We start from the raw sequence: 230686 nt of genomic DNA on the forward strand, positions 1-230686 counted from the left end.
ATCTACCAGCGTAACTTTCCACGATTCGGTTTTGTTTTGATGCACCTCCATGCTGTTTTTGCGCATGTCAAAAGTTACATCAGAATTGTAAAGGCAATAATTAGCAAAATATTCTTTGATGATGTGGCTCTTATAACCGCAGCAAATAACAAAATCATTGATGCCGTGGTGAGAATATATCTTCATGATGTGCCAAAGGATCGGCTTGCCGCCTATTTCTACCATTGGCTTTGGACGCACACCGCTTTCTTCACTGATCCTGGTTCCGTAGCCACCTGCTAGTATAACTGCTTTCATCTGTATAAGGGTTAAGGGTTAATGTATCGACATTCTCTCAATGCGTAATTGAACTAAAAAACAAACGCGTTTTTTGAATGATACGGTAATTGCTATATTTTGATGTTTCTGAAGAGGATTTTTCACTAAATTTTACTTTTCCGCCTCTGCAAGTCTTTAAAAGGCATTTTTTAAAGACTTGCAGTAAAGCCCGCATCCTTTGGTATAGCATTAAAGCACTTGTGCTGGCTTTTGCTTAGATATTGCAGTAGTTTAAACCACCTGGTACTAGGGATTTTCGAAAAAGAAGTGAAGTATAGTTTACCACAGTTTACTTTAAAGCCAACCGCTTTAGAGTGATCTTTGGGTTTGTTTCTGTAAGAAAGCCTTTAACGTGAGAAGTATAAAAATACTGTTAGTGTACAGGTAACGCTTCCACAAGCGGCGCGGCTCCTGCCATAACCTATACGTCCACTCCAAAGACAGGTCTCTGGCCCACTTCGGAAGTCGCTTTTCAAGGTTAGCATAGGTCATGTAAGCCTGGCCAACCCCCAACATACAGGCATTTACCTTGCCTTTGTGATCTGCCATCCAGCGTTCCTGCTTCGGACACCCAAGCGCCACAAACACCAGGTCTGGGTTCGCCTTGTTTATCCTGTCTGTAATGGCGGTATCTTCGATGTGGTTTAGTTTACGGAAAGGCGGCGAGTAATAGCCTGCTATCTTCAGGTCTGGTAAGTCCTGCTTTGCCTTTGCAACAATAGCCTCCAGCACCTGGTCGGTAGAACCGTAGAAGTAAACCGACTTGCCTCGTATGGCCGCCTCCTGCAACAACCGGGGCAGTACATCCATGCCTGCCACGCGGTCTTGCTCCTGCCCATACATCAGTTTCATAAGCTTGGAAAGGGGCCCTCCGTCCGGAGTGGCCACATCAGCGTTGTTTAGAAGTTTATTAAATTCTTTGTCGCGGTAAGCCTCTACGAGCATGTGCGCATTGGCAAAGCATACATAAGAGGAGGCCTTGTTCTCTGTCAACCAGAAAATATGGTCGACAAAGTTATTAAACGAGCCAGCTGATATAAGGGAGTTGATCAGTTTTCGCTTCTCCTTTAAGGGTGGTTCAGCTGTGTAGGTAGTGGGTTCAGTTATATTACTAGTAAGCATTCTTCTCGCCTTTTATCATGTTCCAGACTGTCAGAAAAATTATTCTCATATCCATCATAAAGCTCCAGTTTTCCATATAGCGCACATCGTACTCTATACGTTTCTCCATTAAGCGCAGCTCCTTTGTTTCGCCTCTATAACCGCTTACCTGCGCATAGCCTGTAATGCCCGGGGTAACAAAGTGGCGCATTTTATACTTTGAAATCACTTTTGAGTAATGGTCCAACTGCGACACCAGGTTAGGGCGCGGACCTACTACTGACATGTCGCCTAGCAGTACGTTAAAGAACTGCGGAAGCTCGTCGAGGTTAGTCTTACGTAAGAATCGACCTACACGGGTAATTCTCGGATCATTTTTTGTTGCCTGCAGTTCAGTTTGGTTATTCACGTGCATCGTCCTGAACTTATAACACACAAACAATCTGTTCTTTTTGCCTGGTCTAAGCTGCTTAAAGAAAACAGGGCCCTTCGACTCAAGCCTGATCGCCAGCGCGATCAGCGGCAACAGCCACGGGAAGATCAGAAGCGACACAGCCAGCGAGAACACCACATCAAATGCACGCTTCACTACACGGTTAGAGGCAAGCTCTAAAGGCTCTTTGCGTATGCTCAGCATTGGCACGTTGTGATAGAAGTACATGTTCACGTCGCGCTGCACAATGGCACTGAAGTCAGGCACGATACGGAAGTACACAAAATTATCGTCTGCAAACTGCGACAGGTCATCAAGCTGCTTGCTATCGTTTAGCGGCAAAGTATAGTATACTTCATCAATGCTGTGCTGCAGGCAGTACTCTTTTAGATCTTCTACGTTACCTTTTACTTGGCTGTAGTATGGGCTGAGTTTATCCGGGTTATCATCAAAAAAACCCATAAACTTGGTACCAATGTTATCGTTGTTGTTAAGGGTTTGGTGCAGCGACATGCCTGCCTGGCCCGCGCCAACAATTACATACCTGGTGTGCGCCACATCCGATTTTGTGAAGTAGCCAAATACTTTTTCCAAGAGCAATCTACTAATGGTAATAAGTAAGGCAGTAGAGATATAAGTATAAAGAAGCAGTAAACGTGACAGCTGCTCCAGGTTGAATATTACGATACAACTGGCCAGTATAAAGGCATGCAGGATAAAAGCATTAATTAAGTTCGCAACTTTCTTCTCGCAGGAAAACAAGCCATCTATGCGAAAGATGAAATTCGAGAAGCCCGAAACGATCCACCACACTAATGCAAACAATACAAAGAACACACTGTACTGGTAATCAAACTCGAGGCTACCATACCTGAATAGGTTAGAAAGCTTAAAAGCGAAGGTGATGAGGGTGATATCCAGAATCAACAGTAGAACCCTGTTAAAACTGTAGTAGTGACGATATTTATTCATGATTAGGCGTGTAATTTTGCTGTCATACTAAAAGAAACTTAATTTCCTATCTATACTTAGCCAATAACCTTGTTTCTTCCCCACATTACCAGACCACATCAGCGCTGTGTCTTTTAGTTTACAAATATTAAAATAATTAAATATTTATATTTACTTCTCAGGATTTATTCAGAAAATAGGTTTTGGCTATGTTTAGATAACCAACACCTTAAATTACGGAGGAAGGATTCTGAAAGTTTATAATTTTGCCAATATCTATTAAAAAAACTTAATTTTATAATATTACAAAATAACCATACTTATATATTCTAATTGCTTCATCAGAAGCCTTTTTAGGCTTAAACAATTCAATAAATCCGTCAAAAACAAGCTATTGCAAACAGCCAAAATTTCTTGCACTTTTTCTAATTTTGCCAGAATCAATATAAAATCAGAAAAAACAGCTGTCCATTTTATTTTAAAACATACCCGTGCTTCTTAAGCAAAATCGGCTATGAAACAAAATATACCTAAAGTACTATATTTAAAGCAGCATTTATATACTACAATCTTAATTATGACTCAAAACATCTTAAAATAATTCATTTATGACAGTAGAGTTATACTTAAAATACAACTACTACCCTGAAGTATTGGAGATAATTTAAGCTTCCTAAAAGAAAAATAGTCAGTTTATGAACTTATTTAATCAGTTAACTATTCTACAAAAACATTAATTATTAACGGATTAGAGTTAATTTACAGCATTAAAATTCTAATTTTATCAAAATATTGAATTTTAGAACTACAATACCTTAAAAAACATCAGGCTATCAATATTACAATTTATATGTTACACCTATACTTCGCTACATTTTTACACATCTGCACTAAAAGCAGGGGTGGTTGAGTAGAATTTGTGTTCAACCTTACTTCAATTCTGTAACAAGGCTTACGCCTGGAACTACTATTGAAATTCTGCCTCCAGCCCTATTGCTGCTACTAAACAGCTTGCCAAGCTACTGAGTGAGCCATGCACTCAAACTAAAATGCTTAACCACAACAGCAAACTTTTTACAGCTTTTAGCCATGAAGCCATTTTTAGCCAGTTTTCTGCTGCCTTTGATCTTTGCCCTTAATGGGTTTTGGTTTAATTCTGCACTATCAACAGAAGATAAAGCATCTATAACTTTTTCGGGAGAGAAAGTAACAGGCAAAACAGCCAGTAGCCCGTTAACTGCAAGTACAACATCAGCTGTATCCAATTCCCTGCCTGGTTCTCAGGCCACTGTTAATTGTAGTGCAGACGCCAGCATTGCCAACACTAACTATAACAAGAGTTTTACTTACTGTAGCTACAGCAACAGCGGCAACACCATTTCTGTCCGGTTCGATTTTGAGAACACCTCCAAAACAAAGGCCAACAACAAAGCCTACAGGATTGAATGGGGTGACGGCACCAGCAGCACTTTTGGTCCGGAGTTCGACAAGACCAGCCATACTTACGTTACAAACAAAGCCACCTCCTATCCGCTACGCTTAACTGTAACCGGCGCGGACGGCTGCGAAAAAACCGAGCAGAAAACGGTTTACATTGGCAGCAATCCCAATGTGCTGGTAGACTTGGGCGGAAACTCTTTTTCCTGTGCTCCTGCAAAGTATGACATAATTGTGAGCCGCTTCGAGAACAATCCGGAAAATACGGTTTATACTTTTACTATCAACGATGGCACGCCTTCTTTTACTCGCACACACAAGCAGCTTTTAGAGAACCCGGTAATACAGCACACTTTCACGGAGGCATCTCCTGTGGGTGGTTTCTCTGTAAGTTGCCGGGCATCGAACGATTGTAGTTTTTCCGAGAATACCTGGAGAGGCATACGCGTGAGTAAAGGACCTCAGGCTGAGATTGGTGTACAGAAAACAAGTAAATGTGTTGGCCAGGAGATCATACTTCAGGACAAAACCACAAGCGGCTACGATGGCTACGGCGCCAACATGCCACACATTGCCGAATGGGAAATAAGCCCTGCCACCGGATGGGAAATGATCAAAAATGAAGGCGGCGTACGCATTGTGTTCACACAGCCCGGAAAGTATAAAGTAAAGCTTACCGCATCTCCTGAAGACCCGGGAACCACCTGCGAGGCCAGCTCAAAAGAGATGGAGTTTGATATTACGGCTCCTCCGGTCGCAAATTTCAGCTTAACTCCAGATCCAGCTAATAACTGCGTTAATAATGCTGTGAAGGCAACCAACAACTCTAAGGGTGAGAATATAAGCTACCAGTGGGCCGTAACCGATGCCAAAGGTCAGGCTGTTAGTAACTGGGGCTCGATTTCAGGCGGTGCAACTGCCAAGGATCCGGTATTTAACTTTACAAAGCCAGGCAACTACAACATTACCCTTACGGCAGATAATGGCTGCTTGCCTAGCACTAAAACAGAAAACATCACGATCAAGGGCAAGCCTATTGCCACACTTCCTGCTGCCCAGGCCTACTGTGATGCACAGGTAATCAGCTTCAGCGAAGACAACGCGAAACACCAGCCTGCTTTTGATCCGAATTTTGGTACCATTACCGGCTATAACTGGGAGGTAAAAGTAGTATCGGGCCAGGGCAACTATACTTTTGAGAACGCTACAAACAGCAGTTCAAAGTATCCGGCTATCACCTTTAAGACACCTGCTGTTTACGAAGTATGGGCCTATGCCATAAACGAGTGCGGGCAGTCCTCTGCTCCTGCCGTGCAGAAGATCACTATCAATCCGTTGCCAGAGCTGGTAGCAAGTTCTCCTAAAAAGGCTATCTGCTTCGGCGAAAGCACCACCATCAGCGTGACAGGTGCAGATACCTACACCTGGTCACCGGCCACAGGGCTTAGCGCCACAACCGGCAACAGCGTAACGGCCAAACCAACCGAAACCACAACCTATACTATAACAGGCACCAACAGCAGCACAGGCTGCACCAGCATTACCACTTATACAGTTATTGCTAACCCACTACCAGTTGTTACGGTAACATCAGATAAGGCAGCTCTTTGCCAGGGCCAGGATGAGACCATACTTACTGCAAGCGGCGGCGATACCTATACCTGGGCACCTGCCACTGGCCTGAGTGCTACTACAGGAGCCTCTGTTACAGCCTCTCCAGCTGCCACTACAACCTATACTGTAACAGGCTATAATACTGAAACAGGCTGCTCCAGCACTAAAACCATAATAATTACAGTAAACGATTTGCCACAGATAAATGCAGGCAGCGACATAAGTGTTTGTAACAACCCGGTCCCTATTAAACTAACCGGCAACCCGGCTGGGGGTGCCTGGTCCGGAGCAAACGTAACTGCCGATGGCACCTTTACACCTCCATCAGAAACAGGAAAGTATGAACTGACCTATACTTATACCAATAGCCTGAGCTGCAGCAACTCCGACAAAATGGTGGTTACTGTAGAAGAAGCCCCTGTTGCCAACGCTGGTACCGATAAAGTGGTTTGCCTTAACTCAGGCAGCTTTAACTTAACGGCATTACCGGCTGGTGGCATCTGGTCTGGCCAGCATGTAACGGCAGCGGGTACATTTACGCCTTCTGCAGTGGGTATCTTTACTTTGATCTATACTTATGGCACCGGCAGTTGCCGAACTACAGATGAGGTGCAGGTAACGGTAAATGCCTTGCCAACTGCACCAGTTGCCTCAGGCACGACTATCTGCCCTGGCTTTAGCACAACGTTACAAGTACAGAGCCCAACGGGCACTATACGTTGGTTTGATTCGGCTTCAGGCGGTAATAAAGTAGGCGAAGGCGATATATACACTACTCCTTTACTGCAGCAAACTAGATCTTATTTTGTAGAAACAACCATAGAAGGAGGTTGCACCAGCACACGCCGTGAGGTTAAAGTTACTGTTCGCCCTGCCACCCCTGCCCCGGTTGTGCAGCCGGTTATACTTTGCGGCACCGGCAACAAAGCTATACTTGTGGCAGAGGGAAATGCAACCAGCTACCAATGGTTCGAAACAGCCACTAGTACTGATATCATCTCTTCGGACAGGACTTTTGATGCAGGCGTTGTTAATAACAGCAGATCATACTTTGTACAGGCTATTATCGACGGTTGTATCAGCCCGAGAACAGAGGCAAAAATAGAAGTACATCCTATGTTAAGCAACAATACCTTAACAGGTGTTCCTACAATTTGTGCCGGTCAAAGGCCTGTAACTATACTTGGCTCAACCCCTGCAGGTGGTAACGAAGTTTATACTTACGAGTGGGAAAGCAGCATTGAAAGTGCTACTACAGGCTTTACGAAGATCAACGGCGCTACCCAGGAAGACCATACACCAGATGTTTTAACAAGAACTACCTGGTTCAGAAGAACCGTTAAATCCGCCAGCTGCTCCAGCATTTCTGATGCTATAGCAGTAAAGGTTACTCCTGTTATCTCTAACAATACAGTTAAGACCAGCACCAATACCATTATCTGCGAAAACAGCATTGCCGATGAAATAAGTGGCTCTCAGCCTGAAGGCGGAAGCGGCACCTATACTTACCTTTGGGAGATTAGCACGGCTGGTGCAGAGGGTCCTTACAAGGCAGCTAACAGCACAAACGATCAGCCGAACTACAATCCGGGGGCATTAGCTTCGACTACATGGTTTAGAAGAGTTGTTACTTCCGGCACTTGCAATAACCATTACAGCCAGCCGGTAAAGATCACGGTATACAAGCCAATTACGAATAACACCATCACTGGAGAGGCAACAATCTGCGAAGCCGAGACACCAGCTGTACTTCAGGGCTCACAGCCTGCTGAGGGAAATGGCAATTATATGTACCGCTGGGAGATGAGCCACGATGGCACCAACTTCCAGGCAGCGATTGGCGATAACAATGGCATTAACTATGGTACAGGACCGTTAACCACCACCACATACTTCAGACGTGTAGTGAGCGGTGGGCCGTGCGGTACTAATGTGAGCAATACGGTAACAGTTACAGTTAATCCACGCATCCAGCATAACAGTATTACTGCGGTTGCACCAATCTGTAGCGGACAGCAGGCACCTATACTTAACCCAACTGCATCTATTACTGGTGGCAATAGCACCTATACTTATAAATGGCTTTTCAGCACGAACGGCGCCAACGGTAACTATACTACCGCACCGGGCAACAACATGGAGGCAAGTTACAACCCAGGCATACTTACCCAGACAACCTGGTATAAGCGTGAAGTAATATCAGGCGCCTGCAGCAGCACATCTACGGTAGTGGAGATAACGGTAAATTCATTACCTGTTGCTCCTACTGTAAACCCGGTTACGATCTGCGAAAACACAAAAGCAACCTTGAGTGTGGTAGCGACCAGCGGCACTTATAAATGGTATACCTCGGCCAGTGCTACAGATGCTGTACATACTGGAATGAGCTATACAACTTCAGAACTTACTGCTAACACTACTTACTATGTAGAGTCGGTGAGCACAAACGGTTGCGGCAGCCCGCAAAGAACAGCTGTAACAGTTACGGTAAACAAGAACATCAGCAACAATACCATTACAGCACCGGCACAGCAGCCAATTTGCGCAGGTCAGGTGCCAGGTATGATCTCTGGCTCTCAGCCGGAAAATGGCAACGGTGCTTATACTTTCCGTTGGGAGCGCAGCACTACTGGCCCTGACAATGGTTTTACAAGTATAACTGGTACCACAGCAGCTACTTACCAGCCACAGGCCTTAAGCACGACTACCTGGTTCAGGAGAGTGGTGATGTCTGGTCCATGCGCTGAAAGTATAAGCCCTGCCGTAAAGATTGAAGTAGTACCGGTTATCAGCAATAACAGCATTACAGCAGCACAAACAATCTGCGAAGGCGACGTACCGGCAGCCTTTACAGGTACTGCCCCGGCTGGTGGCAACAACACCTATACCTACTTATGGCAAAGCAGCACCGATGGCAGCATCTTTACAGCAGCCGCAGGCGTGAACAATGCTCAAAACTATATTAATCCTGCCGCTCTTACACAAACTACCTGGTACAGAAGAGTTGTCTCTTCAGGCCCATGCCAGCAGGATGTGAGTGCAGCGGTTAAAGTAACGGTACAGCCGGCTATTACAGGAAACACACTTACATCTGGTGATCAGACAATTTGCGCGGGTGCTATTCCGTCAAGTATAACGGGTACTGTTCCAAAAGGCGGAAATAATACCTACACATACAACTGGGAGGTCAGCTCAGACGGCATTAGCTTTACCGATGCCCCGGGAACGCGCACTAATGCAGCATATCAGCCGCAGGCACTTAACCAGAACACCTGGTTCCGCAGAAAAGTAGAATCGGGAAACTGCGAGAGTTATTCTGATGCCATCAAGATAACTGTAAACGCTACAATTGCAGCCAACGAAATTTCCGAAAGCCAGACAATTTGTACAGATACGGCCCCACAGCCACTGCAGGGTTCGCAGCCAACCGGAGGCACAGGAAGCTATACTTACCGTTGGGAGTACTCTACTACTGGTGCCAACGCAACAGACTTCAAAGCAGTGGCATCAAACGGTACAAGTATAAACTATGCCCCAGCTGAGCTTTCCACTACTACCTGGTTCAGACGTGCGGTTACCTCTGGCGCCTGCTCTATGGTATCGAATGTGGTAAAAGTGGAAGTAAATCCGCTTATCAGCAAGAATATTGTAACGCTTTCGCAGAGCATTTACTCCGGTCAGGTTCCGGCACCACTTACTGGCTCTGCACCAGCTGGAGGTAACAGCACTTATACTTACCTGTGGCAGTACAGCGAAAATGGCACCGACTTTATGCCTGCAGCTGCTCCGAACACTGGCAAGAACTACGCGCCGGGTGCCTTGACAAAAGATACCTGGTACAGAAGAATAGTATACTCTGGCGGTTGTGAGCATGTATCTGATCCGGTTAAGATAACGGTTACACCTGCCGTTGGCAACAACAACATACAGGCAGACCAGGTAATTTGCTTTGGTAACAAACCGGCTACGCTAACAGGCACAACGCCAGCCGGCGGCGAGGGAGACTATACGTTTATCTGGCAGCAAAGCACTACCGGCCCGGATGCCGGCTGGACTACGGCTACAGGCACAAGCAATACGCAGAACTATAACCCGCCGGCGCTGAGCCAGCATACCTGGTACCGTCGCGTTGTTATCTCAGGCCCTAACACAAGTACAAGTGCAGCGGTGATGGTTACGGTGAAGCCGGCCATGAGCAACAACAAGATCAGCACCAGCCAGACCATATGCTTTAACACAGCGCCATCTACCATAACAGGCACTTTGCCTACTGGTGGCAGCGGCACTTATACTTACCTGTGGGAGATCAGCACGGAAGGCCCGGATAAAGGCTATACTACAGCACCTGGTGCCAACAACAGGCAGGATTACAGCAGTAATTCCCTTACAAAAACAGTGTGGCTCCGCCGCGTAGTTACGTCCGAGTCGTGTGATAGACTGGTGAGTGAGGCAGTGAAAATAACCGTTACGCCTTTGCCGAAGGCACCAACAGCTAAAGGAACAGTTATATGTGCAGGTTCCAGGGCAACACTTACAGCTACAGGAGAAGGTGGCAGCCTGGAGTGGTTCGCCAGCGCAGCAGGCGGTAACCCCATTGCAACAGGCAGCAGCTATACTACGCCGATACTGCAGCACAACACAAGCTATTATGTGCAGGAGGTGTCGCAATCGTGCGCCAGTGAGCGCAGAGAAGTTAAGGTAACCGTACAGGAACCAAGTGCCAGCGCAGGCATGGACCTTACTGTAGTAAAAGGCAGAAGCGTGGAGCTGCAGGCAACCGGAGGAGTGAAGTATACCTGGTCGCCGGCAGAGACCCTAAGCAACCCGAATTTAGCTAACCCAACTGCGTCACCGGAAACAACTACCACTTATACTGTTACAGTAGAGACAGAAGGTGGCTGTGTATTCACGGATCAGGTTGTTGTAACCGTGCTGCCGCATGTTTTTGTGCCAAATACCTTTACTCCGAACCGTGACGGTGTGAACGATATGTGGGAGATTCTGAACATTGAGAAGTATCCTAACTGCAAAGTACAGGTGTTTAACCAGTGGGGCAACCAGGTGTTTGTGTCTGATGGGTACAAGCAGCCATGGGATGGCCTTCATCAAGGTAAAGAATTGCCGATAGCCACTTACTATTACATCATTCAATTAGACAGAACAGAAAAGCCAATATCCGGCAGCGTAACCATTGTTAAGTAAAGCAACTCTATGAACAAACTTTTAGCCTTAGGTTTTGTGTGTCTTATGTTTGCTGGCCAGGCCCTGGCACAGCAAAAACCACAGTACTCACAGTATACGTTAAACAACTACCTGCTTAACCCTGCTATATCCGGCATCGAGAACTATGCTGACCTGAAGCTGGGCACAAGGCACCAATGGTCTGGCCTGGAGGGAGCTCCGGAATCATACTATGCCACGCTGCATATGCCCATTAACATGGATGCACGGTCATCTTACAGCAGCAGAAGCAGGGGCGGCCAGGTAGCCAAAGAATCAACCACGAAAAAAAGCAATGGATATCGCAGGCCTAGGTCTCACCACGGCATTGGCACTATGGCTATGTCTACCAGAACAGGCCCTTTAAAGCGTGGCAGCCTTAGTTTCAGCTATGCGTATCATCAGCCCCTCACCCGCGACCTGCGCGTGTCGGCTGGTGTGGCACCGGGCATGATACAGTATAGCCTGGACCCGGGTTATGTTAGAATTGTGAACCCAAATGATCCGGCCGTAATGGACGGACGTATAAATGAGGTAAAGTTTGACCTGAACATGGGCCTGTGGCTTTACTCACATAACTTTTACATTGGTGTGGCAGGGGCCCAGCTGGTGCCAAGCAAAAGAGAAAATGTAATTACAACTGGTTCGCCGGAGTATAATAATGGTCAGCTACAGAAGCACTACTTTACTACTGCCGGTTATCGCCTGGATTTCACGCCATTTATTTCGGTTATACCTTCTGTTATGGTAAAGATGGCTCAGCCAAGCCCTGTTTCTGTTGATGCTTCGGTGAAGGTGATGTACAGCAATCGCCTGTGGGCAGGAGCATCTTACCGCCACAAGGAGTCTGTGGCCGCTATGGCAGGGATTAATATCAGCCCTTTGCTTGATCTGGCCTATTCTTACGATGCCGGCACTTCGCCGTTGGCGGGAACAAACGCAGGCAGCCATGAGGTGGTACTTGGGTTTAAACTACGCAATTCACGCAAGATACTTTGCCCGGAATGGGCCTGGTAAGTGCACTCTACAACCTATTCGTTCTACATTTAATTTTAATTGGAGGCGGCTTAAAAGGCTGCCTCTTTTTATGTAAACTTTTTGGTTAAATAGAAGTATAGCTATGTTTAAACTATACGATAATGTTGAAGAAGATACTTGCCATACTTTTAGGCTTAGCCTTTCTATCATTTGTGGCTGTACAGTACAATGATCCGGACCCATTGGTCTGGATGCTCATTTACGGATTTGCTGCCATTATCTGCTTTTTAGCTGCTTTTAACAGAGCACCTCATACTTTACTTTGGATAACTGCCATACTTTTTATAACCGGAGGTATTTACATGTGGCCCGAAAAGTATGAAGGCCTGAGCGTAGGCGGCGGAGACATCAGGAATATTGAAGAAGCCAGGGAATCGCTTGGCTTGTTTTTGATTGCACTGGTATACATGAGTTTTATACTTTTAGATAAGTATACAGCACGTAACAGAAATGCAGCAGAACAGGCGCAAAAACGAAAGTGGGCTTAGCCAATTCGACCAAACCCACTTTGCATTTATTACTCACAAAAAAATCACTGCACTGGCTCCGCTTTAAAACCGGCTTTTTCAACTGCAGTTTTAATCTCCTGCTCGTTCAGCGTATCCGATTTTACTTCCAGAATCTTATCGGGGTTATTTGTGTCTACATTCCACTCTTCTACCCCTTCCAGTTTGTTTAGGTGAGGTGTTACAGCCTTAATGCAGCTGCCGCAGTTTATGGTTGTTTTAAACTTATGAGTTTTCATCTTTTTATCTATTTTAATTTAACATAATTTACAAACTATTTACCTAGGCAAAGAAAAGTGTGACAAAGGACAAAAGACTTAAAGAAATATAGAGTTTCCTGATCTGTTAGCATTAACTCTTATATCTTTTGTCACACAGCCTTTTGTCAGATCTTCCTTTGCTTATAACTAATCAAGCTTTCTAGCCTTTAAACGCAAACTATTGCTTACTACAGAAACAGAGCTTAACGCCATGGCAGCACCTGCCAGCATTGGGCTTAGCAAAAATCCTGTAAAAGGGTATAATACGCCTGCCGCAATCGGGATACAAATCACATTGTAGAAAAATGCCCAGAACAGGTTCTGACGGATCGTTTTAACAGTAGCTTTGGACAAACGAATAGCATTTGCTATTTGCTTCAGGTCTGATCGCATCAACGTAATACCTGCCACATCCATAGCCACGTCGGTTCCATGGCCCATGGCTATACTTACGTCGGCAAGGGCAAGAGCCTGCGCATCGTTAATGCCGTCTCCTACCATGGCCACTGTTTTGCCTTGCTCCTGCAGCTCCTTAATAAAGTCCCCTTTATCGCTTGGTAAAAGCTCTGCCTTATAATTTGTGATACCTACCTGCTTAGAAACAGCCGCCGCTGTTTGTCTGTTGTCGCCGGTGAGCATATACATCTCTATACCTGCATCCTGCATGGCTTTTATGCCCTCAGCTGCCGTAGGCTTAATTGGGTCGCTTACCGCGAATACAGCCAATGCATGTGTAGCATCAGCAAAGTAAATAACTGTTTTCGCCTCCTCCTGTAACTGCTCAGCTGCTAGCTTTAAATGCTCCGGAAGTGCAACGCCATGCTCGAGTAACAACTTCTCGTTGCCTGCATAGTAGCGCGACTCGTTATAATCGGCCTCAATACCCTGCCCTGTCAGGCTGCTAAAATAGCCAAGCTTTAACGTTTTAAAGCCCTGCTCTTTATAGTAAGTATAAATGGCCTGCGCAATAGGATGCTCCGATTGTGCCTCCATTGAAAAGAAGATCTGCTCTGCCTGCGCTTTCTCTACATGGCTATCTCCCCAGATAACATCGGTTACAGTTGGTTTACCAAGTGTAATGGTGCCTGTTTTATCAAGTATAACTGCATTAACGTGCTGGGCACGCTCCAGGCTCTCAGCGTCTTTTATAAGTATGCCCTGCTCGGCACCACGTCCCACACCTACCATAATAGCCGTTGGCGTGGCAAGGCCAAGCGCACAAGGGCAGGCAATAACTAATACAGAGATCGTTGAAAGCAATGCCTCTGTAAGATAGGCTTCGCCTCCCAGTATAAGCCATGTTAGAAAGGTAAGTATGGCAATACCCAGCACGACAGGCACAAAGATACCGGCGATCTTATCCACTAGTTTCTGCACCGGAGCTTTACTGCCTTGTGCCTCCTGCACCAGTTTTATAATGTGGGCCAGCATAGTTTGGCCTCCGGTTTTCTGCGCCGTAAGCTGCAGGCTCCCTTTCTGGTTAATCGTACCGGCATACACCATATCACCGGCTTTTTTCTGAACTGGCAAAGGCTCCCCGCTTAGCATACTTTCGTCTACGTAGGTTGATCCTGCCACTACTTCGCCATCAACAGGCACTCTGTCACCGGGCAGGAGCAGCACGGTATCGCCAATGCGCACCTCCTCTATCTTTATTTCCAGTTCGGTTTCGCCGCGCAGTATTCTTACTGTTTTGGGTTGCATGCCCATCAGTTTTTTAATAGCGCTGGTGCTTCGGTTTTTAGCGTTCTCTTCCAGGTACTTACCTAAAAGTATAAAAGCTATAATTACTGCTACTGCCTCAAAGTATACATGTGGCATCAACCCTCTACTCAGGAAAAACTCCGGGTAAACAGTGTTAAACGCACTGAACACAAAGGCTATACCTGTGCTTAGGGCCACTAGCGTATCCATGTTAGCCCGCAGGTGCTTTGCCTGTGCCCACGCCCCAACAAAGAACCGCTGGCCTGCCCATAACACAACCGGGATAGTAAGTATAAACATGGCCCAGTTTCCCCAGGTAAACGTATCATGGAAAAACATGCCAAGTATAAACACAGGCGCGGAAAGTACAATAGCTCCTATGGTCTTATGTTTCAAATCAGCCATAGCCTCTGCCTGCCGCTCTTCCAATTCGCTCTGGGTGGTTTCTTCTACCAGCAACTCAAAACCAATTTCCTGTACTGTATCTTTAAGTTTTGCCGGTGAGGTAACATCAGGTGCATAGGCAACCTGAACAGTCTTTGACGCAAAATTCACGTTGGCGTCTGCTACCCCTTCACTTGCCTTCAACATACTTTCGATACTGCTTGCACAGGAGGCGCAGGTCATCCCCTCAACTGGAAAACTGGCCTTGGTTAGTTTTTTATCTTTTACATCTGCCATTTAAGTTTATTTTAAGTAACAGTACAAAAGTACTTCAGCGTCCTGCTCATCTTATTACATAATTACGGCTATCAGTTACATATTCTTTAAAAGTGCCCTTTATGACTGCGTTTACTACACTTATAGCATTTTATTTATAAAGTGATATAATACATTTTAGTTGGCTCGGAACTAAATTTGAAAATCTTTTATTATGTTCAAGCATGTATAGTCAATAATGAGTAAAATATACTACTTTTAAAAGCTATAGCTGCCAATCAACTTTAGCCAAACGTAATGCAAAGTTCTCCAGGGAATAAGCACTTTATTTTCTCAAGCCACCGTGATCAGGCTGTCAAACTAATTGGTATCATATTCACGGTACTGGCCGTCTTACTGGTAGGTGTTGGTTATATTTCGTTTGTAGGAGCCCGTGAAATTGAGGAAAACTACAGCCTGCACCTTTCCAAAACTATTCAGAAGCTAGAGTTAATCAACGAAATACACCTTAACAACGATAAGGTTAATCACCTCATTGAGCGCATTACAGATACATCAACACTAGATGTAAAGGAAACAGTTAGCAAACTAAAGGAAGCACATGATACCAATACCCATTTAATACGGAAACTGGAGATAATCACAACACGTGCAGAGAACAAGCGTATCCTGCGCCGGCTAATTGCCTACCGTAAAGCTTATTACCACCACACAGACAGTATATCCGAACTGGCCCTTCGCGGAAGAGTAAATGGTGCTGCTTTGTATAAAAGAATGTACTTAACTCCTGTAAATCACCTTCACCAGCAATACCTGACCAAACTCAGCAATAACTTCCAGAAATCAATTGATAACCGGGATACCCAGTCGGCGCGGCTTTTAAGTGGTTTTGTGAAACACCAGGAAATTTTGCTGCTACTGGTTCTGCTTGCTTCCGGATGTGCTATTTTTTTGACACAGTATCTGTTTAAGAGGCTAAGGCGCGAAAACCTTGACTTAAGCAACGAGATAAATAAACGGCAGGAACTCCAGAACGAACTTTACAAAAGCCAGCACATCTACAAAACCCTGTTCGACAGCAACCCCATCCCTATGTGGATCTATGACCTTAAAACGCTCCGGATCCTGAAATCAAATACAGCTGCGTCAAAAGAGTATGGCTATACTTCCGAAGAATTTCTGAAGAAAAAAATATCCGATCTCAAGTTAGAAAATGATCTTGAACATTATCTCAGCCACATTATACCTAACACAAGACAGCACAGTGTTTTTCAGAATGTAAAGCATAAACGTAAAAACGGAAGCGAGTTTCGCGTAGAGGTGCACTCACACGCTTTACCAGAAGAAGAAGGAACATGCCCGAGGTTAGTTGTAGCTGTTAATGTGGAAGTGCAGTTCAATGCCATCGAGAAAATTGAGCGCAACGAAAAGCAGCTTCGCGAGATAAGTTCCAGCATTCCGGGTGCAGTGTACCAGTTTCATATGGCGGAGGATAAAACGTTTCGGTTTCCCTTTGTAAGTGCTGGTATAAAGCAGCTCTACGGTGTTTCTCCGGAAGAAATATACGATAACCCCTCTATACTTTATGAAAAGGTACATCCAGAGGATGTAGAAAAAATCCAGCAGACGGTTTCAGAATCATTTGAGAGACTTACCCCTTGGGTACTGGAGTTTAGAGTGTGGCAGGCAGAACAAAAGCGCTACCTTTGGATTCGTGCCCATAGCTTACCTACCAAGCGCGAAGATGGCAGCGTACAGTGGAACGGAACATTTATTGACATCACCCGCCAGAAAGAGGCGCAACAGGAACTTGCCAGAAACGAAGCAAACCTGAAAGCATTGTTGGATAGCTCTAAAAAGGCTGTTTTTCTGCTAGATGCCGAGTTAAAGGTGCTTTCTTTTAATAAAATTGCTGTCGACTATGTGCGGCAGATCAGGCGCACAGATTTAACTGAAGGTTCTAAAATCAGTAATTATATTAACCAGTCATTGCTTCCGGATTTAAAGGAAGACCATGCACTAGCTATGCAGGGGAAGGAAATAGTTTTCGAAACAGGATCGGTTGACAACTGGATTGAGGTAGCTTATAAGCCTGCTATAACAAAAGACAAGCAGGTACTGGGTGTTGCTTTAACCATTAACAATATTACGGAGCAGCGCAATATTATAGAGACCATCCGCAAAAGCGAAGCCCAGTTAGCAAAGGCACAAGCCCTTACAAAGCTGGGAAGCTGGGAATATGACTTCAACAAGCAATTGCTCACCGCATCCGGGTCTTTTTCCGAAATATTCGGATTGCCTGCCAGCAACACTCCGCTTCCTTACAGCACTTTTGAGTCTCTGTATCATCCTGATGATGTAGAACTTGTCTCCCAGCATTTACAAAAGACTATTGACTCTAAAGCAGTTATGGCCTTTGACCACAGAATTGTGTTGCCAGGCGGCAAGATAAAGTATTTGCATACTATCGGAGAAATAATCTACGACTTGTATGGTAAAGCATCCAAGATATTAGGTGCGACTCAGGATATTTCAGAATTAAAGTATAAGGAACAGGAGGCACGGGAAGCACAGGAAAAGCTGCAGGCTACCCTGGAGAATATACCAGAAGTTATATTCTCTGCAGATGCCGACCTAAACATGCTTTATATTAGCCCGCAGGTACAAAAAATAACTGGGTATAAGGAGGCAGAAGTTAAAGGACTAGCTGCGAACTGGCTTAAGTTAGTACACCCTGACGACCTTGACCAGTTTTTAGCTTCTGTTACTGCATCTTTAAGCTCCGGCATTAAGTTCCAGTATGAATTACGAATGATCACCAAAGACGGGGAAAGCAAGTGGATAGAGCTGCGATACTCTCCTGTAACAGACAGCAACGGCAGCGTTATCAGGATAGATGGTTCGGCAGCTGACATAACAGATAAAAAACAGGAAGAGGCGCGACGTACTGTATTAACAGAACAGTTGCAAAAACAGAATCATCATTTGCAACAGTTCGCCTATATAGTCTCACACAACCTGCGGGCCCCTATCGCTAATATACTGGGGCTTACCTCCATATATGACCGAAGAAGGCCTGAGGCCATGCTGAATAACCGCGTTATAGATAACCTTGTTAAATCAGCGCAGCTGCTGGACAGTACTATACGTGACCTGAATGATATTCTGACTATCAGGAGCCAGATTAACGAAGGCATGGAGGTAATAGATTTTAAACAGACACTTGATCATATACTTTCGAGCATATCGGACATCGAAGTAACAGAAGAGGCAGAAATTGATTTTGATTTTACAGAGGTGCCGGATATCATCGCTGTTAAAAGCTATGTCTATAGTATCATGCTAAACCTAATAACCAATGCGCTTAAATACCGCTCAGAAAGCAGAAAATTAAAACTTCAGCTAAAGACATTCAGGGTACTTGATTATATTTGCCTTGAAGTGCAGGACAATGGCCAGGGTATTAATCTTGAAAAGGACAGAGACAAGGTATTTGGCCTTTATAAGCGTTTCCACCATCATAAAGAGGGCAAGGGCATAGGTCTGCATCTGGTAAAAACTCAGGCTGAACTTTTAGGCGGCAAGGTTGAGGTTGATAGTCAGCCTGACCTGGGAAGTATTTTTAAAGTATATTTAAAGCACCAATTGTAGAGGATGAGCACTTTGAGAAGGGTAGTATTAATAGATGATGACCAGGTAAGTAATTTCGTTTGCGAAAGTATTATTAAAAATGATGGCTTTGCAGATGAAGTGTACAGCTTTGAGTGGGCTCAGGATGCTTTAGAATTTATGCAGAGATCATCCATTAATGATCCGGACGGGTTTCCTGATCTTATTTTCCTGGACATTAACATGCCGGGTATGGATGGCTGGGCTTTTATACAGGAGTACCGTAAATTACCGGAGCATGTAACGTGCAAGTGCAGTCTGTTCATGTTGTCATCAGCAGTTGACAGAAAAGACATTATTTGTGCGAAAAGCCATGAGGAAGTAAAAGACTTTTTTTCAAAGCCGCTCTCTCCGGAGATTCTGGCTATTATTCGGGAAGAGTTTATTTCACAATAAATTATTCTTTTTTAAGCCCAGCTAATTTAAAGTATAGCATTATACCTATGTAGTCAATTTGTCTGCATGGGTATTTTTTTTGGCTATTATTGTAAACCTTAAAAAATATAACTTAAGCACCAACCTCTATAAAACTTTGCCTGACAAGCACTTACACAAAAACCTTTTAGTAGGCATAATACGCTCATTAATTCATTAATTGGAATATATCGAGTTAATTATATATAAACAGGCATATCTTTTAATTTAATAAAATTTAAATAAACCTATAACATAATATATAACAAGGTCGTAAAGCTAATCAAAACTATATAATTATACCAATATAGTTTACTTGTGAAATATACCCTAACCCTAATAAAAGCTTTACCCTTATGAAAAATTTACTACTTTCTGTTTCAATATGCATTCTTTCATCAGTTTCTGTTTTTGCACAAGGCCATGACTATACTCTTTCATCAAGCCAGGAAGCAAAATGCACTGAGCTAACACGCTCTATGGTTAATGAGTTAAGGCTGAATGAAATTGGATATATAAAATTAAAGGCATTAAACCGTGAGAGAATGGCCTTGGAAGAGGCTGCAAAAGAAAGCCTGAAAGATGACTTGGCTGCACAGAGCATAAAACTACAGGAAATCGGGTCTGACTACGACCAGAAGTTAACTGCCATGCTGGATGCAAGCCAACTGCAAGCATATGCTGCCTATAAAAGAAAGTCAACTATAAATTACATTGCTGTTTCGGAAGAAAAATAAAATCTGCAGATAGTAAAGACCAACTAAAAGTAGGTCTTTACTGGCAGGCATTAAAAAAGGGAGCTTTACGGCTCCCTTTTTATTTTTAACGTCGGCTATAATCCGCATCGTCTGGTTTTTCTTCGTCATCACCAAAAGGCTGGTCTCCCCTCCTTATACCTGCCACGTTATCATCCATGCCGGTATCGCTGCCTTCATATTCAAACCCGGGGCCTTGCGCGAACTCCTCGGTGCTATTAGGGTTGTTACCGCCATAACCAGTTGTCTCGTCACCTTTTATCTTCAGGTTCTTTAGTTTGTCTTTCTGGCCGGGGCGCTCTGTGATTCCCCCAGGTCCCATGTTGCGTTTTGCAGACGGATCTGGATGGTTACCCATAGATACACGTTTGTTGTAATCGCTGTTTACATTATCCAGGTCTTCTTTATTTATATCTTCTTTATCAGTAGCCATAATGCTTGTATTTAGTTATGGTAGTTTATACGCTACCTTAACGCAGGTGTTCAGAGCACTATTCCATATTTAACATAATAAAACAACTAAACGCTATCTAGATAATTCATTCAATGACCAGTTGTAAGTATAATAATTTACTTTATAATCCTGAGGAATAGGTGATGATCTAAACTTGTTTATATAGGCAATTATACTTGGGGCCTCAGCCACGAAGTCTGCTTCGTACCACTTAAAAAGCTCCGATACCTGTATATGTTTTTGTTTAGGAAGTACTTTCGTAAAAGTGGCGTCCTGCATGGCCAATTTGGTTTGCTTTTGGAGTTGCTCCTCTACACGCTGCGGGGTGTAAGCCTCATTTAACAAAGCCGGACACGATTTTGCGGCACAAACCAAAGCAAAATGCAAACGGGCGTCTTTATAAGGCTTAAGTAGCTTGCCTTTCTCCAGTTCATTTAAAGTCAGGCTCTCTCCTGCTACTGTATACTTTTGCTTATCAAAAAAACCCGGCACATCCATAACCGACTTTATAGGATAATGCTCCATTACCTGTTTTAAAACAAGCACGTTATAGGCGTTAATGTAAAAGGCTTTTTTCTCGGCAGGAGTTGCCTTATTCAAACTGTAAAGTTCAATCTGCCTGACTAACTTATCCAGTTTTGCCTTATCTTTCTGAAGCACTTTATACTTTACCTGCCCATTTGCAACGTTACGCTGCAGCAACTCAGTTACAGAAGTATAAAAACTACTCTCGTGATTGCTAACAATTGAAGGTGATATACCTGCCTGAGCAGGCGAAGCCAATAAGAAATAGCTAAAAAGTATAGATAGAAGCAAAACGCTGCGCATAGAAAATTTTATTTTATGGATTACCGGTAAGGCAAGTATAACAACAACTGCACCGTTCTGTTATATTTGCTTTTATATTTCGGTTTATGGCACCACTAACGGCCTTAAATCGTTAGTGCCTTAAGACATAAACAGCACGCACATGAAATTATCAAAAATTTACGACCCAAGAGAGATGAACTCTTACCAGTTTGTTGCCGCCACTGGGTTTGTAATGACCATAGTAGCCCATATTATCCTGATGCTGATTGGTAAAAGCATTGAGAACTTTATGGCACTTTATATCTGCTGGTCTGTTTTTTTCACGCTTGGTGCCATAGCCAACTATAATAGCAAACCCGGCGATAACGATCATCACCATCATCATTAAACCTTATAAGGCTGGGAATTCCTATTTCAAAAAAGACACCAGGTGGTTATGAAACTGGCTGGTGGCCTCCAGGTGCGGTATATGCCCTACATTAGGCAGTTCAACTAATTTAGCTCCGGGTATTGCCCTGGCGGTTTCTTTGCCTAGCTTAGGGTACTGCCCATGCTCATTCAGCTTTTGCTTATCCTCTATAAATCCTTTGCCTGCAATTGTTCTGTCCTGCTGCCCTATTACCAGCATCGTGGGTACCTTTAACTTACTGAACTCATACACCACAGGCTGTTGGTAGATCATGGCGTACGTTAAGGCGGATACCTTGGCTACTTTGTCATAAACGGGATGCTTTGTCTGGGCAGCGGGCACTTTAACCCATTCGTCGTATTCCGGCTTCCACGAAGTATAATAGGTCTGGTGGTATTTCCTGATGGATTCCTCAGTGGTTTTTAGCTCATTCTTCAGCAACTCATACAGCGACTTATACGGTACGAACAGCCTGTAATCTTCCAGCCCTATCGGGTTTTCCAGCACCAGTTTAGTAGTTACCTCAGGGTACATCAGGGCAAACCTTGTGGCCAGCATCCCACCCATCGAGTGCCCAACCACGGCTGCTTTCTGCACACCCAGGTCTGATAACAGTTGCCGTGTATTCTGCGCCAGTTGATGAAAAGTATAGTATACTTCCGGCTTGTCTGATTTACCGAACCCAACCTGATCCGGAACAATTACCCTGAAGCCGTTTTTAGAGAGGTGCTCAATCGTTTGTTTCCAGTAGGCTCCGAAGAAGTTCTTACCGTGCAGCAACAGTACAACAGGTGCGTTGCTATTCCCATTGCTGGCTTTTACATCCATATAAGCTATCCTGACTGGCTTGCCTTCTAATGTTACTGTAGTATACTTTACCTCATAGGGGTATTTATACCCATCCAGGGTGGCGTTAAGCGTAGCCGGCACCTGGCCCTGTACAAGTAGTGGCAAGGCAAATAAAACTACGAGTAAGAAAACATACTTTAAGAATCGCATAGCTATACTTTATGGGTTATACTTTAGAGCATACGCAACAACTGGCAAAGCATAAAAAAAGCCCACAGAATTTCTGCAGGCCTTTATTCCATTTTCACATTTTCAATTATCTAACAAGAATCTTTTTAGTATGATAACGCTTGCCCTGCGCCACCTGCAAAAAGTATAAACCTTTTCCGAACGGTGTCAGGTCTATCTGGCGGCTGTATTCTCCGTTCAGCTTTTCTACTGTGTCTACAAATACTTCCTGCCCTTTGCTGTCCAGCACGCGCACCACGGTGGTTCCTTTATTTTCAGGCTTAAACCTGAGGTTAAACCGGCCATCATTCGGGTTAGGGTAATACTTGATCTGCTCCAGCTCCAGTTCCTCTTTTGGTTTGGTCTCTACGGGTGTGCCCGTCTTTTTTAGTGCCGAGATGTCTTCAGCGGTCATATCCTGCACAGTTACTTCCCGAATAAATATGGCAACTGTTTTGCCTGGCTGCAATGCTATTCCGCGCAGCATACGTTCTTCCCCGGCCTCACCTATTCTGAATATGCGGTGTACACGGGCACTGTCGTTTGCGATGATTCTATAGGTAGTTTTACCATCTGACTTGAACACCAGTGAGTCTACTGTAACATGTTTGGCGTTTTTGTGGATGTAAATACGCTCAGCTTTTGCAGGGCTCAGGACCGCGAGACTGTCTACCCTGCTAAATCGCAATGCCTTAATGCTATCGCCCTGAATTCTGAACATTGCCTTGGGAGCAGCACCTTCTATTGTATACGCTTTGAATTTTGGAGCTTTGGCTACTCTCCCGATAGCCATGGAGCTAAGGCTGTCTCTTGCAAGTACTTTCAACTTGCCACTCTGGAGCAAAACATTAAGTATGCTGTCGTCTGGGTGCGCGGCAAGCTGTTTTATAAGTACTTCACGCTCCGCTTCGGTTAAATTTTCGCTAAGGCGCATCACCCTGAACTCCTTGTTTTTGGCTTGCCTCGGTTTTGTTTCAAACACATGGGTATCGAATTTTCCAGTATGTAGCTTCCTGAATGCGGCCGTATCTACTTTTAAACCTGAAAAGCTCGGTATTGACATGGCAGCACCTGTTACTATAATAGTGGTGTCTTTTACTGTTTCTACCCCGTTTATATTTTCGATATACTTAATACGGAGTTTTTTCTCGGTTTTAGGGGCTTCCTGCGCCACAATTATGTGTAATGGCAGCAGGGCCAGCAGCAGGCTAAGTATAAACCTGATAATGTTCTGAAGTGTAGTAATATCCATGATACCCTGTTTTATTTTGATGTACTCAAAGGTACGTGCTGCAAAGGGCGGGTATAGTTAAGGCTACGTTAAAGTATGTTAAAGAAAAGTTAAAGTTAACAACAGGCGTACCTTCTACTGCCCGGCAATGGTATGCAAGTATACAAGCCAATCATAAACAGATACTTACAAACAGGTAGCGTAATCGTTAAATTGAGTTAAAATGCGTTAAAGAAAAGTTAAAATTAGAGCACTTACCGTTTCAAAAGTATAAATTTGTTAAGTGAGCAAGAATGTAATAATCGGAGTGCTGGTGCTGATGAGCATCTCTCTGCTGGGCGTGGTAGGTTTGCAGCTCTATTGGATAAACGATGCCATACAGGTAAAGCAGGCAGAGTTTGACCGCAGCGTAAACGAGGCACTGGCCAAAGTAGTAGAGAAACTCGAAACCCAGGAGGCTGCCAATGTGGTGGCAAATCAGTTTGCAACACTGCAAAGCGACTCATCTGCTTTTAACTCTGTCAAAGCAGAAGCAATACCTACTAGTTCTTCTGAGTCAGTAAAGGTCGGTAATAAAGAAACACCTGCTGCAAAGCAAACTGCCAAAGCTGCTCCAGCGGCAAGTATAGCTGGAGCAAAAAAAACAGAAGCAGATAAGCCAAGAGAGCGCCAGGGCGACAAGGAGCATGAAAGTAATAAGAGTTTTACAATTGAGGGCAGCGCTTCAGCTCCGAAAAAAGATGTTCGCTTATACTTCAGCAAAAGTGACTCCGTTAAAGTAAAGCAGGCATTAAGGGATTTAAGCGGTACTAGGAAAACCATAGTCCCATCAACTATAAACGGCAATGCTACGCAATATCAGCGCCTGTCACCCTCCGGTTCAGAATCTCTTAGTGTGGCCCACCTGCGCAAGGGCAGTGTATACCAGTTAGAACAGGTAACTGATACAATCAAGTTTTTCAGAATGGACAATAGATCTGTCAGGATTTCTGTGGATACGCTTAAAACAATGGCTTTCAGGATGGATAGCCTGCTACGCTTAAGTAAACGGCCAAACAAATTCCGCCCAGTAGAGATTGCCTCCATAGACGTACGGAACGACAGTATTTTTATCACTAAGGGAGATAACTCAAAGCCGGTTTATGTAAACCATAATCCTTCCATTCAGCATACTGGCATGCCTGTTACGAAAAACAGGACCTACTCCAGGAGCCTGCAACATACCGCAGCGGAATCTGAAACACATTTTTTTAAATTTTATGCACCTACGGCTACCTCTCCCGCCACTGCAAGAACCTTTTCCCATACTAAGGATACCATACAGGCTGTCATTAAACCTCTGAATCCGGCAAGGGTACCTAACAAGAAAACGAATGCTTCTGCCATCAGCAAGATCGAGGTTAAAAAGGACATGCTTAACGATGTAGTACAGAAAATGGTAGTAGAGTATGTTGTAAAAGACAAGCCACTGCAGAAACGCATGAACCTGCAAACGTTACCAAACCTGATTCAATCTGAGTTGGAAAACAAAGGCATAAACCTTGATTTCGGATACTGGGTAGTAGCCGGCAAAAACGACACCGTAGCCGCCAACAATTTACAGCCGCTAAAAAAGCTCCATCTGCCAAAGTATAAAGCCAGCCTTTTCCCGAACGACATCTTTGACAAGCCCGATTACCTTGGTTTATACTTTGCCGACAGCCGTACGTATGCCATAAAATCGCTTTGGGGAATGCTTTCGCTTTCTGCCCTATTTACGCTGGTAATGATCGCCACTTTTGGTACCACCATCCATATTATCTACAAGCAGAAGAAGCTGTCGGAGATGAAGAACGACTTCATCAACAACATGACGCATGAGTTTAAAACACCGATAGCCACTATCTCGCTGGCGACTGATGCCATCTCTAATCCAAAAATCTACGAGCATCCTGAAAAGGTACAACATTACACCAGCATCATCAGGCAGGAAAACAAACGCATGAATGTACAGGTGGAAAATGTGCTGCAAATTGCGCAGTTAGAGAAAAATGACTTTAAGCTGACCTTTAAACCTGTGGATGTGCACATACTTATTACCAAAGCCATTGAAAGTATACGCCTACAGGTAGAAGAACGACTTGGCCAGATAAACATACAACTCAACGCCCTGCAGCACGAACTTAGCTCTGACGAGGTGCACCTTTTCAACGTGATCTGCAACCTGCTGGATAACGCGAATAAATACTCTCCTTCTACGCCTGAGATAAACCTGGTAACGCAAAATGTGGATGGCGGGCTTCTGATAGCTGTGGAGGACAAAGGCATGGGCATGAGCAAAGAAACACAGCAGCGCGTTTTCGATAAGTTTTACCGCGTACCAACCGGCAACCTGCACAATGTAAAAGGCTTTGGCCTCGGCCTGAGCTATGTAAAAGCCATCGTGCAGGCACATAAAGGCAACGTACGCCTGAAAAGCGAACCCGGAAAAGGCAGCCGTTTCGAGATATTTTTACCGTTAAGCTAAAGAGGTAAAAAGGTAGAGACGCAATATCGTTATTAGTTGATAGTTATTGGTTGTTCGATATTCGGGAACGTAGTCTTGTCAGCTACGAAGCAATAAAGTATAAGCAGCTCAACCATTAGCAATTTAATAATTCAACTATCTGACAATTATCAATTAACAACCAGCAATTAAAAAGCTATGAACATACTACTTGCCGAAGACGACCCTAATTTTGGAATAGTGCTGCGCGATTACCTGGAGCTGCATGATTATACTGTTACGCTTTGCAAAGACGGCTGTCTGGGTATTACAGCTTTTCGAAAGGGCAAGTATGACCTGTGCATTTTAGATGTGATGATGCCGGAAAAGGATGGCTTTACGCTTGCCCGTGAGATAAAGAAACTAGACCCTGCCACCCCGCTTATTTTCCTGACGGCCAAGGCCATGAAAGAAGATATGCTGGAGGGTTTTAAGATAGGTGCCGACGATTATATTACCAAACCATTCGACTCTGAGGTGCTACTCTACAAAATAAAGGCAGTATTAAATAGAAAGTTACCTACCAAACCAGAGCAGAAAGAGCAAACTGAGTTCACCATCGGTCAATATCATTTTCAGTCCAGCTTGCGCATACTTTCCAGAAACGGGACAGAAGAAAAGTTATCACCAAAAGAAGCCGAGTTGCTTAAAATGTTGTGCCTGCACCTGAACGACGTGCTCCCCCGCGACCTGGCTCTGGAGAAAATCTGGAATGAGGACACTTACTTTACTGCCCGAAGTATGGATGTGTACATCGCCAAACTACGCAAGTACCTGAAGCACGATCCTGCTGTAGAGATCATAAACATACACGGCCGAGGCTATAGGCTTTGCGTGCACAATGGTGTGATGCTATAAATTGCACATTTTCATACTCTAAAGCTTTGCCCCTGCTTCATAAAAAGCTCTTTTACTTTTTGCTGACCTGCTGTAAATCAGGAGCTACAACAGTCTGCGTACCCAACAATTTCAGCTAAAATATTTTACTAAAATTTACCTGTTGTTATATTAAATATAACTGCTATTCTATTATATTTATCGGATTTTTATGCACACATTTTAATGTAGGCTTTAATTTCGAGCTATCCGGAAATAATATAGAAAACCAACTTTTAGCACATGAAAAAATTTTTACTTTTTGCACTGATTTGCGTTACATTGGCAAGCTGTGGCCCTGAAATTTACCAGGCAGCCTCATTTAAAGAGGTTAAAAACACCCACAAAACAGTAGCGATTATGCCTTTTGACGTTACTATCGAATCCAGAAAACTGCCTAAAGGCGTTACTCCGGAAATGATACAGGACCAGCAGCGCGACTATGGCTACGGCATACAGAGCGATGTTTACGGTTACTTCCTGAAGGAAATGAGCAAGAACAAGTACACTGTTAACTTCCAGGACGTAAGCAAAACAAACGCTATCCTGAACAGCTACGGTATCAGTTACGACGACCTGCGTTTAAAGTCTAAAGACGAGATATGCCAGCTTTTAGGCGTTGATGCAGTGGTATCAGGCAAAGCGATGATGAGCAAGCCTATGTCTGACGGCGCTGCTATAGCAGTTGGCTTACTTGTTGGGGCCTGGGGACCTACAAATACAGTAAACACTACCATCACCATTCACGAAGGTAGCGCAGGCGACCTGATGTGGAAGTATGATTACCAGGCATCTGGCAGCATCGGTAGCAGCAGACAGTCGCTTACTAACGCTTTAATGCGCAACTCATCTAAGAAATTTCCTTACAAGAGATCTTAATATCAAAGCAGGATAGCATTAAGATCTGTAAGACAAAGTATAAAGGGCAGCCGATTTTTACATCGGCTGCCCTTTATACTTTTAAAAACAACAGGCTGCACCATTATAGTCGCAGCCTGCCGTAATCACCAAAACAAAATCTCTATACTTTAAAAGGTAAAACCTACAGAGGCTTTAATTACGCGGTTATAAGTCTCAAAACTACCTCTAGAGTCTACAGTATTTACTCCGTAGTCGTAGCCTGCACTAACGTTAAAACCACTGGCAAATCTGTAGCCAAGGCCACCAGTAAGTGCCAGGTCAATCTCACGGAAGCCGTCTTTCATATCCCATTCCCTGTTCAGGGCTTTAAAGCCAAGCGCACCTGCTTCGGCCTGCACTTTATTAGATATCAAGTAAGATACCTGCGGACCACCGTAAATGTGGAAACCTTCGCCTATGTATACTTTAGCCAGAATGGGCATGTCCAGGTACTCAGCTTTATTTGTTAGCGTAAGGTTTGCGTTCAGAAACTCTACTTCTTCAATCGGAATTTTACCGATAAGTCGTGTACCTTTCTGAGAATACTGTAGCCCCGGTTCAATCTCAAAACCTGTCCCAAGCGGTATGCTTACATAGCCACCCACATGGAAGCCCTCGCGCATTTTGCGGCTTACAGAGCCATCCGTCATGTCAATAAGATTCTGGGCACTGTTAATTGTTTCACCTTGCCATTCAGCAAGGTTAACTCCGGCTTTTACGCCAAACCGAACAGTATTTTGCTGCTGCGCATTTACCTTAGTGGCTGCAAAGCCCAACACAACTGCGATAAGTAAAAATATCTTTTTCATGGTAGTAATCTTTAATGGTCTGTCTTCTAAGAATAAGCTGCGCTGCTTGCAAATGCACAATGGAAAAACCATGCCAAAAAGATTTGAACTTTTTAAAAAAGTTCATTTTACAAACAATATATAATTGATAATCAAAAGCATAGACCTCAAAAAAAGTATAACCTGCTCCAGAAAATCAACAACTTATACTTCACTTAGCCTCAAATCCATACCTTTGCACCTCTAAAAGTATAGTCAAATAACAATGATGGATAAAAGAGAGGTACGCCTGAAGCAGCTGGCCGTGCACAGGGTTGGAAATAAGTCGAAAGAAGAGGGCGTAGTCGTATCCAGCGAACTGGTAGACCTGCGCGATGAGCAGTTATCGGACCTGCTACTAAATTACTTTCTGTCGCCGTTTAAGCAGGAAGAGTTTTTCAGATTTACCCATACTTCGGACCTGGCCCTGAACGAAATGTTTGCCTATGCTGCGCTTATTTTTACAGAGCCCAGCAAATTTCACGAGTATTCGGTGCACATTCTTAACCACCTGTACGAGCAGTCGGACCATCCGAAGGTGAAAAGCGGAGAGCTGTATGTGGTGCATTTTTCCGGCTGCCTGATGGAGGAAGATATTGTAGACGCTGTGGGCATATTCAAGTCTGAGAACAAGGACACCTTTCTGACGATACAAGATGAGCAGGACGACCTGAACGTGAACTACCATTTCGGGGTGAACCTGAAGGGCGTGGATAAAGGCTGCATGATCTTTAATGTGGAGGCTGAGGATGGTTTCAGGGTGAAGATGGTAGATGCCAACGGTTACGATGCTGCTTTCTGGAAAGAGGATTTCCTGAACGTGACCGAACTGAAAGACACTAACTTTAACACCAAGGCTGTGCTGAACCTTTGCAAGGATTTCTCGGAGGAGGTGTTTGCCCAGAAAGAAAGCAAGAAAGCCCAGGTAGATTTTATCAGCCGTTCGGTAGATTACTTCTCTAAAAGCGAAACCTTCGACCTGGAAGAGTTTACCAGCAGCGTGATTGATGAACCAGAGGCTAAAGAGCGTTTTAAAAACTACAGCCAGGCCTATGCCGAAGAACGCGACATAGAAGGCTTCACGGATTTTACCATAAACAAGAATACCGTAAAGAACATGAAGCGCAAATTCCGTAACTTCATCAAGCTGGATACACAGATCGAGATCAAGTTTAGTGGGTATAACCCGGAGCAGAGCGAGCAGTTTGTAGAGCGCGGCTTTGATCAGGAACGCAACATGCACTTTTATAAAGTATACTTTTACAACGAGAGTTAGCGTTTAGCAGAAACTATAGCCAAAGCATTGGTGTTTTAAGAATCTTTGCAACAAAGTAGAATCAGGAACGATACTTGCTCTTAGTAGCAGACAGAAATAACCCAACCGTATGAAAAGAATAGTTGTAGCCGTATTGTTTGCTCTTGCAGGAAGCGTAGCCTATGCGCAAAGTTCCACAGCCCCGCAAAAGGCAGCCACTCAGGCACCAGCCGAAAAGACATTAGAGCAGCGCGCTGATGAAATTACCGCCGGCATGGCCAAGAATCTGCGCTTAACACCAGAACAGACCGTTAAGCTGAAAGCCATAAACCTAAACGGGATGAAACTGGTTGAAGAGGCCAAAGTAAAGTATAAAGATGACCCGCGTTTGGTGGTAAAACAGATCGATATCATCAGCCAGACCAGGCTTTCGCAGATAAAAGACTTACTTACCCCTTACCAGTTCCAGCAGTACCAGGACCGTCGAGAAGAAAAAATGGGTGTACCAAAAGAGGCTAAGAGTAACCCTGCTTCAAGGCAGCAAAGCCCTATGAACCAGCAAGACAGTTATTAATTCAATATACCTGAAAATATAAACAGCAAAGGCCCGTAAAATTCCGGGCCTTTGCTGTTTCAGGCGGCTCCTGCTGTATCAACAGCTTTTAATGGAACTGACCCTGACTCTTCTTCTCTTCTAAGTTGTTGTGCCGGCTCACGTTGCAAAGTATTTCGCTGATGCTCGGTCACAATAGATCCGGGTGGTTTAAAAAGTATATCCCATACTTCTCTTCCTGATTTTGCGTGCTTCAAATCTTTCCAGATATCAATCCACTCATGGAATACCAAAAAGATCGGATTAAACGATTTAACAGGGGTTGTAAGGCCATAAGTCGGGTGCTCTTCCTCTTTCTGAAACGTACCAAACAGCCTGTCCCAGATAATGAAAGTAGAGCCATAGTTCTTATCCAGGTACTTTACATCTGAACCGTGATGTACCCGATGGTGCGAGGGCGTAACAAAGAAATACTCAATTGGGGCCGGTAGTTTCTTTATCAGCTCTGTGTGCACAAAAAACTGGTAAAGCACTGCTATCTGGTGGCAGATAAAGAACGTGAAAGGGTCTAAGCCTATAAAAGGCACGGGCAAAAAGAACACGAACTTAATATGCTGCGTCCAGCCGGTGCGGAAAGACACAGAGAAATTCATTTTTTCGGAGGAGTGGTGCGTAACGTGTGTGGCCCACCAAAAACGCTGCTCATGAGAAATACGGTGCGCCCAGTAACGGCAAAAATCCACGGCAAAAAAACAAAGTATAAACCCCCACCAAACGCGAGGCACCGACCAGGGCACCAGGTTATAAATCACCATGGCCACTGCAAAAAGCCATATCTTTAAAACGCCGCCAAGTACGGTGTTAACTCCACCAATAGTAAGGGCAGCCATGAAGTCCTTTTTATGGTAGTAATCTTTTTTATTATATAGTCCCACCAGCCATTCTGCCAGCACCGAAATAAATATGATAGGGGCTGCATAGTGTATAACGGTAAGATCATCAAGTCCTCGTAATTGTTCAAGCGTAATAATTTCTTTCTCCATAGGCTCAGGGTTGATCGCACAGATATTATAGCCATTTCAACGGGCATGCGGCTAAAGGGTTAGCCAACTTTGTTGCCTCTTGCATGTAAAAAGCAGAAAAATGTTAGATAAGAGCGGAATTACAATGACCAAGCACTGATCTGTGTCAATTAAAAACTGGCATCAGAATTGAGAACTTTTATACATTTGCAAACAAAACACCCAATTATGAACATCAAGAAGAAAGTTAAAACAAACATACCTGCACAGGGCTCCCGGTTTGCCGCCCTGGATGTTTTTGTAAAAGCCGCTGAAAATGAAAAATGGACAGAGCAGGAAGTACAATTTGTGATTGATGAAGTTGTGGAGGCTGAAAATGATAAAGCCGGGCTGGAAGCACTCCGCTATTATACTTCCTGAGTTTTATAGAGCCAGTACAACCATTTTGCCTGCACAGGCATCTACATATAGAAACGTAACTATTTAAGCTGCAACAGTTCAGTCCACACAGGCAATGAAGAAGTTAGGAACCATACTTGTTGCAGCCATACTGTTATTTGGTTGCGAAGACTCTGTACTAGACCTAACCACAGAAGCTACCGGCACAGTGATAGACCACGTTAGTAAACAGCCCATTGCAGGTGCTACTGTAACTTTAAGCGAAAACGATGATGTGCTTTTAGGAGGTGCCCGGATTATAGCTGAGCAGCAGACTGATGCCAATGGTAAGTTTGCCTTCAAGTTTGAGTGGAAGGAAAGCCCATACAAACTACGGGTAACTAAACAGGACTATACTTTTGTCCATATAGAACGTAATGAGCGGTTTGAAAACCTGCCTGCTGTTGTAACGGATTACCGCATACTAGAAAGCCTGAAGAAAAAGCAGGACTTTGTTTTAGATATGGAGCCAGTTGGAAGCCTGATTGTAAATATCCACAATACATAGCCCCAGGCAAACAGCAATAAGATCACGGTAAGGTTTCAGAATGTTAGCAAACGTGTTTTATCTATCTGGACACCAACTTTTACAGGTAACGGCATAGAAGAGTATAATGTAGGTGGTTACGCCACTGCCAACAAGTATGTACGCTATACTTGCGTTAGAGAAATAAATGGCGTATCCGAAACCAAAGTAGACTCCATTTTAATTAAGCACATTACTCCTACAGTACTCGATATAAACTACTAAAAAAGAAAAGGCCAGCTTTAAGACTGCCCTTCTCTTTGTCGCTATTCTATACTTACCTGCGGCGTTAGCTGAAGTTCGTCCTGATGCTTTTGCAGCACTTCTATGATAAAGGAGATGTGCTCTTTCATATCCACACCGAACATCTCTGCACCTATTCTTACCTCGTCACGGTCTACGGATGCGGCAAAACTCTTTTGCCCTAGTTTCTTGTTAACAGACTTTGCCTCAAGGCCCTCCAGGCGCTGCGGCCTTACCTGTGCACAGGCAACTATAAAACCAGTAATCTCATCGCAGGCGATGAGTGCTTTGTCCAGGAGTGTATCGTAGCTTACTCCCCACTTGGTGTAATGTGCCGATATGGCGTGTGCTACCTCTGCTTCTCCTTTCTCTTGCAACATTTTCACGATAACATTGGGGTGCTGCTCCGGGTAGGCCTGGTAATCGGCATCGTGCAGCAGGCCGGCTATGGCCCATTGGGTGGCATTTTCGCCTAACTTGTTGGCATAGGCTTCCATTACTAGTTCTACGGTCCGGGCATGGCGTAGCAGGCTCTCGCTTGTTGTCATGCTTTGTAGTATGTCTTGTGCTTCCTGGCGTGTCATGGTTTAAAAGTATGGTTTTATACTTTCTAAGATACTTATTTTAGAGAAACTGCCAAAGCGAAGCTATACTTCTGGAATGCTTGAATCTGATGGTGGCTGCTGAGTTTTTTGTGTAGCGGTTACTGCCTTTAACTCGGAGCGCAAAAGTTTTATTTCGTCATGCAGTGCCTCTAACTGTTTAGCACCAGCCAGTTCTGCATCATTGCTCTCGGCATCCTGCCCGATAAAGAATGTAGCGAGGGTAGCTGTAACATAGCCAAACACTGCAAAACCATACAGCGCCAGCAACAAACAAAGTATACGGCCCTCAGGCGTAACCGGGAAATAGTCGCTGCCAATGGAGGTGAGTAGCATGGTTGTCCACCAGAGGGCTTCGCCGTAGGTATTCAGGCCATGGTTATTTTCAAAAGCATACATTCCTGCTGCGCCTGTTGTTATTACAACCAGCGTGAGCGCCACCACATAGCCAAACGCGCGCCGTTGCATGGTTTTGCCCAGGCTGCGCATGCCCCGGTTTATAGAGCCTACCACCTTTACCAGGCGCAGGCCCCTTACTGCCCGCACCGACCGTATCACCCGAAACACCCTTACCATCCGGAATACCCGAAAGGCAGGTACAACAAGCGAGATAGAAGTCAGAATGTTGTTGCGGAGGAAAACAAGCTTATGCGGCGCAAGTATAAACTTAACTGCAAAGTCAAGTATAAAGATGACCCATATTACGATGCTTATAAGCTGCAGGTAATGGTTAAGCCCCCAGATAAACTCTACCACCAGCAGTACCAGCCAAATAAAGCCAAGCACGATCAGGGGCACTTCCAGCATATCCTGTAGCCTGTTAAGCAACTGGTAACGCTCCCGGGACAGGAGGCGCTTCTGAGCTTTATGCCTTAAGTTACGTTTACCCATTTGCGCTGTTCTTAACTTAAAGTATGGCCTGCTGAGACCACCTTATTCTGCATTGGGTACGGATGCTACGCCTGTTCGTTTAACAGCTGCAGGTAATCAAGGTTAATCCAGTCTGGCTATCTGAACGTTAGGCCATAAGCCCATGATCCGGTCTTTTCTACCAACCAGAATATCGATCTGCTTGCGCATTCTTTTATTCATCACATCTCTTACAATGTAAACCCCATCCAGTTCGTCGGAGATGCCGGTTACCCACAGGGAGTCTCCATAGCTTAGCTCTCCGCCCCACCTGCTGTGCAGGTCACGCGATACAGCTATCCAGCGGTGTTTTTTGGGATTACGTTTGTTGATGCGGGAGCCGTCTGCCGTAATGTAGGGGGTGGCGTCGGTCTGGCCTGGCTCCGGGTGGTAAATTGAGGCCTTTACTGTTATGGTTGCAGGGGAAGCGGGTAATTCTAAGTTTGTTTGGCTTGTTTCTTCAGGTGGCCAGCCAAGCCGTCTTTCTTCGACTTTCGGTGTGCGGGAATCAGCAGTAAAAAAGGAAAATTCTTCAGCCGTTGCCACCACCATGGATAGCATGGCTGCCAGTAATTTTATCCTAAACATAAGCAGTCCATTTCGTGAAACATCGATTTCGTATTAACAACAGGCTTAAACGACGCTTCAAAAGAATGGTTTTACAAAGTATCTAATTTTGCTATATTCGTATAAATTTAATTAATTTTAGTATTTATATAATTATACCAATTAGCTATTATCTTACCTACTGACTATCAAGCAATCAGTGCAATTTTTTATCGCTATATAGGTATTAATTCTCATGTAAAGCCAGGCACTACTTTTATTCCATTAGAAGTTTATAGAATTAGCATTCACTAGTTGACTCTAACATGCTACCTTCCAGTACTATAAAAACAAAAGCCAGCTGACTTTAGCTGGCTTTTGTTTTTAATATAAGAGGTATTACCGTTTTGTTTGCGGAGCATTCAAAATTTCCTGAATTGCCCGCTCCAGTTGTGGATCTTTGTTCTCCAGTCGGTCCTTGAAAGTAGTCTTTAGATAGATATCCGGCTGAACTCCTTCGCGCTCAATGTTCTTGCCATCTAACGTATAGCAGCCCCACGACGGCAGCCTGTAAAAAGAACCATCTACAAGTTGCTTGCCAGAGGTAAAAATGATCCAGCGGTAGGTGTCTGTCCCGATGATCTTACCAAGGCCCAGTTCTTTAAAACCAGTGGCAGTCATTTCGCCGTCGCTAAGGGTTTGCTCGTTCATGAGCAACACCATCTGACCAGCAGCTGGGGTAAAGTTAGGCTGGTTAGTTAAGGCACCGCCACGGTACTTCCACTGCAGGTATGGCTTTTGGGCCAGGAAGCGGAGCACATCGTTGTGCACGTTGCCGCCGGTGTTGTAGCGCAGGTCAAGTATAAGCCCGTTGCGTTGGTAGCCTTCAGTGGTCATTTCTATCAGGAATTGCTCTAAGGCCTGTGTGCTCATGTTTTTCATGTGCACATAGGCAATCTTATTACCCGAGGCATCATCTACATACTTCTGGTTGGCAGTTACCCATTCATCGTACAGGTTTTCGCGTTGCGCCCCGTAACTTTGCGGGTGTACTTTTACTGTAAATTCCTTGCCATTACGGGCAAAGGTCAGTTCAGATTCATCGAGCAAAGACGGTTTAATAAAGTAGGACTCCCGGTTTAGCTGCTGGTTCACAGACTGCCCGTCTACTTTTACAAGTATATCGCCGGGCTTAATGTCCTTGCCTTTTACATCCAGAGCGCTTTTCTGCACTACAGCCTTTACCTTATAAGGATTATCGTCTTCAAACAACAAGCCTGTGGCCAGAGAACGGGTTTTATAGTATGGCTGCTCTTCTAAGCCATTAGAGGTAAAGCCCATATGAGAGGAGTTAAGTTCTCCCAGCATGTCGTTGAGCAAAGTGCGCAGGTCGGCACGGTTGGTTACGTAAGGCAGCAACTTAGCATAGGTCTCCTTTTTCATTTTCCAGTCGATGCCGTGGAAATCGTCGTCGTAAAAGTTCTCTTCTACGCCTGCCCACATTTCATAAAACATCTGATTAAACTCATCTTTCAGGTTTCTCCGGAAAGTATGGCTCACCTCAATTTTCTCCACCTTGTTGCCGTCGAGGTTAAACGTGTGGATATTGCCTTTTAAAAGTAAATAGTGGTTGTTATCAGCTGTAACAAGGCTTATAGAGCCAGCATCGGCTCCGGCTACTTTCTCTGTCTTTGACTCTTCAAATGGGCTGGTGGTATACTTCCAGATGTTTGCTTTGCCGTCGCCGTGGTTGGAGGTAAAGAGCACAGTGGTCTTATCGTCCTTCTGCAGTACTTTGGGGTTACCTTGGAACCCAAAGCCCTCAGCAACGCGCTCCCAACGGTTCTGCAGGTCAGTCAGGTCGAGGGTAACAAAGCTCTTATCTGGCTCTGGCTTGGTATCTTTTTCAGACTTTTTGCTTTTTTTGCCCTTGTCGTCTTTCTTTTCCTCACTGGCAGGTTCTTCTTTAAACAGGTCGTTATACTTATCGGAGCGGTATGGTTTCTCCAGTTTGTTCAGCGCAATGCGGTACAGATCCGGGCCCTTCATGCCATAAGGATAGCTTGGGTTAGTACGGTCAGAGGCAAAGTATATGTAGTTACCGTCCGGAGACCAGTAAGGGGCAGTTTCGGTTACACCTGAGTTGGTCAGGTTGTAGGTTTTGTTGCTTGCCAACTGGTGCACGAAAATGTCTTCTTCAAAGTTGCGGTAAGCCGTGAACAGCACATACTGCCCGTCCGGCGAAAAGCTTGGATCGGAGTTATACATGGCCCAGATCTCATCTTCTACCAGCGTTTTGGTTTTCAGCGTTTTCAGGTCGATGTGCTTCAGGTGTTTGCGGCCGCTGTAGTATACGCCCTGACTTCTGTCCTTGCTGAAAACAATGTTACGGTTATTCTGAAGCTCATCCGTAAGCTGTACTTCTTTTGAGCTGCCATCGGCTGAGATCACAAACAGGTTAAAGTAGCCATTGTTGGTTTGCGTGTACACCAGGCGTTTGTTATCAGCCATCCAAAGCACCTCTCCTACTCTTTCGGAGGCACGGGTTGGTATTTCCTGCACAAACTTGCCCTTTACATCCGACACAAACAATTTGCCCCGCGATACAAAGGCCATTTTCTTGTTGTCCGGCGAAACATCAAAGTTGGTGATATTGCCTGCTACAGTATAATCCTTCTCTTTTTCGAGGGTGCTGTTCTGCAGGGCGTTTACCTGTACTTTGCTTGTTTTGCCACTGGCCTTATCATACACATAAATCTGGTAATCCTTTTCAAACACCACTTTTTCGCCGTTGGCACTCACCACTGGAGTTTTAATGGAAGTATCGAAACTGGTCAGCTGTGTTTTCTTGCCGTCTTTAAAAGTATAAAGGTTATACTCGCCGTTAGCCTCATCCGAAGCAAAGTATAAACTGCCTTGCTTGTCTATACTCACCCACAGGTCTTTGCCATCGTAATCGGTATAGCGCTTATACTCTTTGGTTTTGGTGTTGTAAGACTGTACATCGGGGTTGTAGGCACCTTTGTAGCCTTTGCGATGCGTAAAGTTTTTGCTTTCCCAGCTTTCGTCAAAAAAGATCTCGCCGCTGGTGGGGTGTTCGGCTACGTTATGCACCGTATGGAAGTAGTGCTGAAATATGCGTTTTGGCGTACCTCCACTTAAATCAATTTTATAGGCAGAATAGCGGTTATAACGGTCAGAGGTAAAGTAGATGGTTTTCGAGTCCCAGCTCCACGAATCTAGCTGATCAGCTGCTTCGTGAAAAGTAAGCTGTTTAATTTCTCCTCCCCCTACAGGCATTACAAACACATCTTCGTTGCCATATTGTGTAGAGGTAAAGGCTATCCATTTGCCATCGGGTGAGATGCGTGGACGTGTTTCGTTGCCGGCCATACCTGTCAGGCGCATAGCATTGCCCCCATTGCTTGCCACCTGCCAAATATCTCCTTCGTAGCTGAAAACAATGGTTTTGGCATCGGGGCTTATACTTGGGTTAGTGGCAAAGTATACTTCCTGCTGCTGGGCCATAGCCATTGTGCTGCCAAGGCCAAGCAAAAGCGTGAGAAAAGGTTTTCTGTTCATGTAAGGGAGTTGTGTTTAGATAAAGTAAATAAAGCAATACTCCCACAAAATGCAAATTATAGTTTACTTGCTCCTGATATACTTATCATAGATAATATAGCCGATAAAGGCTGCTATACTAACCGCAGAAACCCAGATCAGACCTGTTTTAAGTCTTTCGTTGTTCTCACCGAGCCAGGCAAGGAGAATGGCAAGTGGGACAATACCTGCCAGGGTGGCCCCTATAAACCTGAAGTAATTCATTTTAGCCAGGCCCGCTACAATACTGATGGCATCGTTTGAGAGAAAAGGAGAAATACGCGCTATCATCACAGCCCACAATCCATAATCATCTACAAAGTTCATTACCTTGTGTTCGGTTTTAGGCCCTATCAATTTTGAAACGCCTGCTTTTCCAACGCCACGACCTATCAAATAACCTACAGTAGAAGCTACTACCACAGCCGTTATGGCAACCAATGTTCCCCATACAGGTCCATATGCAATAATAGACACAAGCATTAGCGCCACCACATTAATCACCAGCAAAAACATCTGGGCTATCATGGCAAGTATGATAAAGAAAGGTCCCCAAAAACCGAATTGTTCAACCCAGTCGGAAATGCGTTGCCTGTCGCCGCTTGTGAGCACATCCCAGCTTGTGTCTACCTCTTTCTGAAATCCGGGGAAAATAAAGTAAGAGGCAACCAGGGATGCGATAAGTATGAGCGTGATGATCAAAGGCCACTTGCTTTGCTTATGCGAGTTGTCTTCTGTTGTTTTCTGATCGTAGCTATACTTTCGTGGATGTGTGTTCTTTTCCTTCTGCTTATTGCTATTCATGCCATGTTTAGTCTGTACGCTTTTTATAAGACGTTACAACAACAGCATTGGTTAAGGCAGTTGCCCTGCCTGTAGTGGTGTTTAAAGTATAGAAATGGTTCTTTTCTGTGGTTGGCTGAGGTACCTGGTAGTTAATGTGCATGTGCCGGTAGTGCGGCCCTATGGTGTTGCTTACGTGCCGCTGCACAATGCCTGGCTCAATGTAGGTTGGCACTGTTTTTTTGATACCTTCTCCGTAAACCAGGGCAGCCACTAAACCGGCCACGAAGCCAGCCAGGTGCCCCTCCCAGGAAATGCGTTCTTCTGTGGGCAACAAACCATAAAACAAGCCACTATATAAAAAAAGTATGGCCATCGATACAGCCATGGCGCTACGGTTTTGCCTTAAAAAGCCATTAAAAAGCAGAAAACCGGCCAACCCGTACACCACCCCGCTTGCCCCGATATGGAAAGATGGCCTGCCGATAAACCAGGTGAGTATGCCACTAAGTATGTAGACCAGTACTATTACCTTAACAGCCACTTTTCGGTGCAGGTAAAGTATAAACCCGGAAAGCAGTACAAGCGGAAAGGAGTTGGAAAGCAGGTGCAGCAAATCGCCATGTATCAGGGGACTTGTAACGATGCCTATCAATCCAAAGAAACTGCGCGGCCTCACTCCCAGCCAGGCCAGGTCGGCATCTGTCAGGTAACTTAGCAGGCTGATAAGGCAGAGCAGCGCCACAAACAGAGTTCCTGGCAAAAAGCTGTAAGCAAACTGCGCGTTTTCATTTTCCGAAGTATAAAACCCCTTGCCTGCCAGTGTTTGATCCATCACATTAAATGATTTTAGGAGATAGTTTGTTACCTACAATATAAAATAAAATTACCTATGCCACTAACGGTAAATTAGCTAAATCAGCGATGTTTTCCGTATTCTAAACAGGTAACATTTTAAACCCGCCAGTTTAAAAAGTAGTAAGTATCTTACTTATACCATAAAAACTGCCTCAGGCGGAGTTTTATAAAGTCATGTTTTACATACACCAATTATATGCCCGAAAGGTGCTGAAGCCCTGCTGGTACTCACTCTGTATCGTACTACCATTGTTTCTGACCTCCTGCGAGGGCGCCGATACACAGCAGCAGTCGCTTGCCAAATCTACGGCTGATTTTGTTCCGGATCGGGTACCTTATGTAAAGGCTGCATCGCTTATCGATGCCTTGGAGGAGAAAGACAGCCATTGGGTAGATTCTGTTTTTAACTCCTTAACACCAGATGAGCGTATTGCCCAGCTTATCATTATAGAGGCGTTCTCAGACCAGGGACCAGCCTATGAAGCGGATGTCATGCGACTCATCAAAAAGTATAAAGTAGGTGGGCTCATATACTTTCAGGGAGGGCCGGTGCGGCAGGCAAAACTCACAAACAAGTATCAGGCTGCCTCCAAAGTACCGCTCTTTATTTCTATGGATGCCGAAACTGGCGTGGGCATGCGCCTGGATAGCACCGTGCAATACCCTTTCCAGCAGATGCTGGGCGCTGTAGCCGACAATGGCCTGATCTATAGTATGGGCGCACAGGTGGCAGAAGAATTCAAGCGGCTGGGCATGCACATCAACTTTGCTCCTGTGGCAGACATCAACAACAACACGGCAAACCCGATCATCGGCTATAGGGCATTTGGCGAAGACCGGCAGGACGTTACCGGCAAAAGCCTGGCCTTTATGCGGGGCATGCAAGACAATGGCATTATTGCTGTAGCCAAACACTTTCCTGGCCACGGCGATACCGATGTAGATTCTCATTACGATCTGCCCATCATTCCTTTCTCCAAAGAACGGCTGGACTCGCTGGAACTATATCCTTTCCGGGAACTGATCAAACACGGAGTGGGCGGAATAATGGTGGCGCATATGCACATACCTATGCTCGATTCTACACGCAATTTGCCCTCTACGCTTTCGCCTCCTATTGTAAATGGTTTACTAAAGAAAGAACTAGAATTTAAAGGCCTTGTATTTACAGATGCTATGGTGATGAAAGGTGTTACCAAGTACTTTGAACCCGGCGAGGCCGAAGCCAGGGCACTGATTGCTGGCAACGATATATTAGAACGTCTCAACAACGTGCCTAAGGCTATTAAAGCTATTAAACAGGCCGTGGCGCGCGGCGATCTGAGCCAGGAAGAACTGGACCAGAAATGCAGGCGCGTATTAAAGGCAAAGCAATGGTTAGGCCTGGATAACTACAAACCCATTAACATTGATAACCTGCATGAGGACCTTAACACCAGCCTGGCCGACAGCACAAACCGTGCTCTGGCCGAAGCGGCAGTTACGCTGTTAAATAACAACAAAAGGATGATCCCGTTGCGCACCAAAAGGAAAACTACAGTCGCAACAGTCGGGTTTGGCCTTAAAAATCCTAGCGCCTATCAGAAATTTGTAAAAGAAGAGATACGCACCACAGATTATGTTATCTCCCGGAAGGCAAATAAAAAGGAGGCGGATGCCCTCTGGAAAAAACTAAGCAGGTATGATGTAGTGGTGGTGGCCCTGTATGGCCCCAGCATCCGGCCAAGCAACAAACTCGGCTACTCTAAAGAGGCTGCAGAACTGGTTAGAAAACTGGCTACGTCTAACAAAGCAGTAATTACGCTATTCGATAATGCTTATGCCTTAACCCAGTTTCCGGAGATAGAAAAGAGCCGCGCGCTGATCATGGCATACCAGCCGCATTACCACTCCCAGGAGGCAGCTGCCAATATACTTTTCGGTAAATTGCCGGCTCGGGGCAAATTGCCGGTAACCGTAAACAAGCACTTTGCCTATGGCGATGGCATAAGTAAGGATAAGCCGCTAATTGCTGGCCCATAGTGTAAAGTATCTAACATAGCTGGTATCCGTAATAAGAGCAGAATTAAGATAAACATGTTCTGAAAGTATAAAACTATGAGCACCGCCATAAAACCACTAAACTACATTGCTGCATTGTGCCTTATTAGCTTATTATGGAGCTGTGAAGGGCGCCGCGACAGGGACGATACTGAGGTAATAACAGTTGACACTGCCGAAACAGAAGACACGGCACGTGTAGTACAAACAGGCAAAACAGCAGAGCAGCAACTTGAAGAGTTCAGAGGATGGCTTAATCGTCAGTCTGAAAAAGGTGATATAGCCATAAGGAGCAACTGGCCAAAAGTAAAGGAAGAGCTCCGCCAGCGCAATGCACAACTGGAACAGAACTTCGACAGCCTTTCTGATAAATCGAAGCAGGAATACAGAGACCTGCAGGAGCGTTACAAGCGCTGGGAAACACGCCAGGAACGCCGCCAGGCACAACCCCTTGACCCAAGCAAACTAACGCTGTTTGAGGAGCAGTTGCTGCGCGAGTATAAGAATCTGCAAAGTATAAATGCTAACAACATACGCGAAGCATATTTAACCTTTATGGGAACTGTAAGAGCTAAGCGCCGCAACTGGACTCCAGATGACTGGGATTACGTAGACTATGTTTACTCGCAGCTTAACCAGCGGCGCGGCCAGGTAGAAGGACAGATATCCACAGGCGACAATTTAAAGATAAGAGCACTGCAGGCAGAGTACCTTACTCTTGAAGGCGCAGCCGACACCCAAAGCGCAGTCAGAGGCACAAAGAGATAAGTATAGAAGCAGGTTTAACGCCTGCTTTTATATTTTATAAGATGTTCTTTTCTAGGAGCAGACATAACCTTATGTCGTCAGGTTAAGAAAATGCTCTTCCGGACATCTTTGTCTGGAAGTAGCCTACCGGTGACTCCCTAATCCCACGTTGCTGAATAAAGCGGACCAAGATTCGGACACCATGAGAAATTTATCCAAAATTAGTGCAGAAGGAATTCTATTAAGATCTCTCCTATCGTCGAGATGACAAAAATGCTTAAATTAGCGGCATTTGGTCGCGACCTGTCCCTGCAAAGAGACAAGCTTATACTTTAACCTGCAACTTTACCCACTGCTGGGCAATTATTGTCTTGGCGTCTGGCGTTTGGAATTTACCGAATTCATCAGCAGAAAGGCGGACAAGTTCGATGTGCTCATTTTCGTGGTCGTTTCCTCCGCCATCATGGTGCTGATCCGACACTTCTGCATAGTATAACATTACTTTTTCGGTGGTGCCTCCCGGCGACGAATAAAAAGTATGCAGATGCTCCAGCTTATCTACCTGGTAGCCGGTTTCCTCCTCTATTTCACGTGCTATACTTTGTTCAGGCGTTTCTCCCTTGTCAACCATACCGGCCACAACCTCCACCAATTCTGACTCTGAGCCCACCCTGAACTGCTTCGCCAGGATATACTCCTGCTTTTGGGTATCATAGATAAGTGCAGCAACGGCATCTCCACGGTCAAATTGCTCGCGGGTAAATGTCTGTCCCTCCTGCTCTACGGTAAGTTTATAGATTTTAAAATAGCCGTTATAGGCGGTTTCCCGGTTCTTGATTTTCATAAAGGTTCTCTCTAAAGCCAAAAGTATGGCTCAGCAAAGGTATAAAGTATAAATTAAGTATAATTTGTTTACAATTCGTTGTTGCGCATGGCAGCCTTATCTGTACTTTCCGTCAGGCTAGACCTGGACAAGGGTGATTCGCTTTCATAGCCCTTTGCCCGCTGCTTTCCAATACCGCCCTCTCCTGGTAAAACACGGTTTACCAAACTGAAAATACCTGTCATCAGGGATGGAGATATACCATGCAGTAGTTCACCAAATTTAGCAGGCATTGTTGTGGTTACCTCTGCTTCGCCGTGCCGCAGCGCATCCAGAATCTGTTTGGCAGAGGCTTCAGCGCTAATAGAAGTTAACGGACTGGAGTCCATTATTTTAAAAAGTGCATACTCCTCTTTGTGGTGCCCTTTTACAACAGCATGTCTTGGGCTTCCAGTCCTCATCAGTCCCGGGTTTGCAGTAGTTACAAGTATGTTATACTTCTTCAGCTCTGCCCGCAAGCCCTCCGACAATCCTACTAAAGCAAACTTGCTGGCGCTATAGGGCACCAGGTGCGGCACGCTGATCTTACCGCCAATGGAGGAAATGTTCAGTATCCTGCCCTCTCCCCTTGCTCTCATGCTGGGCAGCACAGCCAATGTTGTATAAAGCGGCCCCCAGAAATGAGTGTTCATGGCTTCCTCAAACTCCTGAATTGTCATTTCCGCAACAGGGCCTGCGCTTATTATACCGGCATTATTTATCAGCACGTTAATAGGGCCATACTCATTCAGCACATTGGTGATCATATCGTTTACCTGCTGCTCACTGGTTACATCGCATTTCTGCACCAGCACATCGGCGCCCTTGCCAGCTAATTCCATACGGGCATCCTCCAGTTCTCTTTCATCGCGGGCACAGAGCACCAGTCTGGCGCCTTCTTTTGCCAGTTGCCGGGCCATGACCAGGCCCAACCCACGCGAGCCGCCGGTTATCAGTATAGTTTTACCAGAAAAATCGTATGCTGTGAGGCTGCGGTAAACGGTTCGGGCAGCCAGCAGTGCGCCGGCGCCAGCGGCCAGCCACCAGAGTTTATCTTTATCGTTTGCTTTCATAGTAGAGCGATAATTTAGTTATAGTATCGCTTTACCTCTACGGCAACAAACAAAGTGTAGTTAAATATAATGGAGATGCTTATAGTTACTCCTGATACTTCTTGCTGAATATCTTGTTTTTAATAACAGGCGTGTACATTATTTTAATCGCAGCAACAGCGTAATGGTCTGTTCCACTGGCAGGCAATAGCCTAGGACCTACGTTATCAAGAAATTTTGTGGTAGTGAGGTGGTACATCGCTTCTCCCGCAACGGCTATCTCATCTGAGAAACGAAACCGAAGACCACCGCCAAACGGAATAACAGCGGCTATTGCCGGGTATTCCCGCTCCGGGTCATAGGTTGTCTGGGAGTCTTCCAGGCTACTGGCATCACCGGGGTAAGATGTGGCTGTATAATAAATAAAACCGCCTCCTGCTCTGGCATAGGGTACTACAAATCGCTTACGGGACGACCTGTAATTGCCTGAGCCAGCATAGCTGTCCAGCAGGTTTACAACGACAGTACCTGTAACTTCAATCACTTCCGACTGGAAAGAAACATTAAGCGGCCGCCTTGGGTCTTTTTCACTGGCGCCCAGCCGCACATAATCAACACTGCTGGCAAGGCTAACGTAAGGAGATATTTTATACCAGGCCCCTATACTTGCATTAGGGCCAAAATCATTACAGCCCGGGCTTCCGCAAATACTGCTTTTTACACCAGAAATGCCGCCACCGGCCACAATAACTAGCCCCCGCTCCGGTATCTTACTTTTGCCAATGCGTTGGGTAAAACTATTCTGAGCCTGCATGCCAAGTGGCATCAGGAGTAAGGTTGAGATAAGTATGATGAAGCAGGTAGTATTTCTGTTCATACATCTAAAGATAGATTATAAAATAATAACGCAGGCAAGATGCTGATATTTGTAATTACTACTAGGTATCATCGCCACCAGGCATTTTCCGCTTTTGTTTTATCTACGATTTATCTAACAAAAAGATGACGATTTAAGCATACTTATATCTCGATATTAAAATTATCCAATTAAAGATAAATTTATACTTATAAGACTTTCTCTATAAAAAGGCCTATATTTACCTTAACCTACTAAGTATGAATATATTGGAAACCAGATTTAAAAGCTGCTTGCACTACTGACTTTTAAGAAAACTTTTATCAGCAATCTTCAAAAAATCGATAACGAGCGCTGCCGCCTCAGCATAAAAATCCGGATTGATATTAACATAATCGTCGGATGGTTTATGGTAATGCGGATGGTCTTCTACACCAAAGTATACGAAAGGAATTTTGCGTTTATGAAACTGGAAATGATCTGACTGTGTGGTCCAGTCATCTGAGCCCTGTTCAGGTTTATCGTGGCCAATCAGTAATTTTGCTTTAAGCCTTGGCGCTACCTGTTCTAAGTGTGGTTTTAGCTGCGGGTAATGATACGTGCCGCTGGCATAAAGTTCGCCTTTGCTGTTGATGCTAAGCATATCCATATTCACGTTCAGGATAATCTGCTCCAGCATAACGGGCGGGTTCTCCAGGAAAGCGTTGGCTCCCTGCAGGCCGAGTTCTTCGCCATCAAAGGCGGCAAAGACTATAGTATGTTTGGGAGGGTTCTTCTTAAAGTATGCGGCGGCGGCCAGTAAAGCACCTACACCAGAGGCATTATCATCAGTCCCGTTATATATCTCGCCGTTGCGAACACCTACATGGTCGTAATGCGCGCTTACCACAATCGTTTTTCCTGACTTACCCGGAATGTAGCCTACCAGGTTTGTGGCCTGCTCTACGCTCAGCCTTTTGCTTTCGATCTTAAAGTACTGCTTAAAGCTTCCGTTAAACGGCTTCAAACCAATCTGGTTAAAGCGCTTCAGAATATATTCCTGGGCCATATGGCTACCCTCTGTGCCGCTTAAACGGCCCTGCATGGAGTCTGCGGCGAGCACTTTAATATCTTGCAGTAACTGCTTTTGATCTAACGGAAGTTTCTGTGCACTTCCTGAAAACGGCATAGCGGCCAGGCACGCCAGCAGGATTATCTTTTTCATTCTAATTGTAATAAAGTATGAAGATAACACAGCCAGCGGTGCCAGCCAAATACCTTTATGCTTTAGGCCACGGAACCCAGCTTTTCTGGCGGTTTGTTACCTTATTTTTTTTGGATGGTCTGGATGGCTGGTTCTCAACCTCTTGTTCTACGTTATCTTTGTAAGTTAGTGCCTCAACTTTTGGTACCCATCCGCTGCTGCGCATATAGGTTTCAACGGCACTTGCTTTTACTTCTTGTCTGCTGCTTAAAAACAGATCGTATCCCTTTGGCATAGTCATCTTATCTGGCTTTAAATTTCTAAAAACTTATAACCCAACTAATACAAGGAACGTGCCACTACGGGCAGATAAAATAAAAGTTTCTTTTTTATTTCAAGTCCAACATACAAATAGTATAAAAACTGGAAAGGACCGGGCAAAAACGCCTGGCCCTATCAAATTTCTAATACAATAAAATGCACTTACTTCATAATATTAATGAAAGCGGGAAGCTCCACAGGTCCTACAGAAGTTTGCACCGTAGGCTTAATCTGAAGTTGCACCTGGCCTTTGCCTTTATCCTGGTTCAGCAGTGTAGCAATACGTAGCAGGGTATTCAGGTTGGTGCCGCCGTTTTCCTGAGCAAAAGCCAGCGGCGAGCTTACTGTAAGGGTATTTACTCCGTTTTTAAGTTGGATTGCCTCCTGAATTATTCCGCTAAGTGCTTTTTCGTTGTTAACAAGCATCTGCCACTTCAGTTGCGTTACTGTCATGGTTCTGTCCTTATGCTCCTCTCCCAGGTCCACGTTCAGGTTTAGGGTTGATGTAGCATTCAGTTTATTTTCCGAGAAGGCAGAGAAAAGCACAGCAGCTTCGCCGAAAGAGAAATCCTCGGCCCGTTTCTTTTCCAGCAGGTTTATTCCATTTACCCTAACCTCATCCACACTTTTAAGGCTATAGTCTGCCTCTTTAAATGCCTCAAAGTCATCTTTTGTTTTGCAGGCTGTGCCGGCCAGTAAAAGCAGCAGCACAAACAGGTAATTCTTAAGTTTTATAGTCATCTTATTCTTTTATCACTTTACCGGACCCTGAAACATTTAAATTGGTGTCCGGGTTTCCTTTGTAAAATACGCGGCCGCTTCCGCTTATACTTGCATCCAGTTCATCTGAGGCCTGAACCCGCGCCTTACCAGAGCCGGAAATATTCACATCTGCGCGGTTTGATCTCAGATCGAAAGCATAATGGCTGCCTGATCCGGAAATGTGTATATCCTGCTCCCTGGCAACCCCTGTTAGCTCTATACTGCCTGAGCCGCTTATGCGTGAGGTCAGTCTTTCGGTATCAATTTTACCTTCTATATCACCGGAGCCAGACACCGCTGCCTCAAACTCCCTTGCCCTGAATTTATCCTGCAATTCTATATAGCCAGAACCGCTTACTTTAGCCGAAGTTAACTCTGGCACTGTAATGTATACCTCTACTGTTTTATGTTTGCGCAGGCATCTGTCAAAGCCTATATCCCAAACGCCTCCTTCCACATTCGTTTCCAGTTCGTCCAGAATATTTGGCTGACCCTTTACATCCACTCGTTGCCTGTTTCCGCGCGTAATGTATACTTTGGTATTGCCTTGTACTTTTACCCCTTCCAGTCTGCTAAGTTCTAATGTTCTGGCTTCTACATCACCTTCTCCCTCCAGGCAAAAGCCGCTTTCATCACAAGCGCTTAAACTAAGTATGCTAAATAGTACTACAGTTGTAATTCTGAGGGATTTCATAGGCTGCTGTGTTTTAGGTTAGAAGTATAAGGTACAGCAATATAGTTAATATTGGATATATACTAAAAAAAGAGCCGTAACAGTTTATACTGCTGCGGCTCTTTTGTCTAAAACTTCTATACTTTACCCCAGGTAACCTACCTTTTGCCCCTGCCTGTTCAACAGCATACCACGCTCTGTTACATACACCGTCTTCATCAGATCGCTCTCAAAATAATATGGAATCTCGGGATTATTGGTTCTGGCCAGCTTGCCTATGATCTTGATCCCGTTATCGGTAACATGCACCAGGTGCAGCTTCGTAGTTATGTAAAATTCTTCTTTGGGTGCCTTGGAAAAATGTACCCGCGACAACACAAACTTTGTATCCAGGGAAGAACTCTGAGTCTGGGCCTGAGGCTGACGCTCCTCACGGTGCAGTTGCTGCAACTGGCGCTGGCTTGGCTGAGATCTGGCAATAGCACGCTGGTCTGGCTGCGGCGACTTAGCGCTTGCCACCAATTGATCGTTGGCGCTGCGCCAGCCTTTGCTGATTGCCTCCAGCCTGTAATTACGGCCTGGATGCGTGCGTGAGCTTCTTTCTTCGGATAACAGGTTTATAGCAGCCTGTGCCTCTGCAAGACTTGCACCCATTTTGCGAAGCACAAACCCGGAGAACTCATCTGCCTCCAGTTCATCGGCAGGGTTGCTACCGTTTTTGCTAAGAGTATGTCCGTTCAGGTGGTGGCCTATCTCATGAGCAATTATACTTACGCCACCCCAGTCTGTGTGCACTGCATTATTGATAGCAGCTAAAAAACGCTCATTGTAAAGTATGTAACGCTTGCCATTGTAAACTACAGCTGCAGCATTGTCAATATCAGCAGGCATTAGCTCGAAACGCGGCTTTAATCCTATTACATTAATTATTTCCTGCACTATATCGCGTGTACCTGCCGCAGCATAGGCTGTAGTAAGAGAAGGAGCAGCCACCGTGGCCGCATTGGCTCCTGGGCTAAGCAAAGATGCTGCAGCCAGTACCAATGCAAATGTAAATGTCTTGAAGTATGTCATAGCAGGAATTTTAAACTTTCGGGCCGTATAGTTTAAACGCAAAACCTATAGCCGATTGTATAAAAGCAACTTCTTTGCCAAAAATCACTTAAACCAAATACTGCCTGAATTATTTAAAAATACCTCTAACAATGTTGAAGCTGGCAATCGGTTTCGGCAAAATCCTGTATTAAGCCAGAGGGCACAGCAACACATCCATGAACCGTAAAAAACACAAATAACAGATTGCTATAAGACCTGAAAGGCAGGGAAGTATGGATTAATTAAAACATTCTCACTATATTTAACATATAACATAATATCCCCTTAAGTGTAGTAGGTACAAAAAATTAAGAGGATGGCTGACCAAACAAAGGAACAGATCGATATTATAGACTCATCACAACTAAGAGTTCACGTAGAACCTGCTCTGTCCCTGGCGGTTCTTACCTTTAACGGGTGTGCAAGATCAGACCATTATAAAACTGGCGTCACGGCAGTGCTTAATCTGCTCAAAGAAGAAAAACTACATCGTGTATTAATTAATTGCGGCAGCGGATGCTCCATTAAAGACGAAGACCTGGACTGGACATTCGAAAAAGTAGTGCCGGAAATTGCCAGAGGACCTGACTTAAAAAAGGTCGCCATCATAGAGTCACCAAATATTAACTCCAGAATAAGCCTTATGTCGCTCTTCGAAAAGCTTGTTATGAACACCGATATAGAGATACAGTTTTTTGAGAAGGAAAAAAATGCCCGGAGTTGGATATCAGAGGATAGCAACCTGGATTTTTAAACCATCACTAGGTTAGTTATTTACAGGCTCAGACACTGTAATATACTCTGGCACTTCAATAGCACCAATTGGCGTTTGTACTGTCGGTTTAATTTGCAAGGTAAGTTTTTGGCGCAGGTCTTTTTTCTGGGCAAGCAGCGTCATCAGTTTAGAGAGTTCCTCATAGTTTCGCATCCCCCCCTGCTCTGTCATCTTCACAATAGTATTAATGGGCAGTTCATTCAAACCATTCTGCAAGTTCAGCGGTTTTTCCACCAATCCATCCAACGTTTCTTCACCGTCAACCAGCAATTGCCATTTTAGCCTTGTTATCGTCATTTGGCGGGCAATTTCAGGGTCCTGCATCTGAACCTGCAAGTACAAGGTTGTAGATGCCTGTAACGTATTTTCTGATATAGATGCTAAAATGCTGTCGCCTTCGCGGGTAGTAAAATCCGATGGGTTGCGCTTCTGCATCACGTCAATGCCGTTTAGTTTCAGGTCGTGCATTTCCTGTAAGCTATACTTTGCCTCTGTGAATGCCTTTATATCGCTTGCCTGTTTACAGCCAAAGCTTAAAAAAGCAACCAAAAGTATAAATCCTGAAACAAGTCTTTGCATGTTGGTTCATTATGTTGTGTAACAAAGGTTGCTAAGCAAAATACACACCAAAGTAATTTATGCTGGTTTACAAGATAAACCGAGAACTAAAGTATAATGCATAAAAACACCAATCATTATTAACAGCAAATTACCAAAGGCTATAAAATAAAAGCGGCAAACTGCCTTGGGAGCAGCTGCCGCTTTAAACTTCAACTAAACTTACTAAATCCTCTTTTATAACTTAACAGGTATACAATTTAGTATATTTTCCTGCGAACTCCTTGTAATTTATACTTTCAGCAACAGGTTGTTGTCGCTAACTAAATGTTGTAAAAGCCATTCCAACAGCTACCAACACTAAAATAAAAATACGGATCTTCATAGCACAGATAATTATATAGCAAATATACTATATAATTTATCATTTACACAACTCATATCCAAATTTTTTACAGGAATAATCAAGTAAAATCTCTCTTATTTTTACCTAAGAGCCCATATCACTGCCTAATTACCTCAGAACCACATGCTTCCACAGTTCATCTTTACTTCCATTTATTTGCAGATGGCAAATTCCTTTAGGCAGGTTATGTACATGTAATACTTTTTCTGATGTTAAGGAGAGCAGTAAATTTTACCGCCCTGCTCTACAATGTATAAAAGGCTGCCATTGTTAGCAATTACCGCTTCCAGCTGGTTGCTGAATTGCACGTTTGGGTATGCTTCGCGCAACAGGTACTCCTGCGCCTGCGCAGCCTGACTCAGGCAAAGTATAAAAAGTATGGCAAGAATAAATTGCAGATATGTTTTCATTGCAGCTGAAGGATAAATCTAAAAGTATAAACTTGTATAAGCAGACCACATACCACCAAGACTTAGAACCACTTACAAAAGTAGCCTGCACAAAAAAGCGCCCTGACTCTTTGCAAATCAGGGCGCTTTAGTTTATACTTTAAAGTATGGCAGCCTACTTGAACATACCTTTCAGTTTAGCCAGTTTCGTCTGGAAATCATCCATCGGCTCTTCCTCGCGTTTGTTGCCACCTTTGCTACGGTTACCGCCACCGGCTGGTTTAGGAGCAGCAGGGTCGCCTTTCATACTTAAAGAGATGCGCTTGCGGTTTGCATCCACTTCCAGTAAAGTTACCTCAACCTTCTGCCCTACCTTCACCACATCGTGTGGGTTGCTCACAAATCGATCAGACAGGTGACTTACGTGTACCAAACCATCCTGGTGTACCCCAATATCAACGAAAGCACCAAAGGCAGTAATATTAGTTACAATCCCTGGCAGTTTCATGCCTTCGCGCAGGTCCTTTATTTCGTTCACGCCTTCAGTAAAGCTGAACGCCTCAAAGGTCTGGCGTGGGTCGCGGCCCGGCTTAGCCAATTCGCTTACAATATCCTGCAGGGTTGGCAGACCTACGGTATCGGTCACGTAGTTTTTCAGATTGATCTGCTTGCGCAATTCGTCTTTCTGCATTAAATCCTGCACTGTTACGCCCAGGTCTTTAGCCATCTGCTCCACAATTGGGTAGCTTTCCGGGTGCACAGCAGAGGCATCTAATGGGTTCTTTGCATCCCGGATCCTTAAGAAACCTGCGGCCTGCTCAAATGCCTTATCACCTAAACGGGCCACCTTCTTTAACTCTGTGCGGGTTTTGAATGGTCCGTTCTGGTTACGGTACTCTACAATATTCTGCGCCAAAGCGGGTCCTAAACCGGAAACATAAGTTAACAGTTGCTTGCTGGCGGTGTTTACTTCCACACCCACCGCATTTACGCAGCTCATTACTACATCATCCAGTGAGTGCTTTAGGGCAGACTGGTCCACGTCGTGCTGGTACTGGCCTACACCTATACTTTTTGGATCGATCTTTACCAGTTCTGCTAGTGGGTCCATTAACCTGCGACCAATAGAAACAGCGCCACGCACCGTTACGTCCTGGTCAGGAAATTCCTCACGGGCAACATCCGAAGCAGAGTAAATAGAGGCACCGCTCTCGTTCACCATCACCACCATGACAGAGGCCGGCAATTTCAGACTCTTCACAAAAGCTTCTGTTTCGCGACTGGCTGTGCCATTACCAATAGCAATGGCCTCTACCTCGAAGCGGGTAACCATGTAACGCACCGCCTGCGCCGCCTCCTGCTCTTTGTGCTGACCAGTATGCGGGTAAATAGTTTCGTTATGCAGCAGTTTACCCTGCTTATCTAGCACTACAGATTTTACACCTGTTCTAAAACCTGGATCCAAAGCCAATACCGTTTTCTGACCTAGTGGCGATGACAACAGCAACTGTCGCAGGTTATCGGCAAACACACGGATGGCTTCTTCGTCGGCACGCTTTTTAGAGCTCAGGCGTACTTCTGTTTCCATGCTTAACTTCAGCAGGCGCTTGTAGCAATCTTTGGCAGCCAGCTTTACCTGCTCAGAGGCAGCGTTATTGCCCTGCACAAACATGTTTTCCAGTTTCGCTAGTGCAGCTTCTTCGTCTGGCTGGGCTGTTAACATCAACACCATTTCGGTTTCGCCGCGGCGCATGGCAAGTATACGGTGTGACGGTGCTTTCTCGATTGGCTCTTCCCACTCAAAGTAATCCTTGAATTTCTGGCCTTCCTCTTCCTTACCCATCATCACGCGACTCTTGAACACACCCTGCTTCTCGAACAGCTGGCGCATCGTGGCACGTGCATCGGCGTTTTCGTTCATCCACTCAGCCATAATGTCGCGGGCACCGGCAAGGGCCTCATTCACATCCTTTACCTCTTTCTCTTCGGAGATAAAATTGGCGGCCTCGGCTTCCACGTCGAAATTACCCTGCGCAAAAATACGCTCTGCCAGCGGCTCCAGGCCTTTTTCACGGGCGATAGTGGCTTTGGTACGACGCTTCGGTTTGTAAGGCAGGTAAATATCTTCCAGCACGGCCATCGTTTCGGCAGCCATAATCTGGGCCTCCAGCTCTGGCGTAAGCTTCTCCTGGTCTTTAATAGACTTCAGTATACTTTCGCGGCGCTTGTCGAGCTCACGCAGCTGCTCCATTCTGTCGCGGATAGCCGCGATCTGCACCTCATCCAGGGAGCCGGTAACTTCCTTTCGGTAACGGGAGATAAACGGTACGGTAGCACCCTCGTCGAGCAAAGTGGCTGTGGCCTCTACCTGTTTAATGGTAATAGAAAGCTCAGAGGCGATCTTTAATAAGTGTTCTAAATTAGGTTCCATATATTGATGTAAGACAATAGTCGGATTAGTGAGCAAGAGGCGCACTGTCAGCAGCTGTGCTTTTGATGTGATTCCCTGCAGTTTCCTTCGCCTCTGTTTGCATTTTTTAGTAGTATGGTTGAGATACCGGAACGTCAAATTTAAGGGATATTGCCTTAATCTGAAACAAGATTCTCTTATTATCAACTACCTTACACCATGCTTTTGCCACCTTTTTCCTAACTTGGTAAGGTTGAAAAAGTATAAACACCCCAGTTACCCGCTTTATTTACTGCCTGTACTCCTGTTGCTTTGCCAGAGCTGCGTGGTGCAGAAGCTGGATTATACCCCCTACTCCCAAACCGACTATTACCGCAAAACCTTAGCCGGACTGGATACTTTAGCAGATCGCACCGCAACCTGCGACACCTTAAAAGCAGGCTGGGCCAAAGTAAACATTACGCCACCTGCGGGCACACCGCTGGCCGGCTACGGAAAACGGAAAGGCATGAAGTATACTGCTGTGCACGATTCAATTTGGGTACGTACCTTCGCTTTCGATAACGGCACCAAGCAGACATACTTTGTAACGCTGGACATGCTGATAGCCCCCATGAGTGTGGCAGCTGAGCTTGAAGCAAAGTATAAAAGTATAAATCTGCAGCCTGATCAAGTATACCTGGCCGCCACCCACACCCACACCAGCTTTGGCGGCTGGGGCAAGAAACTGGCAGGTCGCATGATGGCCGGTAAGTATAAAAAACAGGTAGTCCGGCAAACGGCGCAGTACATCATCCAAAGTATAAAACTGGCCCAGGCAAACCTTCAACCGGCTAAAGTGGGTTATGGTACTGCCAACGGAGCAGCCTTTGTCAGGAACAGGCTTACTGGTTCTGAATCAGAACGCGATACTACCATTCGATTTATCAAGTTTGAGAAGCATAACGGGGAGCAGGCTATACTTTGCACTTTTGCATCACACCCAACTATACTTCCATCTATGCAACCTATACTCTCCGGTGACTACCCCAGCGTGCTGGTGAGAAGGCTGGAGCAGGACGTGAGTTTTGCAGCTTTCTCGGCGGGGGCAGTTGGCAGCCACTCCAGCGTTTACTCGCACGGCGACAGCTTTGAGAGCACGGAAGAGGTTGGCCAAAGTATAGCACAAAGCATACTTGCAGTAGCTTCTGAAATAGAGACAGTTTATACTTCTGAGCTTCAATATCGCCGACTGCCACTCCACATGCCGGAACCGCACTGGCGTTTGGGTAAGAAAAAGCGCTTTGCACCGGGTTTGTTTTATACTCTATTTGGAAAGTATGATGCATATGTTAATAGTCTGCAAATAGGGAATACTACCTTACTTGGCGTGCCTGCTGATTATTCCGGAGAGTTTATGCCTTTGCTGGAGGCTACAGCTGCTGCACAAAACAAGCATGTTATACTTACCGGCTTTAATGGCAGCTACCTGGGGTATATTATTCCTGATGAGCACTACAACCTTAAAAAGTATGAGGCCAGGGCTATGAATTTCTACGGCCCTAGTGCAGGCAGCTACCTTACTTTTATACTTCAGAAACTTCTGGCAAAGTAGTGCCTTATGCACTATTCAGTTTTTTATTCTTTGAATGCTAAAAAAGTTTATTGAAAAGTATAATAAATTCAGTGCTATATTTTTAAGCATTAAAATATAACATCAGATACATTTGAAAAATATATTTGAATATTAATTCATAACATAATTATATTTATATCACCACTTAAAATTTGATCGCTGCTCATTTAAAAACAGGATATAGTATTTTCTGTAGCACTTTTTAATGTACAGGCAGCGTAGTATTCCAGAAACTTCTATCTAAGAACTGGTTTCCTCTACTTATCCGGCAAAATTGTTAATAGGCTTGCCTGTTGCTAAAAAAGGGTACAAAACCTTTTTGCTAGCTACCTATGCGCTCACATCCAGGCCTTTACTTGTAACGTACTTATGCCATTACCAGGCAAATGCACCTACTGCAGCCTGGTAAAACTAGTATACTTTAAAAAAACATCCCACACCACCCTATTTGTATCGCACTTAGAAAACTACAAGAAGACACTACAAAACCTAGTATTAAAACAATTGAATCAATACCAATATGTAACACTTCTAAATTTTAGCAACAGCTTATGAAACGAAAAGCTAAGTACAATTTACTGGCGTTGGCCTGCTTATTCCTGTTTCTTTCCGGAACGGCCTATGCGCAAACGGCACTCTCCACCGCCCTGCAGCATATAGAACAAAACAGGGCCAAGTATAAACTGACACCAGCAGACATATCTGACTATGTAATAACTGACCAATACACTTCCAAAAACAACGGCATTACACATATTTATCTTCGACAGCGCCACAACGGCATCGAAGTAGTAGACGCAAACATCAACATCAACATCAGCAAAGACGGTAAGGTAGTGAACATGGGCAACCGCTTTATCCCGAACTTGCGTGCGGCTATAAAAGGCAATGCAGCGGGCCTGTCGCCAGAAAAGGCGGCCGCGGCTGCTGCCGGTCATCTGAAGCTGCAGGTAAAGGAGCCACTTATAATTAAAGAGCGTAAAAGGCCAACCGACAAACTGCCTGCAGCGGCAAAGGCAGTTGTACTTAGCGACGGGGGCATCTCCCTCTCTCCTATCCCGGCAAAACTTGTTTACCAGCCTATGCCAGATGGCTCTGTACGCCTGGCATGGGAAGTAGGCATTTACCAGATAGATGCACAAAGCTACTGGAATGTAAAAGTAGATGCTGCAGACGGTAATGTACTAAAGAAGGAGGACCTGGTTGTGCATGACAACTGGGGTTTGCCAACCGTTACCGATGCACCTGGAGAATCTGCGTACTTCTCCCGAAAAACACCAGCTCCAAAAGCGAAAACTGCAACAGTAGCCGAAAAAAAGAAACTGCAGCAGGATTTTATGACGCTGGCCATGGCACCACGTAGCGTAGCCAGCACGGCAGCTGCCAACATGGCCTCCAGCGGAACCTACCGCATTTACGACGCACCTTACGAAACGCCAAGCCACGGAGAGAGAACGTTGGTTACAGGAAAAGAGAACACCAATGCCTCGCCTCTTGGCTGGCACAACGACGGGCTGGTAACTTATACCATCACCAAAGGCAACAACGTGCATGCCTACGAAGATATACTAGGCGCCAATGCCGGTATCAGTCCGGACGGTGGCCTGAACCTGAACTTTGACTTTCCGCTTGATTTGACACAAGAGCCCACAACTTATGTGCAGGCCGCCACAACAAACCTTTTCTACTGGAATAACCTGATGCACGACGTGTTTTACCTGTATGGTTTTGACGAGGAAAGCGGAAATTTCCAGCAGACTAACTTTACAGGCGCAGGTCAGGGACTGGATGGTGTAATGGCCGAAGCACAGGATGGCGGCGGTACTAACAACGCCAACTTCCTGACGCTGCAGGATGGTGTGCCGGGTCGTATGCAAATGTATCTCTGGACCTCGTCGCTTCCGGCCAAACTGCTGCATATCTCTGCTCCTGCGTCTGTAGCAGGGTCTTACACAGGTGTGCAGGCTGCTTTCGGACCTGCTGTTGATGAAAGAGGAGTTTCTGGAAAGATAGTTATGGCAGATCCAGCCAACGGATGTAATAGTGCCCCTGCTCTTCCAGCCGGATCTGTGCCTACACCACTTAATAACCAGGCAGAGATATCTGGTAACATAGCGCTGATAGACCGTGGAGGCTGCTCTTTTATTTCCAAAGCGCTGAACGCGCAGGCATCTGGAGCAACAGCTGTTATAGTAATAAATAATATAGATGGCCCTGCCATATCAATGGGTGGCGACGAAACAGGCACAGCAGTATTGATTCCTGCTATCATGATAAGCAAAGCTGATGGCGACAAACTTAAAGCGGCACTTACTGCTGGTCTGGCTGGCTCATTAAGGCTAGAGGGTGGTGTTCCTCCGTTACGGGATGGTGACCTCGACAACGGTATCATCGCGCATGAATACGGACATGGCATCTCAATTAGGTTAACTGGAGGGCCTGGTACCCAATGCTTGTCTGGTGCAGAGCAGGGTGGCGAAGGCTGGAGCGATTTCTTTGCACTTTTCATGACTATGCGTGAAGGCGATACTGGTCCGCAGCGCCGTGGCATAGGCACCTATGTGCTATCAGAAAGCACAGACGGTGGCGGTATACGCCCTGCCCCTTACAGCACCGACATGGGCATTAACCCTTATACCTATGGCATGGTGTCTAACCCTGAGATTTCTGTACCGCACGGCGTAGGCTTTATCTGGGCTACTATGCTATGGGAATTAACCTGGAACCTGATAAATGAGTATGGCTACGATCCGGACATTTATAACGGAAAGGGCGGAAACAACATAGCACTACGACTGGTAATTGACGGCTTAAAGCTACAACCTTGCAGTCCTGGCTTTATTGATGCCCGCGATGCTATACTTGCCGCCGACCAGATCAATAACGGTGGGGCTAACCAATGCTACATCTGGCAGGCGTTTGCCAAGCGTGGCCTGGGCTACAGCGCACAGCAAGGCAGCAACAACGACCTCACCGATGGTGTAGAGGCTTTTGATATGCCGCCATCATGCGCGCCACAGTTTGCCATAAACTTAAAAGCCAACCCTTCTCCGGTAGTAGACGGGCAAGTGCTGACTTATACGATTAACGTGACGAACAACACTGCCAGCAGTGTCAACAATGTGTCCATCAGCAGTCCGCTTCCTGCCAATACTACCCTTATACAGGAATCTAGTGGAGATAGTCCGAAGCTGAGCAATGGAGTGGTTACCTTCAAACCAGTTAAGATGCCACAGGGAGAAAGTATAAACCGCACCTATAAAGTGATCGTGAATAAAGGAGACGGCACCACGGTATACTTCCACGATGATATGGAGAACGGCGGCAGTAAGTGGAAAGTATCGCATGGTTTAGGCCTGAGCGACTGGCAGCTAAGCACCAAGAATCCGTTTAGCGGCACCACCTCCTGGTTTGCAGTAGACCCGGATGCCTTTAGTGACCAATACCTGAGGTTATCTACACCGGTTACGCTTGGCGAGAATGCGCTGCTTCGTTTCTGGCACAGCTACGCCACAGAAGGTGGTTTTGACGGCGGTGTGGTAGAGATAAGCACCAACAATGGCCTGACCTGGACAAACCTGGGCAGTAAAATGATTCAGAACGGTTACAACTCAGAGATTCCGCTAACTAATGCCTCTACCATCATCGGACCTGCCTTTACCGGCGGCAGCAATGGTTATATTCAAACTATAGTAGACCTGAGCAGCTACAAAGGACAGAAGGTGTTGATCCGTTTCAGGATGGGCTCTGATGTACTTACTGGTGCCACAGGTTGGTACGTGGATAACGTTGACATAGTAAGCAACCCGGTAAGTATAACCAACACGGCAACAGTAACCTCTAAATGGGGTGGCGAGAAAACAGCTACCGTAGAAACGCTGGTTCTGAAATCGGGAAGTATAAATGTAGCGCAGACTTCCACTGCCTTAGCATCAGACATGGATAAGACTATGCTTTATCCTAACCCGGCGCAGCAGCTGGTTACCCTAAAGCTGGCAAAAGGTATAACCGGTGCTATTGAAGTGAATGTGGTTAACACGCTCGGGCAGCTGGTAATACACAAACAGCTGAACGCTGAAGAAGCCAGTGCCGGAGCAGGCATTGCGCTGGATAAGCTACCAAACGGCATTTATTACTTTACCATAACGGCAGGCGGTTCAAGGGAGACGCACAAGCTGATCATTAAGAAATAAGCCAAAGGACCAAAAGCGAAAGCCACCTCTCTATAGAGGTGGCTTTCGCTTTTTATAACTAGCAAGACATGGCACAATTATAACTGATCAGCACAAAAACAGTGCAAACTATACATCCATCAGAATCATGTAAACAAAACATCAGTGCAATTATATACTTCACAATTAGCTCATATTGCAAACAGTTTCTTTATTTAATCCATAACTTAAAACACAATTATCTGTTTAATAAGTATAGTAGCTAGCATGTTACAAGCTGGCATTGTGCAATTTTAACAGACACTCATGGAGGTTTTACCAAATATAATATTGTTTACCGTTGCGGGCCTTTACCTGCTTTTGCTGGTATTTATATTGGCTTGGGTATACCACGACGCAGAACAGCGCGGGTTAAATGGCTGGCTGATAACAGCGCTTGCCTTTTTCTCCGGAACGATATTCGGAACACTGGTATGGTTGGTACTGCGGCCAAGACTTGAACCGCAAACTGTACCTGTCCGAAGCTAAGGCAGAATTTTTCTAGTTTTAATTCAGCAGCTGGCAGCAATTTTTGTTGTCAGCTGTTTTTTTGTGCCTTGTGGCGACAGAATTCTACCTACCAATGAGTATTTGGCCTGTGCTAAGTATGCGAAAGTGCTTATATTTGAGCAGTATATACAAAATAAAATGAGAAAGCTCTTTTTAGGCTTTTGCCTGCTGCTAAGTATAAACGCTGTCGCACAACAGCCAAAGTATAGCAACCTGGTTCTGGAAGGCGGAGGAATACGTGGCATTGCCTACGGAGGCGCTTTAGCCGAACTCGACTCCCTGGGCATCTTACCGCAGATAAAGCGGGTTAGCGGTACATCGGCAGGAGCCATTCAGGCGGCGCTGCTGGCAGTAGGCTATACTCCCACCGAGATAACTGAAGTAACCTTTACTACACCTGTACAACAGTTTAACGATGGGCGCTTTATCTTTTTCGGAGGCACCAACAGGCTTTTTAAACAATACGGCTGGTACCGTGGCGATAAATTTACCGAATGGCTCGGGAAACAGATCGGTGCCAAAACAGGAAATCCGGATATTACTTTTGCCGAATTACATGCGTTAGCCATCCAAAACAAGGCCAGAGACCTGTATGTTACCGGCACCAATTTAACAGACCAGTGCGTGATGGTTTTCTCACATGAGACATTCCCGAATATGCAGTTAAAGCATGCCGTGCGTATTTCCATGTCTATCCCGTTATACTACCGAGCGGTACTGCTCGACCAGGAAGGAAACATTGTGACAAAACCTAAAAAAGGACAGCAGGTAGATGTGTTAGTCGACGGAGGCATACTGGCAAACTTTCCGTTAACGCTTTTCGACGATCAAAAGTACCTCGACAACTCATCCGCGCTTAGCCAGGACTACGACAGCCAGGGCATCTATCATAACCCACAAACACTTGGCCTCAGGCTTGACCGCGACGAGCAGATTGCCTTCGACGAGCAACAGGCTGGCCTTGCCCCCTATAACATCAACAAGTTCGGCGATTACATGGGTGCGTTTTATACGATCGTAAAAGAAAGCCTTAACCGCCAAAGCCTAACTTCGCACGACTGGGACAGAACAGTATCGATAAGTACAGCAGGTTTTAGTCCACGCGTACGCAAACTAAGCGAAACAGAAAAAAGCACCCTGCTGGCTAGTGGGCGTAAAGGCGTACAATCCTTTATGCACAGAACACAGCAGGCCATAAACCATGATTAAAAACCAGGATATACAGCAGGAGTCGATCTATGTGCAGGTTACGGGTACAGACTTGCTGCACCTGCGGCGGATAAGTATAAAGCACAAGGGGCCACCCGTGTTGCTCGTACACGGCTCCATCGAAAACGGCAAAATCTTTTATACAAAGTCCGGTAAAGGCTTTGCATCGTACATGGCCCGGAATGGCTACGATGTGTTTGTGGCAGATTTGCGTGGCCGTGGCAAAAGTAAACCTGCTATCTCCCGGTTCTCCGATTTTGGGCTCAGCCATACGTTAACAGAGGATTTCCCGGCCATCATTCGCCAAATAAAAGAGCTGAAGGGTGATGTACCGCAGTATTGGGGGGCTCACTCTTGGGGAGGAGTACTGATGCTGGCCTACCTGGCCCGGCCTGCAGAGCCGGTGCAGGTACAGGCAATGGCTTTTTTCGGGAGTAAGCGCCGTATTAGCATCCGCAGTCTGAAAAAGTTTGTGATGGTGGATGTGGTCTGGAACTGGGCATCTAAAGTAGTAGTGGCTGCCAAAGGCTGGTTACCGGCCAAACACATGCGCATTGGCTCCGATAGCGAAACCCGCCTCACCCACAGCCAAACCCACGACTGGGTAGTGCAGAAAAAGTGGCTGGACTGGCACAATGGCTTCGACTATGCCGCTGCCCTCCAAAGTATAAATCTGCCCCCTGCCTTATACCTTACCGGTGCCAAAGACGATGTGCTGGGTCACCCTGTTGATGTGGAGAAGCTGATGCAGGAAACAGGCTGCCAGAACTGCGAGCTTAAAGTTATCAGTAAAGCCAATGGCAACCTGCACGACTATGGCCACATCGATCTCCTGACACACCATGACGCACAGCGCGATCACTTTCCGATGGTGCTGGCATGGTTCAGAAAAAACTCCTATGTTGCAACGCTTACGCCTGATTCTGGGTCAGGAGAGTAACAACATTTATACTTCATCATTAAACCGGATTCAAATTATACATTTTTACACCTCATCTTTTTATGAAATTCACGCTTAAAACCTGCCTGGCATTGCTTTTTGGCTCTGTACTTTTTACATCCTGCGAGAACTGCAAAAGCCCTTCGATCACAACATTTACAGAAACAGACACTGACTGGCTTGCCTATACTGCAGACGCTCCCACTGATGGCAAACCTGATACCATATGGTTTACAAACGATGCCGGGGCTGATATAAAGTTTACCCGCACGCAACTGTATGCCAATAACCTTCCGGGCGATGGTTTTACCTTCGATGACAAATGCATAGACCAAATGAATGCGCAGGCAGGAGCTATCATTCAGGATGTGACTAGGAAGATGCCCGGGCTTGCGACTTATATCCTTAAAAAGCCCAACGATTTGCAGGTAAAGCTATTAGTAGAAAAACTAGGCACTTACGAGATACAGGAAGAGAACCCTACGCATGCCTCGCTTACTATAGACGGACTAACTTATGTGGATGTGTTTGAAGTAAGCATACCCGGGAACGACACAGACGACAAAGGCAAAGTAAAGCTGGTATACTTTAACAAGACCCATGGCTTTATCAGGGTAGAGTTTTATGGCGGCAAATTCCTTCAGCTGCAGGCATAAACAAAAAGGCGACTCTGGTTAGAGTCGCCTTTTTAATTTCATTTTTTAAGCGTGCTGATGTTCTTTATTTAATTTCTCAAGCACTTCAATAGCTGTTTTAACATGCTCCAGTGGCTTTGTCATGGAGTTGAAAACATAGCGCACTACTCCTTCTTTATCAATGATGTAGGTCACTCGGCCCGGCAAGATGCCCAGCTTGCGCGGCACACCGTACAGGTTGCGGACACGTCCGCCTTTGTCGCTTAAAAGCACGAAAGGAAGGTGGTGCACCCGTTCGAACCGCTTGTGCGAATCTACACTATCTGAGCTAATGCCAACAACCTCGGCGCCATGCTCCTTAAACACCTCGTACTGGTCGCGGAACTCGCAGGCCTGCTTTGTGCAGCCCGGGGTGCTATCTTTCGGGTAAAAGTATAGCACTACATTTTTATCGTGTAACAGGTCTTTTAAACGGAAAAAGCCACCATCCTGTCGGGTCAATTCAAAGTCTGGTGCTTTATCGCCTACTTTAATTACTTCTCTGCTCATAGTCTTTTTCACAATTCACCAATATGTATAACCAAACCTGTTGTAAAAAGTTCGGCTGCAAGTTAGATTCTTAACAGGCAAACAGCCAAAGAAATCGCGCATTAATAGCAAACAAAACAGAAAATAAACATCTTTGTGCCCACTCTTGCACAAACAATGCCCCTTATAAACGTTATCATACCGGCCTACAACGAGGAAAAATCCATAGCCAAAGTAGTGCATGACATTCCGAAGGGCTTTGTGGATGAGGTAATTGTGGTAAACAACAACTCATCCGACGCTACGGCCGCTGTTGCAGCTCAAGCGGGTGCCACTGTGCTGCACGAGCCACAGCCAGGCTACGGAAATGCCTGTTTAAAGGGAATAGCCTATGCAGCCTCCAAACCGGAAGCCACCCGCCCTGATATCATCGTTTTCCTGGATGGGGATTATTCTGATTACCCGGAAGAAATTACAAAGGTAGTGCAGCCTATACTTGATGGCCGCGCTGAGATGGTGATCGGATCGAGGGCCCTGGGCAACAGGGAGTCAGGCGCCATGATGCCGCAGCAGATTTTCGGAAACTGGCTGGCAACTACCCTACTGCGCTGGTTCTACGGTGCAAAGTTTACTGACTTAGGCCCCTTCAGAGCTATTAAGCTGCAAACCCTGCTGGACCTGGACATGCGCGACCGCACCTATGGCTGGACGGTGGAGATGCAGGCCAAAGCCGCAAAAAAGAAAGTACGTTATACTGAGGTACCTGTAACCTATCGCAAGCGCATCGGTTTCTCTAAAGTATCGGGCACGGTAAAAGGCACTGTTATGGCCGGGTATAAGATAATATTTACGATATTTAAGGTGTTGTTTTGATATTAACACTCCTGGCGCGAATTTCCAGATTCGTGACTAAATAATGATGTTGAGTCTCTGACTCAACTGGCCTGGAAGGACAGGCAATAGTCGGTTACAGGTAGCAATTACAGAACTTGCACCTACGACTTTTGAAACCAGAAGGTAGATAAAACGGACTTAATGCCATTGCTAGAGCAAGAGGCTATACTTTGTTGCAGATGCTTAACCTCCCTTCTACCAAGATCCTTTCAGGATGACAGGAGGTATAGTAATGGCTAAAGTATACTTTTTGTGGTCAAGAGGCTGAAGCATAACCTAAAACACAGACGAAACCAAAATGAACATACTCGAAGCATCGGTAATAGCAGTTTACGGCCTGTGCCTGGCTTTTATCTTTTGCTATAGTATGGCCCAACTGCACCTTACCATACTTTACTGGCGCCACAAAAAGCAGCGCACCCAACAGGCACAAAGTATAAATCAGGAACAGCAAGTATGGCCAAAAGTTACGGTACAACTGCCGCTGTACAACGAACGCTACGTGACCGAACGCCTGATAGAAGCAATTACGGCATTCGATTACCCACGCCAGCAGCTTCAAATTCAGATCCTTGACGACTCTACAGATGACACCACCGCCATTATTGAAGAAAAGCTGAAGCAATATCCAGACTTAAACATCCAACTGATCCGCAGGGAGAAACGGGAAGGGTTTAAAGCAGGGGCATTACAGTTTGGTTTGCAAACTGCCACAGGTGAGTTTATCGCAATATTTGATGCTGATTTTCTGCCAGGTTCTGATTTTCTGAAGCGTACTGTATCAAAGTTTACCGATGCCGGAATAGGTGTGGTGCAAACCCGATGGGGACATTTAAACCAGCACTACTCGCTACTTACCAAACTGCAGGCTTTTGGGCTGAATGCGCATTTTACAGTAGAGCAGGGTGGCCGATACAGCGGAGGGCATTTTATTAACTTTAACGGCACAGCCGGTGTTTGGCGCAAAGCCTGTATAATCGACGCCGGCGGCTGGCAGGCTGACACCCTCACCGAAGACCTGGACCTGAGTTACCGGGCACAGCTTAAGGGCTGGCATTTTGTTTTTATGGAAGATGTGGAAGCACCCGCCGAGTTGCCCGCTGCCATGGGTGCCCTTAAATCGCAGCAGTTCCGCTGGACAAAAGGCGCTGCCGAAACTGCCCGAAAACACCTTGGCCGGGTATTGCAATCCGAAGTGCCGTTGCCTACCAAACTGCATGCTACCTTTCATCTACTCAATAGTATGGTTTTTATTTGTGTGCTACTAACGGCGGTGCTGAGTGTACCTATGCTTTTTATCAAAGACAACAACCCACAACTGGCCATACTTTTTAGATTTGGTTCGGTGCTGTTGCTTAGTTTAGTGGCATTGGTGGCATTTTACTGGACGGCCCTTTACCAGCAAAGCTACCAGGCCTGGAAAACCACTAAACGCTTCATACCCGATTTCTTCCTGTTTTTGTGCATGAGTATGGGCTTGTCGCTGCATAACAGTATGGCTGTGGCAGAGGGGCTATTGGGTATTAAAACTCCATTTATCCGTACGCCAAAGTATAACCTGCTGCAAAAGCGAGGCACCTGGCGGAAACAAGCCTACTTTATGCAGAGTATAAGTCCAGTAACGGTAGTGGAGGGTATACTTACTTTATACTTTGCAGCAGGCGTTGTGCTGGCTTTTCGGTTTAATGACTTTGGTTTGCTGCCTTTCCATGTGATGTTGGTAATTGGGTTTGGGGCCGTGTTTTTTTATTCGCTTTTGCATAACAGGCGCACCTAAAACTTACATGACAAAAAGCAGAATTGCAGCTTATACTTTGCTCGCCCTGTCGGCTGCGGTATACCTTGCACTGGGCTATGCCACCCCGCGCACTGCCTTTACACAGTTGTTGCTACTGTATGCAGTTTTGTTTGCGGCCTATCTGTATATGGCAAACCATAAACTGAACATCTGGGTCGGAATTGGGGCAGCTATACTTTTCAGGCTGTTGTTCCTCTTTGCTGAGCCGGCTTTGTCTGATGATTATTTCCGGTTTATCTGGGATGGGCGTTTACTCGCTGCAGGCGTTAATCCATATGCACATATCCCTTCTTTTTTTATAACTGCGGATGCCCCCCAGGTGGCAGGTATAACCAAAGACCTCTACCAGCAGCTTAACTCGCAGCAGTATTTTAGCGTGTATCCTCCTGTTACTCAGGCAGTGTTCTGGCTATCGGCGACACTCTCACCGGAAAGTATAAAAGGAAGTATAGTAGTAATGCGGTTTATACTTATACTTGCCGAACTGGGAAGTATACTTTTGCTGCTGCGCCTGCTCCGGAAAATGGCCCTCCCAGAAAAACACCTGCTGCTGTATGCTTTAAACCCTTTGGTAATTGTAGAGCTTACCGGCAACCTGCACTTCGAGGCGATCATGATCTTTTTTCTGCTGCTGGCCCTGCATCAGTTATTTTATCAGCGAAGTATAGTTTCGGGTGTAGCCTTCGGTCTGGCTATTGGCGCAAAGCTTATCCCGCTGATGTTCCTGCCCTTTTTGCTCCGGAAGCTGGGTTTTTACAAATTCGTGGTTTTTGCTGCTTCGGCTTTGTTTATACTTATTGCCATTTTTTACCCGCTGGTAAACCTGGAACTGCTACAAAACATGTGGCAGAGCATCGATCTATACTTTCAGCGGTTCGAGTTTAATGCCAGTTTTTATTACCTGCTGCGCTGGCTGGGCTTCCGCCTTACTGGCTATAACCAGATCGCCATACTTGGGCCATTGCTGTCTCTTATTACGCTGGTAGTTATAATTGCCTTAGCCTTTGTTAAAAAGCTGGCCTCTATCCGCAGACTGGCTGGTTATATGGCAGTGGCCCTTACAGTATACTTGTTCCTGGCAACTACTGTGCACCCCTGGTATATCTGTACGGTGCTGGCCCTTACGGTTGTCAGTAATTTCAGGTATGCGGTGGTTTGGTCGGGTTTGGCTATACTTACTTACGCTACCTACCGCCACACTCCCTACCACGAAGACCTAGGCCTGGTAACACTGGAATATACCCTTGTTTTTTTGTGGGTGCTGGTAGAGTTATACCTGTACCGCCAGCGAAGAAGATACCCTAATTTGAAGGGGTAAATTTGTTTGTTACTTATATAGCATTGCGTATATTTAACAAAACATACGTGTAGCCACCGGAAATTGGGGTAAAAGCGTAGGTTATTACGTTTAGCTAGTAGTTGTATGTAATGAAATCAATTAAAACTATACTCAAAAATTGCTTATGAAAACCCAAACAAGCTTACTTACCATTTTGACCATGCTTTTATTCATAAGCTTCGGCTGTGATAAAAAAGAAGAAGTTACATGTATTGATGATTGTATGGAGTCATACTTGAAGCAAAATGAGATGGTCAGCTATAAAGGTGAAGATGTAGGCTGTAAGTTTTTTTTGAAATTGTATGAGTACCAAAACAAGCAATACTATGTGTTAGATAGCCATTGTGCTGATGTGGCAATTAATCCTTCTGATTGTAATGGCAACACCTTGTGCGATACTGATAATGGGAAGGTATGCAATGAGTTTTTTGAAAAGGCAAAGTATATAGGTATAGTTGGAATAAAACCATAAATCACCACACAACAACACCTATAGTATATAAACGCACTGTAGCCCAGTTCGTTGAAATAAGTCACTCTCTATGTAAAACCTTTTGCTCGCCTTCCTTTTCCTAATTCTTTTTTTCCTGCAATTGCCAAAAACGCAGAGAAAGCTTATTATTTTAAGAGTGGCGGTATTATGGGTAAAACAGAAACAATTATCGAATCAAAAGATTCTACCTATATTATACACCGATACTTTTACGGTAAATTAGGTAGTGCATTAACGGATACTTTAATACAAGTGAATGGTAAATTTCAAAGTGATCACTTTTACCTCTTCTTTTCAGATAAAGGAATAAACCTGCAGCATCGGGAAGACAATAAACCGTCAAAACCTAAAAAGTATAGGGTATACGCTAACGATCACCCTTTCATAGTATCGAAGTATGATCAATGGAGCGCCTGGGAAAACAGATCTGGAAATTAGAGCGGATAAGTATAAAACATGTCCCAACAACTAACTAAAGCAATGGCCTTTATTAACAAGTACATTAAAAACAAACTCCCTCTGCTCTTAATGCTTTAAACTTAAGCTAAAGCTGTCATTTCGAACATGCCTGAGACGAGAGTCGAAAGGGACCTGCGTAGCAGTGTGAAATCTGAAATATTGCGGAACAGTGAAATTCTCCAGATTTCTCCCGAAGGTCGAAATGATAAAAACGCTGCTGTTCTCCTTAAATTGACAGAATTGTACTTATTCCTGTCCTATCTCCTTCAGTGGCTCCATCAGGAAATCGTAAAAAGGTTTCAACGCCTTCATGGCGTCTAATACCACATTCATGAAACCAGCACTTAGCACGGTTTTGTCATTAATCGGCATAACGGCATTCCAGCTTTTAAAGCGCAGGTACTCAATGGCGGGGTTTTCTTTATCGTAGCCTTTGGGGGTGGTCTTTAGTTGCTCGCCGCTTATACTTCCGAAGCGTTTCTTAAAATCCGGTGCCTCCACTATACTTTTAAACTCGTCCAGGCTGTAGTCTATTTCCTGGCGCACGGCTTTCAGGTAATCAGAAGGCGGCATCCAGAGGCCTCCGGCTACAAACGAGTTATTGTTGGCAGCCAAGTGTAAATAATAACCCGGGTAAATAGATTTTCGTCCGCCCTCAGCCACATATGCCCCGAAATGGTCTTTGTAAGGGCGCTTGTCGTTAGAGAAACGCACATCGCGGTAAATCCGGAACACCAGGTCTTTGCCTTTCTGCTCAAGTGCGACAGGCTCAAAGGCAGCCATCTCTTCCAGCATCTCATCCAGAAACTGGATGTAATTCTTCCGGGCTGTTTCGTAGCGCTTTTTGTTTTCGTTAAACCATTCGCGGTTATTGTTACGGGTAAGGTCAGCTAAAAAATCTAATGTGGTTTTATCTATTGTGGCAGCCATTGCATTGATCAGAGTTTAAGTATACAAACAACGCAGAAGCACCTGCTTTGTTCTGTCTGAAATTCTCCTAAAATTAAGACAATTATACTTTAAGCGAAAACCGGTATTTAATAGATTGTCCTTGCCACCTGTAAGCGCTTTACCGGCTACTCCATTACCCTCCTATTGTGGTGCAATCACGTACAATAAATAGTTAGTACCTACACTTTTTACCATGTTACGCTTGCTGTACCTGCTGCTTTTTACTTTACTTACTGCCACAGTATGCGCACAGCAAAGTCTGCAGACGGCAGCGCCTTATGCCAGGCAAAGGATGCAGGGAGCTATTATTGCATATCAAGCAATGCTGGAAACAGGAAGCTGGAACACATTTCCGGACAATACTTTACTAAGGCAGGGAGATACAACAACATATGTAACGGCCCTGCAGGAAAACCTGGTACTTACCGGCGACCTGTCTCTGGATGCTGCCACCTTGCCCGGAGTTTATACTTCGGAGATGAAAAAGGCCGTACAAAAATTTCAGGCCAGGCACGGGCTTATTGCAGACGGTGTGGTTGGACCCAACACGGTTGCCGCTATCAATGTGCCCCTGACCCAAAGGCTCTGGCAACTAAAATACAACTTGGCCAATTGGGATACTGCTTTCTTCTCTGTAACACAGCCTTATGTAGTCATCAACCTTCCGGATTATACTTTACAAGTGGTAGACAGCAACAAAACGGTGCTGCAGATGCGTGTGATCATTGGCAAACCCTCACTGATGACCTACCCGATATTGAGTGAACTGGACATGCTGGTGCTGTACCCTTACTGGTATATCCCGAAGTCAATAGCCGTAAACGAGATAGTGCCTTTGCTACGGAAAAACCCGGGGTATTTATCTAAGAAAAAGATGGTACTTGAGCAGCAAAGCCCCAATGGCTGGATACGCGTAAGCCCCTGGCAGGTGGACTGGCAAAGTATAAATGCCTCTAATTACACCTACCGGATCTACCAATTGTCTGGCAAGGATAATGAGCTGGGCCAGGTGAAGTTTTTGTACCCGAACAGACTGCCACAGTATATGCACGACACCCCGAACAAAGAATTGTTTACTTACCCAAACCGTACCTTCAGCCACGGCTGCATCAGGCTCGAAAAACCTTTTGAGTTGGCCGACTATATTTTAGAAAAGGGCTCCGGCTACACGCCGCAAAAAGTAAACGACCTCTGGAACCGGAACACCCCCAATCATTACATTAAAGTAAAAAAACCGTTGCCTTTGCGTATTGTATACTTTACCGCCTGGGTAGATGCGCTTGGGCAGGTACAGTTCCGGGATGATATGTACGGTCTTCACCGTCCGCCGCAGTTAAGTGCTGAGTAAAGGTTGCAGTGTCGTGTTGGATTCTGGAGTACATTATCAGATTTCAGCTGCATATGGTCCAGCTGCCCCTCTCAAGAGCAGGGTCGTTTCATTCTACCAAAATATGTAATTTTAGTGCCTTCGCTCGCGTCCCTGCTCTCAAGAGGGAAATTCCGAAAACAAAAAGCCCTCTCCTGTTTCCAGAAAAGGGCCTCTATATGATTTTATACTTTATACTTATTTCTGTTTTTCCGGCGAACCTGCTGCCATTAGTATATTCTGCACATTCTCATGTTTGGTATAGTCAATGGCAGCTTTACCGGTACTATCCTTTACTTTGGCATCGGCACCGGACTGCAGCAGGGCAAGGATGATCTCGAAGTTGGCATCCATCTCACAGGCCAGCATCAATGGTGTTTTAGCTTCGTTGTTCTGGATATTCGGGTCAGCGCCGGCTTCCAGCAACTTGCCTAGCTCCATAATACCGATATGCTGGCCAATGGTAGCCTGTAATGCTTCAGCCAGAACTGTATTCCCATTCTTATCCTTGATGTTAGGGTCTGCCCCTCTGGCAATAAGCGTATCCAGCAAATCAACCTGCTCCTGTTCATATAACTCTGATCGCACCCTGGAACTGCTCACAGCATAATGCAATGCAGTTTTACCGTCATCGTCCTGTGCATTTATATCAGCTTTATTGTTAAGCAACAGGCTTACAGTTTTCAGGCGTACTTCAGGCTCGTAAATAACACCGTAATCTTCTAATAGCATTGGCACATAAACTGTATGCATCAGCGGGGTACGTCCGTTAAACTCAGCTACAAAATCATCGGGTATGGCCAGTGTGTTTGCATCGCCGCCTGCAGCCAATGCACGTTTCAGCATTTCAGGATCTCGGTTTACGGAGGCGATTACTACCTTCTGGTCTGGCGTCTGGTTAATGTAGAGCAACTGCTCATAAGCCAGTACACTACCTTTAGCAATTGCCTGACGGTAAAGTTTTCGGGCTTCGTCTGTTTTTACTTCTCCTAAAGTTCCTTCTTCGTGTAGCAGGCCCAACGTATAAAACGCCTCACGATCGCCGGCAGCTACGCCTCTGTTTAACCAGTATGCCGCCTTATCATAGTCTTTTTTAACGCCTTCACCGTTCAGATACAAGTTTGCAAGCGATGTATAGGCCGCCACATCGTTGCCGTTGGCAGCGCGGCTCAGGTAATTAAATGCCAGTCCGTAATCCTTAAGCTCCCCAAAACCGGTATAGTACATACTTCCCAGAATACGGTTTGCAAACGCATCTCCCTCAACAGCTTTCTCACGAATTACAATCGCGGCAGTACGCATATGCTGTATAAAGCGCTGTTTATCCTCTAGTGTTCTAAGTATGGTTTGCTCAGCCAGGCCAAGGTGCCCCAATAAACTGCCTTCGTCAACGGCTCGCTGGTAATAAAAAGTAGCAGAATCCTTGTTGGCGGCAAAGTATTTCTCAGCATTCTGTATCTGTTTTACCGTGTCTATCTGTACCGAATCATACTTTAGCTCGCGGTATTGGTGCATGCGGCCCAAAAAGTATAAAGCATCCTTGTCGCCTTCGGCAATGGCCTGCTTAAATTTCTTGTAGGCTTCCGGGTAATTCAAGGTGATATAATGCATCATGGCCGAGTCCATGGCAGATGTACGCCATATCTTTTTCACAACCAGACTTGGAACCGGATTAACAAGGGTTTGTGCATTTGCTGCGGCTGGCTTTTGCGCTGTTACGGTGGCAGTTGGTTTTGCTGTGGCTGTTTTAGAGGCATTACTAGTTGCTGTAGCCGTTTTTTTAGCTGTAGTAGCAGCCTTAACCTGATTACCAGTTGCTTTCTGGGGTGCTTTGCTTTGGGCTATAGCCATATTGCCGGCAAGTATAAATAATACTGCTAACAGTAAATTAATAGCCTTTCTGCTGGATCTTTTATAGATAGTGTGTTTCAAATCTGTTTGCATTAATGCGCTATAAACAACCGCGAAATTACAGTTATCTGCTCTTTAAATCAAAAAACGGGCTAAATCAGACAAATTGTAACGTTTATGCCCACAAGTTAAACGCTTTAGAGCAACTTCCTGTTCATCTTGTAGCATCTTTCTGAAAACACTACAGCACGCGCCATGCCAAATGTTCGGCGCAGGTTCTTTAAAAGGATTAGTATTCGTAACTTGCATAGATTTTAAGACGCACGCGGAAGAGAAGAAATGGATTATATCAGTTTATTAAATGAGTCGCAACGCGCGGCAGTGCTTCACACCGAAGGGCCGGCTATGATCATAGCGGGTGCAGGCTCTGGAAAAACAAGAGTTTTAACGTACCGGATCGCCCACCTGATTAGCCTGGGAGTAGATCCGTTCAACATATTGGCCCTTACCTTTACCAATAAGGCGGCCAAAGAAATGCGCCATCGTATTGAGAAAGTAATTGGCAACGAGGCTAAAAATATCTGGATGGGTACGTTCCACTCGGTGTTCTCGCGCATACTTCGCGCCGAGGCCGATAAAATTGGCTACCCGAAAAGCTTTACCATTTACGATACCGACGACTCCAAAACACTCATTCGCAATATCGTGAAGGAGATGAACCTGGACGATAAGCTGTATAAGCCAAATGTGGTGCTGGGCCGTATTTCCGCTGCCAAAAACAAGCTGATATCGGTAAAACAGTACGTGAATGACGCGGTGATACAGGCCGACGACGAAGCTGCCATGCGCCCCAAGATCGGCAAGATCTACGAAACCTACCAGAACCGCTGCTTTAAAGCCGGCGCCATGGACTTCGACGACCTGCTGTTTAACACCAACGTGCTCTTTAAAGACCACCCGGACGCACTGAACAAGTACCAGAACATCTTTAAGTTTGTGATGGTGGATGAGTATCAGGACACGAACTACTCGCAGTACCTAATAACCAGAAAGCTGGCTGCCCAGAATCGCAATATTGTGGTGGTGGGTGATGATGCGCAGTCTATCTATGCTTTCCGTGGGGCTGATATCCAGAACATCCTCAACTTTGAGCGCGACTACCCGGAGCTGCAGGTGTTTAAACTAGAGCAGAACTACCGCTCTACCAAGAACATCGTAAACGCTGCCAATTCGGTAATCAAAAACAACACTGCCCAGCTGCGCAAAGATGTTTTTACCGATAACGAGCAAGGTCCGTTGATTGAGGTAATAAAAGCCAACTCGGATAATGAAGAAGGCAAGCTGGTGGCTACCACCATTTTCGAGGAGAAGATGAACAACCACCTCTCCTACGACGACTTTGCCATACTTTACCGTACCAACGCGCAGTCCAGGGCCATGGAGGAAGCCCTGCGCCGCATGAACATAAAGTATAAGATCATCGGTGGCTTGTCTTTCTATCAGCGCAAAGAAATTAAAGATCTTATTGCCTACCTGCGCCTGACGGTTAACCCGAACGATGAGCAGGCATTGCGACGTGTAATCAACTACCCGAAGCGCGGCATTGGCGAAACTACCGAGCAAAAGATTTTTGTAACGGCTACCGAAACTAACCATAGTGTTTGGGAAGTGGTACAGAACGCAGCCCAGTTTTTAGGTAACCGCGTGGGCACGGCCATCGAGAATTTCTCGATTATGATCCGCGACTTTGCACGCATTGCTGCAAACGTAGATGCCTTTGAAGTTGCCAAGCACGTAGCCAAGCACTCTGGTATTGTAGATGACCTGTATCAGGATAAAACCGTGGAAGGCCTTGCCCGCTACGAAAACATACAGGAGCTCCTGAATGGTATTAAAGAGTATGTGGATGACCCTGAGAAGGCAGACAAGAGCCTGGATGCTTTCCTGCAGGACATTGCCCTGATAACCGATGCCGACACAAAAGCAGATGACGACGGGGAGTTTGTAACCCTCATGACCATACACTCGGCCAAGGGCCTAGAGTTTAAGAACGTGTTTATTGTGGGTATGGAGGAAAACCTCTTCCCCAGCCAGATGATGCTGAACTCCCGCGCCGACCTGGAAGAAGAGCGCCGTTTATTTTATGTGGCCATTACCCGTGCCGAGAAAAAGCTATACTTAACTTACGCCACCAGCCGGTACCAGTGGGGTAACCTGAGAGCCTGCGAAAAGAGCCGCTTTTTAGACGAGATCGATCCGAAATACCTTAACTTTAAGTATGGCGATTCAAGTGCAGGCGGTGGCAATATTTTTGACAGAGTGCTGGAGCGCAAAAGCAGCATCAGCAGCCTGATAGCGCCGCCACAGCGCAAGCAGGTAGCTACAGCCTATACCCCATCTGCCGATTTTAAACCAAGCGACACCTCTAAATTGGCAGCCGGCATGAAAGTAGAGCACCCCAAATTCGGTTTTGGCGTAGTTACCAAAATGGATACTCAGGGTAACAGCGTAAAAGCTATTATCAACTTTGATGAAGTTGGCGAGAAAACCCTGCTACTAAGCTTTGCCAAGCTGCGGATTCATGAGTAAGTATGAATTTTGAACGAGGGAATGAGTGCATGTGTGAATGTAGATTAAATTTTGTTTCTTTTGATAGAATCACGTATGTTAATTGAAATTAAATATTCACTTAATCACTCAGTCACTCATTCAAAATTGAAAACTCACCGTAATTCTTAATTCGGCATTGCACAAAGTGCATATATATTTCTAAATTTGACCCTTTACACACGATATAATGGAAGCGAGTACATCATTTAAACAAGACCTTTTGCTGCGCGAATACGGCCGCAATGTGCAGGACCTGGTAAACTACATTTCTAAGGTAGAAGACCGTTCGGAACGCACGCGCCTGTCGCAGTTACTTATAAACCTGATGGCCAAGCTAAACCCGCAGCTACGCGATACACAGGACTACCAGCAAAAGCTCTGGAACCACTTGTTTGTGATGTCTGGCTCTACCCTGGATGTGGATTCTCCGTACCCGCTTAGCGCTATGGAGTACCTCAACGATAAGCCGCAGCGCATGGAGTATGCTACCGAAACACCACGTTTTAAACACTACGGTACAAATGTGGAGTTACTGATAGAAAAAGCGACTGAACTGGAGGATGAGAAGGAGCGCGAAGCTGCTATTGTCTCCATCGGAAAGCTGATGAAAACCCTTTACAGGTCTTATAACAAAGACAGTATCACGGATGATATTATCATGAACGATATACGCCAACTGTCTAAGGGCAAGCTGAACCTGGACCAGAGCCTGATCGAGAACAACAACCTGTTCGAGTCTAACATTGGCGGTGGCGGCAGGCAGCAGGACACACAGCAGCGCAGCCAACAGCAGAACCGCGGTGGCGACAACCGTGGCCGCAAACCTCAAAGATCCTCTTCCAATCAAAGAAACAAATAGCATAAATGGCTTCATTCGAAGTAAAAGGTGGCACCAAGCTTAAAGGTGATATTTACCCACAAGGGGCAAAAAACGAGGCACTCCAGATATTGTGTGCTGTTCTGCTTACCGCAGAACCTGTTACCATATCTAATATCCCGGACATCAGGGATGTAAATAAGCTGATAGAACTACTCGCAGGACTTGGCGTAACAGTTACTCGCAAAGCACCAGACACATATACTTTCCAGGCTGATAACGTGAACCTGGATTACCTTGATACGGAGGCATTTATAGAGCAGGGCCGTGCCATCCGTGGTTCTGTAATGATCGTGGGTCCGATGCTGGCCCGCTTCGGTAAAGCCAAAATGCCTAAACCAGGTGGCGACAAAATAGGCCGCCGCAGACTAGACACGCACTTTATCGGTTTCGAGAAACTGGGTGCTACGTTTGAGTACAGCTCCGAAGAGAGCTTCTATGGCGTACACGCAAACCGTTTAAAAGGCGCTTACATGCTATTGGACGAAGCCTCTGTAACCGGTACTGCCAACATATTGATGGCTGCCGTACTTGCCGAGGGTACTACCACTATTTACAATGCCGCCTGCGAGCCTTATGTGCAGCAGCTTTGCCGCATGCTTAACCGCATGGGTGCCAAAATTAGCGGTGTAGGCTCAAACCTGCTCGTAATTGAGGGTGTAGATAAATTGGGCGGCACTGAGCACCGTATGCTGCCGGACATGATCGAGATCGGTTCGTTTATAGGCCTTGCCGCCATGACGGGTTCTGAGATCACCATCAAAGATTGCCAGATAGCAGAGCTTGGTTTGATACCAGATACTTTCCGTAGCCTGGGCATTAAAATGGAATTTCGTGGCGATGATATTTTCATACCTGCTCAGGACCATTACCAGGTAGAAACCTACATAGACGGCAGTATACTGAATATTGCCGACCACACCTGGCCAGGCTTAACACCAGATTTGCTGAGTGTAGCTTTAGTTGTGGCTACGCAGGCCAAAGGCACTGTGCTGGTACACCAGAAAATGTTCGAGAGCCGCCTGTTCTTCGTGGACAAACTGATAGACATGGGTGCCCAGATCATACTTTGCGATCCGCACCGTGCTACCGTTATTGGCTTGGACAATCAGATGCCCTTACGAGGTATCCGTATGTCTTCACCAGATATTCGTGCCGGTGTAGCCCTGCTTATTGCAGCCCTTTCTGCCGAAGGCACCAGCATTATTGACAACATTGAGCAGATTGACCGTGGTTACCAAAATATTGATGGCCGCTTAAATGCTATCGGCGCACAGATAAGAAGAATCTAAAGTATAAACATATACTTGATGTTAAGAAAGAGCACCTGTTGAGGGTGCTCTTTTTGTTTTTTGTTGGGTTTAAAAGTATATATTTAGGGGTATATTGTATGGCAGAAGTATAATACCATACATAGTGTATATAGTAGGAGTAGGTACTCCTGTTAACCGTTAGTTGGGTAAAATAAAAAGTATTAAGAATTGAAAGAGCTTAAACATACAAGAATGTTATTACAGGTGTTAGCCTGTCTTTTCCTTATGTTACTGTCTTGTTCTGAAAAAAGCTCCCGAGATTTATATAAAGAATTAACAGTAAGCCCAAAGCCAGAGAACCTGCAAAGTCCGCAAAAGATAAAAGCCATTGAAGACCCAGAACTGCGAGAAAGAGTTTCAGCAAACTTTCAGGTAGACCAAGATGAGTATGCAAAATTAGTTTCGGAATACGGAAGAGCTATAGCTGAAAGGAAAGCCTTTAGCAAATCCTTTATCAAGTTTGCCGAAATAAGTAACAGGGACATGTACGTAGCGGATTATTATCACCTAAGCAGTAGTGAAGTCAAAAATGACACATTGTTACTAAACTTTGAAGCTAAGGATTTAGTGGGTGGGACATACTTTGGTTTTATAGTTACCAATGGGAAATTCAAGGGCAGGTTTGGGCATACTCTACGGTGCATGACTGACGAAGTGCCTGCAGTTGTTGTCCAATACGACAGCCTTACATTAAACAAGAACAGTTATATAAAAGGCGACACCATTTATGGGGAGTACTTCATCAAAGCTTTGAATAAAACGGATGATGTAGAATTTCTGTCAAAGGGTATGTTTAGAAGTATAGTAGAATAAAAATTACTTTACCCAACCCAGTTCAGCCTTAACTCTTGCTACGCTACGGGCTTCGGCTGCACAAGTCCGTTATAGTCAAGGTGAAAATAATCAATAGAAATTAAGTAATGAATACAACACCTGAACACGATGAACGAATTGCAAAAATGACATTTGCGTCTGTATATCCACACTATGTTACTAAAATTGAGAAAAAAGGCAGAACGAAAGAAGAATTGCATCAGGTAATCGAGTGGCTGACAGGTTATGATGAAGCGATGTTGCAAAAACTTATAGAAAAGAAGGTAACCTTTGAGCAATTCTTTCAGAACGCATCCTTACATAACAATGCCCATCTGATAACGGGTGTAATATGCGGCTATCGGGTGGAAGAAATTACAAATCCATTAACACAACAAGTTAGGTACCTGGATAAGTTAGTGGATGAGTTAGCGAAAGGGCGAAAAATGGAGAAGATTTTGCGAACATCATAGAATATCAGTCCTCACAACAATGTACATAAGACAAGCTTTGGTTACGTCTCTCCCTTTATGTACCAACCGTCATAAAGTTTAACTGCTTATGAAAATTTATAAAGCGAAGAAAAAAGGTTTTATCCTTTATCTATTATTAGGTGCATTGATTCCTCCAATTCTAGTGCTTTCCTTAGCTAATGACATATTTTCTGAAGCCGGCACTACTTTGTTTCTGATAATATTTTCACTTTCAATTCTTCCAATTAGTTTACTTACCTGGATATACTTAGATACCTATTATAAAATAGAAAATGGGAAACTGAGATATAAATCAGCATTTTTAAAAGGTGAAATTGATATAAGTACAATCAAAAAGGTCATAAGTGGACAAACCATGTGGGTCGGAGTTAAACCAGCCCTAGCCAAAAACGGTTTGATAATTCAGTACAATCGATTTGATGAGATTTATATTGCACCAGAAAGCAATAATGAAGTTATAAATGATTTATTAGCTGTAAATAAAGACATTGAAGTAGCCAAATAAATACTTTAATCCCAACACCTTATAGGAGCCAGTATTCTGCTGCGCCTCGCTCACATCATGGATAAGCCCCTTCTATTCAACCAAAAATAGTAATTTAGCACCATGTCTGAAGAAATGAAAAATTGCCCAAAATGTAATTCACCTTATGGTTACGCTATGGGAAAAGATACTTACGCTTGCCCTGAGTGCGGAAACGAGTGGAACCCGAATGAAGTGGAAGCAGAGGCCGGATTGAAGGTAATAGATGCTAACGGAAATCAGCTTCAGGATGGAGATTCTGTGGTTGTCATCAAAGATTTACCCGTAAAAGGTGCTCCAAAACCTGTTAAGGCAGGGACAAAAGTTAAAAATATACGCTTAACAGACGGAGACCATAACATTGACTGCAAAATAGATGGCTTTGGCTCTATGGCACTTAAGTCTGAGTTTGTAAGAAAGGCATAATGCATCCGATACTGCACTACATATCAAGCATTAGTGCTTAAAAGTATAAATCCCGTATTAGCTTTTTATGAAGTATAATCCACCCGAACTCAGAACCGTCGACGTGATACGCTACGTAACTCCGCTGCGCGAAGGCGGTTCGCTGCCCGCTCTTGTAGAGGCCGACGATGAGTTTCTGTATGTGCTTAAATTCAGAGGTGCAGGGCAAGGTATAAAAGCTTTGATTGCAGAACTTATCTCCGGCGAGATTGCCCGCTTGCTGGGCTTTAGAGTGCCCGAGATCGTGTTTGTAAACTTAGACGAAGCCTTTGGCCGCACCGAACCCGACGAAGAGATACAAGACCTGCTACGTGCCAGCGAAGGTCTTAACCTGGCACTGCATTACCTTTCAGGAGCCATTACGTTTGATGCTTTGGTAAACGACGTGGATGCCCGACTTGCCTCGCAGATAGTATGGCTCGATGGCCTGATCATGAATGTAGACCGTACCTGCCGCAACACCAACATGCTGATGTGGAAGAAGGAACTGTGGTTAATTGACCATGGCGCGTCTTTATACTTCCATCATAACTGGGACAATTGGCAAGAGCAGGCCAAACGCCCATTTGCACAAATAAAAGACCATGTGCTGCTGCCAAAAGCCACAGCAATGGAAACTGTAAACAAGGAGTCCAAAGCTATACTTACCCCTGAGCGCATTCAGGCAATTGTGGCTTTAATTCCGGATGAATGGCTGACAGGCGGAGAATCTCCGTTTAGTTCTGCAGAAGAACACCGCCAGGCATACGCCACATTTTTGGATCATAGAATAGCTAACTCAGAAGTTTTTGTGAAAGGAGCTCAAGATGCAAGATAAGCACTTGTTTGAGTATGCTGTAATACGCGTAGTACCTCGTGTTGAGCGTGAGGAGTTTGTGAACGTGGGTGTTATACTTTACTGCCGCAGCCTGGGTTTTCTGCACACCGTTTATGAACTGAACGAAGAACGTCTGCTGGCTTTTTGCAAGGATCTGGACCTCGAAGAACTCAGGGAAAGGCTTCAGGCTTTTGAGCGCATCTGCAAAGGTCGTTCCGAAGGTGGCCCTATCGGGCAACTATCCATTGCAGAGCGTTTCCGGTGGCTGACAGCTGCACGCAGCACCGTAGTGCAAACCTCAGCTGTTCACCCTGGCTTGTGCACCGATGCCCCAGATATGCTGAACCATTTGTACACCCAATTGGTGTTGTGACCTCCCCTTCCCCCTCCTAAAAACAGGAGGGGAAATTTTTAATTATCCACTGGCGCCAGCATCCAACTGGTGCCGCCAAGTGTGTGCGAGTCTCCGGACTCGCTTTTGCAGCAACGTGGTTCAAGCATCACTATAGTTGTTGTTCCGGACTTTCTTGTTCCAAACCTGATCTGAAATTTACTAACTCGCTTTCTAGCTTATCTAACCAAAAGACCTCGCGGTGTCCGGAGGTCCCGCGAGTGTCTAGATTGCATAGGCTCCTGCTCCGTAGCCCCAGACACTCGCGGGTCGTAAAGACGCCGCGAGGTCTTTTGCATTCTGACAGTATCAGCGTTTTAGTTAGTCCAACTGCCACTCTTCCCTATTTAATCCGATAGCTTAAAGTATTGGCTTCCTCAAGCTAAGGTTCAAGACAATTGAATTTACTTAATCCAAAAACCATTTGAGCCAAAGTATAGAAAAGGCTAACTTGCATCAAATATAAAGTTATGAGCAAAATAGACTGGAAAACCGTTAAGGATTACGAGGATATAACCTATAAAAAAGCAGGCGGCGTTGCACGTATCGCTTTCAACCGACCTAACGTGCGCAATGCGTTCAGGCCCAAAACCGTATTCGAACTATTTGATGCCTTTCTGGATGCCCGTGAGGATCACTCGATAGGTGTAGTGTTGCTTTCTGCGGAAGGCCCCTCCACGAAAGATGGCGTTTACTCTTTCTGCAGCGGCGGCGACCAGAATGCGCGTGGCTTCCAGGGATATGTAGATGAGTCTGGGACCCCGCGCCTGAACATACTGGAAGTACAGCGCCTGATACGCTTCATGCCGAAGGTAGTGATTGCCGTAGTACCGGGTTGGGCAGTAGGTGGCGGCCACAGTCTACATGTTGTCTGCGACCTGACATTAGCCAGCAAAGAGCACGCAATATTCAAGCAAACCGATGCCGATGTTACCAGCTTTGACGGTGGGTATGGCTCTGCATACCTGGCTAAAATGGTAGGCCAGAAACGTGCCCGTGAGATTTTCTTCCTGGGAAGAAACTACTCAGCACAAGAGGCTTACGACATGGGTATGGTAAACGCTGTTATACCTCACGACGAATTAGAAGATACTGCTTACGAATGGGCTCAGGAGATATTGGCAAAATCTCCGACATCAATCAAAATGCTGAAATTTGCATTTAACCTGACCGACGACGGAATGGTTGGCCAACAGGTATTTGCCGGCGAAGCTACCCGCCTTGCCTATATGACCGAAGAAGCAAAAGAAGGCAGAAACGCTTTCCTGGAGAAACGCAAGCCAGACTTTAAGAATATCCCCTGGATATCTTAACTCAAGAATAAAGTATAAGCAGAGGCCTGTTGCAGTAATGTGGCAGGCTTTTGTTTTTTGATTTATTGGCTGCAGGGTGTGGAATCTAACCACCCCTGCCCCTCCTTGTCTGAGGCGGGGAGCCTGCTATTACTTTATTAAATGTTGCTAAAGCTTAACCTCCCTTCTACTAAGATCCTTAACAGGATGACAAAAAAGAGAAAGTTGCTACTACTGTGATGGCAGAAGAAACAGTAAGTAAAATTCCCCGCCTTAGACAAGGAGGGGTTAGGGGTGGTTGTGGACCCTGTTGAGGCTACTCCTCTCCCCCACTCCTGCGTGAACCTCGGTACAATTCATACTTTAGCAGGCGGCAATCTATTGGGCCATTGTAAAGCGGGGTACGGCGTGAGGTACGCAGTCCTATACTTTTGGCTGCTTCCAGGTTACCAGTAAATACAAAGGCATCAAAGCCCTGGTAGTTATTCTTTAAGGTGTCGCCAATGTTTTTGTATAGCAGGTTGATGTCATCGGACTGAATGCGCTCGTTGTAAGGCGGGTTCATTACCAAAACGCCCTGCTCTGCTGGAGCATTTGTCTCAAAAAAGTTAGCTTCCTCTATTTTGATAACGTCCTGCAGGCCGGCATTTGCAATGTTGGTTCGTGCAGCCTCAATGTAATCAGGGTCTATGTCGTAACCGATGATCTCGGCCTGTGGCGTTTTTCTTTCTTTGGCTTCAGCGGTATTCCAGACCATTTCAAACAGCTGTTCGTTGTAGTCTTTCCAGTTCTCAAACCCAAACGGGTCGCGGCGGAACAGGCCGGGTGCCATGTTCTGGGCCATCATGGCTGCCTCTATCAAAAAAGTACCCGATCCACACATGGGGTCTATAAAGGTAGATTTTTTATCCCAGCCAGAAAGCGCGACAATTCCCGCAGCCAACACCTCATTTAGCGGCGCAACGTTGGTTTGCAAACGATAACCGCGGCGGTGCAGCGAGTCACCCGACGAATCCAGCGACAAAGTAACCATGTTCTCATGCATGTGCAGGTTAATCCTGAAGTCTGGCCTGATCCTGTCTACGGAAGGCCGTTCGCCAGTTTTCTTACGGAACTGGTCTACAATGGCATCTTTGGTAAGCTGGGCCACAAACAGCGAGTGCTCAAAGGTAGAGTGACTTACAACGGCATCAATGGCAAAGGTTTGTTCCAGGTCGAAAATATCGGCCCAGTTTATTTTTTGCACCTGCTCGTACAGGTCTTTCTCATCACGGGCCTTAAAGTTTTTAATAGGCTTAAGTATACGGATGGCGGTGCGGCACCACAGATTAGCCTCGTACAACTGACGCAGATTACCTGAGCAGCTCACAGCACGGTTGCCAACTTTAATATACTCCATATCCAGGTCGCGGAGCTCTGCTGCTAATACCTCTTCTAAACCAGACAGGGTGGTTGCAATAATGTTAAAGTTTTCGTTGTGTTTCTGCTTAGCCATACCATTTACTAAATTCTGAATGCAAAAATAGCTTAAAGGAATTACGAATCACGAATTATGAGTTAGAATTTAGGAATACGAGGTTTTAAAGCATTCTAAGCACAAGCTGCTTTTTTAAAGATTTGTAATTACTGATTAGTAATTCGTAATTTATATTTCCTTTTCTTAATTTACGCTTTTTAATGCAGGCTTTTATACTTAAACCGGCAAGGTCTGGCAACTATCACCCTTTTAAATACCCAACATGCATCTCGACGTAATCGACTGGATTGTAATGGCCGTTTTCGGCATCCTGATTTTAGGCATTGGTATAAGTTATACTGGTAAGGCAAGCGGCAGTTTGGCCAACTACTTTCTGGGAGGCCGGAATCTGACCTGGTGGGTTGCAGGCACCTCTATGGTGGCTACTACGTTTGCCGCCGACACCCCGCTTGCTGTTACCGAACTGGTTGCCCAGAGCGGTATATCCGGTAACTGGCTCTGGTGGAACATGTTGTTGGGCGGTTTGCTAACCACTTTCTTCTTTGCCAAGCTATGGCGCCGTGCCGGTATCATCACCGATCTGGAGTTTATCGAAATGCGTTATTCCGGCAAGCCAGCCTCTTTTCTACGTGGTTTCAGGGCAATTTACCTCGGCATTTTTATGAACAGTTTGATCATTGGCTGGGTAAACGTGGCCCTGATGTCCATAATCGAAGTATTCTTTGAAGTGCCGAAGTCGGAGCAGCTGTTTTATGTAGCTATTGCCATGCTGGTTGTGGTTACCTATTCTTCGCTTTCCGGATTACTGGGCGTTGCGATTACCGACGTGGTGCAGTTTGTGATTGCCATGACAGGCTGTATCATACTGGCCATACTGGTTGTAAACTCAGAACAGATAGGAGGCATTTCTGGATTGAAAACAAAACTGCCAAGCTGGTCTCTGGACTATTTTCCAAGTATAAGCTCCGGAGAGGCAACAGCTTCGGGAGTGGCTAAATCGCTTACGCTTTCGCTGGGAGCTTTTCTGGCGTTTACTACAGTGCAGTGGTGGGCCAGCTGGTATCCGGGTAACGAGCCTGGCGGCGGCGGTTATATTGCCCAACGCATGATGAGTACCAAAAACGAGAAACATGCCCTGTATGCTACGCTTTTCTTCCAGATAGGCCATTACTGCATTCGTCCGTGGCCGTGGATCATTGTGGCGCTTTGCGCGGTTGTTTTATATCCTGATCTTTCTGCTGCCGACAAAAAATTAGGCTATGTAATGGCCATGAAAGACTTCCTTCCAGCTGGCCTCAAAGGTTTGCTGCTGGTGGCTTTTTTCGCCGCTTACATGAGTACAGTATCAACACAACTTAACTGGGGTGCCAGTTACATTATCAACGACTTTTATGGCCGCTTCATCAACAAAGAGGCAAACCAGAAGCAGTTGGTAATGGCTTCGCGTATTACAACTGTCTTGCTTATGATCGTTTCACTGGCTGTAACTACCCAAATCACTTCTATTTCAGCAGTTTGGGTATTTATTATGGAGGCCGGTGCTGGTTTGGGTTTGGTACTTATACTTAGATGGTACTGGTGGCGCATTAACGCCTGGAGCGAGATTGTGGCTACCATTGCGCCGTTTATCGGGTATGGCGTGGCACGTTACGTAATGGGTTGGGAGTTCCCAAACAGCTTCTTCCTTACGGTTGGCTTTACGACAGTAGCCTGGATCGTAGCAACCTACATCACCCGCCCTACGCCGATGGCAAAACTGCATGCGTTTTACGAGAAGATCCAGCCAGACGGCGCCTGGGCACCAGTACGTAAGTCACTGGATTTGCCAAAACCTAAAACAAAGGTGTTTCACCTGCTTATTGGCTGGATTTCGGCAGCAGTGATGGTATACTCTACCCTGTTCCTTATCGGCGACCTGATCTTCCAGAACTATACCCGTTTTGCCATGTGGCTTGTTTTTGCTTTAGTGGCTGGTTTCACAATGGTTTATACTTCCAAACGCATCAACTTTTTCCAGGACTGATTTTTGAGGTAGAAAGGTAGACCACAGATTAAAGGGATTTGATTGATTTTATAGATTTTAAATTCTGCCGCAGAATTAGCAATAGCGTAATTTGAGGCAGTGCTGAATCATACTTAATCAGTTTAATCCCTTTAATCTGTGGTCTAACTATTTAACTCAATTCATTACCTTTGCTAGTAAAATTACCGCTTATGAAACTGCAGTCCGATTATTCTCTTAAGGCTTATAATACCTTTGGCATTGATATAAAGGCAAAACTTTTTGTGCAGTTTAGCACTGTGCAGGAATTGCAGGAGGTGTTACAGATGCCGGAGCTACAGCAGGAAGAGAAGCTGGTATTGGGCGGTGGCAGCAATGTGCTCTTCACCAAAGACTTCGATGGCGTGGTAATGCGCAATGAGATAAAAGGCATTGAGGTGCTGCGCCATGACAATGAGCATGTTTATGTGAAGGCCGGCAGTGGCGAAGTATGGCACGACTTTGTACTTTATACTTTAGAGCATAACCTGGGTGGCCTGGAGAACCTATCGCTTATACCTGGTTCGGTGGGTGCTGCCCCACTGCAAAACATCGGAGCTTATGGGGTAGAGTTAAAAGATGTATTTCATGAACTGGAAGCTGTAGAACTGGCAACCGGCGAAATCCATACTTTTGACAATGACACCTGCCAGTTTGGCTACCGCGAAAGCGTATTTAAGAATAAACTAAAGGGCAGGTATGTTGTAACAGCCGTTACCTTTAAACTAAACAAAGAGCACAGGCTAAATACAAGTTACGGAGCCATCCAAACCACGCTGCAGGAGATGCAGGTGCAGCAGCCAACAATACAAGATATAAGCGCAGCCGTTTGCCATATCCGCAGTACCAAATTGCCCAACCCAAAAGAGATAGGCAATGCCGGCAGCTTTTTTAAAAACCCGGAGATCCCGCTAAAGCAATTCGAAAACCTGAAGGCACAGTTCCCCGGCATCCCTTCTTACCCGGTATCTGACACCACTGTTAAAGTACCGGCTGGCTGGCTGATTGAGCAATGCGGCTGGAAAGGCAAAGTAATTGACAACTACGGCGTACACAAAAACCAGGCGCTGGTACTTGTAAACTATGGCGGTGCCAAAGGCGAACAGGTACGTCAACTGGCCTTCGATATCATTGATTCTGTAGAAGATAAATTCGGTATCAGGTTGCACCCCGAAGTAAACATCCTATAATTTAAAATAAAGTATAAAAATTAGCTTATATAGCCTAAACCTTATCTGCATAGCTACGATATAAAAGGATATTTAATCTTTTGCAGCTATGATAAGAAAAGAACTATACACTTTATTTTTTGCCCTCCTAACACTTACCTTTTTTGCCGGATGCGGCAAAGACGATGATCCGGGGCCTGTAACTAAAACCGATTTACTGGTGGCCAATGAGTGGAAAGGCGACCAGGTACAGGTAAATGGCATCGATGTTTCGAACAGGCCAGAAGTAACCGGGCAGATCGGCCAGATAAAGACCGTACGCCTTAAGTTTGAGAAAGACGGGACTTACAATGCACGGTTTACTACCAGCATGGGCGAACAGACACAGTCTGGTAACTGGAGCTTTAACGAAGACGAGACAAAAATGACCTTTGAGCTTTACGGTGAGGTTGACATTAAAACACTTACAGAGAATAACCTGGACATGACATCAAAGATTCCGTTTCAGGGAGTGCAGTTTAACGCCGAAGTTATGTTTGTGAAGTAAGCACTTACATTTAAATCATTTTAAGTATAGTATTATGCCTAAATCCAGACTACTTCCGTTACTGCTTCTCTTGCTAACCGTAGCTTTTACCAGTTGCGACAAAGACAAAGACGAAGATCCGGCTCCAACAAATACCGACTTCCTTACTGCGGGTACCTGGAAAGGCTTCGGCATTTATTATGCAGGCCAAAACCTTACAAATGAATTTGCAGAGGATGGGTATGATATGACAAAGTATAGCCTCAGGTTTGAGAAGAATGGTAATTTTACGGAGACTTACGACGGCTCCTCTTCACCCGGGAAATGGGAGTTTGCGAATAATGAAAAAACTATACTTCTTAATAAAGGCACATCTGATGAGTTTCCACTTACCGTTAATAAGCTGGATGCACAAGAGTTATATATTGAGTACACCATTGAATTTGACGGAGATGAGTATATACTTGAGGAAAGGTTTAAACTTAACTAAAACAGAAAAGGCTCCTTGATCAGGAGCCCTTTCTCTTTTTATAGCGTTATACTTTACTTCAGTACCGCCAAGGTAGCACCGTTACCGCCGCGTTCCTCAGCCTCGTTGCCAACACTGGCTACTTCAGGCAGCGAGTATAAATAATCGCGCACTACCTGGCGCAACACACCGTTGCCACGGCCATGCACTATTTTAATCTCCGGAATGCCAAGCATGATAGCCTCATCGGTAAAGTTCATCACTTTATTTAAAGCATCTTCGGCATACTCTCCGCGGATATCCAGGGTAGAGCCAAAATCGGCCATGCGCTGCGTAATGTTCATACCACGGGTATAACCTTGATCTGCTTTAGTTTCAGCAGCTTTTTTCTGCTTGGCTACCTGGCCCTCTATTTTTTCGAGGTTATCAACCTTCACAATCGTTTTGAGGCCACCAAAAAGTACCTCGGCCGTTTTACCTTTTATACTTACCACCTGGCCTACAGAGTCCTGGCCTACCAGCGCCACATTATCGCCTTCTTTTATACTTGCGTTGGCAAGGCGTTTATGTGCAGGGCGGGGGTCTTCTTTGCGTACCTGCTCGTTGGCAAAAGTTTCCAGTTCCCGGCGAGCCTCTTTGGTTTGCTCTTTCTCGGCCTGGCTCTGCTTTATCTGCTGTATGGTAGCCTCAATTTTCTGGTTGGCATCCTTTAATAGCAATTTTGCTTTGCCTTTGGCCTCGCGCATAATGTCCTGCTTGCTCTCTTCAAGGTAGTTCTTCAAGTCACCATACTCTTTCACGTTGCGCTTTAGCTTCTGCTCCAGTTTGGTAGCCTCCATCACCTTCTTTTCCAGTTCCTGCTTCTCAGTTTCGAGTTCTTCCAGTAACCTGTCGTAGCGTATCTTGTCTTTACCCACCAGGCTGCTGGCTTTGTCTACAATAGCTTTTGGCAGACCAATTTTACGGGCAATCTCGATGGCAAACGATGAACCCGGCTTACCGATCTCCAGTTGGTAAAGCGGCTGCAGGTTTTTATGATCGTAGCGCATGGCACCGTTGATAATGCCTGGCGTTTTCTCTGCAAAGTTTTTCAGGTTGGTATAGTGCGTGGTAATCACACCGTATACTTTGCTGTTATTAAGCGTTTGCAACACAGCCTCGGCAATGGCACCGCCCAAAACCGGCTCTGTACCCGTACCGAACTCGTCTATCAGCACCAGGCTTTTATGGTCGGCCACCGTCACAAACTTTTTCATGTTCGTGAGGTGCGAGCTGTACGTACTCAGGTCGTTTTCGATGGACTGCTCATCCCCGATATCGATAAAGATATCATGGAAGATACCTGCCTCTGAACCATCCTCTACCGGAATCAGCATACCGCATTGCACCATGTACTGCAGCAAACCCACAGTTTTTAAACTAACAGATTTACCACCGGCGTTTGGTCCTGAAATAAGCAGGATGCGCTGGTCGCGGTTCAGTTCCAGGTCCATGGGCACGGTTAGCTTACCTATCTGACGGTGTGCCAGGTACAGCAGCGGGTGCATGGCCTGTTTCCAGTTAATGTGTGGGTACTTGTGCAACGTTGGCCTGTAAGCCTCTACCCTGCGTGCAAATGCCGCCTTAGCTCTGATAAAGTCCAGGAGACCCAGGTACTGGTAAGCTTTGCGCAGCTCCGGAATGTAATGGCGCAGCGTATTGGTAAGGCCCACAAGTATACGGATCAGCTCACGGTGGTACGCGTTCTCCAGATCTTTAATATCGTTGTTGAGTTCGAAGATAGACTCTGGCTCAATGTAAACTGTCTGCCCTGTGGCCGACTCGTCGTGAATCAAACCTTTGATGCGGCGCTTATGCTCTGCGATAACAGGAATAACCAAACGGCCTCCGCGAATGGTTGGCTCTACGTCAGAAGGTGTCCAGCCTTCGTTTTTGGCGTGACGGATGATAGACTGTATCTGCTTGCGAAGTATGGCCTGCTGCGAGATCAGGTCGCGCTTCAGGCGCTGCAGTTCTGGTGTGGCATCATCGCGCACGGCACCGGCATCGTCTACAACTTTATCCAGGGCAGCTATCAGCGAACGCTCTACAGTTACGTTGGCACCCAAGGCTTTCAGGGCTTCATACTTTCCTTCTTCAGAACCGGAGATAAAGCGCAGCGAGTCGCGGATAGTGCGCAGCGACATTTTTATCTCGAAGAAGTGTACCACGTCAAGGTATGCACCCTCCAGGGTAGCTCTGTCGAGGTAAGCGTTTACGTCGAAGTAGTGCTGCAGCGGAATTTCTGCGTCAGACTCCAACAGCTGTTTAAACTCGTCGGTTTGCTGTAGCAGGCGGTCCACCAGGTCGTGGCGGTTAAGGAATTGCATGCGGTTTACGAACTGGCGCCCCAGCGGGCTCAGGCACAATTCAGAAAGCATTTCCCGAACCTGCGCAAACCCAATTTTTATTTCGAAATTATCTGGATAGATCAATGTTTATCTCTTAATTTAAGGCAAATTTAGCATTTAATAACAAGTATAAGCAGGTGTTTTGTTCGTTTTGGCAACCTTGTTTTTGACAAAAGAAAATGTGACAAAGGACAAAAGAACTCTATACCTGTTTTAACTCTCTAACTCGCTAACTTTTTAACTTTCTAACTTTTTAACTCTCTAACTCAAATGGTTCTCGATAAACTCGCTAACGCACAGCGCTACTACACGTTGCACCCACTCTTCGAAAAGGCTTTCGCTTACCTCCGAGACACTGACCTGGCAAAAGTGCCAACCGGCGTGCACGAAATTGAGGGCAGAAAACTGTTTGCCATTGTATCGGAGGGTGCTGGCGTAACTGAGCAGGAGTATAAACTGGAGGTCCACCGCAAATACATCGACATACAGTATGTGATAGCTGGCACCGACCATATGGGCTGGAAAGACCTGGCACAGTGCGAAATGCCCAACGACCCTTATAACGAAGCCCGCGACGCTGCTTTCTTCCCTGACAAAACGGAGAGTTGGTTCTATGTGCCTGCCGGCTCCTTCACTATCTTCTACCCCGACGATGCCCACGCCGCCATGGTTACCGGTGAAAATGTGGTGAGAAAGGTGGTATTGAAGATAGCAGTGGAACGTAAGTAAACTCGCTCTGACGATTACGGTTCTCTATTGATTCTGATTTAAAATCGTATCAGTTTAATTTTAAATTATACCTAGAGGAGATGTTATGAAACTTTCCTATTTGACCTTTTTCAAATTTGCGTTAAGTTTTCTGACTTCATGTAGTGAAAGAAGTGATCAAAGTTTGAGTGGAGGCTCTACAGAATATAGAACCGATACAACAGCAACTTTAAATGACAGTAAAATCTATCCACTAACTGATATTGATGAGAATTTTGAAATATTTCTTAGTCACTTTAACAGAGTTTCTGTATTTCAAACAGCACGTATTGATTTTCCCTTGATGTACAAAGAAGTAGATATGGACTCTGAAAATTTAAGTTTGATAGAAGGAAAAATAGAGAAGCCAGACTTTCTGAAAATGGATTTTACTTTCGATAAAAGTATGGCTGATAGGACTGTTGATGCATATACTCAGGATATTGATGTTAGGAACAATAAGGCTACTATTATGATAAGAGGAGTAGATAATGGGATTGCTACCGATTATTTTTTTGAGAAGAGAAGTGGCAAGTGAATGTTAGTTTATTTTGAAGACCACTCGACTTAAAATCTTCCCTTAACAATTGCTGTTCACAACTTCGTAGAAAAGTTACAATCAAACAAAAAGCCATTTATCTAGCTATGAAACAAGACTTAGCTTTTATACTTCGAATCTCATCACTTATGAATGAAGTAAATTATTAAGTACAAGCACTCAGCCCATGCAACAACCTCAAATCCTAAACACCTCACCTAAATACCTTATAGGCATACGCACCACCACTACCCTTTCGGCTAACAATGCAGTGGCTCTGTGGGCCAGCTTTATGCCGCGAAGGAAGGAAATCGCAAACAGAATAGAACAGGCTTTATACTCCGTGCAGGTTTACCCTGAAAGTACAAGTATGGATAAATTCACCCCAGAAACGCAGTTTGAAAAGTGGGCGGCAGTGGAGGTAACAGAGGTCGACACTATTCCGGAAAGTATGGAAACGCTTGAACTGGCAGGTGGCATGTATGCGGTGTTTCTGCACAAAGGTCCAGCCAGCGATTTTTATAAAACGGCGCAATACATTTATGGTACCTGGCTACCCAACTCAGAATATCAACTTGACAACCGGCCGCAATTTGAAGTGATGGGAGAAAAATACCTGGGCCATGCTAATCCGGATTCGGAGGAAGAAGTATGGGTGCCGATAAAACTAAAAATATAGCCCCTGTTTCAAACTCCAAAATAAGTAGAACCCATTGTATTTCTTACCTCGTCAATTCCAGTAATCGCCTTACCAGGTCAGAGTCCAAACTTGTCTCCGGGTAACGCTGCAGTACATCCAAAAAGCTGGTGAGCAGGTGTGGGTTATCAGCTAAGTTCGAAAAGTATACTACCAGCAACTGGCTCTCCGGCACCCGTATTACCAGGTTACTGAAGCCGCAGGTGTTGCCGGTATGGTACATCTCCAGGCTACCATTGCTACGCCTAGAGTAGAACCAGCCCATGCCGTAGTGCCAGTTCAAATTATCTTCGATCAGAGTATTTATACTTGGTAAGGTCTTATCCAGCTGAAATGCTTCATGCTTCTCCAGCCCATTGTGCCACTTCAGGAAGTCCTGCACCGAAGTATAAATGCAGCCATCGCCTTTCGTAGCACTGCATGTGCTTTGGTCGGAGAAAATGGCCTCTCCAGTTACACTCAGAGTATAGCCCATTGCACGGTTTGGTATACTTTTTCCGGCCTCGTAAAGCATTGTATTGGCCATACCCAAAGGCAATAAAATGTGCTGCTGCAAAAATTCGGGATAGGTTAAGCCTGATACCTTTTCCACGAGTAGCGCCAACAACACATAGCCGGTGTTGCTATAGCGGTACTGCGAACCTGGCTCGAAAAGTAAATGAGGTTGCTCGGCTATTATCTCCAGCACTTCCTCATCGCGCACCTGCTCCTGACGGCTGTCATCTACATAAGCTTCATAATCTGGTAATCCGGAGGTGTGGCAAAGCAGGTGCTTTATACTTATTTCGTTGCCGAGGTGTGCCAGTTCCGGGAAATAGTTTTGCAGTTTATCCTCGTACGTAAGCAAACCCTGCTGTTGCAACAACTGTACACACATGGCAGTAAATTGCTTTGAAACTGATGCCAACCGGAAATTTGTAGCCAGGTTTATACGCTTACCTGTTTCCAGATCAGCCAGCCCTATGCTGTTTTCATAAAGCACCTCTCCTGCCCTGGCCACCAATATAGCTGCCCCCGGATTGGTGTCGGAGTAGTGGGTATGCAAATGTGCGTGGACTGCCTGAGATAGAGTTTCAGCCATGGTTTAGGGCTTGTTCGGTACTAAAGTATAAAATTATATTCTCTGTAGCTATGGTGAATTCGATATCAAACCATTATTATACTTTACATAATATAGCAACCACACACTTATCTCGAATTTATATTTCAAATTTGGTATTTTAGCTATCTTTCCTAACAGATTTACGAAAGCACTTTAACATTTATACTTTGAAAAAATACGGATTACACGGCAATCTAAAGGCTCAGAACGGCCTTGGTAAAGAATTGGCAGCTATACTTTTACAAGCCTCTGCACTTGTTTCAACGGCAAAAGGATGTCATTTATACTTAGTAAGCACAGACAAGCAAAACCCCGACACCATCTGGATCACCGAAGTTTGGGACAGCAAAGAAGACCATGACAGCTCACTGCAACTGGATGGTGTCGGCGCTTTGATCTCACAGGCAATGCCGTTACTGGCAGGTAAACCAGAGAAAGGACTTGAACTGGAAGTTTTGGGTGGAATTCCTGCTTAAAACTTCTCCTCTACTCCCAGCCCAAATAACGCATAATCATACTTTACCGGATCGGTCGGGTCAAATGATCTGAGATGATCAGTCAGTTCTTCGGCAGTTTGCCAGTCCATGCCTTTGCGTGTGATCAGGCCTAGTTTGCGGGCTACTCGCTCCACATGCACATCGCAGGGACAAACAAGATCGGCAGGTTTCATCATTTCCCATATTCCAAAATCTACTCCTTTGTCATCTTTCCGTACCATCCAGCGCAGGTACATGTTCATGCGTTTGCAGGCAGATTTTCGTGCCGGAGTAGAGATGTGCTTTTTGGTACGGTGCGGGGCATCCTCCAGGCTAAAAACCAAATCGTGAAAGTATGCCAGCCTGTCTTTCTGATACCTGATCTCGTTGTGCACGCCTGTAAAAGCAGTTTCAAGGCTATCGTGCTGGCTGTAGTACCATCTGAAAAAGTGTAGCAGGTATAGCAGGTCTGTATCGTTAAAAGTGCGGTGCTTGAAGCCAAGAAAACGCATCAGGTCCTGCTCCTGGTGGTTTAGAATGAAATCATGCGGGGCATTGTCCATCAGGTTCATCAACTTTATGCAATTATTGATGATGGTTTTACGCTGCCCCCAGGCAAGTATAGAAGCAAAAAAGCCACTTATCTCTATGTCCTGTTTTTTGGTAAATCTATGCGGAATAGAAACCGGATCATTCGGAATAAAGTCAGGCTGGTTATACTTGTTCACCCTGTCGTCGAGTAAGGCTTTTATGGCGGCGTAACCTTGTTTCATGTTGTAAAGTACGGGAATTTGAGTGAATGTTTACCTCCCCGTATTACCCCCTCCTAAAAACAGGAGGGGGTAATACGGGGATATTTTATACTGCTTTTTGACTTCCTTACTGAATTCCATATTCTCAAATCAGATACAGAAAATTCTGTAATAATTACTCACAAAAAGCACCCCCTCCTGTTTTTAGGAGGGGGCAGGGGGAGGTAACAAAAAACGCCTGAACATTACTGCCCAGGCGCCTTACTTCTACTTTATACTTCACTAGCCTTACGGCATATAAGAAACCTCTACTCTGAATTTTTGATCTACGGCACCCAGTTTCTGGTAGGCCTTTTTAGAGATACGCACCACCACTTTATCGTTGGCTCCTGTTTCGGGTAACTTTCCTATAACGCGTACATACACCACCTGGCCGTTCATGGCATTCTTTACCTGCATAATAGTGCCCACAGGAGCCGATTTATGCAACGCCAGATATTTATTTGTGTCGGCCTTCGGGTCAATCATCTCGGCCATGCCGCTTTCAATTATCTTTTTAACACCTGATGCAGGATTCTCTTCTTCAGGCGCTTCTTCTACACGCTCGTTCGCTGCCACAGTAGTGGCTGGAGTGGTAGTAGCTGTTGATGCAGTTGTTGTAACCGGAGTTGAAGTATTGGAAGTTGAAGCAACAGCTGTTTCTGCTGCCGGCTTCGTCTTTGTCATTTCATCGTCAGGCTCCGGAGTATAAACTGGTTTTTTGGTAGGCGTTGCCATACCTTTGCCAACAACAAGCTCTGAGCCTACACTGATGCTATTGTCCTTGAGGTTGTTCCAGAGCTTGATATCCTCTACAGTAATGTTGTGCTGGCGTGAGATAGAATAAAGTGTTTGTTTTGGTTCTACAGTATGCAGCTTATTACCAGCGTTGTTTACGGTGTACGTACGGTTGCTGGCAGCCGGCGCAGCCGGAGTAGTTTTAGCAGCAGAGGCTACAACTGTACTAGATGCACTACTATACTTACGTGGAATAAGCACGATCTCCCCTATTTTTATGGAAGACTGCACATGCGGATTTGCTTCCACGATCTGGGCAACCGGTGTGTTATACTTTCTCGATAAAGCGTAAAGCGTTTCTTTCGGCTCTACCTTGTGCTGCACAAAAAGCTTTCCGTTTTTGCGCTCCACACCAACCGAATCACGAACAGCTGTAACCTCAAAGGCATTAGCCGAAAAAGAGAGCAAAGGCACTGCTACAAGAGCAACTAATAAAGATCGAACCATGGCTAAAAATTGTACTATGCTAAAAGTGAGTATACCTGCAAAATCTGTTTGTCGAGCAGCAGGTATAACCCGAGGTTAAAGATAAAAAAAGTATCTGAACCTATGCCACTTAATCCGCTGCCAAGTTTAACTTTTAAACGCAGCTTACCTTCTAAATCATATATAACCACAAAATTATCTAATTCACCACTCTCCGCTTGCGCATAGTAACTTATTACTATACAAGAATTTGCCTCTGCATATGCTATACCCTGCACCGGCCTGGCACCTGATTGTTCAATTAAAAAATTGCACACATCCTCAAAGTATGACTCTCCCTGCATATAAAGCACAGGATAAACGCAGTCGCGGTACCGGTCACTACTAAAATCTGAAACCTGCTGAGCTGCTCTGTACTGGCTTATATCAGTTTGAATTGTATCTCCATTTTCAGGACCAATTATTGTCAGGGCTTCTTCGGGTGCATTGGGGTTATACACCAGCATGCCTTCTTGAGATAAGCCATAAAAAGCCATGTCATCCAATGACCATTCCTGGTTTCCTGTATCAGCGCTTAAAGCAGTTATACCTTTATGCTGCCCGGTTTTACGATCTCCGTATCCGTGTAAATATACCATGCCATACTGCGCATCTTCCAGCCCCTGCCACCATGCTTTTGAAGGATTAATATCCAGCTTTTGAAGTATAAAGCCAGCCGCATCCAAAGTATAAAAATGGGTGAGTAGCAGGTCCGGGTCGCGCACCTCCAGGGCCAGCTTCCGGCAGGCAGTATCGATGCGGATACGCCACACCGGCGCCTGAAAATCGTATGAATAGAGTAAGGAAAGTATAACCTTGTGTTTTTTTGTTATATTAGAGCATGTTTAAAATTCATCCTTTGCGCTGCAAACTGCCCATAAAGGAACCTGACTCCACCTTTTTTTCGCCACGTAGCGCTGCTATGCGGCTCTAAAAACGTTTCGCCAGAACCCTTTCTGTTCAATTTTCGCTCACAAAAACGAAATTTAAACAAGCTCTTATTGCCAGATTGGACTTCAACCAGCCCCCTAAATTATGAAAACCTATTCAAAGCATTGGTATATATCGTTTATTTGCCTGCTATGCCTGCTCTTTAGCCCTGCCATACTTTTAGCCCAGAAAGCAAAGCAAAAGGTGTTGGTGATGGAAATAAAATCGGAAATTGACCCGCGCACCAATCGCTACACCGAACTGGCCTTTGATGAGGCTACTGCCATTGAGGCAGACCATGTATTACTGATACTAGATACGTTTGGAGGCGCCCTGAACGATGCTGACGAGATCCGGACACGCATACTGGAGTACCCCAAACCGGTGTATGTGTTTATTAACAAAGATGCTGCCTCTGCGGGTGCACTTATTTCGCTGGCCTGCGACAGCATTTACATGGCTCCGGGTGCGAACATTGGTGCTGCTACTGTAGTGGGTGCCGACGGACAAGCTGCTCCGGGTAAATACCAAAGCTACATGCGCTCCATCATGCGCTCAACAGCCGAGGCTAACGGCCGCAACCCCCGCATGGCCGAGGCGATGGTAGAAGCCAGTGTAGATACTACCCTGTCGGCAGGTCAGGTGCTAAGTTTAACCACTTCAGAGGCTATCAAGTATGGCTTTTGCGAGGGCGAAGCCGCAAATATGAATGAGGTGCTTGCGAAGTTAAATTTGCAGGATGCTGAGATCGTTACGTATCAACTAAGCACCACAAACAAAGTCATCTCCTTTTTCCTGAATCCGTTTATCAGCGGCATACTTTTGCTCGTAATTATCGGAGGTTTATACTTTGAGTTACAAACGCCGGGTGTTGGTTTTCCGTTGGCAGCAGCTGTGGTGGCAGGCACTCTATACTTAGTACCTTACTACCTGAACGGACTGGCAGAAAACTGGGAGATTCTACTTCTTGTGGCCGGATTTATACTTATACTACTGGAGGTTTTTGTGATACCCGGCTTTGGTGTGGCAGGCATCAGCGGTATTGCATTGGTAATTGTATCCCTGGTACTTGTCATGGTAAATAACCAGAACTTCGATTTTACATTTGTACCATCCGAGCAACTAATGCAAAGCATGGCCTCTGTTGTAATTGGCATGGTGGGCGCGGCTATATTTATTGCTTTTACCTGGAACAGGCTGGTGGGCAGTAAAGCCATGCAGCGGCTGGTGCTCAATAACAAGTTCAATAGCGAGGAAGGTTACCGCTCTGCTAACACCGCCGAACACCTTATCGGTAGGGTAGGCATTGCACATACACGCATGATGCCAAACGGACGTGTCATGATCGATGATGTGATGTATGATGCCCAGGCCCGTGATGGCTACATAGAAAAGGGCGATAACGTTCAGGTGATCGATCATACTACATTCTCATTGCGGGTTAAGAAAGTGGGATAATGAATGATGATTTAAGATTTGCTCAGACCTCGCATACTTTTCGCCCATTGCGTTAAATAAATTATACCCCACCTAAAAACTAAACCCCTTATATGAAACTAGCACCCTTATTCCTAACCATTATTACAGCTTTAACTATGTCAGCCTGCCAGACCACACCCCAGGACGAGAACGAAGCCATTACCACAAAAGCCACCTTGCTTTGGTCCGGAGAGATTGCTGCGGATGGGTGCGGTTTCGAGATCGAAATTGACGGCAAAACATATCTTCCGGAAAACGAAGATGCTATACCGGCTTCATTTAAAGATAGCGAAAGCTCTGAAGTGCAACTTACTTACCTGCCACTGGAGGACCAGATCGATCGCCGTTGCGGTATGATACCTCAACCAAGAGTAATGGATGCAGTAAAAGTTGTTTCTGTGAAGGCCTTATGAACTGGAGTTTATCCATGACCACACCAGAAATAATGCAGCAACTTGCCAGTCTTGGCTGTGAAACCACTAAAAATACGCTTATTAAACACGGCGCCAGAGAACCCGTTTTCGGAGTTAAAGTAGGTGACCTGAAGCCTATTCAGAAAAAGGTTAAAAAGAACCATATGTTAGCCATAGAGCTATACGCCACCGGAAACTCAGACGCCATGTACCTAGCCGGCCTCATTGCCGACGAGAAAATCATTACAAAAGAAGACCTGCAGCGCTGGGCAGAACAGGCATACTGGTATATGCTCAGCGAGTATACCGTAGCATGGGTAGCAGCAGAAAGTAAATATGGGTTTGAGCTTGCCAAAGAGTGGATACAGTCTGATAATGATAGAATTGCCACAGCCGGCTGGTCTACATTATCTAACCTGGGAGGCATAAAACCCGACACCGAACTGGACTTGGATTACCTAAGCCAGCAACTGGATCTTGTGCAGGAAAACATACACAGCAGCCCAAACCGTGTGCGCTATACGATGAATGGTTTTGTAATTGCCATGGGAGCTTTTGTGCCCGCACTAAAAGATAAAGCAAAGGCAGTTGCAAAAGCTATCGGCAAAGTAGAGGTAAATATGGGCACCACTTCTTGTAAAGTGCCGGTTGCCCTGCCTTATACAGAGAAAGTAGAGATGATGGGCCGCCATGGCAAGAAAAAGAAAATGGCCCGCTGCTAAAATGCCCGTACTTACGTACCTTTGGCAATTATAAAATCAGCCTGAACTAACCATGGAAGTACTCGGAATTATTCCAGCCCGCTATGCCAGCACCCGATTCCCGGGCAAGCCTTTAACCGATATTAACGGCAAAAGTATGATACAGCGGGTATACGAGCAGGCCAAAAGCGCAGACCTGGCAGAAGTGCTCGTTGCCACCGACGATCAGCGTATTTTTGAGCATGTGAAAAGCTTCGGAGGCAAAGCCGTCATGACAGCAGAGCATCACCAAAGCGGCACAGACCGTTGCTTTGAGGCCTACCAGCAGTATAACCAGCCATTCGAGTATATTATTAACATACAAGGCGATGAGCCCTTTATAAAACCTGAGCAGATAAACCTGGTTGCCAGCTGTTTCCGAAACCCGCAAACCCAGCTGGCTACGCTAATAAAGAAGATTGAGACAGCAGAAGAACTGTTTAATGTGAATGCACCAAAGGTAGTGATAAGCAAAACAGGCGATGCTTTATACTTTAGCCGGCAGCCTATACCCTATTGCCGTAACGTACCCAACGATATCTGGCACAGGCAACATACTTATTATAAGCACATCGGTATTTACGGCTACCACACCGACATCCTGGAGCAGATCACACAACTACCGCCATCAGCCCTGGAGTTGGCAGAATCGCTGGAACAATTGCGCTGGCTGGAACACGGCTTCAAAATCGCCACCGCCATCACTGAGTTCGAAACTATCGGCATCGATACCCCTGAAGACCTGGAGAGAGTTAAAGAGTTCAGGAGTTAGAGAGGTAAGAACGGAGAGACGCAATATTTTGCGTCTTTTTACATTACAAGAATTCCTGCCGTCCCGAGAGGTTTTGGGATGGCTATGTATGGCAGCAGTTTGAAACTGCTTTGCTTTGAAAAAGCAAGTATTGCGATGGCCCCGGCTATACTTTACACTTTGGCAATAATAGAACCCACCCTTGCCCCTCCAGGGAAATTTCTCACAAAGTATAAATCTGCTAATTTATACTTTTCTGCTCTCTCAGAAAGCCTCTATAAACTGGCAAGACAACAAGCTATCTCGTAAGCTTTTTTGAGCGGCAAATTATAAAGTAAAAGACGCAAAATATTGCGTCTCTACATCTCCCGAACTCTTAAAATCTCTAACTCTTAAACTCTCTAACTCCCTCATCCTCCTACGCGCTTGGCCTTATAACCAGCAGCCTGCAGCGTTTGCAGAATTTTGTCCCGGAAATCGCCCTGGATCAGGATCTCACCATCTTTGGCTGATCCGCCTACACCGCATTTGCTCTTAAGCATTTTACCTAGTTCTTTCAGATCGTCATCTGTGCCAACAAAGCCTTCCACTAAGGTTACCTGCTTACCACCTCTGGATTTTTTATCAAGCATTACTTTAAGACTCTGCTGTTGTGGTGGCAGCGTTTCCTGCTCCTGGTCCTGCTCATATTCGTAATGAAAATCAGAGCTGGTAGAATATACAATTCCCTGGCGGCCTTTCTTATTTTTATCTTTCATCTTTCTAATTAATAATCTGTAATGATCAAGGATAAGTATAAACCTTTATTACACATTCATCATTCATTAATCCATCCCTGCCGGCACGAGTACTCTAAGCGATAATGGGTTAATGTGCACATCAAACTCAGTTGCTTCGCCAATAAACTCACCGTCTGCATGGTACATGATTGGAGTATCGGTATTTACTTTTACGTGAGTGGTTTTAAAATATTCAGCGCTGTCAGCATTGGCCAACTGTTTTGTAAGCATACAATAACTTAGGTGCAGTGCTTTTACAAGATCAAGTTTACGTACCAGGCACACATCCAGCAGGCCATCCTCTATATCGGCGAGTGGCGCAATGTAGGCGTTGTTTCCGTACTGGGCAGCATTGGCGAAGGCCATCACGTAACAATCTGTTTCAAAAGCGTTGTCGTTTATTTTAGCTTTTACCGGCATGTGCTTATAGTTCATCACTTCCTTCATCACAAGCTCTACATAGGTTTTCAGGCCACGTTTTTTATTGCCGGCAAACACAGAGCTGATATAAGCATCAAAGCCAATACCTGCTGTTGTGAAAAATGGATGGTCGTTAATACTACAGCTATCTATGGTGATAATATGTCCGTTGTTGAGTGTTTTGATAGCTGCATCTAACCCCATAGGTATTTTAAGATGGCGAGCCAAACCATTCCCAGAACCCTTCGGAAGTACACCTAAAGCCGTTTCGGAATATAAAAGGCCGCGTGCCACTTCGTTCACGGTTCCATCGCCGCCAACTGCCACCACCATATCATATCCTTTATCTGCCGCCTCTTTTGCCAGCTTAGGTGCATGACCAGCATAATCAGTATAAACTACCTCATGCTTGTACTTGCTATGGTTAAGCAACTGCTCAATACGGTCCGCAACATCTATGCGGCTTTTGGTGCCAGAGGTTGGATTGATAATAAAACGGACATAAGCAGGCATCGGCATAATTTAGTACGTATAGGATTGCCGTAAAATTACTTTTTATGTAGAACAAACAAAAAAGCCTGCTGCAAACAATGCAACAGGCTTATACTTTATACTTGCAGGCAAGGGCAATTAATACTTATTTAAGGCTAAAAGTCAGTACAGGTATATTGGTATGGTTAACCAGGTCCTCGGCTATACTTCCACTAAGCAAATGCGACAGCCCTGTTCTGCCATGGGTTGCCATCATGATCAGGTCGGCACGGATATCTTCGGCAAAGTGAAGGATACCGTCTTCCTCCATCACATCGTTGTACACGTTTATAGTATAGTTTTGCAGGCCATACTTCTGTGCCGTATGCTCCAACTTCTGGCTAATATTGCTGCTTGATTCAAAAGCTCCCGGCGTATTGATATATACCAGATGCATTCTGGCGCCGAATAAGGCCTGGAAAGTTTTAAAATGTTCCACAGCATGCCGTATCTCACGTTTAAAGTCAGAAGCCAGCACAATTTCATTCACTGTAAATTCCGGGTTGCGCTGCTTTACAGTAAGTACCGGGCACGAGGCTGTGCGTACTACTTTCTCTGTGTTAGACCCTATCAGAAACTCATCCAACCCACTCGATCCCTTAGACCCCATCACCACCAGGTCTACGCCATCTTCTTTTATCGTCCTTTTTATCTGGTTGATTGGCCGGTTCACATCCACTTGTTGTACTACATCAACGCCTGCATGGTCAACAGAATTAACAAGACGTGCCATGTCTGCCTTTGTCTTCTCCAACAGTTGGAGCACGTACACATGCTCCATACTATCTGTTTGCATGGTTAGGTCTCCTGTCGCACTGAAGCCCGAACCATAGGGCACCTCAACAGCATGCATAACTTTAATGCCAGCGCCTGTTCGCCGCGCTATGGCAATGGCTACTTCAAACGCATTCCTGGCTTGTTCCGAAAAATCGGTGGGTACTAAGATTCTCTTGATCATCGGGTTTATGTTTTGTGGAAACTTAATTTACAAAAGTATCTTCATACTTTAATGTATTTTATGACAAGTATTATTTTCATACCTGAGAAATATCACTTTATACTTGCCTTAAACTAATGCAGTTGTAACACTTGAAAAAAACAAAGGCCTGTCCCAAACGGAACAGGCCTTTGTTTTAAAGTATGATTGTGCTTAGCCTAGCTTCGCGATCAGATCAGCAGCTCTGTTAGAGTAACCTGCTTCGTTATCGTACCAACCTACTACTTTTACAAGTGTCTCGTTGGCAGAAGTCATCTCGGCATCAAAAATACATGAGTGTGTGTTTCCAATGATATCAATTGATACGATTGGGTCTTCTGTATACTCCAGTATACCTTTCATTTCGCCTTCAGCAGCCTTTTTCATGGCAGCGTTGATCTCCTCTTTCGTAGCTGGCTTCTTCAAAACGACAGTTAAGTCAGTAAGTGAGCCATCAGGAATTGGAACACGCATAGCTACACCATCCAGTTTACCTTTTAGGTGAGGCAATACAAGACCAACCGCCTTAGCAGCACCCGTTGATGTAGGAACGATAGAGTAAGCAGCAGCACGCGCTCTTCTCAGGTCGCTATGCGGTGCATCCTGCAGGTTCTGGTCAGCAGTGTAAGCGTGTACAGTTGTGATGTATCCTTTCTCAATGCCAAATGTATCGTCCAGCACTTTAGCCATTGGCGCAAGGCAGTTTGTTGTGCATGATGCGTTAGAAACAATTGTCTCTTCGCCTGTCAGCACATCTTCGTTTACACCTAATACTACAGTTTTGATATCTCCTTTGGCAGGAGCAGAAATTACTACTTTGCGTGCACCGGCCTCTAAGTGGCCACCAGCGCCTTTTTCATCTACAAAACGGCCTGTAGACTCTAATACTACATCTACACCCAGCTTGCCCCAAGGCAGGTTCTTAGGCTCACGCTCTGCTGTGATCTGGATCTCCTGACCGTTTACGATAATGCCATTGGCAGAGGCCTCTACAGTACCGTTAAAGCGACCGTGCACAGAGTCATACTTTAGCAGGTGTGCCAGAGTTTTAGTATCTGTAAGATCGTTAATTGCAACTACTTCAATGTTCTCTTTCTGAAGCAGCGCCTTAAATGTAAGTCTGCCGATACGGCCAAAACCGTTAATTGCAACTTTTATTTTAGACATGGTATCTAAGTTTGAGAGTTTTGATTTAATGGTGCGAAGTTACGATTACCCTAGTGTAAAACCAATATTTTTTTCTATACTGATTTTGAAGCGCTTACCATTTTCAGCAAAAAAATTACACCTAAAAATTTTGCATGAATTAAAAGAGCCGTATATTTGCACCACAATTAGACAGAACGGCCCGTTCGTCTAGGGGTTAGGACGCCAGATTTTCATTCTGGTAACAGGGGTTCGATTCCCCTACGGGCTACTGAAAGGGAAAAGTGATTTTTTTGATCGCTTTTCCCTTTTTCTTTTTGCTCCAAAAACCTTTGTATCTGGCTGGAAAGGGCAAAAAAGCCATTCACTCTTTGGGTTTGATAACCCTCCATTTCACGGTCATAAAATACCCCTTCCGGGAACATCATCGCTTGCAGCTGTTTTCTTGATTGCACATTTGCTTTACTCCATGATTGTGAGATAGTTACCGCTTTTTCCAAGCCTATTTTGATGAACTCTTTTGGGTTCGATAAGGCTGGCGCGCACTTTTCCAAATTTTGCTCGATTTCCAGCAGCTCTGCTTTCAGCTCTGAGCTGAATCTGACAAAGAGTTCTTTCTCTATTTCACCAAAGGCATAACGTCGCTCTAGCGTATCTAATTTTTTCTTCAGCTCGGTATATTGGGTTTGCAACCGCTTTTCTTCTACCCTGCTTTCTTCAGTAAGCTTATAGTAGGTTTCTTCCATGATCTCAGCTAGCTTCGGAAGGTAACGCGGGTCTACTTCGAGTTCCGATAGAAAACCTTCGTACAGGTTATGCAGCTTACTGGCATTTCTATTAAGCTTACAGCCAATGGTGTTGCACTTGTAGTAATGGATCTGCTTTTTCTTCATTTCGTAACCGGTAAGCGGCTTTCGGCACGAGCCGCACTTGATGTGATGACGCAGGGGCAATTCTTCGTCTTCTTTGACCTGGGTATAGCCCTGCGCATTCTGTGCCTGCAGACCATTCACCTTTAGAAACATCTGGCGCGTAATCAGCGGCTCGTGCTGGCCTTCTACTACTTCTCCATCTTCCAGTAAGCCATGGCTGATTAAACCGCAATAGAAGGGGTTTTTAAATAGTTTAGTTAGCGTTTGGTTATAAAGTATTAGTCCTTGTGCTTTCAAGCGCTTGATGATGTCAGTATTACTTAATCCTTGTTCTGCTTTGAGCTGAAAAGCCAAACGGATGAGTTTTCCAGTTTTGTTAGGCTTTAGAATTACTTCTTTACCTACAATCACTTTATCATAGCCCATAGGCACCTTGCCCACCCACAACCCACGTCTAACACGCGCTTCCATGCTCGTCATGCACTTTTCCCGGCGTTGGTCATTATCGAATTGTGAGAACAGGAACTGAATACCCTGCTGCAGCTTGCCGGCGGCTGTCTGGGTGTCTACCGGCTGGGTAACAGCTACAACGGATATACCCATACACCCTAGTTCATCGACAATACCAATGGCCGAAGAGCCGGTTCTGGAAAAGCGATCGTGTGAGTAGACGATGATGTAACCCACCCTGAGTTTGCTTTTCTTCACAAACTCCAGCATTTTCTGAAACTCCTTGCGCTCGTCTGACTTAGCGCTTTCGTACGTTCCACCGAACTTACCTACCACCTGGTAGCCGTGGCGCTCCGCATAAGCGGTGCAGCGCTCTAATTGGGTAGACAAGCTTTGGTTCGTCTCGGCCTGTTCTTTAGTCGACACGCGGGTGTAGATGATAGCTACCTTACCGCGTGGTGTGGCTTTCTTACTGCCTTTCTGCAGTGGACGGGCAAAAATACTCAGCTCGTTCCCTTTCCCTAAAGCAGCGCGAAGTGCTGAAGGCTTTTTAGCTGGTGCAGGCTTATTAGCAGTAGCCTTCGTTTTAACTTTTACAGAAGGCTTTGTAGCTGACTTCTTTGTCTTTGGTGCAGCCTTAGCTACTTCAAGCACAGTTGCGGTGGTTTTCTTTTTCATGGTCTATTCTGGTTAATAAGAAAGGGACTGTGTTACTTTTTTGTTACTCTGGCCTTTCGAGTTTTGCACTTTCACTGCTTTTATAGATTCATGCTCTATTGTTCCGAAATCCTGATCTTGCAAATGCTGGTTAAATACCCAAGCCGAAAAGCGGAGCATAAAATCCACCTTTGCGTGCGCTTCTGCTTCGGTTAAGTGTTCTAACCCCGGTGTCTGACGTAGTTCGCACACATGGCGCTCTATTGATTCTACTTCTTCTGACAGCTGCTGATAATAGCTATCATAAGCGCTCAGCTGTTCTTCTGATTCAAGTTCTACAGCATTAGCAGCACTTACTTGGCCTTTCGGCTTTACTGGTGTGTTTTTACTGGTTTTTCTTTGGGTTTTCTGCTTTGGTTTTTGGGTTAAGATTTTCACTTTTGTGTTTGCCAGTGCCAGTGTCCGGGGCTACCAGTACAATGGCGGGCTTTTACGTTAGGGTGCGGGGCAACCGCTACCCTTGGCTCTTACCAGATCAGCGCCAGGCAAGAGTAAGCTACTTGGTACTAAATCCGGCGGCGATGCTCTTTGGTGAACTTCAGTCTGGAGCCCCCGCGGTTCTCCAGTTCTACCGACTGGTAATTTTTAAGCGCCAGCGTCTCGATCAGCTCTTTGGATAAGGCTTCATCCAGCATACCATCTGACGTGGTGCGCAAGGTGATCTGCCGCTTTTCATCAAAGGTGATGGTGACCTGCCGGAAACTTTTGTTTCGGATCGCTCTTACCACCTGCAATTCTTCATCTGAGAGCAAAGACAAACGCGGAATATAGTCGGCTTTGTCTTCGTCTAAGATAAAAGCTGCCAGGTGCTGGGTAATGGATAAAAACACATGCGTTCTACCCAGCAGCACCTGCCCTTCCGGTCCCATACCTTGCATCTCGTCCAGCCACGGCGCCAGATCACCTGACGGAAAAATCAGGATACCAGCTTCCTGCTTGCGGTACAAAGCAGCATATATCAACGATTCCAGCAGGCAAAGCTGCACGCCGTAATTGGCTTGGGCGGCCTGTACCTGTCCGCTTAGGTGTTCTGCGATAAAAGCTTCCACTTCTTTAGGAGACATCATTTTGCTGAGCTCGTCGCGCAGCTTAGCAATCATTTCCGGTGTTAGCGCTTCCGCCGGAATTTCCTGCAGGGCAAACAGGTATTCGCGCAAGGCTTTTACCCGTGCCAGCGGAAGACCTAGCTCCCGTAGTTCTTTGGCCATCTTCAGCCACAGGAACTCCAGAAACGAGAGCTTGGTCCAGGCCTGCTCTTCGGTTTTGGGTGCCAGTCCGGCTTTCTTCCAGTCCACGTACAGCTTGGGCGCTATACCGGATTGCTTTAACGAAAAGATCGGCTCGCGCAGCTTTTCATAAAGCTCCGGTAGTTGCTGCAAGTCAAGCTGCAGCGCAAAATCTGCAGCGTCTGTCGAAGCTTCTGTTTCCGGTAGTTCTGTCTCTTCCATCTTGGGTAGCTAAATCTATTATTTTACCCAAAGGTAATGTTTAACACACACTATACAACAACTTTGTAATATTTGTTTTATTTCAGGATAAAATATTTTCTGAAGCCAGTACTGAAGCTCAAAACAGCAGCTTAGGTATGCAAAAAGAATAGTGTCAAAAAATTGAAACCGGATCTCGCGTGCGCGCATGTACGCGCGCATCATGCGCAGACGGGCGCGATTATAGAAGTGTCGGTGCTGATTGCGGACGCAGAAAACAGGGCCGGAAAAGCAGCTAGTATGGCAAGAGCAGCAGCCTACCGCGCAGATTTAAAAAATTGTTGAGTTACGGAAGAATTCGCGGATAGCTAAGTTACGTGCGCACAAGCAGTTACCATCACTTTTTAGCGAGCCGGAAACAGATAAAACCAGCTACGGGAGTAGGTGTTTTTACGTACGGAATTGCGCCGGAAACCATAGTTTTAGAACACTCAGTACTGAAGCCCCAAAATCACCTTCCGTAACACGCTTCCGGAATCACTGCAAAATTAATCAGATTAATACGCACGCAACTAACGCTATACTAATGAGTTACAACTATAAATGACACCAAAAAACAGGCAAAAACAGCACTTTCCGTAGTTCCGCACTGCATGGCCTAAAGCCGAGCTTTTAGCCATTCACCCTGAAGGGCAAATTTTTACCGATCAATATCATGCTAAAGTACCACGGATAGCATGTGCCTAGTCAACAAAAATGTGCTCCGGAGATATGTGCGGTAGAAACCTGTAAATCCGTACGCAAAGAACACCGTATAACGCACCCGTAACAACGTGATTTTGTCCTCCGATACAACTTAGGTAAATCCTCTCTTTTCCGGCGCTCACACTACACGCAGGATCACGTTTCGTTACGGAGTATTTTTCCGTAGCCGGAAAGGCTGTTACAGAAAGTTACACGCATTTCCGTACACTTTTTTTGTTCCGTAAATCGTCAAAAGTCAGACATCCGTAGAAAGCGTAAATGAGCTGATTTCTGCACGTAAAAAACGGCTAAATTTACCACACAATTACCGGCTTCTAATTTAGTTATTAAATCAACTATAGAATGGCAGTCCGGAGTATGCAGTTTCTACGGTTTCCGGCGCTGAGTTGCACCTTTCTCTGCTCCTGTTTTAATCCTACTATGGCCTGTGGTTTTTTTTGTCTGATATCGGATTTTTCACCAGTTTCTTTAAAACACCTAAAACGCAGCTCTACTCACTTGCACTTTCTCAAGCCAACACCAACTATAAACTGCGCTACAACCTCGCTCCCATCCCACTGATAAACGTCTCGACAAAGCTCAGCATCTTAGCTGTAATCCGTTCGGCAATCGGCTTGCGTTCCAGCAGTTTTGGCTTGGCTGGTAGCATATCCAGCACTTCGTCGCGCAGGGGTGTGCGTTCGGTAAACAGGTAGTTACCCAATACCGCCTGTAACTTTACCGGATCCAATTGTTCTTCTTTGCTCATCTTCTCGAAGGCGGCCATTTGCTCCCGAGCCCAGAAGTTTTCAAACTGTTCCGGGATGTCGTCTATGTCTTCGATGTGCGGCAGGTTTTCTTCAATAAACTTGCGGATCAGCTCACGTTTACTGCGGAGCGATGGTTCGCCTGTCAGGGTCTCCAGGATAGCTTTCTTCTGCCGTTCTTTATCTTCTTCGCTGGCGCTGTTGAGCTTGCCGAGCAGTTTCAGGATGTAGGCTACATTGATGTCGTCGCGGTGGATGAGTTCCAGCTCAAAGTCCACGTCATCCAAGATAGATGCTTTCTCTTTTGGTTGTCCGGTATGGCTAGGGCTAAGGTCTACATACTTGCTTCTATAGTCTGCAAACTCCTGCTCTGCCATATCCACGGCATCGAAACTGAAATCAGAAAAAGTCTTCAGGATGTTCCAGATGCGTAGCAACTCACGGAATGACCTAACAAATGCCAATTGCTCTATCTCGCTTGGTAGTTCATTAACGCTGTCTACGGTAGGCACAATCTTGATCAGTTCGGCATAGGCAGCATTGAACTTTGCCACATAAACTTCATAGGGCTCTATAAAAATACTTGTGCCGTCAGAATCCTTATTAGAAAATAAAGCTACCGCATCGTCGGTGGCTTGTTTCAGGTTGCGGAACACCACAATATTGCCCTGCGACTTTTGCTCGGTGTATAGCCTGTTGGTGCGGCTGTAGGCTTGTATCAGGCCATGGTATTTCAGGTTCTTGTCTACATACAACGTGCTTAGCGGCGGGGAGTCGAAACCGGTCAGGTACATGTTTACCACCAGCAGCAGGTCTATTTCCTTATTCTTTACTCGCTTCGAGATGTCGTTGTAATAGTTGTAGAACGACTGGCTGTCTTTGGTCGAGAACTTGGTATTGAACAGGGTGTTGTAGTCAACTATAAAGGCATCCAGTTTCTCGCGGGTGTGGCTGTTAGCGGTAAAGGCTATAGTTGGCTCAGCAGCTACAGCTATTTCTTCGTCTTCCAGCATATAGTCGCCGGTGGCGCCTTTGTCTTCTTCGTTGGCGGTATAGCTGAAGATTGTGGCAATTTTCAGGTTGTGCTTGCCTTCGGCTTTGCGCTTCTGGAACAGCTCATAGTAGCGGATAAGTACATCAACGCTGCTTACACAGAACATGCCGGTAAACTCTTTGCCGTGCGTTTTGCGCGGGTGGTGCTCAATGATATAGTCCACGATCTTTTCCAGGCGCTGCGGGGCGTGCAGCAGCTCTTTGGTGTCGATGTCTTCTACTTCTATGTCTATCTCTGTATTGCTGCCTTCTTTCTCCCTATACCTGCCTACATACTCTACCGAGAACTTCAATACATTCTCGTCTTTGATAGCATCAGTGATCAGGTATTTGTGCAGGCAATCGTCAAACAGATCTTTTGTAGTGCGCTTTCCCTGGTCATTTTTAATCACATTCTCGGCAAAGATCGGCGTGCCGGTAAAACCGAACATCTGCGCCTTGGTAAAGAAGCTTTTGATGCGGTTGTGCGTCTCGCCAAACTGGCTGCGGTGACACTCGTCAAAAATAAACACCACGCGCGCTTCCCGTAAATGCTCCAGCTTGCCGGAGAAACGGGCGCTGCCGATGGCGTTGTTCAGCTTTTGTATCGTGGTAACGATAAGCTTGGTATCGCCGGAGAGCTGGCTGACCAGGGCACGGGTATCGTCGGTGCCGTCGATGCTGCCTGCCGAGAAGCTGTTGAATTCTTTAGTGGTCTGGTAATCCAGGTCCTTGCGGTCTACCACGAACACTACTTTGTGCACCTTGGGCAGCTGCATAAGCAATTGGCTGGCCTTAAAGGACGTGAGCGTTTTGCCTGAGCCGGTGGTGTGCCAGATGTAGCCGTTCTTGTCCGAGTTCTTTACCTTGTCGATGATGGCTTCGGTGGCATAGTACTGGTACGGGCGCAGCACCATCAGGATCTTGTGCGTCTCGTTGAGTACGATGTACTTGGTTACCATTTTGGCCAGGTAGCAGGGCTCCAGGAAAGCCTTGGTAAACGCCTCGAGCTGGGTGATGAGTTTGTTATCTTTATCGGCCCAGTAAAAGGTTTGCTTAAACGACTGGCGGCGGTTGTTGGCGTAGTACTTGGTGTTGACGCCGTTGCTGATCACAAACAGCTGCACGTACTGGAACAAGCCATGCGATGCCCCGAACGAGTGGCGGTGGTAGCGGTTTACCTGGTTAAAGGCTTCTTTCAGCTCCAGACCGCGACGCTTGAGTTCAATCTGAACCAGCGGCAGACCGTTTACCAGCAGCGTTACGTCGTAGCGGTTCTTGTAGGTGCCTTCTATACTTACCTGCTGGGTTACCTGGAACAGGTTCTGACACCAATGCTCCTGCTGCAGAAACTCCAGATATACGCTTGTGCCGTCGTCCTTGGTAAGCTGCATTTTATCGCGGAGCACTTTGGCGCGGTCGAACACATTGCCTTTGTTCAGGTGATTGAGCACACGTTCGAATTCCTTATCGGTCAGCGATACCTGGTTGTGCTTTTCCAGCTGCCTTTTCAGGTTGGCTAGCAGGGCCTTTTCGTCTTTTATCGTTACGTAACTATAGCCCAGCCCTTGCAGCTGCTTTACCAGGTTGTCTTCGAGTACCTGCTCCGGTTGTGTTCCCATAGGTTTATTTTGGCGGACTAAACAAACAGCTGCTGCAGCAAGCCTTTCTTGAATTGCTGCGCCTGTCCCAGTTGTTTAGAAGTATAGTTTATCTTGTTGTCGATGGAAGTAAGGAAGCTGGCAATTTTGGTTTGCTCTGCTATAGTTGGTCGCGGTAACTTAATATCGTTAAAAAACTCAACAACACTCATGTTAAGCAAACCATGATTACGTGCGCCTTCCTGAGCAATTTTATGCAATTCGCTATTCAAATTTCCACTGTTGAAATACTGCTCAAAGTATTCTTCTGAACTACCATCTTTAATTTTGAAGCAGATGTATAAAGTTGAAACAACTCCTTTGTCATACTTAGTTAATCTTTTGATAGCTCCCATCGGATAGCCTTTAGAGTAACTCTTGTTGTATGCAAAATCACCTTTCTGTAGCAGATAATAACCTGTTACATTTTCTGCTGATACTGATTTATTAAAGAAGTCTTCTTGGTTGATTAGTCCGTGTTGTGCTGAGATAGTAAGTACATTCTTATTGTTTTCAGCATTCTTAGATTTTACCCGCTCAAATACTTCACCTAGTTTCTTCTCCTCCCACACTGGAAAGTTGTTACCATTGTCGTCTTTGAAGCGGATCTGCTGGGAGAAGATCTGCTGCATCACCCCTTTTTTATACTTATCCAACAGAGACTTCTTCTTGCTCAGCTGCTGAATCTGGTCATCAACTATAGTTAGGAAAGAAGCTATTTTTTGCTGTTCGCCTATAGTTGGTATAGTTAAAGAAAGAGAGCGTATTGATAGTAAGTTTAATCCTGCTTTTGCACCGGAATCATTCAGCCTATTTAATCTCACGTTACTCTTGTTGGTTGAGAGATGATGCGCGATAAATTGTGAATCTACTTTTTTACTTAGTCTAACAAGTGCAACGTGTTGGTTTATATACGCCAAACCTAAATCACTTGGTATCCAACCTATTTTACCTAATTCAGCTGTAATTGAGATTAATATATCACCAAATTCAAGGCTCGTTCTTTTACCTTCCGAACTATTCTCAGGCAAACTCACAAATCTCAAATCATCTAAAATCAGGCTTATTCCCTTCTTTGGAAGATTAGTCATACGTATAAACTTATCTCCTGAATCAGAATAAAATTGAGCCCAATCACGAGAGCCACTTGTTATAGTTTTCGCTAAAGAACCTAATTTAACATTCACCCACTCCCCATAAAACTCAGGAAAGCGAAGCGCAGGCACGTTTTTCACGGCTGCTGTTATTTCTGCTGTTGCTTCCATAGTTAAAACGGTTTGGCTATTCCCAGCTCGTCACAAAACGCGGCTATAGTTTGGTCGGTGCTTTGCATCTCGTCTTCCAGCTGGGCAAGAGCGGCGGCTACTTCGTTCAGGTCTATCGCTACTTCCTCTTCAAAGGTATCCACGAAGCGCGGAATGTTCAGGTTATAGTCGTTGTCGCGTATCTCCTGCAGGCTGGCCACATGGCTATACTTTGGCTCAGGTTTGCGCTCGCGGTAGGTCGTAATGATCTTGTCAATATCGGAGTCGCGCAGGTAGCATTGCGTTTTGGCTTTCTCGTAATGCTGGCTGGCATCAATGAACAAGATGTTGTCGTTCTGCTCGCGGCACTTCTTAAACACCAAAATACAGGTTGGTATGCTAGTGCCATAGAAGATGTTGGCCGGCAGCCCGATCACGGCATCCAGGTAGTTGCGGTCCTCAATCAGGTACTGGCGTATGTGTCCTTCGGCTCCTCCCCGGAACAGCACGCCATGCGGCAGCACCACCGCCATGGTTCCGTTTTCAGCCAGGTGGTGTACCATGTGCTGCACAAAGGCAAAGTCGGCTTTGGAGCTCGGGGCCAGCTTTCCGTACTGGCTGAAGCGGTCGTCGGACAGGTGCAGCGGACTGGCGCTCCAGTTAGCCGAGAAAGGCGGGTTGGCAACTATAGCCTCGAAGCGGTGCTCCAGGTGCTGCGGATGCTCCAGCGTATCTTCCTGCCGTATGTCGAACTTCTGGAAGTGTACATCGTGCAAGATCATGTTCATGCGGGCCAGGTTGTAGGTGGTGCGGTTCAGCTCCTGCCCGTAAAAGTTAGATACTTCGTCTACTTCCTTGGCTACGCGCAAGAGCAAAGAGCCCGAGCCGCAGGTAGGGTCGTACACCGATTTCAGTTTGGTTTTACCGGTAGTCACCAGTTTGGCCAGCACTTTCGATACTTCCTGTGGGGTATAAAACTCACCTGCCTTCTTGCCCGCGCCGCTCGCAAACTGCCCGATCAGGTATTCGTAGGCATCGCCCAGCACGTCGGCTTCGGTATCTTCCAGCTTAAAGTCTATCTTGTCCAGGTGACCCAGCACTTTTGCTATCAAATCGTTCTTGGCAGCCTCGGTACGGCCCAGCTTGGTAGAAGTCAGGTCCAGGTCCTCGAAGAGCTTGTTGAAGTCGTCTTCGCTCTCGGTGCCCATGGTGCTCTGCTCAATGTGCTTGAGTACCTGCATTAATTCATCCAGTATAAAGTTGCTTGCGCCCTCCTCCTTGCTGTTAGAGTTGCCTTTACGGGCCAGCTCCTTAAACAGCTCCGTCGGCTTCAGGAAATAGCCCAGACTAGCCAGCGCTTCTTCTTTTATCGCCTCCAGGTACTCCTGCCCTTCTGCGGTGCTTTCGTTTATATCAGCATACTTAACGCCATCTTCGGCCAGTATCTTGTTGGCGTACAGCTCCATCTTCTCCGACAGGTATTTGTAGAAGATAAAGCCCAGTATATAATCCCGGAACTCGTCAGCGTCCATTTTGCCGCGCAGGGTATTGGCGATGTTCCAGAGTTGTTGTTCTAATTGGCGTTTGTGGTTTTCAGACATGGATAAGCTAAAAGTGTACTCAGTTATGCAGGGTTAGCCTGCTTACCAAAAGTACAAAATAAAGCTATATAGTATATGAAAGTTACTATATAATTCTGATGCTTTAATTTGGGACAGCCTACTGCACAAAAACTCAAATGGTATTAACAGGTTAGACTTGGCCCTATAAAGCTGTTAAAGCAAAGCTTGGATTCATCTACTACCTAAAACTAGGTATTTACCATTTTCTAATATACCAGTTAGAACTAAAACAACAGCTAAACGTTACACTTATCTAACATTTATTATAATTGTTTTTATTTATCTAGCTCTCTTGTTTTCAAACTTTTTTTTAGTGTGCAGAGAAGCATTACGACTGAATATCACCTTAAATTAATTTCAATGGAACATCAGTACTTAACCTATGCAGTAGCAGAAAGGGCAGATTCTTTGGATTCTAACACCAGGCCCCTATTAACAAAACGTGAAACAGAGATACTTAAGCTTATTACTGAGGAATACTCTAGTATAGAGATTGCAGATATGCTCTGCATCAGCTTAAAAACAGTAGATACACATCGTAAAACCATTATCCGGAAAATAGGCGCTCGCAATGTGGTAGGCTTGGTACGATATGCGCTACAACTCAGAATAGCTAACTGGAACATTTGATTTACCAGGATAACCACCTTCTCCTTTGCTAACATTTTAAAATCATGCTACAGCCAACAGCATTGCAGGATTATACTCTAAAAGAAAAAGTACAGCTGGATAGCTATGTACTTAAGGAACTGGTACAAGAGCTTGAAAAAAATATTGTGGGCCAGCGTAGAATGATAGACAGACTTATAATAGCTCTGCTAGGTGGTGGGCATATATTGCTGGAAGGTGTTCCGGGACTTGCAAAGACTCTTGCAGCAAAAGCTTTAGCTACATCAATTAGTGGATCTTTTCAAAGAATACAATTCACTCCAGACTTACTTCCATCCGACATAACTGGCACCACTATATTTAACCTGGAAACCCATGAATTTATACCTAAGAAGGGACCAGTGTTTACTAATTTCCTACTTGCTGATGAAATAAACAGGGCTCCTGAAAAAGTACAAAGTGCTTTATTGGAAGCAATGCAGGAGAAGCAGGTAACAATAGGAGACTACACGTACAAAATTGAGGGACCATTTATGGTACTAGCTACTCAAAACCCTATTGAGCAACACGGCACCTATACTTTACCCGAGGCACAATTAGATAGGTTTATGCTTAAAATAATCGTGAATTACCCGAGTTTTGAAGAAGAACGCCTGATCATGCAGCTAAATCAAAAACCCGCTTTACCTGCCATTGAACCTGTGTTGCATCTGGACCAAATCATAAGCTTAAGAACAACAGTTAATGAGATATACATTGACAGTACAATTGAAAGCTACATTCTAAAAATAATCTTTGCTACAAGGTCCCCAGAAAAATACCAGTTGCCTCAACTTCAGAAATTAATCCGTTCAGGAGCATCACCAAGAGGAACTGTAAATATGGCTACAGCTGCCAAAGCAAAGGCGCTACTAGAACACAGAGATTATGTTATACCAGAGGATGTTAAAGATGTTTGTTTAGATGTGCTGCGCCACAGAATCTCAGTTAGTTATTTAGCTGAAAGTGAAAATATTACATCTGACATTCTACTTAAGGAAATCCTTGAACATATAGATGTTCCTTAGCAACTTCTAAACTTTTGCCCGACTCAATCGCTCTTATGGAATCACTACATCATTATTTAAGGAAAGCTCAGCAGTTTGACGAGGTGGTTTTAAAAGCCCAAAAACTATCTAACCAGATATGTCATGGCAACCAGACAAGCATTTATAAAGGCCAGGGCAACCTGTTTGAAGAAGTCAGGAAATATCAGTACGGCGACGATGTGCGCACAATAAACTGGGGAATTACAGCAAAGCTACGCCAGACATATGTTAAGACCTATAACAAGGAAAAGGGGCAAACGATATGGTTAGTGATAGATGTTAGTAAATCTGGAATATTTGGGACCAGAGAACGTACTAAAATTGACACAATAAAAGAATTAAGTGTAGTACTGGCGCTTATAAGCTTAAAAAACAATTGCAGCGTAGGTGCACTAGTTTTTAGTGATAAAATAGAACTAATACACCAGCCTTCAACTTCATTCTCAAGTTTCTCAAAACTCCTTTATCCACTTCTATCATTCTCTTCTAGCAGACATAAAACTGACTTTGCACCTGCACTAGACTATTTAATAAGCAGAAGTTCTTCAGGAGCTTTAGTATTTATAATCTCAGACTTTATTTCTTCAGATTATCAGGAAAAGGTTAAAATATTGGCTCAAAAACATGACCTCATCGGTATCCGTGTATACGACCGAACGGAACTTGCTTTCCCTAAACTCTCCTATATGAACTTAGTAGACACAGAATCTAATCAGAAGATATTTGTAGACACGTCATCACAAAGCTTTAAAGCAGGCTACGAGAAATGGTTAAACTGTCACCTTGATTACTTCTATAATACTTTTACTTCTCTCGGACATCAATCTCTAGATGTTGCGACAGATGAAGACTATGTAGAGAAGCTCAAAAAACTATTAAAAAAGTCATGAGATTTCTGCACTATAGCAACGTAGCTAAAGCATCTCTTATGATGTGCTTCTGGTTGTATATTAATGACAGCCTATTGGCAAATCCAGCCAAGCCAACTATAAATGTTTCAATTAACAAGAATGAAGTTATGGCGGGGGAGCTAATCAAAATATCAGTAGAAATTATATCCAAGCCTGATGTAAAAGTCAAATATTATGGCTCAGGAGATAGCCTTCAAAGCTTTATAGTGGTTGAAAAACAAAGAAGTATAGCTCTGATAAACGACAGATATAAGAAAGAACGTTTTAATTTTGCTTTAATTGGAACAGATCCGGGTGCAAAAGAAATACCAGCTTTGCCATTCTTAGCTATCACACCACATAGCAAGCAAATAGTATCAACAGAAGCCATGCCAATCACCATTTTCTTACTGCCTTCAGATACTTCAATTCCTCACAAAGGTATACTCTCCTCTGTTCCCATTACTTATAGCATAGAAGAACTACTTCCTTATTTCATAACTGTCGTTTTGACGATGCTAACACTTCTATGCTACACTTACAGGGACAAGCTGCGCAGTTGGAGAACAGGTATACAAAGAGTAATATTTTATCGGCAGTCGCTCAACAATTTAAAACATATTGCAAATGCGCATGATGCGGCAATAATACTACCTCAGGAGCTAAGAAACTATTTAGCTGGTTACTTAAGTATTCAAACGTCAGCTTCTACCTCTGAAGAGATAATAAAAGAACTTGGACGAAAGCAAATAGACAGCCACCTGATCCAAAAGCTCGAGAGAGTTCTAAAAGAAACCGATAACGTACGTTTTGCTCCTAAATCCGACTGTATTAATCATCAGGAATTACTGAGCATCAGCAGGGAGTTCATTATATCAACAAAGGCTTTAAGCTGAAATTTATGAAGCATCTGACTTTTGCCAATCCCGAACTTTTATGGCTCCTACTGATAATGCCAATAATACTTATAAAGTACTATAGAAGTAAAAGAAGTAACCAGGTACAAGGACTTCAGATTTCATTCGTTGATAAGCTATCGATACAAAGTAATAGTTTCCCTCCTACTCTACTGTTTCTTATACTTCGAATAGCAGCAATCTTATTTCTTGTTATAGCTATCTGCAGACCAGTAAAGAAAGAGCAAGTCATCACCTTTCTTCCTAAACAACAAGTATCAATAATGTTAGCGGTTGATGCTTCCAATAGTATGTTGGCTCAAGACCTGAAACCTAACCGCTTAGAAGCTTTAAAAGATATTGCTGGAGAATTTATTGACAAGAGAAGTAATGACAGAATGGGTTTAGTCGTGTACGCTGGTGAAAGCTATACTGCCTGCCCTCTAACAGATGATCATCAACTCTTGAAAGGATTACTGAAAGATGCTAACTCTTCTTTTCTCCCAGATGGTACGGCGATTGGCATGGGATTATTGTCTGCAATTAACCGGCTAAGGAACAGCGATACAACTGGCAAGGTAGTCATATTATTTACTGATGGGGAAAATAATGCCGGTTCGGTTTCTCCTTTGAAAGCAGCAGAGATAGCATCAAAATATGGAATAAAAGTTTATACAGTGGGCATTGGCACAGTAGGCAAGGCAGATTACCCTACTAAAGACGCTCAGGGTAAAGTAAAACTTATAAAGGTTCCTGTTTCAATAGATGAGAAAACATTAAATGCAGTTGCTGCAAAAACAAATGGGCGGTACTTCAGAGCAAAAAATAACCGCGACCTTAATCTGATCTATCAGGAAATAAGCAAGGAAGAAGAAGTTGAGTCCCAACTAGTATCACATGAGCAACAGCAGGAGTATTTTCTACCCGTAGCCTTTACGGCTCTGGCTCTGATAGCAGCAGAAATCATATTTAGATATACCATTCTAAAGCAATTTGCCTGATTATGCTAAAACTATTTCATCAATACTACCTGCTGCTATTGCTGTTGTTACCCTTACTGGTAGTACTATTTGCTTTATACTTAAGATGGAGAAGTTTTATAGTCTTGAAATTAGGTAAACCGGACCTGGTAGCGAAACTACTGATCGGACATTCAAGACATGTACTAGTTTTTCAATTCCTCCTGTTACTGTTTGCCTTATCTTTTCTGATCACAGCCATTACTGACCCTCGTATCAGCATAGAAAAACCACAGACAAACACTACACAAAGCAATGTGATCTTTCTAGTAGATGTTTCCTTAAGTATGCTCGCTGAGGATGTGCCTCCTAACCGACTCGAGAAGGCGAAGTATATCATTTCGCAGACTATAGCAGAGCTCACTAACGCTAAAGTATCAATTATACTATTTTCTGGTATTAGTTATCCGCTAGTACCTTTAACCTACGATCACTCAGATGTTCAGAATTCATTAGCAGCTATACAAGCTGACATACTTCCTGTTCCAGGCTCATCTATTAGCGAAGCGCTGAAAATTGCGACCATAATGCACAACAGCAACTATGCAAACGATAACAGGTTCATTCTAATTTCTGACGGAGAAGATCATACAAGTGATACAGAGACTCTTCTTGACAGTATCGCGAATACAGGCATCAGAATATATACAATAGGTATAGGCACAAGCCTGGGAAGCACCATACCTCTAAGAAGATCCTCTGGCAAGCTGGTTTTAAAAACTGACGCAAGTGGCTTACCGGTAAAAACGCATCTGAAAGCTGATGTTCTAAAAATGATTGCCGAAAGAACAGGAGCTGAATATATTACAGTACATACAACTAAAGGTGCCGTGGAATTCATACGTAAGGCTGTAGTCCAGAACAGCACTCAAGAGGCCTATATCACTGCATATTACCATCGGCCACTTTTCCAGTGGTTAATTGGCGCTACGCTCCTGCTTTTACTTACTGAATTCTTTATAAGCAAACCCTGAGTGAATTATGAATATCTATTTTATACTTCTGTTTATCTTAGTTAACAATTTTCCTACTATTGATTCCGCAAGAGGATTAGCAAGAAGGGCTCTTCAGCAAGAGATGCATGGAGATTTAGATGACGCTGAAGTCAATTACAAACGCGCTTTGAAAAGTGCTCCATCCTTATATCAGGCACAGTTCAATTTGGGTAATACTCTATTCTACCAGGAACGATATGCAGATGCTTTAATTGCTTACCAGAAACTCATTTCAACACGAGGTGTGGCAGCAGACCTAAAGGCTAAAGCATATCATAACACTGGAATTACCTATTTGCAGCTTCGTAAGTTTAGAGAGAGCAAGACTGCTTTGCTGCAGTCTTTAAAACTGCAGCCCAACGATAGTTCCGCCCTTTATAGTTTATCCTATTTACTTGCTGTTACATCTAAGTTGAACAAACAATCAGCTCATCATAAAGAGCAAGGAAGTCAGGATGCACAAGGAGATTCTAATTTGGAGGATTGTCGTGCTGACGAACATAATAAAAGTGATGCTGAGAATATTTCGACAGCCACTACAGATGATAAGAAAGTCGAAGAACTGATTTTAAACTCTCAGGAATTGAACGAGCAAAAAATTAAAGAAAGAATGAAAGTAAAAGTCTCAGCTAATAATAAGCCAATAGTTAAAAAAGATTGGTAGAACTCTATGGCTACTAGAATAATATATGTAGGATTGAGTGTACTACTGTCTCTAGTATGTATGTCTCATTCTGTGGCTCATAGGCAGGAAAATAGCTACCCTATTTATAAAGGGGAAGAAATTTTGTTGCTCTGTGTCACATCTAAAGATCAGGTATATGTTGGAGAGCCATTTACAGTAACTTTTAAGCTACTAACTCAGAGGTCAGTTAGTGAAGCACTAATCTTAATTGAGCCATTATTCTCTGAATTTAGTGTCAAACAAATTAGTAAACCCGGAGCATCAAGTGAGGAAGTTTACAAAGGCAAAACATATAAATCTACGATTCTCAAGCATGAATTGCTCATTCCAGAAAAAGCTGGTAGAGTAAACATTTCTCCCATGCGGCTTTCGTTAAATATAGAGATGCCACCAGACCCATCGGACTTTTTCCTGATCGAAAAGTTTTCAAAATTTGAAATAACCTCTGCACTCAAGGAAATAAACGTCAAACAATTGCCCGGCACAACTCATTCTTTTTCAGGAGCCATTGGAAAGTATAAAATTGAAACATCTGTTTCAAAGGATTCAGTTAAACATAATGAGCCTATTTATTATAAGATTCTGATTGAAGGCAACGGCAACTCTCTTAATTTACTACCACCTCAGGTTCTATTTCCTAGCTCATTAGAAAGCTATAAGCCTACTGCACTACTTGATATGCAAGTAACTACGAACGGGTATAAAGTAAAACACACTTATCAATATACTTTAGTACCTATCAAAGCTGGTACAATAGAAATACCTTCATTCTCTTTTACATACTTTGATATAGGAGAAGATGCCTTCAAAACTCATAAAACATCAGCGCATATTCTAAACGTTTCAGCAGCAGATGCTTCAACGCACTCTGCTGATATAGCAAGTATGGAGCGAGGGCCTAAACTAATTCTGCAACCGAGCAATCTTATAAAGGCAGGGGTATATACTCCTAACTCTTCTAATTACCTAGGTATAATTTTAATAAGTATAGTCGGCTTTGTTGCTCATGCACTTTTTGTCTTAGTTATCAGGAAAAGAAACACTAATTCGATTTCAGTAATTAAGAGAAATGCCTATAAAAGAGCAGCGCATCAACTCTATAGCGTGCCGGCCCCTGATCAAGATAATTATAAATTAATTAGTCAAAATATTTTGGGCATCATCTCTACTTTTATTTCAGAAAGATTTAGAATGGATGGAGAAAATTATTCAACTACGGTCTACCATATTATGGCTCAATATTGTGTTAGTGAAGACACAATTGTCGAGTTTAAAGACCTTGTTTCAGTATATAATGAACTTGGGTATTGCTCCAGAGAAGCTGAAATGAATTTCTATCAGCTGCGCACTTCAACTCTAGACATTCTAAAACAAATAGACCGGGAAGCATTATGAAGTACAGTGCACAGATATTAACGCTACTGCTAGGATTACTACCTATTAGCAAAGCATACATGCAACCTCTTGAAAAGATTTATAAAGATGCTGTAGGAGAAACAGAAAAAGGAAATTATAATGACGCAATAATACTTTTTGAAAGTGTACTAACAAGCGGTTCAGAATCAGCTGCGCTTTACAATAACTTAGCATACTGTTACTATGCAAATAATAAGTTTGGATTAGCAATATTAAACTTTGAAAAAGCAGCTCTTGTTGATCCAGCCAATCAAGATGTACAAAAAAACTTAATGAGTGTTAGGCAAACGTTGGGTTTGACACAAAAGTCAATCTCCGGCAATCCTGCTCATATTATGCTACAACACTATACATACTTTTTAAGTTTGGATCAGCTTATGTTCATTTGCACAGCACTGCTAGTTGTAAGTCTATTATTGTTTTCTATTAACTTTTATGTACCCAATAATGTCTTACGCTATGCGGGAACTGTTCTTCTTATAGGCTCTTTGTCTACGTTATTTGTGGTATATTTCCAAATAGTTGTGAGAAACAGTAGTACTAAAGCGGTGGTAATAACTGGACCGGCTGATGTCAGAAGTGCTGCCAGTAATAATGCAAAAGTGATCAATTCAATAACTGAAGGAGAAACCGTTTTACTGCTAGATAGCTTTGAAGGCTGGTATAAGGTGGAATTAAGTCCTGGCAACAAAGGCTGGGTAGCAAAAGATGCATTAGAAATTATAAAGTCTCTTTAAGATGCTTTTTCCCCAAACCTAAACTAGTACCCAGTCTTACACCAGCATAGTACATACCAAATTCGTACTCCTTTGTCCCAAACCATTGAAAATAAGGAGCTACATCAATAACTAGTTTCATTATTTGTACTTCTCCACCTATACTTAATGATGCACTAGGGCTGATGTTGTATTCACTTGTTACTTCCATCCATACATCATCCCGACTTTCGTCATAATAGTTCTTGAACGATGTTTTGTGCATCACAATACCCACATCGCCGGCCAGGAAGAAGTTATTTCCCAAGTAATATTTAGCTCCAACCAAAATCGGTACAGTTTTCAGTATACTCTCAGCAGGTTTAGTTGAATTAGTACTGTCTTCCTTTACCCATTGAGAATACCCTGCTCCAAAGCGAATACCAAAATTATTCAGTACGTTGTACTGTACACGCACTAATCCTCCTTGCCCTTTGCCAAAGTCAACAGATTCTTTTTCTTCAAAAACACCTGTTAACATATTAGAAAAATCTGCTACTAACCCCACATTAAGCTTATAATAAAATTTAGCTTTTTCTTCTTTGGCCGATTTAACTTTCTGTTCTTTGATTCCAGTAGCAGTTTCTTCATCTATTTTGGCTTCTGTCTTATGGTCACTACCTGTTAATGACTCTTCCTTTAGCTTGCTACCTACAGTTGCATTAGCCTTTTCTAGTGAATTATTTTTACGCTTCTCTCTTTTAGCTAGAACATTATCTGATTCTACAGCATAGTGTTCTACATAACCATTACTATACTCTATCCTTATTAAATTGCTACTTCTAAGAGTATAGACTGGTCCGTCCAAGTTTTCATGTTTTCTGAAGGTAACTAAGCTATCGGATACTTCTACAACCTTTCCTTTAATGACTTGCTTATCTTTTGTATGGAGGAGATCATAGCTTATAATTTGTGCATGTAACTCCAAATTAAATAGCATAAATATTACTGTAAGCAGCGCAGTTCTCATTTCTATATTATTTAGAGCTGTTGATATAGTTTATGTATTGACTGATAAGAATATTATGGGGCATTACTAAGTTCTTAGTCCATAAGAACACTGTAACTAACAGCGTCAACAGTTTTTTTATCAATTGTTTTGATCAACTCTTTAATTCGCTTATCCTTTGCAACAGAAGAGGATATGGAGGTAAAGTCATTATTCACTCTATCTCTACTAATCTTTTTTGATTTGAAAGCCTCTTGGAAAGATGGAATAGCATCTTCAAGTTTATTCTCTACCACATTTAAAAAACCTAGACCATACAATGCTTCAGTATTTACAGTGTCTATTTCCAAAGCTTTTAAGAAATCCTTTCTTGCCTCTTCATACTGCCTAAGCTTAAATTTAATGGTACCTCTTTCTGCATAATAATTGGCCGAAGCTTCCTCTATAAAATCGCTATCCAAGTACATGTTATAGTATAATAGTGCTTCTTCTAAAGTACCCAGCTTAGCTAAACTGATTCCTCTGTAGTAGTGCGCGTCAACTAGAGCCGTATCAACTAATATTGCAGTTTGATAGTCACTAATCGCCTCAGAATGTTTGTTTAACATCTGGTAAGATTGTGCTCTGACAAAGTAGTCTTTTGATTTTTTTGTACCATGAACTAGGTTAGAGGAGAAGTCTTTGATTGCTTTTTTATAGTCGCCTATGCTATAATACACAACACCCCGATTGTAATATGCTGCACTATATCTTTTGTTAAAGCTCAATGATTTATCCAGATCTTTAAGAGCATCCTTCGTTAGTTTCATTTCATACTTGCATCTTCCCGCAATATTATATAGTTCAGCTAAGCTGTTCTTTTGATCAAACGATTTAACAGACACAAAACCTACTGTAGCTGTATTGATTTTAGCTGATGTGCTCTCGTTGAATTTTTTAAGTTGTGTGATCGTACTTTCTGCAACAGTATTTGCACTTTGATATTCTAGTAGGCCTTGGTAGCTCTTGCACATAGCTATACTATTGTCAAAGAATAGAGTGTTAGCAGGTAGAGTCTTCTCTGTTACCTGTTTAAAGTCAGCAATAGCTTGTTCAAAATCTCCAAGACGGTGATAAGACACTCCCCTTTTAAAAATAGCAATATTAAGATCGGGAGTGAAACTTAAGGCATTGGTATAACTTCCAATGGCTTCTATGAAAATACCTTGTGAAAACAGTGCTTCTCCACGCATAAAATGAGCGTATGCGTTTTCGGGGTTTATAGTTATTGCATTGTCATATTCAGAAACCGCAGCCTTGTAGTCATTAGTAAGGTATAGTTGATTGCCTTCCTTATAGTGTGTTTCGCTTAAAATCTTGATCGTGCCTTTATCAAAATCGCTTAATTCATATTTTAAAGCTTTACTGAAATCCTTAGCAGCCTTACTTACATCGGTAAAATGTTTATGCTCTATAAAGCCTCTCTTAAAGTATGCTTGAGCATAAGTAGAATCCAAGTCAATTGCTGTACTTAAACTACTATATGCTCCAACTAAATCTTCTTTATTGTCAATAAGAAAAATAGCCTTATCGTAATACCTTGTAGCATTTTTAGGATCTAATTTTATTGCTTGTTCAAGATCACTAAGTGCATCATTTAATTCATTGAGTTGAATTCGTGTAGTTGAGCGAAGTTTATAGTGTTCAGCAATATTTGGGTTATTTGAAATTAGGACTGAATAATCTGCATGTGCTTCTCTTAGTTGTCTGTTTTTATCGTTTATATTTTTTTGAGAATAAGATAGCAATGTGTAAAGTGCTGCCCTTTCTCGAAGAGCTTGTGTAAAGTTTGGATCTTTTCTTATAGCTTCTGTATATTCTTTCAAAGCATCTTCATATTCCCCTTTAGCAGTATAACTTTTTGCTAAAAACAAGTGTATTTCTGCTTTTGTAAAGTTTGGTTGATTACTGTTTTTTAAATGTTTAGAGTATTCTTTAATTAGTTCATCATATTTACCTGCTTCAAACCGACTAATAAATAAATCCCTGTTTCTAATAATGCCACTCATCTCATCTATAGATTGATCCATCTCGCTTCGTATAGTAGCATCAGTTAACTTCTCTTCTTTTGCTTTTCTGAAATATGCTATTGCCTCTTCATAATTCCTTTCCTGCTTAGCTTTCACACCTTTTTTGTAATGATACTCATACCAGTTAATGTTATTAATTTGCTGGAGCTTACGTAATGAATGTGAGCTGTTAGGTCTTAAAGCTAAAGCCTTTTCGAAAGCAGTTTTGGCGACTTCATAATTTTCTTCTCCCAAAGCCTTTTCACCAATGCGGATATATTCCTGGTATTCCTCATTTCTACTTTGTATAGTAGTTCTCACTTCTGAACCTACATCTTCAACAGCTACAATAGGAACATCATTCTTAGCATCATTAATCGAGTCTTCTCGCACATAGTACCTAAGCCCTACCATGTAAGGCATCCACTTGCTATCCTGATTCTCAAGTCTTACTTCCGCCACACGTCTCACAGGCTTATAAGATTTTTTGCTTTTTTTGTGTTTACTGTGGAAGGAGCTATCGAAATATACCTTTACATAATAGTAATCTGCCTTCTTAATTTTGGAAACATCTATGTTATAAAACGTTATTGAGGGTTCACGGCTTTTAGCATAAAGCAAGTCCAAGTCTTCCAAATACCTATCTACAGGTAAATCTGCAGCACTATCAGCTTCTGCTTTTTCTGGGTTTATGTCATCTTCTACTATTACTTTATTATCCCAGAACAGTCGTTGGTTATTTTCAAGAGAATAGGCATTTTTTATCATCAACTTGATGTCACTTGGTCTCATGCCAGCATTTGTAAGCGTATTCAAAAATGACTCGTATTCTTTAATCAGATAGTCAGTCTTATCTATTACTTGACCGGCATCTCTTGTAGTTAGATCTTGGGCATTGGTACTTGCAAAACCATAGCATAGGATGAACATAAAATATTTGAGTAGCTTTTTCATACTATCTGTGAATATTAAGAACTGATGCTAGATATAGTTGCTTTGCAGTTGTATCCATTCTGGTAAGACTATTTACTAGCCAACCTGAATTCTTTGTAGGACGGTGGAACTTTTGTACAGTAAACCCCCAACCATCTATTTGTAAAAAATGATACGTGATTGAGTTCACCTGCTTAAAGGTGATATTACCATTCAGAACCTCTTGAATAAAAAGTAAAAGAGATGAACTTTTAGAGTTACTTGAGATATAACTTGTTAAGTTTTTCTTGTCCCTGAATACATCGTAGAGTGTCATAAAATCAGTTGCATGGCTTATGGGACTGATTGATACTTTGTTAACTATATCAGGATTGAAGGTGGTTGTATTACCATAGTTTATATTGCTCAACGATGGGCCTTTTGCACTAGCTAATACCCACTTACTACCATTGTTAGCTTGCTTTTCAACTTTCAGAATTAGTGTAATATTTTCTTTCTTACCATTATATATAATGGTACACTTAGCTTCTGCAAACCACAAATCATCATTAAAATCTAAGTATATAGGATTTGTTTTACTGCTTACCTGGTTAATAAAATCTTTTATTTCGCTTATTTCCCACTTAGGATTACTCGAGTCAAATATTGTTTTTATTAAATAAGTCCGGTCTAAAGGTATCTCAGGATTTTCATTCAGATATTCATAAATAAGAGTTTTATCGCTGCCATTAAACCTTTCTATAAGTTCATCTAACTGCTTTACTTTATATATAAAACGTTCTTCTTCATTAAGCTGCAAACTTTGACTGAAGCAATTGAATGGAAGAGCTAAAACAAACAGTTTTATAATTAACAACCTCATTATGCCTCTATTTACTAGTTTCTTCAACTCCTACATTTGAAAGAAAAACATCCCATAAGCTTTTCTTTTCACCATCAATTTCTTTTTGGTAACTTTTAAGGATTACCTCTACATTTTTTTGGGTAACATCTCTGTATACAACGTTACCATCATCGTATCCTTCGAACACCTGTTGAAAGGAAACTACTCCATAATAATTTCCATCTGCCCCTAACTTTAAGTCGCTCACATAGCTCACATCTGTCCAGGTTATCACAACCTCATTATATGGTAGTAACTTTAGTCGTTGGAGATATTTACGTACAGTATATTTTTCCTTATCCTCACGATTGACATTTGATACTTCAACTGTAGAGGTATCTGATAAAAACAAACTGCAAGCTGCATCTATTGATTTATTTTGCTCTTCTCTATCGGATTGTTTATCACCAATAAGCGCTATATATTCTCCAAATCTATGGGTCTTTTCTTTAGCCTTAAATTGAAAACGCTCCAGTTCAGCTTTACTTAGCCCCACATTCATTTCTTTAGCGGTGGCAACAACAGGCTCCTTAACACTAATGTCTTTTGTGGCTTTAGTAGAAATCAGTCTGTCAATGTCATCTTTGACCTGCGCTAAACTAAGTGCTACCTTTTTGGAGGGCATATAAAGCATGTGTTTACCATTTCTATAAATAATAGCTGCTATCTTTTCCTTTTCAATATATTCAGTTTGTTTTCCTTCATCCTGACTTTTCAGGTACTTGAATTTATCTCCATCAAGAGATAAGCTATCAGCAACTAATACTGCATTATCTTTAGTTATTATAATGTCAAATGGTCTGCTCTCTAAGTTCTCTAGGAATTCAATAAAAACAGGTGCACTATTAGTGTTATCTGCTAGCACCAAAAACTTTCCTGTATCTTTGAAAGCAAATAAAAGCTGGTTACTTTTTTTTGTATAAGTCGGCCCTTCATAATTTTCTAAGTTCTTATAACTTACCTTCTGTGCATCAATTGATGTTATCTTACATTGTTGCTTAGTACCATCTGTAAAATAGAGGATGTCTTGGCCCTGAGATAGGTTTATAGAGAGTATCGCAGCAATGAGTATTAGATTCTTAATTAAATAATGCATCACTTTTAAATATTATAGATTAGGAACAGGAATATCACTTCTTAAAATGATCCTCTAAATACACTTTAACTACAGTATTAAATATGTATAATTTTTTAACTGTATAATGTAATCTAAATGTACGTGCTATTGAATATGGTTCCTATACCTATCGATCGGTATTTTTATAACTTTTACAATTTAAAATGATAAATACCGATTATTAGGTATAGTTTTTCTCTTCACCTGTTCGTATTATTACACAATTATTGATTCAAATAATACAAACGTAGTTCGTCCTCTATTTTACATTTTATGCCTTCTCTTTATCAAAATACCGTCTTTGCAGGGCACTATCTTCTTAAAGAGTTAGTGGGTCGTGGTGGTTTTTCTGAAGTGTGGAAAACAGAAGACACAATGGCTGATGGTGTTGTAGAAGCTATAAAAATATATGCACCAGAAAGTGGAATGGATGAGGTTGGAATAAAGCAATTCAAGAATGAGTACATAACAATAAGATCACTTGACCATTCTAATCTGATTCAGGTATATCGCTTTGATATATTTAATGGGATTCCCTTTTTAGTGATGCCTTATATGGAGAGAGGCTCTCTTAGCAAATTATTATATGAAAAGGGAGCTTTTTCAGAGTATGACTTAGCAGTTCTACTACAACAGGTTGGAAGTGGCTTAAATTATTTACATACCAGGCAACCTAAAGTACTGCATCAAGACATTAAACCTGATAACATACTTGTAACAACGGACGGCAACTACAAACTAACTGATTTTGGAATTAGCAGCCGCACCCGTAATACCTTACGTAAGGTCACAGGGCACAAGCAGGCACTTGCCCTTGCTTATGCTCCACCAGAAAGGTTTGCTGCAAGACCAATAAATAACGAAGCAGGTGATATATTTTCTTTAGGCGTTACGATCTATGAGCTATGCACTGGTGAGGTGCCATGGATGGGTAATGGTGGCTTAAGTCTTCTTCAGGGGGCTGAAGTACCTGATTTACCTCCTCAGTACTCGCGCATACTCAACAATATTATAAAGGGTTGTTTAGCCCTTGAATGGGAAAAAAGGCCAACTGCTATGCAGCTTGTAGAGGAGGCAAATTACTTTATTGAAAACAACTCCTGGAGGCCTTATGGACAGTTTGCCCCTAACACACCTGTTAGTTCAGCCAACTATCGGTTAAAACAAAAGCTTAAGCCTGTTTTAATTACTGCAACAATAGCATGTGTTATTATGGCTGCATTAGTGTACCCTGAGTTAAATATGCAACTTGGTTCTGTAAAAGATACAATAGCAAAGCCCGTTAAGAAAAGCACAATACCTAAGATAGGTAAAACATCAGAAGCTGCCGTGCATAATTCAGCTTCATCAGATGATCAACCAAAAGAGCAACTTGTTAAGAAAGAAGAAACAAAAAGTAGCGAAGCTCCAGCTGGCAAAGTTTCCAAGACAGTTAATACTGGTGTACCTAAAACAAAAGAAAAGAAAGCCTTATCTACAGCTTCTCCCAATGTAGCAAACCAAAAATCTTTAACTGCTGATACTTACAAGCCAGAAACACTAGGTGATTTTCTTTCTGCGATAAAGAACAAAAATAACCCCATAGCAGCAAGAAAGGGCTGGAGCACAGAAGTCAATAAAATGTTTTCTGCAAATGCTCTGATCATAGAAGAGATTGGCGGGACCCAGATTAATGAGTATAAACCACAGCAATTCTTAGATCTGCTGTTGGAGAAGGGAGATATTAAGAGTCTGAGAATTATCAAGAGAGAGGACAATAATCTTGGTAAAGTACAGAAGCTTTATGTACAGATAGAATAGGAATACGAAATACCATAACTCATGTTTATTCATTTTCATAAATACTAGTGCAAAACCATGGTAAATACTTTGACTACTTCTCATAGAGTTATAAGAGGAGAATCGCTAACCTCTATAGCCAGAAAGTATGGTCTTGACAGTTATGCACCTATAACAGTTGCTAATAATCTTGCAGATAACCAGTCTTTAAAAGAAGGCCAAACACTACTGATTCCTAAATCAAAAGAAAGTTATGAAGTAACTATAAATAAGCTCGAACAGCTGAAACTTGACATGATCAGGATGTCTAAAGAAGTAACAAAAGGGCTTGAAAAAGACAAAAAGAATTTTGAAAAAGTAAACTCTATTATTGACACTACTTCTGACATTTTGACAATTGCAGTAAAAACAACCGCTCATGGATTTAGAGCAGCCAAGGCTGCTCAAGGAGTTATAACGAAAATGCCTTTTATTAAAAAAGGTATTGAGGAAGTTTCAGAATATATGATTGATAAATCTGTAGAGACATTAAATGATAACTTTTCCCCCCAGCATAGCCAAAAAGTTCTAGAATACACTTATAAAACCACAAAGGATAAATATAAAATAGCATTTAAGTATGCTAAAGAGGGATTAAGAATACTTGATATAGCAGAGGTTATTCTCAATTATGTTAGTCCAAGTAAACTCGCTTGGTTTTACACACGATGGGCTGCTGGCGGTGAATCAGTTGATGATACTGAAAAAAATATCAAGAATATGATTGAAGCAACTCAAAATAAAGCAATTGCTAATCTCAATAACAAAATCCAAAAGCTCCAGAGGGAAAAAAATGAATTATACAATAATTCACGGCCAATAACAAATAGAAAACTCCAGTTGATGTAATTTAAAAACAATACTAATAAATACAAAAAGCATTTAGTATGAACACACCTATAATTCAAAGCAACGAGGTTAAACGCGTTATTCAGATTGCTCAGTCAATAGCCCGGGAACATCAACATGAGCACTTCTCTCCTGCTCATTTATTACGTGCTCTTCTTCATGAGGAAATAGGTGTTATAAAATTTTTAAAGTCAATAGATAAGGATGTTCATTATCTGAAAGAATGGGCTGAAGTCAGAATTGAGGGGCATCTCAAAGCATGTAGAGGTGTAAGTGAACCTACTGGAGACGACCGTGTAGTGGCTGTAATGGATGAAGCAGAAATTCTTAGATTACAGCTAAGCCATGATGAAGTAGATCCACTATGCGTATTAGCCGCACTTAGTAAGCCTAACGTAGCATTTACAAAAGAACAACTTAAAACCTTCCCGCTTTCAGCAGATGATGTAGTTGACACATCCGTTGAGAATGCTCTTGTTCAGGCAGCCATCTCACCAGCCACTACTAATGGATCAAAAGTAGGAAGTGAAAAAAACACAACTAAAGCGCTTCATAAGTTTTGCATTGATAAAACATCACTAGCTAAAGAAGGTAAGATAGACCCCATTATAGGGCGTGACCGGGAAACACGAATGATGGTGGAGATACTGGGTAGACGCACCAAACCTAATGTACTTATTGTTGGTGAGCCAGGTGTGGGTAAGACAGCTTTAGTAGATGGTTTTGCTTTAAATATCATCGCCAACAATGTACCAGCTCACCTTCAGAATTCATTCCTTTACGAATTAGACACAGGCGCTTTAGTTGCCGGCGCATCTTATAAAGGCGAAGTAGAAGATCGTCTGAAAAATATCATTAAAGAATTGAAAGCGCTAGACAAGGCCATTCTATTCATTGACGAACTGCACACTTTTTTGGATAGTTCCAGCGCTGTCGGCTCGGGGGCAGCAAACCTACTTAAGCCTGAGTTAGCACGAGGAGAAATAACTGTTATAGGTGCTACTACGAATGATGAGTTTAGAGAATTCATAGAGCCAGAGCAGGCATTCAACAGGCGCTTTGAAGTGCTACGAGTTGAGGAGCCAGATGTGGTATCAGCTACAAGAATGCTGCAAAAGCTTATTCCCTTTTACGAGCAGCATCACGGGGTACAGGTAGCACATGATGCACCAGAAGAAGCTGTAAATCTCGCCAAACGCTATGTAAAAGACAGGCGCTTACCTGATGCTGCCATCGACCTATTAGATAGAACTATGGCAGCGATCAGAATGGCTGACGAAACATCTGAAAAAGAATTAGCTACGCTACAGCAACAGCTCTTAACAATGACTGAGAATACTCATTCAATGGCAGATCTTCATTGGTTCAAAAGAGAGCTAAACAGTCGAATCAGCCCTATCCTACTCAGCCAACTAGAAGAGTCGGAAGATGATGAATTAGAAACACCTGAGGCACTGTATAATCATTTAACACAAGTGCTAGATGATTTGAGATCTCTGGCCACAGAGAAGAAAGGAAGTGTAGAAAAAGTTGACCTGGCGGCCGTTGTGGCACACAAAACAGGTATTCCACTCGGTAAAATCCAAACAAAGGAGCGCGAAAAGTTGCTGGGTATGGAGGAGACCCTCCAGCAACGGGTGATTGGCCAGGATCAAGCGATAAAAGTAATTGCCGAGGCTATACTTGAAAACCGCTCCGGGCTTACAAAACTAGGGCAACCAATAGGTTCTTTCTTCTTCTTAGGACCAACTGGTACTGGTAAAACGGAATTAGCTAAATCAATTGCGGATTTTCTCTTTAATGACGAATCTGCTATGATACGCTTCGATATGTCAGAGTTCAAAGAAGAACACTCTGCGGCCCTGTTATACGGTGCACCTCCAGGTTATGTAGGCTACAAAGAAGGTGGCCTGCTGGTAAACAAAATTCGGGAGAAGCCTTATGCCGTACTGCTTTTTGATGAGGTGGAAAAGGCACACCCTTCTGTGTTTGACGTATTTCTTCAGATACTTGATGAAGGCAAGCTGCATGACAGGTTAGGCAAAGAGGGTGACTTCTCGAATGCAGTAATTCTCTTCACTTCGAATATTGGTAGCGACTTTATTGTAAATCGATTTGAAGAACAAGGAACACTGCCTGCTTCATCCGAAATGATGGAAATTATGAGCAGGCACTTCCGACCAGAATTCTTGGCTCGTGTAACTGAAATAGTACCATTCGCTCCGATCACGGAAGAGAATGTAACTAAAATATTCAACATCCATCTGAAGAAGTTACTTGAGACACTTAGTAAGCAAGGAATAACGCTTCAGATCACCAAACAGGCAGTCTTGAGCTTAGCGCTCTCCGGGTTTACCCCTAAGTATGGCGCTAGGCCACTAACAGGGGTTATTCGAAATCAATTAAGAAGACCCATTTCCAGAATGATCATATCTGAGAAAATAGGCCGTGGCTCCACAGTATTACTTGATGTAAATGAAGCCCAGGAACTGACTTGGGAAGTGTTACCGAAAGAATCAGAATTAATTTCCGATGAACTATAACTTATCTAACGCATGAACGAAGTAGAAATCGGTGGACAGCTTGTCCCACAGCAATCTTTTGAAGCTATCACACAAATATCTTCAAACCGTACCCTTTTGGTACAACAATTAACAACAAAGCCTACAAAGCCCGAACCTGTAACAGGCTTGAAAACCGTTGACGAAGTTTTTCAACACTTCAAACCCAGTGTTAAAGTAGAGTTTGAAACGCCAGAAGGCAAAACAACAAATGAAGAACTAAAATTTAACAACTTAGGCGACTTCGGAAAAGATGGGCTGATCTCCCAAAGTGAATTCCTGACAGAGACAAAAGAGCAGCAGGAGACTTACCAGAAAATAGCTAAGCAACTAAGAACAAATAAAATCTTAAAGTCCGCTTTACAGAATCCGGAGACCAGACAGGCTTTTATGCAAAGTATAGAAGCACTTATACAGGAAATTGACGAAGCAGACGGAGCAAGATAAGGAGTATCACTACTAATACTAAAATTATGGAACAGGAAGAAGTATTAAAAACACCAGAATTAGAAGCTGTACAAGTAGAACGCTCGGCTCCGGCTCTGGAGATAAATGAACTTTGCGATCAACTAGCTGAATATGGCGGCTTTGAACTTATTGAAACCTCTATTGAGGGTGCAAAAGTGATGAACCCTGAGAGCAAAGCCAGAAAAAACATTTTCTTATCAGAATCATCAAGAGAGAAGGATCGCCTAAAGCTAAAAAAGCAGCTACAAATGTGGCTCGATCTTGTAAGCAGTTCAGATGCTATAGCAGAAATGGTAAGTGTTGCCCAAGAAAAAGCTGATTCGGCAGAAGACACACTCAAAACAAACCTGAAAAAAGCTGTGGAAGAGGTACGTCCGCTTGAGCAGGCATACCGCTCAGTAGCTATGTTCTACAAAAATGCAGAGAGTGATAAGATAAAGAACCTTACCATCTTCAACGCAAACATAGATCGCCTTAAAGACCTAGACAACACGCTGGTAATTGATAAAATAAGTGAAGAGTTGAAGGCCAGACACGACCGGTTAGACCTGCGCGAGAACTATGCTTTGTTAGTTATACCAGGGTATTTAGGATCTAACAAAGTAGTGGAGAAATGGGCTAAGATCGCTCACCAAAATAAGGTGATGCTGGTGACTGACTTTGAGAATTTAGATGCCCCGGATGCGGTGATGGAAGAATTCGATGCTGCCAATCTTACAGGCGGTGACATTTATAGATCAAATGTACTGATGACCTGCAACTGGTTGGTTGGCCGTGAAAAGCACCAGGACCTTGGCGAGGATGAGGAATTGCTGTTGCCTCCCTCTACTGCCTTGGCAGGAAAAATATATAGTACTTTAATAGCTCAGCCTACAGCAGGCAAAATGCATGGTGGTATTAATGAAGTGGATGGCGTAAGCTTCCCTCTTAAAAAAGGAGAAATAACAGAGCTGGAGAAGCGCGGATTAGTACCTATGGTAAAAGAGTGGGAAAAGGTAATGGCCTTCTCTGCCAAAACACTTTATACAGGTAACGACATTGGCCTTCAAACCTACTCCGTAGTACGTGTATTTGACTACGTCGGCAAAGTTCTCGTCGACTTCCTGAACCGCCAGGCATTTGTGAACTGGACACCGGTTGTAGAAAGAGATCTAAGAAAAGAGATCTCCAAGTACCTAGAGAGTATCAGGGGTAGTGATAAGATCATACAGGACTACAACCTGATGCGATTGGAGCAGGACCCAGACACAAAGCAAATATTTATAGACCTGCACATTACTCCTTTCTTCCCAGCCAAGAACTTCATGCTGAAACTTGGTGGAACTAAAGGTGACACCGCAGAAGCATGGGCATCGGAATACGCGGAGCAATAAACTTAATTTAACTTTTCTAAAACTGAATCATCAACTTAAAATTTTAAAGCAATGGCTGTTAATGCAAGACTAAACTTAGACAGTTTAAAGGATGTGAGAGTAATTGATTTCTCTTACAATTTCAACCGTGACATTGATGCCTCTGGAAGACCTTCAGGTTCTGTTAGAGGTGGCACAGTAAACATTACAATTGAGTCCACAAAAAGCGCCTTTCTGCCTGCCTGGATGACAGTTGGATCTGGTAAAACAAAAAGTGGAGAAATAACCATCAGTGACGATGAGGATGATGCAAAATCTCTAAAAAAGATAAAGTTCGATGATGCTTTTATTGTGAACTATGGCGAGAACTTTAGCTGGCAGGGAGGCGAAAACATGATGGAAACATTTACCATATCAGCGCATAAGTTGAAAGTGGATGGTGAAAACGGTCCTGCTGAGTTTCAAAATGAGTGGCCGAGCAAAAAATAGATAAGTTTAAGTTTAGTAGTCTCTTCGATTACTTAGGAGACTACTAAACTTAAACTTATATACTAAGAGTATTCTATTTATTCTTCAACGTAGGCGTGAAACACGTTCAGCACTATTCTATTCTTTTATGAAGAACATTCATTAGAATAATTGATAATGAAATACCAGGATATAAATGTTTGAATTTTAAAAGTAATGGCTGGTCGTAAAGGTGTGTTAACTATTTATGAATCTAATAGAGTGCCTGAAAATAAAGAATCTATGGCCTCTTTTATTAAAACTTTTGCAGAAGGTACATGGAAGAACTTCATTGACACAAACAAAAGCACGGTTCCATCAAAAGCTACAGACGCAGTCGGTATACTAGTGGGAGCTAAAACGACCGCTTATTACGGTGCAATCTCCCCTGTACAAGCTTTAAACCCACTACAGTTGTTCAAAGGGAAAACGCCATTCCCAGCAGAATTCACAGCTTCTGGAGCAATACGAGTTTTTGAATATACAAACTTACAGCGAGCAATTTTACTCGCCAAGGCTTCTCTAGCTAAAGTTGTTCTTGTGACAGTAGCATATGAGGGAGGAGTACTTGTGGGCTCCATAATAAACCAAGCACTACCTGAATCAACTAAGGATGCAATTGGTGGTACTATATATGAAATTGTTGAAAACGAAGGCTGGAAAATGTTATTTACTAACCCATTTGGTTTAAAAAAGTAGATTTTCCAACTCAATTGTTATAAAAGATTATTTATTTATAAATCAAAAACCTATCCATTGGCACAGCATGTAGATGTACATATAAGCATTGAAGGAGAGCAGCTACTGCCTTTCTCAAGCATTTCTATCACGCAAGATATTCATCAACATCATGCGTTTGAAGTCGTGCTGCCTGTGGATGCTTTTGAAAACAGCAGCAGGGGCTTTTTGCAGCAGTCAAAAGAGTACATAGGCAAAAGTATTATCATACGTTTTGGATCAAAGCTCTTTGAGAAAAAGTATCCTGACAACCAGTTCATCGGACTTGTCACAAACATAGGGGTGTGTAGATCAGGAAATGGCGAACGCCAGGTGATTGTCCGGGGGAGCAGCCCTACCATACTGATGGATGGGAATGGCCAGTGCTGTTCCTTTACGCAAAAGTCTCTGCAGGAGATTGCAAATGCAGCCCTCGAGAAAGTACCTCGTTCTCTGGAAACGGAGGTAAGCCCGATGAACGGGAATGCTATACCTTATACAGTTCAGTTTAACGAAAGTAACTGGGCCTTCTTACAGCGGATGGCAACCAGTTATGGGGAGTGGTGCTTTTACAATGGTACAAAGCTGATTTTTGGTAAACTACTGAAAGGCGATGTAATTGATCTGCCTTTTGGTGAAGATCTTTTCAGCTTTGAATTTGACCTGCACCTGCTGCCTGTAAATAATAAGGCCATAGCATACAATTACCTAGAGAGCGAAGTATATGAGAGCGCTGCCTCCTCAGCTTCCGTAGAAGATCTAGATGAGTTCGGAAAATTTGCATTAGATCAATCAGCTAAAGTGTTTTCACAGGAACCTGCCTTTGCCGCCCGAAATGTGGTAGTACAGCAGCAGGAACTTGATGAGGTTCTTACAGTACAGAAAGCCGCTTCTGCGCGAAGTATGGTCATAGCAACTGGCGACAGTGACAACCCTCACCTGAACGTAGGTACTGTCGTCAACATAACCGGGGAAGCTGTTAGCGAACAGGATTATGGCAGGTTCATTGTCACATCGGTTGTGCATCACATTAGTGGCTCCTACTCCTACAGCAATGATTTTACTGCCATTCCTGTAGAAAATCAGTCTCCACCGCCAGCGCCTGTACGAAGACCCCAAGGCGAAATTCAACCAGCCGTGATCATCGACAATGTAGATCCGGAAGGGCTTGGCAGGGTGAAGGCACAATTCTACTGGCAAAAGGCGCCCGAATCTACTCCCTGGATACGCGTAGCCAACACGATGTCTGGTAATGGTAAAAGTGCAATTCATGGCTTTTACTTCACGCCCGAAATTGATGATGAGGTCATGATAGGATTTGAAGACAATAACCCTGACAAGCCTTTTGTCATGGGAAGCGTGTACCACAAAAAAGTAGCGCCTTCAGAATGGAAGGATAGTAACAATAACTTTAAAGTGATACGCACCCGCAACGGCAACGAGATCTATTTATCTGATAAAGACGGCAAAGAAGAAATAAGGATAATCAATAAAGATACTGGTGATCCTACCAACATGATAGCCCTTTCGATGGAAGGCAATGGTAAGATTACTATTCAGACAAAAGGGGATTTGATGATGAAGGCCAAATCCATAGAAATGACAGCTGAAGAAGGCATAAAGATCACATCAGGCAAAGCAACTGATATGAAAGCTCAGGAGCTAAATGCGAAAGCTGATCAGGGTATCAAGTTAAATTCAGGCCAGGCCACAGAAATAAAGGCTATGGACATGAAAGTGAACGCAGATAATGCTATCAACTTGATAGGACAGCAGATGAGTATGGAAAGCACATCCACTAAGTTGAAAGCCTCTGCACAACTCAATATAGAAGGAGCCCAGGCAACAGTTAAGTCTCAAATTCTGCAAATTGATGGTGGGGCTCAGGCTTCGGTGAAGGCTGGCATTATTAGGTTGAATTGATCTTTATAAGCAGAAGGAAATTAGCCTAAGGCTAAATCAAAAATAGTTTAAGACAACATACTTGGTTAAGTCAATGGAAAAAGCGGATCAACTGTCACCGAGTGATATAAAATCATTTAGAACCACTATAGCAACCACTACGCTAAAGCCCGGTACAGTACTTTGGAGATTTGCCTCCAGCATGCATGCCAGTAAGTTTGGTGCTTATTGGGTAGACGCTAAAACCATGTCTGAGATAATGATAACATTCAGTGCTTTGAACATCTATGATCTTAACTTTAAGAAGAGTGTCATCAGAGACAGCTTGGCATTACTTTCTAACTGGGACACTCATTGTGAATATAGAGTAAAAATTGAGTTGAAAAAAGAAGTAGTAGCTCATGTTGGCACCATAGGTACTCAGCAGACCTACATGAAGGCTAACCTAAATAATAAGCGTACGGCTGATGCTGCTGTGAAAAAATTAGCGGGAGGAAACAGCCAAAACATAGAAAAGATGATAGAACAGCGAATTGGAGGTTATACGCAATATGTTATACCACGCTTCAGGGACAGAAGCCTTAACCAAAACGATAATCAATATGCAAAGCTGCTGCATTTCTGTCACATATAGTTTCTTTAATCTTGAATAAAGGCTTGACATGAGCATACTTTACAACTATTACACACTTCCTCTTCAGTGCCAGGACCTTATTCAAAAGAAAAGACAATCAAGGTGTACTCTTGCTGATTCCCTTCGCCAGCATATACACCTACTTATCAGAACCCATTTCAACGAGAGTAGATTCGACAGTGAGTACGGGTGCATGATATGGGAAAAAGACTTTGAAACGATACGAAGTGTAGACAAATGGAAAACAGAGCTTTTAGATTCTTTTCAAAAAGCACTGAAAAAGTATGAAGTCAGGTTATCTGATATACAAATAGTAGTTAACCTGGATGATTTAAAAGTAGTTGATCCAAAGACCAGAAAAATAGTTGAATTAAGAAGAAGAATAAATCTTCATATAGAAGGAATAATCCGACAGACAAACGAAGCATTTCAACACAAAGAATTTATATTTTTTAGTCCCCTTTCACTCACATAAGTGTAGTCTCTATGAAGTTCCAAGCTTTACCAAATGCCTTGAACCAAGATAGCTTTACAAAAGAACAGGTAAAGCGTAGGCTTCGTGCACAAGCTGTCGCTTTGTGGGGCTTGCAGGAAGCTGATGCAGATAATCTTGATCCTGTAATTGACTTGTTGATGGGCGCATGTGCCGTGGAATTTGAACGCACAGCACATCAGGTTTATGCTTCACAAGCACGTATTTTGGAGCGTTTAGCTGAACTAATGGTCCCGGAGGTAACAACTAGTGCCCGTCCGGCTCATGCTATTATGCACGCATGCTCTGAGTTACCCAGCACTATTGTAAAAAAAGAAAATACTTTTTCAGCAGAAAAGGAAGTATTACAAGGGAACAAAGCAGTAGTGGTGCCAATTTCACTTGCTCCCGCTACAGATGTTAAGCTTTTTGATGCTACCGTAGTATGCCAAGTTACCAAAAACAAAGTCACATTCTATGATACTCCTTTGGTAAAAGGAGAAAGTTTTTACGCTGCACATGAGGAAACAGCATATAACACCTCTTTGTGGTTAGGTTTGAAACTGAATAGTAAAATACAGAACCTCAAAGGCTTTTCTTTCTTTTTTGACTGGAAAAACAGTACTGATAAAGCGAAGTTTGTTCCACTACTCTCTTTAACAGATTGGATAGCAGAAGGAAAAAACATATTGAAAACACATGGTGGTTTTCCTAAAAACGGTAACGAAGCCGGCAGGCAAATGATTGAAACCGATATGATGAAACCCTTCGAAAACCATGTGTTACAGGTCTATCAGAATCAATTTGTTAGTATTCAAAATCAAGACTTTCCTCTTATCTACAGCAGTTACCCAGCTGCTTTTGGTGGCATTTTTAAGGAGGAGGATTTAAGTAGATTCAAAGATGAGTTGCTTTGGGTGGAGGTACGTTTCCCACAAGGGTTTTCTTTGCAGGCTCTTGATGATGTGTACTGCTCTTTGAACTGTTTTCCGGTAATGAACAGAAAACTTCATGCCGGAAGTCGCCCCTATTCCCTCTCCCCTAATCTGAACATCATTTCCCTGGCTATAGACGAACACTTTATGTCGGTTAGTCGTGTCTTCACAGCGGCCCGTGAGTATAATGCTGTGTCAGCAGACAAACACAGGGAGATGGAGGACGGTACCTACTCCGTGAAGCAAAGCGGCGTCAGCCGCTTTGATCAGCGTGACGCCGAAGCATTGTTACAGTATTTGTATGAACTAATGCGTGATGAAAGTGCTACTTTTAGAGCGTTAGGAAATTATGCGCTTAACGCTGAAATAAAAGGCCTGGAGCAAAGTCTGACAAGGCTTAAAATGCATTTTATCAACAAACCTCTACATCAGTCAACTAAGTGCCATCTGTTCCTGAATACAAAACTGGCTGAAGATGTGTGGGTAGAGTTCTGGACCTCACAGGGTGAAGCAGCCAATCTTTTGCCTGCCGGCACAAAAATAAAGCCTCTTTCCCCTGTTCATGTAAAGCGAACTACACTCATGCTGCTTACGCCTACATCTGGCGGTCGTGAACCTTTGAGCGAAACCGAGAAAGTACATGCCTACCGGTTTGCGCTACTCACACGCAGCCGTATTGCCACAGAAGAGGATTTAAAAGCAGCATGTTTTTCTGAGCTAGGGGACAAACTAAAAAATGTGGAAGTCAAGAAGGGCTTCAAGAAAGAGCTTTCTTCTAGAAGCGGTTATGTGAAGACTTTAGACATATTGCTAACTCCTGCTGAAGGTTTTAAAAGCATGGACTGGAATGCCGCTTGTAACGAATTAAGGTCATATATTGAGAGAAACAAACTTTTCCTGACTCAGATACAGGTATTCACCACAAACGGTCATGCGTATGCTACCAGGTAATGATGACGTACGGGCGGAGGTATTGGCGGCTTCTTGGATTGAGAACCAAAGTGTAGCGCTTGATGACATAATCGTAAGACCTGAAGGAACATTCCGCAGATCCTTTAGCCAAGATGTACTGGAAGTTGAGGAGCTTGATACTCCTCTTGACAGGAAAGTTTCTTTAAAAATTTCACGTGAAGGCCTGTATGATATGTTGCCGGAAGGTATGTTTCACCAGGCTGTACAAAAGAACGCAAAAAGCATCGAAGAGGCCACAGAAGAAAGTGACCGCTACAGAAAAGAAGAAAAGGCTGCCCGTAATTTCTTCCTGCCGCTTGAGCAGGAGTTTTACCGTCAGCGCATCTGGCTGGATTATACAGAATTGAAGTACTGGCTGACGAATACACATCCTGATAACATAAAAATGCTCCTGCGCTTCTGGAGGATCAATCCAAAGCACATGAATCCAAGGCAAAGTATGAAGATGCTTTCTATACTTCCACACCTGCATAGTATTGTTGGTGATTTACAATTGACAGCTCACAGCCTGGAAGTAATACTGGATGAAAAGGTACAGATCAGAACAGTAGAGGGTCGAATGCAGGCTGTAGAGCAAGATCAGTTCTCTTGTTTGGGCAATACGGTATTGGGTGCGGATTCTGTACTTGGCACCGAGTGGTATGATGACGAACTTTCGGTAATGGTTTCTATAGGGCCACTAAGAAGAGACACATTAAACTCTTTCTTGTCCGGAGGAAAACACTCAAAGTTAATTAGCACCCTCTATGGTTTCTTTTTTCCTGCAGAAGTAGAAGTGGAAACAACAGTCCATGCAATCGCAGAAGAGGCAGATTTCTTGTTAACGGAACTGGAGACGTGTTCCCGCTTAGGATATAGTACAGTTATATAAAGTTACTAAAAATACATTTATATGCTTCCACAGTTAAAATACTTTCCGGTTAACTGGATAGATGGGATGAAGATCTCAAAGGCTCACTTTATAGAGCAAGAGAGTGCTTTGAATGATCAGATACGGGACGTGGCAGGGATGCAGTTAAACACTTACAGTTATGGCCTACTCCCTCAAAGCAGTTCTACAAAGCAGCCACTAGACATACAGGTAAATTCTGATCATTCAGGCTACGTTAAAGTAAAAATAGCAGAATGTAGAGCTATAACACCAGGAGGAGTCAGGGTAGAAATCACTCACCATACCAGACCTGTTGAGGCGAGTATACAGCTTAAGGATATGCAGGCGCAGGCTTATGAATTGATTCTTGTAGCTGACCCTTTTACGCGAATTCCTGTTGGGCAGCCCAATCCTGAAGAAGCTCCTCTCAGGCAGCCCCATACTATCACAAATTATAGATTAGAGATACTCCCGTACCCGCAGACGTACCACCCTGAGTTTAGTGCATACCAGTTAAGTGTTGGCAGGTTAAAGGTGGATGGAGATGTAGTTCGCTTGTCAGAGCACTACATTCCTCCCTGCATGCAAGTTTCCAGTTTCCCTAGGATGTTGGCTATTTATAATAAATTATTGCAACAGTTAGGTAGTGCGGAAACTGCTGCTACAGAGGTAATCCAGAAGATGTTATCGAAGCCAAACCCCACAAACATTGATAAATCCATCCTTTCAATAGCACAGCAGACAATGATCTTTCTGGCTAATGGTATTGATACATTCAGGTTAGTCTACAACCAGCAGCCTCCCCTTCTAATGGTTGAATATTGTGTCCGTTGGGCGAGGGTAACAAGTCTAACACTCAACACCTTGCTTCGGAAAGACAGGGAAGACTTACTAAACTATCTACATGCCTGGTTTGAACTAGCCCCACGAGAATTTGAAAACTTACTAAGAAGCCTGCTTACGCTCGAATACTCCCACAATGAATCTCAGGAAGCATTAGCCAAAATTGAAAACTTTGCTGACAAAATGGTGCTTCTTTTCCAGAAACTAGGAGAAATGGAACACTCCAATGGTTTTATTGAAAAAGCAAAAGTGTTTGGGTGGCTAATAGTAAATACCCACAACAGGCCAAAACAAGCTTTCGCTGTTACTGAAAAGAATCTTGTGATTGGGCGTGAAGAAAGCGGGCAGTTAACATGTGACATACCACTACCCGGTGATTTACAAATCAGCAGAAAGCATGCCCGTCTCAATGTCTATGATTCCGCCAACAGTATTGAATTTAGTATCACAGATCTTAATAGTGCTAATGGCCTTTATATCCATGACACCCAAACAAGGTTAAAACCAAACCAAACGTTCAGCCTTGTTGATGGTGATACTTTCCAAATAGGCAAAACAAACCTCGTGTTGTGCAGCTATGGTGAAGTAACTAATGAAGCAGAAGCAATCAAGAAAGTGGAAAGTATGAAAGCCTATCCAACGGTAGAATTAATACCACAGTTAATTTAAGACATATTTTTACGAGTTATGCGTATGAACTTACCTGTACAACCCCACCATGTATGGAAGAACAAACCCGTTTACTTAAAGTTAGCCCTACCTATAAATCATGGCTTTGGCAATAGCAAAGAGTTAAAAGAAGGATCAAAAGGATATATTGTAAGCAATGGGTTTGAGAACGGTATGCTTCGTATACTTTTTGATCTATATTCTGGAAAAGAAACGGTAAAATTAAATACAGAGAGCGCAAACCAATATTTACTAAGTGACATTGCACTCCAAAAGTTCTAACGAAATTAAACTATAAACTATGAGCAAACCAGCTGCACGAATTACAGATATGCATACATGCCCTATGGTTACTCCAGGTATGCCTCCAGTACCCCATGTTGGTGGTCCTATTACAGGTCCTGGTATGCCTACTGTATTAATAGGAGGAGTACCTGCCTCCGTAATGGGAGATATATGTACCTGTGTGGGACCTCCTGATAGTATAGCATTAGGTTCAACAACAGTACTAATTGGAGGAAAACCAGCAGCAAGAATGGGAGATCAAACAGTACATGGAGGTACGATAACCTTAGGTTGTCCTACAGTCTTGATTGGAGGCTAAAATATTACATAATCTATACTACTTAAATGGATTATAGTATATCTATGCTGACTTAAAATTGATTTATCATTCCATATATTAAAACTAAGCGTATGCTACCTGAACACAAGAATGCTTTCTTTTTGATAGCTGCCCATTTTAACTGTTGGATTGGCCTGAGAGAACCGAATGAATTAGCCGATAAATGGATTGGCAAGCCTGATTATATTCCAAAATCGAAAAAATGTAAAGCCAAAACAGCTGATAACCCAAATTTCAATTTTTCAGGTTTAGTAGTTAATCCTCTACTCTGCCCTAATGCTTTTATTGAAAAAAGCCGCCCAGATGCTACGAAAAAGTGGAAAAGCTTTATTATGGGTTATGAAATGCCCTTCGGCTATACCTGTTCAGAATCAGGCCCAGAGAAAGGCTTAGTAAAGTTTGCTGGAAAAGCCATTCATGCCGATTTTGACCTAATGACGCTAAGCAAAGCAGGTAATAATGGAGAATTTGTTTTTACGAGTACACATGAAGAAAATTCATTATTCAGAGTTGTTAGGCCGATGCTAAATCATTATCTAGGCTCCGAAATGATTCAACATGGTTCTGAATTTATGTGGAAAGATGGAGTTGGAGGCAGAGAAAGCGAGAGAGTATTTTATTTCGGCCCTAAGAGACAATTTAAGATAGCTCATTCATCTATGCCTACCGACAAAGAAACTATGCACTAACAAATGTCTCATAATTTGTACATTTTCTGGCCCTTTAGAAGGCCTTTCGGATAATGAATTCTGGGAGCCGGGAGATGAAAGCAACAGCTAGTCAACTAAACAAAAAATAGCTGCTTTGAATCGGGAGCTTATATAAATAGGAATTACGAGGGCGCAGTTGCATGATCGCCTGGAAGTAATCTCCCGCACCGCATAGTAATATGGGCTTTGCTTTACTCTAATTTATTAGACTTCAAATCTAATTTGCTATTGCCATGTGCCATTCTATTTTCTAAAATTCTTTGCAGTATATCTGTTAAACAAGTTTCACAAAGTACTGAATTATAATATGATTTTATATCGTATCAAAGCAATGAATGAGCTATTCATAAACCAACCACTTTCAAAGTAGTATCACCCAATGATATAATGTCATTTACTTTTAACTCTTTCAATCCTTTCTGCAAACTTGCTGAGTTTATAAATGTACCGTTTGTTGAAAGTTTAATCTGAATAGGTAATCTTAGTATACCAGGCATAGACTGTACTGGCTGTCCATCAAACAAATACCACTTATTAGTTTGTGAGTTATGTACAAGCGTTGCATGCGCACCTGAAACATAGTTAGTAAAGTGCTCTGCAATGCCTATACTGTTGGCAAAAGGATCTTCTTTATCATACCAACCAATTGTCAATACACATAAGTTTTCCTTTGTCCAGCTAGTATCATTGTCAAAATTATCGTTTAGCCAATTGGCAAAAACATTATACTGTAGTTTCCAGTCCGGTTGACTGAAGAGTATGAGGTTGCTAAGGCTATAAAACCGACCAATTTCGTCCCCATTCATTACCTGTAACATAATAGCACCAGAGTTATTCTCCTGGTTTTTAATTGCTGCTGAATTATTATCAGTGCTGAGCAAAGCTATAATTTCATCTACCTGTTGAAAGCGTTCTTCGGGATTAAACTGGAGACATCGTTCAATAATCTCATTCCAGACTGGCTCAGGTGAAGCATCTGCTAAAAATTCCCTCTTCCAGTTTCCTGTTCGTTTCTTTCCTTCATATCCCTTTATATCAGCCTGAAAATCTTCAAAGTTGCCAAAGGGCAACTTGCCACCAGTTATTGTCTCAAACATCAACACACCAAAAGCATACGTATCGTTAGTGCTTCCCATAACTTTAAAAGCCCGTGCATAATCTAACTGCTCTGGTGGCGAATACACTCCGGAAGCAAAAACTTCTTTAACCTGGCCTAATACATTACGTCTGGTCATCCTGCTTTTGATTGATGCAGAAATTCCAAAGTCAGCAAGTTTAGGTCTGTTTTCTTGGTCAAATAAAATATTTTCGGGCTTAAGATCACGGTGTATTATACCTTCGCAATGCATGTTACGAAGTCCTTTAAGTATACCACAGGCTATTCGTTTTAGCTCTACTGCTTCTATTTGCTCTCCTATGCGCTTTCTCAAACTGCCATTCGGACAGTAGTCCATTACTATAAATGGGTTACCTAAGTAGGTGTCGTAATCGTAAGGCCGTACAATGTTTTCACCCGGAATCAAACAGGCATATTCGTACTCCTGCCGAAAGCGCTTCGCATATTCAATCCGTTCGTTCGGAGTGAATTTCCACATCTTAGTTAGTTTTAATGCAAAATCTCCTCGTTCAGAACGAACATGATATACACTCCCAAAGCCTCCCTGTCCTATCTCTCTCTCTACAATATATTCCCCTTGTCCAGATGTAACCACTGACATAGGTTCAAGTTCAACAGCTTGCGGCAATGTCGCTTCCATTATTCAAGCTCTATTCTGTATATTCTATTACCAATTAAAATATGAGCGCCAGACTCTACTCCAACCTTCCCATTTACCTGAATAAATGTAGCGTGGTTACTACTTAAGTCAGTGACATGCCAACTATCTTTTTCTCTTGTAAACTGCACATGCTGCGCAGAGGAAATACTTTGATCCGTTGGGTTAAGATTAGCTCTGTTCAGCACTACATCATCCCCTTCAAACTCCAGCTCCTTATCAGTAGCAATGTCTACTAATTTGACCTTAGGTGTAGAATGAGCCACTGCTTTACCAAAGAAGAGATTAGGAAAGCTCATGGTGCCATTATGTACTTCCTTCTCTCCTGTTGATTTGCAATTAGGACAGGGAGACTCATTCGACACTTCGCTTTTCAAAGGATAATGTCCACAGGCAGCACATTTAAACTCTGCTTCAGGCTCTATGTCCCATGCTGGTTGATTTGAAATGGCGCCTCTCATAGTTGGAATACCTTCCACTTGTACATTGTTTACTCTTGTACCAGGTTGTACGCCAGCGGGTACTGGTGCTTCAGTTGGCGCTTTTAACTTCGTGCCACACTTTTCGCATACTTTGCTTCCGTTAGCATTAGTGAATCCACATGTATAGCATCTCATAATATCAGGGTTAAGGTAAATTGAATAAACATAGTTGCTGCTCTATAAAATATCTGGATCGTTTTTTAAAGCAGGTAAAGCTGTATTCTTTGTTGTGTCATTTTGAAATAATATTTGTTTGGGGTTGGAGGGCTGTATAACCACTTTTGGATTTAAAGGAGCCGGCCCATTTTTATGTTCAATATCTTTTGGATGAGGAGGAAAAGTTGATCCTTTTCTAGCTACCGGTCTCATTGAAGAATCTACTCCAGTTGAACCAAGTTCTTTTCTCTCAAACTTCACCTCCTTGTCAATAGGATCTACTTTCTTATTATTTACTGAACTAAAAGGAATAGCTTTAGCAAATACAAGGTAACTCACTACGCAAACTAGCATCAGACCTAAAGCAACAATTACCCGATTCTTCACCTTTATAAATTTCCTTAATTCCTGCGTAGTAGAGTTTGTTGTGACAGGCGATGCCTTTACTGATACATTAACTTTTATGACATCAAGTAATACAACTGTAATGTTATCTCTACCACCAGCTATATTTGCTTCTTCAATCAGCTTTTTACTGGCTTCTACAGTACTACTCTCATTATTTAAAATTTCCTGTATCTGTGAGTCTGGTAACATACTATTCAATCCATCGCTACACAGCAAAAACCTGTCACCTTCGGCAACATCAATAACTTTAACATCCGGTTTGGGATGAACCACAGGATCTCCTAAACTCTGGGTTATAATGTTACTTTCAGGGTGAAGGCGTGCATCTTCAGCTGATAGGCTTCCGGCTTTAACTAACTCCCATACATATGAATGATCCTCTGTAGCTGGTTTCAGTTCTTTACCCTTCTTATGTATGTATAACCTACTATCACCACACCAAGCAACATAAGCTTTTTGTGGGGTTAGCCAAAGAATTACAACTGTTGTACCCATACCTGCAGTTTCTAAATTATGCTGCTGGTGTTCAACTAATTTTTCATGAGCAGTATGTATAACTTTGCGTAATAACCCTATGCGCTTTTTTTCACTAGTGGGGTAAGTTGAGATCTGATTAAACTGCTCTTGTATAACTTTCTGAGCCAAGTCAGATGCAACTTCTCCAGCGTTAGCACCTCCCATTCCATCGGCGACTAACATCAATGCTCCTTCTTCTGATAGACTAACTTTTTCTTCAGGTTTAAACTTCCAGCTTTTAGAGGAAAGGTCTTTACAAACAGCAAAGTTGTCTTCATTCTGTCCAGAACGCTTTCCGTTATCAGTAGTGGCAAATATTTCTACTATCATGATTAGGATTAGAATGGTTAAATTGTGATGAAAACAACAATAATTCTATCAATTATTAAGGTGCATCAGCAGGGATATGGTGCTTTGGTTGGAGACTTTGCTTTTATGGAATCCAGACACCATAGCAACCGCAATTGCCTTATTATCTTTGATAACAAATAGAGGACTGCCTATATCTAGTGTTGTATCATCATGCTCTATTTGAATGTTCTCAGCATCATGAACTTTTATGCTAGCCACTTTGATTTTAACTGCGTCTATGTTCTTTGAGTTAGTATTGGATGGCGAGCTGTATGCAAAGTTGTTAATGGAAAGAAGTTCTGTACCTGCAGTTATGTTCTTACTGGATTTTGAATTGTATGGTATGCCTTTTTTTAAACCTGTTTTAAAGTAAGCAATGTCAGATCCTCCTGCATTATAAAGTTTGATATTACCGTCTATACCTGCATATGTATATTTTTCATAAACATCTGCTTTATCATCAAACTTAAGATCATGATTCGTAAAACGTAACACAGTTTCTTTATCAGAAGAAACCGCTTCGAAAGTATAAGTTACTTTGCCTCCACTGTTTGCAATGAAATTTAGCTCAGAAGCTACCATGGAATGTATGTCTGTGCAGTAACGGGAAGTTATTAAGTGCCCATTACTAAGAAGGAAACCATCACAAACTGCCTCTCTAAGTTGTTCTTCGTATAAAACTGATCCATTCCATTCCGCTCTTATGCTAGTTAAGAAAATTGATAGCAAAAATGGTTGGGCCGGAGCAATAATGTTCTCCAATACAGGAGTTGGTTTTGATGGATTTCCACTTACTGAAGTTAACTTTGCAGCATTGTTGTTAACAGTCTTAACAGAGGTACTATTTGGTTTGGTTACTAATTTTTGCTTCTTAAGCGATTCTTGTAATTCACCTTTTTTAGATTCAAGTTTTTCTTTTAGCTCTTGGCTTAACGCGTTTAAAGTTGCAAGAGAGTCTGCAGACTGTTTGTCAGAAGTTTCTACTCTGAGAAGTAAATTCTTGTTATCTTTTTTAACTTGATAGATAAAATAGGCACCAACCAAAGTAATCAAACCGACTATAATTCCTAGTGTAATCAATGCTCTTTTATACGGTTTTACAGCCTGATTCATTACTAGGTTCATTCGTTTTGTGAAAGCAAGTTTCGGAGCACCTGCCTTATACTCGTTAAATCTAACTTTAGGCCCCTCCAACGAAAATTGAATTTCGTCCCCACTATTGAGATAATATTTATCTATTACTGGGCGTCCGTTTACAAGGGTAGGATTAGTTTTAGATAAGTTTTTTAAAATAATTTCTTTATTATTTCGCTCTATAGCTGCATGTTTCCTGCTTACGGTAGGTACTTCACTTCCGAAACTAATCAAACAGTTATCTCTGCCAATTTCCAAATATGGTACAACAATAGTTTCAAAAGAACCTTGTGGATACTTTGAAGTAGGTGTTAAGAACTCCAAAGTGTATGCTGAGGTATCTCCACCACCTATATATTTTATACCCGTAGCAAATGCTTTTGTAGCCCTAGAAGTCATACACCTGAGTTATTAGTCTTAATTTATCGTGGAGAAATCAACCACTCCTATTTCACACGCACAAAGTACAAATAATAATAAATAAAGTACATACCTATTAATAGGTAAATTGTTGTTTCGTCTGGAGCCTATCTTTCAGACCAAATGCAACCCAATTATTTCGAGCATTACTATTTTTATATTATTACAAAGGCTATTTCCGGTGCAGGTATTGTGCTTGAAAAGTACTTCTATAGTTAGAGTGAACACCACGATTCTTACTTAAAGCTTTGAACTGTTACAGATAAAACTTCCATTTAAAAGTAATTTATATTTAATTAAGCATAATTAATATGTATATTATGCAACTTTTGCTATTTATAGCAGTAATAACATTTAAATCTTTGTCCTTGTCTTTACTTGTTGCAGCTATATGCTCTTGCTAATGGGTCTCTTTCAGCGTCTTCTGTTATCATCATGCTTGCTTTCATGCACCTCTGCATATATTAATGGCCAGCCAAAGGACATACAAGTGGTGGGGGCAACATCACAGGAGTGGATTTCGGGAATCCGTAACGGTGGGAGTAGCATTAACTACAAAGTTAGTGTGAAGGTACTTACTGATAGAGCGATAGCCTTTGATTCAATTTGGGTATCAGGTAGAAGACTAAAGATAGCGATAGAAAATGACATGAATTCTGCTGACATAAAGTCTGCCAAAAATGAAGTAGTTGACCTGAAAGCATTTGATTACATAAAGAGCCCTGATGATAATGAAATTGAGAAGCCTGATACATTCCGAGAGCCTCCTGTAAAGCTACATGGGGATGCACTCATTAGATATTACCTCGGTAGTTCTGCAAACTATATATCAATACCAACAATTACTGTTCTCCCACCGATTTATGGACAGTAGCTATTCATTTCTACATTACAGTTGTTTCTATACCTATATAAGTTTCTCCTATGAAAAAACACATACTCATTACCATATTTAGCTGGCTAATATTGCTAACATTGCCAGCGGAACTGAAGGGGCAGAACCCTTGGGAAGACAGAGTTGGAGGAAAACAAAACCCTAATTTTTTTGAGATTCAACAATCTTTCGAAGAATATTGGCAGGAAAATACTCCTACACCGCAAGGGGATACTCCAAAAGGCAGAGGCTATAAACAGTTTAAACGATGGGAATGGTTTTGGGAGCCCAGAGTTGACAAGGATGGTAACTTCCCAGATTACTCCAAGCTTATGGTTGAGTGGCAAAAGTACCGTACCACACGTAAGTCAAGTGGAGAAAATAATATTGTCCCTTTCAGCAACTCCGGCAATTGGGTAAACCTGGGTCCATCTTCTTCCGACGGAGGCTATTCTGGGGTCGGAAGGCTAAACTGTATTGCTTTTCACCCAACAGACCCTAATACATTTTGGGTAGGAAGTCCCGCAGGAGGCTTATGGAAAACAACTACAGGGGGAAACTCCTGGTCTACCTTAACTGACAACTTACCTGTCATGGGAGTATCAGCCATTGTTGTTGACCCTACTAATCCAAATATAATATACATTGCAACCGGAGATAGAGATGGTGGAAACACATACTCAGTAGGAGTCCTGAAGTCTACTAATGGAGGTGTTACCTGGAACACCACAGGATTGAATTACGATGTTTTACAGTATCAACAAGTAAAAGGCCTCATTATGCACCCCTCTAATAGCCGAATGTTACTTGCAGCAACATCAGACGGAATACACAGCACAACAGACGGTGGGAATAACTGGAAAAAGGAGCAAAGCGGGGACTTTCAGGAAATAATTTTTAAGCCAGGTGACCCCACAACTGTTTATGCCAGTACCATCGGCAATGCACAAATTTACAGATCTACTAATACAGGAGACTCATGGGCACAGATAACTAATTTTAGTAATATTTATCGTATTGCACTAGCTGTAACTCCTGCCAATCCCTCTGTTGTAGGGGCACTCTGTAGTGACTATTATAATTTTGGGTTTGGAGGTTACTACACATCTACAAACAGTGGGGAGACGTTTGAGCTGACCTACGGCACAGAAAAAATCAACCTGCTACACAACAGTTATAATGGTTCTGGCTATGGTGGGCAGGGGCACTACGACCTATGTATTGCTATCTCACCTACTAACGAGAATGAAATATATGTAGGCGGCATAAACACTTGGAAGTCTATGGATGGAGGCACTAACTGGACGCTGAGCACTATGTGGCATGGGGGCACAAGTGCACCAGTAGTGCATGCAGATAAACATGCGATGGCTTACAATCCCCTAAACCCAAGCACACTTTATCAATGCAACGATGGTGGCCTTTATAAAACAATCAACGGTGGTGAATCATGGACTGACTTAAGTAATGGGCTAGAGATAACACAATTTTACCGCTTGGGGAATTCTGAAACTAACTCTAACCTTACGTTAGTTGGTGCACAGGATAACGGCACCAAATTAAGGAATAACACTACTTTTACAGATGTATTGGGTGGAGATGGCATGGAGGCGATTATAGACTATACGAATGCAAATATTATGTATGGAAGTTTGCAAAATGGTGTGATTCGTAAATCAACAGATGGAGGAGTAAACTGGACTGGGATTACCAAGGACTTACCCTCAGGCTCTTGGGTCACTCCGTATGTAATAGATCCGGTTAATCCGCAAACATTATATGCCGGTCTTGGTGGGATCGTTTATAAAACTACTAACAGAGGTGAATCATGGACACCTATATCAGACTTTTATTTGATATTTGGCCAAATCACTTCCTTGGCTGTAGCTAACAGTAATCCAAATATACTCTTAGCTGCTTCAAGAAATTACATGATTAAGACCATCAATGGTGGGGAGAACTGGTTTTCTATTAGCATACCGGAATACTACGCATCCATTTCCTCCATCGAGATTCACCCTACCAATCCAGATATAATATGGCTTACTTATTCAGGATACATTGAAGGGGTAAAAATATTTAGGTCTGATAATGGAGGTGATAGCTGGACCAATATTACAGGATCGCTGCCTAATTTACCTGTCAATACCATAGAACACGATAAAAACACAGGAGTTCTGTATCTAGGTAATGACTTGGGCGTTTTTGTTCTGCATCCAGACATGAAGGATTGGCAGCCATTTGATACTGGCCTCCCTAATGTTATCGTAAATGAGTTGGAAATACAGTATAGCTCAGGCAGATTACGAGCAGCCACTTATGGACGTGGCCTTTGGGAATCTGATCTCTTTGTAACAAACCAGCCACCTTCCGTCTCCATCACCTCGCCTGCCAATGGGGCTGCCTTCGCTGCCGGGGCAACTGTCAGCATCGCAGCAAGCGCGGAAGATAAAGACGGCACCGTGGCCAAAGTAGAGTTTTTCGCCGGAGAAATGAAATTGGGCGAGGACTTAGAGGCGCCCTACTCCTACGACTGGAGTGGAGTAACCCAAGGCAGCTACACGCTATCGGCCAAAGCCATCGATAACATGGGAAGTGTAAATATATCTGCGCCATTAAGCATAGTGGTTAATGGAGGAAATAATCAGCCACCCTCCGTCTCCATCACCTCGCCTGCCAATGGGGCTGCCTTCGCTGCCGGGGCAACTGTCAGCATCGCAGCAAGCGCGGAAGATAAAGACGGCACCGTGGCCAAAGTAGAGTTTTTCGCCGGAGAAATGAAATTGGGTGAGGACTTAGAGGCGCCCTACTCCTACGACTGGAGCGGGCTGACTGCTGGCAGTTACACGCTCACAGCTAGGGCCACAGACAATATGGAGAGTACTAACACATCTTCACATATAAGTATTACGGTAAGTGGGGGTGCAAGCCCCGAGGCATGGGTGAGCCAGACGCACAGCTATGACGAAGCAGCCGGAAGACTGGCCGTAAACTGGACGCTGCACATCTCAGAGCCCCAGCCCACGCTGACCAAGTATACCGTTTACCACTCCTCCACCGACAACGGAGCCGTGCAGAGCTGGACCTGGGACATGCCTGCCGGGCAGACCAGTATCGGCGCTACCTACACCTACGCCCTCTCCAAGATCGGCACCACCGCAGAATTGGTGATGGGGCTATCGCCAGGCACAAAGTATACTTTGCCTAATACCGAGGCCAAGCCAAAGGAGGTGCGCATAAACGTAGCCGGGGCTACGGGAGGCGACCCAGATGCATGGGTGAGCCAAACACATACCTATAACAATGCAACAGAGCGCATTGAAGTAGTTTGGACGTTACATATTTCTGAACCTCTGCCTAGGGAAACAAAATATAATATTTACCACTCATCAACCGACGATGGATCCCGGCAGAACTGGACCTGGAACATGCCTGCAGGACAAACTAGCATCGGTGCCACCTACTTTTACTCCCTGAATAAGATTGGCAGTATAGAAGAGCTTATAATGGGTCTATCACCAGGCTCAGGGTATAAGCTACCAAACACAGCAGCAAGACCTATTGAAGTACGGGTAAATGTTTCAGATGCGGTTGGTACTGTACCCGAGGTATGGGTGAGCCAGACGCACAGCTATGACGAAGCGGCCGGAAGACTGGCCGTAAACTGGACGCTGCACATCTCAGAGCCCCAGCCCACGCTGACCAAGTATACCGTTTACCACTCCTCCACCGACAACGGAGCCGTGCAGAGCTGGACCTGGGACATGCCTGCCGGGCAGACCAGTATCGGCGCTACCTACACCTACGCCCTCTCCAAGATCGGCACCACCGCAGAATTGGTGATGGGGCTATCGCCAGGCACAAAGTATACTTTGCCTAATACCGAGGCCAAGCCAAAGGAGGTGCGCATAAACGTAGCCGGGGCTACGGGAGGTGGTGCACCTACTATAACTACTGAAACTATATCCATGAGCACTTTATGTGCAGGTAGTAATATTTCTATAGCATTCTCTACAACAGGCAACTTCGGTGGAGGGAATAACTTTATAGCTCAACTCTCTGACGCTACAGGCTCATTTGCCAACCCGATAACAATTGGCACCAGTACAGTCAGCCCTATTGGAGCAGTTATCCCTTCAGGCACTTTAGCAGGAACGGCTTATAAAGTTAGAGTAATTGCTTCATCCCCAGCCACTATAGGATCTAATAACGGCACTAACATCACGATCAATTCTATACCTGCTGCACCTTCGGCAACTCCTATTGCTAGATGCGGTGCTGGTCCCCTCACGTTAGTTGCAACCGGTGGGAAAGAAGGCAGATACCGCTGGTATACCTCTCAGACAGGGGGTACTGCCATTGCAGGCGCCACTGAAGCTAGTTATTTAACACCTAACCTGAGCAACAGCACTACTTATTATGTATCAGTACTAAGCGACAAAGGTTGTGAGAGTATAAGAACAGGTGTTACAGCGACTATTAATTCTGAACCAGAGGTAAGCCTCGCCGAGTTCAGCCAGGTATGCAGCAGTGTAACAAGTATGCCATTAACCGGAGGGCAACCAACTGGTGGTATCTATTCCGGTCTGGGTGTACAGAACGGTACCTTTAACGCTGCCGCTGCAGGTAACGGTATTCATACTATTACCTATACTTATACAGCATCAAATGGCTGCACAACCTCGGCAATACAAAATATTACCGTCAGCACCTGTGCAGATCTAGGACTAGTTAATGTAAAGCAAGACTTCGTGGTTTACCCTAACCCAACTACTGGTACTGTACATGTTGAGGCAGGTATTAAAGCAGGTAAGCAAGCTACAATACGGGTATTTGACAGCACAGGGAAGCTAGTATATCAACAACTACTTCAAAGCTCTAAAGACGGATTAAAACATACTATCACGCTAAAGGATAAAGCTAATGGATTGTATCTGTTACAAGTTGAATCAGAAAATGGCAGCTTAAGCAAACGTATTCAGCTTAATTAGAAAACAAACTGAGCAAAGAAAGGTGAGGAAGCTAACATTATTTCTTCAGTACTTGAAGACAACTATACAATGCAACATCATCTGCTCTCTTTACTGTAGTACTAGTAAAGCTACTATAATATGTATAACCTTTGAAAATATTGTGAATTAGCAGCAGTTTGTGAATTAGGCTACTCTTCATCTGCCTAGAACCAACCCTTTAAATCAGCCAAATCCCTGTGGAAATGGTTCGATAATTCCATCCTTCGGTCTACCACAGAAAAAAAGCCGCACCACATAAAATGGAGCGGCTTTTTTAGTTCGATAAATTTCCTTTTCGGTTACACTTATCGAACTTTTCAGTAATCTGGAAGTAACAGCTCACAAACTAGCAAAATTTATGCTTCACTTTCTCTCTTAGCCTCCCGATTGAGAGGCTAAGTTAATAACTCTCCGGTCTACAACGAAACACTTTAAGTATCATTTAAGAATCTTAGCACCGCAAAATGTTTTGAAAAGTGGAGTCACTAATTAGTCTTCGCTTTTGGGCATCCTGTCTATTTCATCTTCATTTGTAGATAAACTCCTTTTACCTTCTTTGAGGCGATTTTAAGGCCCTCCTGATGCTCTTTCCTTTCCTTGAACTCTTTTTGGCGCTGCTTCTTTTGTTAATCTCTTGCTCTAGTACTCATGCTCTAAGTTTATTTTTTGGAACCAATTTTAATCCCTATAATAACCTTATCTATACGCTTCAGCAAAAATAAATTACATGCTGCATTAGGTATAATAAAATGGAATTATATTAATCAGGATGGGGTAACTCAAAACTTATGACAAAAAGAAACACCTAATTCAATTAGTTACTCTTCAAGTATGTTAATACAGGTTTCTAAAGCATGTGAATCCCTGTGCAATTAGTTCGATAATGTTATCCATGGAGCAAAAAATTCTAAATCAAACCTAAGTTATAAATTAATATTGTTAATATCATCTATTGTATGGAACAACATTTATAAAAAGTTTTGATAGCTTAAGTACTCTACAAACTATGTTATTCATGTCATTGTCTTCTTAATATGCCATATGAAAAACAATTATCCCACTCCGATATACACCTAGCAATATGTACTTTATAGGTATTATCGTCTATCCTCTCTAATTGGCCCCATAATTCCTGATCCGTTACGGTAATTTCTTTTCCTCCTATATTCCCTATCAACGATACCGAGATATAGCCGTTACCAGTTATGCTCCACCTTCCCACATAGTTCTGAGTCTCCAAGGTACAATCCTGGCCAGACTTAGCCTGTTCCCGGACCTTAGTCATCTTCAAGTCATCAAACAGCTCATATGTCACTTTGGCAAATTCAGTCCAATGCACTGTGTTATTCCCAATAGGTTTATAATGGAAATAGCAAGGATTTAAATCTTTACTAGCCTCCCAGCTAGATTCCAACGACTTGTAATGATTTACCTCCCTGAACGTCGTATAGATTTCATAAGTCCATTTACCAGCCAAACTATCAATCCATGGATTTCGCCCAGTGGAAAAGACAACCGGGTTACCCGCAACTTGCCATTTCTTCCCACACTTATCCTCGAGCGTAGCCCTTACCTTCTGCGGGCCCTCTAGATTTGCCAATGTCCACTCCTTGCTTACCATGAACAAGGGGTTGGTGTTATTTGGACTGTCGCTGATGACACCGGTGCCTGCCACCGGCACCCAGGTGTTGTTGCTCAGCACCTCCCACTTTAAGTTAAACCTGTTTAGCTTCACGGGCAGGTTATCCGACAGGTCCCTGATCGAGAACACAATCGGCCTCGGTAGTTTCTTCCCCTTCTCCCCCTCCTGGTAATCTGACCCTTCTTGTTTCACCACCTCCATGGGAGGCACACGCGTCAGCGTGTAGAACATATTATCCTTTAGGGACTCCTCCACACCCTGTATCCACGCCTGTACGGTGTTAACCTCCTCCTCACACGACAGCACCCATTTGATCGTTGCCTCTCCGTTGACATCCGTTCTATCGTAGAACAGATCAACGCGTTCCGGCTTGCTGAAGTAAGAGCCCCCTTTCTTCAGCCAAGTAAACCGTCTGAAAGCCGCTTCCTTTACTTCATAGGGGTAGTAATGCTCGTTTTCCACAGCTTTTATTTTGATCTCAACCGTGTCACCCGGGAAATATTGTTTATTGATTGTCTTAGCACTTTCAATGTAAAAGCAGTTACTTGTCTCATAATCTGCGTTCAGGTACTGACAGCCATCTACTGCCGCCTCCCTAATTCCCCATTCCCCGGCGTACCAGAACACGGGCAGGTGTTTATCAACCAGATCTACCATCTTGAACAGCTTAGAGGGTGCCTTGCCAGCAGCTTCCTGGGAACAGGTAGCGGCACTTTTTCCGACCTCCTTTAAGATAGGCAGGATGTAGAGCTCGAATGCCTTCTTTTGAACGATAGCGTCTTTCAAGTTATGAGGATTGATCGCATTGAGTTCTGCATTAATGACGTTGGCTATGCATTCACCGAACACATCCGGAAAGCCAGTATAGTTGGCGAGCATGAGCGAGATCCACTCATACATGTTCTGTATCATGGCCTCGTCGTCCTCCGGGCTTCCGTCCAGCGCTAAGCCACTCCGGATCCTGATCTCGTACTCCCCAGGTGTGGCATTGAACTCTTTTTTCAGATCAATGGTCACTTCATCCGATTTAACGTTCACTGCGCTTCCTCTCATTAACCGGATTATCTGCTGAGCTAAAGAAGACCCTCGTATTGTCTTGCCTGCAACATTGAACACGGGGCTTATCGGAACTCCATCTGCAGTTCTGTATACGCGTCCAGAGTAACTGAAATCCGCGATATTGGCTATATTGACAGCGCTTGTTTGTGCGCTGCGAATATACACCGCGCCAGTGGCCATCACTTGCAGGCGGTCTTTGTTAAAGGTTTTTTGTGCTAACGCGCCCAAGGTTTTTATTAACCCTATGTTCTGCTCAGAGAACAGGTCGAATCCCTGCTTGTTCAGAGCGGTCACCTGGCTGACCAGCGTTTGGTACTCCGGCTCTTTTCGGTATAGCTCCATGTACCCCGGCTTCTCAGCCACAGGCAAGGGCTTCAGCGCCGGATACATGGTCAGGAGGGCGGAGGCTGTGGTCTCGGAAGTGACAGCATACTGCTCATGCTTGCCCACATAGTGGCCCAGCATGAGCACCTGCTCCTGGCTGTTCATCACCAGCAGGACATCCTCTTCCACCGAGTCGGGCACCAGCACCTGAAAGCTGCCGTCAGCCCTCAGGCTGCTTTCCTCGAGGAAGGAGAGTACACTCAGCTCCTTGGCCGTGACAGCGGCGCCCTCAGGTAGCGTGACCATGCCCTCAACCATCCTTGCCCCTACCATCCCCTGGGAGGTGAAAACCGCCCCCTTCACATTTGAATAGATGGGGGCGCAGCCCGGCGCCGTAATCCTGGCCCTGTAGAGCGTAGTCTGGGTGGGTGTGAGCTTCAGGGTAGCGACATTACCGTTGGCCACCGCGGTCCAGTTAACCCGGTCAATGGACTGCTCCCACTCCACCTGCCCGTGAAAGCTGTCTACCCGAAGCAGGAACTCCTTGGCGCCAGTGCCTTGTCCTAGTAAGGCTGTCGCCATAAAAAGGCACAGGCAGGACAGTAGCCACCTCAAGTGCCGTAAGTATAGGTTGTTCATAAGAAGTTATGTCTGGTTTGCTGATTATTGAACAAGTATCTTTCTACTGATGGCAATCCTATCGCCAGTAAGCCGCAGGATGTAGAGGCCTTGCCTACTGGAAGGCAATACCACAATTCTTTCTTTCATGGCATTGTACCCTTTTACCGTCTCGCGATAGACAAGTCTGCCGACTGGGTCAAAGACCTCCAGCAATACCAGCCCTTTTCCCACTTCTCTGGTGGTTGAAACGAGGAACCGCCCTCTGTTCGGGTTGGGCACAACGGTAAGCCCGAACTGGTCGGCAAGATCCTCCAGCCCGGTTACCTCATTGACAGTCACCGTCACAGCCGTAGCTTGGGAGCAGCCAGCCTGGTCGCTGACAGTGAGAGTATAGGTCGTCGTCGAATCCGGGGAGGCTGTGGGGTTTGGAATGTCCGCTCTGTCTAGTCCCTTGGAGGGGGACCAAATATAGGTGTAAGGTCCGGCCCCTCCCGAAACGGGAAGAGCGCCTCCCAGCCTCACCTTCTCCCCCTTCTCAATCCTGACATCTGCTCCGGCATCAATCAGGAGTGGCGGCGGCTGCTTAACGCTAAAAGTAAGAACAGACTGTGCCCCTGCCTGACTTGTGCAAAAGAGGGCACAGATGATCAGCATGTAAACTTCTTTCATAAACTAAACTTACAAGGTTATTTATTTAGTCATCTTATTTATAAATATCCTTATATTTACTTATAAATCTTCAATTAGTTTTATAAAATAATTTAAATAATCATAATACTTATGCTATATGTTTTACCATTGATTTTGAAACCACTAAAGGCATTAGAACGGCAAGAAGGCTATGAATAAAGACAGAGTCACCACCTTGTCGTTAAGGAAATGGAATATGAAGAGAGTTCTATTTAATACAGAGATAGAGCCAACAGCAAACAATGCATTCAATCATTCCCGAGATTTAACTCACATTACTGAGTTACCTCATTATAAGTACTCCGGATTATCAAGATACTAAACTGCCTAAGACAAGGCATCTATTGCATGTTTACCACCAAGCAGATTATTAATGGCCTCTAAATCCCTATGGAAAAGGTTCGATAATTCCATTCTTCGGTCTACTGAAGATTAAAAGGAAAGCCGTCTCATTGAATGTGAAGTGGTTTTTTTATTTTAATTAATTTCTACTTCTGTCAAGCTTATAGAATTTATACAGAAGCAGTAGCGCTTACCAGAGCACCCCTGACCTATTTCCTTCGCTTTCTTCTCCTCCAGAGCCATACCTGTTTTTCCCATTACCGCTTTCATTATTGCTCGGTTATGCTGAAGGTTTCGCCCTGTGCTCCCCTGTCCTGAATCCACGTCTAATCCAACGGACCCTATTAGTAGTGATATCGTGTATGTAGTAGTTAGGCTTCTCATTAAAAAGTATAAATCACTTAATGTTGAAGTAATATATTTTAGCTTCTTTATCAGCTCTTAGTCCGCTCTAAATGCGAACTCTTCCAATAAATCCAAACACTTTTCCCAAAGCTCTAAAAAATCCATACTTCTTCCTTAAATTAGGGCTCACAAGCAGAAACCTATGATCAAAAATTTAGCACTATCAGCACTATTGACAGCCGGATCAGCTTTGTCAGTTGCTGCACAAGACGCGCCCTCCTGGATGCGTTATCCATCTATTTCTCCGGATGGCAAAACCATAGTGTTCACCTATAAGGGTGACTTATATACTGTGCCTGCAGCGGGTGGTACTGCTACTCCACTTACTTTGCACGAAGCACACGATTTCATGCCGGTGTGGAGCCACGATGGCAAATCCATCGCCTTCGCCAGCGACCGCTACGGTAATTTCGATATCTTCGTGATGCCGGCTATAGGCGGAGCGGCCCAGCGCATTACCTACAACTCGGCCAACGAATTCCCGTACGAGTTCAGCCATGACAACAAGACCGTGTACTTTAGCTCCAACCGACTGGACGCGGCCAGTAACCGCCAGTTCCCGACAGCCTACCAGCCGGAGTTATACCAAGTAGCTGTTTTAGGCGGACGCGTAACACAAGTGCTTACAACGCCGGCCGAGGAGGTAAAACTGAGCCGCGATGGCAGCAAAATGCTCTATCAGGATAAAAAAGGCGGTGAGAACCAGTGGCGCAAGCATCATGTGTCGTCCGTGACCCGCGACATCTGGGTATACGACACCAAAACGGGCAAGCACACCAAACTCACGACTTACGAAGGCGAAGACCGCAACCCTGTTTTTGCTGACAATGACAAGACCATCTACTTCCTGAGTGAGGCCAGCGGTACCTTAAATGTGCACAAAATGGCCGCACAGGGCTCGGCTAAACCCGAGCAGGTAACCTCCTTCGAGAAGCATCCGGTGCGTTTTCTGACGTCTGCCAACGACGGTACATTAAGCTTTAGCCAGAACGGTGAGTTATACACTAAAAAGGCTAACGGACAGGCGCAGAAGCTGAATGTTCGCATTGCCACCGACGCCAAAACCAATAACGAAAGCATCCTTAAAGTCGGAAACGGCATTAGTAATCTGGCAGTGTCGCCCAATGGTAAAGAGGTAGCCTTTATTTACCGCGGTGAGGTGTTTGTAAGTGCCGTAGAAGGCTCTGTGACAAAACGCATCACCAACACGCCGGAGCAGGAGCGTAGCGTTAGCTTCTCTCCTGACGGCAAATCGCTGCTCTATGCCAGCGAGCGCGGCAAAAGCTGGAAGATATACAAGACGCATATTGTACGTTCTGAGGAGCCTTACTTTTATGCCTCTACTCTGCTCAAAGAAACAGCCTTGGTCGAAAACGACAAAGAAAACTACGATCCGCAGTACTCCCCGGACGGAAAGGAGATTGCCTTCCTGGAAGACCGCATGACCCTCAAAGTGCTTAACCTTGACAGCAAGCAGGTGCGCACCATTCTCAACACCAACGAGCTATTCTCCATGCGCGACAACGACCAGTACTATACCTGGAGTCCGGATGGCAAGTGGCTTTTGTTTGAGTACTCTGAGCCCGGTTTTGCCAATGGCGAGGTGGGCATCATTGCCTCTGACGGCAAAGGCAAAAAAATGAACCTGACCGAGAGCGGCTACAATGATTTTGCCCCTAAGTGGATGATGGACGGCAAAATGATGATCTGGAACAGCACCCGCGACGGCATGCGAAGCCAAGCAAACAGTGGTGGAGCTCAGGCTGACGTATACGCCCTATTCTTCACACAGGACGCTTTTGACAAGTATAGGCTTAGCAAAGAAGACTATGCCCTGTTAAAAGAGCAGGAAGAAAAAGCGGCAAAAGAAGAGAAGGAAAAAGAGCAGGAGAAAAATAAAAAGAAGAAAGCTAAGAAAGACGAGGTTGCTCAGAAGAGTGCTGTAGCGATAGATTGGGAAGGACTGCCTTACCGCAAAGCCAAACTGACCCTGCACTCTTCTACCCTGTCGGATGCCCTGATGTCCAAAGACGGTGAAACACTGTACTACCTGGCAAAATTTGAGAAAGGCTTCAACCTGTGGTCGACGAGCCTGCGCTCCAAGGAAACCAAAATGCTGGTGACCCTGAACGCCAACCGCGCCCGCATGGTATGGGACAAAGAGCAGAAAAACATTTTCCTGGAATCGGATGGTAAAATCGTGAAACTGGACCCGAGCAACAGCAAGCAGGAGACGGTGAAGATCGACGGTGAGATGAACCTGGATGTAGCCGCGGAACGCGCCTTCATGTTTGAGCACGTATGGCGCCGTACCAAGCAGACCTTCTACACGGCTGGTTACCACGGCGCTAAGTGGGACGAGCTAAAGGCCGATTATGAAGCCTATCTGCCGCACATCAGTAACGAATATGAGTTCTCTGAAATGCTAAGCGAATTACTGGGCGAGCTGAATGTATCACACTCCGGCTCCAGCTACAGCAAAAACGATCCAAACGGCGACGCCACTGCTTCGCTTGGCATCTTCTACGATCAGGCCTATACCGGTAACGGAATTAAGCTGGACGAAGTGATCGTGGGTGGTCCGCTGAACAAAGCTGGTCTGGACCTGAAAGCAGGTATGATTATCGAGAAGATCGATGGTGAAACCATTACACCAGACAAAGACCTGGCACAGTTCCTGAACCGCAAAGCCGGCAAGAACACGCTGTTGACTGTAACGGATGCCAACGGGAAAAACAGAAAAGACATCACCGTGAAACCAATCACGCAAGGGGAGGAAAACGCCTTGCTTTACAAGCGGTGGGTACGCCGCAATGCCGAGGAGGTGGATCGTTTGAGTAACGGCCAGTTGGGTTACGTGCACATACCGGGCATGAACGACCCGAGCTACCGCACCGTGTACGAGGAGGTGATGGGCAAATACGCCAACCGCAAAGGCATGGTGGTAGATACCCGCAACAACGGTGGCGGCGACCTGGTAGCTGATCTTGCCATGTTCCTGAGCGGTCAGAAGTTCCTGGACTATACCACCGACACCCGCTCTGCCGGTTTCGAGCCGTCTTTCCGCTGGACCAAGCCGAGCATCGCACTGGCCAACGAAGCCAACTACAGCGACGGCCACTGTTTCGCTTTCAGCTATATAGACCTTAAACTGGGCAAGCTGGTAGGTAAGCCGGTGCCGGGTACATGTACTTTCGCCGGCTGGGAAATGCTGCAGAACGGCAATGTGCGCTGGGGTGTACCGCCCCTAGGTGTAAAGGATATTCAGGGTCAGTACCTGGAGAACCTGCAGACCGAGCCAGACGTGTTAATGGCTAACGAATATGAACTGGTGAGCAAAGGCAAGGACCAGCAGTTAGAGGCTGCCGTAAAAGAATTGTTGCGAGATATAGAGGCGAAGGGAAGCGCTCAGAAATAAGTAAACCTTAAGTATAAAACATGATTTATACTTAACTCTCGTTGGAGGAAAAGTAAAGCGGTGCTGGGGCCTCCCTGCATCGCTCTACTTTTATATGGCAGCTCTGCCGGGGAGAAATCAATGCCAGCGTAACCGACTGATACAAATACCTATAACCGGACAGCATTGGAAGAGAAAACACATTGCTAAGGAGCAGCCAGAAAGCATGCCTGTTGCCGTTGAGCCAGAAACTTATGAACAAGGGCTGGCCAGTATCCCGGTCGAGGAGCAGCTTATGCAGGCCAAGTCTGTGATGATCAGGAATGCTCTTCATCTTAGCAAAGATCAGCTAAAGGATCTCCTCCTGGTTTACATGCAATTTGATGCCGAGATCAATAGGCTAAACGGCAAGACAACTAAATTTGATGCGAACCAACCTGAAAACTTCTGTACCGAGGAACTAGATAAAATGATTAGAACCCAACTGGATAATGTAGTTAAAATCAGCTCTATCAAATTTAAGTACTATCCGAAATTCAGAACCGAGTTATAATCCTGAAAAGAGCAAGGCACTATTGCTCTAGGACAGCAACAGTGCCTTGTTAAAGGCTTAAATTTGCTCAACAAAATCTAAAAAGACTCTTTTATGAAGTTCAAGATCCATATCAGGGGATAATGCTACACGGGCAATATAATCTTTGTCGTCTTCTTTAGTTGTCCCTTGCGTGGATGTTGCGGGTATCGTCCAATAGCACCCTTTTAACTGTCCATAGCTAACACAGTATTTACTCTCGTTCGGAATTTCACTGATCATCATATCAATCAGCTTTAAATTTAATGCTCTTTTATAAGCTTCCCTTTCTTCATCAGTGTTCCCTTTAGTAGGAAGATCCAGTGAAAATACGGATGGCGTAAATCCTTCTTTTGCCAGTTCTTCCGAAACAAAATTGATCTTTGCCGCTGGTAAAACCTCTTTGATAAAGTTTACATATTCACGTGTGTTCCTGTAAGCATCTTCAATCCTTTGATTCATGGAAGGCAATTGCTCTGCCAATACCTCCATCTGAAAATCTGTAGCCTCGTTGTCGCAAAGTATCAGGTGCTGTTGAATTCTTTCCAGCAACGCTTCAGCTTTAGTGTTTGCGACACAGTAGCCGGCTGTAACTTTTCCGCCACTCGGGAATTTAGATCCGCTCACATAAGATATGACCCTGACCGATGAGAGTATGTTCTCCTCGCTTGCGAATTGTACATTCGGGCAAAATGTCTGATCCAGGATAAACACCGGATCAATGGCAACTCCACCGGTAGCAGTCTTACGCTCCTTACTCAGCACATTTCTTAACTTTTCAAGATCCGGAACCTCGACTCTTGGGTTTGTTGGAATCTCAGCGATAATGTAGGAAACAGCATCTTCGTTAGCAATTTTATCCAGCACTGTATCAATACTTTGAACCATATCATGATTCCCATCAACCGGTAAATCTACTACTTCAACATTATCGATACATGCATCTATTCGCCTGGCCTGGTCATTTGTTCCACCATAGCAATTTGGAGGCACAACAAATCTGATGTCTTTTCCATTATGATTATCCAAGGCATCATGAACCAACCCCATCATGATCACATACTGAATAGACAGCCCGGAGGAACCAATCAGTGCTTTGGTATCTGTACCGGTAATCTTTTTAATTGAATTTAAGACAAGAGCTTTGTTCTCCTCGACGGCACTTTTCTCATTATTGGAAACAGATTTTCCGATCAGTTGCTGCAAGGCAGAATAACAATTAGCCGGCGTCATCGCAATTGTCTCTCTTCTTCGCACATGCTGGATTTCTGAGATATAGCTCTCGTTTTGCTCACCATTTACCAATAAAATGCTTCCCAGGTGAGAATGAGCTTGTACAAGGAAATCAATATTCGGGTTGAGATCTACTTTACCAATTTCATCTTCTTGTGAAACGAATATCGTGCTGCCGTTAAATTGGTAGATATCCTCTACTTTCTCAACATGCTTTAGGTCAAACTTATACCCATAAACGCGCTTTAGTACTTCTGCATCAAAAGACTCTGGTAATTCACCGGTATAAATGATTTGTGTGTTCTTATGATCCAACAAGCTTTTTCTTAGAACTGCCAAAATAGGAACCGTCTTCGATGAAAAACTTATTACATTTTCAGGTTTTAGCTTATTCAACTTAGCAATTGTCCATTCCAGTACTGAGGATAATGGATGGCCTAACCGAATATAGTCGAATGCGGTGGGCAGTTCACTGAGCGCTGATGTTTCAGAATTATTATCTTTAAATAAGATTTCAAACTGCTCTAAGAATTGGGTTTTGGCTAATTGCTCATTATAAATATCCAGCCGATGTGTTGTCAGCCTCAACCAGTCAGTTGGCATATTTTTTAATGCATCTTCAATATAGTTTAGCACATTACTATCTTTCATAATTTTCACTGTGAGATAAGTATTATAAGTTACAAAGTAGTAGAAAATATAATCTCTTGCCTAGTTTTAAAATGGTGAATGAGATGCTAATTACCAGTCTTCTTTTTCAACGAAATTTCAATATAAAAGGAAGTAACCTCATAACCTTCTGAAAGGGAAAAGCTTAGTCTTCGGTTTTGGGTTTCTTAATCAATTCCCTCATCATTCTTAGATGCATCGCGTTTAGCTTTTTTCACCGCAACTTTAAGTGACACCTGATGTGCCTTCCTTTCCTTGAATTCTTTTTGGCGCTGCTTTTTTTGTTGGTCTCTTGATCTGGTACTCATAACTTAGTTTTTCAATAGCTAATTTTTAAATCTGGTAAAGCCTAATTTCCATTATAATCTAATGTATACGCTTTAACGAATTTAAATTATTTTCTGCATTGGAATCACAATAGATTAAGAAACTGATGTATAAAGTGAGAATCGCTTTACATCGCCACTAGTTCTTTTAGAAAGGCTTAGTAACTTTTAAATCAGAGCTATCTATATGAATATTTCTATACTACAAGCCAGATTATACTTTAAGATTAAAGCTTCCTATCTACATATACTCAAAGTTTTGTTGAACATATTTTTCATTGTTTAATGTATCAGGGCTTTAGATGGCACTTTTTCCCCAACTAAGTATAATCAGGTAATCGTAAAAAACTAATCTATAACAATTGAATTTGCATCTTAAGACTACTTCAATTGCTATCAAGCTCGATTTAAAATCCTAAAAAGTACGCGCAAACTTTACCATTGTAATTAAATGACAAACTGACACTTATAGCCACCTACCCCTAAAAGAACTTATTTTAAAACCACTAGTATAAAATAATAACACCTGGTACGCTGCTTGCGGATATTGCTGCTCTCTTAATGGCACTTCTACCCTAACTTGTATCGCCTTATGTTTACCCCTGTTTCAGTCCTGCTTTTATACTTGCTTAGTTTGTTTTCTCTGCAGGCAGATGTTTACAAAGACAGAAGAGAAGCCCTAGTAAAACGTCATATTGAGGGAAGAGGCATATCTGATAAAGCTGTGCTGGATGCGATGCGTACTGTTGAAAGGCATAAGTTTGTTCCTCAGGATCAGGTTTCACAAGCTTACGAAGACCACCCGCTTCCCATTGGCTATGGACAAACCATCTCGCAGCCTTATATTGTTGCTTACATGACACAGGTTATCAAACCAAAACCCCACATGAAAGTACTCGAAATAGGTACGGGCTCAGGTTACCAGGCAGCAGTTTTAGCAGAGATCGTAAGGAAGGTTTATACCATTGAGATTGTGCCTGAACACGGAAAAATGGCTGCAGAGCGGTTAAAAAAGCTAGGCTATGATAACGTGGAAGTAAAAGTCGGTGATGGGTACAAAGGCTGGGAAGAGCATGCTCCCTATGATGCTATTGTTGTAACTGCCGGCGCAGAGTCTGTTCCTCCACCCCTTCTGGATCAATTAAAAGAAGGCGGTAGAATGGTTATACCAGTAGGTCCTGCTTTTGCAACGCAATCGCTGATGCTGATAGAAAAAAGAAAGGGCAAAGCCGTTACAAAAAATCTGATGCCGGTGATATTTGTGCCTTTTACCAGAAGCGAAAAGAAATAACGCGCTACAAAAAGACTATGCAATTGCTTCTACTTTAAAGTATAATTTAATGTATAAGTATAAATCAAAACATGCTGTAGATCAGGATGTAACATCTTAAAGCATAAATACTTCCGATGTAAAGCATTATCTTTTACCTCTCATTTAACTATAAAATCAAGCCCGGTTTCTGCTCACAACTCAACTTTCCCCCAAGTCTTAAGTAAAGTCTATATAGCTAGGTGTAGTTAGATAATCTATGGACTTATTTATTTTAGAATCAACGGATCTCAATGCCAGTACTATTATAATCAGGTTACTTTTAAGTACTTTATTAGGTGGCCTATTGGGTTGGGAAAGAGAGAGCAGGCGCCAGAATGCCGGTTTAAGAACCCATATAATTATATCCGTAGGCTCTTGCCTGCTTATGCTGATCTCTATTTTTATTCCGCAGTCATTTTCTGATTACCCTAACGTAGACCCCGGAAGAATTGCGGCCCAGGTTGTTTCCGGTATAGGCTTTTTAGGGGCTGGTGCTATTTTCAGGCTTGGCGGAAGCACGCACGGCCTGACTACCGCTGCTACAATATGGGCCGTAGCGGCAGTAGGCCTGTCGGTTGGAGTTGGCATGTATGGGGCCGCAACAGTTGTAACCCTACTCCTCTTGTTTGTTCTAGCCATATTGGATAAGGTAGAGAAAAAATTCTTCAATGCTGGGGCCTTAAAAATCTTGAAGATCAATTTTCAGTCAGCTAAAATCGAGACAAGCAGAATATTGACCATACTTGAGAAGCATGATATCATTACCAAAAGTATAAATGTGCTTCAGTCTAAAAACAAACAGAATGCCACCATCAAACTATATGTATTTGTGCCCGAAGGCCTGCACGTAAAGCAGTTTTACAAGGATCTGAACGAACTAAAGAATGTGGGACAGATATCGCTTGGGCAGGATTTTTAACTTCGGATGTGCTTTAGAAGTATAAACACCAGAATTCGATAGCTTATACTTTTATATGTCCAGTCTGTTTAAAGTATAACCCCGGCTTAGGTACTACCCAAAATTATACTTTACAACTACCTAACTCAGGAAAGCGCCTGAGGTGGCGGATCTCCGGCTGGCCTGGATCGGTCTTCAGGCAATGGTGTGAACTCCAGGTTATCTGTAGGAGGTAAAAGTATACGTCCCTCTTTCCAATCGGCTTTTGCCTGCTCTATGCGCTCTTTCCTTGATGACACAAAATTCCACCAGATAAATCTTTCTCCCAAAGGCTCCCCTCCCAGTAGCATAAGCGTGGTTTTTTCCTTTGCCAGTATTTTGGGATCTACCCCTTTGCTAAACACAAGCATTTGCCCCGAAGTATACGTTCTGCCACCAACTTCTATACTTCCGTTGGCAATGTAAATTCCCCGCTCTGCGTGTTCTTTCGGCAGCCCGAAGCGCGCATCTTTGTCTAGTATAGCATGCAGGTAGAATAAGGGAGAATGAGTTTTAACGTGGTTCATCAGTCCGTAAGCATCTCCGGCTATCAGTCGCATCCATACACCGGTATCGGTATAAATAGGCAGTTGCTCAGGTTTATAATTGTTGAATGCTGGTGCGGCTTCCTCATCTTTTTCCGGCAGTGCCACCCAGGTCTGTATCATTTCCAGTTTACCGCCTGCCAGGGCTGAAGGGTCTTCAAACCGCTCTGAGTGGGCGATACCACTTCCGGCCGTCATCCAGTTTACTTCCCCGGGACGAATAACCTGCTCCACCCCAAGACTGTCGCGGTGGGTTACCTGCCCACCAAACAAATAACTTACGGTTGATAGTCCAATGTGCGGATGCGGCAATACATCCATAGAATCTGATGTTTTAGGTTGTACTGCCACAGGTCCGGCATGGTCCATAAAAATAAAGGGGCCTACCATTCGTTTTAAGCGGAATGGAAGTATCCGGCGAACATCCATTCCAGGTCCTATAGATGCTTTTCGGGCTTCGATAACAATGTCCAGCATAGCGAGCAAAATTAATTTATACTTTAAAACGGAAAATATGCCTACCCAGGCTGTAAATTTTCAACACATCCACAAAGCGGGTGCCCAACAGTTGACAGGAAAAAGTTGGAGCGCATTCAAAAATCATGGTAGTGATTGGCAGGTAAGAAATGCACAGCCCCAAGGTTATCGCCAGTGCTCAAAAGCTATTTTCCTGAACGTCAAATCGCCATCGCGATAGCACACGCCTTAACAGTGTACTTAAATCACCACGTCTCGTATTATATTAATACAAATTATACTTATATTATCAATAATAACTACCGTTGCCAGTTATCCTATGAAGACAACTTTACTCCTGTTCATACTACTCTATCAGTTAAACTTTCTCATGGCCCAGACAATGCCAGGGATTCGCTTTGGTGCTAGTATGAGTAAAATTAATGGGATCAGTAGCACAAAAGGTAGCTACGATTGGCTGTATCAATATCATGGCGGCTTTATGCTGACTCATAAAATAGGGAGTAAACTTTACCTGCAACCGGAGTCCATGTACTCGCAGAAGGGTTACTACTATGAGATAGCCAGAAATAACAAGGGTGTTTTTAAGGATACGGTGATGTATCGTGAGAAAACGCAGTTGAACTACCTGGACATACCTATTCTTGCCAGAGCAGGAACAAACCGATTTTATATGGAGGCTGGTCCACAACTCTCATTTTTCATGAATGGCAGGCGCACAGAAACACGCACCACTAACTCAAACGGTATAGTTACCGACCACCAGCATACCCGCGACCTTATTGGCTTCGCTGATGACTTTGATATTGGTTTTACCGGCGGATTCGGTTACCAGACAGACCTGGGGCTTGGTTTGGGCCTGCGCTTTAACCAGAGCTTCAAAGAGTTGGTTCACCGTGAAAAATGGAAACGGAATGTAGTTGTCCAGCTTTCTACTTTTTACATACTTGGCAAACGGAAAGAGATATTGGCTGAGAAAGCGCCTGTGCCGATTACCATTCCAAATCCGGATATTGACTACTACGATAAAAGGAAAGCCAACAAGAAGGCGTATACAATCATAGGCAGAACAAACATGCCGCGTGTCAGTTTTACAAAAGTAGCTGAAAGCGAGCAGATGCATGTTCAGTTCAAGATCATAACCACTGGTTTTTATACTCCCCAGGACATTCTGATTGCGGGTTCAAGTGGCATTGAGGAGAATACCGGCTTATTTCTGGGCTTCAGGAATGTGCAGTTCCCGTTTGAAGGCAGCATACAGTTCTCTACTTCAAGCGGTGGTGGCTCAACATTGGTACAAAGCAGGATGGAGTACGAAATTAAAGAACCAGGATTTTGGCGGATCACAATTACTGTCAGCCAGTAACTTTTGCAGATAGTAATGCAAAAAACCATTTTCACTAAAAAGAATGAAAGCAAATACAGCATGCCTTTACGCTGATGTTGACTTCCTGTAGTGCCTTTAAAGCGATAACCCATATTGGCAAAAAAGCCTCTGGCTAAAACCAAAGGCTTTTACAGCAAACACTAAACAATTTCTTTGAATGGAGCAGTACAGGCAAACCAGTCTTTAAACTCACTTATGCGGAAGATTACCAACTATTGCATCGAGTTTTCTTCCCCTTCCTTGGCATCGTCATTAGAGACTTTCTTAACCCGGCGTGGCCTGGCTTTGGCATCCTGCTTTCCGAACTGGTAGTTAAAGCTCAACCGTACCTGTCGCATGTTAATACTCAGGGCGTTGGTCTGGTTCAGAACAAGTATATTTTCGGAGTTGTATGTCTTGATTACACGTTCACGCGTCACGTACTTATTAAATGGGTTGTTTACCCCCAGCGTTACGTTTCCTTTTTTGTTCAGCACTTCTTTTCTCAGGGCAAAGTTGTAGGTTCCGTAGGGCAGCACTTTACCTTGCAGCGATATCTGAGACGAGTTATAATCGCCTGCCATCTGTGCACTGAAACCTTTGTTGAAGTTGTAAGACACATTTAGGTTGGTATTGTATACAATGCCGGAGTTAGACTGCTGCTGTCCGGCACCGTCAATAGAGGCATAGAACAGATTTACGTTACTGCTAATCCTACCCTTCTCCAAAAACTTTATACTACTAGAAAGGCTAAGCCCGCAGAAACTCTCCTGCCCTATATTGCCGAAAGTAGTAGTTACTCTGCCCACAGAGTCCGGGTTAGAACCATTGTAAGGCGTGCTGAGTGACTGGATGGCATTGTTTGTCTGACGCAGGTACAAGGATGCATTTATTGTTGCGCCGGATTTATAGAAGGTACTAAAACCTAACTCATATGCATCTGTTAACTCAGCTTCCAGGTCAGGGTTACCACGCGTCACATTCTTCGGATTACTCACGTTCTCGTAAGGGTTTAAAAGAGACAACTGTGGCCGCTGAATACGCTTGGAGTAGTTGAACTTGATCGTCTGGTTTTCCTTCAGGTTCCTGGACACAGAAAAGCCAGGGAACAGATTCTGATACTCCTGCGCTACTGTAGTGCCGTTTGTAATAAAGTCTCCATCAATCTCGGTATGCTCGTACCTTAAACCCATCTTCAGGTTATACTTCTCTAGTTTCATGCCATACATCGCATAAGAAGAAAGCACATCCTGGTTATAAGAAAACACATCCGTTCTTTCTGGCTGCAGCACAAAAGGCGATGAAGCCGGACTTGCCACCAGGAAACGGTAGTCGCTTTCGGCATAGCGCCAGATGGCTTTCGTGCCGATCTCTAAGGTTTGGGTTTTACTTATCGGATGCGTGTAATCAGCCTGGGCAGTCATTTCTTCGTTGTAGGCATCGTTGTAGTTCTGCTCCTTTTGTGTTAGCTGGCTGTCCTGGAACAACTCCATAAAGTTTTCGTTATCGCGGCTGTTCCTGCTTATGAGTCCCAGCACCGAAAGCTCCTGCCCCTGCTTCTTAAAGGATCTGGTATAGTCTAAGTTGATATCATAATTAATTCCCTCAAAGCCATTGCTGCCTACACGGGTGTTTCTGGTATCCGGAGAACTCTTAAAAGTATTTGTAGTTACTTGCGTTGTTTTAAACTCAACATCAGGAATCGTCATGCGAATGCCTGCCGCAATGTAACTTGTCTTACCAAGCCCATAATCGGCCCCAAACTGCAGTAACCTGGAAGAAGCAATTCTGTTAGCATCAACATTCTGCGTGCTTCTGGATATAGATGATCCAGGGCCGAAAACCGATGTAATGTTATTTTTACCACGCATATCGGCCATTGCATAGCCCAGGGTGCTGCTTACACCTACTTTGCCTTTTCGGTAGACCAGACCCATGTTGGCATTGCTGTTAATCGTGCCCAGATTAGCAGCAAAGTTTCCGGTCAGGCCCTGTACACCGCTGTCTTTCTTCAGGATGATGTTGATGATACCTGCCGTTCCCTCCGCATCGTACTTTGCCGATGGGCTGGTGATCACCTCCACGGCTTTGATCTGGTCGGCAGGAATCTGTTTAAGGGCATCGGCTACATTACTGGCCACAACCGCAGACGGCTTGTTGTTGATGAGAACCCGAATATTAGAACTGCCACGCAGCTGTACGTTTCCCTCCAGGTCTACACTCATTCCCGGTACTTTCGCCATCACTTCGGCCGCTGTTGCACCAGGGTTAATGTCTTTATCAACGTTGTAAACCATACGGTCCACTTTGTCTTCTATCAAAGGCTTTTCTCCGGTAATAGTAACTTCGCTTAGAGTTTTTGTGCTTGACTTAAGTATAACTGTTCCCACGTTCACATCATCCTTTCCTTTCTCAACAGCCACATTATCAACTACCATACTTTCGTAGCCAACAAAGCTTATGGTTAGCTTATAATGCCCGGGAGCAACCTCAGCAATACTAAACCTGCCTCTGCTGTCGGTAGTAGAGCCATTTACAATTTTGCCCGTGCCTTTGTTAACCAGCGCCACCGAGGCAAACTCCACAGGGGCTTTTGTCACCTCATCCTGAATAGTGCCGCTTATCTTACCCTCGCCTTTTGCCATGGGTTGTGATGCGACTGGCGCCTTGCCAGCACCTACTGGCTGGCCTGCCACATTTTGGGCAATAGAAGCCTGTGCAGCGAGAAAGCCCGCTACGGCCATAAGTATAATCTTTTTCATAATAAAGAGCTTAGATCGTGATGTTTATAGGTTTCGTTCTAAAATAGAAAGGGTAATTCTATGGTAAATTTACAGCTTCATGGCCATGTCGCAGCTTCTGTAAAAATTATATGTATTTGTACTTTTCTCTCAAAATCTGTTTGCAAAAGGCGTCTGACTTCCGTTGTCTCATCTGCTCTTTCGGATTTGCAATCCGATGTTATACTTTGCCAGCTGTTAAGCCACAAGTAGTAGCTAGAAGTCGGATTGCAAATCCTCATATCAGATGTTTCGGGATTACAAATCTCGAAGAGCAACTCTTTTGTCTGTTCGCAAAAGGGCAAACCCGTCCCAGCCCCTATCAACAGGAGAGTTTAAAATGCACCTAAACTCTTCTTGAAAAGAACCAGGCACAGGTGCCATTTACAAACAACTAACCTTATTATTCACTAGCACTTAGGGTGGATAGTGCTATACTTTATGTAAGCGTATGCTAAACCTGCAGCTGCTGCATATACGATGCGCCAACCGGTACTTCGTTGCCTTTTACACACACCTGGTGGCGCTCTATTTTATCTATTCTGTCTTTGGCAACAATGTAGGACCGGTGCACACGCACAAACTTTTCAGGTGGCAGCATATCACTGGCTTCCGTAATAGTCATTCGGGTCAGGAGCTTCTTATCTTCCAGCACAAAGGTCACGTAATTGCCTGCAGCTTCTAAGTATAGAATCTCTTCGAAATGTACCTTTATCTGCTCATATCCCGTCTTTAGGAAAGTATAATTCTTAGCTGTATCTGCTGTACTACCAGTGCGTAGCTGATATAATTCCTGAGCCTTGTTGCAGGCCTTCACAAAACGGACCAACGAAAAAGGCTTCAGCAGGTAGTCAATGGCATCCAGTTCAAAACTGGTAACTGCATGCTCCGAGTAGGCTGTAGTAAAGATCACCAGCGGCTTCTTTTGCAGACTGGCAACAAACTCCAATCCGGTAATATCAGGCATTTTAATATCCAGAAAGATCAGATCAACCGACTCTCTTTGCAGGTATTCCAGCGCCTGAAAAGCATCTGTAAAAGTGGCCTTAAGGTCTAAATAAGGAACCTTGGATGACAACGTTTTCACTACTTCCAATGCTAAGGGTTCATCGTCTACTGCAATTGCCTTCATCTGTTTTGTCGTTTTACTACTCTTTATAATTGCTGAACAAGATTAATGCTATTTTTTTGAATCTAGAGCTGCAGTGTAAGGTGCACAAAGTACTCTTCAGCTGTTTCTCTGATCATCAGTTCATGCTTACCCGGATACAGGTGCTCCAGGCGCTGCTTCACATTTATCAAGCCAACGCCAGATTTGTCTTTTTCCGGATCCTGCTCCTGCTTGGCGTGGATGCTGTTGTACACATCAAAGTATAGCTTATTTCCGGCAGTGTGCAGCGTAACTCTTATCCAGGATTTATGTTTCAGGCTTATGCCGTGCTTAAAGGCATTCTCTACGAATGGGATCAGCAGCATCGGAGCAATAAACTTATCCGAGACAACGTCCTGTATCTTAGTTTCTATGCTGATGTTCGGGGATGCTGATGTACGCAATGTCTGCAGTTCTATAAAGTTTTGCATGTATTCGACCTCACGCGAAAGCAGGATTTTCTGCTGCAGGTTCTCGTGCAGCATAAAGCGCATCATATCGCCTAGCATCTGTATACCCTGCGCCGTACGTTCACTATTTTCCTGCAGAGCGGTTCCGTAAAGTGTGTTAAGTGCATTAAACAAAAAGTGCGGGTTTATCTGAGAGCGCAGAAAGTCAAGGTTTGCGGCAGACTTACCCAATTCGTTCTTTAGCACATACAGCTCTTCATTGCCTTTTAAGTGGCGCTTAAACAGAAACCAGGTAGCAGGCATAGTTATGAAGAGGTGAAACATCAGATTAAAAAAGCTAACACCAAAAGCATCCTCCTCGTCCTGAAAAATCACCATCATCAGGAAAGCCACTGGCAGATAGGAAACTACAAGAATGCCAGTACAAATCATGGCATAATACCTGAATGGGTTCTTTTTATGCAGTGCCTTTGGAAGCAGGGAGTAAAACGACACACAATAAATAACCAGTGCACTCAGCGACACCAGTCCCCATACAACAGTAATTTCTTCTTCGGCATTCAGGATCAAAAGCAAAAACACACTTACCATCCAGGCTATAAAAGCTGTAAGCACATCCCGTGTTATGATTTGGTACTTTGACTCAATATAAGTAGAGTTAGACAACAGGTAAAGCCCTGAATACTTAATACCGGTATATAGGCCCAGCATCAGCAGCAGCCAGAAGGCATAATGGAAGCTCTGCTGAAAAATGTAATCATATGTATGATTCTCCGATTTGAACCTGGCAAACAGGTAGCCTTTCGTATAGGTATCCAGAATGCCGACAAAGAATCCAACTGCCACAAAAGTTATAAGCGTCAGGAAAATGTACAGCCAAAGGCGATTTTTTTTGAGCAGCTTTGGCACCAGCACAAAATTCGCTAACAGGAACACAAGGTAAAGCAACAGGTAACGAAACAGCTGCGGAAAAAAGTAATGCTCGTAGTAGTTGTATTGTATTCCAGCCTCAAAGAACTGGCGCCTGTTCGGGCTAACCCCTATAGCCAGTGAGAATAAGGCGAAAACAAATATGGTGGTAGCAGCCCAAAACTCTACCTTGTTTCGGTGGATGGGCTCTGAAATATAAGATTTAAGTGTCAGATCATTCATGGGACAATGATAATAGAATGCTTACAGGAAAAACAAAAAATGTGACGAATGTATCTGAATTTGTGATGGACCGAACCCTGTGCAGCACATACACTCTCCTGTTGGTATTTCTACCAACAAAAGCTTATGAACTATCTCTTTTTCAACTATAATCTGTTTGCCAGCGTATTAAACTCACTATTGCGCTCTACTTAAAAAAGGAGTGTGATGCACTTAAAAACTATGAACTAACAACGTATTAAAATGGCTGAGATAAACATTGAACGCAAAAAGAAACCTGTTTGGCCGTGGCTGCTTCTGCTCGTAATTATAGCGTTACTTGCCTGGGGAATTTATGAAGTTGCTACTGAAAACACATCGCTGGATGATGATGTGGCAGTAGATTATGTAATACCAGCCGGCACTCGACCAATGGTAGTATAAACAGCTATAAAACAAACTTAAACTAAAGGAAAACAATGGCAACCGACGAAACAAGAAATGACAGGCTGGCAGAGCTCAGTAACCTGAAAGATTATAAAATAGCAAAGGATAACCCCGATGTGATCGGCTGGAGAGTAGTAGGTGCAGATGGTGAGAGTTTGGGTATAGTAAAAGACCTGATCGTGGACCTGCAGGCTATGAAAGCACGCTATTTATCTGTTGTGGCAGATCGCAGTTTCTTTAACACCGACAGAGACCAATACCTGCTGGTACCAATTGGCGCGGCGGCACTCGATAAAAAAGGCAAAAATGTGTTTGTCTCTTCTATAGATTCTCAGTCTATATCCCGCTATCCGGTTTACCGCGGCGGGCCTATACCAGAAGACTATGAGTATGCTATCCGTGACAATTTCCGTAGAGCTCAGCACGAATCCCTGGCTGATTCTAAAGATTTTAAGGCGGAGTTTGATGAATCACTTCGCCAACCGGACACAGGCCATCGCAGCATTTCCCCGGATTTTTACAACGACGAAGCTTATAACGAAGAACGGTTTTATACAAATGACCGTGAAGTACAGCACCGTACTGCGCGAGATCATACCAAGTCTGATTATTCTGCTTATACGGCAGACGATTTTCGAAGTGAAGACAAAAAACCCAAGACCGTAGAAGACTCCATCTCCACGATAGAACGCCTGGAAGACATGCGCGACAGAGGTTCTATAACCGAAGAAGAATTTATACTTTTAAAGAAGCGGGCATTGGATCTATAACAAAACAACTGATGCCGCAAAGTATAAACGCCGGCCCTACTGCTTAAGTATGGCCGGCGTTTTTTGTGAGCAATAATTACCCTCTTCGTAGGGACAGGTCGCGACCTGTCCGCGTAACAGGATGAGCTATGAAACAAAAAAAGTATAAAAACAGGAAAGCCTCAACTTTCGAACATCCTGTTCATCTTTTAATCCTGAAAATCCTGATTCAGACAACAATTCAAACAGACCGGTAATTTATACTTGTTACATCGGTAATTACCTTCGCCACCTGAACTATTGCATTAACAGGCCGATCTTAGGACAGGTCGCGACTTGTCCCTACTAAGGTGTTTTGAGCAATTTTATTGCTACCTCGTTCCTTTGCTGCTGGGCCAGGTCCAGAGCAGTGAGGCCTCGTACATCTTTTATACTTGCATCTGCACCATGTTCAAGTAGTAGCTTTATCATATCGTTGCGACCAAATATGGTGGCAAACATCAGGGCAGTTAGGCCATTGCCGCCTTTGGTATCCAGTTTTGCGCCATGTTCTATCAACAGCTTCGCTATGTCGGGATAGCCTTTAAAGCTTACCCCCATCAGAGCTGTGTTGCCGCCGTTATCCTGCGCATTGGGGCTTGCGCCGGCATCCAGCAGTAACCTGGTTGGCTCCAGGTGGCCGTCGTAGCTTGCTAAAACCAGAGGCGAGAACCCCCTATCGTCTCTTATGTTCAGGTCGGCTCCGTCTGCTATTAATTGCTTTAGACTCGCCACATCCCCTTTTCGGGCTGCATTAAAAAGAAGGTGCGCTTCGCTGGTAGAATTCATTGTCATCTATTAAATGCATTGGTGTATTTCAGGGCTGTGTACGCAGCATGCCTGCAAATGGCTGCAGGATATAAAAAACCGGCCTTAAAAAGTATAGCCGGAGTTACCTGATAAAGGTTAGCTCCGGCTATACTTTTAGATAGCTTTATACTTACTGCACTGTTAACTCGTCGGCAAAGATCCAGGTTTTTTGCCCTGCCGATGGGTACTTGGCAGGACTTACACCAACGTTTGTGGCTTTGATTTTCACGTAGCGGGCTTTAGTAGCTGGTATGGTCGTATTAAACTCATTGGTAAGAATTCCTTCTTTGGCAGTTGGGTCAGGGTTGGAGATGACTTTTACAGTTTTATAGTTCTTGCCATCTTCAGAAACTGCAAACTCCAGCTGCGCCGGCAGGAAAATGCGATACCCGATGTTCTGCATAAAAGAGGCACACAGGTTGGTAACAGGCTGTACCGTTTTCAAGTCTAAAACAGCCTCCATGTCTGTGCCCAGGAAGCCTACCCAATGGCCATCTGTCTGGTCTGTAGATCCTTTCAGTCCGTCTATCAGTTTGGCTTTGTTTGCATAGCTGGCATGTTCAGTGTTGGTAAGCGTAACAGATTTTGCAAAAGCTTTATGTGCATCAAATATTTTAGTGCTGGTTTTGCCCATCTGTTTGCCATCTACAAAAGAGGCCGCCTTGATAGTTGATGTATTGCTTAGTGTGAACGGCTTGCTGTAAACCGGCGAGGAAGTGGTAGGGGCAGAGCCATCCAACGTATAATGAATGCGTCTGTTGGCTGCATCATTAGCGAAACTAACCTTTACATTGGCCTTCGTAGTATCTACCTGCAACTGCTGCCTTACATTAAATGCGCTTCTGGAATAGTTTATACCCATGCTATCGTAGCGCTTATACTGCTGCTGCATACGGTTTTTAAAGCCATCCCAGTCTTTTTTAGCTTCTGGCGTCCAGAGCACTTCCGATAAAGCAGCCATGCGTGGCATGATCATATACTCAACATGCGCTGTTGTTGTAATATACTCCGTCCAGAGATTTGCCTGCGCTCCAAGTACATACTTTTTTTCATCTGCCGATAATTCTGCCGGAGTAGGCTCATACTTGTACACTTTCTCGAGTGGGCTGTAACCGTGTATGGCAGTAGGCTCCAGGTCGCGTTCTCCCTGGTAGTGGTCAAAGTATACGTGTGTGCCCGGCGTCATTACCACATAGTGTTTTTCCTTAGCTGCCGCTATCCCTCCCTTTGTACCGCGCCACGACATTACGTAAGCATTTGGGGCCAGGCCGCCTTCCAGAATCTCGTCCCAGCCGATAATGGTTCTGCCTTTTGCGTTCATGAATTTCTCCATGCGCTGAATAAAGTAACTCTGCAGTTCGTGCTCGTCTTTCAGGTTTTCCTGCTTCATGCGGGCCTGGCATTTCGGGCATGTCTTCCAGCGTGTTTTTGGGGCCTCGTCGCCACCAATGTGTATGATCTTACTGGGGAAAAGCGCCATTACCTCCGTCATTACATCTTCCAGAAAGGTAAAGGTCTGTTCGTTGCCGGCGCAAAAGATATCATGAAAAATGCCCCACTTCGATTCTACTTTGTGTGGACCGCCAGTGCAGGAGAGCTCCGGGTAAGCAGCCAAAGCAGCAAGCGCATGACCAGGCATCTCTATCTCAGGCACCACATTAATGTAGCGTTCCTGGGCATACCTTACCACTTCTTTAATTTCGTCCTGAGTATAAAAACCTCCGTGCCGTTCTTTTTTATAAGTCTGCGGTAAATCCCAGTAATGGCCAATTAAAGTGCTGTCGCGCCATGCGCCTACCTGGGTTAGTTTCGGGTATTTTTTAATCTCAATGCGCCAGCCCTGGTCGTCGGTGAGGTGCCAGTGAAAGGTGTTATACTTGTGCATGGCCAGGTAATCAATATACTTTTTAACAAACTCTACAGGGTAAAAATGGCGGGTAACGTCCAGGTGCATTCCGCGCCAGCTGTAACGGGGTTTGTCTACTATATCGAGGGCAGGTATACTTACAGCTGCCGTAGCTGGCTTAATGGGCAATAACTGCCGGATGGTTTGCATGCCCATGAATATGCCGTTCGCCTTGTTTGCAGCCACTGTTATGCGGCCGGGTTGCACTTTTAAAGTATAACCTTCCGTGCCCAGTGTATCGTGGGCTCCCAGCAGGGTGAGGTAGATTATATTTGTGGCTTTGCTCTTCGGGGCCTTCTGTTCTACATCAGGCTTTATCCCGGTTTTATTCTCTATTTCGGTAGCCAGTTCCTGTGCAATACGTTTAAGCTCATCATTTTTCGCATCAGCGTAAATCTCCGTGTCTTTGTCTATAGTAAAGCTCCCTTGCTTCATGCTCAGCTGCACTGGCTGCGGTATAAGCGACACTTTTTGGGCTATGGCAGGTGCGCTTAGAACAAATGCTATACTTAGAGTGAGGGTTACTAGTTTGGTTCTGATGCTCATATGCTGGTACTGTAAGGGGGCTGCTTTTTTTAATACTTTTGATGCAGTTTTAGTTGCCTGATTTCCCTATTAAGAGAGAAGACTTTTAAGGTACTGATTTTTTAGCTTTGTTGCTCAAAGCCAGTTGCTCTTCGGGATTTATAATCCCGAAGCACTTACTATAAGGATTTGCAATCCGGCTTTTAGCTTTTGTCCTCAGCGCGACAACTGGCAAAGTAAAAGTATAGAAATGGATCACAGATCCTGATAGTAATATACTTCCGGATTGCAAATCCGAAAGAGCGGGCGCAATAGCTTGCAAAGTATAAATCCGTATGCAAATCCGAAAAAACAGGCTGTAAAATCGCCGGCGGCAAAAGTATAATTTTAGTCTTGTATCCTTTGTCTAAGGCTCTTTAGTCCGATAACTACTTGTTTATACTCCCAGGTATGATGTGCAGGCATCACAGCACCTGCAGCACCACACAAGAAAGTTTCACTCACCTTAACAATTAGCTTAAAATTTCCATTTCACAAAGGCTTCCATCGCCTCGTAATCTGCCAGGCCCAGGTTATCGTAGTGCTTGGCTGTTTCGCGGGTTCTTTCCTCTGCTCTAACCCAGAACTCACGTTCATCGTCTCCCGGAAAAACAGGCCGGTCTTTCTGCGACTGATGCTTAAAGATAGCGTAGCGTTTGCGTTCCACCTCCTGCGGCGATAGCGGTACGGCCATTTCAATTTCATGGGTTTCAAATTCGTGCCAGGCACCGCGATACATCCACAGCCAACAATCTTTTGCCCATTCTTCTGTTGCCAGTAGCCTGCGCAGGGCCTCTTCCACAATTCTGAAACAAACAATATGCGTACCATGCGGATCGGCAAAATCGCCGGCGGCAAAAACCTGGTGGGGCTTTATTTTCTGAAGCAACTCCATGGTCAGTTCCACATCCCTGGCAGTAACCGGATTTTTAACAGTTTTGCCGGTTTCGTAGAAAGGCAATGCCATAAAATGGATGTTCTCGTCAGACAGGCCTGCGTAACGTGCTCCTGCAAATGCCTCGCTCTTACGGATAAATGCTTTTACATCGCGTATCTCCTTGGTATCTACCTGGTTTGGCTGCTTTTCCTGAATAAAGCTGCGCATGTCTTTATAGATACCTTCCAGCGCACTGGTGTCCTTGCCTATACTTTGGTTAAAATCGATGGTAAATTCCATGTAACGCAGCACGTCATCGTCCCAAACAGCGGTGTTGCCGGAAGTCTGATAGGCCACATGCACATCGTGCCCCTGGTCTACCAAGCGTATAAACGTGCCTCCCATCGAGATCACATCGTCGTCGGGGTGTGGCGAGAAAATAACTACGCGTTTCTGAGCCGGCTCAGCGCGCTCCGGCCGCTGCTTATCATCTGCCCCCGGCTTGCCGCCTGGCCAGCCGGTTATGGTGCGCTGCAGCTTGTTAAATATGTCGATATTGATGTTGTAGGCCGGTCCTTTTTCGGTTGCCAGCTGCGCCATGCCGTTGTTGTTGTAGTCCTCATCCGTCAGCTTCAGGATAGGCTTTTTCACTTTATTTGACAACCAGATAACGGCTTTCTTGATCAGCGCATCATCCCATACGCAGTCCTTTACAAGCCATGGCGTGTTAAAGCGGGTTAATTCGGAGGCGGCATCCCTGTCCAGCACAAATTCCACGTTATCGGACAGCTGCAGGTAAGTGGCCGGCACGTCAGAAGACATTTCTCCTTCCACCGCTTTCTTGATGATAGGGGCTTTTTTTCCGCTCCAGGCCATCAGTATAATTTCGCGGGCTTTAAAAATAGTACCCACTCCCATGGTAATGGCTTTGCGCGGCACATTCTCTTTACCACCAAAATCGCGGGAGGCATCGCGGCGGGTAAGGTCGTCGAGGGTTACCAGGCGGGTACCGGAATTAGGCGCCGAACCCGGTTCGTTAAAGCCAACGTGGCCCGTACGTCCGATACCCAGTATCTGCAGGTCAAGTCCGCCAAGGGCTTCTATCTTACGCTCATACTCCAGGCAGTAGGCATGTATCTCCTCCTGCGGCAGGGTACCGTCTGGTATATGAATGTTCTCTTTCTTGATATCGATGTGATCGAAGAGGTTCTCGTTCATGAACGTAACGTAACTTTGCGCTGCTGTTGGCTGCATCGGGTAGTACTCGTCCAGATTAAAGGTAATCACATTGCGGAAACTCAAGCCTTCTTCACGATGCATGCGCACCAGCTCAGCGTATACTCCGACTGGTGTAGCACCTGTTGCCAGGCCCAGAACAGCCATTTCGTTCTGCTCCTGCTTTCTCTTTATCAGGTCGGCAATGCGCTGTGCAACTTTTACAGATGCCTGCCGCTGATCAGGGTAAATAGTGGTTGGAAGCTTCTCAAATCGTGTTTCCTCCAGAAGGTTTAATCGAGCCATAGTTTATGTCAGGTATACTTTGTGTTTATTTTTTGATGTCTTCTGTTTTGTATTTTCAGTCTTACAGATACTTTTTATACAGGTTGTAAAGTATAAGCTTGTCTTTTTCGGTAAGCACTGCATTTATTTCTGTTTGAATAAAATGTAGCTTAAATGCCTTGATAGCTGCCTCTGGGTTGCGCACATCATAGCCAATAATCCGAAGCGCATCTACAGGGTTAAAGGTATCCGGCACCTTATGCACTGGCTCCTGTTCAAACACCAGCACCTCTGGCTGCAACAGGGTACTATCAGCTATAGCAACAGAATCAATAACGGTCTTTGCTACCACTACGCTATCCAGCGCATTTTCGTCGTACCACAAACCAAAACCACTGGTAGCCAGCTGTTTCCAGGGAAAAGTCGGATTAGGATCTACCTTGCGCGTAGGGGCAATATCAGAGTGACCTATAAAGTTGGCGGCAGGTATGGCATGTTTCTTTTTCAGCATTTCTAGCACACCGATCAGGCTGTTGATCTGAGGTTCGGCAAAAGGCTCTGCCCCATTGTTATCGAGCTCAATTCCGATGGAAGATGAATTAATGTCGGTGTTGTTTCCCCACCTGCTCGCACCGCCATGCCATGCCCGCAGGTAGTCGTTCAGCATTTGGTATACTTTGCCATCTCGCCCAATTACATAGTGCGCACTTACCTGCGTAGCCGGGGTAGTAAACGTTTTTAGGGTTTGTGCTGTTGAGTTCTGAGCCGTGTGATGGATAATCACATAGTTTGGCTTGCGCATGTTAAAGTTTGTGGCTCCTACCCAATAGTCGCCTTGCGGGTAAGTAATTTCAGGATCAGGCTTAGGTTCAGCCCAAAGTGTTTTGCCATATGCTTTTGCCTGCTTTTTGTAAACCTTATTTGTAGCCGCATATGGGTTTGGAGTACACGACGCCACAAAAATACCTGCAAGTAAAGCCATAGAAATGCGCAGGGCAGTGTGCTTCATAAATCCTTTGTTTCTAAGTTTTAACTAATTTAGCCTTATAGGGCTTTCTGATACTATTAACATTTATACTATTGGTAACACTAGTGTATCTTTACGTAGTTTTTGCATAAACCTGTGCTGATTGTATCCAATTAACATCTAAATATTGCTTTTATTTGCGGGAATTAAAATAAACACCGCAAATAAAAATAAAAAGTATCTATTTTCTCATATATTGCAGTAAATCAACTCATATTACAAGTATATCGTTTTGAAAAAATATTCTTTCTCAACCCTGTCGCTTATACTTTTGATGCTGATAGGCCTGAATAACCTGCAGGCCCAGACAAAAAGCTCAAAAATCCGCAAAGCACCTGTTTCAAAAACTGCTGCGCCGGCCTTCGACCCTGGCAGAGACCCTGCATTCCTGGCTGGTATGCAGTCTAAATGGGTAGATTCAGTTATGAAAAGCCTGACGCCGGAGGAGCGTATTGCGCAACTGATCATGATCCCGGTTTACTCAAACAAGAACCAGGCGCACATTGACTCTATCAGCAACCTGATTAAAACCTATAAAGTAGGCGGCCTGATATTTTTCCAGGGCGGACCGGTAAGGCAGGCAAAAATGACAAACCGCTACCAGCAGGAAACCAAGGTGCCGCTAATGGTAAGTTTGGATGGCGAGTGGGGACTGGGCATGCGCCTTGACAGCACTATCCGTTTCCCGTACCAGATGACGATGGGTGGCGTGACCAATGAGAAACTGATTTATGAGATGGGGGCCGAGATTGCCCGCCAGTGCAAACGCATGGGCATCCAGATTAACTTTGCCCCTACCGTTGATATTAATAATAATGCCAACAACCCGGTAATCGGATTCCGCTCTTTTGGCGAAGATAAGTATAACGTGGCGCGTAAATCCATTGCCTACATGAAGGGCATGCAGGACAACCACGTATTGGCAAGCGCCAAGCACTTCCCGGGCCACGGCGACACCAACGTAGATTCACACTACGGCTTGCCTGTTATCCATTTCTCCCGCCTTCGCCTCGACTCTACAGAGCTGTACCCGTTTCGCCAGCTAATGCAGCATGGCCTGGGTAGCGTAATGGTGGCGCACATGAACATTCCGGTGCTGGACAATACCCCAAACCTGGCCTCTACCCTGTCTAAAAACATTGTATCGGACCTGCTGAAAAAGGAAATGAACTATAAAGGGCTGGTATTTACCGACGCGCTTAATATGCAGGGGGTGGCTAAATTCTATCCTCCGGGAGTAGTGGATGTAAAGGCCTTAATTGCTGGCAACGATGTGATGCTGAACACCATGGATGTAAAGACGACTATCGCAGAAGTAAAAAAGGCTATCCAGAACAAAGAGATAACACAGGAAGAGATTGATTTCCGGGTGCGTAAGGTACTGGCTGCCAAACTATGGATGGGGCTTGACAAATGGGAGCCTATCGAAACAAAGAACCTGATTGCAGACCTGAACAATCCGCACGCCGAGTACCTGAACCGCCAGCTGATGGAGGCCTCTGTAACGCTGCTGCGCAACAAGCAGAACATACTTCCTATTCAGACACTGGACACGATGCGCATCGCCGCATTGGCCATCGGTACCGATAAACCCACAGATTTCCAAAAAGGGCTTGCACGCTATACTAAGGTGGATACTTTTTTCCTGAAGCCTACGGCTACCCTGGCAGAGTTGCAACAGCTAAAAGAGCAACTGTCAAAGTATAACCTGGTTATTGCAGGTGTGCACAGGCTTAACTTAAAGGCAGGAAGCAGCAACTTCGGCATTACTGCTGAAATGAACCTGTTTTTAAAAGACCTTATCCGCACAAAGCCTACCATTGTAAGTGTATTTGGGAATGTATACAGCCTGGCCAACCTCGAAAGTATAGACAAGGCCAATGCAGTAATAACCGCCTACCAGGAAAATGCCCTGGCGCAGGATGTAGTTTCTCAGATCATTTTCGGCGGTGCTGGAGCAAGAGGCAAGTTGCCGGTTACAGTATCCAATGCATTTAAAATTGGTGATGGGCTGGTAACCCCGGGTAATTTCAGGCTGGCTTATACTTCGCCGGAGGCAGTCGGTTTAAAAACGCAGGACCTGGCAGGCATCGACTCTTTAGTGGCGCAGGCCATCCGTGAAAAAGCAACCCCTGGCGCGCAGGTACTGGTGGCAAAAGATGGCAAGGTGATCTATCAGAAAGCCTTTGGTTACCATACCTATGATAACGAGACTGCGGTAAAAAATACCGACCTCTACGACCTGGCCTCTGTTACAAAAATATCTACATCGCTGGCTGCCTTTATGAAATTGAGCGGGGAAGAAAAGTTTAACGTAAACAACACGCTTGGCTCCTACTTACCCATGATGCAGGGCTCTAATAAAGAGAACCTGAAGTATAGAGACATCCTGACACACCAGGCTGGCTTACAAGCATGGATCCCTTTCTGGAAAGAGACCGTGAAGAAGAACGGCAAGTTTAAGTGGGCAACTTTTAAAAATGAGCCGTCTAAACGCTTCCCTATAAAGGTGGCTGATAACCTGTACATCCACAGAAAGTATGCCGACAAAATATACAAGCGGATAGCTGAGTCGCCGCTTAACGAAAAGCCGGGGTATGTATACAGTGATCTGTCGTTTATACTTGCGCCAAAGGTAGTGGAGCACATTACAGGCCAGGAGTTTGAATCGTATTTAAAGGAGAATATCTACAAGCCGATAGGCGCTACATCGCTTACCTTTAACCCTTACAAATACTACACTCAGAATCAGATCGTGCCAACAGAGTATGAGCCTCATTTCAGGGCACAGCTGCTGCACTCCACCGTACACGACGAAGGCGCTGCCATGCTGGGCGGAGTGAGCGGGCATGCCGGTTTGTTTGGTAATGCTAACGATGTAGCTAAACTAATGCAGTTATACCTGAACGACGGCGCCTACGCGAACAAAATGTACATCAGAGGCAACACCGTGAGTGAGTTTAGTAAGTGCCAGTTCTGCGACCAGGGTAATTACCGCGCCCTTGGCTTCGACAGACCAGCTAAGCCTGGTCAGCAAAATAGCAACGCAGCGCCATCGGCACCAATAGAAAGTTTTGGACACTCTGGCTTTACCGGTACCTATACCTGGGTAGACCCTGTTAACAACCTGGTTTACGTGTTCCTGTCTAACCGTGTGAACCCAACCCGTGAGAACCCAAAGCTAAGCAAGCTGAATACCCGTACCAATGTGCTGCAGGTGGTATACGATGCCATTGAGAAATCCAAAACAGTTAAGTCTGAGGCTTCAGCTGTGACAAAGTAATTTAAAAGGCCGCTCTGCTTCTGGTAGAACGGCCTTTTGATTTTAGAACAAGCCACTAGTACAAAGTATAACTATGTTTTCTTTTTACGCCTACTAATCCACCTTGTATGAACAAAACAGCCATGGTTCGCAATACTACAGATACCGGCCTGCTAAGGAACAGTGCCTACGAAAGATATCTTTCGCTTGATGTGTTGCGCGGATTAACGATCGCACTGATGGTGGTGGTAAACAACCCGGGCAGTTGGGGCAACATCTACACTCCTTTCAGGCATGCGGCCTGGCATGGTTTTACCATTACCGATCTGGTTTTCCCCTCTTTTTTGTTTGTAGTGGGTAATGCCATGAGCTTTAGCATGCGGAAGTTCGAACGTCAACCAGAAAGTACTTTTCTGAAGAAGGTTTTCAAGCGTACTGCTCTCATTTTCCTGATCGGCTTGTTTTTGCACCTATTCCCATTTGTTACCCGCACCGAAGGCGAGATCGTTCTAAAAGACTTTACCGCCGTGCGCATAATGGGTGTTTTGCAGCGCATTACCCTTTGCTACTTTTTTGCCGCACTGGTAGTACATTATTTTAAACTGAAAGGCGCAGCTATCTTTAGTGCGGTTGCTCTGCTTGGCTACTGGGCTATTTTATACTTTTTCGGAAACCCAGCAGACCCGTATAGTCTCGAAGGTAATGCCGCGCTTAAGTTCGACAGCCTGTTTATACCAGACCAGAACTTATATAAAGGCTTTGGCATACCTTTCGATCCGGAAGGGCTGCTAAGCACCCTGCCAGCCACTGTAAATGTAATAGCCGGTTATTTTGCCGGTATATTTATTCAGAAGAATGGCAATAACATGAACACTGTGATCAAGTTAGCTATTGTTGGCGCTGTGATGGTTGCAATTGCTTTGCTGTGGGACCAGAGCTTCCCAATCAATAAACCACTCTGGACAAGCTCTTATGTGCTACATTCTGTGGGCCTCAGTCTGCTTATACTTGCCGGCCTTATACTTACCATAGAATTTGCCGGCTTTGTAAGATGGACCTTCTTCTTTGAAGCTTTCGGTAAAAATCCGCTTTTCATTTTTGCGCTGGCTACACTTGTTATCAAACTGCTAAACTTTATCAGGATTGGCGACATGAGCCTGCAAAAGTGGCTTTACGACCACCTGTTCCTCACCTGGACGGAAGGGAAAACAGCCTCTCTCCTTTTTGCCCTGAGTTACATGCTCGTAATGTGGGCTGTAGGCTTCTGGATGGACCGGAGAAAAATTTACGTTAAAGTATAAGTAACAGGTCACAGAAGTCTTGTCCTCTAGACAAAGTAATTTTAAATAAAGGAGAAAAGACCTCTAACAATAAGCCTAACTTAAACTTTCCTGTCATCTCGTATACCCTTGAGGCGAGAGCTGAAGAGAGCCAGCGTAGCGGTGAGAGGTCTCTACATAATTAACGCAGCACTAATTTTAGGAGATTAACCAAGTAAACATCAGAGCCTGCTCTTACATTATGAGGGCAGGCTTTCTTTATCGGCATTTTCAGGATCAATACGTAATATGCTATGCTGTTAAAGCAGGCTTCCCTATCCAACTCATTCATCAAAAACAGTCAGTATAATCCTTTTTACTGTTTTATTTATTTTATAGAAAAAAAAGTATATTTGACTTTTACCCTATGAAGCTAACAGAATGCTAAAAGAAGAACGGCAGGCTTTTATTATAAAGCAGATAAACCTACATAACAAAGTACTTTCATCTGACCTGAGTGTTAAACTGAATGTATCTGAAGACACAGTTCGGAGAGACCTGAACGAATTAGCCGAGAGTGGCAAGATACTAAAAGTACACGGAGGCGCACTTTCCAAATCCTTCCATTACCCATTCCAACAGGTAGAAGTGTATGCAAAGGAATCTAAGAAGGAGATTGCCGGTAAAGTAGTGAATATGCTGCAGGATAGCATGACCATTCTGGTTGGCGGCGGCACCACTATGGTAGAGGTAGCCCGCATGGTTCCGGATAGTCTGAAGTGTACATTCTTTACAGTTAGCCCGCTTGTAGCATTGGAACTCGCCGAACGCTCTAACAGCACAGTAATACTTTTAGGTGGCCAGCTTTCTAAAAGCTCTCAGATCATTATTGGAGCTCAGGTTATTAACCAACTGGCCGAAATAAAAGTAGACTTGTGTATACTTGGCACCAACAGCCTCTCCACGGCCGATGGCCTTACAGATTCTGACTGGGAAGTGGTGCAGGTAAAGAAAGCTATGATTCGCGCTGCCAAGAAAACAGCCATTATGAGTATTGCAGAAAAGCTGGGATCAAACCAGAATATGAAAGTATGCGATCTTAGCGCCATCCATTACCTTATCACAGACCTTAGCCCGAAAGACAATTTCCTTGGTGATTATGCGCAGGTAGTTACGGTAATGTAAGCAACATTGATATCATAAAGTATAAACCAGCGGGCCCGCTGGTTTATGTCTGAATCAGGATTTGCAGGATTTAAAAGATTTTCAGGATCTTATAGAGCCCTACGACACATAATTATATCCCTGGCGCAAGTTTTAAGCGTTAGCGTAACTTGTGACTTTACATGCTAAGAAGTCTTCAGACTTCCTTGAGCCATAGGTTATACTTTACTTATTTGTTTCATACTTCCGCTATGGTCTGTGTAACGGATAAGCTTCGTTGCAAACAAGACGCAAAGTATTGCGTCTCTACAAAATACGATCAACGAATAACGAAAACTAAATACACTCATCCAGTAAGTATACTATCGATTCATAGTTCTTGCCTACGGCTTCAGTCATGGCCATTTCGCAGGTTTTGGCGCTGGAGTAATAACCGTCGTATTCATGCTGTTTTACTTCGTTTGCTTCGGGAGCAGTGGCAGACGCTGTTAGTTCCGGTACCAGGAAGCCCCTGTCGCCGGCCATGCCGCAGCAACCTGCATGCATCGGTACCGTTACCTCCTGTGCCAGCTGTTTGGCTATACTTACAAACTTGGTTTCTATGCCCATCTTCTGCAGCGAGCAAACCGGGTGCACTACCACATTTTCTTTCTTTTGCATTACCGTAGCTTTCGGAAGTATAAAATCAGCAATGTAATCTATGCTATCAATTATCCTGAGCACATCAAACTTCTGCCTGTTTTCCGGCGTGAGCACAGGGCGGCAGTTCTGCAAAGTATAAGTACAGGAGGTGATATCAAGTACCAGCGGCATACGGCCCTTGTCGGTCCACTCCCATGCTTTGCTGATGGTTTCGTTGGCAGTATAGGCGAAGGCTTTACTATATCCTTTTGAGGAATAGATCTGTCCGCAGCAGGAGCTTTGTACATCCTTTGGTATCGTAAACTTAATGCCCACCTTCTCCGACACGCTGATGAACGTCTCGACAATGCTCTTTTTCCCAGATTCAGCAGAACCCATGGTACGCGAAATACAAGTCGGGAAGTATACTACTTCTGCTTCTTCTGCAGGGATGTTAGCCTTAGCCATTTGCTTACTCAGACCCGGAGCCGGAGCCAACTGGTTTGTCCAGAGCGGGAATTCAGAAATGATTCCTTTAGCAGACTTCGTAAGCTTCGCCATAGTGTTAGCCCCGAACAACTTGTTCATACCAGCACCGGCTTTCAAGCCAAACTTAACGGTAGAGGCTACAGGCTTAAAGTTCTTTGCCACCAGCAGCGCCAGGTTATTGGCAAAATCGTTGTGACTTTCGCGACGCAAACGTTTAATTAAGTCGCCGGTATTAATATCTACAGGGCAGGCGGTGGCGCAAAGGCCATCTACAGCGCAAGTATCCAAGCCGTCATACTGATATTGGTCCAGCAGTTCTTTATGTTTCTGCTTCTCCCCTTTCCGTTTCAGGTTGAGCAGTTCGCGGCGTACTACAATTCGCTGGCGTGGTGTTAGGGTAATATTTCGGCTAGGACATTTGTGCTCACAAAAACCACATTCCATGCAACGGTCCACTTCCTCCTCCACCTTCGGAAGTTCTTTCAGGTTTTGGATGTGCGCATTTTTATCGTGGTTGATAATTACACCCGGGTTCAGCAGGTTCTCCGGATCGATTACCTCTTTTAGTCTGCGCATTACCTGGTAGATCTCCGGTCCCCACTCGGTTTCCACGAACGGGGCCATGTTGCGGCCTGTGCCGTGCTCTGCTTTAAGGGAGCCTTTATACTTGCCTACCACCAACTCCACCACTTCCTTTATAAAGTGATCGTAGCGCTCTATTTCCGAAGGCGAGTCAAAAGCCTGAGTAACTACAAAGTGTATGTTGCCGTCTTTAGCGTGGCCGAAAATAATAGCATTAGCATAGTCGTGTTTGCGGAAGAGTTCCTGCAGGTCAAGTATGGCATCACCCAGTTTCGCAACCGGAACGGCAATATCTTCCAACAGCACCGTGGTACCGCTTGCCCGCACCGCGCCCACCGCCGGGAACATGCCTTTACGTACCTTCCACAGTAAGGCCTGCTCCGTAGGGTCGGTTGTAAACACCGGTTGCTCCAGCAAAGCCAGTTCAGGTGCCAGTGCCATAAAGCTTAAGATCTTCTCCTGTACCTCCTCCGGCGTGTTTGCCTGGAACTCCACCAGCAAAGCAGCCGCCTTTTCGGGTAAGGTCTTGATCACTGCCGGTACGCCGGCCATGTGCTCAATTGATTTAAGCGAGGCACGGTCCATTAACTCCACTGCTTCTGCTCCAGCCTCTGTTAAAGGCACAATAGCCTGGCAGGCTGCGTAAATATCCGGGAAGTATAAAAGTGCTGTGGACTTGGCAGGATAATCAGGAACAGTGTTCAGAACGGCCTCAGCAATAAAACCCAACGTACCCTCGGCTCCAATGAGCAGGTGCGCCATAATATCCAGCGGGTGCTCAAAATCGATAAAGGCGTTAACGGAGTAGCCAACGGTGTTCTTGGTTTTATACTTGTGCCGGATGATGTCGTGCAGTTCCGGGTTGCTTTGTATCTGCTGCTTTAGCTCCTGCAACGTATGGAACAGCTCCGGGCACTCTATTTCAAACCTGGTGTAATCTGCTTCGGTTTCTGTGGTATAGCTGATGCCGTTTGGAAGAATAAACCGGATATACTTTGTAGTATGGTAGGAGTTTTTGCTCACGCCGCAGCACATGCCGCTGGCGTTGTTGGAAAGTATACCCCCAACCATGGCCGAGTTTATACTTGCCGGGTCCGGACCAATTTTGCGTTTAAACGGACGCAGGTGTGCATTCACAATAGCTCCGATCACACCCGGCTGCACACGCACTAATTCTCCCTCCTGCTCTACCTGCACCTTGTTCCAGAACTGGCTCAGGTCTACAAGTATACCATCTGTTATAGACTGCCCCGAAAGGCTGGTACCGGCCGTACGAAAGGTAAGCGGAATTTTGTGCTTCTGCGAAAAAGCGAACAGTTGCTTTATTTCATCTTCTGAAACAGGCTGCACCACAGCCTTTGGTCTCAGGTAGTAAAAGCCAGCGTCAGAAGCATATGACACGACATCAATCAGCCGTGCCTTTATGCGCGCTTTTGGCAAAATGTTCTCCAAAAGCTGTTGTATTTCCATGGAGAATCCTCCTTTTAGATAGTCTGTTTAACCTTGCTGCCACGCTCTGCTTCTTTCAAAGCGTCCATCATCACTCCCCCTCCTTCTTTGCTGGTTACTAGTAAAAGTATAAACGTAATGGCTGCATTCACTACGATCAGCTCAAATCCCATTGCATACCCAAACCAATCAACTGAGTTGCTGTCGATGATGTAGGTAAGTATAGGCGAGATGATGCAGATATAAGGTACTAGTTTATCGGCTACGGCACGTTTGTTAGCCATACCAAAGGCAAACAAGCCAAGCAGCGGCCCATACGTATAACCAGCAGCACGGAAGATTGCGTTCACTACGGAGTCATCGTTTATTATCCTGAACACAAGTATAACCAGCAGCATCACCACCGAGAAGCCCACATGCACCAGGTGGCGCGTACGGATCAGCTTGATATCATCGTGGTTATCCTTCTTGGTAAAGTTCAGGAAGTCTACGCAGAAGGATGTTGTTAAGGCTGTAAGCGCTGAGTCGGTAGTGGCAAAGGTAGCGGCCGTTAAACCCAACATAAAGATTACAGCCGGTATAAGCGCCATGTGGTTCAGAGCAATCTCCGGGAACAGGTGATCAGGGGTACGCAGGGCAGTTACATCAATGCCGTTGGCTTCGGCATACATGTATAGCAGTGCTCCTACGCTCAGGAAGAATATGTTGATCGAAACAAAAACACCAGTAAATGTGAGCATGTTTTTCTGCGCCTCCCCGATATTCTTGCAGCTCAGGTTTTTCTGCATCAGGTCCTGGTCAAGCCCCGTCATGGCGATTGTCACAAAAATACCACCTATAAAATGCTTCAGGAAGTGGCTCTTGGCGCCCAAAAAGTCCTCCCAGAAAAATATTTTAGAGTAAGAACTGTCTTTTACCGCCTCAAATGTCTGGGTAATGTTCAGGTCAAGGCTGCTAGCGATAAAAATGATGGAAAAGATAACAGAACCGATGATAAATACGGTCTGCAGGGTATCGGTGATCACAATGGTTTTTAATCCGCCTTTGTGTGTATAGAGCCAGATGAGCACCAAACAGATTGCTACTGTAGCAACAAAGGGCACATTCCAGGCGTCAAAGATAAACTTCTGCAACACGATGGCTACCAAGTACAAACGGAAAGCAGAACCAATGGTACGCGATACCAGAAATATCATAGCCCCCGTCTTATAACTCCAGTAACCAAACCGTTTTTCGAGGTAAGTGTAAATGGAGATCAGGTTCATGCGGTAGTAAAGCGGCAACAGCACAAAAGCGATCAGCACAAAGCCCACAGTATTGCCCAGCACAAACTGAAAATAGCCAAAGCTGCTGTTAACCACTGCACCCGGCACCGATATAAAAGTAACGCCCGACAAAGCTGTACCGATCATACCAAAGGCAACAAAGTACCACTTGGAGTTGCGGTTGGCAATAAAGAAACTGGAGTTATCCGAGGAGCCTCTGGAGGTGAAATACGATATGCCTATCAGCACGGCAAAGTAACCGATCAGAAAAGACAGAAGTGTGATTGGAGACATAGGCAGACATTTAGCTAAGCTGATTGAAGCAAGGTTTGTACTAACGTACACTTATCTGTTTCAAAAGCCTGAAGATTGTGGTTAACAGGTTAGTTTATACCCTGCTTTATGCAAGGCCATACTATGTAAAGTTAAGAAGAAATCAAGAAGTTTTCTATTGACTGCCGCACATTGCCATACTTCTCCAGCAAAGCTGTGGCAGTTTGTTCGTCAGCACCTGTTTCAGCCATTACCATGCGTACTCCGCGTTTATAGAGTTTTTGGTTAGTTAACTGCATATCCACCATTTTATTTCCTTTTACGCGGCCCAGCTGTATCATTACACTTGTGCTGAGCATGTTCAGCACTAGCTTTTGAGCAGTGCCGGCTTTCATGCGTGTGCTGCCCGTTACAAACTCAGGTCCTACAACTACCTCCACCGGATACTGTGCCTCCGCAGCCACCGGGCTACCGGTATTGCAAACGATACAACCTGTTGCAAGGCCATGCGCATTAGCTGCTCTTAGTCCGCCAATTACGTAGGGGGTAGTGCCTGATGCTGCTAGCCCAACAACAATGTCGTTCTCATCAATGTCATAAGCCTGCAGATCTTTCCAGGCCTGTTCCGCATCATCTTCGGCAAACTCCACAGCTTTTCGAATAGCCGTATCGCCACCGGCAATTATGCCTACCACCCAGTCAAAAGGCACGCCAAAGGTTGGAGGGCACTCTGATGCATCTACTACACCCAAACGGCCACTTGTGCCTGCCCCTATGTAAAACAGCCTGCCTCCGGCTTTCATTCTTTCCACAGCAATGGCTGCCAGCGCTTCTATTTGCGGAATGGCTTTCTCCACAGCCATCGGAACAGTTTTATCTTCGTTGTTTATGTTCTCCAGAACCTCCCTCACAGACATCTTCTCGAGATCGTTGTATTTCGAATCTCTTTCAGTTGTATACTCCATTCTATAATCAGATAAATTTCTAAATTTAAATACTTACACCCGGTGTATTCTACACATAGGTTATATATTTTCTATTGTTCTACAGTAGTATGCCGGAGCAAAACTAAAAGCCACCATTACAGTATCACCGGATTCTGCTACTATAAAGCTAGTAAAACTAATTTAATCATTCTGTTTTTTGCGACATTTTTTAAATAAAAATGCATAAACATGCAAAAAAGTTTAAATTAGAGCACCCAAATTACTGAGGCTTAAAGCTTCTACGCTTTACACTAACCCCAACTACACTACGTATGAAGCGCGTAAAACTTTCGTTTCTTCTCATTCTCTACCTGCTTTCCGGACTTAATCCAAGCATAGCCCAGGCTCAAAAACTGAATTTAAAATGGGAGCCGCGGCAGGACCTAAACATGCTTTTACCTACCTCTGTGCGTGTTTTTGAGGCAAATGGACATCTGCTGGACGGTGCACGGGTAAGAGCCGTTTATGCTACTGTAAACTTAAAAGATCAAAACTTAAAGCTTAGAGCCGTTGGCAGCAACACCCTTCGCCAAACCACAGCAGAAGCCTATAAGCAGCACCAAGGTATACTTGCTATTAATGGTGGTTACTTCTCCTCCACTTCCTCTGTAAGTTTGTTGGTGGCAGACGGCGAAGCCGTAGCTCCAGGACCACAGGGCAGGGTTACTCGCGGGGCCTTCGGACTGGTAAACGGTAAGCCGGAAGTAGTGTGGCCTTATGCTGTAGGTCCTGAGAACATACTTTATACTTATCCTACCCCAAACGATGCTGCCCAAGGCAAACCTACCGCCACTTCTCTTAAAGGGGCGCAACGATGGTTGGCAAACCAGGCCGTAGGCGGTGGGCCCGTTTTGGTAAAAGCCGGTAAGATCAGGAACACGAGCAAAGAAGAAGGTTTTTCCGGAAGTCACTTAGCACGCCACCCACGCACAGCCATTGGCTACCTCAACGACAGCACCATACTTATGATGGTAGTGGACGGGAGGCAGCAGGCCAGTGCAGGCGTTACACTGGATGAGTTGGCTAAGATGATGTTCGAGGTGGGCTGCTATGAAGCTGTTAACCTCGATGGTGGCGGGTCTTCTGCCATGGTAGCAGCCGGTGAAGTAGTGAATATACCCGTAGATAAACCGGAAGGCAATCGCTACAGCCTGCGCAAAAATGCGTCTGCACTGGTTTTGTCTGAGCTACAGCCAAGAGTACAGCAGGAAATTTTATACTTCGATACCGATAGTCCCAATTACACGGAGGCTGGCCTCTGGAAAGACAGCAACCACGCCAACTACTATGGCAAAACTCCTTCCCGGTTGGCATCAGGGTCCCAAAAGTATAATAAGTCAGTTTATACTTTCAATGACATTAAACGCCGTCGTTACCAGTTAGCCAGCTGGTGGACGGTAAACACGGAAGCCAATACATACAAAGCTGCTTTTGTACTGCACCATGGCACCACAACCGACACACTTTACCAGAACCAGGCATCGCTTTCTACCAGCGGCAGATGGAATGTGTTTGGTGATTTTATACTTGGCCCCGGCGATTACCTGGAGTTGCTCGGAAGCGGAAATGAAGGCAAGCTAGTGGCAGATGCTGTTCGTCTGGTGGCACACAAAGACTCTCCTCAGCTACCAATCCGTGGCGACATCCGCATTGGCATCATCAGCGACCTGAATTCCGGCCTCGGCTCTGCTACCTACGAATGGCAGGTAGACAGCATCATGAACCGCATTCCGCGCATCTGGCAACCGGACCTGGTGGTTTGCGGCGGAGACATGGTAGCCGGCATGGGTGTAAAAGACACTGCCACGCTAACCAACATGTGGGCAGGCTTCGACAAACATATTGCGCAGCCACTGCGGCAGGCAAAAATCCCTTTTGCCTTTACTTTGGGTAACCACGATGGACCACGTTCCTACCCACTCGAGCAAAAGGCAGCTGCTGCTTACTGGAACAAGCCCGGCAATACGCCCGATCTGCAGTTTATCGATCGTAGCTACTTCCCTTTTTACTATTCTTTTTTAAAAGACGGGGTGTTCTTTGTGTCGTGGGAGGCTTCATCAGCGGAAATAACCCAGGAGAACCTCGCCTGGCTCGAAAAGCAGTTTAGCACACCGGAGGCTAGAAACGCGAAGCTGCGTTTTGTGCTGGGCCACATGCCGCTTTACAGTGTAGCCCAGGAGCGCGACTCCAAAGGCAATGTACTAGACAACCCCGAAAAGCTGCGGGCGTTGCTGGAAAAGTATAAAGTACATACTTATATCAGTGGCCACCACCATGCCTATTACCCCGGCAAAAGAGGAAAGCTTGAGCTGCTGAATGCTGGAGCCGCAGGAACCGGACCACGAGGCTGGTTGACTTTGGACAACCCTCCGCAAAACACCATTACTATAATGGATATTTTCCTGGAGCAGGATTCCATCGCCTACACTACCTATGATATCAAAACCAATGCCGCCAAAGATATGGAGCAGTTGCATGACAGAGCATTGCCTGCAGCCATTTTTGGCGTGAATGGCCATTTGCTGCGGCGTGATGTAAAGGTAACAGACAGTGCCTCGGGTATACTTACTCCATTGGCAGATCATACAGGAACAGGCACTATAACGGCAAATGCAAAAAGCAACAAGTTAATTATCAGCGGCAGCTACAACAATCTGGAGGGCAAGCTTACGGGTATCAGCCTGTATAAAGGCAGAAACACCGAGGCAGGCACTTTGCTGCAAACACATGCATTTAAGACAAAAAACAAGCGCAACGGGAGCATTTCAGCCACTTTTGAGGTTACCGAAGACCTGCCTGAGCTATTGTCTGTTGGGGGTTTATACTTGCAAATCCATACTACAAAACAACCTGAGGGCGATTTCAGAGTTCAGCTGTACCCTGACCATAACCAGGCACCAACGGCACCGGCTTTTACCTCACACAACAGCCGCAACACCTATGCTGTGCGCAACACTGAGGCACTTTATCAAATTCAATGGGAAAAAGCAGCAGACCCGGATGGCGACTTTGTAAACTATACGTACCAACTGGCCTCCGATAACCAGTTTAAGCGTATCCACTGGAGCAAAAATACGGGCCGTATCAATTCGCTTAAAATGCAGGAGCAGGAATTGTATAATCTTTTAGGTAATGTAGCTGAGGGAGCACCTGTTTCCTTCTACCATCGTGTGATAGCCACTGATGGTAAGCACGTTACATACGGCCCAACAGCTGTACTTAAACTGATGAAGAGTAATGAGCCACTGGAGGATTTTATAGAGGTACCAGCTCCGAAGTATGTGTTTGCAGGAAAAATAGAAGATGCAGCCGGCGCAGGCTATGGGGCACAATGGGATAAGTATGGCAAACTGTGGCTGGCTGACTACGCAGGCTCCCTGATCATAAAGCAGTCAGATGGCAAAAGCGCACCCTTCTCCCCGCTTAAAGCGGTAAGTATAAACGGTGAGACTTATACTTTGAATCCAGTTAATGGAATCGGGATTGACGCAGACGGCAACATACTTATAGGCCGAAACCGCCACCTGATCAAAATAAACGCTGTCACCGGCGAGGGCATGGCAGTTTGGGAAGCACCGGCTGGCATGCGTGCCATTACTTCGCCGCGTGTAAACAGCAAAGGCGAGATCTACGCCATGTCGTTGTTTGCTGAGGACCAGAATTATGTGTTAAAGCCCAGCGCCACCAACCCATCCACCTTTGAGGTGGTGCGCACAATTGCCTTACCAAACCGCATACTTGCCCGCACTTTCGACATGACACCGGATGGCCTTACTTTATACTTCCCTAACCCGGGTAGCCCCATCATCCAAAAGTATAGCAGCAAAGACGGGATCACGTATAAGCGTGAAGAAGATATTACCAGTACCGCTGCAGGTTGTAATGCATTAAAGGTCAGCTCAGACGGCAGTATTTACGCAGCAGTACGTGCCAGCGGTGTAGTGCCGTCCTCGTTCCACTTCCGCGACGATAAAAAGAAAACCATGTGGACCTTACCATTGCCGGAAGTTGGCGGCGCAGAAGCAAGAGGCATAGGTGTATCCGCAGATGGCCGAACACTTATCTTCTGCAGCTGGGACAACGGCGGCGGATTTTATAAGTATGTGCTGCAGGAGTAACAGTATAAAATAGAATCGACTCTAACAAACAACGCTTTAAAACATGAAACGTTTAGCCTCACTTCTTCTCCTCGCATTCTTTCTGGTAGCATGGAGTAACTATGAAGCCAGTGCTGCCTCGGCTAGTGCACCAGCTAAAGAAAAGCAGCGGGTATTTATCGGGGCTGAACGCCTATTTACTCCTGAATACCTGCACCTGATAAAAGGAAAGCGCGTTGGCCTGGTAACCAACCACACGGGTTTACTACCGGATGGCCGGCACCTGGTTGATGTGCTCCATACTTATCCGGATGTGCAGCTAACGATGCTCTTTGGCCCCGAGCATGGCATACGCGGCGAAGAAGACAATCATGTGGCTGATGGCAAAGACCCTAAGACAGGCTTACCGGTAATTTCGCTTTATGGCAAAGTCAGGAAACCTACCCCGGAGATGCTGCGTGATGTGGATGTACTGGTGTTCGATATACAGGACATTGGTGCACGGTTTTATACGTACATCGCCACCATGAACCATGTGTTGGCAGCCGCTGCAGAACAGGGGAAATCCTACATCGTGCTGGACCGGCCAAATGCAATCGGCGGTTTGTACGTAGACGGTCCCTATCCCGGTAAAGCTGGCGAACCTGTTTATAATTATGACCTGCTCCCTGTTACCCATGGCATGACGGTAGGTGAGCTTGCCCTTATGTTTAATGGAGAACGTGTGGCCAAAAACCTGCCCAAGGCTGATTTGACAGTAATCCCTATGCTAAACTACACACGAAAGCAGTGGTACACCGAAACCGGACTGCCCTGGATAAAGCCTTCCCCTAATATGTTAACCATCACCACAGCTGCTGTTTATCCTGCCACCTGCCTGCTGGAGGGCACCAACATTTCCGAAGGGCGCGGCACACTGCACCCCTTCGAGTACATTGCCGCACCATGGATAGACGGAGATAAACTGGCAAAGCAGCTTAACAGCTATAAACTAAAAGGTGTAAGTTTTAAGCCGGTAACGTTTGTACCGGGAGGTGTAGTTGATGGCATCAAAATATACCCGCCAAAGTTTATGGGTGAGCAATGCCATGGTGCCCAAATGATAATTACAGACAAGAAAGCGTTTAAGTCAGCGAAGGCTGGCGTTTACATTATTCACGCTCTAAAAACACTGTACCCTGACAAACTGGAATGGAAAGAAACGCGCATGGACCGACTTTGGGGTACTCCTGTAGTAAGACAGCAGCTACAGTCAGGGGCAGCACCACAGGAGATCGTAAAGCAATGGGATAAAGAACTGGCATACTTTAAAGGTGTAAGGAGCAAATACCTGCTTTATTAGAAAACATTGCATGTTTTAGCAATTCCCTAAAACTAAACCTGCATATTGGTGCAATTACACTTTGTTTTTCACTCTATAAATCATGTACTTAGTAGTTTAATTTATACAGCACTACCAGCTTAGCACTACTACAGAAATATGAACAGATTTTTACTGGCTGTTTTATACTTTTTAACTATCCCGCAACTGTGTTCCATAGTCTTAGCTAAAGATTTACCAAAGGCCAAGCTCCTAACCCTCGATGCTGTTATCGAACTGGCCAAAGAGCAGTCGCCGAAGTTCAGGTACGCCGAAGTGTTATTTGAAAACAAACAGTGGCAGTATAAAACCTATCGTTCAAACTTTTTACCGCAGCTAAACCTAAATGGGGTTTTGCCTGAGTATAATAAGACTATAGAGCCGCGCCTTACAGACAAAGGCAGCCTGATATTTATAAATACCCACAACGCCAGCTCTTCTATGCAGCTTTCGCTGGGTCAGGAAATATGGCCAACAGGGGGTTACATCTCCATAAACAGCAACCTAAAACGTATTGATGATTTTCAGGCAGATGTAAACCGCACCCGTTACTCTTCTGTGCCAGCTACCATCACACTAACGCAACCTATATTCGGCTTTAACAACCGGGCATGGGACAGAAAGATATCGCCGCTGCGATACGAAGAAGCCAAACGCGATTACCGCGAGGAAATGGAGGAGATTGCAAAAGAAGCAACAAACCATTTCTTTAACCTGCTGCTCAGCCAGATCAGTTACCAGATCGCAGAAAAGAATATTGCCATAAACGATACGCTTTACAAAATCGCCGAGAAGAAGTTTGAAGACGGTAAAATACCAGAGAATGAACTGCTGCAGATGGAGCTTGCCCTGCTTAACTCAGAACAGAACCTCGACCAGGCAAGACTTGACGTGGAAGCAAATACGCTAAGACTAAAGGTGTTTTTGGGTGTTACGGATAACTACCCGATAGAGCTTGCCGCACCGAATGAGATTCCTCAGTTTGAGGTAGATGAGCAGATTGCACTGGAGCAGGCCAGCCAGAACAGGCAACGGGTAATTGGTTTCAAGCGCGAGCTGCTGGAAGCTGAAATGCGATTGGCAAGGGCAAAAGGAGAAACCGGTTTTAGCGCCAACTTATTTGCCTCTTTTGGCTTAACGCAGCAGTCCCTTGCAGTACAGGAGGCTTACAATGACCCTTCGCAACAACAGCGTGTCCGGCTGGGCTTTAACATTCCGGTTATGGACTGGGGCAGAGCTGAGGCAGTACTGGGAACAGCCAAAGCCAACCATACGCTAACGAAGGCCAACATTGAGCTGCAGCAAAACAGCTTTGAGCAGGAAGTATACTTACAGGTAAAGCGCTTCAGAGTACTAAGAAAGCAAATGGAAGGAGCAAAACGTGCCGATGAGATAGCCAAGAAACGTTACCAGATCACTTTATCCAGGTACCTGGATGGTAAGATAGGTTTGATTGACCTGAACATTGCTACAGAGGAAAGAGACAAGGCCAGCCGCAGCTACGTTACTTCTTTGCGTAATTTCTGGGTAGCCTATTATACGTTGCGCAGCCTTACCCTCTACGATTTTGAGACCAACCAACCACTTGTATTGCCTGCCGGTTAGATAAAAGGTGACAGACAAAAGAACTTTAGACAAAGGACATAAGACAAGAGACTTCTGAAGTATGAAATGTTTTGAATCAGGATATATTATTAATCTCGGTTATACTTCAACCTTAATCTGCTCCTATACTTACCAGCAGTAACAGTGGTGCTCTCAATATTTTGCCCTCTTATTTAACGTTTGTGCTTCCCCTCTATTAACTTCTGGAAGTGATTTAGCTGCAAATACAGCGTATTGCCCGGGCAACTGGTTTGGGCAAAGTCTTTGTGCCCTCCCAGGCTGTCAGCAGCAATATTGTGGCGTTTAGCTAGTGCAGGAAGCAGAATTTCCAGCGTTTGCATCTGCTCAGGTGTTATCTGCTCTTTCTCAAAGTTACCCTCCACAACCACCAGCAGATGCCCTGCAGGGTCGTAACCTGTATTAGAATCCCCAGCAAAATTCAGGTCTCTCCCCTCGGCCACTTCACCTCTAACATCCACATATAAATGGTAAGGAATATCTGCCCAGGGCTTTTTAATTCTGCCATCGGCTAACGGACTCTCCTCCTGAGAGAACTTCTGCAAGGCTCTCATTTTGTCCTCCAGTTTTCTGCCAGGTGCCTGCGGCGTACCGGTATGGTGAATGGTAAGTCTGCGCAACGTGTGGCTCCGCATGGGAAGTACAGGCGGATTTGCACTCCATGCATCACGCGATAGGTAATTTATACTTTCAGGAACAGGCCTGGATGAAGTTACAGGCTGCTGGCAGTTTAGCAGCAGTCCTGCAACTAGTATCATTATCAAAGTGATTTTCATGGTGTGTTTATACTTTGCGTGCCAGAAAAGACGAAAAAATCATTCTGCCTCGTCACCCGACTCAGAGACAGCAATTATTAAAAGTTTGCCTTCGTGATATTAGAAGGGCTACTTTCGTTCTTTAGCCTATCTATAGTAGTTACCATGTATTTATACTTCTTACCCTTTACTATACTTTTATCTTCAAAGTAAGAAAGTGTTTTGTCAAAGCTTATTTTAAGGATGTTCCTTGGGTTCTGCATATCTACTTTCTCCCCTTCCTCAAAACGGTAGATCACATAACCGTACACCTCCTCATCCTGTGGCCGCTCCCACTCCAGCTTAGCTATTTTGTTCGATTTAAAGACCAATAGCTTCCTCTTTTCTTTAAGCTTGGTTGGCGAGGCCGGTGGTGTATTGTCCAGCCAGTCCATCTGTGGTTGCAGTGCGGGATACCGGTAAAAGTCGTGTTGCAGCGAATCGCGGAAGCCCCCCAGGTTATTTGTCAGCGATCTAGAGCTGAAGTAAACACTCCCCTGCACCAGCGGATTGTTGCGCAGATAACGCACCTGGTTTGGCAACTGCTGTTTGTCTCGCCATCCTTCACGGTCTTCCATGGCACGGTATACGCCCTGGCCAATGTATAAATGCTTCCCGAAGGAATTAGCAGCCCACCAGTCCAGCAACTTTTCGTAAGGTGCAGCGGCATAATAAAAAGGAAAGTATAGCTGCGGGTTAATATAATCCACCCACCCCTCCTGCACCCACTTTCGGGCATCGGCATACAAGGCACTGTAACCGGAAAAGCCATTACTTTCTGACCCAAGAGGGTCCTGTGTTTTATTGCGCCAGATACCAAAAGGGCTGACGCCGAACTTCACATGCTTCTTCTCGGCGTGTATGTTCTCTGACAGTGATTTGATCAGTACATCCACGTTATTACGGCGCCAGTCTTCTATGTTGGAAAAGCCCTGCCCATGTAGCTGAAATGTAGTTGAGTCTGGTAATGGGTCTTTGCCCGGATAAGGATAAAAGTAGTCGTCAAAATGAATACCATCTACATCATAGTTACGCACTATATCCATGATCACATCTACAATGTACATCCTCACCTCCGGCACCCCAGGATTAAAGTACTTTTTATCGCCGTAGGCAAAGAACCACTCGGGGGTTGTGCGTGTAATATGGGTTGGGCTGGTAAGTGAGTCCACCAGGCTGGTAGTGGCACGATAAGGATTTATCCAGGCATGCAACTCCATTCCTCTTTTATGTGCCTCCTCTATGGCAAACTCCAGCGGGTCGTATAGCGGCTCTGGCGCAAGGCCTTGCTTTCCGGTTAAAAAGCGGCTCCATTGTTCACGGCCCTTTGCATAAAACGCATCTGTGGATGGGCGCACCTGCAGCATTACGGCATTAATACCTGTTTTCTGATGCTCGTCAAATAGTTGCAGGAGCTCCTGCTTCTGAGCCTCTGCATTTAAGCCTACAGCCGTTTTAGAAGGCCAGTCAATGTTTTGTACGGTTGCCACCCATACACCTCTGAACTCTCTTTTAGGGGTGTTCTTCTCTGTCTGGGCGTAAAGTGAGACAGATACAAGAAGTGTAAGTATAAAAAGTAGGATAAATTTTCTGATCATAGCCTGTCCTTTACTAAAAGTCATAAAAAAAGCCCTCCATTACCTATATTAATTGGAGGGCTTTTTACTCTTACATCAATCCTATCTTTCTCTCAGAAGCTGACGGTTAATAGTACCGGGCTTAGTTGTGTAGTTACCTTTTGTGTAAAAAGTATAAACCCTACCAGCTACAATACTTCCGCTTGTCCAGGTTGTGTAGGCTTTTGTTTCTCCCTGCAGAAACAGCGCCAGATTATAAGTTCCTGGCTCAACAGCTATATAACCAGAGTTGCCTTTATAAGCAACATCAGTAGCTATTGTCTGAGATCCTGTTGTGGGCGCCGTACGTGTTGCCTCTACAGTGAAGCTTGATGGTGCGTCAGCCATTCCGTTTACAAAACGAACATAAGCTTTAGAAAAATCCGGCTCAGGCAGTTCATCCTTTATCGTCAGTATTTCAAGGTTACCTGCGCCACCAACTAAATAGCTTGTATAAAACTGCTTCTCTTCCAGCTGTACCGGCATACTTACTACTACATTCTTAGCAAGAGCTGTTGTACCGGTAATAGTTGTTGTGTCTATTGCATTGAGTGTATAAGCACCCGCTGGCACGTTTACATATCCGTATGTTGCCGGATGTATCGTATTGGCCAGGGTAGAGCTCCAGAAAAGACCTGTTTCTCTGTTAGATAAAGTTGGTGACTTTGCAGTTACTTTTTTGTCTCCAAGGTAAAAATTTACCATTGGTGCATCCTGCGAAGCATGGGAGAAACGGATCATGGCTCCTGATTCCACATATTCCGTACGTTCTGGTATCGCATTTTCCTCACAGGCCCCGAACAGGAAACCCATTGATAAAACTGCTGCTATTTTTAAATATATCTTTTTCATGCTATAACAAATTATTGAGGTGAGCTAAACCACATTTCTTTTGTATGGTAATTGGTTTCAAGACCTCCGATTGTTCTTAGAGCCTCGATGTTCCATACATATTCCGAATTGTATCTAGGGCGCACTCTGTAAGCAGGCTTGCCCCCGTTAGTGCTGTAAAACTGTAGACCAGCATCTGTCGGCAATATGAATCCACGGAACACATTGTCGCTTGCATCATTATCAATCTCATCATAAGATCCGCCGCTTTCGTTGCCTGTGTAGTGGTATCGTCTCAGGTCAGTCCATGTCTCTACAAAGCCCCATGCCCATTGTGCCACATACTTCTGCAGCATAATATGAGAAAGAGTTAAATTAGCTTCTGCAGCCGGTATCAGCTTTGTATTTGCCATATAAGCCGCTCTTCTCTGATCAAAAACAGTCCTTTCTGTAGCAGATGCATAGGCACGCACAAAATCCATGTGCGCATTTACACCTTTTTTGTAGGCTTCAAGCGCTACTCCTTTAGCTCCACTCTTATAAGCCGCTTCAGCTTTGATAAACTGCATCTGCGCGTATGTCATTATCGGGAATCTGGCAGCATTCTGGAATAAGTACTTGCCTTGCGCAGTAGCGTTTGCCGCCCCCGCATCCGATGTTGTGCCATACAGGTTATAAGGACGTTGTGCGGTAACTGTATACTCTGCCACACCTCCATAACCTACTCCTCTGTATTCACCATCTGCAGCAGGAGATAGCATAACCGGTAAACGAGGGTCTTTTAGGTGTTGTGCTGTAAACACAGGGTCTTTAATGTTTGGTACTGCTACTTCAGTAACCGGATCTACTGTAGCGTCGCGTAATACTGGGTTAGTACCATCCAATAAGCCAACTATAAACTTAGACTGCCTTACATTCGGGCTTATCAGGTTTCCGCGCATTGGGCCCCAAAAGTTAGCATCCCCAGATACGGCACCGTTAAAGCGAATAGTAGCATCATCTGCGTTGCTTGCAAGCGACTTGTCTACATACTCAATAACTTTTGCCGGATTGTAATTAGGCTTGTTTGACAAATGGTGCGCATTAATGGCAAGTACACCATAGGTAAACTTCTCCCACTTTGCTACATTGCCACCAAACATCAGGTCACCCTCTGCGAGTTTTGAATTTGGATGTGGTTCTGCCTTGTGCTTCTCAAAATAAGTAAGCGCAAGTTCTGCCAGACGCTTCACCTCAGCATAAACTGCCTCCTGGCTATCATAATCAAACGCTGACTTCGTAGGATCAAAAGCTTGCGACATAATAATCTCGCCATGATAATCAGTGGTTAGCTGCCAGTTAAATGCCTGAAGCGCATAACCGATGGCCACAAAGTCCCACTTCTTCTCTTCCTCAGCCTTCTTGATCATATTTACAAGGTTGAGGCCTGAAGTATAGTAAGTAGACCTCCAGATCTGGCCGGCTGCGTCGCTGCCTGGTGCGTAACCATGGCGGTCCCAGGTAATGTCAGCAGCCTGACCGTGCCAGTTGGCAGTATATTTACCTAAATATCGCCCGTCAAATTGTATGCCTAGTGCCATCTCTGTTAAGATCGGAGACATGTACAGGTGCGGCATTACCATCTGGTCAGGCCCGTTAGGATTTGTGTTTACATCTAAATAGCTCTCGCAACCTGAGAAAGTAAACAGGCTGGCAGCCATAAGTGCTGTATATATAATCTTTTTCATTCTTTTAATGCTTAGAATCCAACGTTAATTCCAAAGTTCAGGCCCATCGGCATCGGAAGGTTACCATAATCAAATCCAAATCCGCCGCTACCACCTGTTGCAAGGCTTGTCGCACTGCCCACAGGGTCAAGACCAGAGTAGTTTGTTACAAGGAACAGGTCAGTACCAGTTACAAATACACTTGCAGTTTTAGCAACTCTTGTTCTTTGCAGTAAAGATGAAGGGAGAGTATAGCGCAATGTTACATCACGCAGACGCAACCAGTTTACATCTTTCTCGATATAATCGATCTCACCGGAAGTAGCAGTATAGAAGTTAGAATCCCATGCCGGATTAATTACAATATTGTTTTTTGTCGGATTATCAGAGTTCTCTAAACCGTCTTTCAATATGCCTTCGTAAACTCTTGACTGGAAACGATCAAGTGTTCTCGTACTAAGGCCACGTACTGTTAAGAAGTGCTCAGTAGCATTAAATACATCACCGCCTTTTCTAAGCTCGAACAAGAAGTTAAGTGATAGATTCTTGTATGTGAAGGTGTTTGTTAAACCCATCATGAAATCTGGTGTTCTGTCACCAATAACTTTCCACTCAGACAAGTCTCTCAGCGGATAACCTGTTGAAGGGTTTATCAGAACTTGTCCTTTTTCGTTACGCAGGTAATCGAATCCGGTAAAGGAGTTAACAGGACCACCTACTCTTGCGCCGTTTCTTACGTTGTTATACAACCAGGTATCAGAGTTATAATATTCTGGTACAGATGATGGCAGCTTAACAAGCTCAGAGTAATTGTGGCTATAGTTTGCCAGAACATTCCAGGCAAAATCCTGCGTAGCAACAGGAGTGGCATTTAGCTGTATTTCAAAGCCTCCTGTTTCTATCTCACCAGCATTAAAGGTTTTAAGTACATAGCCTGTGCCATAGCTCAAGCGCATATTACGTACAATCTGGTCTCTGGAAACTTTCTTGAAGTATGCCATGTCCAGCCCAAGGCGATCGTTGAAGAACTTGAATTCTGCACCTACCTCATAAGATGTGGTCATTTCTGGAACAAGATTTTCGCTTGGGCCATTGAATGCAAGACCAAAACCGCCACCAGTTGTGTTTCTTGGCTCGTGCCATGGTTTAAGCATGTACGGAGCAGCGTCTTTACCAACCTGTGCAATAGAGCCTCTCAACTTACCATAAGAAAGTACATCTTTGATACCATTTAGTGGCTCAAGTTCTGTAAAGATAAAGCTCAAACCAGCTGATGGATAGAAGAAAGAGTTGTTATCCTTTGGCAATGTTGAGGTCCAGTCGTTACGACCTGTCAGGTTCAGGTAAAGCATACCATTGTAACCAATGTTCAGGCTGCTGAATGCACCAACCAGGCGTCTCTGTGTTAATCTGTTTCTGCCTCTGTTCGTAGTAGGGTCAGTGTTCTCTATCGAATAAAGGTCAGGAGCCAGGAACCTGGTGCCTTGCACAGACTGCACATAGTTGTTCTGGTCGTTTATCGCACTACCTATTTTAAAGTCAGTTGTTAACTTATCATTCAGGAATGAGTGCGTTAACTGTGCATAATACTGTATATTGATGTTTCTGTCGTTGTCTAAGCTCTGGTCAAAAATACCACCAGTCGAGCCCGACAGCCTTGACTCCGGATGACGAACCTGGGTGATCTTATTTGTATAATAGTCGTAACCAACGTTACCTACGAATCTAAACCAGCTTATCGGCTCAATTATAACCTTTGCATTGGTAATATAGCGGTCGTTTGCTGAGTTGATGGAGTTCATGTTCACATTAAAGAACGGATTCTCCAGTTCAGTTGCGGATGTAGAGAAACGTCTTCTGTTACCATTATCATCCATGTATGCGCTTGCATCATCGTTTGCAGGCCAGGCAAGCAAACCGAGCATCGGACCACCACTTATATTGAACACTGACTGCACATCAGACTTAGCATAGGCTACAGAGATATCTGTAGAGATGTATTTGTTAAGCTTAGATGTAAGGGCTGTAGTTAAGTTGAACTTCTGCTGTCCCGCATTCGGAATAAAAGAGCCTGCATCTGTGTAGGACGCTGCTATACGATACGTAGAGTTATCGTTACCTCCAGACACCGCCAGGTTATGCTTCTGGCTGTTGCTTGTCTGAAAGAAATTTCTCACGTTATCATAAAGAACATCTTCAGAGGTATAAGGCTCTCCAAAGTATGTAGTGATTGCATTACCTTCGTCAGATACGCCTTCAACACCTCTGCCATAGATGCGCTGAACTACCGGGTATTTTACAATGCGGTCAGTCCTGAAACTGTTGCTGTAGTTTATTTGCACAGCTCCTGCCTTACCTCTTTTGGTAGTAATTACAATCGCACCAGAGGCTGCATCAATACCATAAAGCGCAGATGCCTCAGGGCCCTTTAGCACAGTAATTGTCTCGATATCCTCCGGGTTAATGTCAGCACCACGGTTTCCGTAATCAACACCACGGTTATCAAGCGCGTTGCCCCCGGCAAAATTACCCGTGTTAAATGTGTTGTTGCTGATTGGCAAATTATCAATCACATAAAGCGGTTGATTGCTTCCGCTAAGTGAGCTTACGCCTCTTATCATTACAGACACTGAAGAGCCTGGCATACCTGAAGTACTTGATACTTCCACACCGGCTACACGCCCTGCCAATGCATTGGCAAAGTTTTCGCGCTGCGTTTCAGCAACAGATGCACCCTTAACCTCGGTTACAGCATAAGGCAGGGCCTTCTTTTCTGTTTTTATACCCAGGGCCGTTACAACAACCTCACTTAAGGCCTGAGAATTTGCTTGCAATGCAACATCGATAGTCGAAGACTCACCTACTTTACGCTCAGTTGTCTTCATGCCAATAAACCTGAATACCAGCACGTCAGTAGGCGCAGCGGTAATAGAGTAGCTACCGGTGGCATCAGTTACGGTTCCACGGCTCTGCCCTTTTACCGCAATGGAAACACCCGGAAGCTTGAAATTGTCTTCAGCAGATGTTACCGTACCAGTTATTGTCTTGCTTTGGGCAAAACTCTGGTAATGAAACAGGAGAAAGAAAATCCCCCATAAAAGACATCGTACACTTTTCTTCATAAGAACTTAGCTAATGGTTTAATATTACAGAGTTAATTCATTTACTCAGAAAGATGGCGATAAACCTGCTTTCTGCTTATCTGGAGTCAAGATTCTACCTTTTTCACCTTCGGTAAATAATACAAACAATCCCAAAAAGTGCTTAATCCTGATATTGCTATTGTATAATTTCTCATGTAACTACATGCATTTTAAAAACTTAACCTTTCCAAAGATTGCAATACCTTTTTATTTAAGTATTCCTTTATAGCATTCAGAATATGTATTAAAACTAAACAAATTTGTCAAAACTCCAATCAGGTTGTTGCCATTATTTTTACCAAATAAGACTAAACCCGCAAATATGCATACAAACCCTTTTAGTTATGCCAGTGACAGGCATACTTGTTATTTCATGCATAACAAGCACACACAAGCTTTTAAAAGGAAATTTTTTATTTGATTTGATACTAACAACTCCACATAGCAACAGGCTTTAACTTAATTGTTTTAACATGATTTGCCGTTTTTTTGCTGCTTTTAATTAACCTTTTATTACAAGGAGTTTAAGTTTTCTTTCGACTCGCTTTAACCAAAACGTATGGATTCCCTTCCTTACTGTGGATCAGGATACATAATAAAGTCATGCTGCTCCTATTCCTAACCTTTTGGAGGATGCGACTTCCTAAGACAGCTACCCACAATTTAACAAACTTTGATTTGTTCTATTTCAACAAAAGAACCAATCCTTGTTTCACATCAGGTTAATGTAATAACTTTGATTGTAAACCAATACACATGGAGCTCGAAAGGATAGCAGGAGGACAACAAATTTCAAAGTATGATCTCTAAGCTGCATGTGCTGCCAAATCTTTAAAACATAAGCTGATCTAATCACTGTATCGCAAACAGTGACTTAATTTGCTGCCGTACTTTAAAAATTTCGTAATAAAGAGTCTTGCTGTGCAGGCTTTATCCTTTTTATAAACTTGATCTGCTTCTTAAAGGGAGTGAATAGAAAAGGTGCTCAATTTCAGAGCGATCTGAGGTAGTAATTCTGTTATCAGTTTATGATAATCTACTCCTAACTGTGCCCTTACAAAACTAAAGTGCAAATATTGGTTTTAGGCTGGTGTTACACAATAGCAATGACTCATCACAGGCACTATTATCTTTATTTCGGATTCTGAATCTGGAATGGCTACCTTATTTCAACCTTTCAATACAGCTTTCCATGTCTATACCGCTGCCTAACACCTCTTTAAACAGGTCTCCTTTTTTCTTTATGCGCGCAGGAACAGACTTTAACGTAAATTCTCCTGGCAACAAACCAGCCTTAACTTCATTCCAGTTCAAGGGAGTAGAAACTGTAGCTTCCGCTTTTGGACGTACAGTATAGGCTGCCGCAATAGTCTGTCCGATGGCATTCTGCATATAATCAAGGTATACTTGTTTGCGCCGCTCTTTGGGCTTACGCTCCAGGCTGGTAAGCTTTGGCAGCTTTTCGTGCACAAGCCGGGATACTATATGTGCGAAACTACGGGCCTGTTCAAAAGTATACTTGGCAGCGAGGGGTACAAAAATGTGCATGCCCGTTGCACCAGATGTTTTACAGTATGCAGCCGCACCTGCTTTATCCAGCACTTCTTTCGTAGTTAAAGCTACCTCCACCACATCGTCATAAGTATTTTCTCCGGGGTCCAGATCAATAATCATATAGTCGGGTTTATCGAGGTTGGTAATGCGCGAGCTCCATGGGTTTAGCTGTATACAACCCAAATTGTTCATGTAGGCCAGCGTTGCCTTATTATCGCATACCAGGTACTCCACCATCTCACCAGTAGATTCTGCTTTTAATTTTATCGTTCTTACCCAATCAGGGGCATGAGTTACATCTTTCTGGAAAAAACCTGGTTTGGTAATGCCCCCAGGATTACGGAAAAGTGACTGTGGCCTATCTTGCAGGTACGGTACGATGATGTCGCCTATACTTTGGTAATAGTCTATCATATCTCCTTTGGTGATATGTTCGGCTGACCAGTAAAATTTTTCAAGACTTGTTAGTGGTACCTCCTGGTCTTCAATAAGGCGTGTAGTACTCTTTTTGACTTTTGAGGTTGCAGAGGCTGATCGCTTTTTGGGTTTGGGTTCTTGCTCAGCTTCATTAACCGCATCCGAAGTATGCATAGCCGATTCGCGCACTACATCACGGGCATCCTTATCCTCGCGCAAGCCTTCGTAAATGGCTTGCCGCATAATTCCGTCAGAGGTCCATTCAGCGAAAGTGATCTCGGCAACCAGTTCTGGTTTAACCCAGGTGGCAGGCGCGTTTGGTTTAACCTTGTCAGAAAATGGTGACTCCGTCTGTTTCAGCGGATCTAGTTTAGCCTTGAGTGCCTCCAAAGATTTGCTGTTAAACCCGCTGCCACTTTGCCCTACATAGGTAAATTCACCGTGCTCATAAACTCCCAGCAACAATGCTCCGATATGTTTCCGCTTTCCTTTTGGTTCAGTAAATCCTCCTATCACAGCTTCCTGGCGTAAGTGTGTTTTGATTTTAAGCCATTCGCTGCTACGCTTGCCATCACGATAAGGGCTGTCCGCTTTTTTGGCCATGATGCCTTCTATTTGCTTGCGCTGCGCCTCTTTGAAAAAATCCTTACCACGGCCTACTACATGGTCGGAATACCGGATAGCCGGCAGTTCCTCTTGCAGCAGTTTGTCCAGCATCTGTTTGCGCTCCAGCAAAGGTAATTCGCGGAGGTCTTTATCGTTCAGGTACAGCAAATCGAACACATAAAAGTATAAATGTTCTGAGGGCGTGTTCTGGTAGTTCTGCAGCTGCTGAAACGTGGCATAGCCTTCATCATTCAGCACGACAATCTCTCCATCCAATACAGCCTCCTCCCCCAACTGCTGCAGGCTGTCAACTATGGGTTTATACTTGTCTCCAAACGATTTGCTGTTGCGGGAATATAGCTCTACCTGCCCGTTGTTTACCTCTGCTATTGCCCGGTAACCGTCCCACTTAATCTCAAAAACCCAATCTTCACTGTCAAAAGGCGCATCCGTCAGTTTGGCCATCATGGGCACAATGGCATGCGGCATGTCACCAGTCTTGGCAGTTGCTTTTGCTTTAGGTTTCTTTGCTGCAGTTTTTTTAGGCTTACCAGGTACAGACTTCTTCGCTGTGCCATCTAAGTAGTCCTCGCTGTTGTAGATTTCAGAAACTGCGGCCTCATCATCTTTCTTGATCAGGAGCCAGGCACCCTTTTGGCGGCCTTTCATTTTAACCAGCGAGAAATCCCCGTGTAGTTTCTCTCCCTCCAGCACAAAACTTATACTTCCGCTTTTAAGCCCCTGCAGCAACAGATTCTCACTTTCCTTTGGGTCTTCGGTGTCAGGGGCATGGTATGTGCCTTCGTCCCAGATGTCTACGTGGCCTGCGCCGTAGTTACCCTCCGGTATGTCTCCTTCAAAGGTGCGGTATGAGTATGGGTGATCTTCTACCTCCATGGCCAGGCGTTTGTCCGAAGGATTCATGGATGGACCTTTGGGTACTGCCCAACTCTTGAGTACGCCCTCCATTTCAAGCCTGAAGTCGTAGTGCAGGGTAGATGCCTGGTGGCGTTGCACCACAAACCGTAACTGGCCTTTATGCTTTTGCTCCTTACCAGCAGGCTCCGGTGTTTCTCCGAAGTTACGCTTCTCGTTATACTTGCCTAATCCCATACTTTGAATTCGTTATTCGTTAACCGTTGTCAGTTATTTTGTGTGGTACTTGTAGTAGTAGCTGGTTTAATGCCCTGTTCTAATTCATCAGGACGCTGAGATCTTACACTGGTAAGTAGCATACGATGAAAAATTATACCAATCAACGAGCAACGAACAACGATTAACGGTACTCAAGATGCCCTCATTCTTCGTTGGTCTGAACTTAAGCTGGCTTTGAGCTGTGCCATCAGGTCTTTTGTTTTGGTAGGTACCGCCTCTGTTTTCTTAGAGGCAGCTTTCTTCTTTTTACCTTTCGCCTTCGACTCAATGGTCTTCATCAGCTTTTCGGTGTAGGTGTCTTTATAGTCGCGGATATCGAACTCGGTAGTAAACTGGTTTATCAACTCCACGGCCATATCCAGTTGCTGCCCTCCAATATCTACTTTATGTGGCAGGTTCAGTTCGTCCACGTCTTTTACCTCTTCCCCGAACCGCAGCTTTTGCAGCACCAGGGCATCCCCCATTGGCCTGATAACGGCAAGGTCTTCTTTACCGCGCATCACCACTGTTGCGATACCAACTTTGCCTGTGCGCCGCATGGCATCACGCAGCAGGCCATAGCCGGTTTTGTTTCCTTTTTCGGGAGCCAGATAGTATGGCTTTTTAAAGTATATTTCGTCAATCTCGCCTTCTTCCACAAAAGAGTTTAGCTGTATCTGCTGGCTCTTTTCTTCTTCTGCCCTCTCCAGGTCTTCCTCAGTCAACTCCACATACTTATCGTTATACTTGTAGGCTTTCACAATCTCTTTGTAGGGTACTTCTTCACCGGTTTTCTCGTTCACGCGTTTGTTGCGCACGCGGGCATGGTTACGTCGGTCCAATAAGTCGAAATCGAGACGGCGCTGTGAGGTGGCGCTATACATTTTGATGGGGATATTCACAAGCCCGAAACCAAGCGAGCCTTTCCAGATCGTTCTCATAGTTCTAAGTGTTTAAGGGGTGCGTACAGCTATAAAACGTATTGCAGCTACAATCGTTTTGGGCAGTGTTGATGCGGACTTTTACTTTAAAGGTATAAACAGGCGTTTCCCGACTGCATAACTTAGCCTGTGAGAACAACGCTAGAGCGTACTGAAAACCTGATGCATGCACCTTAGTCCCCAACACTTTATTCCGTCTGAAATCCAAAGCAGTTAATTAGAATAAACTGTTACCTTGTAAGTTGATTTATACTTCAGGCAAAGTATAAGCGCATCAAACAGGTAACCGGTTATACTTTTGTCATTGCAGTAACCCGCTCACTTTATTCTAAAACCATTGATGAACGCACTCAGCGATTTTTTCAGGCTTGTGTGGTCTGCCGTTAAAGGCAAAGAGCAGGACTATACTACGTTGGGAATAAAGCAAAGTATAGTTTTGCTGGCTATCCCCATGATCCTGGAGATGGTAATGGAGTCGCTGTTTGCGGTGGTGGATATTTTCTTTGTGGGCAGACTGGGCTCCAATGCGCTTGCCACTGTGGGCCTTACCGAATCTGTGCTGATGATCATTTATGCCGTAGGTATGGGCGTAAGTATAGCGGCAACGGCCATGGTTGCCAGGCGGGTTGGTGAGAAAAATTACCGTGAGGCAGGCAGTATAACTTTCCAGCTGATTGTTACGGGTAGCGCACTGGCTTTGCTGATGGGCGCTGTGGCTACAATTTTTGCAGGTGATATACTTGCCCTAATGGGTGCTGAGGCCGATATCATCACAACAGGCCTGAATTACGCCAGAATCATTTTTGCAGGTAACCTGGCCATTATTTTGCTTTTCCTGATAAACGGTGCCTTCCGGGGAGCGGGTCAGCCACACCTGGCCATGCGTGCTCTCTGGATTGCCAATGGTGCCAACATCATCCTGGACCCACTGCTAATCTTTGGCATTGGTTCTTTTAACGGACTGGGTTTAGAGGGCGCTGCCTGGGCCACTACTATCGGGCGAAGCCTGGGTGTAGTATACCAGGTTTACCATTTGCTTAATGGCAGGCATCTGCTCAAAGTAACACGCGAAAATCTTGTCATCAGCTTTAAAGTTATACTTCGGATTTTAAAAGTATCGTCCGGTGGTATGGGGCAGTTCCTGATAGACTCTGCCAGCTGGATATTCCTGACAAGGCTGATAGCTGAGTTTGGGAGCAGTGCGCTGGCTGGTTATACCATTGCTTTCCGTGTTATTATTTTCACCATACTGCCAGCCTGGGGCTTATCATCGGCAGCGGCTACACTGGTAGGGCAGAACCTGGGGGCTAAAAAAGCCAGAAGGGCAGAACTGGCTGTGTGGTTAACGGCAAAGTATAACGTTGCTTTTATGGCTGTTATCACGCTGATATTTATACTTTTCGGAGAGCACCTGGCCGCCCTATTCTCTAAAGACACTGAGGTGATAAGTATAGCCTCTGATGCTTTAAAGATCATTACCCTGGGCTATGTATTTTTTGGCTTAGGCATGGTAATGATACAGGCTTTTAACGGTGCCGGCGACACAAAAACACCCTCCATCATTAATATTGTGGTGCTCTGGCTTATCGAGATTCCGCTTGCTTACCTGCTGGCCATTTATTTTGGACTGGCTGCTACAGGCATTTTTATCGCCATCGCGTTATGCCATTCCTTTCATGCACTGGTTAGCTGGTGGCTGTTCAGGCAGGGCACCTGGAAGAAAGTCAAAGTATAGTTATTGGTTGTCCGCTATTGGTTGTAGAGGCGCAATACGTTGCGTCTCTACAGAAGAATCATCTAGCCCTCCTCAAAAACTTAACCCATTGTATTGCAACCCAATACAACCAAAGCAGGCATTTGCTGGTAATCTAACACAATACCCGATACAACAGCAGCTCCTCCAAATGCACAGCATATGAAAACAGACTCCAACCCAGCCTTAGAACCTCAGGCAAAGCCTAGACCTGCCTTAAGTATGACTGATGCCATCGCTGTGATTGTGGGTATCGTGATCGGGGCCGGCATTTTCAGGACACCATCTATGGTGGCTGCCAACACTGAGAGTGGCACCATGTTTCTGGTAGCTTGGATAGTAGGTGGCGTAATCTCACTAATAGGTGCACTTTGCTATGCCGAGCTTACTACTACTTTTCCGAATACAGGAGGCGATTATCATTTCCTGACGCGTGCATTTGGCAAAAGGCTGGCATTTCTGTTTGCCTGGTCGCGGATGAGTGTGATACAGACAGGCTCTATTGCGCTGCTATCCTTTATCGTTGGCGATTATCTGTCACAGATGTACAGTATAGGTGATTTCTCTTCAGTGATCTATGCCGGGATGGTTGTAGTGGTGCTTACAGGTATAAACATCGTAGGGATCACTTTCGGGGCAGGCACACAAAAATTGCTTACCATACTAGAAGTGCTTGGTATACTTTCTATTGTAGTGGCTGGTTTCTTTTTTGCACCGGCGCAGGTTGTACCCAGCGTAACAGCCGGTGAAACACCAACTACCTCCTTAGGCCTGGCTATGGTTTTTGTGTTGCTAACCTTTGGTGGCTGGAACGAGGCTGCCTACATTTCTGCAGAACTGAAGTCTGGTAAAAGAGGCATGGTAAAAGTTCTTATCCTGAGCATATTTATCATTACGACTGTTTACCTGCTTATCTGCTTTGCTTACCTCAAAGTGTTGGGCCTCACACAAATGGCGCAATCCGATGCTGTGGCCGGTGATCTGATGCGAGCTACGTTCGGAGAAAGCGGCATGTACCTAATTGGTATACTGGTTGCCATAGCAGCACTTACCTCTGCCAATGCTACTATTTTTACCGGAGCGCGCACCAACTATGCCCTTGGCCGTGATTTTGCCGTTTTTAGTATGCTGGGCAAATGGAACTCTAAAACATCGTCACCGGTAAACGCATTCATGGTACAAGGTGCTATCTCGCTGGCCCTCATTGGACTTGGATTTCTTACACGCAACGGTTTCGAGACGATAGTAGAGTATACGGCTCCGGTGTTCTGGTTTTTTCTGTTGATGGTAGGCATCGCTTTGTTTGTGTTGCGGAGAAAGGAGCCTGAACGGGAGCGCCCCTTCCGGGTTCCATGGTACCCTGTACTGCCTTTGGTCTTTTGCCTTACCAGCGCCTATTTGCTTTATTCAAGTGTAGTGTATACCGGGCTGGGTGCTCTTGTGGGCATTGGGGTGTTATTTGCCGGTGTACTGCTGCTGCTGGCTTTGCCAGCTATAGACAAGATAAGACAGGCTAAAAAAGTATAAATAAACAGATAAAAACACACTTAACTGCCAGTCAGTACATTACGTATACTTCAAAGTTAAAAGCCCCTATTAAATCTCAGTTCTGGCACCACCCTTTATAGCCATCAGCTTATACTATTCAGTAGCAGTTGCGACCTGCAAAATTCTGTTTAACGCCTAAACTCAACAAGATGAAGACACTTAAAACAACCTCTTTTTCAATAATATTATCAATTTTTGCTGTTACGATAGCAGTTGCACAAACAACTGCCCCACCAAAATTAGATGTGCCTTATGTACCCACCCGGCAGGTTGTTGTAGATGCGATGCTGGACCTGGCAAAAGTTACAAATAAAGATGTTGTGTATGATCTGGGTTGCGGTGACGGGCGTATTGTGATAACTGCTGCTAAAAAGTATGGGGCTACAGGCAAAGGCATTGACATAAACCCGGAGCGCATTGCAGAGGCTAAGCAAAATGCCAAAGCAGCAGATGTAACTGGTAGAGTAGAGTTTGAAGTAGGCAACATGTTTGAAACTGATTTTAGCAAGGCATCCGTTGTAACGCTTTATTTACTACCCTCTGTAAACATGAAATTACGCCCCAAATTACTCCGCGAACTTAAACCCGGCACGCGCATAGTTTCGCATGCCTTCGACATGGGTGACTGGGAGCCTGAGAAAACTATTGAAGTAGATGGTGCCAAGATATATTTCTGGACAGTGCCTGAAAAAAAATGAAAAGAAAATAATAATTTATCTTTGAGGTTCTTCAAAAGAAACACCCTACGCAAAAAGCAGCTTCATATTAAGAGGCTGCTTTTTGCATTTAGCTGACAACCAGTAAATACTATTTATTTTTGCACTAAATCAGTATACCCAATTATAATCAGAATCTTGTACGCTACTATATAATTGTACACGTTTGAATCATTATCCGGGTTGGCCTGTTACTTCTTTGCTTACTTAACGTTAAAAAAAAGTAGCTTTACAGGCTTGCAAAGTGCAACATCTACTTGCCACGGATTGTATTATTTAGGAGATTTGATTTTTGTTTTAGTGTTATATGCTGGAAACGCTTTTATATACTTTTTTACTGAGCATCTCGCCCTTTGGTGAGGCTAGAACAGGTATTCCTTTTGCTATTCTGAACAATGTGCATTTTGTATGGGCTTTCGCGATCGGTGCGATTGCAAATACCCTTGTTTTTCCGTTGTTCATGTGGTTGGTTGATACATTTAATCAGCGCTTCTGGCCTTTCCGTGCTTATAAAAAGGGAGTTATTTACTTATCTAAAAGAGCTAAAAAAATTGCCGGTGCCAATGTACAGAAACACGGTTTTTGGGGCCTGATGATTTTTGTAATGATTCCTTTACCAGGCACAGGTGCATATATGGGCACTATAGCTGCCAATATATTCAAAATAGAGCGAAAAAGAGCTTTCCTGGCAATAAGCCTGGGAGTATTAGTATCTTCCGCTTTTATGGCTGTTGGCACTTATCTGGGCCAAATGGGACTTACTCTCCTGTAATTATTCTATACTTTTAGTTAACACTTTTCACCTGCTTGTTTCACTAAAAAAGTGAAAAGTATAATTAGCCCTTTCCAACTTACTCTCCTAGTCTATGAGCTTTTTACACGTATCAGGAGTTAGTGTTTTAGAAGAAGGGAGTACCATCTTAAAAGACATCAGCTTTACCCAACAGGAGCTCCAGAACATTGCCATTGCCGGAGAAACAGGCTCAGGTAAAAGCACTTTACTGCAAACTATTGCCGGGCTGGTTCAACCAGCTTCAGGGCAGGTGCTGTTTGAGGGCGAAAAAGTATGGGGGCCACATGATGTGCTGGTGCCAGGGCATGCAGGAATTGCCTACCTATCGCAGCAGTATGAGTTACCGCAGTTTTTAAGAGTAGAACAGATATTAAAGTATGCCAATACGCTGACCTCCGGTGAGGCTGAAAATCTATATACTATTTGCAGAATAGAGCACTTGCTCAAGCGCAGAACAAACCAGTTATCAGGCGGCGAAAAACAACGCATTGCACTTGCCAGATTGCTTACCTCCTCACCCAGGCTTCTGCTTCTCGACGAGCCATATTCTAACCTGGATGTGGTGCACAAAAGCATCTTAAAAGAAGTTATCCGGGATATAAGTAATAGCCTGGACATTACCTGCATTCTTATCTCCCATGACCCGGCAGACACACTATCCTGGGCCGAAGAGATACTGGTGATGAAAGGTGGTCAGATTCTACAGAAAGGAAACCCGGAGCAAGTTTACACACAACCTGTAAATGAGTATGCAGCAGGGCTTTTTGGTAAGTACAATATACTTACGCCTGCACTGGCTCAGGCTTTTAATAGCCTGACAAATTCAACCCTAAATCATTATAACCTTTTAGTGAGGCCGGAGCATATTAAGTTTGCAAAAGACAAGAGTAACGGTGTTGAAGGCAAAGTGCAGCAGGTTACTTATTACGGAAGCCATTACGAAACGGAAGTTACACTTCTAGATACGCTGTTAACTGTAAAAACACTGAAAAATGGGCATCAGCAGGGAGATAAAGTCTTTGTTACTATGGTGATGCCATGATTACCTTTTGATCCAGAATATCAACAGCAGGAGTTATACAGACTTATATTTTCTCTAAATCTCACTAAACAAAAAGGCCAGATTTGTCTGGCCTTTTTGTTTAGTGAGATTTTATATCTCCGGATCTTCCGGTGTATTCGGATTAGTTAAACGTTCCTGATCTGGGTATGGATAAAAGTTCCTGTTGCGTTCTATGAAGCTTTCGGGTGGGCCGGGTCTTCCAAAACGACGGCTATCTTCCAATCGCATACCTGTTAAGTATAATTCTGCCGATCGCTGCCTGTACACTTCAAGCAGCAGGGCATCTCTTGTAACAAGTCCAGTATAGGGAGGAAGTCCGGCGTTAACTCCAAATGGGTCTCCTGTTTGCTGTGTTCTCACTTCATTTATCAGTGCCAGTGCCTCCACCAACGAACCGTTACTACGAAGTATGGCCTCTGCCTTAATCAGTTTCATCTCGTCTGGTAAATAAACGGGTATCCTTTCTGTCTGATTATCAAAAAACCCAGCCAGCGATCTTACAGCATCTCCATCTACAATATCAATAGGACCAGTCAGGTAAAACTCCTCTCTTGCATCGCCCTCATAAAACAAAGAATTCGGCAAGCCAAAATTATCTCGTGGTCTGAAATACTTCAGAATAGAAATCGTGTTATAAATCGGGTTTATACTCTGGTCACTGTAGTCATATTCAGACATCACCGAAAGATTTACCTTATCTGCATTATTGATGGCTGCCTGATAATTGCCGGCAAACAGGTTAAATCTCGCATTCATGGCATATAATGTATTCTCTACATTAAAAAATTGGCCTGTAACCTGGTTTCTAAATTCTTGTGAAGTAGGTGTTGCTTCTATTAGTGCTATGCCTTGGTTCAGGTGCGAAATAGCCTCAGCAAACACTTCTTGCCGTGGCTTAAACGTTACGTTTTCGGTTATACTTGTTTCGGTATTGGCCTGCTCAAATGCCATTGCCAGTGTGCCAAGCGCCATAGCTTTAAACAAATGAGCCTGCGCTAAAATGCCGCTACGCATGCCTCCAGTCAGCGAAGGAACGTTAGGTGCATTTTCAAGAATCTGCTGACTTATGTTCATGGTGCGCTGCATCCTCGACCACAGTCCTAAAATATTACCGTTAAATGTTGGCAAAGCAGTTCCGCCAGCTTCTAACTCTAATACGTTCGTAAATGTCGCTACTCCTTTTAGCTCACGGCTGGTAACGCCAGGATATAAGTATGCAGCCTCAATGCCCGACGTTGAATAATATTGCCTTAAGCCGACACTTAAGCCTATTAATCCTTCGCGGGAGTTTAATACTTCAATATCACTTGCGGCATTGGGGTTGGGTATGTCCAGTTCACAACTGCTTGTAAGCAGCAGGGAGCTGGAAAGCATACCAATCTTTATATATGAGATTATATTTTTCATGTTATTATCGATTTGGTTAAAGAAGTTTAGAAAGATACCTGTACACCTACAGCATATGTTCTTGGTATCGGAACCTCCACAAAATCAAAGCCGCGCACAGCCGTAGATTGGCCAGCAGCATTTACCTCAGGGTCGTAGCCGCTGTAATCATCAATAGAGAAAATGTTGCGTCCAGCCAGTGATAGACGCAAACTGTTACCCTTCAAAAATTCAGGTCTGAAATCATACGACAGCGAAACCTCTCTTAACTTGATATAGGAACCATCCTCAATGTAATTCTCGAAAATACCGAACAGTGCTGCTGATGTTCCTTTTGGCACCTCTCCTCTTAGCTCCGGCTCATACCCGGCCAATCCGCCGTAAAGGTCGCGTTCACCCACACGGCGGGTAAAGTTAAACACATCAAAGCCATAGGCTGCATCAAACTGCGTTTTGAAGGTAAAGTTCTTGCCAATGAGCACCTCGTTAATCAGAGAGCCTGTCCAATCAGGGTTCGGATCACCGATTACTTTTCTCGCTGTTGCCCCGGTAGGTTGGCCTGTATTCGGATTACGCGATATACGCTCAGGTTGCGGAAGGCCAAATTCGTTTAGCAGAAGTGAACCATCAGGGTTTCGCGCAAAATATGTAGCGTAGAAGGCACCTAGCGGGTATCCGTTAACAGCAGCAACCTGGCCAAATCCACCCGGGAAAGGCAGTATTCCACCAGGCACATTATTTACTTTATTCCTAATTCTGGAGTATGTAATTGTTGTTTTCCAGTTTATATTCTCATTCTGAATTGGTGCACCTGTCAACAAAAACTCAAAGCCTTTGTTGGTCATGGTACCCACGTTTGCATACTGGTTCAGGTAGCCAGAAGATGGCGTCAGCGATATAAAAAGTAACAGGTCTTCTACATCCTTGGAAAAGTACGAGAACTCAAGTCCTAACCTGCCATCAAAAAGGCTCATATCAGCACCTACTTCTGTTTCTTTTTGTCTCTCCGGCACAATAGCAGTGTTACCTAGCTGAGAGGATGGCACAAATCCTGGCAAGCCTGGAGCAGCAACCGGGTTGAAGTTGGTGTAGCGGTCATAAGCGCCAATAGCTGTCAGGTTACCCGCCTCTCCATAAGATGCCCTTAACTTAAATATAGGAACTATATCACTGATTCCTTGCCAGAACTCCTCGTTTGAGATAAGGTAGCTTGCACTTACTTTAGGATAGAACTGCCACCTGTCTTCCTCTCCAAAAACAGAAGAAACATCATATCGGCCAGCAGCTGTCAGGTACAGGCGTTCACCGAGGCCAAACGTCTGCTGTGCAAAAAAACCTAAAATGTTAATGTCGCTCCTGATCTCATTGGTTAAAATAGTAGCACCTGCATCAATTGTTTGTACAAGTGGCACGAGCTGTGTGGCTATGATACCTGTTCTGTATACCTTATCCACCTGCGCTGTGGCACCAACTCCTGTAGTTGACTCCAGCCAGTCAGCGAAGTTTGTTCTGTAGGAGATGTTCAGGTCATTATTAAGCAGGTACGCTGTTCTGTCAGCACGGCGGGAATATCCCCGATCGTAAGAAGGAGTTGTGTTGCCTACAGGTATAAAACCTGTGGCTAACTGAGTAGAGTTATCGTATCCTAAAGTATAATTTATGTTCAAACCAGTAATTGGTGTCAGATTTAATTGAAAATCTCCAATGAAGCGGCTTGTACGCTGCTGAAAATCAAACCTTGCAATTGCCTCTAACGGATTGGTTCTTCTAAGTATAGCAGTAGGCGCTGTAGAGGGGTAAATGCCATTTACAGGCTGCGGATTGATGAAGTTGTTACTGAATATGAAACCCGTTAAAGCTCCGTATGCTTCGCTCAAACCTCCGTTCGGAATCTCCTCACTGGTGCTAAGCACATAGTTGGCCCCAATTGATATGTTAAGCCAGTCCTTTAAAGTCTGATCCAGGCGTACGCGGCCGCCTCCCCTGGTAAACTGTGTCTCGTCAATGATACCCTGGTTTCTGAGGAAGTTAGCGCTTACGAAATACTGTGTATTATCGCTTCCACCCGAAACCGACAGGTTGTTCTCAGTACCATATGCTGTCCGGAATATTTCATCCTGATAGTCAAAACGCTCTACGGGCTCCTGCGTTAGGTCGGTGCGGGTAGTATTTACAAACCGGAACGGGTAGTCGTTATACTCCAGTGTTTTGCGCACCTCGCTTACCCTAAACTGGGTGGAGGCGACAACGCGGGGAGCACCGGACTTACCTCGTTTTGTAAAAATCTGCACCACACCGTTACTGGCCCTGGAACCATAAATAGCTGCTGCAGCTGCACCTTTAATGATCTCAATACGATCTATATCATTCGGGTTGATATCTACTAATCGGTTCTGTGCATAACCTCCCAAGTCAATTAGCTCTGGTGAGCTGTTGTTAACAATTACACCATCCACAATGTAAAGCGGATCGCCGGAGCCCACAATTGTACTCGGGCCTCTAAGGCGCACACTAATACCGCCAGCCGGGTTACCGGAGTTCTGCGTTATCTGTGCACCTGCCACTTTACCGGCCAAAGCCTGGTCTACAGAAGTTGCTACTGTATTGTCTAACGCATCTCCAGATACCGTAGCAATAGCATTACCCAATTGCTTTTTTGCTGTAGCCACAGATGTGCCCGTTACTACTACTTCCTCTAACCCAACAACGTCTTCTTTAAGCTGTACATCTACAGTTATGTTCTCAGATGCAGTCAACTCAACAGACCTTGTTTCCGGTTTGAAGCCGATAAGCGAAAAAGTAAGGCGGTATGTACCTGCAGGTTGGGTAGTTGCTAAAGTATACCTGCCGTTTACATCGGTTGCTGTAGCAGTGTTCGTGTTCAGGAATCTGACAACAACACCCGGGAGCGGACTTTTGGTACGTGCATCTGTTACTGTACCCGAAACGGTGTAGCGTGTCTGTGCAAATACCTCCTGGCTTGGCAGGTTAGTTAAGAACAAACACAGCAGGGTGAACTTAAGCCAAGCCCACCCTCTAAAGTAAATTTTTCTCATGGTAAGTATATTTTGTACAGTTATAAAATTAAAGGCACTACATCATATTTTGCTTATGTTGGCAAACTGATCTTACCCATATGCACAGAAGGAACTCTGGTTTGCCCAGGCCCAAAGTCTATCAATTCGCCTACCAGACTTTCATTTGCCAGTGTGGCAAACAGCACAGCTTCTTTTGCATCCGGAGACACGCCTAATTCAGCAGTATCTCTTATAGTTACATTGTTAGTTAATTCTTTTATATTCCGGATAAGCAACGGGTTATACATACCGCCGCCGCTTAAGAAAATCTCGAATTGTTCGCCTTCCAGGTTTTTTGATAAAGCATCGCAAATACCAATTGCAGAAAAACGATTAAGGGTGGCCATCACATCTTCGGGTGACAGTTGGGTTGTATCGGTACTTTTTTGTGCCTGCTCCAGGTAAGCCAGGTTAAATAGTTCGGGTCCTGTTGTTTTAGGGAAATCCTGGTCAAAGAAAGGGTGATTTAAGAGGGCAGAAACCAATTTTGTATTATACGTGCCTTTTAAAGCAATCTCCGAATCTGCATCAAAATATTTATCCGGAAATTTACTTTGTACGTAGGCATCCATCAATGTATTGCCAGGCCCTACATCGGTAGAGAAAATTCGGGATGTATTTAGGTCGCCGGGCAGGAAGGTAAAATTGGCGATGCCTCCAATATTAAGCATAATACGGTTCTGATCTTTTTTTGAGAAAAGCAGGTAATCGCCGTATACTGCCAGCGGTGCACCTTCGCCACCGGCTGCTATGTGTTTCTGCCTGAAATCGCTTAAGGTAACGATGCCTGTTTTAACTGCAATGTGATCGCCGTCGCCTATCTGCAACGTGGCATCCGGCATGCCATCAATGCCGTGCAGTGAAGCTGGAGCGTGGTAAATGGTTTGGCCGTGGCTGGCAATAATGTCTACCTCGCTTGGGTTAACGTTCCACTTTTGCAGGCACTCGTTTATCAGGTTAGCGTGAAAAGTACCAATGTAAGCATTCATCAGGCATACTTTTTCGAGATCTACCCGGCGCTTCGAAAAAATGGCTTTTACCTCTAGCTTAAAAGCTGCATCGTAAGGCATGGTGGCAAACTCGCGCAGCTTCATCCGGGTTTGTGTGCCGTGGCCGGTAAACTCACAAAGTGCAATATCAAGCCCATCCAGCGAGGTGCCCGACATCAGGCCGATAATGGTTCGCGTTTCTTTGTTTGCTATGTTAAATAATTGCTTCAGGCCTGCATTCATGGCTCTTTTCCGGATAGATTTGTTAAACAGTAAATACATTGGAAATGCAACTTTGCGTTATCAACAAAACAGCATTTATGCCCGAAACTATGTAAAACTAAACGTATGGCAATAAAAAAAGGATTAATTGTTATTAGCTTTTTATAGATGAAACAGGAGTACATTGAAACTGTTAATGCCGGATTATTCGTCCGTCTTCCATTTCGATAATGCGGCCGCTACGTTCAGCAAAGCTCTGGTCGTGGGTAACTATAAGCAGGGTATGGTTATGCACATCGGTGAGATCCTTAAAGATATCGAAGACCATTTCGCTGTTGAGCGAGTCAAGATTTCCGGTAGGCTCATCTCCCATCAGAATCAAGGGGTCGTTGATAAGTGCACGGGCAATGGCCACACGCTGTTTCTCGCCACCAGATATTTTATAGGCTTTTTTTTGAGCTAGGTTATCAATTCCCAGCATTTTAAGTTTTTCCAGGGCGCGGTGCTCTATTTCCTGCTGGCTATACTTTGCCAGCTTCATACCGGGCAGCATAACATTCTGCAAAACTGTAAACTCATTGAGCAGGTAATGAAACTGGAACACAAAGCCAATTTTCTCGTTTCGGATGCGTGCCAGTTCTGTATCGCTGCGGCCTGTCATCAGTTCATTATCAATCAGCAATTCTCCCTGGTAATCAGTATCCATTGTAGATAAAATATAGAGCAGCGTAGACTTTCCGCACCCAGACTTACCTATAACAGACACAAATTCCCCTTTATTCACGGTAAAGGTAATGTCATGCAGCACCTGCACCGTTACCGGGTCGTGGAATTGTTTGTTGATGTGCCTTGCCTCAAGTATAAGTTCCTTCATGGTTGGTGCTTGTGTTCTGTGTACTGATAATGTGTCATTCCCCTGCCTACTTCCAAAATAAGTCCGGGATCTTCGACTTTAACAGGAGAGTCTACGCAAGTGTAATCATCTCCCTCGCC

General features: G+C 44.3%; 177 protein-coding genes, 1 tRNA gene and 1 pseudogene (1 of these 179 only partly in view). 98 read left to right on the plus strand and 81 right to left on the minus strand.

What is annotated here, in order from left to right:
• The 3 genes from rfbF to K0O23_RS06655 form a co-directional block, all read right to left on the minus strand.
• Window positions 1–297, minus strand: the beginning of a protein-coding gene (rfbF, locus tag K0O23_RS06645) for a glucose-1-phosphate cytidylyltransferase (RefSeq protein WP_219876621.1). Its footprint begins 507 nt before the window's first position; the window shows 297 of its 804 coding nt (coding positions 1–297); it begins with the start codon at window positions 295–297; the stop codon falls past the left edge of the window.
• Between the two features lie 330 nt (window positions 298–627).
• Complete coding sequence (locus K0O23_RS06650; RefSeq protein ID WP_219876622.1) at window positions 628–1440, minus strand: WecB/TagA/CpsF family glycosyltransferase; 813 nt, start codon at window positions 1438–1440, stop codon at window positions 628–630.
• Window positions 1430–2824 (minus strand): undecaprenyl-phosphate glucose phosphotransferase, encoded by a 1395-nt coding sequence (locus K0O23_RS06655; protein WP_219876623.1) that lies wholly within the window; start codon window positions 2822–2824, stop codon window positions 1430–1432. The genes K0O23_RS06650 and K0O23_RS06655 overlap by 11 nt, the downstream gene beginning before the upstream one ends.
• 1068 nt (window positions 2825–3892) lie before the next feature.
• On the opposite strand from K0O23_RS06655, the gene K0O23_RS06660 reads away from it, so the two are divergent.
• The 3 genes from K0O23_RS06660 to K0O23_RS06670 all read left to right on the plus strand — a co-directional run bounded on the left by K0O23_RS06660 (window position 3893) and on the right by K0O23_RS06670 (window position 12600).
• Window positions 3893–11056: a gliding motility-associated C-terminal domain-containing protein gene (locus K0O23_RS06660; RefSeq protein ID WP_219876624.1), complete on the plus strand. Its 7164-nt coding sequence runs from the start codon at window positions 3893–3895 to the stop codon at window positions 11054–11056.
• A 9-nt stretch (window positions 11057–11065) separates the two neighbouring features.
• A complete protein-coding gene (locus tag K0O23_RS06665) occupies window positions 11066–12091 on the plus strand; it encodes a PorP/SprF family type IX secretion system membrane protein (protein WP_219876625.1) in 1026 nt (341 codons plus the stop codon).
• Window positions 12092–12213: 122 nt separating this feature from the next.
• Complete coding sequence (locus tag K0O23_RS06670) at window positions 12214–12600, plus strand: transmembrane 220 family protein (protein ID WP_246596969.1); 387 nt, start codon at window positions 12214–12216, stop codon at window positions 12598–12600.
• Between the two features lie 44 nt (window positions 12601–12644).
• Here the strand turns inward: K0O23_RS06670 and K0O23_RS06675 are convergent, their stop codons facing one another.
• Window positions 12645–12857 carry a heavy-metal-associated domain-containing protein gene (locus tag K0O23_RS06675; protein WP_219876626.1) on the minus strand — a complete coding sequence of 71 codons (213 nt, stop codon included), beginning with the start codon at window positions 12855–12857 and terminating at the stop codon, window positions 12645–12647.
• A 168-nt stretch (window positions 12858–13025) separates the two neighbouring features.
• A complete protein-coding gene (locus tag K0O23_RS06680; RefSeq protein ID WP_246596970.1) occupies window positions 13026–15263 on the minus strand; it encodes a heavy metal translocating P-type ATPase in 2238 nt (745 codons plus the stop codon).
• A gap of 276 nt (window positions 15264–15539) precedes the next feature.
• Here K0O23_RS06680 and K0O23_RS06685 point away from each other — a divergent pair, with 276 nt between their 5' ends.
• The 3 genes from K0O23_RS06685 (at window position 15540) to K0O23_RS06695 (ending at window position 20062) form a co-directional block, all read left to right on the plus strand.
• Window positions 15540–18893: a PAS domain-containing protein gene (locus K0O23_RS06685; RefSeq protein WP_219876627.1), complete on the plus strand. Its 3354-nt coding sequence runs from the start codon at window positions 15540–15542 to the stop codon at window positions 18891–18893.
• Between the two features lie 3 nt (window positions 18894–18896).
• Entirely contained in the window at window positions 18897–19307 is a 411-nt protein-coding gene (locus K0O23_RS06690) for a response regulator (protein WP_219876628.1), read from the plus strand.
• Window positions 19308–19681: 374 nt separating this feature from the next.
• The gene (locus K0O23_RS06695) at window positions 19682–20062 is read left to right on the plus strand and encodes a hypothetical protein (protein ID WP_219876629.1); all 381 of its coding nucleotides are present in this window, start codon (window positions 19682–19684) and stop codon (window positions 20060–20062) included.
• Between the two features lie 85 nt (window positions 20063–20147).
• Here the strand turns inward: K0O23_RS06695 and K0O23_RS06700 are convergent, their stop codons facing one another.
• Window positions 20148–20513, minus strand: a complete 366-nt coding sequence (locus tag K0O23_RS06700) for a hypothetical protein (protein WP_219876630.1) — start codon at window positions 20511–20513, stop codon at window positions 20148–20150.
• Window positions 20514–20606: 93 nt separating this feature from the next.
• Window positions 20607–21362, minus strand: coding sequence for a DUF547 domain-containing protein (locus K0O23_RS06705; RefSeq protein ID WP_219876631.1), 756 nt, complete (start codon window positions 21360–21362; stop codon window positions 20607–20609).
• Window positions 21363–21504: 142 nt separating this feature from the next.
• Between K0O23_RS06705 and K0O23_RS06710 the strand changes: the two genes are divergently transcribed.
• On the plus strand, window positions 21505–21732 hold the full coding sequence (locus tag K0O23_RS06710; RefSeq protein WP_219876632.1) for a hypothetical protein: 228 nt from the start codon (window positions 21505–21507) through the stop codon (window positions 21730–21732).
• 21 nt (window positions 21733–21753) lie between these two features.
• Here K0O23_RS06710 and K0O23_RS06715 read toward each other — a convergent pair whose 3' ends face one another.
• Both K0O23_RS06715 and K0O23_RS06720 read right to left on the minus strand, forming a co-directional pair.
• Window positions 21754–22707 carry an alpha/beta fold hydrolase gene (locus K0O23_RS06715; RefSeq protein ID WP_246596971.1) on the minus strand — a complete coding sequence of 318 codons (954 nt, stop codon included), beginning with the start codon at window positions 22705–22707 and terminating at the stop codon, window positions 21754–21756.
• A gap of 151 nt (window positions 22708–22858) precedes the next feature.
• Window positions 22859–24022: a T9SS type A sorting domain-containing protein gene (locus tag K0O23_RS06720; protein ID WP_219876634.1), complete on the minus strand. Its 1164-nt coding sequence runs from the start codon at window positions 24020–24022 to the stop codon at window positions 22859–22861.
• A 262-nt stretch (window positions 24023–24284) separates the two neighbouring features.
• Between K0O23_RS06720 and K0O23_RS06725 the strand changes: the two genes are divergently transcribed.
• The 3 genes from K0O23_RS06725 (at window position 24285) to K0O23_RS06735 (ending at window position 28280) form a co-directional block, all read left to right on the plus strand.
• Window positions 24285–26507 (plus strand): sensor histidine kinase, encoded by a 2223-nt coding sequence (locus tag K0O23_RS06725; protein WP_219876635.1) that lies wholly within the window; start codon window positions 24285–24287, stop codon window positions 26505–26507.
• Between the two features lie 177 nt (window positions 26508–26684).
• Window positions 26685–27383, plus strand: coding sequence for a response regulator transcription factor (locus tag K0O23_RS06730; protein ID WP_219876636.1), 699 nt, complete (start codon window positions 26685–26687; stop codon window positions 27381–27383).
• Between the two features lie 261 nt (window positions 27384–27644).
• Entirely contained in the window at window positions 27645–28280 is a 636-nt protein-coding gene (locus K0O23_RS06735) for a hypothetical protein (protein WP_219876637.1), read from the plus strand.
• Between the two features lie 149 nt (window positions 28281–28429).
• Here K0O23_RS06735 and K0O23_RS06740 read toward each other — a convergent pair whose 3' ends face one another.
• Window positions 28430–29110 carry a porin family protein gene (locus K0O23_RS06740; RefSeq protein WP_219876638.1) on the minus strand — a complete coding sequence of 227 codons (681 nt, stop codon included), beginning with the start codon at window positions 29108–29110 and terminating at the stop codon, window positions 28430–28432.
• A 244-nt stretch (window positions 29111–29354) separates the two neighbouring features.
• On the opposite strand from K0O23_RS06740, the gene K0O23_RS06745 reads away from it, so the two are divergent.
• Complete coding sequence (locus K0O23_RS06745) at window positions 29355–30404, plus strand: nucleoid-associated protein (protein ID WP_219876639.1); 1050 nt, start codon at window positions 29355–29357, stop codon at window positions 30402–30404.
• A 109-nt stretch (window positions 30405–30513) separates the two neighbouring features.
• Entirely contained in the window at window positions 30514–30957 is a 444-nt protein-coding gene (locus K0O23_RS06750) for a hypothetical protein (RefSeq protein ID WP_219876640.1), read from the plus strand.
• Window positions 30958–31016: 59 nt separating this feature from the next.
• On the opposite strand, the gene K0O23_RS06755 is transcribed toward K0O23_RS06750, so the two are convergent.
• Window positions 31017–31979, minus strand: a complete 963-nt coding sequence (locus tag K0O23_RS06755) for a sterol desaturase family protein (RefSeq protein WP_219876641.1) — start codon at window positions 31977–31979, stop codon at window positions 31017–31019.
• Window positions 31980–32186: 207 nt separating this feature from the next.
• Between K0O23_RS06755 and K0O23_RS06760 the strand changes: the two genes are divergently transcribed.
• Both K0O23_RS06760 and K0O23_RS06765 read left to right on the plus strand, forming a co-directional pair.
• Window positions 32187–32378 (plus strand): hypothetical protein, encoded by a 192-nt coding sequence (locus K0O23_RS06760; RefSeq protein WP_219876642.1) that lies wholly within the window; start codon window positions 32187–32189, stop codon window positions 32376–32378.
• 94 nt (window positions 32379–32472) lie between these two features.
• Window positions 32473–32904 (plus strand): carboxypeptidase-like regulatory domain-containing protein, encoded by a 432-nt coding sequence (locus tag K0O23_RS06765; protein ID WP_219876643.1) that lies wholly within the window; start codon window positions 32473–32475, stop codon window positions 32902–32904.
• Window positions 32905–33188: 284 nt separating this feature from the next.
• Here the strand turns inward: K0O23_RS06765 and K0O23_RS06770 are convergent, their stop codons facing one another.
• The 6 genes from K0O23_RS06770 to K0O23_RS06795 all read right to left on the minus strand — a co-directional run bounded on the left by K0O23_RS06770 (window position 33189) and on the right by K0O23_RS06795 (window position 40440).
• Window positions 33189–33749 carry an HD domain-containing protein gene (locus tag K0O23_RS06770; protein ID WP_219876644.1) on the minus strand — a complete coding sequence of 187 codons (561 nt, stop codon included), beginning with the start codon at window positions 33747–33749 and terminating at the stop codon, window positions 33189–33191.
• A 63-nt stretch (window positions 33750–33812) separates the two neighbouring features.
• A complete protein-coding gene (locus K0O23_RS06775; protein ID WP_219876645.1) occupies window positions 33813–34658 on the minus strand; it encodes a potassium channel family protein in 846 nt (281 codons plus the stop codon).
• Between the two features lie 102 nt (window positions 34659–34760).
• Window positions 34761–35264, minus strand: a complete 504-nt coding sequence (locus tag K0O23_RS06780; RefSeq protein WP_219876646.1) for an RlpA-like double-psi beta-barrel domain-containing protein — start codon at window positions 35262–35264, stop codon at window positions 34761–34763.
• 357 nt (window positions 35265–35621) lie between these two features.
• A complete protein-coding gene (locus K0O23_RS06785; RefSeq protein WP_219876647.1) occupies window positions 35622–38804 on the minus strand; it encodes a S41 family peptidase in 3183 nt (1060 codons plus the stop codon).
• Between the two features lie 63 nt (window positions 38805–38867).
• Window positions 38868–39626 (minus strand): TVP38/TMEM64 family protein, encoded by a 759-nt coding sequence (locus K0O23_RS06790; RefSeq protein WP_219876648.1) that lies wholly within the window; start codon window positions 39624–39626, stop codon window positions 38868–38870.
• Window positions 39627–39633: 7 nt separating this feature from the next.
• Window positions 39634–40440: a rhomboid family intramembrane serine protease gene (locus K0O23_RS06795; protein WP_219876649.1), complete on the minus strand. Its 807-nt coding sequence runs from the start codon at window positions 40438–40440 to the stop codon at window positions 39634–39636.
• Window positions 40441–40637: 197 nt separating this feature from the next.
• Between K0O23_RS06795 and K0O23_RS06800 the strand changes: the two genes are divergently transcribed.
• Both K0O23_RS06800 and K0O23_RS06805 read left to right on the plus strand, forming a co-directional pair.
• Window positions 40638–42485, plus strand: a complete 1848-nt coding sequence (locus tag K0O23_RS06800) for a glycoside hydrolase family 3 protein (protein ID WP_219876650.1) — start codon at window positions 40638–40640, stop codon at window positions 42483–42485.
• 75 nt (window positions 42486–42560) lie between these two features.
• The gene (locus tag K0O23_RS06805) at window positions 42561–43271 is read left to right on the plus strand and encodes a hypothetical protein (protein ID WP_219876651.1); all 711 of its coding nucleotides are present in this window, start codon (window positions 42561–42563) and stop codon (window positions 43269–43271) included.
• 304 nt (window positions 43272–43575) lie between these two features.
• Here K0O23_RS06805 and K0O23_RS06810 read toward each other — a convergent pair whose 3' ends face one another.
• From K0O23_RS06810 to K0O23_RS06845, 8 genes are all read right to left on the minus strand, one after another.
• A complete protein-coding gene (locus K0O23_RS06810; RefSeq protein ID WP_219876652.1) occupies window positions 43576–44094 on the minus strand; it encodes an NUDIX domain-containing protein in 519 nt (172 codons plus the stop codon).
• A 68-nt stretch (window positions 44095–44162) separates the two neighbouring features.
• Window positions 44163–45185 (minus strand): SDR family NAD(P)-dependent oxidoreductase, encoded by a 1023-nt coding sequence (locus tag K0O23_RS06815; RefSeq protein WP_219876653.1) that lies wholly within the window; start codon window positions 45183–45185, stop codon window positions 44163–44165.
• Between the two features lie 85 nt (window positions 45186–45270).
• On the minus strand, window positions 45271–46041 hold the full coding sequence (locus K0O23_RS06820; RefSeq protein WP_246596972.1) for a porin family protein: 771 nt from the start codon (window positions 46039–46041) through the stop codon (window positions 45271–45273).
• A gap of 277 nt (window positions 46042–46318) precedes the next feature.
• Entirely contained in the window at window positions 46319–47224 is a 906-nt protein-coding gene (locus K0O23_RS06825) for a M20/M25/M40 family metallo-hydrolase (RefSeq protein WP_219876654.1), read from the minus strand.
• Between the two features lie 55 nt (window positions 47225–47279).
• Window positions 47280–47498 (minus strand): hypothetical protein, encoded by a 219-nt coding sequence (locus tag K0O23_RS06830; protein ID WP_219876655.1) that lies wholly within the window; start codon window positions 47496–47498, stop codon window positions 47280–47282.
• Window positions 47499–47686: 188 nt separating this feature from the next.
• Window positions 47687–48265: a hypothetical protein gene (locus K0O23_RS06835; RefSeq protein ID WP_219876656.1), complete on the minus strand. Its 579-nt coding sequence runs from the start codon at window positions 48263–48265 to the stop codon at window positions 47687–47689.
• 1 nt (window position 48266) lies between these two features.
• Window positions 48267–48980 carry a head GIN domain-containing protein gene (locus tag K0O23_RS06840; RefSeq protein ID WP_219876657.1) on the minus strand — a complete coding sequence of 238 codons (714 nt, stop codon included), beginning with the start codon at window positions 48978–48980 and terminating at the stop codon, window positions 48267–48269.
• Window positions 48981–49103: 123 nt separating this feature from the next.
• Window positions 49104–50033, minus strand: a complete 930-nt coding sequence (locus tag K0O23_RS06845) for a membrane-binding protein (protein WP_219876658.1) — start codon at window positions 50031–50033, stop codon at window positions 49104–49106.
• Between the two features lie 337 nt (window positions 50034–50370).
• Between K0O23_RS06845 and K0O23_RS06850 the strand changes: the two genes are divergently transcribed.
• On the plus strand, window positions 50371–50808 hold the full coding sequence (locus K0O23_RS06850) for an STAS/SEC14 domain-containing protein (RefSeq protein ID WP_219876659.1): 438 nt from the start codon (window positions 50371–50373) through the stop codon (window positions 50806–50808).
• Window positions 50809–50820: 12 nt separating this feature from the next.
• Here K0O23_RS06850 and K0O23_RS06855 read toward each other — a convergent pair whose 3' ends face one another.
• From K0O23_RS06855 to K0O23_RS06865, 3 genes are all read right to left on the minus strand, one after another.
• The gene (locus K0O23_RS06855) at window positions 50821–51408 is read right to left on the minus strand and encodes a hypothetical protein (RefSeq protein WP_219876660.1); all 588 of its coding nucleotides are present in this window, start codon (window positions 51406–51408) and stop codon (window positions 50821–50823) included.
• 597 nt (window positions 51409–52005) lie between these two features.
• Window positions 52006–52203: a hypothetical protein gene (locus K0O23_RS06860; protein WP_219876661.1), complete on the minus strand. Its 198-nt coding sequence runs from the start codon at window positions 52201–52203 to the stop codon at window positions 52006–52008.
• Window positions 52204–52357: 154 nt separating this feature from the next.
• Window positions 52358–54613, minus strand: coding sequence for a Tex family protein (locus K0O23_RS06865; protein WP_219876662.1), 2256 nt, complete (start codon window positions 54611–54613; stop codon window positions 52358–52360).
• Between the two features lie 232 nt (window positions 54614–54845).
• On the opposite strand from K0O23_RS06865, the gene K0O23_RS06870 reads away from it, so the two are divergent.
• From K0O23_RS06870 to K0O23_RS06895, 6 genes are all read left to right on the plus strand, one after another.
• Window positions 54846–56186, plus strand: coding sequence for a neutral/alkaline non-lysosomal ceramidase N-terminal domain-containing protein (locus K0O23_RS06870; RefSeq protein WP_219876663.1), 1341 nt, complete (start codon window positions 54846–54848; stop codon window positions 56184–56186).
• A 572-nt stretch (window positions 56187–56758) separates the two neighbouring features.
• Entirely contained in the window at window positions 56759–60400 is a 3642-nt protein-coding gene (locus K0O23_RS06875; RefSeq protein ID WP_219876664.1) for a T9SS-dependent M36 family metallopeptidase, read from the plus strand.
• Window positions 60401–60685: 285 nt separating this feature from the next.
• A complete protein-coding gene (locus tag K0O23_RS06880; RefSeq protein ID WP_219876665.1) occupies window positions 60686–60907 on the plus strand; it encodes a hypothetical protein in 222 nt (73 codons plus the stop codon).
• A 159-nt stretch (window positions 60908–61066) separates the two neighbouring features.
• Window positions 61067–62137 carry a patatin-like phospholipase family protein gene (locus K0O23_RS06885; protein ID WP_219876666.1) on the plus strand — a complete coding sequence of 357 codons (1071 nt, stop codon included), beginning with the start codon at window positions 61067–61069 and terminating at the stop codon, window positions 62135–62137.
• Complete coding sequence (locus K0O23_RS06890; RefSeq protein ID WP_219876667.1) at window positions 62130–63077, plus strand: alpha/beta fold hydrolase; 948 nt, start codon at window positions 62130–62132, stop codon at window positions 63075–63077. The genes K0O23_RS06885 and K0O23_RS06890 overlap by 8 nt, the downstream gene beginning before the upstream one ends.
• 62 nt (window positions 63078–63139) lie before the next feature.
• Window positions 63140–63733, plus strand: coding sequence for a hypothetical protein (locus K0O23_RS06895; RefSeq protein ID WP_219876668.1), 594 nt, complete (start codon window positions 63140–63142; stop codon window positions 63731–63733).
• Between the two features lie 45 nt (window positions 63734–63778).
• Here the strand turns inward: K0O23_RS06895 and K0O23_RS06900 are convergent, their stop codons facing one another.
• Entirely contained in the window at window positions 63779–64261 is a 483-nt protein-coding gene (locus K0O23_RS06900) for a peroxiredoxin (RefSeq protein WP_219876669.1), read from the minus strand.
• A 156-nt stretch (window positions 64262–64417) separates the two neighbouring features.
• On the opposite strand from K0O23_RS06900, the gene K0O23_RS06905 reads away from it, so the two are divergent.
• The 4 genes from K0O23_RS06905 to K0O23_RS06920 all read left to right on the plus strand — a co-directional run bounded on the left by K0O23_RS06905 (window position 64418) and on the right by K0O23_RS06920 (window position 68743).
• Window positions 64418–65113, plus strand: a complete 696-nt coding sequence (locus tag K0O23_RS06905; RefSeq protein ID WP_219876670.1) for a glycosyltransferase family 2 protein — start codon at window positions 64418–64420, stop codon at window positions 65111–65113.
• A 319-nt stretch (window positions 65114–65432) separates the two neighbouring features.
• Complete coding sequence (locus tag K0O23_RS06910; protein WP_219876671.1) at window positions 65433–66911, plus strand: glycosyltransferase; 1479 nt, start codon at window positions 65433–65435, stop codon at window positions 66909–66911.
• Window positions 66912–66918: 7 nt separating this feature from the next.
• Window positions 66919–68250: a glycosyltransferase 87 family protein gene (locus tag K0O23_RS06915; protein WP_219876672.1), complete on the plus strand. Its 1332-nt coding sequence runs from the start codon at window positions 66919–66921 to the stop codon at window positions 68248–68250.
• A gap of 145 nt (window positions 68251–68395) precedes the next feature.
• Window positions 68396–68743 carry a DUF6970 domain-containing protein gene (locus K0O23_RS06920; protein WP_219876673.1) on the plus strand — a complete coding sequence of 116 codons (348 nt, stop codon included), beginning with the start codon at window positions 68396–68398 and terminating at the stop codon, window positions 68741–68743.
• Window positions 68744–69469: 726 nt separating this feature from the next.
• Here the strand turns inward: K0O23_RS06920 and K0O23_RS06925 are convergent.
• On the minus strand, window positions 69470–70153 hold the full coding sequence (locus K0O23_RS06925; RefSeq protein WP_219876674.1) for a DUF2461 domain-containing protein: 684 nt from the start codon (window positions 70151–70153) through the stop codon (window positions 69470–69472).
• Window positions 70154–70367: 214 nt separating this feature from the next.
• Between K0O23_RS06925 and K0O23_RS06930 the strand changes: the two genes are divergently transcribed.
• Window positions 70368–71522 carry a L,D-transpeptidase family protein gene (locus K0O23_RS06930; RefSeq protein ID WP_219876675.1) on the plus strand — a complete coding sequence of 385 codons (1155 nt, stop codon included), beginning with the start codon at window positions 70368–70370 and terminating at the stop codon, window positions 71520–71522.
• Window positions 71523–71738: 216 nt separating this feature from the next.
• On the opposite strand, the gene K0O23_RS06935 is transcribed toward K0O23_RS06930, so the two are convergent.
• Entirely contained in the window at window positions 71739–73391 is a 1653-nt protein-coding gene (locus K0O23_RS06935) for an ankyrin repeat domain-containing protein (RefSeq protein WP_219876676.1), read from the minus strand.
• A 339-nt stretch (window positions 73392–73730) separates the two neighbouring features.
• Here K0O23_RS06935 and K0O23_RS06940 point away from each other — a divergent pair, with 339 nt between their 5' ends.
• From K0O23_RS06940 to K0O23_RS06985, 10 genes are all read left to right on the plus strand, one after another.
• Window positions 73731–75980: an ATP-dependent helicase gene (locus K0O23_RS06940; RefSeq protein ID WP_219876677.1), complete on the plus strand. Its 2250-nt coding sequence runs from the start codon at window positions 73731–73733 to the stop codon at window positions 75978–75980.
• A 208-nt stretch (window positions 75981–76188) separates the two neighbouring features.
• Window positions 76189–76860: a DUF4290 domain-containing protein gene (locus K0O23_RS06945; RefSeq protein WP_219876678.1), complete on the plus strand. Its 672-nt coding sequence runs from the start codon at window positions 76189–76191 to the stop codon at window positions 76858–76860.
• 5 nt (window positions 76861–76865) lie between these two features.
• Window positions 76866–78170 (plus strand): UDP-N-acetylglucosamine 1-carboxyvinyltransferase, encoded by a 1305-nt coding sequence (gene murA, locus K0O23_RS06950; protein ID WP_219876679.1) that lies wholly within the window; start codon window positions 76866–76868, stop codon window positions 78168–78170.
• Between the two features lie 189 nt (window positions 78171–78359).
• Window positions 78360–79004, plus strand: coding sequence for a hypothetical protein (locus K0O23_RS06955; protein WP_219876680.1), 645 nt, complete (start codon window positions 78360–78362; stop codon window positions 79002–79004).
• Between the two features lie 107 nt (window positions 79005–79111).
• Entirely contained in the window at window positions 79112–79477 is a 366-nt protein-coding gene (locus tag K0O23_RS06960) for a DUF2200 domain-containing protein (protein WP_219876681.1), read from the plus strand.
• Window positions 79478–79565: 88 nt separating this feature from the next.
• The gene (locus tag K0O23_RS06965) at window positions 79566–80003 is read left to right on the plus strand and encodes a PH domain-containing protein (RefSeq protein ID WP_219876682.1); all 438 of its coding nucleotides are present in this window, start codon (window positions 79566–79568) and stop codon (window positions 80001–80003) included.
• A gap of 102 nt (window positions 80004–80105) precedes the next feature.
• Window positions 80106–80447 carry a zinc ribbon domain-containing protein YjdM gene (locus tag K0O23_RS06970; protein WP_219876683.1) on the plus strand — a complete coding sequence of 114 codons (342 nt, stop codon included), beginning with the start codon at window positions 80106–80108 and terminating at the stop codon, window positions 80445–80447.
• Between the two features lie 67 nt (window positions 80448–80514).
• Window positions 80515–81303: a HipA family kinase gene (locus K0O23_RS06975; RefSeq protein WP_219876684.1), complete on the plus strand. Its 789-nt coding sequence runs from the start codon at window positions 80515–80517 to the stop codon at window positions 81301–81303.
• Window positions 81293–81676 (plus strand): DUF3037 domain-containing protein, encoded by a 384-nt coding sequence (locus K0O23_RS06980; RefSeq protein WP_219876685.1) that lies wholly within the window; start codon window positions 81293–81295, stop codon window positions 81674–81676. The genes K0O23_RS06975 and K0O23_RS06980 overlap by 11 nt, the downstream gene beginning before the upstream one ends.
• Before the next feature lie 488 nt (window positions 81677–82164).
• Window positions 82165–83007, plus strand: a complete 843-nt coding sequence (locus K0O23_RS06985; RefSeq protein ID WP_219876686.1) for a 1,4-dihydroxy-2-naphthoyl-CoA synthase — start codon at window positions 82165–82167, stop codon at window positions 83005–83007.
• A gap of 295 nt (window positions 83008–83302) precedes the next feature.
• On the opposite strand, the gene K0O23_RS06990 is transcribed toward K0O23_RS06985, so the two are convergent.
• Window positions 83303–84481, minus strand: a complete 1179-nt coding sequence (locus tag K0O23_RS06990; RefSeq protein WP_219876687.1) for a THUMP domain-containing class I SAM-dependent RNA methyltransferase — start codon at window positions 84479–84481, stop codon at window positions 83303–83305.
• A gap of 244 nt (window positions 84482–84725) precedes the next feature.
• Here K0O23_RS06990 and K0O23_RS06995 point away from each other — a divergent pair, with 244 nt between their 5' ends.
• The 4 genes from K0O23_RS06995 (at window position 84726) to K0O23_RS07010 (ending at window position 88689) form a co-directional block, all read left to right on the plus strand.
• Complete coding sequence (locus tag K0O23_RS06995; protein WP_219876688.1) at window positions 84726–86486, plus strand: sodium:solute symporter family protein; 1761 nt, start codon at window positions 84726–84728, stop codon at window positions 86484–86486.
• Window positions 86487–86677: 191 nt separating this feature from the next.
• Window positions 86678–87694, plus strand: a complete 1017-nt coding sequence (gene murB / locus K0O23_RS07000; protein WP_219876689.1) for a UDP-N-acetylmuramate dehydrogenase — start codon at window positions 86678–86680, stop codon at window positions 87692–87694.
• Window positions 87695–87782: 88 nt separating this feature from the next.
• The gene (locus K0O23_RS07005) at window positions 87783–88220 is read left to right on the plus strand and encodes a hypothetical protein (RefSeq protein WP_219876690.1); all 438 of its coding nucleotides are present in this window, start codon (window positions 87783–87785) and stop codon (window positions 88218–88220) included.
• 34 nt (window positions 88221–88254) lie between these two features.
• Window positions 88255–88689: a hypothetical protein gene (locus tag K0O23_RS07010; protein ID WP_219876691.1), complete on the plus strand. Its 435-nt coding sequence runs from the start codon at window positions 88255–88257 to the stop codon at window positions 88687–88689.
• Window positions 88690–88742: 53 nt separating this feature from the next.
• On the opposite strand, the gene K0O23_RS07015 is transcribed toward K0O23_RS07010, so the two are convergent.
• Entirely contained in the window at window positions 88743–91142 is a 2400-nt protein-coding gene (locus tag K0O23_RS07015) for an endonuclease MutS2 (protein WP_219876692.1), read from the minus strand.
• A gap of 186 nt (window positions 91143–91328) precedes the next feature.
• Here K0O23_RS07015 and K0O23_RS07020 point away from each other — a divergent pair, with 186 nt between their 5' ends.
• The 3 genes from K0O23_RS07020 (at window position 91329) to K0O23_RS07030 (ending at window position 93022) form a co-directional block, all read left to right on the plus strand.
• On the plus strand, window positions 91329–91787 hold the full coding sequence (locus K0O23_RS07020; RefSeq protein ID WP_219876693.1) for a YhcH/YjgK/YiaL family protein: 459 nt from the start codon (window positions 91329–91331) through the stop codon (window positions 91785–91787).
• Between the two features lie 85 nt (window positions 91788–91872).
• Window positions 91873–92343 carry a DUF4348 domain-containing protein gene (locus tag K0O23_RS07025; protein ID WP_219876694.1) on the plus strand — a complete coding sequence of 157 codons (471 nt, stop codon included), beginning with the start codon at window positions 91873–91875 and terminating at the stop codon, window positions 92341–92343.
• 187 nt (window positions 92344–92530) lie between these two features.
• On the plus strand, window positions 92531–93022 hold the full coding sequence (locus tag K0O23_RS07030) for a GyrI-like domain-containing protein (protein ID WP_219876695.1): 492 nt from the start codon (window positions 92531–92533) through the stop codon (window positions 93020–93022).
• 43 nt (window positions 93023–93065) lie between these two features.
• Here K0O23_RS07030 and K0O23_RS07035 read toward each other — a convergent pair whose 3' ends face one another.
• Window positions 93066–94121 carry a serine hydrolase domain-containing protein gene (locus tag K0O23_RS07035; RefSeq protein WP_219876696.1) on the minus strand — a complete coding sequence of 352 codons (1056 nt, stop codon included), beginning with the start codon at window positions 94119–94121 and terminating at the stop codon, window positions 93066–93068.
• 188 nt (window positions 94122–94309) lie between these two features.
• On the opposite strand from K0O23_RS07035, the gene K0O23_RS07040 reads away from it, so the two are divergent.
• Window positions 94310–94618, plus strand: a complete 309-nt coding sequence (locus K0O23_RS07040) for a putative quinol monooxygenase (protein WP_219876697.1) — start codon at window positions 94310–94312, stop codon at window positions 94616–94618.
• Here K0O23_RS07040 and K0O23_RS07045 read toward each other — a convergent pair.
• The 3 genes from K0O23_RS07045 to K0O23_RS07055 form a co-directional block, all read right to left on the minus strand.
• Window positions 94615–95391 (minus strand): TIGR02757 family protein, encoded by a 777-nt coding sequence (locus K0O23_RS07045; RefSeq protein ID WP_219876698.1) that lies wholly within the window; start codon window positions 95389–95391, stop codon window positions 94615–94617. The two genes, K0O23_RS07040 and K0O23_RS07045, sit on opposite strands and share 4 nt — an antisense overlap.
• A gap of 267 nt (window positions 95392–95658) precedes the next feature.
• A complete protein-coding gene (locus tag K0O23_RS07050) occupies window positions 95659–96654 on the minus strand; it encodes a septal ring lytic transglycosylase RlpA family protein (protein ID WP_219876699.1) in 996 nt (331 codons plus the stop codon).
• A 14-nt stretch (window positions 96655–96668) separates the two neighbouring features.
• On the minus strand, window positions 96669–97445 hold the full coding sequence (locus K0O23_RS07055) for a DUF4905 domain-containing protein (protein ID WP_219876700.1): 777 nt from the start codon (window positions 97443–97445) through the stop codon (window positions 96669–96671).
• Between the two features lie 262 nt (window positions 97446–97707).
• On the opposite strand from K0O23_RS07055, the gene K0O23_RS07060 reads away from it, so the two are divergent.
• The 4 genes from K0O23_RS07060 (at window position 97708) to kdsB (ending at window position 101006) form a co-directional block, all read left to right on the plus strand.
• The gene (locus K0O23_RS07060) at window positions 97708–99060 is read left to right on the plus strand and encodes an NfeD family protein (RefSeq protein ID WP_219876701.1); all 1353 of its coding nucleotides are present in this window, start codon (window positions 97708–97710) and stop codon (window positions 99058–99060) included.
• 92 nt (window positions 99061–99152) lie between these two features.
• Window positions 99153–99494 carry a hypothetical protein gene (locus tag K0O23_RS07065; protein ID WP_219876702.1) on the plus strand — a complete coding sequence of 114 codons (342 nt, stop codon included), beginning with the start codon at window positions 99153–99155 and terminating at the stop codon, window positions 99492–99494.
• Window positions 99491–100216: a DNA alkylation repair protein gene (locus tag K0O23_RS07070; RefSeq protein WP_246596973.1), complete on the plus strand. Its 726-nt coding sequence runs from the start codon at window positions 99491–99493 to the stop codon at window positions 100214–100216. The genes K0O23_RS07065 and K0O23_RS07070 overlap by 4 nt, the downstream gene beginning before the upstream one ends.
• Before the next feature lie 52 nt (window positions 100217–100268).
• A complete protein-coding gene (kdsB, locus tag K0O23_RS07075; RefSeq protein WP_219876703.1) occupies window positions 100269–101006 on the plus strand; it encodes a 3-deoxy-manno-octulosonate cytidylyltransferase in 738 nt (245 codons plus the stop codon).
• A gap of 389 nt (window positions 101007–101395) precedes the next feature.
• Here kdsB and K0O23_RS07080 read toward each other — a convergent pair whose 3' ends face one another.
• From K0O23_RS07080 to gap, 4 genes are all read right to left on the minus strand, one after another.
• Window positions 101396–101743, minus strand: a complete 348-nt coding sequence (locus K0O23_RS07080) for a translation initiation factor (RefSeq protein ID WP_219876704.1) — start codon at window positions 101741–101743, stop codon at window positions 101396–101398.
• 66 nt (window positions 101744–101809) lie between these two features.
• Window positions 101810–102697, minus strand: a complete 888-nt coding sequence (locus K0O23_RS07085; RefSeq protein ID WP_246596974.1) for a diacylglycerol/lipid kinase family protein — start codon at window positions 102695–102697, stop codon at window positions 101810–101812.
• Window positions 102698–102821: 124 nt separating this feature from the next.
• The gene (locus K0O23_RS07090) at window positions 102822–103673 is read right to left on the minus strand and encodes a universal stress protein (protein WP_219876706.1); all 852 of its coding nucleotides are present in this window, start codon (window positions 103671–103673) and stop codon (window positions 102822–102824) included.
• A gap of 192 nt (window positions 103674–103865) precedes the next feature.
• Window positions 103866–104858: a type I glyceraldehyde-3-phosphate dehydrogenase gene (gap, locus tag K0O23_RS07095; protein WP_219876707.1), complete on the minus strand. Its 993-nt coding sequence runs from the start codon at window positions 104856–104858 to the stop codon at window positions 103866–103868.
• A 178-nt stretch (window positions 104859–105036) separates the two neighbouring features.
• Between gap and K0O23_RS07100 the strand changes: the two genes are divergently transcribed.
• A tRNA-Glu gene (locus K0O23_RS07100) sits at window positions 105037–105108 on the plus strand.
• A 544-nt stretch (window positions 105109–105652) separates the two neighbouring features.
• A complete protein-coding gene (locus K0O23_RS20130; RefSeq protein WP_246596975.1) occupies window positions 105653–105856 on the plus strand; it encodes a hypothetical protein in 204 nt (67 codons plus the stop codon).
• 36 nt (window positions 105857–105892) lie between these two features.
• Here the strand turns inward: K0O23_RS20130 and K0O23_RS20470 are convergent.
• Window positions 105893–106666 (minus strand): annotated as a pseudogene (locus tag K0O23_RS20470) (recombinase family protein); the annotation flags it as partial.
• Here K0O23_RS20470 and K0O23_RS07110 point away from each other — a divergent pair.
• A complete protein-coding gene (locus K0O23_RS07110) occupies window positions 106620–106853 on the plus strand; it encodes a hypothetical protein (protein WP_219876708.1) in 234 nt (77 codons plus the stop codon). The pseudogene K0O23_RS20470 and the gene K0O23_RS07110 overlap by 47 nt on opposite strands.
• Here K0O23_RS07110 and K0O23_RS07115 read toward each other — a convergent pair.
• From K0O23_RS07115 to K0O23_RS07135, 5 genes are all read right to left on the minus strand, one after another.
• On the minus strand, window positions 106850–107254 hold the full coding sequence (locus K0O23_RS07115; RefSeq protein ID WP_219876709.1) for a hypothetical protein: 405 nt from the start codon (window positions 107252–107254) through the stop codon (window positions 106850–106852). The genes K0O23_RS07110 and K0O23_RS07115 overlap by 4 nt on opposite strands.
• A 128-nt stretch (window positions 107255–107382) precedes the next feature.
• Window positions 107383–108324 carry a hypothetical protein gene (locus K0O23_RS07120; protein ID WP_219876710.1) on the minus strand — a complete coding sequence of 314 codons (942 nt, stop codon included), beginning with the start codon at window positions 108322–108324 and terminating at the stop codon, window positions 107383–107385.
• Between the two features lie 1279 nt (window positions 108325–109603).
• Window positions 109604–112468: a type I restriction endonuclease subunit R gene (locus tag K0O23_RS07125; RefSeq protein ID WP_219876711.1), complete on the minus strand. Its 2865-nt coding sequence runs from the start codon at window positions 112466–112468 to the stop codon at window positions 109604–109606.
• Between the two features lie 17 nt (window positions 112469–112485).
• On the minus strand, window positions 112486–113751 hold the full coding sequence (locus K0O23_RS07130; RefSeq protein ID WP_219876712.1) for a restriction endonuclease subunit S: 1266 nt from the start codon (window positions 113749–113751) through the stop codon (window positions 112486–112488).
• A gap of 2 nt (window positions 113752–113753) precedes the next feature.
• The gene (locus K0O23_RS07135) at window positions 113754–115331 is read right to left on the minus strand and encodes a type I restriction-modification system subunit M (protein WP_219876713.1); all 1578 of its coding nucleotides are present in this window, start codon (window positions 115329–115331) and stop codon (window positions 113754–113756) included.
• Window positions 115332–115712: 381 nt separating this feature from the next.
• Between K0O23_RS07135 and K0O23_RS07140 the strand changes: the two genes are divergently transcribed.
• The 9 genes from K0O23_RS07140 (at window position 115713) to K0O23_RS07180 (ending at window position 123687) form a co-directional block, all read left to right on the plus strand.
• Window positions 115713–115982, plus strand: a complete 270-nt coding sequence (locus K0O23_RS07140; RefSeq protein ID WP_219876714.1) for a response regulator transcription factor — start codon at window positions 115713–115715, stop codon at window positions 115980–115982.
• 44 nt (window positions 115983–116026) lie between these two features.
• On the plus strand, window positions 116027–117028 hold the full coding sequence (locus K0O23_RS07145) for an AAA family ATPase (RefSeq protein ID WP_219876715.1): 1002 nt from the start codon (window positions 116027–116029) through the stop codon (window positions 117026–117028).
• A 35-nt stretch (window positions 117029–117063) separates the two neighbouring features.
• Window positions 117064–117939 carry a DUF58 domain-containing protein gene (locus K0O23_RS07150; protein WP_219876716.1) on the plus strand — a complete coding sequence of 292 codons (876 nt, stop codon included), beginning with the start codon at window positions 117064–117066 and terminating at the stop codon, window positions 117937–117939.
• Window positions 117936–118835, plus strand: a complete 900-nt coding sequence (locus K0O23_RS07155; protein WP_219876717.1) for a BatD family protein — start codon at window positions 117936–117938, stop codon at window positions 118833–118835. Before K0O23_RS07150 ends, K0O23_RS07155 begins: the two co-directional genes overlap by 4 nt.
• A gap of 5 nt (window positions 118836–118840) precedes the next feature.
• Complete coding sequence (locus K0O23_RS07160) at window positions 118841–119836, plus strand: VWA domain-containing protein (protein ID WP_219876718.1); 996 nt, start codon at window positions 118841–118843, stop codon at window positions 119834–119836.
• Between the two features lie 104 nt (window positions 119837–119940).
• A complete protein-coding gene (locus tag K0O23_RS07165) occupies window positions 119941–120828 on the plus strand; it encodes a vWA domain-containing protein (protein WP_219876719.1) in 888 nt (295 codons plus the stop codon).
• Window positions 120829–120835: 7 nt separating this feature from the next.
• A complete protein-coding gene (locus K0O23_RS20560) occupies window positions 120836–121513 on the plus strand; it encodes a tetratricopeptide repeat protein (RefSeq protein ID WP_219876720.1) in 678 nt (225 codons plus the stop codon).
• A gap of 6 nt (window positions 121514–121519) precedes the next feature.
• Window positions 121520–122929 carry a BatD family protein gene (locus tag K0O23_RS07175; protein ID WP_219876721.1) on the plus strand — a complete coding sequence of 470 codons (1410 nt, stop codon included), beginning with the start codon at window positions 121520–121522 and terminating at the stop codon, window positions 122927–122929.
• Window positions 122926–123687 (plus strand): tetratricopeptide repeat protein, encoded by a 762-nt coding sequence (locus K0O23_RS07180; protein ID WP_219876722.1) that lies wholly within the window; start codon window positions 122926–122928, stop codon window positions 123685–123687. The genes K0O23_RS07175 and K0O23_RS07180 overlap by 4 nt, the downstream gene beginning before the upstream one ends.
• On the opposite strand, the gene K0O23_RS07185 is transcribed toward K0O23_RS07180, so the two are convergent.
• The 4 genes from K0O23_RS07185 to K0O23_RS07200 form a co-directional block, all read right to left on the minus strand.
• Window positions 123671–124675 (minus strand): hypothetical protein, encoded by a 1005-nt coding sequence (locus tag K0O23_RS07185; RefSeq protein WP_219876723.1) that lies wholly within the window; start codon window positions 124673–124675, stop codon window positions 123671–123673. The two genes, K0O23_RS07180 and K0O23_RS07185, sit on opposite strands and share 17 nt — an antisense overlap.
• 74 nt (window positions 124676–124749) lie before the next feature.
• Window positions 124750–127656 carry a tetratricopeptide repeat protein gene (locus tag K0O23_RS07190; RefSeq protein WP_219876724.1) on the minus strand — a complete coding sequence of 969 codons (2907 nt, stop codon included), beginning with the start codon at window positions 127654–127656 and terminating at the stop codon, window positions 124750–124752.
• Between the two features lies 1 nt (window position 127657).
• Complete coding sequence (locus K0O23_RS07195; RefSeq protein WP_219876725.1) at window positions 127658–128434, minus strand: hypothetical protein; 777 nt, start codon at window positions 128432–128434, stop codon at window positions 127658–127660.
• Between the two features lie 70 nt (window positions 128435–128504).
• The gene (locus tag K0O23_RS07200) at window positions 128505–129617 is read right to left on the minus strand and encodes a hypothetical protein (RefSeq protein ID WP_219876726.1); all 1113 of its coding nucleotides are present in this window, start codon (window positions 129615–129617) and stop codon (window positions 128505–128507) included.
• Window positions 129618–129908: 291 nt separating this feature from the next.
• Here K0O23_RS07200 and K0O23_RS07205 point away from each other — a divergent pair, with 291 nt between their 5' ends.
• From K0O23_RS07205 to K0O23_RS07280, 16 genes are all read left to right on the plus strand, one after another.
• Window positions 129909–131435 carry a serine/threonine protein kinase gene (locus tag K0O23_RS07205; protein WP_219876727.1) on the plus strand — a complete coding sequence of 509 codons (1527 nt, stop codon included), beginning with the start codon at window positions 129909–129911 and terminating at the stop codon, window positions 131433–131435.
• A 57-nt stretch (window positions 131436–131492) separates the two neighbouring features.
• Entirely contained in the window at window positions 131493–132302 is an 810-nt protein-coding gene (locus tag K0O23_RS07210) for a LysM peptidoglycan-binding domain-containing protein (protein WP_219876728.1), read from the plus strand.
• A 38-nt stretch (window positions 132303–132340) separates the two neighbouring features.
• A complete protein-coding gene (locus K0O23_RS07215) occupies window positions 132341–134845 on the plus strand; it encodes an ATP-dependent Clp protease ATP-binding subunit (RefSeq protein ID WP_219876729.1) in 2505 nt (834 codons plus the stop codon).
• 12 nt (window positions 134846–134857) lie between these two features.
• Entirely contained in the window at window positions 134858–135310 is a 453-nt protein-coding gene (locus K0O23_RS07220; RefSeq protein WP_219876730.1) for a hypothetical protein, read from the plus strand.
• A 26-nt stretch (window positions 135311–135336) separates the two neighbouring features.
• The gene (locus tag K0O23_RS07225; RefSeq protein ID WP_219876731.1) at window positions 135337–136704 is read left to right on the plus strand and encodes a DUF5458 family protein; all 1368 of its coding nucleotides are present in this window, start codon (window positions 135337–135339) and stop codon (window positions 136702–136704) included.
• A gap of 51 nt (window positions 136705–136755) precedes the next feature.
• Window positions 136756–137172 carry a type VI secretion system tube protein TssD gene (tssD, locus tag K0O23_RS07230; protein WP_219876732.1) on the plus strand — a complete coding sequence of 139 codons (417 nt, stop codon included), beginning with the start codon at window positions 136756–136758 and terminating at the stop codon, window positions 137170–137172.
• A gap of 195 nt (window positions 137173–137367) precedes the next feature.
• A complete protein-coding gene (locus K0O23_RS07235; protein ID WP_219876733.1) occupies window positions 137368–137889 on the plus strand; it encodes a hypothetical protein in 522 nt (173 codons plus the stop codon).
• A 57-nt stretch (window positions 137890–137946) separates the two neighbouring features.
• On the plus strand, window positions 137947–139830 hold the full coding sequence (locus K0O23_RS07240) for a type VI secretion system Vgr family protein (protein ID WP_219876734.1): 1884 nt from the start codon (window positions 137947–137949) through the stop codon (window positions 139828–139830).
• Between the two features lie 73 nt (window positions 139831–139903).
• A complete protein-coding gene (locus K0O23_RS07245; protein ID WP_219876735.1) occupies window positions 139904–140443 on the plus strand; it encodes a hypothetical protein in 540 nt (179 codons plus the stop codon).
• A 28-nt stretch (window positions 140444–140471) separates the two neighbouring features.
• A complete protein-coding gene (locus tag K0O23_RS07250) occupies window positions 140472–140918 on the plus strand; it encodes a GPW/gp25 family protein (RefSeq protein WP_219876736.1) in 447 nt (148 codons plus the stop codon).
• Window positions 140919–140929: 11 nt separating this feature from the next.
• Window positions 140930–142801, plus strand: a complete 1872-nt coding sequence (locus K0O23_RS07255; RefSeq protein ID WP_219876737.1) for a hypothetical protein — start codon at window positions 140930–140932, stop codon at window positions 142799–142801.
• Complete coding sequence (locus K0O23_RS07260) at window positions 142782–143693, plus strand: type VI secretion system baseplate subunit TssG (protein WP_219876738.1); 912 nt, start codon at window positions 142782–142784, stop codon at window positions 143691–143693. The genes K0O23_RS07255 and K0O23_RS07260 overlap by 20 nt, the downstream gene beginning before the upstream one ends.
• A 21-nt stretch (window positions 143694–143714) precedes the next feature.
• Complete coding sequence (locus K0O23_RS07265) at window positions 143715–145205, plus strand: FHA domain-containing protein (protein ID WP_219876739.1); 1491 nt, start codon at window positions 143715–143717, stop codon at window positions 145203–145205.
• 24 nt (window positions 145206–145229) lie between these two features.
• Window positions 145230–145487, plus strand: coding sequence for a hypothetical protein (locus tag K0O23_RS07270; protein WP_219876740.1), 258 nt, complete (start codon window positions 145230–145232; stop codon window positions 145485–145487).
• A gap of 19 nt (window positions 145488–145506) precedes the next feature.
• Complete coding sequence (locus K0O23_RS07275; RefSeq protein ID WP_219876741.1) at window positions 145507–145809, plus strand: PAAR domain-containing protein; 303 nt, start codon at window positions 145507–145509, stop codon at window positions 145807–145809.
• A gap of 92 nt (window positions 145810–145901) precedes the next feature.
• A complete protein-coding gene (locus tag K0O23_RS07280) occupies window positions 145902–146519 on the plus strand; it encodes a hypothetical protein (RefSeq protein ID WP_219876742.1) in 618 nt (205 codons plus the stop codon).
• Between the two features lie 365 nt (window positions 146520–146884).
• On the opposite strand, the gene K0O23_RS07285 is transcribed toward K0O23_RS07280, so the two are convergent.
• The 4 genes from K0O23_RS07285 to K0O23_RS07300 are packed head-to-tail and all read right to left on the minus strand — an operon-like array spanning window position 146885 to window position 151761.
• Window positions 146885–148297: an FHA domain-containing serine/threonine-protein kinase gene (locus K0O23_RS07285; protein WP_219876743.1), complete on the minus strand. Its 1413-nt coding sequence runs from the start codon at window positions 148295–148297 to the stop codon at window positions 146885–146887.
• On the minus strand, window positions 148297–148932 hold the full coding sequence (locus K0O23_RS07290; protein ID WP_219876744.1) for an FHA domain-containing protein: 636 nt from the start codon (window positions 148930–148932) through the stop codon (window positions 148297–148299). Before K0O23_RS07290 ends, K0O23_RS07285 begins: the two co-directional genes overlap by 1 nt.
• Window positions 148933–148974: 42 nt before the next feature.
• Window positions 148975–150207 carry a PP2C family protein-serine/threonine phosphatase gene (locus tag K0O23_RS07295; protein ID WP_219876745.1) on the minus strand — a complete coding sequence of 411 codons (1233 nt, stop codon included), beginning with the start codon at window positions 150205–150207 and terminating at the stop codon, window positions 148975–148977.
• A 48-nt stretch (window positions 150208–150255) separates the two neighbouring features.
• Window positions 150256–151761 (minus strand): FHA domain-containing protein, encoded by a 1506-nt coding sequence (locus K0O23_RS07300; RefSeq protein WP_219876746.1) that lies wholly within the window; start codon window positions 151759–151761, stop codon window positions 150256–150258.
• A gap of 586 nt (window positions 151762–152347) precedes the next feature.
• Here K0O23_RS07300 and K0O23_RS07305 point away from each other — a divergent pair.
• Window positions 152348–152656, plus strand: coding sequence for a hypothetical protein (locus K0O23_RS07305; protein ID WP_219876747.1), 309 nt, complete (start codon window positions 152348–152350; stop codon window positions 152654–152656).
• 50 nt (window positions 152657–152706) lie between these two features.
• Window positions 152707–157647 (plus strand): Ig-like domain-containing protein, encoded by a 4941-nt coding sequence (locus K0O23_RS07310; RefSeq protein ID WP_219876748.1) that lies wholly within the window; start codon window positions 152707–152709, stop codon window positions 157645–157647.
• A 1039-nt stretch (window positions 157648–158686) separates the two neighbouring features.
• On the opposite strand, the gene K0O23_RS07315 is transcribed toward K0O23_RS07310, so the two are convergent.
• Together K0O23_RS07315 and K0O23_RS07320 are read right to left on the minus strand one after the other, a co-directional pair.
• Window positions 158687–161332 (minus strand): hypothetical protein, encoded by a 2646-nt coding sequence (locus K0O23_RS07315; RefSeq protein ID WP_219876749.1) that lies wholly within the window; start codon window positions 161330–161332, stop codon window positions 158687–158689.
• Window positions 161333–161356: 24 nt separating this feature from the next.
• Window positions 161357–161983: a T9SS type A sorting domain-containing protein gene (locus K0O23_RS07320; protein ID WP_219876750.1), complete on the minus strand. Its 627-nt coding sequence runs from the start codon at window positions 161981–161983 to the stop codon at window positions 161357–161359.
• Window positions 161984–162893: 910 nt separating this feature from the next.
• Between K0O23_RS07320 and K0O23_RS07325 the strand changes: the two genes are divergently transcribed.
• Together K0O23_RS07325 and K0O23_RS07330 are read left to right on the plus strand one after the other, a co-directional pair.
• Window positions 162894–166169 (plus strand): S41 family peptidase, encoded by a 3276-nt coding sequence (locus K0O23_RS07325; protein WP_219876751.1) that lies wholly within the window; start codon window positions 162894–162896, stop codon window positions 166167–166169.
• 94 nt (window positions 166170–166263) lie between these two features.
• Complete coding sequence (locus K0O23_RS07330; protein WP_219876752.1) at window positions 166264–166701, plus strand: hypothetical protein; 438 nt, start codon at window positions 166264–166266, stop codon at window positions 166699–166701.
• Between the two features lie 57 nt (window positions 166702–166758).
• Here the strand turns inward: K0O23_RS07330 and K0O23_RS07335 are convergent, their stop codons facing one another.
• Complete coding sequence (locus K0O23_RS07335; RefSeq protein ID WP_219876753.1) at window positions 166759–168603, minus strand: PLP-dependent aminotransferase family protein; 1845 nt, start codon at window positions 168601–168603, stop codon at window positions 166759–166761.
• Between the two features lie 185 nt (window positions 168604–168788).
• Window positions 168789–168929 carry a hypothetical protein gene (locus K0O23_RS07340; RefSeq protein ID WP_219876754.1) on the minus strand — a complete coding sequence of 47 codons (141 nt, stop codon included), beginning with the start codon at window positions 168927–168929 and terminating at the stop codon, window positions 168789–168791.
• A 652-nt stretch (window positions 168930–169581) separates the two neighbouring features.
• On the opposite strand from K0O23_RS07340, the gene K0O23_RS07345 reads away from it, so the two are divergent.
• Together K0O23_RS07345 and K0O23_RS07350 are read left to right on the plus strand one after the other, a co-directional pair.
• Window positions 169582–170238 (plus strand): protein-L-isoaspartate(D-aspartate) O-methyltransferase, encoded by a 657-nt coding sequence (locus tag K0O23_RS07345; protein WP_246596976.1) that lies wholly within the window; start codon window positions 169582–169584, stop codon window positions 170236–170238.
• Window positions 170239–170476: 238 nt separating this feature from the next.
• A complete protein-coding gene (locus tag K0O23_RS07350; RefSeq protein ID WP_219876756.1) occupies window positions 170477–171178 on the plus strand; it encodes an MgtC/SapB family protein in 702 nt (233 codons plus the stop codon).
• A 125-nt stretch (window positions 171179–171303) separates the two neighbouring features.
• On the opposite strand, the gene K0O23_RS07355 is transcribed toward K0O23_RS07350, so the two are convergent.
• On the minus strand, window positions 171304–172218 hold the full coding sequence (locus tag K0O23_RS07355) for a pirin family protein (RefSeq protein WP_219876757.1): 915 nt from the start codon (window positions 172216–172218) through the stop codon (window positions 171304–171306).
• Between the two features lie 319 nt (window positions 172219–172537).
• On the opposite strand from K0O23_RS07355, the gene K0O23_RS07360 reads away from it, so the two are divergent.
• Window positions 172538–173584, plus strand: coding sequence for a porin family protein (locus K0O23_RS07360; RefSeq protein WP_219876758.1), 1047 nt, complete (start codon window positions 172538–172540; stop codon window positions 173582–173584).
• Window positions 173585–173817: 233 nt separating this feature from the next.
• Here K0O23_RS07360 and K0O23_RS07365 read toward each other — a convergent pair whose 3' ends face one another.
• The 3 genes from K0O23_RS07365 to K0O23_RS07375 all read right to left on the minus strand — a co-directional run bounded on the left by K0O23_RS07365 (window position 173818) and on the right by K0O23_RS07375 (window position 179076).
• Window positions 173818–176346, minus strand: coding sequence for a TonB-dependent receptor (locus tag K0O23_RS07365; RefSeq protein WP_219876759.1), 2529 nt, complete (start codon window positions 176344–176346; stop codon window positions 173818–173820).
• A gap of 472 nt (window positions 176347–176818) precedes the next feature.
• Complete coding sequence (locus tag K0O23_RS07370) at window positions 176819–177496, minus strand: LytR/AlgR family response regulator transcription factor (RefSeq protein WP_219876760.1); 678 nt, start codon at window positions 177494–177496, stop codon at window positions 176819–176821.
• A 62-nt stretch (window positions 177497–177558) separates the two neighbouring features.
• Window positions 177559–179076: a sensor histidine kinase gene (locus K0O23_RS07375; protein WP_219876761.1), complete on the minus strand. Its 1518-nt coding sequence runs from the start codon at window positions 179074–179076 to the stop codon at window positions 177559–177561.
• Between the two features lie 243 nt (window positions 179077–179319).
• Between K0O23_RS07375 and K0O23_RS07380 the strand changes: the two genes are divergently transcribed.
• Both K0O23_RS07380 and K0O23_RS07385 read left to right on the plus strand, forming a co-directional pair.
• Window positions 179320–179499, plus strand: a complete 180-nt coding sequence (locus K0O23_RS07380; protein WP_219876762.1) for a hypothetical protein — start codon at window positions 179320–179322, stop codon at window positions 179497–179499.
• Window positions 179500–179534: 35 nt separating this feature from the next.
• Window positions 179535–180272, plus strand: coding sequence for a PRC-barrel domain-containing protein (locus tag K0O23_RS07385; protein WP_219876763.1), 738 nt, complete (start codon window positions 179535–179537; stop codon window positions 180270–180272).
• Between the two features lie 324 nt (window positions 180273–180596).
• Here the strand turns inward: K0O23_RS07385 and K0O23_RS07390 are convergent, their stop codons facing one another.
• The 4 genes from K0O23_RS07390 to K0O23_RS07405 all read right to left on the minus strand — a co-directional run bounded on the left by K0O23_RS07390 (window position 180597) and on the right by K0O23_RS07405 (window position 186956).
• Window positions 180597–181079 carry an ankyrin repeat domain-containing protein gene (locus tag K0O23_RS07390; RefSeq protein WP_394371683.1) on the minus strand — a complete coding sequence of 161 codons (483 nt, stop codon included), beginning with the start codon at window positions 181077–181079 and terminating at the stop codon, window positions 180597–180599.
• A 151-nt stretch (window positions 181080–181230) separates the two neighbouring features.
• Window positions 181231–183552, minus strand: coding sequence for a glycoside hydrolase family 20 protein (locus tag K0O23_RS07395; RefSeq protein WP_219876765.1), 2322 nt, complete (start codon window positions 183550–183552; stop codon window positions 181231–181233).
• Between the two features lie 496 nt (window positions 183553–184048).
• A complete protein-coding gene (gene nagB / locus K0O23_RS07400) occupies window positions 184049–185968 on the minus strand; it encodes a glucosamine-6-phosphate deaminase (protein WP_219876766.1) in 1920 nt (639 codons plus the stop codon).
• Window positions 185969–186029: 61 nt separating this feature from the next.
• Window positions 186030–186956: an N-acetylmuramoyl-L-alanine amidase gene (locus K0O23_RS07405; RefSeq protein ID WP_219876767.1), complete on the minus strand. Its 927-nt coding sequence runs from the start codon at window positions 186954–186956 to the stop codon at window positions 186030–186032.
• 415 nt (window positions 186957–187371) lie between these two features.
• Between K0O23_RS07405 and K0O23_RS07410 the strand changes: the two genes are divergently transcribed.
• The 3 genes from K0O23_RS07410 to K0O23_RS07420 all read left to right on the plus strand — a co-directional run bounded on the left by K0O23_RS07410 (window position 187372) and on the right by K0O23_RS07420 (window position 192680).
• The gene (locus K0O23_RS07410) at window positions 187372–190257 is read left to right on the plus strand and encodes a glycoside hydrolase family 3 N-terminal domain-containing protein (protein WP_394371685.1); all 2886 of its coding nucleotides are present in this window, start codon (window positions 187372–187374) and stop codon (window positions 190255–190257) included.
• A gap of 107 nt (window positions 190258–190364) precedes the next feature.
• The gene (locus K0O23_RS07415; RefSeq protein WP_246596978.1) at window positions 190365–191537 is read left to right on the plus strand and encodes an acyltransferase family protein; all 1173 of its coding nucleotides are present in this window, start codon (window positions 190365–190367) and stop codon (window positions 191535–191537) included.
• 399 nt (window positions 191538–191936) lie between these two features.
• Window positions 191937–192680: a DeoR/GlpR family DNA-binding transcription regulator gene (locus tag K0O23_RS07420; protein ID WP_219876768.1), complete on the plus strand. Its 744-nt coding sequence runs from the start codon at window positions 191937–191939 to the stop codon at window positions 192678–192680.
• Between the two features lie 315 nt (window positions 192681–192995).
• On the opposite strand, the gene K0O23_RS07425 is transcribed toward K0O23_RS07420, so the two are convergent.
• From K0O23_RS07425 to murQ, 3 genes are all read right to left on the minus strand, one after another.
• Entirely contained in the window at window positions 192996–195821 is a 2826-nt protein-coding gene (locus K0O23_RS07425; RefSeq protein ID WP_219876769.1) for an FAD-binding and (Fe-S)-binding domain-containing protein, read from the minus strand.
• A 14-nt stretch (window positions 195822–195835) separates the two neighbouring features.
• Window positions 195836–197359, minus strand: coding sequence for a sodium:solute symporter (locus K0O23_RS07430; RefSeq protein WP_219876770.1), 1524 nt, complete (start codon window positions 197357–197359; stop codon window positions 195836–195838).
• Window positions 197360–197490: 131 nt separating this feature from the next.
• Entirely contained in the window at window positions 197491–198303 is an 813-nt protein-coding gene (gene murQ, locus K0O23_RS07435) for an N-acetylmuramic acid 6-phosphate etherase (RefSeq protein WP_219876771.1), read from the minus strand.
• Window positions 198304–198596: 293 nt separating this feature from the next.
• Here murQ and K0O23_RS07440 point away from each other — a divergent pair, with 293 nt between their 5' ends.
• The 3 genes from K0O23_RS07440 to K0O23_RS07450 all read left to right on the plus strand — a co-directional run bounded on the left by K0O23_RS07440 (window position 198597) and on the right by K0O23_RS07450 (window position 205386).
• Entirely contained in the window at window positions 198597–202442 is a 3846-nt protein-coding gene (locus K0O23_RS07440; protein ID WP_219876772.1) for a phosphodiester glycosidase family protein, read from the plus strand.
• Between the two features lie 43 nt (window positions 202443–202485).
• A complete protein-coding gene (locus tag K0O23_RS07445; RefSeq protein ID WP_219876773.1) occupies window positions 202486–203763 on the plus strand; it encodes an exo-beta-N-acetylmuramidase NamZ family protein in 1278 nt (425 codons plus the stop codon).
• 138 nt (window positions 203764–203901) lie between these two features.
• On the plus strand, window positions 203902–205386 hold the full coding sequence (locus K0O23_RS07450; RefSeq protein WP_219876774.1) for a TolC family protein: 1485 nt from the start codon (window positions 203902–203904) through the stop codon (window positions 205384–205386).
• A 173-nt stretch (window positions 205387–205559) separates the two neighbouring features.
• Here the strand turns inward: K0O23_RS07450 and K0O23_RS07455 are convergent, their stop codons facing one another.
• From K0O23_RS07455 to ku, 7 genes are all read right to left on the minus strand, one after another.
• Window positions 205560–206162, minus strand: coding sequence for a peptidoglycan recognition protein family protein (locus K0O23_RS07455; RefSeq protein WP_246596979.1), 603 nt, complete (start codon window positions 206160–206162; stop codon window positions 205560–205562).
• Window positions 206163–206257: 95 nt separating this feature from the next.
• Window positions 206258–207796 carry a glycoside hydrolase family 10 protein gene (locus tag K0O23_RS07460; protein WP_219876776.1) on the minus strand — a complete coding sequence of 513 codons (1539 nt, stop codon included), beginning with the start codon at window positions 207794–207796 and terminating at the stop codon, window positions 206258–206260.
• Window positions 207797–207877: 81 nt separating this feature from the next.
• Window positions 207878–208666: a DUF4397 domain-containing protein gene (locus K0O23_RS07465; RefSeq protein ID WP_219876777.1), complete on the minus strand. Its 789-nt coding sequence runs from the start codon at window positions 208664–208666 to the stop codon at window positions 207878–207880.
• A gap of 11 nt (window positions 208667–208677) precedes the next feature.
• Window positions 208678–210372 (minus strand): SusD/RagB family nutrient-binding outer membrane lipoprotein, encoded by a 1695-nt coding sequence (locus K0O23_RS07470; RefSeq protein ID WP_219876778.1) that lies wholly within the window; start codon window positions 210370–210372, stop codon window positions 208678–208680.
• An 11-nt stretch (window positions 210373–210383) separates the two neighbouring features.
• Window positions 210384–213473, minus strand: coding sequence for a SusC/RagA family TonB-linked outer membrane protein (locus K0O23_RS07475; RefSeq protein WP_246596980.1), 3090 nt, complete (start codon window positions 213471–213473; stop codon window positions 210384–210386).
• A 1185-nt stretch (window positions 213474–214658) separates the two neighbouring features.
• Entirely contained in the window at window positions 214659–217184 is a 2526-nt protein-coding gene (ligD, locus tag K0O23_RS07480) for a DNA ligase D (protein ID WP_219876779.1), read from the minus strand.
• Between the two features lie 173 nt (window positions 217185–217357).
• Entirely contained in the window at window positions 217358–218146 is a 789-nt protein-coding gene (ku, locus tag K0O23_RS07485; protein ID WP_219876780.1) for a non-homologous end joining protein Ku, read from the minus strand.
• A gap of 340 nt (window positions 218147–218486) precedes the next feature.
• On the opposite strand from ku, the gene K0O23_RS07490 reads away from it, so the two are divergent.
• The 5 genes from K0O23_RS07490 (at window position 218487) to K0O23_RS07510 (ending at window position 223998) form a co-directional block, all read left to right on the plus strand.
• On the plus strand, window positions 218487–219881 hold the full coding sequence (locus K0O23_RS07490; protein WP_219876781.1) for an MATE family efflux transporter: 1395 nt from the start codon (window positions 218487–218489) through the stop codon (window positions 219879–219881).
• A 180-nt stretch (window positions 219882–220061) separates the two neighbouring features.
• On the plus strand, window positions 220062–221426 hold the full coding sequence (locus K0O23_RS07495; protein ID WP_219876782.1) for an APC family permease: 1365 nt from the start codon (window positions 220062–220064) through the stop codon (window positions 221424–221426).
• A 170-nt stretch (window positions 221427–221596) separates the two neighbouring features.
• The gene (locus K0O23_RS07500; RefSeq protein WP_219876783.1) at window positions 221597–222145 is read left to right on the plus strand and encodes a class I SAM-dependent methyltransferase; all 549 of its coding nucleotides are present in this window, start codon (window positions 221597–221599) and stop codon (window positions 222143–222145) included.
• Window positions 222146–222470: 325 nt separating this feature from the next.
• Window positions 222471–222935: a COG2426 family protein gene (locus K0O23_RS07505; protein WP_219876784.1), complete on the plus strand. Its 465-nt coding sequence runs from the start codon at window positions 222471–222473 to the stop codon at window positions 222933–222935.
• Window positions 222936–223029: 94 nt separating this feature from the next.
• Window positions 223030–223998 carry an ABC transporter ATP-binding protein gene (locus K0O23_RS07510; RefSeq protein ID WP_219876785.1) on the plus strand — a complete coding sequence of 323 codons (969 nt, stop codon included), beginning with the start codon at window positions 223030–223032 and terminating at the stop codon, window positions 223996–223998.
• A 111-nt stretch (window positions 223999–224109) separates the two neighbouring features.
• Here the strand turns inward: K0O23_RS07510 and K0O23_RS07515 are convergent, their stop codons facing one another.
• The 4 genes from K0O23_RS07515 to K0O23_RS07530 form a co-directional block, all read right to left on the minus strand.
• Window positions 224110–225426 (minus strand): RagB/SusD family nutrient uptake outer membrane protein, encoded by a 1317-nt coding sequence (locus K0O23_RS07515; RefSeq protein WP_246596981.1) that lies wholly within the window; start codon window positions 225424–225426, stop codon window positions 224110–224112.
• Window positions 225427–225452: 26 nt separating this feature from the next.
• Window positions 225453–228461, minus strand: coding sequence for a SusC/RagA family TonB-linked outer membrane protein (locus K0O23_RS07520; RefSeq protein WP_219876786.1), 3009 nt, complete (start codon window positions 228459–228461; stop codon window positions 225453–225455).
• Window positions 228462–228514: 53 nt separating this feature from the next.
• A complete protein-coding gene (locus tag K0O23_RS07525; RefSeq protein ID WP_219876824.1) occupies window positions 228515–229714 on the minus strand; it encodes an anhydro-N-acetylmuramic acid kinase in 1200 nt (399 codons plus the stop codon).
• A 172-nt stretch (window positions 229715–229886) separates the two neighbouring features.
• On the minus strand, window positions 229887–230567 hold the full coding sequence (locus tag K0O23_RS07530; protein ID WP_219876787.1) for an ABC transporter ATP-binding protein: 681 nt from the start codon (window positions 230565–230567) through the stop codon (window positions 229887–229889).
• Window positions 230568–230686 lie beyond the last annotated feature (119 nt).

Origin of the sequence: Pontibacter aydingkolensis, from assembly GCF_019443125.1 — a bacterium.
In the GTDB taxonomy this organism is placed as follows: domain Bacteria; phylum Bacteroidota; class Bacteroidia; order Cytophagales; family Hymenobacteraceae; genus Pontibacter; species Pontibacter aydingkolensis.

What these genes read in the sequence shown, in the direction of transcription:
- K0O23_RS06650 (WP_219876622.1), bottom strand. Translation starts at nt 1,440, where the DNA reads ATGCTTACTAGTAATATAACTGAACCCACTACCTACACAGCTGAACCA.
- K0O23_RS06655 (WP_219876623.1), bottom strand. Translation starts at nt 2,824, where the DNA reads ATGAATAAATATCGTCACTACTACAGTTTTAACAGGGTTCTACTGTTG.
- K0O23_RS06660 (WP_219876624.1), top strand. Translation starts at nt 3,893, where the DNA reads ATGAAGCCATTTTTAGCCAGTTTTCTGCTGCCTTTGATCTTTGCCCTT.
- K0O23_RS06665 (WP_219876625.1), top strand. Translation starts at nt 11,066, where the DNA reads ATGAACAAACTTTTAGCCTTAGGTTTTGTGTGTCTTATGTTTGCTGGC.
- K0O23_RS06670 (WP_246596969.1), top strand. Translation starts at nt 12,214, where the DNA reads ATGTTGAAGAAGATACTTGCCATACTTTTAGGCTTAGCCTTTCTATCA.
- K0O23_RS06675 (WP_219876626.1), bottom strand. Translation starts at nt 12,857, where the DNA reads ATGAAAACTCATAAGTTTAAAACAACCATAAACTGCGGCAGCTGCATT.
- K0O23_RS06680 (WP_246596970.1), bottom strand. Translation starts at nt 15,263, where the DNA reads ATGGCAGATGTAAAAGATAAAAAACTAACCAAGGCCAGTTTTCCAGTT.
- K0O23_RS06685 (WP_219876627.1), top strand. Translation starts at nt 15,540, where the DNA reads ATGCAAAGTTCTCCAGGGAATAAGCACTTTATTTTCTCAAGCCACCGT.
- K0O23_RS06690 (WP_219876628.1), top strand. Translation starts at nt 18,897, where the DNA reads ATGAGCACTTTGAGAAGGGTAGTATTAATAGATGATGACCAGGTAAGT.
- K0O23_RS06695 (WP_219876629.1), top strand. Translation starts at nt 19,682, where the DNA reads ATGAAAAATTTACTACTTTCTGTTTCAATATGCATTCTTTCATCAGTT.
- K0O23_RS06700 (WP_219876630.1), bottom strand. Translation starts at nt 20,513, where the DNA reads ATGGCTACTGATAAAGAAGATATAAATAAAGAAGACCTGGATAATGTA.
- K0O23_RS06705 (WP_219876631.1), bottom strand. Translation starts at nt 21,362, where the DNA reads ATGCGCAGCGTTTTGCTTCTATCTATACTTTTTAGCTATTTCTTATTG.
- K0O23_RS06710 (WP_219876632.1), top strand. Translation starts at nt 21,505, where the DNA reads ATGAAATTATCAAAAATTTACGACCCAAGAGAGATGAACTCTTACCAG.
- K0O23_RS06720 (WP_219876634.1), bottom strand. Translation starts at nt 24,022, where the DNA reads ATGGATATTACTACACTTCAGAACATTATCAGGTTTATACTTAGCCTG.
- K0O23_RS06730 (WP_219876636.1), top strand. Translation starts at nt 26,685, where the DNA reads ATGAACATACTACTTGCCGAAGACGACCCTAATTTTGGAATAGTGCTG.
- K0O23_RS06735 (WP_219876637.1), top strand. Translation starts at nt 27,645, where the DNA reads ATGAAAAAATTTTTACTTTTTGCACTGATTTGCGTTACATTGGCAAGC.
- K0O23_RS06740 (WP_219876638.1), bottom strand. Translation starts at nt 29,110, where the DNA reads ATGAAAAAGATATTTTTACTTATCGCAGTTGTGTTGGGCTTTGCAGCC.
- K0O23_RS06745 (WP_219876639.1), top strand. Translation starts at nt 29,355, where the DNA reads ATGATGGATAAAAGAGAGGTACGCCTGAAGCAGCTGGCCGTGCACAGG.
- K0O23_RS06750 (WP_219876640.1), top strand. Translation starts at nt 30,514, where the DNA reads ATGAAAAGAATAGTTGTAGCCGTATTGTTTGCTCTTGCAGGAAGCGTA.
- K0O23_RS06755 (WP_219876641.1), bottom strand. Translation starts at nt 31,979, where the DNA reads ATGGAGAAAGAAATTATTACGCTTGAACAATTACGAGGACTTGATGAT.
- K0O23_RS06760 (WP_219876642.1), top strand. Translation starts at nt 32,187, where the DNA reads ATGAACATCAAGAAGAAAGTTAAAACAAACATACCTGCACAGGGCTCC.
- K0O23_RS06765 (WP_219876643.1), top strand. Translation starts at nt 32,473, where the DNA reads ATGAAGAAGTTAGGAACCATACTTGTTGCAGCCATACTGTTATTTGGT.
- K0O23_RS06770 (WP_219876644.1), bottom strand. Translation starts at nt 33,749, where the DNA reads ATGACACGCCAGGAAGCACAAGACATACTACAAAGCATGACAACAAGC.
- K0O23_RS06775 (WP_219876645.1), bottom strand. Translation starts at nt 34,658, where the DNA reads ATGGGTAAACGTAACTTAAGGCATAAAGCTCAGAAGCGCCTCCTGTCC.
- K0O23_RS06780 (WP_219876646.1), bottom strand. Translation starts at nt 35,264, where the DNA reads ATGTTTAGGATAAAATTACTGGCAGCCATGCTATCCATGGTGGTGGCA.
- K0O23_RS06785 (WP_219876647.1), bottom strand. Translation starts at nt 38,804, where the DNA reads ATGAACAGAAAACCTTTTCTCACGCTTTTGCTTGGCCTTGGCAGCACA.
- K0O23_RS06790 (WP_219876648.1), bottom strand. Translation starts at nt 39,626, where the DNA reads ATGAATAGCAATAAGCAGAAGGAAAAGAACACACATCCACGAAAGTAT.
- K0O23_RS06795 (WP_219876649.1), bottom strand. Translation starts at nt 40,440, where the DNA reads ATGGATCAAACACTGGCAGGCAAGGGGTTTTATACTTCGGAAAATGAA.
- K0O23_RS06800 (WP_219876650.1), top strand. Translation starts at nt 40,638, where the DNA reads ATGTTTTACATACACCAATTATATGCCCGAAAGGTGCTGAAGCCCTGC.
- K0O23_RS06805 (WP_219876651.1), top strand. Translation starts at nt 42,561, where the DNA reads ATGAGCACCGCCATAAAACCACTAAACTACATTGCTGCATTGTGCCTT.
- K0O23_RS06810 (WP_219876652.1), bottom strand. Translation starts at nt 44,094, where the DNA reads ATGAAAATCAAGAACCGGGAAACCGCCTATAACGGCTATTTTAAAATC.
- K0O23_RS06815 (WP_219876653.1), bottom strand. Translation starts at nt 45,185, where the DNA reads ATGAAAGCAAACGATAAAGATAAACTCTGGTGGCTGGCCGCTGGCGCC.
- K0O23_RS06820 (WP_246596972.1), bottom strand. Translation starts at nt 46,041, where the DNA reads ATGAACAGAAATACTACCTGCTTCATCATACTTATCTCAACCTTACTC.
- K0O23_RS06825 (WP_219876654.1), bottom strand. Translation starts at nt 47,224, where the DNA reads ATGAAAAAGATAATCCTGCTGGCGTGCCTGGCCGCTATGCCGTTTTCA.
- K0O23_RS06830 (WP_219876655.1), bottom strand. Translation starts at nt 47,498, where the DNA reads ATGCCAAAGGGATACGATCTGTTTTTAAGCAGCAGACAAGAAGTAAAA.
- K0O23_RS06835 (WP_219876656.1), bottom strand. Translation starts at nt 48,265, where the DNA reads ATGACTATAAAACTTAAGAATTACCTGTTTGTGCTGCTGCTTTTACTG.
- K0O23_RS06840 (WP_219876657.1), bottom strand. Translation starts at nt 48,980, where the DNA reads ATGAAATCCCTCAGAATTACAACTGTAGTACTATTTAGCATACTTAGT.
- K0O23_RS06845 (WP_219876658.1), bottom strand. Translation starts at nt 50,033, where the DNA reads ATGACATACTTCAAGACATTTACATTTGCATTGGTACTGGCTGCAGCA.
- K0O23_RS06850 (WP_219876659.1), top strand. Translation starts at nt 50,371, where the DNA reads ATGGCTGACCAAACAAAGGAACAGATCGATATTATAGACTCATCACAA.
- K0O23_RS06855 (WP_219876660.1), bottom strand. Translation starts at nt 51,408, where the DNA reads ATGCAAAGACTTGTTTCAGGATTTATACTTTTGGTTGCTTTTTTAAGC.
- K0O23_RS06860 (WP_219876661.1), bottom strand. Translation starts at nt 52,203, where the DNA reads ATGAAAACATATCTGCAATTTATTCTTGCCATACTTTTTATACTTTGC.
- K0O23_RS06865 (WP_219876662.1), bottom strand. Translation starts at nt 54,613, where the DNA reads ATGGAACCTAATTTAGAACACTTATTAAAGATCGCCTCTGAGCTTTCT.
- K0O23_RS06875 (WP_219876664.1), top strand. Translation starts at nt 56,759, where the DNA reads ATGAAACGAAAAGCTAAGTACAATTTACTGGCGTTGGCCTGCTTATTC.
- K0O23_RS06880 (WP_219876665.1), top strand. Translation starts at nt 60,686, where the DNA reads ATGGAGGTTTTACCAAATATAATATTGTTTACCGTTGCGGGCCTTTAC.
- K0O23_RS06885 (WP_219876666.1), top strand. Translation starts at nt 61,067, where the DNA reads ATGAGAAAGCTCTTTTTAGGCTTTTGCCTGCTGCTAAGTATAAACGCT.
- K0O23_RS06890 (WP_219876667.1), top strand. Translation starts at nt 62,130, where the DNA reads ATGATTAAAAACCAGGATATACAGCAGGAGTCGATCTATGTGCAGGTT.
- K0O23_RS06895 (WP_219876668.1), top strand. Translation starts at nt 63,140, where the DNA reads ATGAAATTCACGCTTAAAACCTGCCTGGCATTGCTTTTTGGCTCTGTA.
- K0O23_RS06900 (WP_219876669.1), bottom strand. Translation starts at nt 64,261, where the DNA reads ATGAGCAGAGAAGTAATTAAAGTAGGCGATAAAGCACCAGACTTTGAA.
- K0O23_RS06905 (WP_219876670.1), top strand. Translation starts at nt 64,418, where the DNA reads ATGCCCCTTATAAACGTTATCATACCGGCCTACAACGAGGAAAAATCC.
- K0O23_RS06910 (WP_219876671.1), top strand. Translation starts at nt 65,433, where the DNA reads ATGAACATACTCGAAGCATCGGTAATAGCAGTTTACGGCCTGTGCCTG.
- K0O23_RS06915 (WP_219876672.1), top strand. Translation starts at nt 66,919, where the DNA reads ATGACAAAAAGCAGAATTGCAGCTTATACTTTGCTCGCCCTGTCGGCT.
- K0O23_RS06920 (WP_219876673.1), top strand. Translation starts at nt 68,396, where the DNA reads ATGAAAACCCAAACAAGCTTACTTACCATTTTGACCATGCTTTTATTC.
- K0O23_RS06925 (WP_219876674.1), bottom strand. Translation starts at nt 70,153, where the DNA reads ATGGCTGCCACAATAGATAAAACCACATTAGATTTTTTAGCTGACCTT.
- K0O23_RS06930 (WP_219876675.1), top strand. Translation starts at nt 70,368, where the DNA reads ATGTTACGCTTGCTGTACCTGCTGCTTTTTACTTTACTTACTGCCACA.
- K0O23_RS06935 (WP_219876676.1), bottom strand. Translation starts at nt 73,391, where the DNA reads ATGGCTATAGCCCAAAGCAAAGCACCCCAGAAAGCAACTGGTAATCAG.
- K0O23_RS06940 (WP_219876677.1), top strand. Translation starts at nt 73,731, where the DNA reads ATGGATTATATCAGTTTATTAAATGAGTCGCAACGCGCGGCAGTGCTT.
- K0O23_RS06945 (WP_219876678.1), top strand. Translation starts at nt 76,189, where the DNA reads ATGGAAGCGAGTACATCATTTAAACAAGACCTTTTGCTGCGCGAATAC.
- murA (WP_219876679.1), top strand. Translation starts at nt 76,866, where the DNA reads ATGGCTTCATTCGAAGTAAAAGGTGGCACCAAGCTTAAAGGTGATATT.
- K0O23_RS06960 (WP_219876681.1), top strand. Translation starts at nt 79,112, where the DNA reads ATGAATACAACACCTGAACACGATGAACGAATTGCAAAAATGACATTT.
- K0O23_RS06965 (WP_219876682.1), top strand. Translation starts at nt 79,566, where the DNA reads ATGAAAATTTATAAAGCGAAGAAAAAAGGTTTTATCCTTTATCTATTA.
- K0O23_RS06970 (WP_219876683.1), top strand. Translation starts at nt 80,106, where the DNA reads ATGTCTGAAGAAATGAAAAATTGCCCAAAATGTAATTCACCTTATGGT.
- K0O23_RS06975 (WP_219876684.1), top strand. Translation starts at nt 80,515, where the DNA reads ATGAAGTATAATCCACCCGAACTCAGAACCGTCGACGTGATACGCTAC.
- K0O23_RS06980 (WP_219876685.1), top strand. Translation starts at nt 81,293, where the DNA reads ATGCAAGATAAGCACTTGTTTGAGTATGCTGTAATACGCGTAGTACCT.
- K0O23_RS06985 (WP_219876686.1), top strand. Translation starts at nt 82,165, where the DNA reads ATGAGCAAAATAGACTGGAAAACCGTTAAGGATTACGAGGATATAACC.
- K0O23_RS06990 (WP_219876687.1), bottom strand. Translation starts at nt 84,481, where the DNA reads ATGGCTAAGCAGAAACACAACGAAAACTTTAACATTATTGCAACCACC.
- K0O23_RS06995 (WP_219876688.1), top strand. Translation starts at nt 84,726, where the DNA reads ATGCATCTCGACGTAATCGACTGGATTGTAATGGCCGTTTTCGGCATC.
- murB (WP_219876689.1), top strand. Translation starts at nt 86,678, where the DNA reads ATGAAACTGCAGTCCGATTATTCTCTTAAGGCTTATAATACCTTTGGC.
- K0O23_RS07005 (WP_219876690.1), top strand. Translation starts at nt 87,783, where the DNA reads ATGATAAGAAAAGAACTATACACTTTATTTTTTGCCCTCCTAACACTT.
- K0O23_RS07010 (WP_219876691.1), top strand. Translation starts at nt 88,255, where the DNA reads ATGCCTAAATCCAGACTACTTCCGTTACTGCTTCTCTTGCTAACCGTA.
- K0O23_RS07020 (WP_219876693.1), top strand. Translation starts at nt 91,329, where the DNA reads ATGGTTCTCGATAAACTCGCTAACGCACAGCGCTACTACACGTTGCAC.
- K0O23_RS07025 (WP_219876694.1), top strand. Translation starts at nt 91,873, where the DNA reads ATGAAACTTTCCTATTTGACCTTTTTCAAATTTGCGTTAAGTTTTCTG.
- K0O23_RS07030 (WP_219876695.1), top strand. Translation starts at nt 92,531, where the DNA reads ATGCAACAACCTCAAATCCTAAACACCTCACCTAAATACCTTATAGGC.
- K0O23_RS07035 (WP_219876696.1), bottom strand. Translation starts at nt 94,121, where the DNA reads ATGGCTGAAACTCTATCTCAGGCAGTCCACGCACATTTGCATACCCAC.
- K0O23_RS07045 (WP_219876698.1), bottom strand. Translation starts at nt 95,391, where the DNA reads ATGAAACAAGGTTACGCCGCCATAAAAGCCTTACTCGACGACAGGGTG.
- K0O23_RS07050 (WP_219876699.1), bottom strand. Translation starts at nt 96,654, where the DNA reads ATGGTTCGATCTTTATTAGTTGCTCTTGTAGCAGTGCCTTTGCTCTCT.
- K0O23_RS07060 (WP_219876701.1), top strand. Translation starts at nt 97,708, where the DNA reads ATGAAAACCTATTCAAAGCATTGGTATATATCGTTTATTTGCCTGCTA.
- K0O23_RS07065 (WP_219876702.1), top strand. Translation starts at nt 99,153, where the DNA reads ATGAAACTAGCACCCTTATTCCTAACCATTATTACAGCTTTAACTATG.
- K0O23_RS07070 (WP_246596973.1), top strand. Translation starts at nt 99,491, where the DNA reads ATGAACTGGAGTTTATCCATGACCACACCAGAAATAATGCAGCAACTT.
- kdsB (WP_219876703.1), top strand. Translation starts at nt 100,269, where the DNA reads ATGGAAGTACTCGGAATTATTCCAGCCCGCTATGCCAGCACCCGATTC.
- K0O23_RS07080 (WP_219876704.1), bottom strand. Translation starts at nt 101,743, where the DNA reads ATGAAAGATAAAAATAAGAAAGGCCGCCAGGGAATTGTATATTCTACC.
- K0O23_RS07085 (WP_246596974.1), bottom strand. Translation starts at nt 102,697, where the DNA reads ATGCCTGCTTATGTCCGTTTTATTATCAATCCAACCTCTGGCACCAAA.
- K0O23_RS07090 (WP_219876706.1), bottom strand. Translation starts at nt 103,673, where the DNA reads ATGATCAAGAGAATCTTAGTACCCACCGATTTTTCGGAACAAGCCAGG.
- gap (WP_219876707.1), bottom strand. Translation starts at nt 104,858, where the DNA reads ATGTCTAAAATAAAAGTTGCAATTAACGGTTTTGGCCGTATCGGCAGA.
- K0O23_RS20130 (WP_246596975.1), top strand. Translation starts at nt 105,653, where the DNA reads ATGCAGCTTACTGGCATTTCTATTAAGCTTACAGCCAATGGTGTTGCA.
- K0O23_RS07120 (WP_219876710.1), bottom strand. Translation starts at nt 108,324, where the DNA reads ATGGAAGAGACAGAACTACCGGAAACAGAAGCTTCGACAGACGCTGCA.
- K0O23_RS07125 (WP_219876711.1), bottom strand. Translation starts at nt 112,468, where the DNA reads ATGGGAACACAACCGGAGCAGGTACTCGAAGACAACCTGGTAAAGCAG.
- K0O23_RS07130 (WP_219876712.1), bottom strand. Translation starts at nt 113,751, where the DNA reads ATGGAAGCAACAGCAGAAATAACAGCAGCCGTGAAAAACGTGCCTGCG.
- K0O23_RS07135 (WP_219876713.1), bottom strand. Translation starts at nt 115,331, where the DNA reads ATGTCTGAAAACCACAAACGCCAATTAGAACAACAACTCTGGAACATC.
- K0O23_RS07140 (WP_219876714.1), top strand. Translation starts at nt 115,713, where the DNA reads ATGGAACATCAGTACTTAACCTATGCAGTAGCAGAAAGGGCAGATTCT.
- K0O23_RS07145 (WP_219876715.1), top strand. Translation starts at nt 116,027, where the DNA reads ATGCTACAGCCAACAGCATTGCAGGATTATACTCTAAAAGAAAAAGTA.
- K0O23_RS07150 (WP_219876716.1), top strand. Translation starts at nt 117,064, where the DNA reads ATGGAATCACTACATCATTATTTAAGGAAAGCTCAGCAGTTTGACGAG.
- K0O23_RS07155 (WP_219876717.1), top strand. Translation starts at nt 117,936, where the DNA reads ATGAGATTTCTGCACTATAGCAACGTAGCTAAAGCATCTCTTATGATG.
- K0O23_RS07160 (WP_219876718.1), top strand. Translation starts at nt 118,841, where the DNA reads ATGAAGCATCTGACTTTTGCCAATCCCGAACTTTTATGGCTCCTACTG.
- K0O23_RS20560 (WP_219876720.1), top strand. Translation starts at nt 120,836, where the DNA reads ATGAATATCTATTTTATACTTCTGTTTATCTTAGTTAACAATTTTCCT.
- K0O23_RS07175 (WP_219876721.1), top strand. Translation starts at nt 121,520, where the DNA reads ATGGCTACTAGAATAATATATGTAGGATTGAGTGTACTACTGTCTCTA.
- K0O23_RS07180 (WP_219876722.1), top strand. Translation starts at nt 122,926, where the DNA reads ATGAAGTACAGTGCACAGATATTAACGCTACTGCTAGGATTACTACCT.
- K0O23_RS07185 (WP_219876723.1), bottom strand. Translation starts at nt 124,675, where the DNA reads ATGAGAACTGCGCTGCTTACAGTAATATTTATGCTATTTAATTTGGAG.
- K0O23_RS07190 (WP_219876724.1), bottom strand. Translation starts at nt 127,656, where the DNA reads ATGAAAAAGCTACTCAAATATTTTATGTTCATCCTATGCTATGGTTTT.
- K0O23_RS07205 (WP_219876727.1), top strand. Translation starts at nt 129,909, where the DNA reads ATGCCTTCTCTTTATCAAAATACCGTCTTTGCAGGGCACTATCTTCTT.
- K0O23_RS07210 (WP_219876728.1), top strand. Translation starts at nt 131,493, where the DNA reads ATGGTAAATACTTTGACTACTTCTCATAGAGTTATAAGAGGAGAATCG.
- K0O23_RS07215 (WP_219876729.1), top strand. Translation starts at nt 132,341, where the DNA reads ATGAACACACCTATAATTCAAAGCAACGAGGTTAAACGCGTTATTCAG.
- K0O23_RS07220 (WP_219876730.1), top strand. Translation starts at nt 134,858, where the DNA reads ATGAACGAAGTAGAAATCGGTGGACAGCTTGTCCCACAGCAATCTTTT.
- K0O23_RS07225 (WP_219876731.1), top strand. Translation starts at nt 135,337, where the DNA reads ATGGAACAGGAAGAAGTATTAAAAACACCAGAATTAGAAGCTGTACAA.
- tssD (WP_219876732.1), top strand. Translation starts at nt 136,756, where the DNA reads ATGGCTGTTAATGCAAGACTAAACTTAGACAGTTTAAAGGATGTGAGA.
- K0O23_RS07235 (WP_219876733.1), top strand. Translation starts at nt 137,368, where the DNA reads ATGGCTGGTCGTAAAGGTGTGTTAACTATTTATGAATCTAATAGAGTG.
- K0O23_RS07245 (WP_219876735.1), top strand. Translation starts at nt 139,904, where the DNA reads ATGGAAAAAGCGGATCAACTGTCACCGAGTGATATAAAATCATTTAGA.
- K0O23_RS07250 (WP_219876736.1), top strand. Translation starts at nt 140,472, where the DNA reads ATGAGCATACTTTACAACTATTACACACTTCCTCTTCAGTGCCAGGAC.
- K0O23_RS07255 (WP_219876737.1), top strand. Translation starts at nt 140,930, where the DNA reads ATGAAGTTCCAAGCTTTACCAAATGCCTTGAACCAAGATAGCTTTACA.
- K0O23_RS07260 (WP_219876738.1), top strand. Translation starts at nt 142,782, where the DNA reads ATGCGTATGCTACCAGGTAATGATGACGTACGGGCGGAGGTATTGGCG.
- K0O23_RS07265 (WP_219876739.1), top strand. Translation starts at nt 143,715, where the DNA reads ATGCTTCCACAGTTAAAATACTTTCCGGTTAACTGGATAGATGGGATG.
- K0O23_RS07270 (WP_219876740.1), top strand. Translation starts at nt 145,230, where the DNA reads ATGAACTTACCTGTACAACCCCACCATGTATGGAAGAACAAACCCGTT.
- K0O23_RS07275 (WP_219876741.1), top strand. Translation starts at nt 145,507, where the DNA reads ATGAGCAAACCAGCTGCACGAATTACAGATATGCATACATGCCCTATG.
- K0O23_RS07280 (WP_219876742.1), top strand. Translation starts at nt 145,902, where the DNA reads ATGCTACCTGAACACAAGAATGCTTTCTTTTTGATAGCTGCCCATTTT.
- K0O23_RS07285 (WP_219876743.1), bottom strand. Translation starts at nt 148,297, where the DNA reads ATGGAAGCGACATTGCCGCAAGCTGTTGAACTTGAACCTATGTCAGTG.
- K0O23_RS07290 (WP_219876744.1), bottom strand. Translation starts at nt 148,932, where the DNA reads ATGAGATGCTATACATGTGGATTCACTAATGCTAACGGAAGCAAAGTA.
- K0O23_RS07295 (WP_219876745.1), bottom strand. Translation starts at nt 150,207, where the DNA reads ATGATAGTAGAAATATTTGCCACTACTGATAACGGAAAGCGTTCTGGA.
- K0O23_RS07300 (WP_219876746.1), bottom strand. Translation starts at nt 151,761, where the DNA reads ATGACTTCTAGGGCTACAAAAGCATTTGCTACGGGTATAAAATATATA.
- K0O23_RS07310 (WP_219876748.1), top strand. Translation starts at nt 152,707, where the DNA reads ATGAAAAAACACATACTCATTACCATATTTAGCTGGCTAATATTGCTA.
- K0O23_RS07315 (WP_219876749.1), bottom strand. Translation starts at nt 161,332, where the DNA reads ATGAACAACCTATACTTACGGCACTTGAGGTGGCTACTGTCCTGCCTG.
- K0O23_RS07320 (WP_219876750.1), bottom strand. Translation starts at nt 161,983, where the DNA reads ATGAAAGAAGTTTACATGCTGATCATCTGTGCCCTCTTTTGCACAAGT.
- K0O23_RS07325 (WP_219876751.1), top strand. Translation starts at nt 162,894, where the DNA reads ATGATCAAAAATTTAGCACTATCAGCACTATTGACAGCCGGATCAGCT.
- K0O23_RS07330 (WP_219876752.1), top strand. Translation starts at nt 166,264, where the DNA reads ATGGCAGCTCTGCCGGGGAGAAATCAATGCCAGCGTAACCGACTGATA.
- K0O23_RS07335 (WP_219876753.1), bottom strand. Translation starts at nt 168,603, where the DNA reads ATGAAAGATAGTAATGTGCTAAACTATATTGAAGATGCATTAAAAAAT.
- K0O23_RS07340 (WP_219876754.1), bottom strand. Translation starts at nt 168,929, where the DNA reads ATGAGTACCAGATCAAGAGACCAACAAAAAAAGCAGCGCCAAAAAGAA.
- K0O23_RS07350 (WP_219876756.1), top strand. Translation starts at nt 170,477, where the DNA reads ATGGACTTATTTATTTTAGAATCAACGGATCTCAATGCCAGTACTATT.
- K0O23_RS07355 (WP_219876757.1), bottom strand. Translation starts at nt 172,218, where the DNA reads ATGCTGGACATTGTTATCGAAGCCCGAAAAGCATCTATAGGACCTGGA.
- K0O23_RS07360 (WP_219876758.1), top strand. Translation starts at nt 172,538, where the DNA reads ATGAAGACAACTTTACTCCTGTTCATACTACTCTATCAGTTAAACTTT.
- K0O23_RS07365 (WP_219876759.1), bottom strand. Translation starts at nt 176,346, where the DNA reads ATGAAAAAGATTATACTTATGGCCGTAGCGGGCTTTCTCGCTGCACAG.
- K0O23_RS07370 (WP_219876760.1), bottom strand. Translation starts at nt 177,496, where the DNA reads ATGAAGGCAATTGCAGTAGACGATGAACCCTTAGCATTGGAAGTAGTG.
- K0O23_RS07375 (WP_219876761.1), bottom strand. Translation starts at nt 179,076, where the DNA reads ATGAATGATCTGACACTTAAATCTTATATTTCAGAGCCCATCCACCGA.
- K0O23_RS07380 (WP_219876762.1), top strand. Translation starts at nt 179,320, where the DNA reads ATGGCTGAGATAAACATTGAACGCAAAAAGAAACCTGTTTGGCCGTGG.
- K0O23_RS07385 (WP_219876763.1), top strand. Translation starts at nt 179,535, where the DNA reads ATGGCAACCGACGAAACAAGAAATGACAGGCTGGCAGAGCTCAGTAAC.
- K0O23_RS07390 (WP_394371683.1), bottom strand. Translation starts at nt 181,079, where the DNA reads ATGAATTCTACCAGCGAAGCGCACCTTCTTTTTAATGCAGCCCGAAAA.
- K0O23_RS07395 (WP_219876765.1), bottom strand. Translation starts at nt 183,552, where the DNA reads ATGAGCATCAGAACCAAACTAGTAACCCTCACTCTAAGTATAGCATTT.
- nagB (WP_219876766.1), bottom strand. Translation starts at nt 185,968, where the DNA reads ATGGCTCGATTAAACCTTCTGGAGGAAACACGATTTGAGAAGCTTCCA.
- K0O23_RS07405 (WP_219876767.1), bottom strand. Translation starts at nt 186,956, where the DNA reads ATGAAGCACACTGCCCTGCGCATTTCTATGGCTTTACTTGCAGGTATT.
- K0O23_RS07410 (WP_394371685.1), top strand. Translation starts at nt 187,372, where the DNA reads ATGCAGTCTAAATGGGTAGATTCAGTTATGAAAAGCCTGACGCCGGAG.
- K0O23_RS07415 (WP_246596978.1), top strand. Translation starts at nt 190,365, where the DNA reads ATGAACAAAACAGCCATGGTTCGCAATACTACAGATACCGGCCTGCTA.
- K0O23_RS07420 (WP_219876768.1), top strand. Translation starts at nt 191,937, where the DNA reads ATGCTAAAAGAAGAACGGCAGGCTTTTATTATAAAGCAGATAAACCTA.
- K0O23_RS07425 (WP_219876769.1), bottom strand. Translation starts at nt 195,821, where the DNA reads ATGGAAATACAACAGCTTTTGGAGAACATTTTGCCAAAAGCGCGCATA.
- K0O23_RS07430 (WP_219876770.1), bottom strand. Translation starts at nt 197,359, where the DNA reads ATGTCTCCAATCACACTTCTGTCTTTTCTGATCGGTTACTTTGCCGTG.
- murQ (WP_219876771.1), bottom strand. Translation starts at nt 198,303, where the DNA reads ATGGAGTATACAACTGAAAGAGATTCGAAATACAACGATCTCGAGAAG.
- K0O23_RS07440 (WP_219876772.1), top strand. Translation starts at nt 198,597, where the DNA reads ATGAAGCGCGTAAAACTTTCGTTTCTTCTCATTCTCTACCTGCTTTCC.
- K0O23_RS07445 (WP_219876773.1), top strand. Translation starts at nt 202,486, where the DNA reads ATGAAACGTTTAGCCTCACTTCTTCTCCTCGCATTCTTTCTGGTAGCA.
- K0O23_RS07450 (WP_219876774.1), top strand. Translation starts at nt 203,902, where the DNA reads ATGAACAGATTTTTACTGGCTGTTTTATACTTTTTAACTATCCCGCAA.
- K0O23_RS07455 (WP_246596979.1), bottom strand. Translation starts at nt 206,162, where the DNA reads ATGATACTAGTTGCAGGACTGCTGCTAAACTGCCAGCAGCCTGTAACT.
- K0O23_RS07460 (WP_219876776.1), bottom strand. Translation starts at nt 207,796, where the DNA reads ATGATCAGAAAATTTATCCTACTTTTTATACTTACACTTCTTGTATCT.
- K0O23_RS07465 (WP_219876777.1), bottom strand. Translation starts at nt 208,666, where the DNA reads ATGAAAAAGATATATTTAAAAATAGCAGCAGTTTTATCAATGGGTTTC.
- K0O23_RS07470 (WP_219876778.1), bottom strand. Translation starts at nt 210,372, where the DNA reads ATGAAAAAGATTATATATACAGCACTTATGGCTGCCAGCCTGTTTACT.
- K0O23_RS07475 (WP_246596980.1), bottom strand. Translation starts at nt 213,473, where the DNA reads ATGAAGAAAAGTGTACGATGTCTTTTATGGGGGATTTTCTTTCTCCTG.
- ligD (WP_219876779.1), bottom strand. Translation starts at nt 217,184, where the DNA reads ATGGGATTAGGCAAGTATAACGAGAAGCGTAACTTCGGAGAAACACCG.
- ku (WP_219876780.1), bottom strand. Translation starts at nt 218,146, where the DNA reads ATGAGAACGATCTGGAAAGGCTCGCTTGGTTTCGGGCTTGTGAATATC.
- K0O23_RS07490 (WP_219876781.1), top strand. Translation starts at nt 218,487, where the DNA reads ATGAACGCACTCAGCGATTTTTTCAGGCTTGTGTGGTCTGCCGTTAAA.
- K0O23_RS07495 (WP_219876782.1), top strand. Translation starts at nt 220,062, where the DNA reads ATGAAAACAGACTCCAACCCAGCCTTAGAACCTCAGGCAAAGCCTAGA.
- K0O23_RS07500 (WP_219876783.1), top strand. Translation starts at nt 221,597, where the DNA reads ATGAAGACACTTAAAACAACCTCTTTTTCAATAATATTATCAATTTTT.
- K0O23_RS07505 (WP_219876784.1), top strand. Translation starts at nt 222,471, where the DNA reads ATGCTGGAAACGCTTTTATATACTTTTTTACTGAGCATCTCGCCCTTT.
- K0O23_RS07510 (WP_219876785.1), top strand. Translation starts at nt 223,030, where the DNA reads ATGAGCTTTTTACACGTATCAGGAGTTAGTGTTTTAGAAGAAGGGAGT.
- K0O23_RS07515 (WP_246596981.1), bottom strand. Translation starts at nt 225,426, where the DNA reads ATGAAAAATATAATCTCATATATAAAGATTGGTATGCTTTCCAGCTCC.
- K0O23_RS07520 (WP_219876786.1), bottom strand. Translation starts at nt 228,461, where the DNA reads ATGAGAAAAATTTACTTTAGAGGGTGGGCTTGGCTTAAGTTCACCCTG.
- K0O23_RS07525 (WP_219876824.1), bottom strand. Translation starts at nt 229,714, where the DNA reads ATGAATGCAGGCCTGAAGCAATTATTTAACATAGCAAACAAAGAAACG.
- K0O23_RS07530 (WP_219876787.1), bottom strand. Translation starts at nt 230,567, where the DNA reads ATGAAGGAACTTATACTTGAGGCAAGGCACATCAACAAACAATTCCAC.